Raw genomic sequence first — 230686 nt, forward strand, 5'->3', positions numbered from 1 at the left:
GCCCGGATTTAGAAGACTACTTGGAAGAACGTGATTTCTACTATCCGTTTGAATCGTTTGTACCCGGGCCGATTTCTAAGGATGTTCCATCGCTTGTACACGATATCGAGAGTGATCACGAGGCTGATAAAAAGCGGATTGAAGCATTTTCACAGACATTTATTACCCATCAAGACGGCAAATCTTCAGAGCGGGTAGCCGATTTTATTTCATCATTTTTAACATCTGGTGCCGATTAGGAGAAAGTGAGGTACAAAGTGAAGCTGGCCAGAAAGATTAAGAACAGACTTTTCAGATCAAAAAAGAAAACGAAAAAAGAAAATGCAGCTGTCATTGTCCATCCGACAGATAACAGGGTTTTTTCTCTTTTCGATAAAACCAAGCGAATTGAAGAAAACCAGCAAGTCCCTGTCAGAAAAATTTCTGAGTTTTCTTGGAATGGATCAATTCTTAAAATTGCGGGTTATATGTATATCAAGGGCCTGCCGCTTCAAAAAGAGGATCAGGTTCGTAAACGTTTATTATTGGTGAACAACGGTGTTTTATTTACAGCTGTTTCACTGCGGGATGTTCCGGTAGATCGGCTGTCAATTGATACTTCAAATGTGCCTGGGGCCTATAAGTGGGCAGGATTTTCACAGCAAATTAACTTTTCTAAGCTGATGAATGACAAGCCTCTTCCGCAGGGCGAGTATAAATTGTTTCTCGAAATTGAAGCTGTAGATGACCAAAATGTAAAACACCAGGAAGTGCATACGGTCGGAAACGTCAGCAATTTCCTCTCTAATGATGTGTATGCTACAAAGATGGAATTTCATTCTGCTAAAAAGCTGATGAAGTTCAATTTGATCGTTAACTATGATGAGGGCGAAAAGACCATTAACTTGTCTTGCAACAAACTGCAGGAAATTGATCCGAGCCTTTTGGAGCTAGATACTGGGAAAGAAGCAAACCGCTTTTTGCGCAAGCTGAATACGAGCTTGTTCCATTTTGCTTATGATGTGTTCCGTCTGCTGCCGATTAAGTCCAATAAGATCGTCTTTGCTTCTGACAGCCGGCTTGATATGACAGGAAACTTCGAATTTGTTTATGAAGAACTGCTGAAACGCGAAGAAAACTTTGATTTCAAATTTTTCTTAAAGAGCAGTATTCGAGACAGAAAAAGCCTGTCTGAACTGATGTCTATGGCTTATCATTTTGCGACAAGCAAAATCATTTTTATTGATGATTTTTATCCGATTATTTATCCGTTGAAAATCCGTAAAAATGCTGACCTTGTCCAGCTGTGGCATGCTGTCGGCGCCTTTAAGACATTCGGCTACAGCCGAATCGGGCTGCCCGGAGGACCGTCGCCGCATTCGAAAAACCATAGAAACTATACGAAGGTTATTGTCAGCTCTGAAAATATACGAAAGCACTATGCAGAGGGCTTCGGTGTAGACATTGAGAACGTCATCGCCACTGGCGTACCGCGAACAGACTTTTTCTTTGATGAAGCGAAGAAGGCATTTGTGAAAGAACGTCTTTATACGGAATATCCGTTTCTTAAGGACAAGAAGGTTATTCTTTTTGCACCTACCTTCCGCGGAAACGGTCAGCAATCAGCTCACTATCCTTTTGAAGTGCTTGATTTTGACCGTCTGTATCGTGAGTTAAAGGATGAATATATCTTCTTATTTAAGATTCATCCGTTTGTACGAAACGATGCCAATATCCCTTATCAGTACAGCGATTTCTTTTATGATTTCTCTTCTTTCAGGGAAATTAACGAGCTATTGCTAGTAACAGATGTTCTGATTACGGATTACTCTTCTGTGTGCTTTGAGTATGCTTTATTAAATAAACCGATGATCTTCTTCAGCTATGATGTAGATGATTATATTCGCAAACGTGATTTCTATTACGATTACTTTGACTTTATTCCTGGTCCGCTTGCGAAAACGTCAGATCAAATGATTTCGATCATTAAAGAAGAGAAGTATAACTTTGAGCAAATAGATTCATTTGTTCATTATTTCTTCGATGATCTTGACGGAAAAGCAAGTGAACGTGTAGTCGATCAGATTGTCTTCCCTGAGGAAGAGGAGCCGTTAGACGATAAAGTCCTTAAAAGATAAATGAAAAACACCTTTTGCAGCTGCAAAAGGTGTTTTTTTTATTGATATTCCGGAACATCAAAGTAAAGCGTATAACCGTCCAGCAATGAATACAGGCTGTACATGCGGTTTACTTGTTTGTACGCCCAGCCGATGTCTGTTGCATATTGGTGTGTTGCTGTGGCTGACCATCTCATTTTGTACAGTGTGTCCTGATTGTAGGCTGTGTTGTGTATATACGATGAGCCTATGAATTTGGCTCCGCCGATAATGGCCGCTTCTGGTGTGAACCAGCCTTGCTCGTACGCATATTTGGCGCCGTAGTAATTCGGGTTGCTGTCGTATGCGCCAATTCCGTACATGTTATATACGGTTTTTCCGTTATAGGTTAAGCCATTGGCTAAATCGGATGTTCCGTTGCCTGTTTCAAGGAGAGCGTGTGAGATTAAATACAGCTCATTGATGCCGTATTTATTGGCGGCATCGATGAACGCCTTTGCTTTTCCTGTCAGGATGCCTTTGTTGGCAAGCACTTTCTGATTGACTTCAGTGACACTGAGGCCGGCTGTCTGTGACAGTTTGAGAAATTGGAAGTAGTATTTGCTGTCTCTGGAAAAGTTATTCGGATCTACATATTGAACCACTTCATCACTGCTTGCGTTTCGCCAGCCCAAATTGATTTTGGCCCAGCCGTTTGTCTGGCCGATGATTTTCACCTTATCGCCCTTTTTTAATTGGCCGATCACGTTCGTCGGGCTGACTGCCGGTGTAGACCGGATATTTAATACATCAGCCGTAACGGTTGAAGTTGCTGTATTAATATAAGTGAGCGATACGTAAGCCGCCCCGTCTGTTTGCGGGCTTACTGTCATTTGTTTTTGGACCATATCACGAAGCGAGAGATTGTAATTTGTTTTCATGATTTGCGGGCCGTTTTTGATTTTCACGATAGATGATGTCCATCCGTATAATTGTTTTAGCTTCAATGATGCCGCAGCAGCTGCGTCATTGCCTGTGAACTGTTCGTTTAGGCTGACTTTATAAAGCGTATTGGTTTTGGTTGTGTAGCTTGGGCTTACACTTTGCGCTTTTAGATAGGTTAACCCCTTGTTCAATGCTGTTTTGCTGCTGAGCTGAGCTGTCACGATTTTGTATTGTGTATATGCCGTTTCGCCTGTTTTTGCTGTTGTGCCGGCGGCATTGTTTTGTTTGAAAAATGCTAAAACGCGGTCAATATCTTCTTGGCTGATGATGGCTTCAGTCATGATTTTATAGCTGCTCGCTGCTGTCTTACCGGTTTTCTGGCTTGCTGCTGATATGTGATTCGATTTGAAAAACGTAAGTGCCTGATTGACTTTCGCTGTATCAAGCAGAGATTCAGTTGTTATTTTAAACGTGTTAGCTAATTGTTTTTTGACTGATTTTGCAGATGCACTGAGCTGATTTTTCTTTAATACGTTCAAGCCCTTTGTAACTTTTGCTTGATCTGATGTTTCTTCTGAGATGAGCTGATATTGATTTTCTGCTGTTGTTCCAGCTGCTGTTTTCGTTGCCTTTACTTTTTTCTGAGCAAAGAAGGCTGCGGCTTTGTTTGCTTGCTTCTCTCCTAAAATCTTTGCCGTCGTAATTTGATAGGCTGTGGACGTTGTCGTTTTTTTGACGCTGGATGACGTGTAATGCCACTTTTTCTTTTTAAAGAAAGTGTCTACTTTTTGCAGCTGCTGTTTTGTTAAACTCTTCATATTCACGGTATATGATGTGCTTTTGCCAACCTTTTGATAACTGCCGGATACACCTGTGTTTTTCTTGATTTGGCTGATGGCGTCCTTCACTGTATTCAGCCCTTTGAAATAAGCTGATTGGACATTGTATGACTCAGCAGTTGCTTTTTGATTGATTGATTTGTAGCTTCCTGTAATACCAGTGCTCTGTTTCAGCTGATTTAATAGGTTTTTGACATTCGCTTCACCTGAAATGGCGGCTGTTGTGAACGTATAGTAGGCTTGTCCTTTCACCGTTGCTTTTAATGATGCCTTCAGCCCTGATTCCTTTTGGAATGCGCTTTTGATCTGCTCAGCTTTGCTGTCTCCCACAATTGTGCCTGACTGAATGGCTGTGACAGAAACCGTGTGTGTGATTGGCTGATATGAGCTTTTAATCCCTGTTTGCTTAGCCAGGCTCTGTATAAGCGCCTTGACTTTTGTCTCATCAGCGATTTCTGATGTCGTGATGTTCACATAAGACTGAGCTGTTCCTGAAGCTTTTACAGCGCCAGCCACTCCCGTCTCCTGTTTAAGCTTGGTCAGCAAAGTGTTTGCCTGTTTTTCTCCGGAAATGGCACCTGAGGTGATGGTGACATACGGCTGTTTGCTACCGACAGGACTTGACGTGCCTGTAATCGCTGTCTGTTTGGTAAGCCCACTCAGTATTGCTTTCGCTTCTGCTTCGCTTTGTATGCCTGCAGCGGAAATTTGGTAGGTCGTTGTTGTGCCTGAAGCCTGATAGGAAGCATCCCAGCCGGTGTCTTTTTCCAGTTTGGCGACAGCCTGCGAGGCTTGGCTTTCTGTACTGAACGTTTTAGCCGGCTCTACCTTATATATCGAGTAGTCCGTATACGCTGCAGCCTGTGCAGAACCGGATATGGCAAAAAAGGCAAGGGACGCGGCGGACAGAAGCATAGGTGCGATTAATCTCTTTTTCATTCCTTCTCCTCTTTCTTATTCAATGAGTATATAAAACTAGTTTATTTATCGGCACGCTTATGCTTCATTTATAGGTGAATCACTTCCATTTTTTTAATAAAAAAAAACTTAATCTCGAAGTGAGATTAAGTTTAAATATGAGACACGATAAGTGTACAAGTTCCTTTAATCGTAAAATCGGGCATTTGAGCGGGCAAAATAAAGTGATCGCCTTTATTGAGCGGACATTTTTCGTCTCCATAGATCAGCAAACCGCTTCCTTCTATCACGCTGCAAAGCAGGAAGGATTCATCCTGAGATAGCTCGGCCTCACCATTTATGTCCCATTTATATACCGAAAAATATTCCCCTTGGACAAACGTTTTAATGGTTATTCCTTTTCTGGATTCGGTCGATTCATCTATATACCCGTCCACATGGGGAACCGTTGCCGCATTGACCGCTTTGGCAAAATGAAGCTCTCTCGGCCTTCCGTTGTTATCAAGCCGGTCATAGTCGTACACCCGGTATGTGGCATCTGAATTTTGCTGTGTTTCTAAAACAAGTGCCCCTTTACACAAGGCGTGCAGCGTACCGCTCGGCACATAATAGAAATCACCCGGTTTAATTTTGATTCTTCGCAGCAGGCCTTCCCAGTCACCGCTGTTGATCATTGTGACAAGTTCGGTTTTTGAGCGGGCCGTATGTCCGTAAATGATTTCCGCGTTTTCCTTACAGTCGATAATGTACCAGCATTCCGTCTTGCCGAGTTCTCCCTCTTCATTTTCTCCAGCATAATAATCATCAGGGTGAACTTTAATCGACATGTCTTCCTTCACGTCCAGCAGCTTTGTCAGAAGCGGAAATCGCTCCCCCTCCACGCCGCCGAATACTTCCCGATGCTCATCCCAAAGCTCAGTCAGTGTCTTCCCTTTATACGGGCCATTCGCTACGGTGCTCGGCCCTTTTGGATGAGCGGAAATAGCCCAGCATTCCCCCGTTCTTTCTGAAGGAATGCCGTATCCAAATCTATCTCGTAAAGCGGTGCCGCCCCAGATTTTTTCTTTAAACACAGGTGTTAGAAAAATCGGTGATTGCGTCATGATCCGTACCCCTCCCCTGTAAATAGCTGATCATTATTTTCCCGGTGCGCCCCCCTTACAAACGCCCGTATAAGCTGTCTTTTTCCTATGACAACATATGTACAAAGCATCATCTTTCGACAACCCTTTAAAGAAAACGCTTCCTTTATATTATATCACGTCGAAAAGAAGCTTTGTTTCAGGCTTTTCCTTATGAAGAATAATTCTCCTTTATTGATACAAATTAAGAAAAACCGTCAATATGTTTTATAAAGGGGAGAGAAACTATGCAAATCGACTCTGATCTCCAGCGCAATGTAGAAACATTGAAAAAAAAATTAGGGCAAAACGACGATATCATGTTTTATACGTTTTCTTTCGGAGACAGCAGACAGAAGGCGTGCCTACTGTATATTGACGGTTTGACAGAAAATAAACTTCTGGCGCAATACGTCATTTCTCCATTACAAAAAGAATCATTAGCCCAAAAGGTAGGCATGATTGAAGATTTATCAGCTTTCTTTTTCGGCTATCATCACAGTGTGATCTCTACAATAAAAGAAATACAGCAGCTCATTTTTTCCGGACATACCATTTTGCTGGCTGATGGTTACAGCGCGGGCCTGGCATTTGATACGAAAACATTAATGACGCGCAACCTTGAAGAACCTTCCTCTGAAATCGTGGAACGCGGTCCGAAGATTGGCTTTATTGAAAAACTGCGGACAAACACGGCGCTTTTACGAGAGCGGACGAGTGACCCTAATCTCGTCATAAAAGAAATGACGATAGGCAAAAGGACAAAAAAAAAGATAGCTGTCGCATATATTCAGGATATCGCCCCTGATTATGTCGTAAAAGAAGTGTTTAAACGGCTGAAGTCCATCACGACAGATGATTTGCCGGAATCAGGCACACTTGAACAGCTCATTGAGGATGAACCTTTTTCGATCTTTCCGACGATCTTAAGCACCGAACGTCCAGATCGTGTAGAAAGCTCTTTGTTAGAAGGCAGGGTTTCCATTTTGGTGGACGGCACCCCGTTTGCTCTCATTGTACCGGCAACGGTTGATGAATTTATTCATTCACCGGATGATTACAGCCAACGCTGGATTACAATGTCACTTATTCGTCTGCTTCGTTATTCGAGCATCCTGATTACCATTTATTTGCCCGGCTTATATATTTCTCTCGTTTCCTTCCACACGGGGCTTTTGCCGACCAGAATGGCCATTTCGATTGCAGGCAGCAGACTGAATGTGCCTTTTCCGCCTTTTGTCGAAGCCTTTATTATGATATTTACGATAGAACTGATCAGGGAAGCCGGTTTAAGGCTGCCAAAGCCTATCGGACAAACGATTGGACTTATTGGAGGCGTTGTCATTGGACAGGCAGCCGTACAGGCGCAAATTGTCAGCGCGCTGATGGTCATTGTGGTGTCCATTACCGCATTGGCATCCTTTACCGTTCCTTCATACGCCTATAACTTTCCGCTGCGCATTATTCGCATTGCGGGTATGATAAGTGCTGCAATGCTTGGCATGTATGGCGTCATCATGGTCTTTCTGTTTGTGATCGGCCACTTGATGCGACTGAAAAGCTTTGGCCAGGATTACATTATTCCGATAATGGCACAGCCCGGACAAGATTTAAAGGACACTGTGATTCGCATCCCTACCCTATTTTTAAAAAGAAGGCCTACCCGTAAAGACACAAAAGATAAAATCAGACAAAGGTGATAGCTATGATGCAATCAGAGGACAAGCTTACATTTATGCAGACGCTTATTATGGTAAGCAGTACAATGATCGGTGCCGGTGTCTTAACCCTTCCCCGCTCAGCCGCTGAAACCGACAGTCCGAGCGGATGGATCATGATCCTGCTGCAGGGTGTTATTTTTATTATTTTCGCCCTGCTTTTTTTGCCTTTTCTTCAACGGAACAGAGGGAAAACGATTTTTGAGCTCAACAGTATTGCAGCCGGAAAATTTATCGGTTTCTTTTTGAATTTATTTATTTCCCTTTATTTTATCGGTATCGTATGCTTTCAAACGCGGGTTTTGGGTGAGGTTGTCGGATTCTTTCTTTTAAAAAACACGCCGATGGCGGTTGTCGTGATTATTTTTCTGGCGGTTGCCATCTATCATGTGGCCGGAGGCGTTTACCCCATTGCGAAGGTATATGCGTATATCTTTCCTGTCACTATTATTATTTTCCTTATGCTTCTGATGTTCAGCTTTCGTTTATTTCAATTAGATTTTATCCGGCCCGTATTTGAAGGCGGTTATCAAAGTTTTTTTCATTTATTTCCTAAAACCCTTTTATATTTTTCAGGATTTGAAATTATTTTTTATCTCGTTCCCTTTATGAAAGATCCAAAGCAGGTAAAAAAAGCTGTCGCTTTGGGCATTGCAACCACGACTGTTTTCTATAGCATTACTTTGTTTATGGTCATTGGCTGTATGAGCGTGGCTGAGGCAAAAACAGTGACGTGGCCGACCATTTCACTCATTCACGCATTAGAAATCCCGGGGATTTTTATTGAACGATTTGACCTGTTTTTACAGTTAACCTGGACAGCCCAGCAATTTGCATGTATGCTCGGCTCCTTTAAGGGGGCGCATATTGGATTAACAGATATCTTTCACCTGAAAAATAAAAACAATCCGTGGCTGCTTGCTGCATTGCTGGCTTTTACGTTTTTCCTATCAATGTTTCCTGAAGATCTTAATGCCGTGTTTTATTACGGTACACTTCTCGGATATGTGTTTCTTGGTGTCATTGCAATACCATTTCTTATCTGGTTTTTAAGCTGGGTACAGAAAAAACTGGGGAGGGATCAGCTGCAATGAAGACAATGATGAAGCTTGCAGCAATGGTTCTGATGCTGCAGATGCTCTGCGGATGCTGGGATGTCAAAAATATTGAAAAACTGTCTTTCGCCAGAGGGCTTGCTATCGATGAAACTGATGACCATCAGTATAAATTAACGTATCAAAACCTCCTTCCCCAAAGTGAAGACAGCCAAGCATCCGGAAAACCCGAATTTGTCAATGTGACATCCCACGGGAAAACCATTCTAGAAGCAGTCAGTGATGTATCCATTAAAGACCCTCCTATCTATAGCGACCATTTAAAAGTCATTCTTCTGGGAGAAACACTCATGAGGAATCAAAACGTAGATCAGGTCTTCAACCATTTTATCCGGGATGATGAACTGCGGCGCAGCAGCTATTTGATGGCAGCCAGAGGGAAAGCCGGAGATATTTTTATGAAAGGAAGTCCGAAGCAGCAGCTGCCGATGCCTTCCGAAAAGCTGATTGATCTAACCAATAACAGCGGGTATAACGGGAAGATTATGATGCCGCTGCGCATCGGCAGGGCTTCTATCTATTGCCAAAATGGCTACAGTTTTCTCATTCAAGCCGTGAAAAACCAAAAGGGAAAAGCAAAGTATGACGGGGCAGGCATTATCAAAAGCGGCAGTAATAAACTCGTTGGATTTCTTTCAGCTGATGAAACCCAGACACTGACATGGGTCATGGGGACGATCCAGGGCGGCGTCATGCCGACGACAGATAAAGGACATCCGATTACGTTTGAGATTAAAAGGTCGAAATCTAAAATCAAGCCGGCCATTGAAAACGGAAAGCCTGTCTTTCAGATTTCTGTCAACACAAAGGGTATCCTGACAGAAGACCAAAATCCGAATGAAAACTCCTTTAGTAAAAGCTATTTGCACAGGCTTGAGAACATTTTTGAGAAAAAGCTTGAACGCGATGTAAAGAGGATTATGGATAAACTGCAGCATGAGTATAAAACCGATCCGGTCTTTTTATCCGACTACATCCGAATTCAATACCCTGAATACTGGAATAAAGTAAAAGGACATTGGGATGAAATATTTTCTGAGGCTGATTTTAAATACGATATTTCTTTCAAAATCATTAACTTTGGCACAGTCGGAAGATGAGCAATCAAAAGGGTGTGCATGATCGCGCACCCTTTTTTATGTTCCGACAGTCTGCTGTTTTCCAGCCGATCCTCCCTGTCCGTTTTTGTCCCTTAAATCCTGCTCAATTTCTTCAAGGCTTTTTCCCTTCGTCTCTGTCACTTTAAACCGGACAAATAAGAACGCCATAATACCGATCGCGGCATAAATCAGGAATAAATAACTGATGCCGATCGCTTCCATTAATATTGGATAGGTTAATGAAACAATCAGTGTCCCAACGTGCAGCATCAAGGTGGATACCCCGGTTCCGATTCCTCTGACATGGAGCGGGAATAATTCAGGAAGCATCACCCAGACAACCGGGCCCCAGCTGACCGCAAAAACAACGATAAACACACCTAAACAAATGACTGTCGTCCATGAGGCAGCCGGAGTGTTATCGAAAAAGAGATTCACCAGTGCGAGAACGATCAAGCTGATCACCATCCCGGCATTCCCGAATAACAATAGCGGCTTTCTCCCGATCTTGTCTATGATTTTTATCGCTACTAATGTCATGAGAACATTGACTGTGCCGATTCCGACCGTTCCTAAAATCGAAGCGGAGTTTCCGAATCCGACGTTTGTAAAGGTCTTTGGCGCATAATAGATGATCGTATTTGTTCCGATAAATTGCTGCAGAAACGCCAGTCCCAAGCCGGCAATCAGCGCGGGACGCACCCAAGGATCGAACAGCTCCTTCAGGCCTCCTTCATCCTGCTTTTCCGCTTCTTGAATATCATGTATTTCCTGATCAATATCTTTTGTGCCACGCAATTTTTCAAGAATCTTCTTCGCTTTGCCCTCTTCGCCGTTCGTGAACAGCCAGCGCGGGCTCTCCGGCATAAACAAAATGCCAATGAGCAAGAGCAGCGACGGCACAGCAGCCAATCCAAGCATCCAGCGCCACGCTTCGGCATCAGCAAATATGTAATTGACAATGTAAGAAAGAAGGATGCCGACCGTGATCATCAGCTGATTCAGGGATGACAGCGCCCCGCGTTTTTGTTTTGGAGCCAGTTCAGATAAATAGAGCGGTACGATGGTCGTCGATGTTCCGACTGCAAGTCCCAAAATGATGCGAAACAGCACCATGACTCCTGTATTCGGGGCGAGCGCCACACCCAGACCTCCTATACAAAACAGCAGCGCGGCCGCCATAATTGCTTTTTTTCTGCCGAAACGGTCAGTCAGCTTGCCAGCCGCTCCTGAGCCTAATATCGCCCCAACCAATAAGGAGCTGACAACAAGTCCTTCCGTAAAGGCGTTCAAGCCTAAATCCTTTTTCATAAATAAAATAGCTCCGGAAATCACTCCGGTATCATAGCCGTATAATGCGCCTCCCAGAGCGCCGAAAAAATAAAGCCATATATTTGACTGCTTTTTCATAAAAATGACTCCCTTTCTCCATCAGCTGCAATCATTCTGTGTCTGTGGCGTTTTTTAGAAATCTTTTAGCCTCTTTTTCCGGCCATTAAACCTTTTCATTTTTGCAGATCACAAGTTTCCAATCATTTACTTGCATTTTTTTCAATAGAGCCGAAACATTTTCCCTCTTGCGGCGTCCAATATAAGGTGATTCAGCACATTATAAATTTCAATTTTCAAGAACAAGAACTTATAAATATAGGAATTTTTATCGAAAAATGTCTTTCGGTGAGTTGCCCTATGACAAAATGAATGGTACGCTTCAAATATTAAAGGAACGAGAGGTATTGATATGGAGGAACGATCACAGCGCAGAAAGAAAAAGAGACGACTTAGAAAATGGGTGAAAATCGTTGCCGGTTTGATGGCTTTTCTTGTCATTGCGGCAGGCTCTGTCGGCGCCTATGCTTATGTAAAGCTGAATAATGCTTCTAAAGAAGCTCACGTCAGCCTTGCACGCGGAGAACAATCAGTAAAACGGATTAAAGAATTTGATCCCGGTAAAGATTCTTTCTCTGTATTGCTCTTAGGAATTGATGCCAGAGAGGAAAACGGCGAGAGTGTCGATCAGGCAAGAAGTGATGCGAATGTGCTGGTTACATTTAACCGGAAAGAAAAAACAGCCAAAATGCTGAGCATTCCGCGTGATGCCTATGTCAACATCCCAGGCCACGGCTACGATAAATTTACACATGCTCATGCCTACGGCGGCGTTGACCTCACTGTGAAAACAGTTGAGGAAATGCTGGATATTCCAGTTGATTATGTCGTAGAAAGCAATTTCACAGCTTTTGAAGATGTCGTAAATGAGCTGAACGGCGTCAAAGTAACGGTAAAAAGCGATAAAGTCATTCAGCAAATCAAAAAAGATACAAAAGGAAAAGTGGTTCTTCAAAAAGGAACACATACGCTTGATGGAGAAGAAGCGCTTGCTTACGTAAGAACACGTAAAGCGGACAGTGACCTTTTACGCGGACAAAGACAAATGGAAGTGCTGAGCGCCATTATTGATAAATCAAAATCACTTAGCTCAATTCCGGCTTATGATGATATTGTGGATACGATGGGGCAAAATCTGAAAATGAACTTATCTCTTAAAGATGCCATCGGCCTGTTCCCGTTCATCACTTCATTGAAATCAGTTGAGTCTATTCAACTGACGGGTTATGACTATGAACCTGCCGGTGTTTACTATTTCAAGTTAAACGATACAAAACTGCAGGAAATCAAAGAAGAGCTGCAAAACGATTTAGGTGTATAATGAACGGGATGGCGATTACGCCATCCCGTTTTTACATATTTCCTTGTTGAAAATTATCAAAGTAACGTTTAGCCTTGATTTATATGGTTTATGTTTCTAAGGAAAGCTGAACATACTACACGAAGCAGCTTCATTTTTAAGGAGGTTCCCCCTACATATGAAATTAATTGCGATTGATTTAGACGGTACATTACTGAATAAAGAAAGCGTCATTTCTGCTGAAAACAGAGCGGCTATCAAACGGGCCGTTGATGCCGGCATCCTCGTCACCATTTGCACGGGAAGAGCAACATTTGATGTAAAAGCGCTGCTGGATGACTTGGACATCCCGATCATTGCGGCAAATGGCGGAACGATCCACGACACGGGTTACCGTTTGATCAGCCGGACATTAATGGATCAGGAGGCCGGTAAAGCGATCGCTGATTACTTACTCTCAAAAAATATTTACTTTGAGGTATATACAGATGACCATCTGCTCTCTCCTTTTGACGGCGAAGCTAAGCTGCATGCGGAGCTTGATATTCTAAAGAGCGCGAATCCAAACGAAAAGACGGATGAATTGTGGCAGGGAGCCATGACTCAGTTCAAGCAGTTCGGCATTAAACCGATCCCTCATATCGAATCGGTTTTTGACGGCAGTGAAAACATTTATAAGCTGCTTTGCTTCTCCTTTGACATGGACAAGCTGAAACAAGCGAAGGAAGAGCTGAAGCATCATAAAAAACTGGCACAAACCTCTTCCGGAAAACATATTATCGAAATCCTCCCGGCTTCTTCAGGTAAAGGACGCGCGCTGACAGAGCTGGCTGAAATATACGGAATTGAAACACAGGATATTTATGCGATCGGCGACAGTCCGAACGATTTGTCCATGTTTGAAGTCGCAGGACACCGTATCGCCATGGAAAATGCAATCGATGAATTAAAAGAAAAAAGCACCTTTGTCACAAAGAGCAATGACGAAAATGGTGTGGCTTACTTTATTGACCAGCTTCTTTCCGGCCAATATGCATAAAGAAAAGACTCCAGAGATTCTGGAGTCCTCAAATTGTTGACAAAATCCTAAAACGGTTTTAGTTTTAGGATTTTGTCATTTTTTCAGCGTGATTGAAAACCCTTGAAGTCTAGGAAAGGTGAGCATTGGAGCGGAGCGAATGTTCTAATTCGTGAGCACCGACGCGCAGACTTGACAACGAATGCGAGGGTTTGTCGACACGCTGAAGACTCCAGAGATTCTGGAGTCTTTGTCTTTTATTGCACCCGTACACTCCCCGCATATTTATCTTTCCAATACGTGCTTGTGTTCATATTGGTGATGGTCACACCATTTGATAATGTGACATGAACAACTTGTCCGTTTCCAATATAGATGGCGGGATTTAAGCTTGTTGATTGGAAGAACACAATGTCTCCCGGCTTCAGGTCCGCCTTCTCAATCTTAGTTCCGGCTTTGTACTGGCTTGTTGCGTATCGAGGCAGGGAAATACCCGCTGCTTTCTGGTACACATACTGGACAAAACCAGCTGTATCAAACCCAGTCTCTGGAGACGCTCCGCCTTTTTTGTAAGGAACTTCTCCGATATAAAGCGTAGCTTCGGAAACGATCGGATTTTCTTTTGGAATTGTCAGGTTGTCAAATCGGCGAATGCCTGTCATCTTCGATTTCCAGTAATCCTCCGACAAGTAGGAAATGGTTACTTTTTCTGAACGGCTTGCCTGAATAAATCTTCCTCCGCCAGCATAAATGCCTGCATGTGAAATTCCCGTTTTGTACGTATTGCTGAAATAGACAACATCACCAGGCTTTATGTTCTGAGGCGCCACCTTCTCACCCACTGCCCACTGCTGTTCGGCTGATCGCGGCAGATATATGCCGAGTGCCTGTTGAAACACATATTGCACGAGCCCTGAGCAATCAAAGCCTTCTGACGGTGTGCTTCCGCCAAACACATATGGAATGCCGATATATTTTTCGGCCTCCTGAACGACAGGAACATTAGCCGTGGCCGGATCGGCTGCAATTCGTCTCGCCCCGATATAAGATCCGCTCCAATAGCTGCTTTTTGTGTAATTGGTGATGATAACCCCTTTTGATAACGTACTGTGAATCATTTGGCCGTCTCCGATGTAAAGAGCGACGTGTGTCGGAGCAGTCCCGGTGCTTCCCTCTTTTTTGAAAAATAAAATATCGCCCGGCTTCAGGTCTTCCGGCTTTACGGCCGTTCCGACTTTATACTGATCGTTCACAGATCTCGGCAGATGAATATCAGCCTTACTGAAAACATATTGAATCAATCCCGAAGGATCGAATCCCTCTCTCGCCGTTTCACCGCCGTATTTATACTGATACCCAAGCAGTTTTTTTGCTTCGCTGACGATCAATTCAGATGATGTATCAGCCTCCGCAATCTCCGCTTTTGTCATAATTGGAACCAAAAAACAAATGATAACCGCCACAAGCAAAAACTTCTTCCAGTTTGCCAGTGTGTTCACTTTTATTATCTCCTCCTCTTTTTGCAGTTTTAACATCGGTATTTTTTTGAATATGTTAAGAAACTTTTTGATATTTTTACAGAATGAATATGCTGGGCAAATAAAAAGAGAATGTCTCATCAGACACTCTCTTTTTCGAATTATTTATTGGCGTTTACCGGTTCTTCCTGCTGTTGGATTTTATGCATTTCCGTATTAATCTTCTGTTTTTCCTGATCTGTCAGCTGATCATTGAATTTAAAAGCTGACATAAACATGAACACGATGGCTACGGCAACAAACGGCCAGCTAGCTTTGACAAATTTCATCTTTATCACTCCGATTATTTAGATTTTAGTTTATCGCTATGGTCAACATCAAACATCAGTTTTCCGTCTTCTACTTTCCATGCGAAATTAGAGTCTTTTGTCAGTTCACGAATAATTGTTTTCTGTTTGAGACTGTCTTTTTTGACCGGTGCAGGCGTCGCTTCATGGATATCAATCGGCGTCACTTCGAAGTGGCCTGTTCCGTTTTTCTTCAGGTGATACTGAACCAGTGCACTGTCTCTCGTTCTCGTCCAGCCTTGGTCAAAGACAAAGTTGCCGAGGCTGTAGAAAATGACGGTTCCGTTATACACTTCAATCGGTTCCAGTACGTGCGGGTGATGGCCGACGATGATATCAGCTCCCGCATCAGACATGGCTCTTGCAAGCTGGCGCTGACGGTCGTTTGGATCGTTGTCATACTCTTGTCCCCAATGTGACTGCACAACGACGATGTCCGCGTGCTTTTTCGCTTCTGAAATCATAGGAATAAAGATTTCAGGATCTGCGGGCAGCACGCCCGGCGTATTCTTTTTAGCCGCGAAGCCTTTTCCGGACACATCTGTAAAGCCGAGCGTGGCAATCGTTACCCCATTGACTTCCTGGTACGAAATATTCTTTTTCGCATCGCTTAAGCTGTATCCTGCTCCAACGATATCAAGATCTTGTTTCGCAAATTCTCCAAGTGTATCTTTCATCCCCTGAGCGCCGTAATCCATTGCGTGGTTGTTTGCGCTGTTGAGAACCGTGAAGTTCATATCTTTTAAGACTTGCACTGATTCCTTATTCGTCTGCAGATGAATTTCTTTATCTGCTTGTTTATAATTCTTTTTATAGGTTACCGGGTTTTCGAAGTTTCCTGCTACATAATCCGAGGCTTTAAAAATCGGTTCAACATATTGAAAAATACTGTCTGCCCCTTTTTGCTCCGTTACTTTTTCAACATAGCGCCCCATCATAATATCTCCGACAAATGAGGCTGAGAGAACGTCGTCAGAATACGTTTTGACCTTCGGCGTTTCTGCTTTTCCCGCCCACATAAAAGCGAACATGAGGACAAAAACGATCGGAATGGCGATAAATACGTGCTTATTGGTTTTCTTTTTTTGCTGTTTTGTCAGCTTTAGCAGCTTTTCATGAAAGCTCAGTTCTTTTTTCATCGTTTGACACACCTTACATTAAATTAAGTAGTAAACAAACATGATAGCAAAGGTCGCTCCGCTCAATAGCAGCGTGCTTCCGAACGTAATGGTTAATCCTTGTTTCTGAATGGTATTGGCAATTAAACCTGGCACGATGATGCCGATTCCTCGAAATTCTGCGATTTCAAATGGTACAATCGGGTATAGAAAATCAAACGCAATTTTCAGTACAATCCCTGTTATCAGCATGGCAGCGAATTTTCTGCGCCCGTATAAAATCATAAATTTGGATAAACCGTATTTCACAATGACATAAGTGAGCAAGCTCACTAACAAAACGAGTAAAATAAAGACCGGCTGATTAAACACAAGTCCTAAATATCCCGGTACAACAAGTCCTGCCGGCACGATTCCTGTTTTTTCTGCAAAAATCAAACTGAGTAGTACACCTAAAATTAGTGCAATGTATAAATCTGATCCGAACATGTCTGCATTTCCTCCTAGCTTACGAGCTGCTTAACCTTGTATTCGTGGATTTTTTCAATTAAAGGCTCTGCGGCACCATGAATATTGCCGACGCCATATATGACACGGTTGTGCATTCTTTTCTTTAACAATTCCATAATTTCTTCTGTTGACTTGTACTCTAGATCATGCAGTTTGTCTGCAGGAATTTTGCCTTCTTCGTAGGCTTTTACGATCGGTTCTGTTGTTTCACCAATTAAGATCAGTTCACTTGCTTCAATATAAGGCAATACGTCATTTGCGAATTGCTGTGTCCGATCGACACGGTCTGCGCGGCAGTTCATAATGATGATCGGATCATCGGTCGGGTAACCGATTTCTTTTACACGTTTCCATATATTCAAAGTAGAAGAAGCGTCGTTTGCGGCAAACCCATTAACAAAGTGCCCAGGCTCGCTCGGACTGATCAGCGGAAGAATTCTCATTGCTCCCGGATCTGGCGGCGCATTCAGCATTCCTTTAAACGCTGTTTCTTCGTCAATGCCGAGTGCTTGAGCCACACCCAGTGCCAGAGAAGCGTTATCAGGGAATACCATGTATTCAAATTTACGCAAATATTCATCTGTAATTTTTGAGTTATCAGCAATGATGACTTTTGTGTTTCGTTCTTTTGCTTTTTGTTTAAAGAACTCGGTATATTCACTATCTGTAATAACAAGATGGCCATTATAAGGAATTGTAGCAGTAAACGCTTCCGCAATTTCATCGAGCGTAGGCCCCATGACATCCATATGGTCTTCTAAAACGTTAACGATCACGCCGATATTGGCTTGCAGAAGTTCTTCCTGAAAGATAATTTGATAATCCGGGTTAACAGCCATGCATTCACTGACAATCGCATTAGCCCCTCTTTCTACTGTTTCTTTCATGACTTCTTTTTGCTCTCCGATATTCGGTCCCTGAGGCTTCCGTTTAATCGGCTTTTCCTCCGGTGTATCCCAGTAAATCATTCTTGCGTCTGTTCCTGTTGTTTTTCCAACAGTCTTGTAACCGGCTTCTATTAGTATTCCGGTTGTCAGCCTTGTCACAGTCGATTTCCCTCGGATGCCGTTAATATTCACTCGAACAGGGAGGGCATCAATGTTTTTCTGATGTCGTCGTTTTTCTAATATTCCGATGACCAGTATGACAGCACAGGCTATAATGAGTAACCACATTGCTTTTCGACATCTCCTTCTATATTGTTGTAAATTCATTCATCAGTATATAGAATCACTATGAATTCTCAATCGGCATTATGTAACATAATCTTCCCTAATCCACTAAGCCAAACTTCTCTTTTGAAAGAGATTTTGTACCCACAAACTGTTTTCTATTTTTGGAAAAAGGCAGGACTTACACCTTATCTCTTTTTTAAAAAAACAAAAGGAATGCGCTTTCATTTTTCTCTTGATATCCTTCTGGACGTATAGTCACACCTCGGTGTTTGCATTTAATATGTATTTCAAATCAATCTTTTTTTCAGCCTATGATATCAAGCTTTTCCTGCTATAATGCGTGTTTCCGGTTCTTATGAACACAAAATATTTTTTTCCTGTTTCTTAAGGACAAGGTCATAATGTCACCCTTTCTGCATGGAAGCGGCAATATTAGGCCCATACCAAAATGACTAATGGGATCATTCATGAAAACGCTAAACATCCGGGTCCGATTTCTCTAACATAATTAAACATTTTCTGGGCGGATAGTCTTTTCTGTTTCTCCTCATTTACAGGTCTAAACGCATGACTTTGAAACAATTTTAATAAAACTTAATATTTGTTCAAGAAATCTTCATCCAGAATTGTGAAGACTTTGTCAAAAAAAGAGTGAAAACCTTAAATTTCTCAATTATATACAATTTACAATTAGATTTCTTTTGATATTTTTATTGCCAACTTCGGATTGCTCATGATAATCTATCTATGTAAACGGTTACATAAACAAGGAGGAGCTGTTTTGGCTACAATTAAAGATGTCGCCGGAGCGGCGGGCGTTTCTGTTGCGACGGTATCCCGTGTCCTGAATGACAACGGCTATGTACATGAAGAAACGCGAACGCGTGTCATAGCGGCGATGGAGAAGCTGAACTATTACCCGAATGAAGTCGCAAGATCTCTTTATAAAAGAGAATCCCGGCTGATCGGGCTTTTGCTCCCGGATATCACAAACCCTTTCTTCCCCCAGCTTGCCCGCGGTGCGGAGGATGAATTGAACCGGGAAGGCTATCGCCTTATTTTCGGCAACAGTGACGAGGAATTAAAAAAAGAACTTGAGTACCTTCAAACCTTTAAACAAAATCATGTCGCTGGCATTATTGCCGCAACGAATTACCCGGATCTTGATGAATACAGCGGCATGAATCACCCTGTCGTTTTTCTGGACAGAACACCTGAAGGCGCTCCTTCTGTGTCCAGTGACGGCCATACAGGAGGAAAATTAGCTGCCGAAGCCATCATTCACGGAAGAAGCAAGCGCATTACGCTCTTGAGAGGCCCCGCTCACCTGCCGACCGCTCAAGACCGCTTTAACGGCGCTTTGGAGGTCTTACAGCAGGCCGAAGTTGATTTTCAAGTCATCGAGACGGCTTCATTTTCTTTCAAGGATGCGCAATCGATGGCGAAGGAACTGTTTGCCTCATATCCTGAGACAGACGGTGTGATAGCGAGTAATGATATTCAAGCCGCTGCGGTTTTACATGAAGCATTGCGGCGCGGAAAAAACGTGCCGGAGGATATTCAAATTATCGGCTATGATGACATTCCGCAAAGCGAGCTGCTGTTCCCGCCTCTGTCTACAATTAAACAGCCTGCATATGACATGGGCAAAGAAGCAGCCAAACTGCTTTTGCGTATCATCAAAAAACAGCCGCTGACAGAAACGGCGATTCAAATGCCCGTCACCTATATAGGAAGAAAGACGACAAGAAAGGAAGATCATGATGCGTAATATTTGTGTGATTGGAAGCTGTTCTATGGATTTAGTGGTCACCTCGGACAAACGCCCAAAAGCCGGTGAAACAGTACTTGGCACGTCGTTTCAGACTGTGCCGGGCGGTAAAGGAGCAAATCAGGCCGTTGCTGCTGCAAGACTTGGCGCCCACGTGTTTATGGTTGGCAAGGTCGGAGACGATCATTATGGAACAGCCATTTTGGATAATTTAAAAGCAAACGGCGTTCGCACCGATTATATGGAACCGGTTACACATAAAGAAAGCGGAACCGCCCACATTGTGCTTGCTGAAGGTGATAACAGCATTGTCGTCGTCAAAGGTGCGAACGATGACATCACCCCATCTTATGCGATTGACGCGCTTGAACAGATTGAAAAGATCGATATGGTCCTGATTCAGCAGGAAATCCCGGAGGAAACGGTTGATGAGGTGTGCAGATACTGCCATTCTCACGATATCCCGATCATGCTCAACCCGGCACCGGCCCGCCCGCTGAAGCAGGAAACAATTGATCACGCCACCTACCTCACGCCGAATGAACACGAGGCGTCGATCTTATTCCCTAGGCTTACCGTTTCTGAGGCCTTGGCGCTTTATCCGGCGAAGCTCTTTATTACAGAAGGAAAACAAGGCGTCCGCTATTCAGCCGGAAGCAAAGAGCGGCTCATCCCGTCCTTCCCTGTTGAGCCTGTTGATACAACCGGAGCCGGTGATACGTTTAACGCAGCCTTCGCCGTTGCTCTGGCAGAGGGAAAAGACATTGAAGCCGCATTGCGGTTTGCCAACCGTGCCGCTTCCCTTTCTGTCTGTTCCTTCGGCGCCCAAGGCGGAATGCCGACAAGAAAAGAAGTAGAGGAGCTGCTGTCATGAAAAAACACGGTATACTGAACAGCCATCTTGCCAAGCTTTTAGCCGATCTTGGCCACACTGATAAAATTGTCATCGCGGATGCGGGGCTGCCCGTTCCTGACGGCGTTTTGAAAATTGATCTTTCACTGAAGCCGGGTCTCCCGGCTTTCCAGGATACAACGGCAGTGCTCGCAGACGAGATGGTCGTCGAAAAAGTCATTGCTGCATCTGAAATAAAAGCTTCTAATCAGGAGAATGCAAGATTTCTAGAGAATCTTTTTTCTGAGCAGAAGATTGAATACCTTTCTCACGAAGAATTTAAGCTGCTGACAAAAGAAGCAAAAGCAATTATAAGAACAGGTGAATTCACACCATATGCAAACTGTATCCTGCAGGCGGGTGTGCTTTTCTAGAAAGGAGGATGGGACATGCAGATTGAAATGAAAGACATTTATAAAGCATTCGGAAAAAACCAAGTGCTGTCGGGCGTTTCCTTTCAGCTCGTGCCCGGTGAGGTTCACGCATTAATGGGAGAAAACGGCGCCGGCAAGTCCACGCTTATGAACATTCTGACAGGCCTGCATAAATCGGATAAAGGGCAAATCAGCATAAACGGAAACGAAACGTATTTTCCCAATCCGAAGGAAGCGGAAAAGCATGGAATCGCTTTTATCCATCAGGAATTGAATATCTGGCCGGAAATGACCGTTCTTGAGAATCTATTTATCGGAAAAGAGATATCCTCTAAGCTGGGTGTTCTACAAACGAGAAAAATGAAAGCGCTAGCAAAAGAGCAATTTGACAAACTGTCTGTCTCTCTTTCTCTTGATCAAGAAGCGGGCGAGTGTTCTGTCGGACAGCAGCAAATGATCGAAATCGCAAAAGCGCTCATGACCAATGCCGAGGTAATCATTATGGATGAACCTACAGCAGCGTTGACGGAACGTGAAATCAGCAAGCTATTTGAGGTCATTACAGCGTTAAAAAAGAACGGCGTATCCATTGTATACATTTCGCACCGCATGGAAGAAATTTTTGCGATTTGCGACAGAATCACCATCATGCGTGATGGAAAAACCGTAGACACAACAAACATCTCAGAAACCGATTTTGATGAAGTCGTCAAAAAAATGGTCGGCCGCGAGCTGACTGAACGATATCCGACACGCACTCCTTCTCTCGGCGACAAAATATTCGAGGTGAAAAACGCCTCTGTCAAAGGACGTTTTGAAGATGTCAGCTTTTATGTTCGTTCCGGTGAAATCGTCGGTGTTTCCGGATTGATGGGAGCCGGCCGGACAGAAATCATGAGAGCGCTGTTCGGCGTTGACAGGCTGGACTCGGGTGAGATATGGATCGCGGGAAAAAAAACGTCCATTAAGAACCCGCAGGAAGCGGTGAAAAAAGGGCTCGGCTTTATCACAGAGAACCGCAAAGATGAAGGGCTGCTGCTCGACACATCAATTCGCGAGAATATTGCTCTGCCCAATTTGTCCAGTTTTTCTCCAAAGGGCCTCATTGATCACAAACGGGAAGCTGAATTTGTCGATCTGTTAATCAAACGCCTGACCATCAAAACGGCATCATCTGAAACGCATGCACGCCATTTATCAGGAGGCAACCAGCAAAAAGTGGTGATTGCCAAGTGGATCGGCATCGGGCCGAAAGTGCTCATCTTGGATGAGCCGACCAGAGGTGTGGATGTTGGCGCCAAACGGGAGATTTATTCGCTGATGAATGAGCTGACAGAACGCGGCGTCGCCATCATTATGGTGTCATCAGAGCTGCCGGAAATTCTCGGAATGAGCGATCGCATTATCGTTGTCCATGAAGGCAGAATCAGCGGAGAAATCGATGCGAAGGAAGCAACACAAGAACGAATTATGACACTTGCCACGGGAGGGCGGTAATATGAAAACGGAACAACTGCAAACAGAACAAAAACGGATCCATTTCGACGGAGTCATGCAAAAGCTCGGCCCGTTTCTCGGTTTATTTATTCTCGTTATCATTGTATCTATTTTAAATCCCAGCTTTCTTGAACCGCTGAATATTTTAAACCTGCTTCGCCAGGTCGCCATTAACGGATTAATCGCGTTCGGCATGACCTTTGTGATTTTAACAGGCGGCATTGATCTTTCTGTCGGCGCTATTCTTGCCCTGTCCAGCGCTTTAGTTGCGGGAATGATTGTATCTGGTGTCGATCCGGTTCTTGCGATTATCCTGGGCTGTATCATTGGTGGCGTACTCGGCATGATCAACGGACTATTGATCACAAAAGGAAAAATGGCGCCCTTTATTGCCACGCTTGCAACCATGACTGTGTTTCGCGGACTGACGCTTGTGTATACAGACGGAAATCCGATTACCGGACTTGGCACAAACTACGCTTTTCAGCTGTTTGGGCGCGGTTACTTTTTAGGCATTCCTGTACCTGCGATTACGATGGTTCTTGCCTTTGTCATCCTTTGGGTGCTTCTTCATAAAACACCGTTCGGACGCCGAACGTACGCAATCGGAGGCAATGAAAAAGCCGCGCTCATTTCAGGCATTAAAGTGACGCGCGTGAAAGTGATGATCTATTCTTTAGCCGGGATTTTATCCGCCCTTGCCGGCGCCATATTGACTTCTCGCCTGCATTCAGCACAGCCGACTGCCGGGGAATCGTACGAACTGGATGCTATCGCAGCGGTCGTCTTAGGTGGAACAAGTCTTTCCGGTGGCCGCGGACGCATTGTCGGCACGTTAATCGGGGTGCTGATCATCGGCACACTTAATAACGGACTCAACCTGCTTGGCGTCTCATCGTTTTATCAGCTGGTTGTCAAAGGGATTGTCATCTTAATTGCGGTATTATTAGATCGCAAGAAGTCAGCATAGGAGGGTTTTTCATATGAAAAAGGCTGTATCCGTCATTTTAACGTTATCATTGTTTTTATTAACTGCCTGTTCGCTTGAGCCTCCCCAATGGGCAAAGCCGTCAAACTCGGGCAACAAAAAGGAATTCACCATCGGCTTGTCCGTCTCAACGCTTAACAATCCCTTTTTTGTCTCATTAAAAAAGGGTATCGAAAAAGAAGCTGAAAAACGGGGAATGAAAGTCATCATTGTCGATGCACAAAATGATTCATCAAAACAGACGAGTGACGTAGAAGACTTAATTCAGCAAGGTGTCGACGCATTGTTAATCAACCCAACTGATTCCTCGGCGATCTCAACGGCAGTAGAATCTGCAAACTCAGTCGGTGTGCCCGTCGTAACAATCGATCGTTCCGCCGAAAAAGGAAAAGTTGAAACTCTCGTTGCTTCTGATAATGTCAAAGGCGGTGAAATGGCCGCAGAATTCATCGCTGACAAACTTGGAAAAGGAGCAAAGGTGGCAGAGCTAGAAGGCGTGCCCGGCGCATCTGCCACACGAGAACGCGGCTCAGGATTTCATAACATCGCAGATGAAAAGCTTGACGTTGTCACCAAACAATCAGCTGACTTTGACCGCACCAAAGGCCTGACTGTCATGGAAAACCTGCTGCAGGGACATCCGGATATCCAAGCTGTTTTTGCTCACAATGATGAAATGGCGCTCGGTGCTCTCGAAGCAATTAACAGCTCAGGAAAAGATATTATAGTGATCGGTTTTGACGGCAATAAAGATGCGCTCGCTTCCATTAAAGACGGAAAGCTCTCAGCCACCGTCGCCCAGCAGCCTGAATTGATCGGTAAACTGGCTACAGAAGCAGCCGATGATATTTTGCACGGAAAAAAAGTGAAAAAATCCATATCTGCACCTCTCAAACTAGAAACACAAAAATAATTGCCAAGGATCAGATCTTTATCTGATCCTTTTTTATGTTTAGGAATCTGTGAAAACGTGAATAGGGATATAGAATGAACTATTTCTCTTACGTGAGGAGAGGAACGAAATGAACAAAACAACAAAAATATTATCCACTCTGGCACTTGCAGCCGGAATGACTGCGGCTTCCGCAGGAGGCGCAAGCACGATCCATGCACAGCAGCCAGAAACAACTGTAAGCATTGATGATTTATACAGCTATCCGATTGATTCTTATTTGGTGTCAGCAGAGGCTCTAAATGTCAGAACGAAGGCTTCCGCATCAAGTCATAAAGCCGATACGCTGCACTTGGGCGACAGCTTAAAGCTGATTTCCTTCGCAAACGCTGACTGGGCAAAGGTTCATTATAAAAACGGCAAAACAGGCTTTGTCTCCACTCATTACATTGTAAAAGCTGCTACAACAGTAAAAACCAAAACAAAAACAAAAGTATATACATCCGCTGAAGGTAAAAGCATCAAGACTCTTCCAGCAAACACAAGCGTTTCTTTTTTAGGCTGGAGTAAAACGAAAAAAGGCGGTTTTGATTTTGATTGGGTATTCGTTGATTACGGCGGAGCGACAGGCTATATGAAAACAAAGGATTTACACATGACAAAATAACTGAAAGGGATTCCGTGTCTATGCGGAATCCCTTTTATTATGGATTGATTTGTCACATCCCCGCGATATTTCTCAGGAAATATTGTCGTATGCCGTGTCGAAACCATACATGGTCATCGACATTTTTGTTCACGTTAAAAAGTGGAGGTGTAAATATGGATCAATTTGAACAAGCATATGAATCGTATAAGGCTCAGCAAACAAACGGCGAACAGCAAGCTGTTCCATCTGGACAAGAAGAAATTATTGCAGTCAGAAGAAATGAGGATGACAATATTATCGCAGTGAAAACGAACACAGGAAGAGAGCTCGACTATCCCACTGCGCTGTCAGAAGCACAAGCGGGAAAACTCGCTCATGTTGATGTCTTCCATAAATACGGGCGTGATATTTTGCGAAGTGAACCGGACGGCATAAAGGAAAACAACCTGTCCGAGCTGCCGGATTTTTGATCATAAAGAAGCCCTGCCGCATGCCGGACAGGGCTTTTCTTTTAAGCGAAAGGCTGCTGGATGTATTCGGCTAACCGTTTTGCACTGAGGGAAATATCCTCTGCAGTTGCATAATTCACGCCATAGAACACATATGGGGGCAGGTATTTCATGCCGATCAGATTGCTCGTGGCCTGAAATGGTTTCAAAAGCTCACTGATCGAGTAATGATTTGCTCCGCCCGCTTGATATTTTTCCGCTTCGCTCCCTGTTGAAACAGCCAGCATCAGCTCCTTGCCATGCAAGGCGTTTCCTTCTGAACCAAAGGCCCAGCCGTAAGTCAGCACAAGATCCTGCCATTTTTTTAAGAGCGGCGGAGAGCTGTACCAATAAAACGGAAATTGAAAGACAATCCGGTCGTATTGCTCACACAGCTGCTGCTCCTTCGCAACATCTATCGCTTCATCCGGGTATTCCTTATAAAGCTCCCGTACTGTGATATTGTCATGTTTACCTAATTCCTCTACCCACGCCTTATTAACAACTGAGGTTTCCATATGAGGATGAACTGCTAAAACCAATATTTTCATCAGACCACACCTTTACCCTTTTGACGTTATTTTATCTAAAATCAGGAAAAGAGCCAAATAAAAAGAAAGCCCTGCACAAAAAGGCTTTCTTTTTTCTTTTATTCAGGGCTTCCTTCAGTTGTTTCGATATCTTTAGCAAAATCAGGATTATCCAGATTCGCATTAAAGAAATCCGCTGTATTCGGAAGTCTGAGATTCATGTTCATTTTTTGAGAAATCGTAACCGTGCAATCCTCAAGCACATAGTCAAAAACGTGTCCGCCTGAATTGCGTCCTTCGTCAATGAAGTGCAGGTGATAGCCGGAAACGGCGATTCCGTTAGCATAAGCTGGTGTCAGGAAGCCTACAATCGTCCCTCTCACGTTGTCGAAGTTGAAAATCGGCTGTGTTTTGACCGCTTCAACCATCGGCACGTAAGGTTTTTCTTGCAGTTCTACCGTTCTTGTCTGGACTTTTTTAAACAATCCGTCAATGCGGATTGCATAAAATAAGTTTTTGCTTGGCAGAATGCTGTTGATTTCTTTTTCAAATTCTTCACGTGTCATTTTCGCATCAATTTTGTGCGTCATGTCCGGTGTAAAGAACGTAAATGAACAGAACGGAGAACGGTCCCCGTTTTGGACCGGTGTGGCAGTTCCGTCTGAACGGAGACGGTAAAATTCGCCGTCAAACCCAATCAGCTCTCCGTCAAGCTTGTTAAAGGTTCCGATACCGAAGTCTCCGTATTTCGGAATCTCTGACAGTTCAAAATCCCCGTCATATACTCCGTCTAATAGAGAAGTCATTGTTGATACTTGATAAATCTGGCTCACAGGCTGATCATTTTGGCCCCGGCTGAGCACTTGAATGTTGCTTTCGCGTTTCATAATTCCCTTCACTCCTTTTGTTTAGTGCTGTTCATCAAACAGTGTCGTGATGCGCAGAGTGCTAGAGAGCTTTCGTTTTCATGAGTTCTCCGAATTCTTTCGGAAGCTTGTCACTTGCTAAATTAATGTTATCACTGTAGTCAACCGGGACATCAATGATAACAGGACCCTCCGCGTTCATACCTTGACGCAGTACATCTGCCAGCTGGTCTGGTGATTCTACGCGCAAGCCAGTTGCTCCGAAGCTTTCCGCATATTTCACGATATCGATATTTCCGAAATCGATCGCAGATGTACGGTTATATTTTTTCAATTGCTGGAATGCAACCATGTCATATGTGCTGTCGTTCCATACAATGTGTACAATTGGTGCTTTTAAACGAACTGCTGTCTCTAATTCCATTGCTGAGAATAAGAAACCGCCGTCACCAGAGACTGATACCACTTTTTCTCCCGGTTTCACCAATGAAGCGCCGATTGCCCAAGGAAGTGCAACGCCGAGTGTTTGCATACCGTTACTAATCATTAATGTTAATGGCTCATAGCTGCGGAAATAACGTGACATCCAAATCGCATGTGAACCGATATCGCAAGTCACTGTAACATGATCATCGACTGCGTTTCGCAATTCTTTAACGATTTCAAGAGGATGCACTCTGTCTGATTTCCAATCTGCAGGCACCTGCTCACCTTCATGCATATATTGTTTTAAATCAGAAAGGATTTTCTGCTCACGTTCAGCAAAGTCCACTTTCACAGCATCATGTTCGATATGATTGATCGTGGACGGAATGTCACCGATCAATTCAAGTTCCGGCTGGTAAGCATGATCAATGTCAGCCAGAATTTCATCTAAATGGATGATTGTCCGGTCACCATTGACATTCCAGAATTTCGGATCGTATTCAATTGGGTCATAACCGATTGTCAAAACAACATCAGCCTGCTCAATCAGCAAATCGCCAGGCTGGTTACGGAACAAACCGATACGGCCAAAATACTGATCCTCTAAATCTCTCGTAAGAGTACCGGCAGCTTGATATGTTTCGACGAATGGAAGCTGAACCTTTTTCAAAAGCTTGCGAACCGCTTTAATCGCTTCCGGTCTTCCGCCCTTCATGCCGACTAAAACGACAGGAAGCTTCGCTGTTTGGATTTTTGCAATGGCCGCACTGATTGCAGCATCCGGTGCAGGACCAAGTTTTGGCGCTTCGACAGCACGCACGCTTTTTGTATTTGTGACTTCATTCACAACATCTTGCGGAAAGCTCACAAAAGCGGCCCCAGCCTGACCTGCTGACGCTATTCTAAATGCATTTGTAACAGCTTCCGGTATATTTTTTACATCTTGAACTTCTACACTGTATTTTGTAATCGGCTGAAATAGAGCCGCATTATCCAAAGATTGATGTGTCCGTTTTAAACGATCTGCACGGATCACGTTCCCAGCAAGCGCTACGACAGGGTCACCTTCAGTGTTTGCTGTCAGCAATCCTGTTGCCAAGTTAGAGGCACCTGGTCCTGATGTGACTAAAACGACTCCCGGTTTTCCAGTTAAACGGCCGACTGCTTGCGCCATAAATGCTGCATTTTGTTCATGCCGGGCAACGATAATTTCAGGCCCTTTATCTTGTAAAGCGTCAAAAACCGCATCAATTTTTGCACCTGGAATGCCAAATACATGTGTGACACCTTGCTCCGCTAAGCAATCAACAACAAGCTCCGCCCCTCTGTTTTTCACAAGGGATTTTTGTTCTTTTGTTGCTTTTGTCAACACCCTCACTCCTTATTATGCATTTTAAACATAAAATTTTAAATATTTCTTGTGATACGTTTCACTATACACTCTTTGGAAATTGACCTCCAATATCGATTCGCCTTATGATTAATATGTATTACGAATTATTAACCTAAGGAAAGGAATGCATATTGAATGGAGCTTCGCCATCTTCAATACTTTATCGCAGTAGCCGAAGAGCTTCATTTCGGAAAAGCTGCGCGGCGGCTGAACATGACACAGCCTCCTCTCAGCCAGCAGATCAAACAGCTGGAAGAAGAAGTCGGGGTGACGCTTCTGAAGAGGACAAAACGATTTGTCGAGCTGACCGCGGCCGGCGAAATCTTTTTAAATCACTGCCGGTCAGCTTTGATGCAAATTGGACAAGGAATTGAACTTGCACAGCGGACGGCTCGCGGCGAGCACGGCCACCTTGTCATTGGTTTTGTCGGATCTGCTACATATGAATTTCTGCCGCCGATCATCCGGGAATACCGTAAAAAATTCCCCTCTGTGAAAATTGAACTGAAAGAAATCACTTCTTACCGGCAGCAGGATGAGTTGCTCAAGGGAAATATCGATATCGGCATTCTCCATCCGCCGTTAGAACATCCGGAGCTGCAAATTGAGACAACCCAGAGCAGTCCATGCATCCTCGCTTTACCAAAACAGCATCCGCTTGCATTAAAAGAATCAATCAACATTACAGATTTGGAAAACGAACCGATCATCACCCTTTCCAAAGAAGCGTGGCCTACGTTATATACCGACTTTATTCAGCTCTGTGAAAACGCAGGTTTTGTGCCAAATATTGTTCAGGAAGCGACAGAATATCAAATGGTAATCGGACTGGTGACAGCGGGCATTGGTATTACCATTGTGCCATCCTCGGCCAGACGGCTGTTTAACCTTGATGTCACGTATCGAAGCGTTGATCATTTTCAGCTCAAAGCAGAATGGATTATCGCGTATAGAAAAGACAGCCAAAACCCTGTACTGGGACAATTTGTGGATATATGCAAATCGTTAAATGAACGGAAATAAAAAAAAGGCGCTCCGTTCACCGGAATCCGCCCGTTTATCGTCAGGATAAAAGATCAAGCTCACTTTTGAGGTAATCAGCTCTTTTTATAATATACTCACATATTACATCCGGCTCACGGTCAAAACGCTCAATATCATTCTTTTTATATGGGTCCATCAGGACAAACGGTCTAATCTGCTCATACATCGCCATTATTTTCGGTTTCATATATTCTATTGTAAAAAGAGATTGGAGCGTTTCTTCTAACAGATGTTTGTAGGACCTGCGAAAATCGGGTTCATCCAATATCCGGGCGGTTAGTGTATTAAATCCTTGAATTCTTACATAATCGGCAGCCATCCGCTCTCCGTGGATATCCCTGCCCCAGGTCGCATCATAATCCCAAGGAATCACCTCAAATAATCCGGTTTCACTGTTTCTGTACAACGCGTAGTTGTGGACAAACCCGTCATAGTTTGAGGTGAACACAATGCCGGCGAGCCAGCGCAAATACTTGTCGATATCCACATGCTTTGTCACTTCTGATTTAAATTGGGCTTTAGGGACAGTATTAATTTTAAAGATCATATCCTGTAAATAAAAATCGTCTTCCTCAGTCCCTGTCTTCTTTTCATATCCATGCTCAAGCGATGTCTTCGTTTCCCTTTCCAAATCGCTCATCAGAGAGAAATTAGCATCATCATCAACCGCGTAAAAAACCGCCCCGTCCGCCAGCTTCCTTTTCGCTAAATAAAATTCGTCGACGGATTCAAGTTCAAGATAAACCCCTTCATTCTTTCCATTCACCTTTAAAAACACAAACTCCGCCTTTGGAGACAGCGTCCCAAGCTCTGAGAAAAAATCCAGGGACAATTTGTTTCTCATCATGGAAGGATCTTTATACTCCGCATTTAAGTGAATCTCTCGCGCGCCGCGGAATGTTTTCGGCTGATAAAAGGAAATATGGTATGACTTCTTTTTGAAGTCTCTGATATGCGATCCCCGGTAAGCGATATCAATATCCAGCCTTTTTTGATTTACCTTCATCACAGCCGGCACCGGATCATCGTCCCATATATCTTTTTTTAATTCACGCAAATCTTTTGGATGAACAAACAGCTGATAAAGCGGCATATTGGATTGGTTCTTCATCCATAATCCCCCTAACAAATTTTAGGCTTTTATTTTTGTGAGATCTCAGCGGAACACTTATACACTTTTAAAAAACGTGCGTACTATGTGGGTAGTAAGGATATTTATCCTTAAAAACATTTTTTAAAAGGAGGATTTCAAATTGGGCCACTATTCCCATTCTGACATCAAAGAAGCGGTGAAATCCGCTAAAAAAGAAGGTTTGAAGGACTATTTATACCAAGAGCCTCATGGAAAAAAGCGCAGCCATAAAAAGTCGTACCGCTCTCACAAAAAATCACGCAGCTTCAAAAAATCGTACTGTTCTCACAAGAAATCACGCAGCTTCAAAAAATCATACTGTTCTCACAAGAAATCACGCAGCTATAAGAAATCGTACTGCTCTCACAAGAAATCACGCAGCTTCAAAAAATCGTACTGCTCTCACAAGAAATCACGCAGCTTCAAAAAATCGTACTGCTCTCACAAGAAATCACGCAGCTTCAAAAAATCGTACTGCTCTCACAAAAAATCTCGCAGCTTCAAAAAGTCGTACCGCTCTCACAAAAAATCACGCAGCTTCAAAAAATCGTACTGCTCTCACAAAAAATCTCGCAGCTTCAAAAAGTCGTACCGCTCTCACAAAAAATCTCGCAGCTTCAAAAAATCGTACTGCTCTCACAAAAAATCTCGCAGCTACAAAAAGTCTTACTGCTCTCACAAGAAAAGGTCTCGCAGCTACAAAAAGTCTTTCCACGCACTCAAAAAAACGTATTATTCTCATGAGAAAACATCTCACAAAAAACATTACAAAAAACCGCACCACGACTACTACAAAAAACATGATGATTATCACAGCAAAAAAGAATTCTGGAAAGACGGCAATTGCTGGGTAGTCAAAAAGAAATATAAATAATACCTTTTCATTACCATAGGCTGCCGACAAATGTACGGAAGCCTATTTTTCATTTTCCCTTGTATTAGATATATGTCATGACATAACATATGCAACCCGCATTATTTGGTTTCCTTGAAACCATTTCGTTATAATCAAGGTATCCTAACGATAAAGGCGGTTTTTGCTATGTACATATTTCAAGCGGATCAGCTTAGTGCCAAAGACACATACAAGCTATTGTCAGGTGCCGTCATCCCCCGCCCCATTGCTTTTGTGACCACACTTTCTTCAGGGGGAACGGTAAATGCTGCGCCTTTCAGTTTTTATAACGTTGTCAGCTCTGATCCTCCGCTTCTCAGTATTTCTGTTAACAGGGCGGGAGGACGCCAAAAAGATACAGCCCGAAACGCATTAGAGAATGGAGAATTTGTTGTCCATGTCAGTGATGAAGCCATCATTGAAGACATCAATGAAACGGCGGCAAGCTTAGGGCCCGACGAAAGCGAACTCACACGGACCTCGCTTCATCCTGTCGAAAGCAAATCTGTTTCAGTTCCCGGCATTAAGGAGGCACGCATTCGTTTTGAATGCACATTAGAGCGGCATATTGCGTTCGACAATGATCAAGGCGTGACGACAGCAGATCTGCTCATCGGCAGAGTTGTCTGCTTCCATCTGGATGAAAAGGTGTATGATGCCGAAAAAGGGTATGTTTTGACAGATGAATTAAAGCCAGCCTCAAGATTGGCGGGAAACCACTATGCGAAGCTCGGTGAAGAATTTACGCTGGTTCGTCCCAGCTGAACAAAGGGACTATTTAAATAGAAGAAACTAGTCGAAAAGACCTCGTAATCACAAAATGTTGCCTATAAAAAAAGAACACCCGGAGAAAGTCCGGGTGTTCTTTTATGAAACATTTTTCCTTTTTCTTCGTATAAAAGGTAGATTAGGAGGGATTGGAATGGCAAACTTTTGGATGTTAATGCTGATCGCTATTACCATCAGCACTGCCTCTCAATTTTATATAAAGAAAAAATTCGGTATTGATAAGTCCGGCTGGCGGTATAAGCATGTCAGCAATACACACAAATGGATCGAAATCATTTTACTTATTTTATTTGTGTTTTCACTCCCCTTTGTTCCAGTTGAATATATGCTTCTTTTATTTTTTATAGTAATTGACTCACTTCGTATTTTTATGGAATGGAATTATAGACCTGAAGATAAGCAGTATATGTACCACATGATAGAGGTCTCCCTCATGTTTGCCCTTTTGATTTATATTTGTATCATTTAGTTACCTAAATCCCAATAGCTGCCCCGTCTCCCCGCGGGTCGGCTCCGCCTTGGAGGAAGCCTTCCTCATCCACTTTGATTGCGGCCGCATGCCCCATCAGCGGATCATAGTCACCGACAACCTCAACGAGATGTCCGCTGTCTTTCAGCTTTTGAATTGTTTTCTCTGTGAATCTGCCCTCGACTCTGAGACCTTCATATTCCTCCCCCCACGTTCTGCCCCATACCCAGCGTGGTTCGCTGATTGCCTGCTGAGGATGCATTCCGTAGTCCAGCATTCGGGTAATGATGGCCGTCTGGGTCTGCGGCTGGCCCTCGCCGCCTTGTGTGCCGTACAGGATTTTCGGTTTTCCGTCTTTGCAGGCCATAGCTGGCATAAGCGTGTGGAAGCTGCGCTTTTTCGGTTCAAGCGTATTGACATGATCTTGATCCAATGAGAAAAATGACCCGCGGTTTTGCAGTAATATGCCTGTATCACCGGCAGTGACTGCAGAGCCAAATTCAAAGTACAGGCTTTGAATGAATGACACTGCGTTGCCATCCGCATCGATTACGGCCGCATATGCCGTATCACTTCCCACTGGCCTGCTTTCTGCCGGTTCTGCCAGATAGCCGATTTCTCCCGCCAATCGTTTCGCATAATTTTTATCCAAAAGCCTTTCAAGCGGAATGTCAGCAAACGCAGGGTCAGTCAAAAAGGCATTCCGATCTATAAAACTCTTTTTCAGCGCCTCCACAAGCACATGATAATACTCAAATGAACCGTGTTCGATTTGGCGGAAATCATAGTTTTCCAAAATGTTCAGTGTTAATAAACCGGTAAACCCCTGAGAATTCGGCGGCGCCTGGTACACACTGTATCCTCGATAATCACTTGATACAGGCTCCGCCCACTCGCCCCGGTGCGCTTTAAAATCATCGAGTGACATGTAACTGCCGTTATGCTGTAAATACGAGACAATCCGCTGAGCAATATCTCCTTCATAGAAGGCACTTCTTCCTTTTTCAGCAATCATGTTCAGGCTCTCTGCAAGCTCTTTTTGCACAAACCGCTCTCCCGGGACAGGCGCTTGGCCGCTTCTCGTGAATATATCGGCCGTATAAGGAGTGGAGGCCAGCAGTTCAAGATTCTTTTCTGTGTGACGGCACTGATCAGCTGATACTGGAAAACCGTTTTGGGCATAGTCACGCGCAGGCTCCAACACGTCCGCAAGAGACATGCGTCCGTACTCCTTCAGTATAGCATCCCAGCTATCAACCATCCCCGGCACGGTAATGGCACTGCCGATTCCCCGCAGCGGAATCGCGCTCTTTCCCTTGTATACATCTCTCGTTACATTTTTCCCTGAACGTCCGCTGCCATTATAGACTCTTACCTCCTTTGTTTCCTGGTGAAAGGTCAGCCAAAAGGAATCTCCGCCAAGTCCCGTCATATGCGGATATACAACTGCCAGACAAGCACTCACCGCAACGGCAGCGTCAAACGCGTTTCCTCCCTTGTCCAGTATGCGGTTTCCAGCTTGTGAAGCGAGATAATGCGGACTGACGACCATTTGCTTTGTACCGATGACAGATTTGTTCATCACAAGTCCCCTTTTTTAAGAGATTTTCTTCAGTATAGGGAGCCTGATTTTCCACTTCTACTGATCCGGCAGAAAAACTGACGAACTTTATCCTTTTCGAAAACGAAAAAACAACATTACTTTCATCTTGAAAATAAATATAAAAATTATCTTTCGAAACGTAACTTTTATGATAAAATGATCTCTAAAAGGCTACGAAAGCAGGTGGAACAATTGAGTCATGAATATCAAATTCCTAACCTTGTTCTTGATGAGATCGACAAACAAATTCTCACCATTTTGCATGAGGAAGGCAGGATATCTTATACGGACCTTGGCAAAAGAGTCGATTTGTCACGGGTTGCTGTCCAGGCTCGAATTAATCAATTAATCGAAGCTGGGGTTATCGAAAAATTCACTGCGGTCATCAATCCCGCTAAAATCGGCATCCATGTATCCGTGTTTTTCAATGTCGAGGTCGAACCGCAGTTTTTAGAAGAGGTCGCTCTTAAGCTTGAGGAAGAACCCGCGGTCACCAGCCTCTATCACATGACGGGCCCGAGCAAGCTGCATATGCATGGGATCTTTGCCAACGATCAAGAGATGGAAGAGTTTTTAACAAAACGGCTGTATCCGCTGCGAGGTGTCGTCAGCGTTGATTGCCAGATGCTCATCAAACGATACAAAAGCCGTATGGGAATGAAGCTGTAAAGGAGAGAAACGAATGAAAAACCATCCTTATCGGGATATGACGGCCGCAATGGTGCGCACCGGAATATTAGGGTTCGGGGGCGGGCCTTCCGTGATTCCGCTGATCCGCCATGAAGCGGTGAATAAATATAAATGGATTGACGATGATGAATTCGGAGAAATATTAGCGATTGCTAATGCACTTCCCGGACCGATTGCCACAAAAATGGCCGCGTATCTGGGCTTCAAGCTAAAAGGCACGTTAGGCGCAATCGTGGCGACTCTCGCCCATATTCTGCCTACATGTCTTGCTATGGTGGGCTTGTTTGCGGCTGTAAATGTCTTAAGCCATTCAGCAATTGTTGCCGGCATGATTGGTGCCGTAACACCGGTGATTGCCGTAATGCTCGGCATCATGGCGTACGAGTTTGGCCAAAAAGCGCTTAAAGGTTTCGGCTGGGTCACCGGCATCCTGTTTTTTATCATCGCTTTTATCGGCCTGCAAACGTTACAGATCAATCCCGGCCTTGTCATTATCATTTTCTTAGCGTACGGCGCGTTTCATTTTAAACTGAAGGACAAAATGACAAATAAACATTCAAAAGATAAAGGAATGTCGGCCTCATGATCATGATGTATGTATTTCTGGCGTTTTTTATCGCAAACGTACTCGGATATGGCGGCGGGCCTGCGTCGATCCCGCTGATGTTTGAAGAAGTCGTAAACAGATACAGCTGGCTGTCAAACGACCAATTTTCAAACATGCTCGCCCTTGCGAACGCATTACCGGGCCCGATCGCAACCAAAATCGCCGCGTATGTCGGCTACAGCGCAGGCGGGTGGCCCGGCTTCCTGATTGCGCTGATCGCAACCGTCGTACCGTCAGCGCTCGCATTGATTGTCCTGCTGCGTATCATTCAGCGCTTCCGCCAATCACCCGTCATCAAAGGCATGACGCTGTCCGTTCAGCCTGTCATCGCCGTCATGATGCTCATTCTTACGTGGCAAATCGGCGCAGACGGCATCAAAGCTATCGGCTGGATCCAATCTCTAGTAATTGCGGGGATTTCCCTCCTTGCCATGACAAAATTCAAGATGCATCCGGCATTTCTGATTATCGGGGCGTTTTTGTATGGGGGGCTTGTGATCCCTCATTTGTAGAAAAAGCACCTAGACAGGTGCTTTTTTATTTTGGCCCAGATATGCCGTTTGATATGACAACTGTTTCTTCGCCTGTATTGTCCTTGATGACGTGCTTAATTTGCAGGGTGGTCCCTGCCATTCTCGCATATTGCTGAACCTGAGGCGAATTGGTTTCAACCTGTATCCAAACAGAAGTGTGCGCCTTCCAAGATAAAAAGAGAGCTAGAATCAGCATGCCAGCGATAACCAGGAGCAACTTCATAGAGCATCACTTCTTTTCAATAAGCTGCTCGCCGCGTTCAGCGCCTGATGATCATGAAGAATATCGCCAGGACGATTGCCTTCTCCCAGCACATAGCCTTTAAAGGGCATTCCCATAAAATGAAAAATATGTTCAAATTGCTGAATCAGCGGCAGCCCTTTTAGTTTAGGATTGTCTCCTCCTACTGCTGTTACATATGCCTGCTTCGCTGACATTTGCTGTTTAAAATCAGGAAATCGCGGATCTCTCAACGTCTGTGACCAGCGATCAATAAACAGCTTTAATGTCCCTGACATGCCAAACCAATAAATTGGGGTGGCGAATACAAGAATATCGCACGGCAATACCCGCTCAATGATAGAATCGTAGTCATCTTGAACAGGACGAAAGCCGCCTTGAGCGTGACGCAGATCCTCAATTGGCTGGATCTGATATTTCCGCAAATGAATATGCTCCGCATCGAATCCTTGAACAGCCTTCTCCGCAAGAAGATCCGTATTTCCGCCAGGCCTCGTTCCGCCATTAATGACCGCAATTTTCATGATGCATCTGCTCCTTTGTTTACGAATGATTTTCTCCATCATATAATGGATTCATTAATCAATACAGATGATTATTTCGATTATTCCAATCGATAATACCGATTTAGAAAGGGCGAGAACAAATGGAATTGAAGCAGCTGATCACCTTTATTACGGCAGCAGAACATGTAAACTTCACCCTTACCGCCAAGATGCTTAATTATGCACAATCAAGCGTAACCTCCCAAATCAAATCACTTGAAGAAGAAATCGGGACTCCTTTATTTGAACGGCTCGGCAAGCGGCTTATCCTGACAGAAGCCGGCAAAACATTTAAATCCTATGCGGAGAAGATCATTGCGTTAACAGAAGAGGCAAAAATGGCCGCAAATCAAGTAAGAGAAACAACAGGAACCTTAAAAATAGGGGCAACCGAAAGCCAGTGCACATACCGCCTTCCGCCTATCATAAAAGAATTTAAACAGGCTTTTCCCCAAGTAAAGCTCATATTCAAACCGTATATTTCAAACGAGCAAGCGAAAGAACAGCTCTTACAGGGCCAGCTAGATATCACATTCATCTTGGATGTAAACCGGCCGGACGACGCATTACACGTTGAATCTTTGATTCAGGATGAGATCAAAATGGTGGCTGCTAACGACCATCCTTTTCCTGCAGATTTACCAGTAACATTGAAGGACCTTCAAAACGAAACCCTTCTGCTGACAGAAGACGGCTGCTCGTACCGCACTCTCTTTGAGAACACTTTACATGATTCCGGTGTCTACCCTAACAAATTAGAATTTGTCAGCATAGAAGCCATCAAACAATGCGTGATGGCCGGACTTGGAATTGGAATCTTACCTGAAATGACAGTAAAAGATGATATTACAGCAGGTCGGATGAAAGAACTCAATTGGCAGAGCGAATGCCCCGTTTTTACTCAATTAGCATGGCATAAGGACAAGTGGATGTCTGCACCATTGAAGGCTTTGATCGATTTGACGCGGAAAACATTCAAATAAAAATGTTGCCGCAAGGTTGTTTCATTGCTCGGACAGATTATCGAATGAGGGCCAGTACAAATTCGAAAAAAGCAAACAGCATACAAAAAAACACTTGCTGGCTTAGAGCCGCAAGTGTTACACGTGATTTTTCTGATAAAATGTTCGTAAGACATGTGTTTCAAGGTCAGCCAGGCGGACAATTCCACCAAGTAGTTGTGTCTCCTGTATTAATAATCTACTTAGACAAATTATGCCTCATGGAAAAAGCAGTAGAACAACCTGCTTTTTTATTAGTATTCATTTATCATTTCTTTCATAAAAATATTATCCAATTGTGTAATTAATTCTTTAAGCTCTGTACACATAATATCTTCTAATGGGTTTTCCCAATCTTCGTTTTTTATAAGTTCAATGCCATAACTTCCGCTTGGATCCCCTTCTGGGTACCACCCTACATCAAGCAACAAGTTTTTAGTCTTATGAGAGATCTGCAGGAGATCTTGATTAAAGTCAAATAACCACGCATCATCACTTGCCTCTAATGTTTTAGGGTCAGTATCTTTTAATGTAATATAGTCAACAGTCCAACCAGCCGGTATCCTAGGTCTTAAGAAATTGGGAACCTGTTGGCTTAGTGGCTGCAACTCCTCTAAAATCCCACTTCCCACACTCCAGATTTGATATTCTAACTCCTCTAATAGATGTTCTATTTCATCAAAAGATTCTACGTCATAAATCTTATCTATTTTTAAGCCAACCACTTTGATATGGTATTGATCATTTTCATATATTACCTTAATAATGGCATTACGTTTTTCATTTTGCAGTATTAGAAGTTCATATTCTTCTTCCATGCTTTTTTCTGAGTTTAAATTGTTCAGTACTACAGACCAGCCATCACAGATTTTTAATGGCTGCAATTGAGAAATATGATCTCTGCCCATCCCGCTTCTCCTTGTACTTCGTTGGCCTATCTTTAAAAAGCTTCATCATTCTAAAAAAACTTGCCGATGACAACACGGCAAGTTTTTAACTATAGCAACTCTAATACATCAGTAAACAAGGCATCTCCTAATGTTAATCTCCTGTTGAAAGGCTGTATATGTGGCAATTCATTCCACTCATACACAGTATCGTAGTAATCATACAAATAACTGAGTTCGATAAACCCTTTCTCATGCATTATTTTATTGATATAGTTCGTTCCCTGAATGAATTCTAAAGATTCAGCGGTCCCTATAATATCATAAGCTCCATCAATTAAATCGTGTCTTAGGGAATAGCTATAATCTAGTACATAAACAGGCACCAATTTAGATACTTTCATATTGATTTGCTGTTCTAGATGAAATCCATTTTCCCCAGAAAGATCTTGCAAGTGGATATTGATTTCTCCTGATGGATTGTTTAAATCTCTAACTTCAATTTTTTTCAAACCTTTTATTTGATTAAATTCATCAGGCACTTTTATTTTCTCTGCACATTTGTTCTTATACCATTCGTCTAATTCCCTATTCATAAATAGACGATGAAGCAACTCACCAATTTCAGGATATTCATTAATAAATCTTATTCCATGTTCCATAGTTTTTAACCATCCCATCTTCTTGAAGGCTCGCCTTTTTTCGTCTGCTTACCAGTTACAGGATCAAACTCTCCTAAATGCTCTGTTCTTCTGCGGTTCCACTTTTCTAATTTGCCATGCTGGGAATCCCATTGCCAATTAAATCCATCTTTATCTGTCCAAGACTTTCTTTTTAACCTCTCTTTTATTTGTACCATGCCTCTATCTTCCATCCACTTAGTTGGTTCCTTTAAACGATATCCATTGGAATTGTCTCCAACTATCTTCTCTCTGTCAGCTATCGCAGCATTGTATTCTTCAGTCCGTTTCTTCTTACTGTAGTTAGTACCATTATGAGCAACGTAATCATTTTGAGTCATCCCCTCAGGTTTTTCCAACCATTTAGGTTTTTTTGACTGGCTACTAACCATCTTCACAATCCCAAGATCCTTCACAGCAGTCGTTTCCACATCTACACGAACTGTCGGAATTCCGAAAGTGAAGCCATCCGGAGTTACTGGGCGTTCTGCGTATACACGGACGTTTGTTGGGACTTTGAATTGTTTTACTTTTTCTAGTGTCTTGTTAGCTTTTTGGACTTTTGAATGGGTTGCAAGCGGTATGCCTTTGTCTATATGTTTCGCCAATGCACCAGCACCAACCAAACTTAATGCCGCTTCCAGCGCCCCTTGCTTCCGCTTCTCCTCAGACACTTTGTTTCCAAACATATCCCGTCCCGTAACGGCTTCAGAGAATCCGTTTGACGCAACAAGGCCATATGCGCCCATTTCTGACATTTTGAGAATGTCTAAGGATTTGCCGGTTTTGTAGGCGTCTAAAGCGTGTTCGGCTGCGATAGCCGCTTTTCCGGTTTTGCAGATGGCTTTTCCGCCTTTGAAAGCGCGGCCTGCCCAGCCGACGACCGGTATGAAGCCAGCTGCGGCCATAGCTCCTGCTGTCACCCGTTCTGCGGTGGAGAGCTTTTCGCCAGTAACCGGATCAACGCCTTCGGTTGCTCTTTTATAATCATAATAGCCAGTGACTTCTCCAGTAAAGTTGCAAACTCCATCCCATGTTTTTTCGTACCAAGGTTTGTTAGCTTCTTCTTCAGCCTTTTCCTGAAGCCGCCTTGCTTCGGCTTGCTGGGCTTTTGCATCGATATAGGTCGTTCCTTGCTTTTCTACTTCAATGACGCTTTTGTAGACTTCATTGCTGTGGAAGGCTTTTTTGTCATAGTACATAGGGGATGCGCTCTTCCCGTTGCTGGTGGCCTGCATGAGAACAGAATATTTGGTGAGCACTGCGTTGTCCAGAGATTCTAAATTTTGATATTCAGTGGTCAGGGATTCATCAAGCTTATCGACTGCCGTGATCGTGTCACGTCTGATTTTTTGGGCATCGCCCATCTTATCTGCATAGTCGTCAAGCGTGTACATGTCGAGATCAATAATATCGCTGATGCCTGACAAAATAGAATCGATTTCTTCTTTATGAGCGGAGACAATCTCTGAGGCTTTCAAGTCTCCATTGGGCAGCTCATGATCCAAAAAAGAAGTTTCCACATATGAATCATTCAGTTCTTGATCTTTAATATCTCCTGAAATGCCATTTAAAAACGCAATTTGAGCAGAGACAAGCGTCAGCCAGCTGTCAACGATTTCCGCCTGTCCCTGAAAGAAAGCTTTAATATTGTCCGCGCCTTTTCCTTTAAAATCGTCACCTAAATCTGCAACTCCCTGAAACGCTTTTTTCAGCGTATTCAGCTGCTCCTCAAGCGTCTCATATTGCTTTTTTCTGCTCTTTGCTTCATCGATTAAAGATTGTGATTCAAATACTTTGCTCATCGCACTGCCCTTTCTTTTCTATTTTACAGCTATCGCCTCGTCCTGCTCTTTGAGTGAATCAACGTTATCCTTTGTGTCCTCGATATTTTTCTGTACCGCTTTTTTATAATCTCCGAGCATGGTCTTGATGTTCTCCTCACGCTCATGATATTTTTTCGTGTAATCAAGGCTGTTTTTTCCATTGGAGCCCGCGGCGCCGATTGATACGTCAGCAAGCGCATCTTTGACAGAATCCAATGTTTTGATGACTGTGCCGTATTTCAGCTTAATTTCTGACATAAAAAAAGATCACCACCATTTTAGTTTACTAATTTGTTTTCCTGCTTCTTCCACGAACTCTTCTCCCTTAGCAAGAAGATCGCCTGCGGCATTCGCTGCGCTCTTGGTCAAGTTCAGCTCAAATTTCTCTGCTTCAAGAGTGAATATTTTGAATTGAATTGAAGCCATATAACCGTTATATTTATCATTCACAATCTTGGATGCTTCCGATTTCGCCTCTTCTCTGCCCTTGTCGAAATCATCCGCTTTCGTTCCTGTCCAGTGCTTGCCCAATTCCGGTTTCACAATTTCTTTGATTTCAGTGATTGCCTCTTCTTGCAGTGTGTCTATGTCCTTTTTTGCTTTTTTCAGCTTTTCGATCTTGTCTTCCACGTCGGAAATTTTTCCGTTGAGCGAACTTTTGATATCCGCTAATACACTTTCATAACCCATCTGAATCACCTCTTAATACTCAAAAAGTCGTATGGAGGGGCTGATGAAGATAGACTTTTCCATACTTTATTTCCATATATTATATTTTAAAATAGCCAGAAGGCGGCTTAAATAGGGTAAATGGCTTAATTTAGGCTTATAACGCTCTCGATATGTAGGTCTATGATCTTGTTTTTGTTCGTTATACAGCCAATAAAAGCGTTTTGTAACATTGAAACGCCTAAAGTCATAGTTACAAAGACACTTGAAAGAGACAGATGTTGATGATCTGTCTCTTGTCGTAATAGCACATTCTGATTTTGTTGTTTTTTTAGCTTTAGACCTTATTAAAATAGAAAAAAACTGGCTTCCAGCCAGTTTTCTCTTTTCCAATTATTGAATTGCACCAGACGGAACAACCGCCTTCCGCCCCACAGAATAATACTCCACCCCTGCAGCCGCAGCTTCATCCAATGTGTAGCAGTTTCTGCCATCAAATATGAGCGGCGTTCCCATCAAATCTCGATAGGCTGCTAACGGGAATTGTTTAATGTCAGCCCAGTCGGTTAAAATCATGACGGCGTCGGAACCTTTGACAGCTTCCTCGATCGTCTCTTTATATTCAACAGCTTGCGGGAGAACATGCTTCGCATGGCTTGCGGCAATGGGATCGTAGGCTTTCATACGGGCGTCGAGCGCAGCGAGACGGTCTGCAATGACAATCGACGGCGCTTCCCTCATATCGTCCGTATTCGGTTTAAATGACAGACCTAAAAGGGCAATCGTTTTTCCCGTCACCCCGCCGAGCCTGTTCAGCGCTTTATCCACCAGCATCGCCTGCTGATTGTTGTTGACTTTGATGACCGATTTCAGCAGTTCAAAATCATGCTCGACATTGCCGGCAATTTGCACGAGAGCGTTTGTGTCCTTTGGAAAACAAGAGCCGCCGTAGCCTATGCCCGCTTTTAAAAACTGGCTCCCGATCCGCTTATCCTGCCCCATACCGTACGCGACTGCTTCAATATCGGCGCCGACCTTTTCACATATATTCGAAATTTCATTTATAAAACTGATCTTAGTGGCAAGAAATGCATTTGAGGCATATTTGATCATCTCGGCGCTTCTGATATCCGTTTGATAAATCGGAATTTGAAACGGGCGGAAAAGCTCCTCAAGCGTCTTTGCTGTTGTCTGATCCGCTGTTCCGATCACGATCCTGTCGCCGTGAAACGTGTCATAGATCGCTGACCCTTCACGTAAAAATTCAGGATTGGATGCGACCGAAATGCTGACAGGCTCCGCAAGATGTTTAGAGATCAGCCCCTCAATCAAATCGTTTGTCCCGACGGGCACTGTGCTTTTCGTTACCACGATGGCATCCCGTTTGACATGCCGGGCGATGCGTTTGGCCGCATCTGTAATATGCTCCAGATCCGCGTGCCCGTCGCTTTTCTGCGGTGTGCCGACCGCTATAAAAATAATGTCTGCCTGTGCCAAGCCGTTCTCATAGCTCGTTTCAAAGTTCAGCCGTCCATCAGCTGTATTTTTTCTCATCAGCTCTTCAAGACCCGGTTCAAATATGGGGGAAATGCCTTTTCTCATTTCATCAATCTTGTGAGCGTCAATATCAATGCAGGTTACATGATGTCCAATCTCAGAAAGAGAAACACCTGTCACAAGACCGACATAGCCTGTTCCGATGACTGTTATATTCATTGTTTCCCTCCAACAGTTAAATTGCTGCTTTGCAGCTTTCGTATTATCGTATGAGAACATCCTATCATGAATGCGGATGATCTCCCGCATAGCCTGTCGGGTACAGCCTGTACAGATTTCTGAAATGTGATTCAATCATACAGTATACTATTATATCGCTCTCAGAAAGAAAGTGGTGAAATGAGAACCGGCTGTTTAAAAGAGCCCAAATAATTTTCTTCTTTTGACCGGTTGCGGGGGCTGCCTGTAGATCGTTTGATTTTGCAGAAGAAGCTCGGCGTTTTCCGTCAGCAAATAAGGAAATTCCGGACCGAATTCTTTCTCTAGAATATAAAGGGCCTCTTGATTGTGAACGTTTCTCGTTTTCACATTATGGGCATCTGAGGCTACGAAATGAATCAAATTGGCTTCAGCCAGCCGGAGAGAAAATGCTTTCATCTGTTTTCCGAAAGTCCCCGCAAGACTTCCTGAAGTCATCTGAGATGCCGCTCCTTTTTCCACAAGATGATACAGCAAGGACGGGTTTTCGCGAATTTCCCTGTTGCGTTCAGGATGGGCGATAACCGGAATATATCCTTTCAGCTGCAAATCATAAAAAAGCTGCTCCGCATATCGGGGAACCTGATCAAACGGAAACTCAATCAGGATGTATTTCGTATCGTTCAGCGAAAGCAGCTGCTGTTCAGCAAGGTCTCGTTCCAAATCGCCGTAAATTCTGATTTCCTGCCCCGGAAGCACGGTTAAAGGGATATCTTCTTTAATTAAACGTTTGTTTAACTGATCTGCCGCTTCTCTGACTGCGGCTGGCTCGTTTTCATACATCCCGTTCTTATGATGCGGTGTCGCAATGATGGTCCGGATTCCCTGACGAACAGCGGCTCTTGCCATTTCTATGCTGTCGGCTGAATCACTTGCCCCGTCATCCATTGCCGGAAGAATGTGACAGTGAATATCTATCATGTCTTAGCCCCCTTTTTTCGCAAAAATAAATAACGGGCAAGATGCACGTTATTTATTTTGTATGAAATTTTCCTTGTTTCCGTAATATCCGTATTCAGAGTGCTTCGAAAGCTTTTTGCCGTTCATAATCGCCCCAAGGAGCTTGCTATTGCATGATTCGAGCGCCTCTTTTGCTTTTGCCGCTTGTTCTTTTTCTGTTTTTCCGCTTGAAATGACCAAAACAGAACCGTCTGCTACGTTGCCTAAAATCTGTGCATCCGCTACGGCGAGAATAGGCGGCGTATCAAAAATGACCATATCATATGCCGCACACGCCTCGTCTGCAAGCTCTTTCATCCACTTTGAGGAGAGAAGCTCAGCCGGGTTTGGCGGGATCGGGCCGCTCGTCAGCACTTCAAGATGTTTTTCATTTGAGGCTTGTACAGCCTGTTCCAGTGAGCTTTTCTTTAATAGAACAGATGTTAAGCCAATCATATTTTCTAGATGAAAGGCCGTATGTACTGTGGGTTTTCGCAAATCAGCATCAATCAGGAGCACTTTTTTTCCTTGCTGGGCAAATACGACAGCCAGGTTAGCGGCCGTCGTTGATTTTCCTTCTCCGGGACAGGCCGATGTGATCATCACTGATTTCATCTGGCGGTCCACTGAAGCAAATTCTATATTCGTACGAATCGTCCGATATTGTTCAGAGTTCAAGGATTTCGGCTCTGTCATCGCAATGACATTCCTGCGCATCCAAGAGCCCCTGCTTTTTTTAAACGCCAAAATGTCCACTCCCCGCTTTTTCAGATTGGATACTATGTAAGCTCTTCGCTGTTTTCGGCTCATTCGCAATAGTGGAAACCGTCCCTAAAACCGGTATGTCCAGCAAGGATTCGAGCTGCTCTTCCGATTTGATCGTATTATCCAAATGCTCAAGCAGGAAGGCCAGTCCGATGCTTCCCGCCAATCCGGCCGCAAACGCGATGGCAATGTTAAGAAGCGGCTTTGGCGATACAGGTGAGGGATGTTCTGAAACCTCGGCTTTTGACAGAATACTGACATTGTCAACATTCATAATGGATGTGATTTTGTCTTTAAAGACAGATGCGATGGTATTGGCAATATGAGCCGCTGTTTCCGCGTTTTCATCCCTGACTGATATGTTGACCACTTGGGAGTCCTGTTCGCTGGATACGGTAATTTTGTCATTCAGCTCTTGAGATGTCATCGACAGGCCTATTTCTTTAATAACTTCATCTAAAATCGCAGGGCTCTTAATGATGACGTTATACGTATTGATTAACTGAAGATTGGTTTGGACATCGTTAAATTGGACTTCTTTTTGGTCGTTTTTCGATTGATTGACCAGAATCTGAGTTGAATTTTCATAGATGGGTGTAAGTGCGAAGAAACTGATGAGTCCGCCGGCAGCAGTGGCAGCTGCGGTTACAATCATAATCAAAAGTATGCGTTTTGTTAACGTTGATAATATCTCTTTTAAACTAGTAGATTCTCCCATGATACCTCCAAATCTCTTATAGCATCCTTTTCCATCTACGATTATACAACGTAGAAACCGCATTTCTCCAGCTTTTCACGTGACAATATTCGACAAATTTTTACAAAACGATATGGTGAGAATCTTTATGTAAGCGCTATATTTATTGTCTTGACAAAGCTGCCTCTTTTTCTCCTATTCAGACAGCCACGTAATCTCGCATAAAAAAAATCCCGCAAAAGGCGTGCGGGATTCTTATGTTGCATATCCATTTTTAATATGAGAAATCAAATTTTCAAGCATTTCCTTCGTCGTCATCTCAGATGACCGCTCACCAATTTCATGTGCATGCATCAAAATTTTCAGAAATTCCTCTTGATTCAATTTCTTTTCACTCATCTTTTTGTTCCTTTCAGCTTCCATTAAGTTGAAAACACGATTATTATATGATGCCGGTTATCAATTTGCAATCTCTAATACATCATTCGACACATCCCATTTTTTATGTCCTTTTTTAGGAAAAACTTTTTCAGGCCGATGGGTTGCGATATAATAGAGAAATTGGATCTTTTTATTACGTGACTCGGTTAGGAGCGATAATCATGCTTCAGAATATGATTTCCAAAGACGATGTGCTGGCATCTGCTGAACAGCTAAAAGAACTTCTTCCTTACAATGAGGAAAATGTTCAGCTGATCAAAAAAGCCCTTATTTTATATCGGCAGGATTCAGTCTATCGTTTACAAGCAGTGAGTCCGACGGAAGTTACGGCTTATGTGCAGGATGTTGTGCCTGTGCGGGTCACATTGAACTTGTTTGTTATAGTCAAAAGCGGCTGTTCATGTCCGACCGGAAGAATCTGCCGCCATATGCTGGCTGTGTTTTTATATGTATATGCAATGTTCGAGCGAGTGGGTACTTTTACAGAGTATTGGCTTGAGAGGGAAAAGCTTGAGGAAAGCAAAGAGCTCGTCCGCCGCCAGTTTCAGGAAAAGGTCCTGCCTAATGAAGAATCGCTTTCAAGCTGGCTTGCTTTTTTTGATTCAGAGTTTTCTCTCTGGCAGGCGCGCACGCCGGAAGGCAGCCAAAACATGCAGGGCCTCTATTACGGCTACCTGTCCGCATTAAAAAAGCATGCGCCGAACAAGCCGGAGCTGAAAAGCCTGTATCAGATTCATTCCGCAATTGCGGTTTGGCTTCGCATGTTCACATTGATTGAAGCGGGCAAGCTAAACCCCGAGCAAGACTTTTATTCCCTCAATCCGTACGTTGAACAGCTGATGGATACAATCTACAGCTCTATTGATAAATTAAAAACATACGCGCTGTCTTTTGCGCTTGATCCATTTTTGGAAAAAACACCGGATGTTGTCCGAAACTTGCTGTTGAAAGAAGAAATTTTTCAATATGAACGCATCCGCATCTTCGGTGAAATTTGGAGTGCGCTGCTGTCGCGGCCAAAATGGGTGGCGCGCGAACAGGAGATTTTGAAAAAAGAAGCCGGACGGCGTTTTTCTCCTGAATTGCAATTCGGCCGCCTGCATTTGGAATTCCTGCAGAAAAATGATGACGTTATTTTTGCGGAAGCTGATCAATTCCCGCCGGAAGCGCTGCCGTATACATTTCAGTGGCTGAGTGAAATCACTGCCAAGAAGGATTGGAAACGGCTGAAAACATGGTACCAGCGGATTGAACCGATTGCGATGGGTTATACGAAGCTGGATAAGCCGTTTAAAGAGATTCGCGACGTGATCGGCGAGCTGTTCCTTCTGCTGAATGCCTATGTGAAGCAAACCAATGACCAAGCGCTGTTTGAACGCTATGCTGCGGGCTGTCTGCCGTATACGTTCACAGAATACAGCCATCATTTATATGAGAAAAAACGATATGCCGAGTGGATCGAGATTCACAGCCTTGTCGGCTTTTCCATCTATGAAATGGATAAAATCATGCTGAAGGAAATTGCAGCGAGCGACCCGGAGGCCCTTATACCGGCTTATCACAGAGAAGTGGCCTTTTTCATCGATCAGAAGAACCGGAGCTCGTACAAGGAAGCCGCCCGGTATTTGAAAAAATTGCGCACCCTGTACAGAAAAGCGAAGAAACTGAAGGTGTGGGAGCGGTATATTCAGCAGCTGAGCTCGCATTACAAGCGCCTGCGCGCACTTCAAGAAGAACTGCAGAAAGGAAAGTTGATTGATGGCGAGTCTTAAAGAAATTCTCATTCACGTCGAACAAATGGAAGATGGGTCATTTACACTCTCAGCTTTTGATGAGAATGAGCAGCCTCTTCCCTACAGCCATATGAAAAAGCATTTGTTCCAATGGCACGAATCCTCATTTTACGGAACCTTTCTTGAGGATGTCAGCTTCATCGGGACAACCGCTGTTTTGCTTTCTCCATGGATGACTGTAGAGCTTCTCGGCAAAAACTCGTTCAACTCATTCAGCTCCGTACAGCTTACTGAAGAAACGGAGCCGCTGATCGAGGCGGCATCGACCATCTATGAATTTATCGCAGACGGCGATTTTCTGCCTGACTATGAAGCATGGACAAACGGTGTTTTTCGCTGGAAGGACCGCGACAATATACTGGATGGCTTTACTGCGGATTGGTTTTCCGCTGCAGTGCAGGACTACATCCAATACGACGATGACCTGCGGGAGAAATGGGAACACATCAAGGAGAAATCGCCTGCGGTCACGACATTCCGCGGACATTTTCTCGATGAAGAGGATTTTCTTGAAGGGATCGGCTGGATTGACGATCAATCTCCATTTACAGTCGGCCTGCGCTTAAATGAACCAGACTTTGACGGAGACGATTGGAAAATCGAAATGTTTTTACGCGATAAAAAGAGCGGCGCTGTTGAATTCTTTGACGGGCTGAAGAGCCTCAAAAGATCGTGGCAGGCATACAGCGATAAAATCGCGCGTGAACAGGACCGCTTTCACAGAACGGTTCCGTGGCTCTCATTTGATTCCGGGACAACACTGATTTCAGAGGAAGAAGCCTGGATCTTCCTGTCAGAAGCGAGTGAGACGCTTGTAGATATGGGCATTGAAATTCTCCTCCCGTCCTGGTGGCAGATTGTCAGAGACAGCAGCATGATGCTGAAAGCAAAGGTGTCGTCCGCCCCGCGCGGCGAGTCATTTGTCGGCATGAATGCGCTGCTTGATTTCAACTGGCGGTTTGCGACAAATGGAATTGAGCTGACTGAGGCTGAATTTAATGAGCTTGTCGCCAGCAACAGACGCCTCGTTAATATCCGCGGGCAATGGGTGAAAATTGATCCGCAGTTTATTAAACAGATGAAGCGACTGATGGAAAAAGCGGAATCAGAAGGACTCCACATGTCTGATATTCTGGCCCGCGAGCTAATGGATCAGCAGGAAGGCGGGCTTGAGGATTCAGATCTGATTGATACATCCGCTTTTGCCGGCATTCAATTTGATCTGTCCAAACAGCTTAGGTCACTGATTCGGAAGCTCACTGCCGCTGAAAACCTGCCGGAGCACGAAGTCAGTCCTTCTTTCAAAGGGACACTCCGACCTTATCAGAAATACGGCATGAACTGGCTGCTGTTTCTGCGGGAAAGCGGTTTTGGCGCCTGTCTGGCTGACGATATGGGTCTTGGGAAAACGATTCAAATGATCGCCTATTTCCTTCACGTGAAGGAAAGCGGCCGGCAAAAAACGCCGAATTTGATTATCGCGCCGACATCCGTACTCGGCAACTGGCAGCGGGAGCTTCAAACCTTTGCCCCTGATCTGTCTGTCGCGCTCCATTATGGGCCGCGCCGTCCAAAGGGTGATGATTTCGCTGCGCATTACGAAACCGCAGATGTGGTACTCACTTCATACGGGCTGTCGCATGCCGATGCTGAAGAGCTGTCTTCTGTGACATGGAACACGATCTGCCTTGATGAAGCGCAAAATATTAAAAATGCGCATACGAAACAATCACGCGCAATCAGAAAGCTCAAAGGGCTTCACCATATCGCGCTGAGCGGGACTCCAATGGAAAACCGTTTGACCGAGCTGTGGTCCATTTTTGACTTCATGAATAAAGGCTACCTCGGCAGTTTGACAGGCTTCCATAAACGGTATGTGCTGCCGATTGAAAAAGACCGGGACGAAAAGAGAATCGGTCAGCTTCAGCAATTAATACGGCCGTTCCTTCTCCGGCGGACGAAACGGGATGAGGAGGTCGCGCTTAATCTTCCTGAGAAGCTGGAAGAAAAAGAATTTATCCCGCTCTCAGCCGAACAGGCGTCACTTTATGAACAGCTTGTCAAAGACACATTTGACCATATGACGTCACTGACCGGCATGCAGCGAAAAGCGCTGATTCTCAGCATGCTCGGACGGCTCAAGCAAATTTGCGACCATCCTGCACTCTATTTAAAAGAAGATCAAACCGAGCTGCTGGCCGGCAGATCAGTCAAGCTCGAAAAATTGCTGGAACTCATGACAGCGATTCGCGCCCAAAACGAAAGCTGCCTCATTTTCACGCAATACATTCAGATGGGGAACATGATGAAAAGGCTGCTTGAAAAAACGTTCGGCGAACCTGTGCAATTTCTAAACGGAAGCCTCTCCAAGCAGGAGCGGGATACACTCGTTGAGAGATTTCAGAAGAAAGAATACCCGACACTCATTCTTTCACTCAAAGCTGGAGGCACCGGACTTAATTTGACCGCCGCCAATCACGTCATCCATTATGACAGATGGTGGAACCCGGCGGTTGAAAATCAAGCGACTGACCGGGCATACCGCATTGGCCAGGAGCGCTTTGTCCACGTTCATAAAATGATTACAACGGGAACAATCGAAGAAAAAATTGATGTCATGCTCGAATCAAAGCAAACCCTAAACGATCAAATTATCCAAAGTGAAAACTGGATTACCGAGCTTTCCACACAGGAACTCGAAGAATTGTTTACATTAAGCGCCTCAGCGCAATAATTGACTATAAAAAAAGCTGGCTCCTAAAAGAGCCAGCTTTTTTCCGTTCATAGCCGTCACGCCGGATTTTCAAAGAATCCGTTACGCCGGTTATCAACAGGATGCACGTTTGGTGCAGCATATAAACCTACAGCAAATTCTTAATCATATGTGCGACACCGTGTTCGTCATTGGTCAAGGTGACAGCATTAGCGATCGCTTTGATATCTTCCCGCGCATTGCCCATCGCTACACCTTTTCCCGCAGCCTCCAGCATCGATTTGTCATTTAAACTGTCACCTACAGCTGCGGTTTCTTCGATCGGAATATTCAGCCGTGCCGCGAGCCTCTCCAGCGCCTGCCCCTTGGAAGCTTTGCGGGCAGAAAGCTCAAAGTTATGCTCAGCCGAACTGACAAGCGTCAAATCTTCAGCATGCTCATATCTTTTCCAGCCTGCCTCAAGCTTCTCTTTGAGGAAAGAAAAACCGAGAATATTATAAAAGTCGATCTCCTGATCAGCCTCAAACAGCTCTTGAAACGAGCCAATGTAAGCGAAGCCGGATTGGCTGTATTGCACCTCGGCCGCCTGCATAAGGACAGAAAGATCTGCTTCCGGATTCGCGCTTCTGAATCGGTCCAGTTCAACCTCAAGAAGCTCTCTGCCGTGTTGCGGCGTGTAAATGGCTGAACCTGTGAATACCTCGTAGTAATAGTTTTCTGACTCAAGCCATGAGAGAATGTCATACGCCCGTTGTTTCTCAATGGTTTCCTGATGATAAAGCCTGCCGTCAGGATCGTGAATGACGGCGCCGTTTGCGCTGATGACCCACGTTTTGATCCCGAGCGGCTCAAAAATCGATTCAACATCAAAATAAGCGCGCCCAGTTGACACCACTACTTCAATGCCGTCTTTCTGCGCCTGACGCAGCGCATTTTCATTTTCCAAGCTTACCTGATGCTTGCTGTTGAGTAAGGTTCCATCTAAGTCAATCGCAATTAATTTCACGTTTGTCAGCCCTTTCCTTCATCCTGCTCTGTCACGAGAAGTTCCACACCGTTACGGTCAAGCAAGTCACAAAACGCCTGATTCGGCAGCCTGTCTGTGATCAACAGATCGATTTCACTCAGCTCCGCATACTGATAAAAACTGGTGCTCCCCAGCTTCGAATGATCTGCAAGCGCGATCACCTGCTTTGCCTGCTGAATCATTTTTCGCTTTACCATGCCATCTTCTTCATGCGCAATTGTAATGCCATGCTCGGAAATGCCAACCACACCGATCAGCGCTTTATCGACGTGATAGCTTGAAAGCTTTTCAATCACTGAGGCGCCGTACAGAAACCGGTGCTCCTTTTCCAGCTTGCCCCCGAGCAGATAGATTTCAATTCCCTCTTTATCGGACAGCACTTCCGCGAGATTAATCGAGTTGGTAATCACCGTACAATCATCCGCATTCAAATGCTTTGCACATGCCTGAACGGTTGTAGAAGCGTCTAAAATCACCCGGTCACCATCATGAATGAGCGATGCGGCAAGCCTGCCGATCTTGTTTTTTTCTTCTGATACTGTTTTCAGGCGGCCAGAGTAATTTTGAATTTTCTGATGCACAGTCGGCAAAATGGCACCACCCCTTGTGCGGATGATGGCATTCTGTTCCTCCAGCTTCACAAGATCCCGTCTCGCTGTATCCCTTGACACTTGAAGGAGCGTACAGATCTGCTCCGTTGTAATTCGGTTATGCTGTTTTAAAAAATCCAAAATCGCTACTAATCTTTCTTCTTGGTACACGCCCTCATTCCTTTTCTTAGCATTCATCTTTAAGTAATTATAAGTTTTTACTCAATTACAATCAACATTATTAAGTGAATTTAAGCAAAAATGCATCTTAAGAACCAATTTTTCCTAAAAAGAAAAACCAGTCTGGTCGACTGGTCAGTTTTGAGGGGATGATGCGGAGATCCGGATAATCGTGAATGGATAGAAATCGGGAGGAGCAGGGGTTATGTCAATCGGCCGTTTTTTCCCGGGGTTTAGGGTCCATAAAACGAACAGTATCAGCCAACACTTCCGTTACATACACGTTAACGCCTTCTGCGTTTTCATAGCTCCTTGTCTGGATCCGCCCGCTTACGCCGACGAGAGAACCTTTTTGGCAATACAACGCCGTGTTTTCAGCTGTTTTTCTCCAAAGCGTGCAATTGACGTAATCGGCCTCGATTTCACCTGAAGCATTTTTGAAGCTGCGGTTTACCGCGAGCGTAACGTGTGCAACTGCCGCACCGGCGGAAGTGTAGCGAAGCTCAGGATCTTTTGTAAGACGTCCGACTAGCATGACCTGATTGAACATGCGATTCCTCCTCTCCTTGCGGTTATATGTATTGTAGATGATGCAATGAGAAAAGAAAAACGCTTAAAAATGACTTTCAGCCTCTGTTTTTATCTTTCGTTTTCATTTTTCCTTCAGCTAAAAACATCTTTTGTTTTTTCCCTTTAAAGAAATATGTACTTTTTAAAAACCGGAAAAAGATTTGCTTTGTCAGCCAATTTTGCGTATTCATGCACACATAGGAAGAACCATCCCATGCAAACCACTGAAAGCTCAGTTTTTTTTCCGGCAATGACACCTCAATTTTATACTGCTCCATGCCGTCGTGTGTTTCGTATAAAAAACTCATCCTCCCTTTTTTGTTCAAATGGACTTCAAAAACTTCTTTACGGCTTAATATATATGCTTCATCCTTTTGAATCAAACGGTTTTCAGAAGGAGTGCCGTCAATGTAAATTTCTTTTAAACGAAATTGATTCATACACATCTCTCCGTAATCCATAGTCAGTTACAGTATAATGAAAAAATAGAAATTATTAAATGTTTCACCAATATGAAATTCTTTAGCCCCGGCATTGCAGCGTTTTTTCCTCTAAAAAGTTTATGTTATAATGGAAGGCAAGAAATCTTTGGAAGTAATCGGGGTGAGAAAAGAAATGAAAACCTTTAAACTGGTTGACCTGAATGTGGAACGAGTGGACAAGGAAGAAAAATCAATTGAACAGTTTCCCCTAATTGACGGACTGATTATAAATAAAGAAGACGGTGAAAACCACTGGCTGATTGAAGCGCTTGTATCGAAAGAACACCTGTCTTTTTTTGAACAGCTTCAAAACAGCCAAACTGAAGCCAAAGTATTTGTAACGATCACGAAAAAAAGCAACCGCCCCGCCCAGCTGACAGCGGCAGTGAAAAATATTGTCAAGCTGGAAGAAAGCATACAGGTTTTAATCTACGGACAAATGGTGACAAGAAAACAGCAAGGCACTGAAACCATTCTGGAGTCCCTTGTAAAAGAGGGCTATACAGGAACAAAACTGATTGAGGCGTTTAAGCAAAACATATAAAAAATTTCTGAGGTGAAGATATTGAGCAAGGGAAAGATGCAAGCACTCTTTTTATCACTTATCGGTGCGGCTCTCCTCATGACATCAAGTTTACAGACACCTACAGAAGCTGAAGCTGCAGAGAAAAACATAAATTCGAAAAAGCTGAAGGTTGATGAGTTTTTCACAGATCACGACGGCACTTTTATCTTGCGGGATTTAAAAAACGAAAAAACATTCGTCTACAACGATCAGCGCGCAAAACAAAGATTTGCGCCGCAGTCGACGTTTAAAGTTCCTAATGCGCTTATCGGATTAGAAACAGGCGCTGTTAAAGATGAATATGACATCAAATACTGGGACGGCGTGAAACGGGAGCTCGACGTTTGGAACCAAGACCATACGCTCGGCTCTGCTATGAGATATTCAGTGGTTTGGTATTACCAAGCAATGGCCCGGGACATCGGAGAAGAGCGAATGAAGGAATGGATTGAAAAAACAGGTTACGGCAACCAAGACATCAGCGGCGGAATTGATCAATTCTGGCTAAGCAGCACTCTCAAAATCTCTCCTTTAGAACAAACAGATTTTATGGAATCGTTATACAAAGAAAAACTACCATTTGACAAAAGCGTCATGAAGACGGTAAAACGGATGATGATTCAAGAAGACGAAGACCACTATACGCTTTATGGAAAAACCGGTTCTGGCTCAGGCATCGGCTGGTATGCCGGCTTTGTTAAAACCGAGCACGGGGCGTACAGCTTCGTGACAAACATTGACGGAACCGGAACAGAAGCGAAAAGCATCACAATGGACATTTTGAAGAAATATGTTCTGCATTAAAAAAGACTGCCGTTAGGAAACGGCAGTCTTTTTTCTGTAAATATTCACTGCAAAAGAAAGACATCAAGAAACTTACATTTCGCTATTGATATCATCTGTATGGCCGACAGCATCAATCAATTTCCCTTTAACTGCTAGACGTCCTTTCGTTTCCACAGCTTTGTCACAGGTAATTAACGTAATTTCCTTTTCTTTTGTATTCTGAATCACATCTGCATGTATTTCTGAAATCGTTTCTGTTGATGTCACTGAGTAAATATAGTCTTTTTTAAAATCTGTAATCACAATTCTGGCGCCTTTTTTTATATTCAACAGAGGTCCAAACAGAAGACTCTTTTGCTTTAGATGATGGCCCGCCAACGGATAATTCCCCTCGCCCATTTTCTGATCCGGGCGCATTGTTGCCGCCCCGATCAGAAGATTTTCGTTGGTAGTGCCTTTTAGGATCGGAAGCTCCAGATCGACACTTTTAATGGTTATCCGTCCGATGATCGCTTTCTGATCGTGATCAAAGCCAGCCTTTATGGCTTCCATCAAATCAGGCGGCTGGATTGAGTCAAATTCAAAAGCAGCTTCTTTCTCATTATTTTTTTTCAGCTGCTCAACAGTTAATGCCGACTCATTCTGGCTTTTGCTAAGGTAGGCTATGATTCCTCCTTTCAAAAAAGGGGAACAGATAAGCAACAGTCCGAAAAGAATGAACACCGTAATGATCATTTTCTTGTACATGCAAAAATTCCTTTCTTATGCTTCATTCAAAATGAGTGTCACTTTTAAAAAAGCACCTGATCGATTCTTCAATGATCAGGTGCTTTCATATTTATCCCTTTCTTTGCTTCTTTCTTGAGGCAACAGCTAAGCCTCCGCCTGCCATAAGCAGCAGAATACCGATCATTACTGTCAGCGTGCTGTCCGCATCTCCGGTTTTCGGAAGGGGATTTTCTGTTTTCGAATCACCCGATGTACCATTGGTTTTCGAATGATGTCCATCTTCCTTCACATTTCCACCCGGTGCAGGTTTGTCAGGTTTGTCAGGTGTTGGCATTTTTACTTTTTGATTAGAAACAACGATCTCTACAGCTTTTGACTGTCCTTTTTCAATTGTGAATTCGATCGGTGTTTCATCTAGTTTGTAACCTTCGGGTGCCTTCGTTTCAATAAACTGATAGCTTCCCGGCGCAAGGCCTTTTACTGTGAACTGCCCCTTATTATCTGTTTTCCAGAGTTCAGGCAGCTCTTTGCCAAAGCCGTCAGTTTTTACAGGCTTGCCGCTTGCGTCCAATAACTTGAATTCAGCGCCCGCCAAAACTGTATTTTTATCGTCTTGATCCACTTTCGTCACATTCACGTCACCTGGTGCCAATATGTTCTCCACGGTGATGTCGATTGGTTTCGTTTCTGTATTTGTAATCTTGAACGATATAGGTGTTTGATCCAAATGATAATCCTTAGGCGCTTTTGTTTCGACAAACTGATATTCGCCAGCTTTAAGGCCGTGCACGGTAATTTGACCTTTTTCATCCGTCGTCAAGCCGGATTTCAGCACTTTTCCGTTGGCGTCTGTCAGATTGAACTCCGCGCCTTGCAGAACTTTATTATTATCATGCTGATCCACTTTGGTGAGAACAACAAGGTTCTTGATATTAACCGCTGTCACTTTCACTTGTTCAGGTTTGCCGCTATATTCAGCTTTAATGGTGAATGACACTGGTTTTTCGGATAAAAGATATCCATCCGGCGCCTCTTTTTCAATAAATTGATAGCTTCCCGGTGCTAACCCGTCAACTTCAATTTTGCCGTCTTCTTTTGAGACTAGATCGTCTCTCACAGTTTCCCCATTGCTGTCAGTGATTTTGAATACTGCGCCGGCTAAGCCTTTTCCATCTTGATCTTCCTTCGTCAGCTGAACCGAGCCTTTATCGTTTACGGCGATCCCGGCTTCTGCAGATCCTGGCTTCCCTGCTGCTGATTCAGAAATGGTAAACTCTTTTTTCTCCGTGTTTAACACATAACCGGATGGCGCTTTTGTTTCAACAAAGGCGTAACGGCCCGGCGCAAGGCCTGAAGCTGTGATGTTCCCGTCTTTATCGGAAGTCAGCTCTTCTTGAACCGTATTTCCTTCCTGGTCAATGATTTTAAAGACGGCTCCTTCAAGTTTTTGGCCTTCAGCATTTTCCTTCGTCAGCTCAACTGCGCCTTTATAGTTAATGGCGATCCCGGCTTTTGCTGGTTCAGGCTTTCCTGCTGCTGATTCAGAAATCGTGAACTCTATTTTTTCCGTGTTTAACACATAGCCGGATGGCGCTTTCGTTTCGACAAAAGCATAGCGGCCCGGCGCAAGGCCTGAAGCTGTGACTCTACCGTTTTTATCCGATGCCAGCTCTTCTTGAACCGTTTTCCCTTCCTTATCGATAATCTTAAAGACGGCTCCTTCAAGTTTCTGGCCGCCGCCATCTTCCTTCGTTAACTCAACTGCACCTTTATCGTTCACGGCAATCCCGGCATCTGCGGATTCTGGCTTTCCTGCTGCTGATTCTGAGATCGTAAATTCTTTTTTCTCCGTGTTCAGCACATAGCCGGATGGCGCTTTCGTTTCAACAAAAGCGTAGCGTCCCGGTGCAAGGCCCGAAGCCTCTATTTTTCCGTCCTTATTCGAGGTCAGCCCCTCTTGAACGGTATTTCCATCCTGATCGACAATGTTGAATACTGCGCCTTCAAGTTTCTCGCCCTCAGCATTTTCCTTCGTCAGAGAGACTTTTCCTTGGTAGTTGGTCATTGCTCCCAAATTAACGTCGGACAATTGATTCTGTTCATTTTTTGCGATGGAGAAGTGAATCGCTTTTGTATTCACGATAAAGCCTGCCGGAGCTTTCGTTTCTGTCAGGCGATAGTAGCCCGCCGGCAAACCGTTCATTTCCACTTTCCCGTTTTTATCAGATTTTATATCAGTTCGTATGAGAGTATAGGTGCCGTCATTTGACTTTTTCTCCAGCTTGAAAACAGCACCCGCCAAAGGCTTATGTTGTTCATCTTGTTTGATAAGCGTCACCTTGTTCTGTTGATTTACGACTTTGTACAGCGCTCCTGTCTTAGAGGAATTGCTGTCTATCTTTACAGGGACCCCTTTTACATAAGCATCGCTGATCGTATATCCGTCAGGCGCTTTTACTTCTTTTAATACGTAGGAACCGTAGCGGATATTTCCGAATGTAAGTTTCCCGCCAGCATCTGTCGTGCCCTTGCGCAGGAGCTGCTTGGCGTCCTCAGACCATAATTGAAAGTCTGCTCCTTCTAGAGCTTTATCGTCCTCACCTGTTTTAAAGATCGTCAGGCTTCCTTTTTCTCCAGATCCGGAACCGTCGCCGCTTGAAATGGCAACAAAGATCGAGCTGCTGTTTTCCTGCGTCTGCTCCTTCACATTTGTTCCCGAAATGGACACCTTATTTTTAACGTGGCCGTTCGTGCCGGCTATGTTAATCAGAGACCGGTATTTGATCACATAGGCACGGTCAATTTGCTTATAGCTGCCTATGAATGTCAGGACAAACGATTGTTCACCTGTTGTATTGTTGGTTTTGATGTCTAACGTGTAATCTTTGTCTTTTTGAAGCTCGACATCGCCCGCGGTCAGATTTCCGCTGCTGTCTTTGACCACACCGTTTTCATCATATTTTGCTTGATATACTTTAAAAGAATCTGCATCTAGTATTTGATTTTCATCCGGCGTGTCAGTAACTTTTACGTCATCCAGCGTTGATTGGCTGGAGTTGACATTAATGTTCCAATCGATGTAGCTTCCATTTTGTTTGCCGCCTTTGAAAACCAGATTTCCTCCGTTCGTAACTGAAACAGAGCCCGTCAACGTGCGGTCTGCATAACCGTCATTATAGTATGTTGCTTTGTTTGTGTACTGGTTCTGATCAATGACCTGCCCCTTGAGTGATGTCTTAAACTCAATCAGGTATGGTACAGAATCGCCTGTTTTAAGGTGTACCGTCAGAGTGCGTTCATTATTCGCAGAAGGTTCTTCGACATCATACTTGGAAGGATCAAGTGCGTCTCCTTCTGTGATGGAGCCGTTTTTATTGATCGTATAGCTCTTAACCACAACGGAACCCGGCACAAATTGCTGAGGATCTGTTATGACATCTTTGATATAAGGGTTTTTCATCGGCTCGCCATTATAATTGACGCCGATTTTCCATGTGATTTCCTTTGAAACCGCGTTGTATGAACCGTTTTTGAAACCATTGTTTGTAGTCTGATGATTCGGCGTAAAACCGCTTGATACCTTATTCGTGCGCTCGTTGCCGTTTTGATCAGTCCATGTTGACTGAGCTGTATTCTTGACGCTTTCGTTAGAATAATCAGCATTGAATGTTGTTGTGTAAGTGATCTTAAATTGACTGTCTGTTTTTTTATAATCCCCGATCAATGCCAAAGTAAAGCCTTTATGGCCGGGTTTTTTTGTCAACGTGTAATCTTTGTCTTTTTGCAATGTTTTGTTGTTCGTTATGTCTTGAATTTTGAACGAGTCATCAATCAGAACCAATCCGCCGCTTTCGAATTGATCATCCAGCGTCCAATTGTTCATCTCATAGTTGTTTTTATTAACTGTAATCGTCCAATCAGCCGTCTTCTTCTCATAATCAACATTTGAATACCCTTTGATGAGGTTCTGCTGAATGGCTATTCCAGAAGCTTCTTTTGAATCACCTGTTCCGGTCACCACGCTGTTGGTGTATGTTGTTGATTTATCAATGATCACTCCGCTGTTGACCTTTGTTTGATATGTGATTTTGTAAGCGCTGGTAATGGTTTTATTAAATTTGATTTCAAATCCGCTTCCATTATCGATCAGCGTATAGTCCTCGCCTTCCTTTAAAGGCGTTCCCGCTTGCTCGCTGCCGTTCTGTCCAAAGGTAATAGGAATAACCTTCAAGGAATCTTTCACAAGATGCAAATCGCCAGTTCCAAAAGAATCTTTAATGCTGGCCTTAGATTGGTCGATCTGTTTCTCACCGTAATTGTATGAAAGAGCCCAGCTGAATGTTTGAGATTCTCCATCATAGCCTGTCGATGATTTCGCGATCATTTTTCCATATTTGGCCGCAACAGTGGCTTCTGCAGAAATGGGTTCCAGGTTGTCTCCGCTGAATGCTGCCTTGTTCGTCAGCGTTAGATTTCCGCCTTCACTCGGCTTCGCACCATTGTCAATGTCAGTTTCGTATACAAGGCGGTAGGCTGAATCCATTGTCCCATCAAATGAGACGTTTCCTTTTGAATCAACGCTGTAGCCGGAAGAAACTTCATTTCCTTTGCTGACAGAACCATCAATGTTCACATTGAGTTCATACACTTTAACTGAACGGTAGATTAAGCCCTCTGGAAGGCTTTCCGTGAGTTTGGCATTTTTGACTTGATCCAATTTTTTATTGATATCGACCGTCCATGTTACTTTACCGGGGTTGATGCCTTTATCCAGAACACCTGATTTATCAATGGTTTTACTCACATTTGGCTTAAAATAAACCGTTGTTTCAGGCGTATCGGAATTTACAGGGAATGGAATCTTTTGTGTTGTCGATCCCGTTATTTTTTTCTCGTTGAACTGCGTATTGATAACCAATGTGCCTTTGACATTAGAACTTTCTTTTACCTCGCCGTTAAATGTCATCACCACATGTCCGTTCGTATCAATAGAAAATGTCCCGTAGGTGGTATCTCCGGCGCCTAACGGCAGGTTCAAAATGTCATTATGCATAATAAATTCTTTAGGCAAATCAAATTCATATTTATCGCCGGCATTGATTGTTTTTCCTAAATCGTCAGGAAAGGCCCAATCAATTGAAATTTTCACCGGAGAATTCGTATCGGCGCGATTGCCCTTGTCATATGGCTTTCCGTTTTCGTCCGTCAATGTCACGCCGGTTAGAATATGTTGCGTGATTTGTTTTTCTTCAGTTTCCAGACTTCTGAAAGCTGATTGACTTGAGGATGACACTTTTTTTGAATCATCGCTCTTAGGAGAATCACTGCTCTTAGAGTCTGCCGATGGTTTTGGTTCCTCTTCTTTTTGATCCTTGCTGACTGAAGGTGCAGATTTGTCATCTGTCCCTTTCTGATCACCCGCAGTATCAGAAGAGTCGTTTTTTGGCTCTTCCGCCTCGTTATCTGGTGTCTCATCTTTCTTGACAGGGATGATCACCTGCTGGGTGTTGCCTCCCCCTAGTTGAAAAAGGGCCGCTACTGTATGTTCATCGTCTTTTACATCTGCAGTAAACTTAGCTGGCAGTGTGATGGTCCCCTTGGCATCAGGAGAATCCGCGGTTGCACTTTTTAATTTCACCGTCAGAGTGCTGCTGCCCGCTGGCACTTGATAGCTGCCGATGACCTGATCAGCAGATTTGATCTCACCTTCTGCACCTTTATCAAATGTAAAGCTTTTAGGTATCTCCACATTGATGTCCTGTTCGCTTACTGCTTCTTTATCATGTTTTAATGACCAATCATATGTCAGTGTCACTTCATCCCCCGGCGATAATGCCGGTTCGTTTCCTTTTGACCCGTCAACAACCTGCTGATTCCTGTCTTTGACTGTCACTGAATCGAAAAATTGTCTGTCGCTTGCTGATACGCCCACAGCCTCTGCTGTAAGAGTATAGCTGGCAATCTGGCTGAAGAAGAAAAAGATGGCCAGGCTTATGATCATGAATATCCGCCCGCTTTTCTTCAGCCCTAAGGGAAAACTCCTCGCTCTCAACTTTCCATTCCTCCCTTTCATATCTATTTTTCACTTGCCGATTGATCCGCGAGACCATAGAATCATGTCTCATCCCCCCATTGCTAATGCCGAATGAGTTTAAAAACGAAGCCGAACCAAACTACATTGTATGAAATGGAACTATACAAATTCTGTACAACTAAAACTGAATGAATTGGAGATTTAAAGTTTCAATGGAGACGTATGGCGAGGGTTTTCCATGAAGATGACATGTACAAAAAGAAAACCAGTGTGCTTCGATAGGGCAATCGACACACACTGGCTGGAGATGGATTTTTGCTATATTTATACTTTAATTAATTTGATCCTTCATTTGTTTGTAGCGCTGATATTCTTTTATCGCCTCTTCTACCTTCCCGCTTTTGTTAAATAGCTGCAGCTTATATTGCATAATTTTATGATCAAAAGGCTCCATTTTCTCGGCCTGCAGGCAAATGTCCATCGCTTGATGATCTTTCATTTCACGAATGAGAAAATCGATCAGTTCATAAGCCTTTCCTAGCCAAAGCTGGACTAGACGCGTCTTTTCCGGTTCTGCCCACAAATAGCCATGCTCCATCAGATAATGATTTTGATAAGACATGAAAAGATCCATGTGCAGATGTAATGTAGCTGTATTGAGCGGGGGCGTCTCTTTTAGTGACTGTTCCCATTCCACAACATCGATTTTTGCGCCTGAAAGTCGAAGAATATATCCTGTGTCGGTCTTCTCGATTGTTTGGCTGAAAGGGATCTGGCTGAGCAATTTCCTTATCTGATAAATGGTAGAGTAGAGTTGGGTGCTTGCTTTTGAGACATCATAATTAGGCCAAAAAAGATCGATTAGCATGTCTTTACTGACAACACGCCCTTGATTATGAAGTAAAAAGGTGTATATTTCGCGTGCTTTGGACGTTCTCCACTTGACGGGAATGTTTGTTTTGACTTCCTTTAAGATCTGATGAAACTGCAGGTTCCCAAAACATTGGATCAAATAATGCGCCTCGGTATTTTCCATAGATGCTCTAAGCTTGTTATTCGTTCTGATTCGCTCAACAGTTGTCTCAAGCCGCTTGTAAATAACAGGCTTCAACAAATAATCAATAGCATTCAGCTCAAACGCTTTGATAGCGAATTCATTATAGGCCGTGATGAAAACGACTTGGATGTTTTCATTCATCGATTGAATCGCTTCAGCAAGCTCAATGCCGTTTACCCCCGGCATTTCAATATCAAGAAACACTGCATCTACAGCAGCAACCTCAGGATGCTCCATTACTTCAATCGGATCTTGATACGCCATAATAGATTGAAAGGCGTTTGTCCGTTCAAGCATATTTTTAAAGTGAAGCAATGCCAGGTGCTCATCATCAACAATTAACGCTTTCACAAAACATCACACCCTATATGTAAAATCGAGATATCAGTAAATAACTTCTATTATATCATGCCAAATTGCCCCTTTATCTGGATTCTTTTTCTTTCTATTGTAGTTTTTGAAAGTTTACATTTAAAATATTTATAAAAAATGGGAATTAAGAATGATCCTATTGGGATAAAGGAGCACTGATATGAAAGAAAAATTCATTTTTATATCGATTATTTTTGGTTATGCCGCTTTCTTTATGATTTTTATAGGCATTGACCATTTTTCGGGATCAACACTTCCTGCGGCAAGGCATGGGGTCATGAATCTGGAAAACTGGGATTTTCAGAAGGATGGAAATGTACAGCTGAATGGAAAGTGGACATTATATCCCAATCAGCTGCTGTCACCAAAAGAGATTTCTTCAGCAAAAGGAAAAGATCCCGTCTTCGTTGATGTCCCCAGCAATGTGAAGGTGACCAAACAGGGCATCAATGTGGATTACGGAACGTACAAGCTGATTATCAGATCAAATCAAGATAATCAGCTTTTTGGGATCAGCACATCGTTTATTTACAGTGCAAATCGCATCTATTTCAATGGACAATCCATTGGACAGAGCGGCAGCCCTTCAAATAAACCTGATTTCACGGCGCAAAACAGACCGTATACGAGCTTTTTTACGCTTCACAAGGGTGACAATGAACTTGTGGTACAATTTTCAAACTTCGGAAAAACGCCGGGATGGGGAATCGCAAAGCCAATTACTTTTGGCACCCAGGAGCAAATAGTGCGGGAAAACAAAATTTCCTTTCTGAATGATACAATCATGATTACAGCTTTTTTCATTACCGGATTATATTTTCTGGGCTTTTTCCTGCAAAGAAAAAAAGATAAACATTTGTTGTTTTTTTCTGTTATGTGTCTTCTGTTTTCGTTCATTATTCTGATGATCGGAAAAGAGCGAATTATATTTCTCCTCTTTCCGTCAATTTCATTTTCACTGCTAAATTCATTGAGGGCAATCTCTACAGTGCTCGTCAGCATTGCGGTTTTTCTCTATCTCTTTTTTGCTTACAGAGAGATTGTTTCAAAGCGTTTTATTCGCATTGCCACTGTTTCTTCCGGGCTGGTCTTGATCACAGATTTTTTAACAGTGGGTTTTATCGGCCATGCCTCGTACATCTTACATTCTGTGCTAGCCGTCTCAACTCTGGTTTATATTACATATATTTTTACGATTGCTGCGATCCGCAAAATGGAAGGAAGTCTGTATCTTACTATTGCATCTATATCAATGAGTGCTTTTGTCATTTTAACCACCATTTCAGCTTACAGCGGCAAAACGGCTTTTTCCTTTAATTCGATTTATTCATTGCCAACAGTTATCGCTTTGCTGGCGATCGTTCTGCTGATGGCGCAGCAATTTGCCGGAGCATTCCGTGAAAATGAAGTGCTGTCGTGGAAATTGCTCAGAATTGACCGGCTAAAGGATGAATTTATTGCCAAAACATCACATGAATTCAAAACACCGCTGAACAGCATTATTAATATATGCCAAACGCTGCTGGCCGGCAAAGGAAAAAGAACGATAGAAGAAGAGAAAGAAAACATGCAGCTTGTCATCCGCATGGGCTACAGGCTGTCCAATCTGGTGAATGACATTCTGGATTTAGAAAAAATAAAGCAAGGCATGCTTCAGATTCACCCGGTTCCTGTGGATATTTATACTTTAATCTGTTCGGAAATGAATTTCTACAATCTCTTGTCCAGACATAAAAACTTGAACATTATAAATCATATTCCAGCCGGCCTTCCTTTGGTACTCACAGATGAAAACCGCTTTCGGCAAATTGTAACCAATCTAGTAGACAATGCAATCAAGTATACAGCGGAGGGCCAAATTACACTTTCTGCTTCAAGACTGAACGATAACATGATCAAGGTGACAGTAACGGATACCGGAAGCGGCATTTCAGAAGCCGATTGCCAAACCATATTTGAGTCTTTTCAGCAAGCCGAAACAAATAAAGACGACGGAGCCGGTCTTGGCCTCAGTATTGTCAAACAGCTGGTTCAGCTACAAAACGGAGACATTTGGGTCGAATCGGAAGAGGGAAAAGGTTCGTCATTCCATTTCACATTGCCGATTGCTCAAAATGAACCTGTACCTGAAACAAAGAAGGGTCTTCCTGATTTACAATCCGGGATAGATATGTCAGATACCTCTATGAGCACGCCTTATTATTCTGAGAAAATTGACGCTCCAACAATTTTGATTGTCGATGATAACATCGACAGTTTAAAAATCTTAATCGATATGCTGGAAGGCGTTCCCTACAATGTGATTGCTGCGAAAAACGGAATGGAGGCATTAGAAGTTGTCTCTTGCACCAAGCTTGATTTGGTTATTCTGGACTTGATGATGCCGGATATGACTGGTTTCGAAGTCTGTATGAGAATTCGCGAACGATTCAGCATGGTTGATCTCCCGGTTCTGATGATTACAGCAGCCATTATCGGCCATGACAAATACAAGGCTTTTCATGCCGGAGCGAATGACATTTTGCAAAAGCCTTATCATTACTCTGAATTTATGGCGCGTATCAAAAACCTGATTATGATGAAACATACAGCAAATCAAGCCACAAGAATGGAAATGGCATTTCTCCAATCGCAAATCAAACCTCATTTTCTTTACAATGTATTAAACACGATCATTTCTCTCAGTCATTTGGATATTGAAAAAGCGCGGGAGGTAACAGAGGAATTTACCAACTATTTAAGAATGAGTTTCGACTTCCAAAATACATCAGCCATCAGTTCATTCAAACATGAGCTTTCTATTATCAGTTCCTATCTTTCCATAGAAAAGACGCGGTTCGGCGATCGGCTTGAGGTTTTTTTCGATATAGACAATGACATTGACTTTATCCTTCCGCCTTTAATGATTCAGCCCTTGGTGGAAAATGCCGTTCTTCACGGCGTCAGCAAGAAAAGAGGCGGAGGATGGATCAAGCTGACAGCTAAAAAACAAAACAGGAACGAGTATTACATCAAAGTAGAAGATAACGGTGTCGGCATGGCTCCGGAAAAACGAAAAGATCTCTTATCTTCGGGTTTCGACCGCAGCGTCGGATTAAAAAATATCAACCAGCGGCTGAAACATTTTTGCGGAAGCGAGTTGAAAATCAGCAGCACTCCGGATGCCGGCACCTCTGTTTCGATGCTTATTCATCTTGCTGAAACAACGGAAAACCCCGCAGCATTAAGTGAAAGGAATTGAAAATAAAAAAAGACCGCCGTTTCAGAACGGCAGTCTTTTTTATTCCGGCGACCTTGTTTGCTGCTTCAGCAGATCTCTGATTTCCTTCAGCAGCTCCTCTTGCGCATCCGGCGCTTCCTCCGCCGCCTCTTCCTCTGCTTCTTTTTTGCGTCTCAACCCATTCAAAGTCCGAATAACAATAAAAATGGAGAACGATATAATTAAGAAGTTTACAATCGTCTGTATAAAGCTGCCGTACTTCACTACAGCTTCGCCAAACGTAAACGACAAGCCTGAAAAATCAAGCCCGCCCAGCAGCAAGCCCACCAAAGGCATGATGATATCATTGACTAGAGATGTGACAATCTTGCCGAACGCGCCGCCTATTACAACACCGATTGCGAGGTCAACAATGTTCCCGCGCATGGCAAAGGCCTTAAATTCTTTCCACATACAATCACCTGCTTTTTTCATGTTTTGAACGAAAAAAGACAAATGTGCCGCTGCCCATCTGCCTTATTTCAGTTATTCTCCGAGAGCAAAAGTCAGTTCGACTTCGCAAACAACTTCGCCATCAACTGTGGCAATACCTTTTCCGCGCCCGATTGTGCCGCGCGCACGAGTGATTTCAACCTCAAGATGAAGCTGATCACCAGGCTTGACTTGTTTTTTAAACCGGCAATTGTCAATGCCCGCAAAGAACGCCAGTCTGCCGCGGTTTTCTTCTTTAATCAGCATCGCAACAGCTCCGACTTGAGCAAGCGCTTCTACAATTAATACGCCGGGCATTACCGGATACTGTGGAAAATGTCCGTTAAAGAACTCTTCATTAGCAGTTACATTTTTATAGCCTTTTGCCCGTTTGCCCTCTTCAACTTCCGTAATCCGGTCTACAAGCAAAAACGGATAACGGTGAGGAATAATTTCTTTAATTTGCTGAGTATCAAGCATTCTCTTGACATCTCCTTCATCTGCATTAGTATGTATAGCAATCATAAAAGATCCAATCTGTACATTTGAAAAGTATATTATGAATTAATCTCTTTTTCAACCGCGCTAAAATGTAACCAACTGTCAATGAGAGCCGTCAAAAGTTATGATATGATAATTATAGATTTTACCAATAGCAAAGAGGTAGGAAAATGATTTCGAAGTTTATTGAAAAAAGGATGCAAAACATGTTAGACGAGTGGTACTCCGCAATGAGCAAACGCAAAATGAATCACGTTTGCACACTGAAAGAGAAAATTGACCAGCACCTTCCGAAGCTCAAAAAGAATACAAAACTTTGGATGCGTTATCAATTGTTTCAGGCCCGCCATCAGCTGCTTTTTGAAAACCAGAACGGACTTGATTCATTGTTCGATGATCTGTACGGTCTGGAAGACAAAATGGATGATGAATTGAAATATTATCTGTATTTTTTCTCAGGACTATACGAAATGGTAAAAACAGCTCCGAAACATGCAGTGAATCATTTTAAAAAAGCTGAACAGTACCTGGCCGCCATTCAAAATACGTTTGAAGCCGCTGATTTATATTATCAAACCGCCGGCGCCTATTACTTGATGAAATCACCGCCGCTTTCCATCCAATACGTCAAAAAAGCATTACACATCTATTTACATCAATTCGGCTATATAAAAAAGGTGATCACCTGCAAGCTTTTGCTCGCCGTTAATTATATTGATCAAGAACGCTACGAAAAAGCTGAACAGCTTTTCAAAGACATCATTAGGAAAACCCAGCAATTACATGACGAAAACCTGCTATGCCACGCTTATTATAACCTTGGCTTTTTAAAAGCAACCGAAAAAAAAGACCAGGAAGCGCTTCTTTACTTTAAAAAGGTATTAAAGAATCAAGAATTTGAAACGAATTCTCCAGTCTCGTATCTGCATTGTGTGTACGAATCTGTCAGAGCGCTTTTTAAAACAGGAAAGGTCACAGAAGCGAAAGCCGTCCTGGAAAAAGGGAAAGAATTATCTGAAAAGGTAGACATTCAAACCATTTACTTAAAATTAAAAACGCTTGAAGCGCTCTACACATCAGTTGAAGACCCCTATGATCAGCTGCTTGAATATGTGCTTGAATTAGAAAAAATTGAAGCGTGGGTGGATTTAGAGGTGCTTTTAGAAGATATCACGGAATACTACAAAAAAAAGGACGATTTCGAAAAAGCCGCTTTTTTTATCATGCGCGGCTGATTGAAAACGCCCATTTCTTTTTATCTGACTGAATTAATTAAACCGAGCATTTGATCTCCCATTGTAATCGTTCTGCTGTTCAGCTGATATGAACGCTGGGACGTGATCAAATCTGTCATTTGTTCAGAAATATCGACATTAGACATCTCAAGCGAGCCCTGCTGCATGCCGATGTTTTGTCTATTCGCGCCATTCAGCTCTTCAAAAGCTGCCGCATTATCAATAGAGAAAAGGTTATTCCCTTCCGATTTCAGCTCTTGAGGGTTATTCACTTGGACAACCCCGAGATTAAACTGCTGTACTGCGTTTCCGTCAGATGCGGTTAAGGTGCCGTTTTTATTGATGGTGATATTCTTCATTGAGCTGTCGATGTTGACTGTATTTCCGTTTTCATCAAGCACCGGATACCCATTACCAGTAACGAGCTGAAGCTGGTTGGCATTCGCAGCTGACGGCGTTAAGTACAGCGCTCCGTCTCTCGTATACTGCCGGTTTCCATTCACGTTCACCTGAAGATATTGGTATGGAGACGTAAACGCGATATCCAGATCGCGATCCGTCTTCTGAATGCTTCCTTGATCAGATACAAGGCGTGAATTCATCATCGCTCCGACGCCGAGGCGCAAGCCGGGCGGCGTTTTTCGGGCTTTTGCCACTTCCTCATTTTTTTCATCAACCTGATCGAATTGCTGTCTGACTAGCTCAGAAAAATTCGTATCTTTTGCCTTATAGCCGGTTGTGTTGCTGTTTGAAAGGTTGCTGCTGATTGTGTCAATCTGCTGCTGCAGCTGGTTTAAGGTTGTTGATGCCGTTAGCATTGACCTGAGCATAGTTGATGTCCCCCGTTTTTTCTTCCGTTATCTTAGATTTTTCCGATTTCATTAGCTGCTTTATCCATACTTTTATCGTAAGCTTGAATAACCTTCTGATTGGCCTCAAACGATCTGTACGCTTCAGTCATTTCTGTATAGGCGCTTGTCACATCCACGTTTGAAAGCTCAGAGACGCCTTGTTTTAATGAATAGGATACCTGGTTATTATCAGCTGCGCTTGGCAGATCAGTTCCGTCCGCGGTGCTGTACAAGTTATTTCCGTCCCGTTTCAGGTTGCGGACATCCTCCGCCATTCTGACATCAATCTGGCCGGCTGTCCGTCCGTTCGTTGTCACAGTACCGTTTTCAGATACAGTAAAATTTTCATTATCCACAGTGATTGGCTGGCCATCCGTTGATAAAATAGGATTTCCGTTGATCGTCAGCTGATTATTCTCATTTAGTGAAAATGTGCTGCTTTTTGAATAACGGATTCCGTCCGCTGTCTGAACCGGATAAAAAAGAGCCGCGTTTTCATTGGTTTCCGCATGAACCGGAACTTGATTTTCAACCAATGTGATATCTGTAGGCTGATCTGTGGGCTTCAGGCTTCCCTGTGTGAAAAGAGGCTTAAGTTCCTGCATATACACACCGGTATTCACGGAACCGACTTCCGTCCTCGTTGTTCCGGCCGGAGATTTTGATTCTATTCTGTTGAGCAGCATCTCAGGGAACGCGCGCATGGAGCCTTGATCTGCTTTATATCCGGATGTATTTGCATTTGCAATATTATTTGAAAGCATTTCCGTTCTTCGCTGCTGGGCAATCATTGCGGATGTTGCTGTATATAATCCTTTTAACAAATTTCCCACCTCTAAAATGGCATTTTTTCCAGTTGTCATATAGGAACGTTCGTTCTATGATAAAAATCAGTATTTTATCCTATTATCGTCATATATTATCCATTCGTGAAGGCTTTTTCATAAAAAAACCCCATTCTTTTTCAGAATGAGGTTTGTGAAATCAGCTTAGTTTGCGTTTAGGAAGCTTGTCCATATTATCAAGCATGACACCTGTGCCGATGGCTACGCAATCCATAGGATTTTCAGCGACGAGGACCGGTACCTTCAGCTCTTCAGCAAGCAGCTGGTCAAGGCCGTTTAAGAGTGCGCCTCCGCCAGTAATAATAACGCCGCGGTCAATAATATCAGCGGAAAGTTCAGGCGGTGTTCTTTCAAGCACTTGTTTCGCAGCCTGCACAATAACAGCGACAGATTCACGAAGGGCTTCTTCAACTTCTTTACTGTTTACTGTAATTGTTCTTGGAAGACCGGAAACCATGTCCCGTCCACGAATGGAAATTTCTTCGTGACGTGCGTCTGGGAAAACCGTTGCGACTTTAATCTTAATATCTTCCGCAGTACGTTCGCCGATCAGCAGCTTGTACTCGCGTTTGATGTAATTTAAGATTTCCATGTCAAACTTGTCCCCAGCCATTTTAATAGAAGAGGAGGTGACAATATCGCCCATTGAAATAACCGCGATATCCGTCGTCCCGCCTCCGATGTCTACAACCATGTTACCGCTTGGCTGGAATATTTCCATACCCGCGCCGATAGCGGCAACTTTAGGTTCTTCTTCAAGGTATACATGTTTACCGCCGCTTTTTTCTGCAGCTTCTTTGATTGCTTTTTGCTCAACGGATGTAATATTCGTCGGGCAGCAAATGAGCATGCGCGGTTTTGAGAACAAGCCCTTTACATTCAGCTTGTTAATAAAATGCTTCAGCATTGCTTCTGTTACTTCAAAATCAGCAATAACTCCGTCTTTCAGCGGGCGAATCGCAACAATATTCCCAGGTGTACGTCCAACCATTCGTCTTGCCTCTTCGCCAACCGCCAGCACTTTGCCGCTGTTTTTATCAAGTGCTACTACGGAAGGTTCATTCAGAACAATTCCTTTACCTTTAACATGGATCAGTACATTTGCAGTACCGAGGTCAATACCAATATCCCTTGCAAACATCTATTTATATCCTCCTTGAAAATCTGTTTCACAGTAAATATCCACATTGTGCCCTAATTATATATATTATCATAAAATATAGAAAAAAAGTTGGAAGCGCATTAAGTTCTTTACAATTTTTTGCGGATGTTTTATGAACGATTTCAAGAAGACAATGCCAGCTGATGATAGCAGGTGATTATGATTGCTGAACAGGCTCTCCTTCGAGAATTTCATCTTTTTTATATTTGAGTTTTGTCGCTTCTCCTCCTCTTAAATGCCTGATGGATTTATGATAATCGAGTATTTCTTTCACTTCGTTTGCCAAGTCAGGGTTAATTTCAGGCAGACGCTCTGTTAAATCCTTGTGTACTGTACTTTTGGAAACACCAAATTCCTTCGCAATGACACGAACGGTTTTCTTTGTCTCCACGATGTACTTCCCTATCTTGATTGTTCGCTCTTTGATGTAATCGTGCACACCACTCGACCTCCCTAAAATGGATGTGAGAAGTGTGAAATGAGATCCGTATTCTGTAAAGAGTCATTCATTATGCCGCTTCTTCGTTGTATGGTTTTAAAAGTAAGTTTGTGAAATGTGCCCACGATCCCTCACCTCAAACACTCTCTTTGTTAGGTTTGTAACAGTGTATTAGCATTCTTTTGGGAATATGCTAAAAACTCAATAAGGACAAGGGGTGAAACGAACTTTTTCAGCTTCGGCAAACTATTTCGCGTCACTAAATTTTTATCTTTACATCCATTCAGCGCTCCTGTAAAATAAAAAAAGCAATTAGTTACTTAGGTAAGTTTTTTTAGAAGGAGACCGAAATGACCTACGTCAACAGACACCTCATTCATCAAATCAACCAAAGCGCCCGCCTGATTGCCAAGAAAGCCAATGAACAGCTGGAGCCATTCGGCCTTTATTCATCTCAATGGTCAGTTTTATATTGTTTGCGTACGATCGGACCAATGACTCAAAAAGAGATTTGGTCCTATTTAAATGTGGAAGCGCCGACTGTAACACGGACGATCAAACGCCTGGAGGAAAACGGCTGGGTTCAGAGACGGCAAGGTGAAGACAAACGGGAAAAACTTGTTGTCCTCACAAAAGAAGCCGAGAAAAAATACGAAGAAATCAATGTGAAAATGCTGAAATTCGAGGAAGAACTGCTTGCAGATTTCCGGGATGAAGATAAGGAAGCTTTTTCTCATTTATTTCGCATGTTTTTACAACAATGAAAATAAGGAAGTGACATACATTTGAAAAAAGCGGATGCGATATGGACCAAGGATTTTATTATGGTCCTGCTTGTCAATTTATTTGTGTTTGTGTTCTTTTATACATTTTTAACTGTACTGCCGATCTATACGCTTCAAGAGCTTGGCGGCACAGAATCACAAGGCGGGCTTTTAATCAGCCTGTTCCTTCTGTCAGCAATCATTACACGGCCTTTCTCCGGAGCCATCGTTGAGCGTTTCGGCAAGAAAAGAATGGCGATTGTATCAATGGCTTTATTCGCCCTTTCATCTTTTCTGTATATGCCGATTCATAATTTATACTTATTGCTCGGCTTGCGGTTCTTCCAAGGGATTTGGTTCAGCATTTTAACGACTGTAACAGGTGCAATTGCAGCGGACATTATTCCAGCCAAACGCCGCGGTGAAGGGCTTGGATACTTTGCCATGTCTATGAACCTCGCCATGGCAATCGGGCCTTTCCTTGGACTGAATTTGATGAAGGTCGTAAGCTTCTCTGTATTCTTTACAGCCTTTGCGCTGTTTATGGTTGCAGGCTTACTTGTTTCGTTCTTGATAAAGGTGCCCCAAAACCAAGACAGCGGCACAACTGTATTTCGTTTTTCGTTCTCGGATATGTTTGAAAAAGGCGCACTTAAGATTGCGACGGTCGGTTTATTTATTTCTTTCTGTTATTCAACTGTCACAGCGTATTTGTCTGTATTCGCCAAATCAGTTGATCTTTCGAATATCAGCGGATATTTCTTTGTTTGCTTTGCGGTGACAATGATGATTGCACGCCCATTCACAGGAAAATTGTTCGACAAAGTCGGACCGGGCATTGTCATTTACCCATCAATCTTGATTTTCTCAGTGGGGCTCTGCATGCTGTCCTTCACACATAGCGGCTTGATGCTTCTGCTTTCAGGAGCGGTTATCGGTCTCGGATACGGATCAATCGTTCCTTGTATGCAAACATTGGCGATCCAGAAATCTCCGGCTCACCGCTCAGGTTTTGCGACGGCAACGTTCTTTACCTTCTTTGACAGCGGAATTGCTGTAGGGTCGTATGTATTCGGATTGTTTGTAGCATCTGCCGGCTTCTCTGCCATTTATTTATCAGCGGGGCTGTTCGTTCTGATTGCTCTGCTTCTCTATGCGTGGAGCCAGAAAAAACCTGCTGAGGCTGAAGGAAAAGTGTCTATTGCAGAATAACGCTCAGACTGCCGGGAGATGCCGGCAGTCTTTTTTTGCATATAAAAAGCGGCGTCCTGCTCCGTTGAACGGAAGAGAACGCCGCTAATGGCATATTATTCAATGACCGGCCGCGCAGGTGAATCAGGATCTAACGTAAAGTCAGAGGAATCTTCATCACGATACATCGGATCGGCATAAATGGATTGCTGATCGTTATTTGTTGCTTTTCGATACGACGAAAATGAATCGTATTCATTCTTTTTCCACATCCATATACCGTCTTGATCCGCTTCCTTATGGTACACGTTATGATTCACCGTATTGCCTTCATTTTCTGTAAAATCGTTTCCGATAAATAATCTGGAATCACTGGCCGTCAAAATATTCTTTTCGATTGTGTTGTTTTTCGTATCGTACTGCAACAGCAGCTGTCCGCCATACAGCCCCTTTGTGTCATTCCGGTACATAATGTTGTGTGCAATCAGAGAATTGCTGGTGCCGCCCCGCTTTTTGTCGTATCCTCCGATTGAAATACCGGTGTAAGCATTGTTGTACACTTTGTTATCTGTAATCTGAATAGCATTTGCATATTTCCCTTTATGCTCAGACGTTGCTTCAATCCCAATATCGTTATCGTAAACTGTGTTTTTCTTAATCTCGATGCTGTGTCCGCCATCGACATAAATCCCGCCTGCTGAGTAATCATCTCCATAAGCAGGGTTTCCGTAAGTCGAGTTTTGATAAATCGTATTGTTTTCTACGACTCCATTTCGCACGTAATCGTTTTTGTCCGCGGTTCCCTCATAACCGATAAGGTCAATCCCGATGTTGTTATTGTTGCGGACCACATTGCCCGCAACGGTGAAGCCGTCAATATTTCCGTTTAGCACAACCGCTTCACTCGCTCCAAGCGTCAGATTCTCAACCGTATTGTCCTTGATTTGAATGTCTTTCATGCTGCCAGTTCCATAGACTGCGATTCCGTGGGCATTTCCTTCATCTGCTGTTGTCTTAATATCCCGGACATGATTGTTCTTAATGGCAATATGACTGCTGGAGCCTGATACATAAATCCCCATAGCAGTTGCTTCCTCAGATGAAACAGAAAGATCTTGAATCGTTAAACCGCTGATGGCAATGTCATGTTTATCGTGAATATGAATAAGCGGTGTTTCATATTCTGCGTCCGCAACGGATTCTCCGCTAATCACGACTTTTTCATTTTCATAGTTTCGGAACGTGATAGGCTTTCCGTCCGTACCGCTGTGCTTTACCTCAAGGGTTTCATGATACGTGCCTTCCCGAATCATGACGGTTGTGCCGGCGGCAGCCTCCTCTGAAGCATGTGCCAGTGTACGAAACGGCTTATCTTTCGTGCCTTCATTTTGATCACTGCCCTCTGGCGAAACATAGATGCAGTTCCCTTGCTCTTCCTCATTCGCTTTTGTCTTATCAAAAACAAAGGCAAGGATGACGGACGTTAACACACCTGCCAAAAGAATAAAATACCATTTTCTCATATTCGATTCCCATTTCGTTTTAGAATAGATTTCTAAAACAATTATAAATGTTCTATTTATGGAAAACCATTTCAAAAATATGAAAATATACCGTGAGATAGATCTTATTCAGCCTGACGAACCTGCCCAGATTCAAACGTCTCAATCGCCGACGAAGCCGGCGGGTGAACACGCATCAGAACAATATAGAAAAGAAATGAAATCAGCACGCCGACAAACCAGGAAATATCGTATAAGCTTTTCAATGCAGGAACATACATGCCAATCAGTGAAATCAGCGCCCCCAGAATCGTGGCTGCAAACGCACGGTAATTGTAGCCTTTAAAATACACATAACGCCCTGTTTCAGAATACAGGTCATCTACCGAGAGCTCCCGTTTGCGAATGATAAAGTAATCAGCCATCATCACGCCTGCCACCGGACCAAGCATGCCGCCAATTAAGCCGAGAAACGCATATACGCTTGTCGCGCTCTCCATCAGCTTCCACGGAACCGTAAATAAAGCGAGCAACGCAGTGATAAAACTACCGCGTTTAAAATTAATATATTTCGGCAGGGCATTCGCTATATCATAAGCGGGCGATACGATGTTCGCGGCGACGTTTACAGAGATCGTGGCGATGCAGAGCGTAATCACGGACAATACGATGACATAAGGGTTATCAAACCTCGCCAAAATATCGACAACATCCCAAATCGGCTCGCCGAAAGCGACCTGTGAACCGGAAGTCACAGTAATACTGGCAAACGCAAACAGCGCGAAGGTTCCCGGCAAACCGTAAAATTGCCCTTTGATTTGCTCTTTTTGCGTTTCAGCAAACCGTGTGAAATCAGGGATATTTAAGATCAATGTCGCCCAGATGCCGATGATACCGGTAACCCCGGCAGCAAACGGCCAGAATGTTTCTGAAAATGTATGGAACTTTCCTGGCTGAGAATAAATTGGCCCCAACCCTCCGGCAATATCGACGGCCCACCATACCATGCCGCCAAAGACGACATACACTAAAGGACCTGCCCACACCTCAAAACGCTTAATCGATTCCATGCCGTGATGCAATACGAGTAAATGAATGGCCCAAAAGAATATAAAAGAAAGCAAACCTGACAAGTGAATGCCGAGAATGTTCCATCCGCCGCCAATTTCTCCCCAGCCCGGCCATATATTCAAAAGCAAAATGTTCAGCGCCGTGCTTCCCGCAAAGGTCTGAATGCCAAGCCACATGATCGCTGTAAACGCCCTTAGAAGCGCAGGGATATTCGCGCCGTATATTCCGTAAGAAGCCCGGATAATCACAGGAAACGGCAGCCCGTATTTTGTCCCCGCATGGCCGTTTAAGGCTAGAGCGCCAAATAAGATAAGCGATGCCGTAATAATGATCGCCAGCACCTGCCAAGGCGAAAGACCGATCGCAATTAACCCGCCCACCGTCGCGTAGGTCGGTATATTATGTATACATCCCATCCAAATAGAGGCAAAGTTCATTGCTTTCCATGTCCGTTTTTCCTGTCCTAAAGGCAGCAGATCTTCATTGCTCAGTTTGTTGGATTGATGCTGGCTCTCTTTTAATTTCATAGCCGGCTCCCCTTTCAATATTGTCTGTTTTTTCGTCGTATGTTTCATTTCCTGACATTCGATGTCACTTAATATAACTGAAAAGTCAGACAATAACATTGGCTATGATATACAATTTTCCCGTTTGTATTTGAACAGTCTAAACAAGAAAAAGAGACAGACGCAGTGTCTGTCTCTTTTTCTCATGATGCAGTTTTCATTAATGCAGCAAATCTCACAGCCATAAACAGGCTCGCTCCGCCCGCTATGATCATGATGATTCCCATCATATCAAAATGGGCTGCCGTGATTTCCTTTCCAAAAAGAAGACCAAGGATCACCGAAGACAAAATCGACCCTAAGTAACGGCAGGTTTGAAACAGCCCTGAAGTCGTCCCTACCATGTTAGAAGGACTCGTTTCGAGCATTGCTGCCTGCAGCGCGACATTTCCAAGTCCGTACCCTATACCCAAGATTGACAGTATAAAGCCTTTCCCGATAACCTGAGCGTTGATAAAAAAGATGGTTAAGAGCACGGCTCCAGCCGTCATCAAAAGCGCACCCGCAAAGATCGGCTTGACCACGCCTGATCGGTCGATCCATTTGCCCGTAATAGGTGACACAACGATGCTCATCCCTGACATAAACAACATAAACAGACCGCTCATTTGAACAGAAAGATGCATTTCGTCTTGAAAATAACTCGGCAGCCCAAAAAATAAACAATAGAAGAAAACATTCAGTAAAATAAACTGAACATATACGGCTGACAGGTTTCGCTGCGTCCTAAACAGGCGGACATCAATGAACGGCTTATCCGTTTTCAGCTCATGCCAGACAAAAGCACCGAGCAGAAGCACCCCAAGCACACCTTCAACCGCATGCGGCGACGTGCTGAAAGACAGAAGAAAGGATAGAAGGAATATGATTCCCCCGGCAAATAAAACGATGCCAAGAATGTCGAGCTGCCGTACAATCGTTTTGATTCCTGCCCCTTTTTTCTGATCTTTCGGGAACATATACACGCCCAACAAGAAGCTGAGGATAATAAACGGCAAATTGACGATAAAGATTGCCGGCCAGCCGCCCCACACAATCAAAAATCCGCCGACTGTCGGCCCGAGCGCCGTCATGGCAGACGCAAAAATAGAGAGCACAGCCAAGGCTGATGCCTGCCGCTCATGAATATGACTTCGAATCAGCCCGACTCCCGACGGATAAATCGCACTGCTTCCTACCGATTGAAACAGCCGCATGATCAATAATGTCATAAATGTTGGCGCAAACGGTGCCCCGATGGCAGAAACCGCAACAAGAATGAGCCCAAATAAAAACAAGCGTTTCCGCCCGATCAAATCGCCGAGCTTTCCCGTTACAGGCTGAGCCACGGCACTCGCCAGGTAAAACGAGGAGATCAGCCAGGAAACCGTTGTAAACGACAGGTGAAACTCATGCTGGATGCTATGGAGCGCAAGAGAAATCATAGACGAATTCAGCGGATTCAGCATCGTTCCCGAAGCCACCGCTGTTAAAAAAACAGCACGGCTTTTTTTCGATATCATCATTTCACTTGCGCTAGAAATTCTTCCGTTGTCCGCGATTTACCGATTCTCGGAAAAATAAAGCGCAGTGTGGCTTCATGCTCTTCCTGGCTGAACGTGGACATGGCATCTGTAATAAAAATCTGCTGATAGCCAAGCTGGAATGCCTCGCGTGCTGTGCTTTCCACCCCGATGTTCGTCGCGATGCCGCACAATACAATCGTGTCAATGCCGCGGCGCCTCAACTGTAAATCTAAATCCGTGCCGAAGAATGCACCCCACTGCCGTTTTGTTACAGTGTAATCTCCATCCTGCACACCAATTTCCGGAACAAATTCGGCCCAATCCGCAGGCATTTCCCCTGAACCTCCCTGCGCAGGCTCATCTGTTTGCGGCTTCAGCGCATCCGCTCCGTCATGAAAGGCTACATTCACAAAGCTGATGAACCCGTTATGTTTTCGAAATTCATCTACGAGCTTTTTCGCATTTGGGACAACCTGTCCGCTTTGATCTATCGGCACAATTCCTTTTTGCAAATCAATGATAACCAATGCTGTTTTTTGAAAATCAATGTTGAGTGTATTCATCATACGTCTCCTCCTGATGCTGTTAGTGTTTCTCACATTGCTTATTTTACTCTTCACTCTGCCTAAGTTCTTTTAGTATGCTTGTAAAATTCTCAGAAGGAGCGCTTTTCTTATGATTTTTCATTTATGTAATAGTAACAGGTCGTGCATACGAACAAACCGGCAAGCACTGTAATCATAAGGGGTGTCATCGCTTCATCACCTGCCCGCCGTTTAACGGCTCCTGTCTGAAAATGCCCATGAATTTGCGGCGGTCCACCCAAAGCAGGATGAGACACATGACCATTAATATCGTGCTAAGATCCTGCACACCAATATTAAAACAATAGTTAATCAAGACGATGTTCACAATAATCGGCATAAAAACAACTGCCCCTAATGCAGCTGTTCTCGGAATCAGTAATAAAACAGCTGCAAGGATTTCACCGAAACCTATAAACAGTTCGTAAACATGAGAATAACCAAAAAATGTCCACACAATGGTAAACCCCTTTCCAGCGGCTGCCTCAATTTCAGGCGTCACTTCACCAAACTGGCCTATCACCACTTTCACCAGGCCGTACACGAAAAAATTAAAGGCTAAAAACAATCGGAACGTCGCCGGAATCGATTTTCTTACCGCTCTCCTTAGCCTGTCCCCTTTATTCATAACGCATCCCTCCTCAGTGTATTATTCGAGTTAGTACACTTAATACAGTATAAAACATTCTAATAATTGTCAATTCTCTTTTCTGCTCATATGGACAGCTTCTTTTATAGATATAAAGTCTTATATCGCAAAAAAATGCCGTTTTCCATTCTTTACATCCCTCGATAACATTCCCTAAAAAACCATGTTAGGAAATCTTACATGAAAATGTTTTATCATTCTTTTTTCTCTATAATGAAGAAATATAATAATTCTGAAAGATACGGAGGAATGAGACATGCAAATGGGCGATACAGTTTTTATGTTCTTTTGCGCTTTACTCGTGTGGCTGATGACCCCGGGATTAGCGTTATTTTATGGAGGAATGGTAAAAAGCAAAAATGTGCTGAGCACTGCAATGCACAGTTTCTCTTCCATTGCCATCGTTTCCATCGTTTGGGTGCTGTTCGGATATACACTTGCCTTCGCACCAGGCAATTCAATCATTGGCGGACTAGAGTGGGCCGGTCTGAAAGGGGTTGGATTTGATCCGGGAGATTATAGCGATACCATTCCCCACTCATTGTTTATGATGTTTCAAATGACGTTCGCTGTTCTGACAACAGCAATTATTTCCGGGGCTTTCGCAGAGCGAATGCGATTCGGCGCTTTTCTTTTATTCTCGGTTTTATGGGCTTCTTTGGTTTACACGCCGGTTGCGCACTGGGTATGGGGCGGCGGCTGGATCGGCCAGCTTGGCGCGCTCGATTTCGCCGGCGGCAACGTTGTTCATATTTCCTCCGGTGTGGCAGGCCTTGTTCTCGCTATTGTGCTCGGCAAACGGAAAGACGGCACAGCGTCTTCTCCGCACAACCTCATTTATACGTTCTTAGGCGGGGCTTTGATTTGGTTCGGCTGGTTCGGTTTTAACGTCGGCAGCGCCCTGACCTTAGACGGTGTGGCCATGTACGCTTTCATCAACACAAACACTGCCGCAGCAGCTGGGATTGCCGGCTGGATCTTAGTAGAATGGATCATTAACAAAAAACCGACGATGCTCGGAGCGGTATCCGGCGCAATCGCCGGGCTTGTGGCGATTACGCCGGCTGCCGGATTTGTCACACCGTTCTCTTCCATTATTATCGGCATCATTGGCGGAGCGGTTTGTTTCTGGGGCGTATTCTCACTTAAAAAGAAATTCGGATACGATGATGCGCTCGATGCCTTTGGCCTGCACGGCATCGGCGGCACATGGGGCGGAATCGCAACAGGATTATTCGCGACAACCTCTGTTAATTCAGCGGGTGCGGACGGCTTATTCTACGGAGATGCAAGCTTAATCTGGAAACAAATCGTAGCCATCGCCGCCACTTATGTTTTTGTATTTATTGTCACTTTCGTTATTATTAAAATTGTAGGCCTCTTCCTTCCCCTTCGCGCAACCGAAGAAGAAGAATCACTCGGGCTTGACTTAACGATGCACGGGGAAAAAGCATATCAAGATTCTATGTGAGGAGTGACGCTATGAGCGGTCAAATGTTCAAGGTAGAAATTGTAACGCGTCCGGCAAATTTTGAAAAGCTGAAGCAGGAACTCGGAAAAATCGGGGTCACCTCTCTGACCTTCTCCAATGTTCACGGCTGCGGCCTTCAAAAAGCACATACGGAGCTCTATCGAGGGGTAAAAATAGAAAGCAATGTATATGAACGTTTAAAAATTGAAATCGTGGTCAGCAAGGTTCCTGTTGATCAAGTGACTGAGACCGCTAAAAGGGTCCTGAAAACAGGATCACCTGGTGACGGAAAAATATTTGTCTATGAAATCAGCAATACGATCAACATCCGCACCGGCGAGGAAGGACCTGAAGCACTGTAATTGTTTAGAAGAGATTCGGAACTCCGGATCTCTTTTTTTGCGTATAGAAAAAACCCCCAGAAACGCTGTCTCCCCTTCGAATTCTCTTCAAGCGTCACGCATTTTAGCAAAGTCTTTTTTGATTTGAAACTTTTTATGAGTATAATGAGTCTATTATTAAAAATGTAAAAGGTGATTATTTGAATTACGAAATTTTTAAAGCTATTCATGGACTATCTCATCACAATTCGGTTCTCGATTCTATTATGGTCTTCATAACGGAATATGCCATTGTCGCCTATGCCCTTATCCTATTGGCAATCTGGCTGTTCGGGAACACGCAAAGCAGAAAAAATGTGCTTTACGCGGGCCTTACAGGAATTGCGGGTCTCGTCATCAACTTTTTGATTACGCAAGTTTATTTCGAACCGCGCCCGTTCGTTGCGCACACAGTGCATACGCTGATTCCGCATGATGCGGATGCATCATTTCCGAGTGACCACACAACAGGTGCGTTAGCAATTTCTATTGCGATGCTTTTCAGAAACCGCAAAATCGGCTGGCCCCTTGTTATTTTCGGGCTTTTGACAGGCTTTTCGAGAATTTGGGTAGGGCATCACTATCCGGTAGATGTATTAGGCAGCCTTGTTGTCGCCATCATTATCGGGTTCCTATTCTTTAGATTTTCAGATCTGCTTCGCCCATTCGTCGATTTGATTGTGAAAATCTATGAAGCCATCATTAATAAACTGACGAAAAAACCAACCGATCAAAATTTCTAGAAAAGACAAAAGCCGGCGTCTGAATCCAAGACAGCCGGCTTTAAAATTTTTCGTACATCTCATGTTTTCTCCGCTTCGCCAACACATATAAACCACAAAACAATACAATTCCAACAGTATCGATGAGCACATCCCGAATACATCCGTTCCTGCTGAAGAAGAGCTGAAGAACTTCTGTGAAAAAAGCAAACGCAAACGAGCCGGCTGCAGCTGATTTTATGCTGCCCCGCTGTTTCCACAGCAAATATGTCAGCACAAAGAAGGAAAACGCGTGCCCGATTTTTTGAATAAGCGCTACAGGTACAGCAAGCTCAGTAAAATCCAAGTCTAAAAACTGAGACAGATCAGGGTGCGGCTGAAAATGAAAAGCCACCGATTGCGATACGACCATGCCGCTGAAGCTCTCCGTACAGACAGAGAGCAGAATAAAAAAGATCCAGACTGCGAGCAGTAGGCGGTTCATGCCATAACCTCCTTTATAACATACGTGCCTTTGTGTAACTACATAGACGGTGAAACAAAGCAAAAAGTAACAAAAAAAAACGCCCATCACACGGATAGACGTTTTCTTCATTAAGACTGTTCAGTGTCTTCTGTTGTGCTGCTTTCTTTGGAACCAGATTTGTCAGTTGAATCATCCTTTTTCTCACCGGATTTTTCTTCTGTTCCTTTTTCAGTTGATCCATCCTTTTTCTCGGAAGATTGCTGAATGGATTCTTCTGTTTCTTCAGTTGCAGCTTTTTCTTCAGCAGCTGCTGCTTTTTCAATAGAAGAAACCGGCTTGTCCATAAAGTTCAGCGGGTTCATAGCGACTCCGTCTTTACGGATTTCAAAATGCACGTGGTTTCCGCTGTCTTCGCTGTAAAGGTTCTTGCCAGACTTTCCGATCACTTGGTTTTGTTTCACCTTGTCACCTTGCTCAACACTTACTTCAGAAAGAGATTGATACACAGTTGATAAGCCGTCGGCATGTTCAACTTCTACAACATATCCCAGCACTGGATCTTTTTCAGCTTTGACAACCGTACCGCTCAGAGAAGCAGAAACATCGAAATCTTTTCCGTCTTTCTCAGCTAAGTCAATTCCTTTGCTTAGGCTGTACGTGTTATTATAGGTAACGAGTGCTGCTTCTTTCTCTTCTTTTGCGGCATCGGTTTCATAGAACTTTTTCACAACAGAAACGTTTTCAGAATCAACAACCGGCATTGCGACATTTTCCATTGACTTTCCTACTTCAACTGCATCGTCGTTGTTGTCATATGCGGAGTTTCCGCCGTTATCAGCCAACTGATCCTTTACATCATCATTTGATACAGATTGATACCAAAGGACAGCTGTTAAAATGACGGCCGCACTGACTAAGTAAATTGCAGGGAACACCCAGCGTTTACGAAAAAACTGCTGAAGTTTTTTGACTTGAGAAGTTTTCTTTTCTTCCTCTCTCATTGTTTCATCACCTCAGCAACATTCTGAACACTTTTCTGAAAATATATACACCTATACAAAAAACTTTTTTAGATGTAGTTTGCGCAGACTGATACGAAAATATGTCATTTTTTTTGAGAGGAGTGCCAAATACTTATGAACATGACATTGCGTCTTGCTGAACATAAAGATCTGGAAGCAGTTGTTGCGATTTATAATTCAACGATTACCTCCAGAATGGTAACAGCCGATACCGAGCCGGTAACACTTGAAGACCGGATGGAATGGTTTTTGGGGCATACAGAGGCACGTCCGCTCTATGTTGCCGAGGACGAAAACGGGAACGTTGCTGCCTGGATCAGCTTTGAAACATTTTACGGAAGACCCGCCTATAATAAAACAGCGGAAGTCAGCATATACATTGACGAAGCATGCCGCGGCAAAGGCGTCGGATCGTATTTGCTCCAGGAAGCGCTTCGCATTGCGCCGAATCTTGGAATCCGCTCACTTATGGCCTTCATTTTCGGACATAATAAACCAAGCCTGAAGCTGTTTGAAAAGCACGGGTTTGCAGAATGGGGCCTATTCCCCGGCATTGCCGAAATGGACGGCAAAAGATACGATTTAAAAATTTTAGGGAGAGAGCTGTCATGATTAGTCTGGATAAAGATGAAAACGAGATTGAACATCATAATGAAGAAAGCAGTGCCGCAGAACAGGAGATTGTGACTGCGGAAAGTGAGAGCCGCCAGCTGAGCGCCTCTGCTGTCAAGTCGCTATCAGACATTGCCAAGTGGGGCAAAATTTCAGGCATTTTGCTGATCATTATGGGCTCGCTGCTCACTCTGTCTGCTTTGATGACAGTGATCGGCGCCATTCCGGGCGTACTGCTGATTATTTCAGGCGTCTTTCTGATGCGTTCAGCAAAAGCAGCCGCGGAAGCTGAAGGAAATCTTACCGGCACTGCTGGCGAAAGTATGCTTGAGAATTACGGGAAATTTATTAAAATGCAGCTGTTTTACGCAGCATCCAGCATTGTCACTGGCCTGATCGGGATCATTTTAGTCATTTTCATGCTGGTGATCATCGGCATTGCCGCTTTTGAAAACACCAATACGTATGAAGATCCGGATTCTTACTATTATGAGGATGATCCGGTGTTCGAATAGAGATTCAAAAAGATAGACACAAATAGCAAAGGCATGAGTTTGGTATTGAATGAACCGGGCTCATGCCTTTTTATTATGTATCTCTGCGTTATCGCCATTCCTCCATGACACGCTCTCCAATCAGGATGTTTCTCCCCTGCAATCTCTCCATTTCATTCTTAAGAGAAAGACTGTTTTCTCCGGCCGACAGGATCTACTGTTACTGCCGCACCATTGACAAAATAATAGTTGAATCCAAATAGGCTAGAGCAAACACAGAGTTATCTAACAAGCATATACTCCAATAACCGACATTGTTTTATCCATTCAAGAAAAAGGAAGTGGGTTACTTGTGTTTTTCAAAGATAAAAAAATACTCATAATTGGCGGAACAGGTACGATTGGAAAAAGCCTACTAAAACAAATTCTTAAGGACCAACCAAAGGTTGTTCGAATATTCAGCAGGGATGAATATAAACAATTTATGCTAGAAAACGAAATCGGGCCCAGAAAGGATATTAGATTTTTAATAGGAGATGTGCGAGATTATGACCGGGTGTTAAATGCAATGGACAGCATTGACTACGTCTTCCATACGGCTGCCATGAAGCATGTTCCCGCTTGCGAATACAATCCCTATGAAGCGGTCCTGACAAATATTATAGGAACCAATAATGTCATTAAAGCAGCCGTTGCCCAAAACGTGAAAAAAGTCGTTTTTACAAGTTCAGATAAGGCAATATCACCAACGAATGCATATGGAGCAACAAAACTCACAGCTGAAAGGTTAATTTCCGCAGCAGAGTACAGCAAAGGAAAAGCCGAGACGGTTTTTTCTTGTGTTCGGTTTGGAAATGTAATGGGTTCAAGGGGTTCCGTAGTTCCCTTGTTTACAGAACAAATCTTAAAGCAAAAAAAAGTGACTGTTACGGATTTAAACATGAACCGCTTTATGATGACACTGGATCAGGCGACGTCATTATTAATTAGCGCGCTTAAAGAATCTCAGGGCGGAGAAATTTTCATATTAAAAATGCCGGTTATCTCACTGAGCGACTTAGTGTCAGTCGTTGTTGAAGAAACATGCAAAAAACACAATTTGGATATTAATGAAATTGAAATACAAGAAATCGGGCTGCGGCCCGGAGAAAAAATGTATGAAGAACTTATGACGTATGATGAATCGACAATAGCTTTTGAGCTGCCTGAAATGTTTGTGATCCCTTCAACATTTGGGAAAAGAAATCATTATACTCAAGCAAAAAAAGCTGCTGAAGGAACCTATAGTTCAAATGATCAGGAGCAAATTTCAAAAGGAGAAGTCCTTACATTATTACAATCGCAAAAACTAATTTAATCTGGGAAGGAAGATGGGCATGAATATTCTCGTTACCGGCGGAGCAGGTTTTATTGGCAGATGGGTTGTGAAAAAGTTATTAGAAGACGGTCATCAAGTATGGGTGCTGGATGATTTATCGAATGGGCGTTTAGAAAATCTCGAAGAGCTGAAAAACGCCCCGGGTTTTATCGAGTTTATTAATGGAGATATAAAGGATTTAAACACATTAGAAGATCTTTTCTTGAAACAATTTGACATTTGCTATCATTTGGGTGCAAGCATAAACGTACAAGACAGCATTGACGATCCGAAAACCACATTTGCAAATGACACAATCGGTACTTTTAACATTTTAGAATTATGTAAAAAGCATAATGTGAAAGTTGTTTTTATGAGTACCTGTATGGTGTACGACCGAGCTGCATTTGCTGAAGGCATCAAAGAAACAGATCCTATTAAACCCGCTTCTCCTTATGCAGGAGCAAAGATCGCGGCTGAAAACATGGTGCTCTCTTATTATCACGCGTATGGTCTCCCAGCGGTGGTTATACGTCCGTTTAATACGTATGGGCCTTTCCAGAAAACAGGTGGTGAAGGCGGAGTAGTCGCTATTTTTATAAAAAATAAATTGGACGGCAAAAAGCTGCATATATATGGTGATGGCACTCAAACCCGTGATCTTTTATATGTAGAGGATTGTGCCAATTTCGTCGTGCAGGCGGGTTATTCCCCAAAAGCTAACGGTGAAATTATAAACGCAGGCCTTGGAAGAGATATCTCTATTAATGATTTAGCAGAATTAATCGCAGGCGATAAACAAAACATTCGCCATGTAGCGCACATACATCCTCAAAGTGAAATTCCAAAATTGTTATGCAACTACGAAAAAGCAAAGAAAATCCTTAATTGGAGCCCGCAGGTCAGTTTGGAGGAAGGAATAAGAAAAACAGAAGAATGGATTAAGGGCACGAATCTTATTTAATAGGAGAATTGAATATGACAAGTGAGAATAAATTGGCAATTACAGGCGGTAAGCCCGTCAGAGATTCTTATCTTCCATACGGCAGACAATGGCTGGATGAAGAAGATATCCAATCTGTAGTCGATGTTTTACGAGGAGACTATTTGACGACGGGACCAACAATTGACTTATTCGAACAAAAAGTCGCTGAATATGCTGGCAGCAGCTATGCTGTTGCATTTTCCAGCGGAACTGCTGCTTTGCATGCAGCTTGCTTTGCTGCGGGAATTTCACAGGGAGATGAAGTCATTACTACACCCATCACATTTGCGGCAAGCGCCAATTGTATTTTGTACATGGGCGCCAAACCGGTTTTCGCAGATATTGACCCGCTCACATACAATATCGACCCTGATTCTATCGAAAAGCTGATCACTCCAAAAACAAAGGCCATTATACCAGTAGACTTCACAGGACAGCCGGTGAATCACGATCGGATTCAAAAAATCGCAAAAGCCAATAACTTGATCGTCATTGAAGATGCTGCACATGCATTAGGCGCTTCATATAAAGGTGAAAAAATCGGTTCAATCAGTGATATGACAATGTTTAGTTTCCACCCTGTTAAACATATTACAACAGGCGAGGGCGGAATGATAACGACGAATAATAAAACTTATTATGAGAAGCTGCTCCAATTCCGCAGTCACGGTATAACCCGTGATCCTAAAAAATTATCACAAGACCACGGATCGTGGTACTATGAAATGCACTTCCTTGGTTTTAATTATCGGATGACAGATATCCAAGCTGCATTAGGGATCAGCCAATTGAAAAAAGTAGATGATTTTATTGAAACACGAAATCATCTTGCCAGGATCTATAACGAAAAGTTAAAAACCATCTCCCACATTCATCTCCCAAGTCAAGATGCAGCCTCAACTTCAAGCTGGCACCTTTATATTATCAACTTAAAGCTGGATCAGCTAAAAGGAAATCGCGATGATATTTTCAACGCTATGCAACAGGAAAATATAGGAGTTAATGTTCATTATATACCTGTTTATTTACACCCTTACTATCAACGTTTAGGTTATCAAGCCGGCCTATGTCCAAATGCAGAAAACCTTTATAAAGGAATTATCACCTTACCTCTGTTTCAATCAATGAACGAAAAAGATGCAGATGACGTGATCAAAGCATTAAAAAAAGTAGTAGATTTTTATTCGTAGGAGGTGATCAGTTGAAAGTAACGGCTATTATCCAAGCACGGATGGGGTCCAGCAGATTGCCAGGCAAAGTATTAAAAAAAGTTCTGAATAAACCTCTGCTTGAATATCAAATTGAAAGAATAAAAAGAGCGGCACTTATTGATGATATTGTGATCGCCACAACGACAAATGCGATAGATAAACCAATTGTTGAGCTAAGTAAGAGATTATCTCTTACTTATTATTGTGGGTCAGAAAATGATGTCTTATCAAGATATTACGAAGCTGCAAAAATAAGCAAAGCGGAAACGATCGTCCGCTTAACCTCTGACTGCCCTATTATTGATCATCGTGTCATTGACAAAGTAATTAAATTTTATCTAGATTCAAATGGCCAATATGATTATGTGTCTAACACTTTAAATAGAACATATCCCCGCGGTATGGACATAGAAGTTTTTTCAGCTTCGTCGTTAGAGAAGGCTCATGCCGAGTCCAGTCTTGAACATGAACGGGAACACGTGACACCCTTTATTTTCCTGAATCCCGGCCGGTTCAAATTGGCTAATATCACCTATACCGAAAATCAGAAACAGCATAGATGGACTGTGGACACACCTGAAGACTTTTTATTAATCAAAAAAATCATTGAAAAACTATATCCAACTAAACCTGACTTTAGCTTAGAGGATACATTAGCATTATTGAACACGTTTCCGGAGTGGTCTTTACTCAACGCCCGAATAGAACAAAAAGAAATCTTTAATGACAACAATGACAAATACAAGTGATGATGAGGTGCTGTTATGAACATTCTTTTCAGAACAGATGCTTCAATTGAAATAGGCACAGGTCATGTCATGAGGTGCCTCACGCTTGCTAATGCTTTGCGTAAAAAGGGAGCTAATATTACATTTGTTTGCCGAAACTTACAGGGTCATCTAGCTGAGGTGATTCGCGCGCAGCAGTTTGATCTCATTATGCTCTCAGAACCTAAAAAGAATGTTTTCATTCCTAAAGCAACTCCCCATTCTGATTGGCTTGGTGTCCCTTGGCATGTTGACTCAGCTGAAACCATTAGTGCGATTAAAGACATGAACAAGGAAATCTCCCTCCTTATCATTGATCACTACGCAATTGATATCAATTGGGAGATGAAAGTGAAAAAACATGTGAAAAAAATGATGGTGGTTGATGACCTGGCTGATCGTTTACATGATTGTGATATTTTATTAGACCAGAATCTTTATCCTCATTATGAAGACCGTTATGTCAATTTGGTCCCCAAAAGCTGCAAACAATTTTTAGGACCGGAATACGTCTTATTGCGAGACGAATTTTATTCATTTCATCCCAGTAACAAAAACTGCGATGGAAGTGTAAAAAAGATTCTTGTCTTTTTTGGAGGCACTGATCCCACCAATGAAACGAAAAAGGCCATTAATGCCTTTAAGCAGCTTAACCTCCCTGATATTGAGCTGGACATCGTGATTGGAAATACCAATACCCATAAGAATGAAATTGAATCCATTTGCAAAAAACATGCTTTCTGCAGCTTTCACTGCCAAGTGAATCATATTGCAGAATTAATGTACAATGCCGACCTTGCAATAGGTGCGGGCGGAACTGCTGCTTGGGAGCGCTGCTTTCTCGGCCTTCCAGCCATCGTAATCACCGTCGCTGAAAATCAAGAACTGATCGCTCAAACGCTTGATCAATTAGGTGCTATTCAATATCTGGGGCCTAAAGAATCAGTCAAGGAATCCGATATCGCCTCCGCCATTAACGAAATGACAAATAACCCCTCGTCATTAATACAAATGTCAAAAAAAGCCCGCATGCTTCTAGAAGGAAATATGGATAAGCGCCAAAATCTCTTATTCGAAATTTTAAAGTAAGGAAGGGATAAATCTGTGTTCAAATACTCCCTTAGGACATTAAAAGAAAAAGACTTAGACACAGTTCTCCGTTGGCGGAACGATGAAAGAATCAGGCAATCAATGTATAACGACCAAATCATTACTGAAAAACAGCATCAGCAATGGTTCAAGAATGTGAATTCCTCCAAAACAGAACATTATTTTATCTTTACAATTGATCATACAGACACCGGCTTTGTGAGTTTTAAAGATGTTGACCATAAAAATAACCACTGCTATTGGGGTTTTTACATCGGAGAGGCCCAGAGTCCAAAAGGCTCCGGTTCTGTCATGGGATTTTTAGCATTAGAATGGGCGTTTCAACAGTTAGAGGTTGAGAAAGTATACGGAGAAGTCCTGTCGAATAACGAAAAAAGCTTGTCATATCACCAATCACTTGGTTTTAGCAAAGAAGGTCATTTCCGAAACCATATCGTAAGGAATAACAACTATCTTGATGTAATCAGATACGGTCTTTTAAAGGAAGAATGGATAGCGGAAAAACCGAAAGTGATGAAGAAATTAGCTGAAAGAGGAATAGATAAAAAAGACCTTGATACAAATTTTAATGAACTGATGATCTGAAAAAAAATCACTTGATCTAAGTCCTTTGCTGAATGGCTGATATCACTGTAAATAGAAGGAGGTGCAAAAATGAACGAAATCAATATAGAAGGAAGAAAAATCGGGCCGCATCATCCTCCGTTTATCATTGCTGAAATGTCTGGGAACCATAATCAATCATTAGAGCGCGCTTTTAACATTATAGAAGAAGCGGCCAAAGCAGGTGCACACGCTTTGAAAATACAAACATATACCGCTGACACCATGACATTAAATATGAATACGAAAGATTTTAAAATTGAGGATGAGAATAGTCTCTGGTCCGGCAGAACGCTCTATACATTATATCAACAAGCGTACACCCCATGGGAATGGCATAAACCAATCTTCGATAAATGCCGGGAACTTGGAATGATCCCTTTGAGTACGCCATTTGATGAATCGTCTGTCGACTTTTTGGAGGACTTGGGTGTGCCTATATATAAAATCGCTTCATTTGAAAATACCGATATCCCTCTTATCAAAAAGGTTGCTGCTACTGGTAAGCCTATTATCATTTCAACCGGAATGGCTACAGTAGCAGAAATTGATGAATCAATAAGGGCCGCCAAAGAAGCCGGCTGTAAAGAATTAATACTTCTAAAATGCACTAGCACCTACCCGGCATCACCGGAAAACACCAATATTTCTACGATCCCTCATATGAAAGAATTATTCAATTGCCAAGTCGGCTTATCGGATCACACAATGGGAACAGGAGTTGCTGTCGCTAGTGTCGCCCTAGGCGCAACTGTGATTGAGAAACATTTCACTTTATCAAGAGCTGATGGCGGCGTAGATTCTGCCTTTTCACTGGAACCCTCCGAACTGAAGGAGCTTGTCGTTGAAACTGGAAGGGCGTGGCAAGCATTAGGACAGATAACGTACGGACCCACTGACGAGGAAAAAGCTTCGCTTAAATTCCGCCGCTCTATTTATGTAAAAAAAGATATAAAAGCCGGAGAGATTTTCACAAAAGACAATATTAAGGTCGTACGACCCGGTTATGGGTTGGAACCAAAATTCTATGATGTCATTATCGGCAGAACAGCTAAGAAACATATTGCAGCAGGAACACCGCTGAGATGGGATTCTATATAGTTTATATACCGCCTCTTTGTGAACATACTCGCCCTCTCCGCTTTAAAGAACTAGAGAATATATGATCATAAAAAAACTGCACCCTGATCTGTTCAGCAAATCGGGGTGCAGTTCTGGTGTTCAGCTCTTTTTTAAAATTGCATTTTCTTGCGTCTGTCTTCCTCAGTCAAAAATTCCACAAAACTCCGCATCGCAAACGGTTCTTCCTTAATCTGGCGCGTATAGGAGTCTTTCCGCTCTTCTGAAAGGATTTCGCTCTTTTTGATCCTGTTCAGCATATAGATGTGAACCGTTTTTTGGATTTGTTTATGCTGATAGCCTGCTTCTTTGAAAAATGCCAGGCCGAGCGCTGCCAGAAGCGCAAATATGCCTGCGCTGATCAGGGACTCCCTGTCAGCAGAAGCGTGAAATAGAAAAGCAGCCAAATTAAAGAGAGAGAATGCAGCAAGCGGAAAAGCAAGAAAACGGTACATGACAGTTTTTTTCATGAAAGGCTGTACGGCCTTTTGGATTTTTTGCATTTCGGTTTTAATGAACCCCGGCATTTGTTCGACTCTGTAAAAGTTCATTGTAATCCTCCCCCTTTATTTGATGTTGCAAGGCTTCACGAACGTTATCATATGTGCTTATTTTAACGCAGGTGCAAGCTGGTTTTAAAGAAATCTGCCCGTATTTTTCACGAAGAATCTGGTTCGCCGCTCTTTATTCTTTTAAAATGTGAGTGTTATAATTTGTAATGGGAATCAGATCGCTGTTATTCATGGAATACTAATGGCAATCTTCTTGATAAATATGAATGAGCGGGGTTACAAAGTGAGTATTTCTTCCATCCTTTTATCACTTTTTTTCATTTTGAATATTCTTTTGGCCATCATTGTCATTTTCAAAGAACGGCGCGATGCCAGCGCATCTTGGGCGTGGCTGCTTGTTCTTTTCTTTATTCCCGTTTTAGGCTTTATTTTATACTTGTTATTCGGCCATAATCTCAGGCGCAAGCATTTGTTTCAATGGGAGGACCGAAAAAAGATCGGCATCGAAAAGCTGCTGAAGCATCAGCTTGAAGATTTAGAAACCAAGCAATTTCAGTTCAACAACCGGGCAACCTTTGATAACAAAGATTTAATCTATATGCTTATCATGAATAACCATGCTGTGTTCACCGAGGATAATTCAGTTGACGTGATCACAGATGGACGGGATAAGTTTCAGCGGCTGCTGAATGACATTTCAAAGGCTAAGGATCATATCCACTTACAATATTATATTTATAAAGGTGATGAATTAGGCAAAAAATTACGGGACGCCCTCATCCAAAAAGCGAAAGAAGGCGTTCAGGTCAGAGTGCTATATGATGAACTCGGGTCCAGAACGCTGCGAAAAAAGTTTTTTAAAGAGCTCCGCGAGGCCGGCGGGCATGTGGAGGTCTTTTTCCCTTCAAAACTCAGGCCGATTAACTTGCGGCTGAATTACCGGAACCACCGAAAGCTTGTCATTATAGACGGAATGACCGGTTATGTAGGCGGATTTAACGTCGGAGATGAGTATCTCGGGCTTAATCCGAAATTCGGTTATTGGCGTGATACGCATATCAGACTGCAGGGAACGGCCGTGCACGCCATCCAGACACGATTCATCCTTGACTGGAACCAAGCTTCCCATCGCCATACGCTGACATATATTCCGAATCACTTTCCTGATTATGGCCCGAAAGGCAACGTCGGGATGCAGATTGTCACGAGCGGACCGGATTCCGAATGGGAACAAATTAAAAATGGCTACATTAAAATGATTTCGAATGCCAAGCGTTCCATTTTGATCCAAACGCCTTATTTTATTCCGGACGCAAGCCTGCTGGATGCTTTAAGGATCGCGTGCCTGTCAGGCATTGACGTCAACATTATGATCCCGAACAAGCCTGATCATGCCTTTGTATACTGGGCGACACTCTCGTACATCGGCGATCTGTTGAAAGCCGGAGCCACTGTCTATATTTACGATAATGGCTTTATTCACGCGAAAACCATCGTAGTGGATGACGAAATTGCATCAGTCGGCACAGCAAACATCGATGTCCGAAGCTTCAGGCTGAATTTTGAGGTTAATGCATTTATTTACGATATCACCATTGCTAAAAAACTGGTTTCTACATTTAAAGAAGATTTGCTCGTATCCAAAAAATACACCTATGAGGAATATCTGCAGCGCTCCTTGTGGATTCGAATTAAAGAATCCGTCTCGCGGCTGTTGTCGCCGATCTTATAAGATGTGCCAAAACCCCGGCCTTTACGGCCGGGGTTTTTCCTGATGGTCACAGTAAATGATCATCGCCTCCCGCAAAAAAGCGGCAAGGCCTTCTCCATATTGATTAATTGAATGAGTAAATCGTTCGTCAGTGATATACACTTCCCCAAGTCCTCTGAAAATGTCGAGTGTGCAATCGTAATGATATTGACAAATATGGTCACGAAACGCCCCCACAGCGGCGTGGACCTCTGCATCATCAGGCCCGTGCTCCATTCTCGCCGCAATTCGTCTGTAAATCGAATCAAATTCAGCCATGATCACGCGCCAATCGTCTGCCGTATATGCAGATGTCCTTGTCTCTGTTTCTTCTGCGATTTTCCTTCCATACAGCCTTCTGACTTCATCAGCATATGTCTGCTGGTGCTCCTCAATGTCTTTCATGCTGAATCCCGCAAATAAATCCCTCTTATTCATATGTTCTCCTCCCTCGATGGACTGAAGCGTGCTGTCAATCGTTTGAATCATATCTTCCATTCTTTGTTTTTTCTTCATCAATATATCCTTTTGCGACTGAAGTGCCGCTTTCCGGTCAAAGTCCGGATGATCAAGCATCTCTTTAATATCCTCCAAACGAAAGCCGATTTCCTTGAAAAATAAAATCTGCTGGAGCCTCTCTAGATCTGCATCACTATATAAACGATACCCTGCGTCAGTAAGCGCTGAAGGATTCAAGAGCTGAATATGGTCATAGTGATGAAGCGTCCGAATGCTGACGCCCGCTATGTCTGCCACTTGTTTGACTTGGTATTTCATAACTGCCGCCTCCTCCTTTTTTATCGTAAACAATTACGCTGCGTCAGGGTCAATCCCTAAAATATTTTTTTCTATATACAAAACTTCTCACAAATAGTGTATAAAAGAAAAGTGAGTATTTTTTTGTAAAGGGGAGCCAGTGTACATGAATCCTGAAACCATGAACAAAACCCTCATTAGCATTTCAAAATGGGGAAAAGCAACAGGCATTTTATTTATTATTATGGGCGCAATTACCGCGCTGTCAGGCGCGTTCTTTTTTCTTATCGGTGCCGTGCCGGGCGTACTGCAAATTATTTCCGGAATCTTTTTGATGCGGTCAGCTAAAGAAGCAGGCCAAATGGCTGAACACAATAGCGGACAATCTGAAGACTTAATGCTGGAGAATTATGCGAAGTTTGTAAAGATGCAAGGGATTTATTTAATCGTGAGCATTGCTGTATCCATTCTTGCGATTATCGCATTCTTCATCTTTTTAATGCTTGGGATTGCTGACGGCCTTTTCAGCGATTATAATACGTACAGCTATTAATCAGAAAAACCCGGAGCGGACTCCGGGTTTTTTTATTATTCCGCTTCGCTTACCACTGTGAAGCGTTCATTTTTGTGTGCCGGATGTTCAAGCTCATCCAATACGGCAATGGCATAATCTGCATAGCTGATATAACTGTCGCCTTTTGCGTTTACGATGACATTGTCTTTTCCTTTTTGGTAAGAACCTGTCCGTTTTCCTGCCGGGTCAAAAAATGCCGCAGGGCTGAGGAACGTCCAAGAAATGGAGTCTGTCTGCTGCAAGTCTTTCAGGTTCTCCCCTTGATTTGATGCAGTCGGCAGATATTCTTTCGGGAATTCTGGCGTATCCATTAAACGGGTTGTTTTGGCTTCATCAACAAACAGGCTTCCTGCTCCGCCGACGACAAGCAATCTTGTGTTTTTTGCATCCTTTAAGATGCTGATTAGGGCTCTGCCTGCTTCAACATGAAGATGTTCCTGGCCAGGCGCTGCTCCAAATGCGTTTACGACCACGTCGAAAGGCTTGATGTCTTCTGCAGTCAGTTCAAACACATCTTTCTCCAAAATCGCTATGTCCTGTTCCTGTACTTTTGAAGCGGTCCGAACGATGGCAGTCACTTCATGCCCTCTTGTTTTCGCTTCTTTCAAAATCTGGCTTCCTGCTTTTCCGCTTGCTCCGATAATTCCAATTTTCATTTTTCATTTCCTCCTTATTTGTAACAATTTTAGTTACATGTTGGCGGTGAGAAGTCATCCCTTTTGATTAAAAGAGATGATTCATAACATCTTTTAATGACTTGCTTGCCAATTCATTTTCCATCGCTTTTTGCACACTTTCAAATGTTTCATCCAGTGCGTTCTGAATTTCTTTCCCTACCGGACATTTCGGATTCGGATTCTCATGAACCGCAAAGAGTTCTTCTTGCTTTTGGACAGCCCGATATACTTCTAATAGAGAAATATCAGCCGGATCTTTTTTGAGGCTTGCACCCGGCACCCCGGCGCGTGATGTGAGAATATCCGCCTTTTTCAGCAGGCTGATCATTCTTCGCACGACAACCGGATTCGTGTTGACGCTGTCAGCAATGATTTCTGAAGATGTTTTTTCATCCATCGAAATGAGGGATAAAATATGAATGGCAACAGCAAGACGGCTGTTAATCATGTTTTTCACCACCGTTGTAACTATAATAGTTACATTTAATTCGTTTGTCAACATCTAATATACACTAAATGCGGGGTTTTTGTGCACCGTTTTGAGTCAATAGTACGGCCGGATGCACCCCGGCCGCGTCTTGTCAGAATAAGAAATATCTTTGTCCAAGCGGAACATAATCGACAGGCTGGCAAGACAGTTCCTCTCCGTCAGCGAAGACCTGATAGGTTTTTGGATCAACTTCGATCTTCGGCAAAGCTGAGTTCAATTTCATATCCAGCTTGCTCAGCTTTCTGATATTCTTGACAGGAGAAATTCTTTTTTCCAGCCCTAAGCTTTCCGCCACACCCAGCTCTATGCTTGCCTGTGACATAAATGTAATGGAGGTTGAGCGATTGGCTTTTCCGTAAGACGCATACATTTGCCGCATAAACACCGGTTCCGGAGTCGGGATGGATGCGTTCGGATCTCCCATTTGCGCACGTGCAATCATGCCGCCCTTTAAAACCAGTTCCGGCTTTACGCCAAAAAATACCGGGTCCCACAGAACGAGATCAGCAAGCTTCCCTTTTTCCACCGAACCGACTTCATGGCTGAGCCCGTGAGTAATCGCTGGATTAATCGTGTATTTGGCAATGTAGCGTTTTGCGCGCACATTGTCATTTCCGTTTTCGCCGGCAAGAGCCCCGCGCTGCTTTTTCATTTTGTCAGCTACCTGCCACGTTCGGATGATCACTTCTCCGACCCGCCCCATCGCTTGGGAATCCGATGATGTCATGCTGATCGCGCCGATATCATGGAGAATGTCCTCTGCCGCAATGGTCGCAGCCCTGATTCTTGAATGGCTGAACGCCACATCTTCAGGCACTTTCGCATCTAAATGGTGGCAGACCATCATCATATCAAGATGCTCATCCATCGTATTAACGGTATAAGGAATGGTTGGCGTTGTGGATGACGGCAGAATGTTAGCATAAGAGGCGAGCTTCATAATATCCGGGGCATGGCCGCCGCCGGCTCCTTCAATGTGATAAGTATGAATGACCCGGTCCCCGATCGCGTCGAGCGTGTTTTCCAGAAAACCCGCTTCGTTAATCGTATCGGTATGAATGGCGACTTGAATATCAGCCTCATCCACGACTTCCATACACTTTTTGATGGCGCTAGGCGTCGTGCCCCAGTCTTCATGAAGCTTAAGGCCGATGGCGCCTGCTTCCACCTGCTCGATCAGCGGCGCTTTATCGGATGCATTCCCTTTCCCTAAGAATCCGACATTGATCGGAAACTCCTCTGCCGCTTCCAGCATCCTTGCCATATACCACGCGCCGGACGTACATGTTGTCGCTTTGCTTCCTGTAGCTGGGCCTGTTCCGCCTCCCAAAAGGGTCGTCACACCTGAAGAAAGTGCAACTTCCATCTGCTGAGGACAAATAAAATGAATGTGCGTGTCCACTCCTCCGGCTGTTAAAATTTTCCCTTCACCGGAAATCACCTCTGTACCGGCACCGATGACCATATGCGGATCGACTCCGTCCATGATATCAGGGTTGCCGCTTTTTCCGACGCCAACAATCCGGCCGTCTTTCACACCGACATCCGCTTTGACAATGCCTGTATAATCCAAGAGCACGACGTTGGTGATGACCAAATCCAAAGCGCCGTCTTTCCCTGTGATTCTGCCGTTTTGGCCCATGCCGTCCCGGATCGTTTTTCCGCCGCCAAAGATCATTTCTTCACCATATACAGTGAAATCCTTTTCGACTTCGATCCATAAATCTGTATCGCCCAATCTGATTTTATCGCCCGTTGTCGGGCCAAACAGCTCCGCATATTGCTCCCGTGACATTTTCATCGGATTACACCCTCCATCCAGCCGGCTTGTTTTAAGTTGGCTAACGTTTTTTCTTTGCCGCGTTCATCGATAAACGTGTCGGCCATTGCATTCAGGCCTCTTATTGTCTTTCGTCCTCCGATTTCCACAAGCGTGACCGTTTTCTGCTCGCCCGGCTCAAAACGGACCGACGTGCCTGATGGGACATCAAGGCGCATGCCGATCGCCTGCTCGCGGTCAAATGATAATGCCCCGTTGGCTTCTGCAAAATGAAAATGCGAGCCGACTTGAATGGAGCGTGATCCGGTGTTTTTTACCGCTACCTCCCGTGTCTCGCGGCCTTCATTAATCGTAATCGTTCCCTCAGCAATCTGGAATGCTCCCGGCTTCATGACTTCACCTCCGCAGAAATTGGCTGATGTACCGTGACAAGCTTCACTCCGTCCGGAAATGTGGCCTCCACCTGAATGCTGTCCAGCATCTCAGGCACACCCTCCATCACATCTTTTTCCGTTAACACATGGCGGCCAGCTTCCATCAGCTCCGCTACTCCCTCTCCGTCACGTGCGCCTTCCATGATAAAGCAGGTGATATAAGCGGCAGCCTCAGGATAGTTCAGCAGAACGCCCCGCGCCTTTCGCTGTTTGGCTAATTCCCCCGCTGCAAAAATGAGCAATTTCTCTTGTTCAACCGGTGTCAGTTTCATCTGTAGTCCTCCTTCTTTTGTCATATAAAACGGATGCGGTTACTACGAATTTGCGGAACATGCAGGCGGGACATCACCTCCCTTTCTTCAGAATGAAGATCATACAGTAAGATGCCTTTCAAAGCGGCGTGCCGTTTCTTCATCGGCCTTTCCATGGTCAACAACCGTTCCCCTATCGATCACATAAAGGTAGTCAGCACAGGTTAACGCGTTTTCCAGACTGTGCTCGACTAATATAACGGACATGTCTTTTTTTCTGGAAATTTCTGCGATAACGTGTCTGATTAGTTCGACAATTGAAGGTTGAATCCCTTCCATTGGTTCATCTAGTAAAATAATTTTTGGATTTCCCATCAGCGCTCTGGCAATTGCAAGCTGCTGCTGCTGGCCTCCGCTTAAATCACCGCCTTTGCGGTCAAGCATCTCCTTCAAAACGGGAAACCACTGAAAAATCTCTTCCTTGATCTGCCCCGTCCGGTCCTTCCGCGGAAGCGGCTCTTCCCCGAGCAGCAGGTTGTCACGAACGGTTAAGGAGGAAAAGATGTCTCTTCCCTGCGGAACATACGCAATCCCCGCTTTTGCCCTTGTTTCCGCCTTATCGTTTTGAACAAACGTTTGATTGAAACAAATATCCCCCTGTTTAGCAGGAAGCAGGCCTATGATTGTTTTCAGCAAAGTGGATTTGCCAACTCCGTTTCGGCCTAATACAGCGACAATTTGCCCCGGACGAACCTCCATGCTGAAATTGTGCAAAACCATCGATTGATCGTAACCAGACGTTACATTGCTGACGGCAATCATGACACACCGCTCCTTCCTAAATACACCGCTGCCACCTCTTCATTGCTTGTAATGTCATCCATCGACCCTTCACAAAGCACTTTGCCTTCATGCATCACCGTGACTTTTCTGGAAAATGAGCGCACAAAATCCATATCGTGCTCGACAATCAGAACAGAGCACGTTTTCGCGATTTTTTCAAGCAGGGCTCCGGTTTTTTTCCGCTCCTTTCCCGTCATGCCGGCAATCGGTTCATCCAGCAGCAAAAGCTTCGGCTCCATGGCGAGCTGCATCCCGATCTCAAGCCATTGCTTCTGTCCATGTGACAGGCTGCCAGCTGTTATATCCCGCTTTTCGTCTAACCCAACCAGCCGCAAGATGTCTATGATTCTGTCACTTTGCTGTTTCGTCATACGCGCTGTCAGCAATGAAAGGATCGTTTTTTTCTGTTTCATGGCAAGCTCGAGGTTTTCAAACACCGTCAGCTGTGTAAAAACACTCGGTGCCTGAAACTTCCGGGCGACCCCCAGTTTGGCGATCTGATATTCCCGAGCCTTTGTCAATTCATTCGTTTCCTGAAACAGAACTTCGCCCGAATGCGGCTTTGTTTTGCCGCAAATGATGTCCAGCAAAGTCGTTTTTCCGGCGCCGTTCGGCCCAATCAGAAAATGGATATCGCATTCCTGCACGCTGATATCAGCGCCCTGCAAAGCCCAAAACCCGTCAAACTCAACCCTTACGTCACGGCAGGTAAGTATCGGTTTCATAAGCAGCCGCTCCTTTCTTTTTCGAGGAAGAAAGCTGGGTTCTAAGCTTCTCGAACAGCCCGACAATCCCTTTTGGCATATAGAGCACGACGATGATAAACAGCGCACCGAGAAAGTACAGCCAAATGTCAGGATAATATTCGCTTAAATAGCTTTTCATGCCGTTCGTTAACAGCGCGCCAAGCACTGCTCCGAAAATGGAGTGCCGGCCGCCGATCGCCACCCACAGCACCATTTCCACCGAAGGGATGATGCCCATCATTTCCGGTGAGATCATCCCGTCCTGAAGCACAAACAGCATCCCGGCAATCCCCGCCATCGCAGCGGATACACAGTAAATAAACACTTTAAAATTGGTGGAATGATACCCGAAAAAACGGACCCTGTTTTCTCCGTCGCGCACCGCCTGCAACAGCCGTCCAAAACGGCTTCTCGTCAGAAACAAAGCGAACATGACAGAAACACAGAGGAAAAAGACTGTCGTAAAATACAGGATCTGCTTCATTGCAGGATCGGCCAGAGCATATTGAAAAATGGTATAGAAATTCGTGAGGCCATTCGTTCCGCCGGTGATTTCCTGGCTGCCGATGAACAATGTGACAACCACCACCACCACAGCCTGAGAGATCAACGAAAAATAAACACCCTTTATATTGTTGCGGAAGGTAAAGTAACCGAGTAAAAAGGCCAGAAAGACAGGCACAATGACAGCCGCGGCAATCGCAGCAAAAGGATACCTGAACATTGTCCAAATCCACGGCAATTCATTGACGCCGGTCCACTCCATAAAATCAGGTATACCTGACGGCGAAGCCTCTATCTTTAAGTACATGGCCATGCAGTAAGCACCCAATCCGAAAAAGACGCCATGCCCCAAACTCAAAATGCCTGTATATCCCCAAATCAGGCAAATGCCGACCGCTACAATCGCGAAGCATAAAAACTTCGCCAACAGCCCTAATCGAAACTCCTGCAGAAAAAACGGAGCGGCGATAAAAAGGGCAAATAGCACCAGATACGGACTGAATTGTGAAAACCGCTTCATCCGGTTCCCTCCTAATCAAGTAATCTCGTTCTGACACTTGCAAGACCTGAAGGCCGCCATTGCAGAAAGAGAATAATAAATGCAAACACGACAACCTTTGCAATCGTAGCGCTTGTGGAATACTCAACGAATGTGCTCAGCAAACCGACCGTCACCGCGCCGATCATCGTTCCTTTTAATTTTCCGATTCCGCCTAAAATGACGATCATGAAAGCATCGACAAGGTATGACGAACCGAGAGTAGGCCCGATCGAACCAAGCAAGGTGAGTGAGCTCCCCGCGATACCGGCCAGTCCGCTTCCGAGTGCGAAAGCCAATGTATCTGTTTTTCTCACAGATACGCCGAGACACGATGCCATGCTCCGGTTCAGCGTAACAGCCTGCATCCGCCGCCCCGCAGAGGTTTTAAACAAATACAATCCGAGCAGCGCCAGCGTAAAAAGAACGAGCGCCAAAATAAACAGCCTTTTATATGGAAAGGTAACGGAAAACAGCGTTACTCCGCCCGTCAGCCACTCAGGAGACTTGACGGCCACATTCGGCGCGCCAAAAATCGATCTGGCCGCCTGCTGCAGTATCAAGCTCACCCCCCACGTCGCCAAAAGGCTGTCGAGCGGACGGTCATATAATCGCCTGACAATCACTTTTTCAATGACAATCCCAATAAACGCCGCAACCGCAAACGCCATGATAATAGCGATTAAAAAATAGTAAGAAAACAGAGAAGCCGGCAAATAGCTTAAAAACAGCTGCTGAACAACATATGTCGTATAGGCTCCTGCCATAATCAGCTCACCGTGCGCCATATTAATAATGTTCATCAAACCGAATGTAACGGCCAATCCAATCGCAATGAGAATCAAAATAGAACCGAGACTGATCCCGTTAAATAATTGAGTCACGACGACAGACATGTTCCGCCTCCTCCCCCGCAAACGGCTTTGATTTATTTAGATAACCCCTTTGCCCAGTCGTACGTTTTTAGGTACGGATCAGGTTTTACAGGATCACCTGAGTTCCATACTTCTTTAAACTGTCCATCCCCCGTGATCTGTCCGATTCTGACCGTTTTGTAAAGATGCTGTGTATCCCCGTCAATTTTCACTGTGCCGCCCGGGGCCTTGAATGAAATCCCGTCAGCCGCTTTCTTCACCTTATCGACATCAAAGGACTTGGCTTTTTCAACAGCCGCTGCCCAGAGATAGACCGCATTATAGCCAGCTTCAATCGGATCGCTCGTCACCCGGCTATCGCCGTTCATTTTTTTATAGTCCTTCACGAATGTTTGATTTTCACTCGTATTAGTTGTCTGGAAGTAATTCCACACCGCATAATGTCCTTTTAGCACATCAGGGCCGATCCCCCGAATTTCTTCCTCAGCGACACTTGCCGACATGACAGGCATATCGTCGGCCGATATCCCCGCATCTTTCAGCTGTTTGAAAAACGCCACGTTGCTGTCACCGTTTAATGTATTAAAAATGACATCGGGCTGTTTTTCTTTGATTTTGCTGACGAGCGTACTGTAATTCGTGTGGCCGAGCGGCGTATACTCTTCACCGGCAATTTCTCCTCCGGCCGCCTTCACTTGCGCTTTAATGATTTTGTTGGCTGTTCTCGGGAACACATAATCTGATCCAATCAGAAAGAAGGTCTTCCCCTTCTTCTTCAGCAGCCAATCGACAGCCGGCACAATTTGCTGATTTGTCGTTGCTCCGGTATAAACAATATTAGGTGATGACTCCATTCCTTCGTACTGTACCGGATAGAATAAAAGCCCATTATTTTGCTCCACAACCGGAAGCATGGCTTTGCGGCTTGCTGACGTCCACCCGCCAAAAACAGCAGCCGCTTTATCCTGCTGAAGCAGCTTTCTCATTTTTTCCGCATATGTAGGCCAGTCTGAGGCGCCGTCTTCTACGACGGGCTCTAGCTTTTTGCCGAGAACTCCGCCTTTTTGATTGATTTCGTTAATAGCCATTAGCTCTGCATCATGGACGGACACTTCGCTGATCGCCATTGTCCCGCTTAATGAGTGAAGAATCCCGACCTTCACTGAATCCCCGCTTGTGTCGATTTCAACTGTTTTTTTCGCAGCCCCGCTGGCTTCCGACACTTTCTTGGGCGCAGTACATCCCGTCATCAAAACCATGATCAGAAACAACTGAAAAACAGCCTGTATTCCAACCCCTTTGTTTTTCATTCAGAACCTCCCTTTGTCTGATTTTCACCAATCGATGTTATAAAAGTTAACAACTTATGTCATTATTATATAGAAGAGGTTCATTAATTCAAAGAATATTTAGAAATTTTAGATACCTTAACCAAATCGATTGCTTTTTTTGTTATATTTATTCACATCAACAAAAAAGGCAGGAAACATATCGTTTCCTGCCTCTTCCGTATGATTAATCTTTATCTGTGAATGTATCCTTTGCTTTCCCGATATCCTTTTGGATCTCGCCTTTCGCCTTATCTTTTTTGCCTTCTGCCTGCATATCCGCTTTATCGGTCATATCTCCGACTTTATCCTTCACTTCTCCTTTGGCTTTATTTAAGCCGCCTTTCATTTTATCTTTTACACTATCGTTACCCATGTTGTTCTCTCCCTTCAATTATGTGTGTACTTGTTACCTTCCCGATCTGACAGGCGGTAAACATTTGAATGTTATTTATCGATTTCGTAGCGCTCTCCATAGCGAAGCACCTTGTATATTGCCAGCCCGTCTGATGACTTTTTCTCTGAATACCGTACCGGAAGCAGGGCGAAAAACACGTAATACGTAGAAAAATAGACAAACTGATAGAAAAACACATTCGGCTTTAATACACTGTGTAAAATCAGCAAGTTGACCGTAAAAATCGTTAACAGATTAAACAGGCAGCCCCCGGCATACACGAGTGCATGTGAGAACCGATTGTCGATTTTCAGCTCACCATACCGGCAAAAAGAATCCATAAAATAGATCGTTCTGATCCGTATCGGCCCAATCTGGAGCAGCGTTTTGCCCATTCCAATATCCAATGATCCTTTTCCGCCAAAAATAAAAGCCATAAAGCTGTGCCCTGAAACATGTATGATCGATACAAGCGGCAGAACAATGAGGAAAGACCACAGAAACTTCACCATATCATTGAAACCAAACATCAAATTCCCCCTCACGCTTGTCATAGACTCCGGCACCGTCTGGACCCTGCCATTTTGACGTTTGTGTTCAAAAGCAATATGTAGCGATTTTTCCTGTTCTCCCCGGAAATAAACGTTCCGATGCTCCCCTTTTTTTGCATATAAAAAAACCACCTGGCAGCAGATGGTTTCGTCTCATACTTGATATAAACAATCGTTCCTTTGAATCATCTCTCTCATGCTGACCGCTTTTTCATAAAAATACACCGCTTCTTTGTAGTGTTCGCGATGACTGAAATAGGAGGCAGCATCCAAAGCGAATTCTTCAATATATACGTAAAGGGCTTTTTCTTCCATATAGTCAAATACTTCTTGAATCATATCCAAATTGACAGATTCCACATATAAGGCCTGCAGAAATTTATATTTTGCCAGACTGAAGAAGTCGTTTCGTTTTTGGGCAATGGCAATCCCTTTTTCGTAGTACCGCATCGCAACTTGGACATCTTGTTTTTTGAAAAGAACGCGGGTCAGGCTGAATAGCGCTTTCGGAAGCTGTTCCAGCTGATGCTCTTCAAAGACAGGTAGCGCTTTTTCAAAGTATTCCGCAGCTTGATCCAGCTCTCCTTTGTCATCATAGCAATTCCCGATGTTATAGAGGGCTGAGCCGATCAAACGGGGCTGCCCTTCCAATAAAGCCAGACGATACGCGTCATCCAAGTGCTCCAGCGCTTTTTCATAATTTCTGTAGTCAATGTAGTTACCTGATATGACGAAATGGCATTGAATTCTTCTGACTCTGTAAAAATCGTTAGCCTTATACGTCTCAAGCGCCTGTACGGCGTGGTTCATGGAAAAGTGCGTCTGCTTCATGATATAAAAGACTTCCGCCACTTTAAAATGATATTCCGCTCTTTCAATTTCATCTTCTACAAACGCAAGCATCTTCTCAGCTTTCCGATAAAAGGATATAGCCGAGATGTAATTGTTCTGTTCAAATTCGTACATTCCTCTGAATAAGTGAAAATAATACTCAGATAATCCGGAGATGCTGTCCTGATTGCTTTCCAGCGTTTGGATCAATTCTCGATATTGAAGCTGAGATTCCTCGTGCAAGTCGGGCTTTACATAATCCAGCATAATTTGGTGCCGGTAACTGATCAGCTGATAATACAGGAGAAGCAGCTGATCCTCTTCCATATGTTCTATGTCTTGATCAATCTCTTCCTTCAGCTTAACGGCATCAGCCACTTGAAATGCTAAAATATGCTTATACCACTTATTGATTTTCACTCCTACTTGAGATGACGGGATCTCGTACGCGGCCATGCCCCTCCAACCCTTTCTGTTTTCTAATTGGTTATATTTTATCATAATGTATGGCTTTGGAATTAAAATTTTCTTACAATGATTCCTTCTTTATGCCTATCCTTATATATTTCGGTTTTTGTATGTATTTTTTGCACATAAGCTTTTTCATCAAAAAAGCTTACCGGACACGCCGATAAGCTCTTTCATTTCATATTAACCGCCAATATAAGACATTTCCACTTTCTTTTTGCCGGATGCTTTTGATAGCGTACGATCGACCGAATATTGATCGATGCGGTTTTTCCACACTTTTCCGATCATCTCTGACAGTTCGTGATCGCTTAACCCCTGCCGAACCGGCGCTCTGAGGTCAAATCCGCTTGAAGCGAATAAGCAGGTAAACAGCTCTCCTCTCGCAGAAAGACGAGCCCTGTTGCACGATCCGCAGAACGCATCAGATACAGATGATATGACGCCGATTTCTCCAGATCCGTCCAAGTAGCGGAATCTGAAAGCCACTTCTCCTTTATAATTAGGCGCGGTCGGCTCAACAGGCATCTGTTCATTGATCAAATCAATGATTTCCGCCTTTGTCATGACGTCCTTCTTTTCCCATTGGTTGGTGTTGCCCACGTCCATAAATTCAATGAATCTCAGGATATGTCCTTTTTCTTTAAAATAACGCGCCATAGGCAGAATATCTTTTTCATTGACGCCCTTTTGGACGACCATGTTGATTTTCACACCGAGCCCCGCTTGCTTCGCCGCTTCAATGCCTTCCAGCACCTTGCTGACAGAAATCCCGCGTCCGTTTATCTTTTTAAACCGCTCGTCCTCTAAAGAATCAAGGCTGACTGTGACCCGTTTCAGCCCGGCTTCCTTGAGTCTCTCCGCATAAACAGGCAGCAGTGATCCGTTTGTCGTCATCGCAATGTCACGGACACCCGGAATGCGGGCCAGTTTTTTGATTAATTCGGGCATATCTTTTCTCATGAGAGGCTCTCCGCCGGTTAAGCGGATTTTTTCAACACCGAACCTTGTGACAAACAGCGTCGCAAGCCGTTCCAGCTCCTCAAATGAAAGCAGCTCCTCTTTCTTTAAAAAAGGATAATCCGGGCCGAATAATTCGGCGGGCATACAGTACGTGCATCGGAAGTTGCAGCGGTCTGTAACAGAAATGCGAAGGTCTCTCAGCGGTCTGTTCCTTTTATCCAACATCTGACGCGATTCTGTATTCATAGCTACAGCCCCTTCCTATCCCCCGATTCTCTCAGGGTGTGTATATACATTAAACGATCCGTTTCTGACAAATCCGATCGCTGTAATATTTAATTCTTCCGCCATTTGAATCGCAAGCTCCGTCGGGGCCGATTTGGAAATGACAATCGACACACCGATTTTTGCCGCTTTTAACAGGACTTCTGATGAGATTCTGCCGCTGAACACAATCAGTTTGTCGCGGACGGACATCCCGTTCAGAAGACAGTGTCCGTATAATTTATCAAGTGCGTTGTGCCGGCCGATATCTGTGCGCATCAGGAGCAGTTTCTCTGTGTCACAAAGCGCCGCATTGTGGACGCCACCCGTATCCTGAAACGTTCCGCTCCCTTGTTGCATGTCTTTCATAAGCGCCAGACACGCTTCAGGCGATATCTTGATTTGGCTGACAGCCGTTTTTGCGGTTTTGACATCCTGCTGAAAGTAAAAATGGCGGCCCTTTCCGCAGCATGAGCCGATCACCCGTTTCGTATAATCCTTTTGATCCAATGTCTCAGGATGAACGAGATCGACATAAACAAAACCGAGACTTTCATCTATTGTAAACCTTTTAATCTCTTTTTGAAATCGTATTACACCCTCTGATGCGAGAAATCCGATGACAAGCTCTTTGATATGCTCCGGCGTACAAACGAGCGTCACAAATTCACTTCCGTTCAGTATCACTGTCAAAGGGTATTCCGTTACCATCCGGTCTTCTATTTTGCTGATTTCCCCTTGTTCATAGCGCCATACATCCCTGACCGCAGTTACTTTATCGTTCAATGTCTCTTCCCCTCCGCAATGTTCCTGCCTCTATATTTTTTCACACTCCTCGGATTTTGTCGAATCCTGAGACATAAAAAAGAGCCCTCTATATAAAGGGCTCTATGTTTGATTATGCCGATTCTTTTTCAGGATCGTAAACAGCACAACGGCCGCGATCAAGGTGAGCATACTGACAAAAAAGAAGGCTGCCAGTTTTAGAAAAACACCGAGCAATATGAATGCCACGGCGGCAATAAGAAAAATCATTCCTAATAATCTCATCTGTTCAACCCCTTTTAAGGGTATCATTCCCGCACCGATCGTTTTTAAACCAATAGAAAAAGGCGCCTGGGGGAGCGCCTTCACTCAAACGATTACTCAGTAAATTTTTGTGCTTCTTTTTCCCAAGCCTGTTCGAACTCATCGGCGCTGTTTGCTGAAATATATTCTCCGCCGCCAGCAACAGCCGCCTGTTTCATCTCTTCATTTCCTTTAACATCAAAGTTGAAGCCAATGATGTTTACGATCGTATCCACATTCGCTTCACGAAGCTTTGCAATTTCCGCCGCTGGATCTCCGCCGCACGTTTCCTCACCGTCAGTGATTAAATACACCACGTTTTTCCCGTCAGCGTCAAATGCTTCAAATTCTTTTCTTGTATCTGAAAGTGCTTTGGCAATCGGTGTCCAGCCAGTCGGCTTGATTTCACTCAATGAATTGTCAAACAGCGATCCTTCATATGGGTGAAGACCGTAAATGGTTTCCGTCGTGCTGCATGAAAGAGCTTTGCCGGACAATTTATTGTTTCCAGCATGTCCGAAAACGCGAAGCATGAGATTTGTATCCTTCGGAAGCAGCTCGGCAAAAGACTTTACTGATTTTTTTGCAATGTCTATTTTGCGCTCTCCCCCTGTTTTTTGAACCATGCTTCCGCTTCCGTCAAACAAAACCGCTACATTTGTGTCAGCCTGTTTTTCAGCGGCAAAAGACGGAGATGCAAAGGAGACAGTCAGCAATCCAATGATACCGGCAGCCAGCAATTTTTTCATGTTCATCTTCCTTTCTTTATCATATTTTCCAACTATAGTTGGATTCTTCTTTATGCTAGAATATGAAAATGCAAAAAGATATAGGACAAGCTGCCTTTTGTGCCGCTTTCACTTCCTGTACAAAATCGCTTGAAACGCTGATCTTTTTTAGACATTTTCGCCTAGAAAGCATAAACAGATTGTGACATCCTTCATTCTTTTTTCGCCGTAATCATGTTATAAAACGGAAATCTGCTACTATACTACAGGCAGACAGCTCATCACTTTTGAAAATTTTGTTACATAAAAAAAGAGGCTGACCTTCATCAGCCTCTTTTTTCTTATTTAGATAACATCAGTGATTGCTGAGTGAAGATTTTCTCAACATCTTTTTGAGTATAAGCAGGGAAGTATTCACCGCCGCCTACTTTCGCAATCGCGTTCAGCTGGCCTTTATATCCCTCTTTATAATCAAAACCGATCACATTAACAGTGATATTGTCTTTATGCAGTTCTTTTGCTGTTTTAATTGGATTTCCTCCGCACGTTTCCTCACCGTCTGTCAGCAGATACACCACTTTTTCCCCTTTAGTGTCAAGCTGGTCAAAAGAAGATTTCGCCTCGTTCAGCGCTTTGGCAATTGGCGTCCAGCCAGTCGGCCCAATTGCATTGAGAGAATTGAGGAAGCTTTGCTCGTTAAAGCTTTGGAAGCCGTATACGTTGCGGATGGATTCACATGACTGAACTTTTCCGGAATTTTTATTGTTTCCTTCTGAACCAAACACGCTCATTTTCACCTGAGTTCCTTCCGGCAGTGAGCTTGCAAACTTAGAAATTTCTTTTTTAGCTGAATTAAATTTAGATACACCGTCTATTCTTTTCGCCATGCTTCCGCTGGCATCAAGCAATACTGCCACGTTTGCCGGAGCTTCAGCCTCCGATTCTTTCTTTTCAGCCGCAAAAGCAGGTGAAGTTAATCCAAATAGCAAGCCTGTCATCATGATCAGTGAAAATCTTTTCTTCATGTTCGTACCCCTTTACAAGTTTGTTTCTGCGTGCAGATGTTCAACGCTGAACATAACTAATCGTAATCGACAAAAACAGAGAAATAAATAGGGCGGGCTTCCCCATTGCTGTTGTTTACTTTTGCATAGAAACCTTTGTTTTTATTAGTGATTTCCGCCTAACGCTATGATGAAAATAGATGATTGTCGGCCTTTCGGCTTTCGTTATATGAGTCTGTCGAAGTCTGTCGATAAATGTGGATTACTTTACCACAATCTCAAAGCCATAAATCAGGAAAAAGGGATCGATTCCCTTGTCACCCTAAAGACTGTCAGGAGCTTCTCTAAACAGTTTTAACCGCCCCTAGATAAAAGACATTCAGGAACAGAAAAAGACGCTCAGTGAGCGTCTTTTTTTACTTCTTCGCCATATATTTATTCAAAAACGAATCTGCGTCTGAAATTTGTGTGCCTTGGTAATAGTACTTCACAATTTGATCAACCGTTTTGCCTTCTTTCGCCATAAAATTAGCGCCATATTGGCTCATCCCGACACCGTGGCCAAATCCTTTCGTCGTGACTGTAATCGTGTCTCCGTTTCGCTCCCAATCAAAATCGGCTGAATTAAGGCCCAGCTTTTCGCGTATGTCTCTTCCTTTCAGCGTCTTGCCGTTAATAACGGCTGTTGCGACCTGATGGCCCGGTGTCTCTCCGGTAATCTTTCCGACTGTGCCAGACCCATCCAGCTTGACGCCAAGCTTTTGCTCAAATTCTGCCGCTGTAAAGGTTTTCGTTGCCAAATATTTTGGCGACTTTTTATCCCAAGCGCTTTTGACGCTTTTTAAATATGGGATGGCACTTGTCCAATAGGCTTCTGCATTTTCTGTGTAGCCGTTGCTTGTGGAGAAAAAAGAGGCTTCAATCGGCTGGTTGTTGTACGTTAAGATTTTGCCTTGCGTGCTGGCAACTGCATCTGTGATTTTCTTCAGTTTTCCCTCATAGCTCGCGCCCCACTGTTTTTTCAGCTCTGCTTTGCTTTTATACACCTGAAACATCTGGGTATCATCCACCAGCGAGCCTTTAGGAGCCTCTACCGCTGAATTTGAGACCATCAATCTGACAATAAACGTTCTGGCGGCGAGCGCCTGAGCTTTCAGCGCTTCAGATTCAAAGGTTGCCGGCATTTCGGAGGCGACGACTCCAATCACATACTCTTCAAGCGGAATGTCTTCTACGGATTGATTTGCGGTTCGATAGACGGGAATAGAAACAGGCGATGCTTTCAACGTTTCCGCTCCTTTTGATGCTGGTTTCGTGCTGACTGCTGTCTTTCCTGATTCTACGCTGGCCCCCGCTTCTTTGTTATGCTGGAACGGTATGACCAAGAGTGTGGGAATCAAGAGAATCAATGCACATAGTACGGATAGTGTGATTACGAATTGTTTCATATTCAGCTGCCTCCTGCTCGGGATTCGACTCTAGTCTAGTCTATGGGCAGGGACAAGCTAATATGACTCTCGTTTTGGACAGAAACTTTATTTGTCATTTACGTATTCTTTTTTGCTATTTTGCGCATAATGATGATAATACACGAAAAATAAAAAATCAGTATGCCAGAGTGACATACTGATTTTTAGGTAAGTTTGTTTATGCGTTTAAGTCAGAAACGACTTCTTTGTTCTCTTGCTCAGAAGCAGACTCATCATTTACACGTTCGATGTCTGCGCCAATAGCTGCAAGCTTCTTATGGAAATCAACGTAACCGCGGTCTAAGTGCTTCAGTTCTGTAACACGTGTATGACCTTCAGCCACTAACCCCGCAAGAATCAGCGCTGCACCTGCACGCAAATCAGTCGCTGCAACTTCAGCTCCCTGAAGCTGTACAGGGCCATTAATGATGACAGAACGTCCTTCAATCTTGATATCACCATTCATACGGCGGAATTCTTCCGCATGCATAAAACGGTTTTCAAAAACAGTTTCTGTAATCATGCTTGTGCCGCTTGCACGAAGCAGAAGCGCCATCATTTGTGACTGCATGTCAGTCGGGAAGCCTGGGTGAGGCATTGTTTTAATGTCAATCGGTTTAAGTTCTTTCGGGCCGATGACACGCAGACCTTCACCTTCATCCTTAATCGTTACACCCATCTCTTCCATTTTTGCAATTAAAGAGGTGAGGTGTTCAGGAACCGCCCCTTTAACTAATACGTTTCCTTCAGTAATTGCAGCGGCAACCATAAATGTGCCCGCTTCAATGCGGTCAGGAATAATATGGTGTTTTACGCCGTGAAGCTTTTCGACTCCTTCAATTTTGATGGTGCCGGTGCCCGCTCCGCGGATTTTTCCGCCCATGCCATTGATATAGTTTGCTAAATCAACGATTTCAGGTTCTTTCGCCACGTTCTCCAGCGTTGTTGTTCCTTCAGCTAGAGCGGCTGCCATAATCAGGTTCTCTGTAGCTCCTACACTTGGGAAGTCCAGATAGATTTTTGCGCCTTGCAGACGGCCTTTTACTTCAGCTTCGATGAAGCCATTGCCGACTTTGATTTCTGCGCCCATTGCTTCAAAACCTTTTAAATGCTGATCAATCGGTCTGGAACCAATTGCGCATCCGCCCGGAAGCGCAACTCTTGCATGACCTGTACGCGCAAGAAGCGGCCCCATGACAAGCACAGATGCACGCATTTTACGAACATATTCAAAAGGTGCTTCAGTTTGCAAAGCGTATGAAGCATTTACAGTCACTTCATTATTCTCAAAATGCACATCTGCTCCTAAATGACGCAACACTTCGTTAATTGTATATACATCGGAGAGCGTAGGTACATCACAAATTACGCTTTTTTCTTCACTTGCTAATAAAGATGCAGCGATAACAGGTAAAACGGCATTTTTAGCGCCTTCAACTTTGACTGTGCCGTTTAACTTTTGACCGCCGCGGACGATGATTTTTTCCAAGGTATTCCCCTCCGCGTCCCTAAATTCTCTATATTAATATTCAGTCGTAACGATTGGTGTGCCAACCGTAACGGTATGTTTTCCGCCCATTCCTGCACTTCTAAGTGCAATTTGCAAATTCATTTTATGTTTCGAGGTCATGATGTACTCTTCCCACTCATCTGTAAACGCAGAAATAGAAACGAAATTTGGCTCAACTACATGTTCTACAGATCTTGCTTGAAATTCTTTTAATAACTGATTTGCTTTTTTTTGCAAAACAATATTCATATTATCATCTAAATGACCATTTAGACAAGTAAAAATAACTACTTTTTCTTGGAATATCCCGAGTGTCTCCCGTTCAAACTGTTCATATGTATCATTCCAGCTATTCGGTGTCTCAAGACTCATTTGCTCATATAATAAATACGAAGTTGGGTTGTGTTTTTTGAGGGTTGTGACAAGCTGCAGTCTAAAAGAAGTGCGATTTTTTTTGTCAGTATATGTGCCAATTGCCTTTACGATTTTATCTTCCTGTGCAATCGCCCAATGATATTGACGATACTCTGATTTTAAATGTTGCACTTTTTTATAAAATTCTTTCTTGGTCAGCGACATGTTTTGTTTTGCATGCAATGTCCACTTATCTATTGACACATCTTGGCGTTCCATTCCCTCTGCAATTTGTGCTAACGGCGTTAACTCACTCGCATGAATTGTATGGAAAACAGCAATGACGAAGCTTAACATCACGGATATGATAATGGCGTAGCGTACTTGTTTTTTCTTCATGTTCATCTCTCCCCCTTATCCCCAGTTTTACCGGAGGCAAGAGGCGCCATACGTAAAAATCTTCGTCAAAACTCGAGCTATTCGCTTCAACCTGCTTCCCCAACCATTCCCATGATTATGATGTTCAAAACCTATTAAAATAGATAGGGAAGCTGCTGTGAATAATTGAGGTAATCTAAAAAGAAATTCGCAACGGTTGTTCCAATGGCGATTGTCAGCAAAATCATCAGGAGTCTTGCCTGCACGACTTTGCCTTTTTTGATTAACGGATCGATATTGACGGCTTGCAGCGCCCACCAAGTCACCGCTATAAAAATCAGGTGAACGACAATGCCAATTGCAGCCTGCTGTCCCAATACACTCATCTATTCCACTCCTTTCATCCTTTCTCCGCGTTTATACCCTTTCTTATTATATAAGAAGCACAGATAAAGATGATACATTTTATACAGAATGGAATAATCAGCCAAATATAGGGCTGATCCCCGCTTAAAGTGCGATTCTTTTACATGGTATACTTTGTTGGAAAGGAGCTGGCAAATGTGAATCATTCTTTTTTTCAGCCTGAAAAGCAATACAGTGAGGATCTGCCAATTTTTGATCAGGAATGGGAAGCAATTGCATTCTATTATGATTATAGACAGTCACAGATTGAAGAACTGAATGAATTGTGTCAGTTTTATAACATTTCTCTTACCTATACGAGAGAAAGCCTTGAAGAGCTTGAAAACCTTTATTTTCAAAGTATACAAGAGCTTTTGCTTGCTGATTGGAATCTTCCTATTGAAGAATTCGAGAAAATGATCAGTGTTTATCTTATAGATTGCGTGATTGCCCACCATGAAGATGCTGAATGGATCGTAAAGCCTTACCCGTATACAGACGGCGCTTATACAATGGGCTTTAGAAGACATCGCAAATCATGGCATACCATGAATTGCTGTGATCGTTTATACTTGCGGCAAAAAGAGAGTCAGCCGCTTTTGTCGCTGTTTGATTCTCTTGTGCGATCATAAAAAAATCCTTCTCATAAAGAGAAGGATTTTTTCTTATTTCCCTGCTACATCCAATCTGTTCAAAGCCCGCTGTAACGCAAGCTCAGCCCGACGAATGTCAGTATCATCTGATTGAGAATTCAAACGCTCCTGCGCCCGCTGACGTGCAGCTGCAGCGCGCTCTTTATCGATGCCTTCCGCTGTCTCAGCAGCCTGGGCAAGGATGGTAACCTGATCAGGACGGACTTCTACAAATCCGCCGCTGACGGCAACCAATTCAGTCTGCCCGTCTTTTTTCAGACGGACAGCGCCGATTTTAAGAGGAGCCACGGTTGGAATATGACCTGGCAAAATACCGAGATCGCCGCTTTCGGCTCTCACGCTCACCATTTCGATATCCGCATCGTATACTGGGCCGTCGGGAGTAACGATATTGACTTTAACGGTCTTCATGCTTTTACCCTCCTAGGACCAGATTAAACTTCTACACCCATTTCTTTTGCTTTCTCAACAACTTCTTCGATACGGCCTACAAGACGGAACGCATCTTCAGGAAGATGGTCGTATTTGCCGGCTAAGATTTCTTTGAAACCTTGAACCGTTTCTTTTACAGGCACGTAAGAACCTTTTTGTCCAGTGAACTGTTCAGCCACGTGGAAGTTTTGAGAAAGGAAGAACTGAATGCGGCGTGCGCGTTGAACGACAAGCTTGTCTTCATCACTCAATTCATCCATACCGAGAATCGCAATGATATCTTGAAGCTCTTTGTAACGCTGAAGTGTTGACTGTACTTCACGGGCAACCGCATAATGCTCTTCTCCGACAATTTCAGGAGCAAGGGCGCGAGATGTAGAAGCCAACGGATCAACCGCAGGGTAAATACCCATTTCAGTTAACTTACGCTCAAGGTTTGTTGTCGCATCCAAGTGAGCGAACGTAGTTGCCGGCGCCGGGTCAGTGTAGTCATCGGCAGGCACGTAGATCGCCTGGATAGATGTAACTGATCCAACGTTAGTAGACGTGATACGCTCTTGGAGCTGACCCATTTCAGTTGCAAGCGTCGGCTGATAACCAACCGCTGAAGGCATACGGCCAAGAAGGGCTGAAACCTCTGAACCCGCTTGTGTGAAACGGAAAATGTTATCGATAAAGAACAGTACGTCCTGTCCTTGTACATCACGGAAGTGCTCAGCCATTGTAAGGCCTGTCAAAGCAACACGCATACGTGCGCCCGGCGGCTCGTTCATTTGTCCAAATACCATGGCTGTTTTGTTGATTACGCCAGAGTCGCTCATTTCGTAGAAAAGGTCGTTCCCTTCACGAGTACGCTCCCCTACACCGGCGAATACAGAGATACCGCCGTGCTCTTGCGCGATGTTGTTGATTAATTCCTGGATTAATACGGTTTTACCTACACCGGCACCGCCGAATAATCCGATCTTACCGCCCTTGATGTATGGAGCAAGCAAGTCAACAACTTTAATACCTGTTTCAAGAATTTCAACTTCTGTTGAAAGCTGATCAAATGAAGGCGCCTGTCTGTGAATCGGATCCTTTTTCGCATCCGCAGGGACTGGCTCATTCAAATCAATATTTTCTCCGAGTACGTTAAATACACGGCCGAGTGTTACATCACCAACTGGTACTGAGATTGGTGCTCCTGTATCAACAGCTTCCATTCCGCGCTGAACACCATCCGTAGATGCCATTGCGATTGTACGGACTGTATCATCGCCTAAATGAAGAGCGACCTCAAGCGTTAAATCAATACCTACTTCATTTTCACTTGCAGCTGGCTGTGAAATTTTAATCGCATTATAAATTTCAGGCAAATGACCGTCTTCAAAACGCACGTCGACGACCGGTCCTAATACCTGGCTAACGCGTCCTTTCTTCATCGCTATCCCTCCTGACAAAATCTTTCTATTCTAAAGCGGCTGCTCCGCCGACAATTTCCGTAATTTCTTGTGTGATGGCTGCTTGGCGAGCGCGGTTGTAAGAAAGCGAAAGTGAATCGATAAGTTCCTTCGCGTTGTCTGTCGCGTTTTTCATCGCCGTCATTCTTGCAGCGTGCTCACTTGCTTTACTGTCAAGAAGCGCACCAAAGATTAAGCTTTCTGCATATTGAGGAAGCAAAACCTCCAGAACCTCCTCTTCAGACGGTTCAAATTCATAAGACGCCGTTCTCTTTCCGCCGCCGCTGCCCAAATCAGATAACGGCAGAAGTTTTTTCTCCGTTACTTCTTGAGAAATGGCGCTGACGAAATGGTTATACACAAGGTGCAATTCATCAAACGCACCATCTATAAACATTTGGATCGTTTGTCGGGCAAGGTCCTTAATTTCTGTAAACGTTACTTCATCTCCAAGTCCTGTTAACTCAGAAATGATCGGAATCTCACGTTTCTTAAAGAAATCACGGCCTACTCTTCCGATGACGATCACCGCATACTCATCCTTAGACTGATGACGTTCTTGCATGGCCTGATAAGCACTTCGTAAAACCGAACTGTTAAAAGCGCCGGCAAGACCGCGGTCAGACGTAATGACAAGGTATGCCGTCTTTTTCACTTCTCTGCTGAGAAGCATCGGATGCTTTACGTTGCCGGAAACTCTCCCGACATTTGACACAACCTCTTGGATCTTATCCATATATGGCACAAATGATTTTGCGTTGTTTTCTGCACGATTCAGCTTAGCCGCAGATACCATCTGCATGGCTTTTGTAATCTGGCTCGTTTTTTTTGTTGACGTGATCCTTGACTTAATATCGCGTAATGAGGCCAAAGATTTCACCACCTTTTCTCTTCATCTGCGTAAAAAGAGAGAAAAAGAGAACCTTTTTCTCTCATCAGCATTCGAGTTAGTTGCTTGGTGCAAATGTGCGTTTGAAGCCTTCGATTGCAGCATTGAAGTCTTCATCAGCAGGAAGGTTTCCTGTTTTCGCAATTCCGTCAAGCAGTTCTTTATGGTTTTGGTCAAGGTACATGTAGTACTCTTCTTCAAAACGTCTGATATCCGCTACAGGAATATCATCAAGATGTCCTTTTGTCAGCGCATAAAGAATGGCTACTTGCTTTTCAACCGGAAGCGGCTTGTTCAGATCCTGCTTCAGCACTTCAACTGTACGCGCACCGCGGTTCAGTTTCGCCTGAGTCGCCTGGTCGAGGTCAGATCCGAATTGAGCGAATGCTTCCAGCTCACGGTATGATGCAAGGTCAAGACGCAAAGTTCCTGATACTTTTTTCATCGCTTTAATTTGCGCTGAACCGCCGACACGGGATACAGACAATCCGGCATTGATCGCTGGACGTACGCCTGAGAAGAACAAATCAGATTGCAGGAAGATCTGTCCGTCGGTGATGGAAATTACGTTCGTCGGAATATAAGCAGAGATATCTCCGGCTTGTGTTTCTACGAACGGCAGAGCTGTAATTGATCCTGCGCCTTTCGCGTCGCTAAGCTTTGCTGCACGCTCAAGCAGACGGGAATGAAGGTAGAATACATCCCCAGGGAACGCTTCACGGCCTGGCGGACGGCGAAGAAGCAAGGACAGCTCACGGTAAGCAGCCGCTTGTTTAGAAAGATCATCGTATACAACAAGAACGTGCTTGCCGTTGTACATAAATTCTTCTGCCATTGTAACCCCTGCATACGGAGCCAGGTACAGAAGCGGTGCCGGCTGTGACGCAGACGCCGTTACAACGATTGTATAATCAAGCGCGCCGTGCTTACGCAATGTTTCTACTACGCCGCGGACTGTTGATTCTTTTTGACCGATCGCAACGTATACGCAGATCATGTCTTGGTCTTTTTGGTTCAGGATCGCATCGATCGCAACAGATGTTTTACCTGTTTGACGGTCACCGATGATCAGTTCACGCTGGCCGCGTCCGATTGGGATCAGTGCATCGATCGCTTTAATACCAGTTTGAAGCGGTTCATGAACGGATTTACGGTCCATAACGCCTGGTGCAGGGCTTTCGATCGGACGAGTTTTGCTTGTGAGGATCGGGCCAAGTCCGTCTACCGGCTGACCTAATGGGTTCACAATACGGCCGATTAGTTCCTCACCGACAGGAACCTCCATGATGCGGCCTGTTCTTTTTACTTCGTCTCCCTCACGGATCTCACTGAAAGGTCCTAAGATGACGATACCTACGTTTGATTCTTCAAGGTTTTGAGCCATACCCAAAACACCGTTTGAAAACTCGACAAGTTCACCGGCCATACAGTTGTCAAGGCCGTGTACACGAGCAATACCGTCACCGACTTGGATGACTGTACCTACGTCTTGAACTTCAATATCAGATTGATAATTTTGTATTTGCTGTTTTATCAGCGTGCTAATCTCTTCAGCTTTGATGCTCACTTAGGTTTCACCCCTTCTATCGATTTTCCCCGGCTAGTTGACGTTCAATGCGCTGAAGCTTTCCGCTTACGCTGCCGTCAAAAATCCGGTTTCCAATGCGGACTTTAATGCCGCCTATTAAATCCGTCTGCACTTCATTTCTGATTCTAAGTGAAGCGACTCCGGCTTTATTTGCAAACACTTGTGATAATGATGAAATCTCCGCATCCGTCAGCGGTTTCACTGAATATACGATTGCGTCTTCTGTTTGACGAGCCTCATTTGCGAGTTTAATAAACTCATCTGTGAGATCAGGCACAATCGCTGCCCGATGGCGGTCAATCAAAAGAAAAATCGTATTGAGCACGGACTGTGACAAAGAGCCAAATGCATTCTGAATCAGCTCTTTTTTCTTCGCAGCCGGCACCTTCGGATGGTTTAACACATCATTAAGCGCTTTTTCATTTTGAAATACTTGTTTTACAACGGTTAGCTCTTCTTCTACTTGATTCAGCTGAGCGGACTCATTGGCAATATCAAAAAGAGCTGACGCATATCGTTTTGAGACAGCTGATCCACTCATCGGCTTTCTCCTACCTCTTTAAGATAGTCCTGGATCAATTTCTCTTGAGCTTGTTCATCCAGTTCTTTTTCGATCACTTTCGACGCAATCATGACAGAAAGAGACGCTACTTGCTCACGGAGAGCAGAAACCGCCTGTTCTTTTTCCTTAACGATTTCAGTTCTTGCTGCTTCTTTCAGACGTTCAGATTCTGCACGCGCAGCCTGAATAATCTCTTCTTTTTGCTTATCTCCCAGTTTCTTTGCGTTTTCGATAAGAGTTTGGGATTCCTGTCTTGCTTCTTTTAAAAGAACGCGCTGCTCTTCAATCAGCTGCTGCGCTTCTTTATTTTTTTCTTCAGCAGACGTAATTTCTCCAGCGATGTGGTCTTCACGCTGTTTCATTATGTTTAATAGCGGCCCTAAAGCGTATTTCTTCAGAAGCGCTAATAAGATTAACATAGCTAACAGTTGGAACAGGATATCTCCGCCGTTAAACGAAAATCCTAGTTCAAGTGGTAATTGAGACATCTACTACGGCAACTCCCTTCTGCAGGTTTTTCTTTGCTGATCCAGCAGCCGCACTTGTCTCTTTTCAGCCGGCAAGGCGGGATGCTTATCAGACATAAAGCAATGGCGAAGGTTCTCTTGGAATGATCTTCGCCATTTTTAGTTCATATAAGGCTTTTATGCTTAGCCAAAGAACGCTAAGAATGCGATAACGACAGCGATAATAGGAAGGGCTTCAACTAATGCGATACCCATGAACATAAGAGTTCTAAGTTCTTTACCTGCTTCCGGCTGACGGGCAATCCCCTCTACCGTACGTGAAACAATCAAACCGTTACCAATACCTGCACCAAGTGCGCCTAAACCAATTGCAATCGCAGCTGCTATTAAATTCATGAAAAAGTTCCTCCTTTAAAATGTTATCCGTTTGGATATAATGTTTTAATGATCATGACTGATTTTATGAGACATGTACACCATCGTCAGCATTGTAAAGATAAACGCTTGGATGGCACCTATAAATAAACTGAATGCCTGCCATGCCAGCATCGGCAGAATGGCGCCGAGTGTACCGACAAGACCGAGAGCCACGCTTTGTGAATAATGGCTTGTCGCCAATCCCGCAAGCAGGCCGAGAAGAATCTCACCGGCGAAGATGTTACCATAAAGCCGCAACCCGAGAGTCAGCGTATTCGCAAACTCTTCGATAATTTTCATCGGGAGCATGAATGGAACAGGTCTTAAATAGTCTTTGGAATATTCCTTGAGTCCTTTCATCTTCACACCATAGTAATGGGATAAAGCAACAACCATCACGGCTAGCGTTAATGTAATGGCAGGATCGGCTGTCGGAGATTTCCACCAGAGCTCATGTCCGATTGTAATAGAGAACGGCAGCCCCAGCATATTCGACACAAATATGTACATCAGCAATGTGACACCAAGTGCCAAGAAGTTAGCCCCTGTTTTCAAATCCATTGTACTGCCGATAATATTGCGGACGAAATCAACAACCCATTCCATAAAATTCTGGGCTTTTCCGGGACGGATCGAAAGCGTTCTTGTCGTTAATATAGCAATCAATAAAACAATCACACTCGCCACAGTAATCATCAGAATGTTTGTCAGATTAAAAGTAAGACCTAGAAATTCAATAGTTCTGTATTCATGATTCAAAGGGTTTTCACCTCTCTTCCATTGATGAACGTTTAAGCTGGATAAAGGAATCTATCATAATGACAGGGTATATTGTCATTAATCCAATAACTGTACTTGCCATATGAAAATGCTCGGGATTTTTATAGGCGACAGCCGCAGCAAGAATCGCATTGCACCACCGCGCTGCGCTCCCAAGAGATCGTATGGACTTTCCTTTCTCAACGGCTCTGTCAAAGGCGTTCATTCTCCTGACGAGCAGTAAAAAATTAAACAAACTGAAAACAGTTCCCAGAATAAGGCCTAAAAAAACGGTTTTATACGCTGTTAAACCATAACCCAGTACATACACTGCCAAAATGAACAATAAGTATTTGCGTTGTCTGCTAAATGTAAGCTTGGGATCGTCCATCAATTATCTGTCTCCTGATGAAAAAATAATGTATAGCTTAGATACGGCATAAATCAGCGGTTAACCCTAGTAGAAGACCTTTTTTGTCCGGCAAAACGGGCCTGTTCGAAAAAATCATTCATCCGCAAGCCTTGCAGGGATGCTGTTTCATTCGCTTAAATAAATCCTCATAATACGGGTTTGCTGAGAGGATTTACATTGAGGATGAGGACTATAATGAAAGCTATGAAAACCTTCTCATAATACCCTCGTTTAGCATACAATAGCCCCTAACATGTGTCAATCTGTTTAAAGTTAAAAAACTTTTTATACTTTACGTCTCCACAGAATGTTCACATTTTCACCTATAATTGTATACAGATTCACCGAATAGCAAATAACTGGATAAAAAAAGAAACCCCCTTTCGGGAGTTTTCCTTTTATTTTGTTCCAAACATACGGTCTCCTGCATCTCCGAGACCGGGAACGATATAACCTTTTTCATTTAATTTTTCATCAAGGGCCGCGATGTAAATATCCACGTCTGAATGATGCTTCTGCAATTCTTCCACACCTTCAGGCGCAGCTACGAGACACATGAAACGGATGTTTTTCGCACCGCGTTTTTTCAGGCTGTTAATCGCTTCAACTGCGGAACCGCCTGTAGCCAGCATCGGGTCAACCACGATGAATTCACGCTCTTCCACATCAGAAGGAAGCTTCACATAGTATTCCACGGGTTTTAAGGTTTCAGGATCACGGTACAGACCGACATGTCCCACTTTTGCCGCAGGGATCAGTTTTAAGATGCCTTCAACCATTCCTAAACCTGCTCTGAGAATAGGAACAACACCGAGTTTTTTCCCTGAGATGACTTTCGATTTCGCAGTCTGAACCGGTGTGTTGATATCCACTTCCTCTAGAGGGAGATCACGGGTAATTTCAAACGCCATAAGCGTGGCTACTTCGTCTACAAGCTCTCTAAAATCCTTCGTGCCTGTCTCTACATTCCGAATATATGTCAGCTTGTGCTGAATTAAAGGATGATCAAATACATAAACCTTTCCCATACAGTGTTTCAGCTCCTTTTTTATTGTCCCATCGACAATTTCACACTTCTATTGATTCTACAAAAAAAGACATTGAGTTTCAAGGACATCGTCAAAAAACCCGCCGGGCATAAGCCCGAGCGGGTTTTTCAATCTTAGTAATCTAATTCTTTATATAGAGGGAACTTGCCAGTCAGAGCAGCTACGCGCTGTCTTGCTTCTTCAAGTTTTCCTTCATCTTCGTGGTTTTTCAATGCAAGCGCAATGATGGCACCGACTTCATCCAATGCATCTCCGTCAAAACCGCGGCTTGTCACAGCAGCTGTACCAAGACGGATACCGCTTGTTACGAAAGGTTTTTCCGGATCGTATGGAATTGCGTTTTTGTTAGACGTAATACCGATTTCATCAAGCACATGCTCTGCAACCTTACCTGTCAGTCCGAGAGAACGAAGGTCAACAAGGATCAGGTGGTTGTCAGTTCCGCCTGAAACGAGCTGGATGCCCTCTTTCGTTAACGCTTCAGCCAGGCGTTTTGCATTTGAAATGACGTTTTGTGCATATGTTTTGAAATCGTCCTGCAATACTTCGCCGAATGAAACAGCTTTTGCGGCAATAACGTGCATCAGCGGGCCGCCTTGAATTCCAGGGAAGATCGATTTATCAATTTTCTTGCCGAACTCTTCACGGCAAAGGATCATACCGCCACGAGGTCCGCGAAGTGTTTTATGTGTTGTTGTTGTAACGAAATCAGCGTAAGGAACCGGGTTTGGATGAAGGCCTGCCGCAACAAGTCCTGCGATATGCGCCATATCCACCATGAAGTAAGCGCCGACTTCATCAGCAATTTCACGGAATTTCTTAAAGTCGATTGTACGAGGATACGCACTTGCTCCTGCTACGATAAGCTTCGGCTTATGGGCAAGGGCTTTTTCACGCACGTCATCGTAATCAATATATTGAGTTTCTTTATCTACGCCATACTCAACAAAGTTATATTGAACACCGCTGAAGTTGACTGGACTTCCGTGTGTTAAATGGCCGCCGTGGGAGAGGTTCATCCCAAGTACAGTATCGCCTTGCTCCAAAATCGTGAAGTACACTGCCATGTTTGCTTGTGCGCCTGAATGCGGCTGAACGTTTACATGCTCCGCTCCAAAGATCTCTTTCGCGCGGTCACGAGCGATATCTTCAACAACATCGACGTGCTCACATCCGCCGTAGTAGCGTTTGCCCGGATATCCTTCAGCATATTTATTTGTCAAAACAGATCCTTGTGCTTCCATAACCGCTTCACTTACAAAGTTCTCAGAAGCAATCAATTCGATCTTAGTCTGTTGGCGTTCACGCTCATTTTTAATGGCGTTAAACACTTGTTCGTCTTGCGCAGGTAAATGTTTCATCAGCGAGATCCTCTCCTATCCGTATCCTGTTCTTTGTTTTTACCACCACTATTGTACATGGTTTTTTAGGCCGATGTAAAAGATTATTTTTAAAAAATCAAAATTTTTATTGGTAAAAACGAATATTGATAACTTAAATTTAAATTAAAGTTCGGGATTTATTTTACTGCCTTAAAAATAAAAGAAAAGACTGGCCACGCAGTCCTTTCATTCGCACCCATAAACCGCCCGCACTCCGCCGATCAGTTTTGGCCGCGTGCGCGCTAATGTCACATGTGCTGCCCCGAGACTGTTTTGAGCAACACGCACAGGGACAGCTACCGGCTTCAGATGCATGCCGATAAACGTATCGCCGATGTCTATTCCGGCATCAGCCTGAATGGTTTCGACAAGAACAGGAGACTTCATCTGCTTAAACGCATAAGCAGCCATCGCCCCGCCCGCTTTTGGAACTGGTACAGCAGAAACGGCCGGAAGCCTGAACAGCTGAGCCGTTTCCTCTTCAACTACAAGCGCTCTGTTCAAATGCTCACAGCATTGAAATGCCAGATGGATACCCGTTATTTTCTTAAGGTCAGCAAGTCCGCTGTAGATGCTTTCCGCGATGTCTTCGCTGCCCGATGTTCCGATCCGGCTGCCGGCCACTTCACTCGTGCTGCATCCAAGGACAAAGAGCTGATCTTGTTTCAATCCTGCTTGTTCCTGAAACTCAGACAGCATCGTCTTCCACGTTTGTTTGATCTCACTCATCGAACAGCACCCCTACAGGTTTTTCTCTTCATAATCTGAGATTTTCCCGATGCGCTTTTGATGTCTTCCGCCGGTAAACTCAGTAGTCAGCCAGATTTCTGCGATTTCCCGCGCCAAACCGGGGCCGATCACCCGTTCACCCATCGCGAGGATGTTTGTGTCATTATGCTCTCTCGTCGCCTTTGCGCTGAATGTATCATGCGCCAGCGCGCAGCGGATGCCTTTGACTTTATTAGCGGAAATGCTCATGCCGATTCCTGTCCCGCAAATTAAAATGCCTCTGTCAACTTCGCCGCTAACCACTTTTTCGGCCACCGGAAAAGCATAATCCGGATAATCGACAGATCCGCTGCCGCAGTCACAGCCCATATCAATATATTCAATTTGCAATTCGTCCATTAACTCTTTGATTTCATTTCGAATGTGAACGCCGCCATGATCCGATGCTATGGCTACTTTCATCAGCTTTTCCTCCCCAGCGTGTGTGATGCGGCCCGCCCGCTTTGTTGACCGCGCAGCCTGTCCGCTCTTTGATTCACACCATATGATGTGCTTTTCACTATATTCTACTCCTTCACGCAGGATTTGCAAATGACCTGTTTGCAGATTTTCTGACAACTTACCTGCTGTCTTTTTTCAGCTGTTTTGCCAGCTGCCGAAGAAGATCTTCAAGCTCATCTCTCGTTTGTTTATAGATGTCAATTGAGCCACCAAACGGATCAATGACATCCCCATAGCTGCCTGTGACGTATTCTTTTAGCGTAAATACTTTATCACGATAACGTCCAAAATGGCTGACAATGATCTGTTTGTGCTGATGGGTCATAGCCAGAACCAAATCAGCCGCTTCCATATGTTCTTCAGTTAATGGAGAAGATACATGATTAAGGGCAATGTGTTTTTCAAACAGCGCTTCGACTGCATGAGGCGTCGCTCTCGCATTAGGCGAAGCAAACACGCCTGCCGAGCGGACACTGACATTCAGCCCTTCCGCTTCTGCAATTGATTTAAAAAGCGCCTCAGCCATTGGGCTGCGGCACGTATTTCCAGTACAGACAAAAATAATGTTCATGTCAGTCACCCCTTATTTTTCTCTATTATATATGAAGAAAAAAGAAACGGCGACTTCGTTTCTTTTATTGGTATATTAAATTGGCAAAAGCAGCTTTAGGCCGAATGCGATTAATATGATGCCCCCGAGCGCTTCGCTGTATGTGCCAAGCCATGACTGCACTTGTTTTCCGATCAGCAGGCCCAGCCATGTCAAAATCATGCTGAACAGCCCAAACAAGGTAATTGTGAGGAGCGGATGCGAGCCGTATATCCCCAAGCTCAAACCGACGGAGAAGCTGTCAAGGCTGACGCCGACGGCAAACAGCAATAAGCCCGGCCCTGCCGGCGACATAAGTCGTTCTTCTGACTGTTTAAAAGAAGCCATAAGCATTTGAACCCCAAGAACAAAAAGCAACGAACCCCCGATATAAACCGCTAACACGCCGAGGAGCCCTGACAGCATGTTACCGGCCGCCATCCCCCCGAGAGGCATGATAACGTGAAAGAGGCCGATGATAAAACCAATATAGAATATCTGCTTTTTTCTGAGTTTGACCATGCCCATTCCGAGACCGACAGAAAAAGCATCCATCCCTAAAGCAAACGCCATGATGCTTAATGTAATCAGTTCGCCTATGAACAAATCCGACATACATAAATAACCCCCTTGGACACGCCCCGCTTTTTTAGCCTATGCGTGTCCAAAAAGGGTTAGAACATCTGACTGTGTTCAGCGAATCACTCTTCCTCCGGCGGCTTTCATCAGCCTGTTCATAATGGCGAGTCCGACGCCAGTGTCCGGAAAGGATTCTGCGATAATAAAATCCACCTTCTTCTCATCAAAGCTGCGTAAAGCATCATACAGCCCTGCCGCAACAGTCTCAAGCTGAGCCCGTCTGCCGCAGCTCTTCACATAATCAGCGGAATAAACGCCCGCGTTTTCTTCTGTCGTCAGGACACCGACCCGTCTGCCGCCCTGTTGATATTCTTGAATGAGAAGCTGAATGCGCTCCGGGCTACCTTCGCAAATCGCTAGCGGCGCTGTCGGCGCGTAATGTGTGTATTTCATCCCCGGGGAAATCGGCTTCTCATTTTGATCGCTGAGCCCTTTATCCACAAGGATCGGTCCGATCTCCGCTTCAATTTGTTCTTTCGTAATGCCGCCTGGGCGCAGGAGAACAGGGATGTCGCCAGCACATGAAAGTACGGTTGATTCGACCCCAATCCCGGTAGGGCCTCCGTCCATAATTCCGGCTATGCGGCCATCCAAGTCATAGGCCACATGTTCCGCCTTTGTCGGACTTGGCTTCCCTGATAGATTGGCGCTCGGTGCTGCAATCGGCAACCCCGACTCGCGAATCAACGCAAGAGCAAGCGGATGATCCGGCATTCGAATGGCAACCGTTTCAAGCCCTGCCGTTACACGAGGTGAGAGTGCACCAGGTTTGCAAGGTAGAATGAGCGTGAGTGCTCCCGGCCAAAACCGTTTTATCAATGTTTTCGCTTTTTCCGGCGCTGGACCCGTTAAATCATCAAGCTGGCTAATGTCCGCAATGTGGACAATCAGGGGATTATCGCTCGGCCGCCCTTTCGCTTCATATATTTTTTTGACGGCATCTGTGCTTTTCGCGTTTGCGCCGAGGCCGTATACCGTTTCTGTCGGGAACGCAACAACCTCATTTTCCCGGAGCAAAGCGGCTGCTTGTGCAATTTGCGGATCATTTGTGGATAACTCATCAGTTACATCCACAAACCATCTTTTCGTTTTCATTTCTGACCAAACTCCTTATTCACAACAATAAAACGATAGTTTTACGCGTGTAATCCTTTTGAAAGTATAAAAGATGTCCTGTAATAAAACAAGCGTTATCCACAAATTGTGGACAACGCTAATGAAGAAGTGGATAAGTATGTGTATAAATCAAACTGATCCAGACGCTTTTTTCATCAAGACGGCCCCTTCTGTTTGCCGCGATTCACAGAAATGATCAGAAGAAAACAGCTCTTCCGGTACACTTTCAGCTCGTTCAAACCCCATGGCCGTCAGGAAATCAGCAGAGGAATGCTGATTCGCTATTAAGTATACTGTTTTGATCTGATGCTTTTCGCACAGCAGTTCCATGCTCTGAAAGAGCGTCACAATATGGCCTTGGTGAAGCTTGTCCGATATCACAAGTGATCGCAGCAGCCCTTGATCACAGCTGATTTTTTCAATTCCGAGACATCCCGCAATGTTTTTCTCGCTGTCCTCCAGCATAAGAAACTGGGTGAAGCCTTCTTTCACGCCTTCATAATTGGTTTTCGCCTGTTTTAGAAATTCCTCGAGCACATCTCCGTCTTTTTCCCTTGCCACCCGCAGTTGATAAAACATCCGTTCACCCCGTTTTTGCATTCTTTCTTCCAATCTATGAGGCAAATCTATTTTTAGACCAGGTGATTAGGAAAAAAGGTCGGAAATCCATTCGACTAAGAAGAATTTCACTTCTGTGCCGTCTTCATTCTCTTCCTTCTCTTCTTTTTTGGCTTTTTCCGCTTTAGCGGTTACGTTCTCAAGCACTTTTTCAGTCTGCTTTTTTGAGGCTTCTTGATCTTCTTGTTCTTTTACGGCTTCCCCGTTAGAAAAATCGAGAAAGCAGAGCGGCGGGAACAGCACACACCACCAGTTGGCGCCGTCTCCGTTTCCAAGCGTAATCAGAATCGCTTCATACTCGCCAGCGGGATATACCATATTGCCGTAAAGCTTTGTCGGAAATGAGATTTTGTCAAAATCAACGGATATCGATTGGTTTGCTCCTTCTTCCTCCATTGTTTCCTTTGCAATTTCTTTGATTTCAGGCAGCTTTGACCGAATCACACGCCGCGCTTCTTCTATAGAAGTGATATCCTCTACCCAGGTTGTGATTTCTTTATTGACCGCGTCTCTGATATGCCGCTTTAATTGCTGGTCCTGATTACTATCGCTGTTTGCCAATATTCTCAGGCGAATCGCCTCATCCGGTATGACCACCGGCTGATTTTCTGATTGCTGTGCCGTCTCTTCTTTTGCCAGCCCTACAAGTGCTCCGGATAATAAAAGAAAGATATATATACAAATGATTACTGTTTTTTTCATCGGTCCCCACCGTTCCTCTCCGTGCTTTGTTTCTAGCCCTATTATGGACAAGGAGAGCCCGGGGTAAACGTGCAGAGTGAAAAAAATCTAGCAAGCTGTTAATCTTATTTATGGTACGATAGTGTTTTAGGAGGTTTAAAGATGAAATATAATTATACAGTGCTGTTATCAGCCTTCACGATGTCGGTTCTTTATTCAATTATTTATATCCATTCATTCATCATTGCCGCTCTCATAACGATGGCATTTTATTTTCTATTTCCTTATTTGATATTCGCGCTGCCGCTTCAATTCATGATGAATAAAAAGCCGAAACGGTTCAGCCCTTTGTATCTGCTGTATTACCTTGTAGCAGCTTTTATTGCCAACGCGATCATTTTTGGCGTGCTGCAGCCTTCGGGACAATCTCTGCTTCAAAATATGGCCTTCTATCTTTTCGCTGTATTAACAGCTCTTGTCTATTGGATATGGGATTCTGTTTTACTCCAAAAAAAGGAAGCCTAAGAGGCTTCCTTTTTCATTAAAACAAAACCGTCAGCAAATAACATAGAATAGAAGGTATCGCCGCGACAAAGAAAGCAGCCGCCATTTTCAAGCGGGATGTACGGCCTTCTTTGGTTTCTGAATGGTAGTTTGCCCGCTGATCACTTCCGCTTACAGCCAAACCCGATGTGATGATCGCGAGCCCAATCAAAACGAGAGACGCAACGCCAAAAATCGCTTCATATGAAAGAGCCTGCGGAAAAATGGTGCCAATCATGCTCTCAATCGCAATGAACAAGATTCCTGCTGTCAGGGCCTTTTTCATCCTTTACATCCCCTTTGCTGGTGTTAAAACAGCTTGATTCATCAACTCGCCAGCAAGCTGCTTATTTATTTTTATGAATCACAGCGCATATGGTTCTGTCTTTTCCGTTAATATCTTTCAGCACTTCCACTTCTGCATGTTTAAACGCCTTGAGGATCAGCTCTTTGACCGCTTCGCCCTGTTTCCATCCGATTTCAAAAACGACAAACACTTTCTCCTTCATGACAAGCGGGATGTCATCCATAAACCGCTTATAAAATTTCAGCCCGTCTCCGCTATCAGTGAGGGCGTGCAGCGGCTCATGAAAACGGACAATCTCTGATAGATCAGCCATTTCTTCCTCTGAAATATAAGGAGGATTTGAGACGACAATATCCGCTTTTTTTCCTGCCTTAATAAAAGGCTCAAGCAAATCGCCCTGATAAAAGCGCACATCCGCTCCGAGCTTTTCCGCATTGGCAGAGGCGACTTGCAGCGCTTCTTTTGAAATATCAACCGCCGAAACAGAAAAGTTTTTGTTTTCAAGCGCAAGCGTGACGGCTATCGCGCCGCTTCCTGTCCCGACGTCAACGACATCAAGCCGCCCGTCTTCCGAAAAGACATGCCGATATTTTTCAAGCAGATGATAGACAACCTCTTCTGTTTCCGGCCGCGGGATCAGCACGTCATCATTCACCATAAATTCCCGTCCGTAAAAAAACTCTTTTCCGATAATGTACTGAACCGGGACGCCCTCTTTATGCATCTCAACGTGACGCGTAAAGCGATACAGTTCGTCTTCGCCAATCGGTTCCTGTAAGCTGGCGAGCAGCTTGCTTCTGTCCATTCCGGTATCATAAAGCAAAAGAAGCTCAGCCGCATTTTCTTCTCTTCCCGCTTCGGTTAAATAAGAAGAAGCCCATTTCAGGGCTTCAAATATCGTCTTCATCTTAACCTTCCGACTGCTGAAGCTTGCTTGCCTGATCTTCAACAATCAGCGCTTCAACCACTTCGTCAAGTTTTCCTTCAAGAATCTGATCAAGCTTTTGAATCGTCAGGCCGATTCTGTGATCCGTCACACGGTTTTGCGGGAAGTTGTATGTGCGGATACGCTCAGAGCGGTCACCTGATCCAACTGCTGATTTCCGTGTTTGATCATATTCAGCTTGGGCTTCCTGCTGAAATTTATCATAGATTCTGGCACGGAGAACCTTCATTGCTTTTTCTTTGTTCTTGATTTGAGATTTTTCATCCTGGCATGATACAACAACACCTGTCGGCAAATGCGTCAGACGAACGGCAGACATTGTTGTGTTAACGCTTTGTCCGCCCGGTCCGCTTGATGCAAACGTATCGACTCGGATATCCTTCTCATGAATGTCAACCTCTACCTCTTCTGCCTCAGGAAGACATGCTACTGTTGCAGTTGATGTATGGATACGGCCGCCTGATTCTGTTTCCGGAACACGCTGTACGCGGTGGGCGCCGTTTTCATATTTGAGTTTAGAATATGCGCCGCTTCCCGTAATCATAAAGATGATCTCTTTGTAGCCGCCGGTTCCGGTTACACTCGCTTCCATGACCTCTGTTTTCCAACCTTGAAGCTCGGCATAACGGGAATACATTCTGTACAGGCTGCCCGCGAATAAAGCGGCTTCCTCGCCTCCCGCAGCTCCGCGGATCTCCATGATAACGTTTTTGTCGTCATTAGGATCTTTCGGGATCAGGAGCACTTTCAGGCGTTCTGACAGTGTTTCCGTTTCCTTCTGAAGTTCAGAAATCTCTTCCTTCACCATGTCGCGCATCTCAGCGTCCAGCTTCTCTTCTAGCATCGCTTTTGCATCAGCCAGCTGTTCTGACGCATCTCTGTATTGTCTATATACGTCAACTGTTTCTTGTATATCAGATTGCTCTTTTGAATATTCTCTTAGCTTTTTCGGATCGTTGACTACTTCTGGATCGCTTAAAAGCTCATTTAATTTTTCGTATCGTTCTTCGATTGACTTTAAACGGTCTAACACGGTCTTCACCTCTGTTTTCCTGTGCGTAACATTCTCATTATAGTATAGTGATTAACCCCAGTCAAAAGCATTTCAATCCCAGCTTGAAAAGCCTCCTCTGCTATACTGGGAATCGAGGAGGGATGATGTTGCTGAAATCCATACATCACATTGCAATCATATGTTCAGATTATGAAAAGTCGAAAGCTTTCTACGTACATAAGCTTGGTTTTCAAGTCATTCAAGAAACGTACCGCGAAGAGCGCGGCTCCTATAAGCTTGATTTGTCGCTTAACGGCACGTATGTCATTGAGCTGTTCTCGTTTCCCGATCCGCCCGCGCGCCAAACCCGGCCTGAAGCTGCAGGCCTGCGCCACCTTGCCTTCACAGTCAGCAGCTTGGATAAGGCGGTTCAGAAGCTTCATGAAAAAGGAATCGAAACAGAGCCGATCAGAATAGATCCGCTGACCGGCAAGCGTTTCACCTTCTTTTTTGATCCGGACCAGCTTCCTTTAGAGCTGTATGAACAGTAACGGTTTTTGAAGAAAAAAAGGAGATACCCACTTTCTTTGCCGAATCTTTTCTTGTTTTGTCTAATAGGAAGGGAACCGCATTCTATGGTCGAATACCTAGCTAAAAAGGAGGTATGGGATCATGAATACAAATATGGTAGCAAGTGAACTCGGCGTCTCCGCAAAAACGGTGCAGCGGTGGGTGAAGCAGCTGAATCTTCCGGCCGAACGCAATGAGCTTGGACACTATTCGTTTACGGCAGAAGATGTAAAGGTTCTAAAATCTGTTCAAAAACAAATTTCTGAAGGCACGGCGATTCAGGATATTCATGTGCCGCAAAGCACTAAAAAGCGCACAGGCTTCCTTGTCCAAAAAACAAATGGCGACACAGAACGGAGAATCGAACAGCTCGAACAGAAGCTCGGCGCCCTTTTACAGCAAAAGCAGGACGAAAACGAGCTGCTGGTAAGGATCGGGGAACTGGAACGCCAGCTAAAACAAAAAGCCGATGAGGGTGTATCTTATCAGCTGCTTCAGCACCGCAGAGAAATTGATGACATCCTTGCAGACCTGCAATCACTGACCTCACAAATAAAAGAATTCACCGCCCAGCCGATCCCCGAGACTGCTGCTTCTTCTGAAAAAACAAAAACAAGAAAAAAACCGCTTTTGTCACTTTTCAAATTTCAAACCTAAAGTAAAAAAGCTCCCTTTACGGGGAGCTTTTTTGATTACGCAGTAAGCGCAATAATAATCGGTAGTGAAATCAATGACAGAATCGCACTGACCACAAACGCAGTCGCAGTTTCTTCTTCTTGTTTCTCGAAACGAGTCGCAATCATGGCTGCAACGGCAGAACCAGGGAATGCCACAAGAAGGATCGCTTTTGTCATTTGGTCAGCTGGAAGTCCGACTGCAAGAGCAATCAGGAACATTAACGCAGGCTGAACCGCAACTTTTAGTAACGCAATACCGATAGCTGGCATACTGAGTTTGATTTTACGGATACCAACAGTAACACCTACAGCAAAGAGAGCAACACCAGATGTTGTGCTTCCAAGCTGATCAAGCATTTTAACACCCAGCTCAGGAAGAGTGAAGTTGAAAACCAACACTAAGATCATACTGATTAACGGAGCAGCTGCAAGCGGCTCACAAAGGCCATGCAGGATTGATTTTCCTGTCATCTTCCAGAAGCTGTCGCCGCCCTTTTCGTTTTTCTTAGAAGACTCACCGACAGTAGCGATAATGATCGCGAGAGGATCAAGGATCGCGTTTACCACGATACCTGTAACCGCGATCGGAATCGCAACTTCATTCGCCCCGAACAAGCTTCCCAATACAGGAATACCCATAAATGCGAATGTTGGCTGTGCAGAGTTCAAAGAAAATACAGATGAGTTCGTTAAATCATACTTCAAGATAAATCTGCAAACCAAAAGAATGATGATATAGAAACCAACAATCCCAATAATTAAAGAAACCATCAATGGAACTTGTGATAAAAATTCACTTCTGGAAGTTGTTAAAATACCAGCGATAAAGTGAGCTGGAAGTGCGTATTTCGTTACTAACGTACTTACCCCTTTTGCCGACTTGGCATCATAACTTCCAAAATGTCCTGCAAACCACCCCAGCACAATAACAAAGAATATCGGTGCCAGGAGGATTAAGATATCTAAGATGCTCAAAATATTCTCCTCCAAATCCTATGTCCGTATACTTTAGCTTTACAAAAAGCTTTCCCTCGGACGAAAAAATTTACTCGCTAATTATTTCGCGATGACTTTTTTGTATTCAGGTGTCCACATTGCATCAAGGACAGCTTGTTTTACATCTTCAGGCTGACGATTTGCTACGCCTTCTTTAATTGCTGCTTCAGCAACGGCAATCGCAACTTGAATAGAAACTTCTTGAAGCTTATCGATGCTTGGAAGCAATCCTGCTCCAGGTGTTTCGAAGTCAACCATTTCAGCAATCGCATCAGCAGTTGCAGCAAACATCGCAGGCGTAATGATACGCGCTTCAGCTACAATTGAACCAAGTCCAAGACCAGGGAACGCGAATGCGTTGTTAGATTGTCCGATTTCATAAGAAACACCGTTGTATTCTACATTGTCAAATGGGCTTCCTGTTGCAATAAGCACTTTTCCGTCAGTCCATTTGAACAGATCTTCAGGAACTGCTTCAGCAAGGTGAGTCGGGTTAGACATCGGCATGATAACCGGACGGTCTACGTGAGATGCCATTTCTTTTACAATTTCCTCTGTGAACGCACCTGAAACCCCTGAAGTACCAATCAAGATCGTTGGTTTCGCTTGGCGAACCACTTCATCGAATGGAATTTGGCCTTTTTCATCGCGCTTCCAGTCTTTTACTTCATCCGCACTGCGTAGGTAAGGTTTTTGGAAATCAAGGATGCCTTCGATTTCTTCAGTCAGCAAGCCTCTGTAATCAAGTGTGTAGAAGCGTTTGTTAGCTTCTTCTTCAGATAATCCAGCAAGCACCATTGTGTCGCGGATTTGGTCAGCAATACCGATACCAGCAGAACCAGCACCGAAGACAACAACACGCTGATCTTTAATAGAAGCGCCAGTTTTCTTCATCGCCGCAAGCACACCAGCAAGTGTGATCGCTCCTGTACCTTGGATATCATCATTAAATGTAAGAATTTCATGATTGTATTTTTTCATGATATTACGTGCATTTTTGTTACCAAGGTCTTCCCAGTGAAGAAGCGCTTTAGGGAAGAATTTCAATGCCGCTTTTACATAAGCGTCAATGAAAGCTTCATAGCGTTCGCCTTGAACACGCTCATGCTTGTTACCAATATATAAAGGATCATTCAGAAGTTTTTCGTTGTTCGTACCGACATCAAGCACAACCGGGATAACACGGCTAGGGTCAATACCAGCTGCAGCAGTGTAAACAGCCAATTTACCGATTGCGATGTTAATACCGCCTACACCCCAGTCACCGATACCGAGAATACTTTCAGAGTCAGTAGCAACGATAAGATCAATATCTCCTGCAGTCGCATGAAGGTTTTCAAACGCTTTTTCAATACCGTCAATGTTGTCGATTGACAAGTAGATACCTTGAGGTCTTCTATATTCATGGCTGTATTCCTGAATCGCTTCACCAACTGTTGGTGTGTACACAACAGGAAGCATTTCTCGAAGATGGTTTTTCAGCAATTTATAGAAAAGAACTTCGTTACGGTTTGCAAGATCACTTAAGTAAACATTTTGACGAAGGCGGTCAGGCTGCGCTTGGAATTGCTCGTATGCGCGTTGTGCTTGTTGATCAAGAGAAAGTACAGTTGGCGGTAGAAGTCCTTCTAAGCCAAGTTCTTGTCTTTCTTCTACTGAAAAAGCAACGCCTTTATTTAAAGTAGGAATAGATAAAACTTCTTTCCCTCTAAGAGTTGTTTCTAAGTGGCCTTCTTTCGTTTTTTTTATGTTATTCAAGCAAATCTCCTTCTTTCTTGAAATAGTTAACCAAGTTAAGTAATAACCCATCTAAAATATGACCGATCATGATCTTTATGCGACTTTGTGACAATTATTCGAACAATGTCTCAAAACTATTTACATTACGTTAGTTATTTTATGCCTGTCAAAATCAAAATTCAAGAGAAGAAAATTACTTAATTTTTTAATACACTTAATTAAATTTTTTAATTGGATGTTATCAGAATATAAAAAAAACACCGGTGTTTTCACACGGTGCTTTCTATCTTTTTACCCATGTTTTGGGTTAATTTTTAGATTTTCCTGGGACTTCGTGATGATGTCTGCATCTTGCTTCATACGATTCGGATGCGCCCACCTTTATGACCGGATCATCGTAAGAAGCAGGTTTGCCGTCAATCAGGCGCTGTGTTCTGCTCGCCGGTGATCCGCAGACGGAACAGACGGCTTGCAGCTTCGTCACACTTTCCGCAATCGCCATAATATCCGGGACGACACCGAACGGCTCTCCTCTAAAATCCATATCAAGACCCGCTGCAATCACACGGTAGCCTTTATCGGCAAGAGATGATAATACCTCAACAATGTCTTGGTCAAAAAACTGCACTTCATCAACCGCAATCACATCCGTACTCTCACTGATGTGATCCCAAATGTCCGCAGCAGAAGAAATGGCATAGCTCGTCATGGATGTTCCATTATGGGAGACAACAGCATCTTCGCTGTAGCGATTATCAATCACAGGCTTAAATACCCTGACTTCCTGCTTGGCGTAAGTCGCTCTCTTCACTCTTCTGATCAGCTCTTCAGATTTCCCCGAGAACATGCTGCCGCAAATCAGCTCAAGCCACCCGCTTTGTTTCATTATGTACATAGGCTCCGCTCCCCTCTCTCTGCCAGCTGTGTTTTAGACAATATAAAAAACAGGCAAGACTGCTTCCTGCCTGTTGAAAAATCTATTATTACTTAAGACCGTATTTTTTGTTAAAGCGATCAACACGACCATCAGCAGAAGCGAATTTTTGACGGCCAGTGTAGAATGGGTGGCATTCAGAGCAAATCTCAACGCGTACCTCTTCTTTTACTGAGCCTGTTTCAAATTCATTTCCGCAAGCGCATTTAACTGTTGCTTTTTTGAAATTAGGATGAATTCCTGCTTTCATTGTATCCATCTCCTTCCGCCCTGAATCCCGTGTGGAAACAGAGTTATTATTTCGGAGCATTGTCCGAAACGCATATGAGAAAATTATATCAGTGATTTACTTCTTTTGCAAATACAATTTATCTTCTAGCAGATGATAGATTTGCCTGTTTCCATTCTTGATTGAGAATATCGAAAAATTCCTGGTTTGTTTTGGTTTTTTTCATTTTTCTCATGAATTTTTCTGCGAAATCAGGTGAATCAGACATCGTTTTGCGGATCGACCATAAACGATCAAGATGCTCTTTAGGCACAAGCAGCTCTTCCTTGCGCGTTCCTGAACGGCGGATATCGATAGCCGGGAAGATGCGGCGCTCTGCCAGAGAGCGGTCAAGGTGTAGCTCCATGTTGCCTGTTCCCTTGAATTCTTCATAAATGACATCATCCATACGTGACCCTGTATCGACAAGAGCCGTAGCAAGGATGGTTAAGCTGCCGCCCTCTTCGATATTTCTCGCTGCCCCGAAGAAGCGTTTCGGACGGTGGAACGCTGCTGGGTCAATCCCTCCGGAAAGCGTTCTTCCGCTCGGCGGAATCACTAAGTTGTAGGCGCGGGCAAGGCGTGTGATGCTGTCCATCAGGATGATGACATCTTTTTTATGTTCCACGAGACGCATTGCGCGCTCAAGCACAAGCTCGGCCACTTTGATATGGTTTTCCGGCACTTCATCAAACGTTGAGCTGACGACATCACCAGCTACAGAGCGCTCGATATCGGTTACTTCCTCCGGTCTTTCGTCGATCAAAAGCACGATGAGCTCTGCTTCAGGCTGATTCGCTGTAATGCTGTTGGCAATTTCCTTCAGCAGCATCGTTTTTCCGGCTTTTGGCGGCGCAACAATCAAACCGCGCTGTCCAAATCCGACCGGCGCCATCATGTCCATAATTCTTGTAGACAAGAAGTTCGGCTTTGTTTCAAGCACCATTTGACGATCTGGATAAAGAGGTGTAAGCGCCGGGAAATGCACACGCTCTTTTGCTGATTCAGGATCATCTCCATTCACTGCTTCAACGTGCAAAAGTCCATAGTAACGCTCATTTTCTTTTGGCGGGCGAACCTTGCCTGAAACTTTGTCTCCGTTTCGCAAATCGAAACGGCGGATTTGTGAAGCTGAGATATAAATGTCTTCTGAGCTTGGAGAGTAGTTGATCGGTCTCAGGAAGCCGAAACCTTCAGACTGGATGATCTCAAGAACGCCTTCCATAAACAGCAGATCTTCCTGTTCTGCATTCGCTTTCAGAATGGCGAAAATGAGTTCTTTTTTTGTCAGTTTGCTGTAGTAGGAGATTTTATAATGTCTTGCAAGTTCATAAAGCTCTTTTAATTTCATATTTTCCAAAGAGGAAATAGATACGTCTTTCATAAAAACACCACGCTTTTCATAGTCAATATCTTACTCTGCACATGTAAATCTGCTGCTTTTGCACAACATCCGCCAAAGCACATTCTTTTTTTAACATAAAGGAACTTCTATCGGTAACACTTCCACCCATGATCGGCGCTTTTGTTAAAAGGATTGTCTTAATGAGTTTTGAAGGAAGCGAGGACAAAAACATGAGAAGATCAATACTTATATCGTCTGTATGCGGTAGAAATTGAAACTTTCCTAGTGCTTAAAAGAAGGAATTACGCAGTAAAAATCGCAGCACTCTTTATTTTTACCTTATTTCAAAAAATTATTCAACTGAAATAAGGTTTTGACACGGAATTGATAGAGTTGACTCTTTTCTGCAAAAGAAAAGCGGGCTCACACCCGCTTTATCTTTTTTTATGGACGGATTACAAGATTTGGTTTCTTTTTCAGGCTGTGTCTGCCGTCAACGAAACGGACTGTGCCTGATTTTGCACGGATAACTAAGCTTTCAGTTGTGCCGACAGAGCCTTTGAATTGAACGCCTTTTAACAGCTCGCCGTCAGTTACCCCGGTAGCTGCAAAAATCGCGTCATCACCCTTCACAAGGTCTTCCATACGGAGGACTTTGCTTAAATCAAGGCCCATTTTGTGGCAGCGTGTGATTTCTTCATCGCTTTGCGGAAGAAGTTTACCGATAATTTCTCCGCCCAGCGCTTTTAACGCAACAGCAGAAAGCACACCCTCAGGAGCTCCGCCTGATCCGAACAGGATGTCAACGCCCGTGTGGTCGAAAGCTGTGTTGATGGCGCCTGCGACATCGCCATCATTGATCAATTTGATTCTGGCGCCGGCCTCACGAAGCTCGGAAATAATTTTTGCGTGTCTTTCACGGTTTAAGATTGTGGCAACGACGTCCTCAACGTCCTTATTTTTCGCCTTTGCCACCGCTTTAAGGTTATCAATGACAGGTGCTTCAATATCAATACAGCCCACCGCTTCCGGACCGACTGCGATTTTTTGCATATACATGTCAGGAGCGTTCAGAAGCGTGCCGTGGTCTGCGACCGCGATAACCGTCAGCGCGTTCCAGCCGCCGCTTGCTAGGATGTTTGTGCCTTCAAGAGGGTCAACTGCAACATCGACGCGCGGGCCGTACCCGTTTCCGAGTTTTTCCCCGATATACAGCATCGGCGCCTCGTCCATTTCTCCTTCACCGATCACAACGGTTCCTTTCATCGGAACTGTATCAAAAACGTCTCTCATTGCGCTTGTTGCCGCTTCATCAGCCTCATCTTTTTTCCCCCGGCCCATCCATCTTGCAGATGCCAATGCCGCAGCTTCAGTCACACGTACCAATTCCATTGATAAACTTCTTTCCATTTCAACACGATCTCCTCTCACAAGAAACCATTATGAATTTTGAAGCTGTTCTATTTCTTCGTCAGTCATTCTTTCACGCCAGATTGTTGCTCCTAGCCCCTCGAGCTTCTTCTCAAGGGTGCTGTATCCGCGGTCAATATGCTCCAAGCCCGTAATTTCCGTGACGCCGTCAGCCATCAGGCCGGCTACGACCAGACAGGCTCCGGCACGCAGATCACTCGCCTTCACTTTTGCGCCTTGAAGCTCGACAGGACCTGTGATGATGGCAGATCTGCCTTCTACTTTCATATTGGCACCCATCCGTCTCAGCTCATCAATGTGCTTGAATCTTGCCGAGTAAATGGTGTCCGTGACGACGCTTGTCCCTTTTGCCCTTGTCAGGAGTGCTGTCATCGGCTGCTGCAAATCAGTCGGAAAGCCCGGGTATACAAGGGTTTTGACATCAACCGGCTTTAAGTGCTTCTGCCCGCCGACAATGAGAAGCTGGTCGTCGCTTGTTTCGATATGATAGCCCATTTCTCTCAGCTTTGCCGTTAACGACTCAAGATGAGTGGGAATCACATTATCGATAATGACTTCCTTGCCCATTGCAGCCCCTGCAATCATAAATGTCCCGGCCTCAATTCTGTCCGGAATGATCGTATGCTTGCAGCCGTGCAGTTCCTTCACGCCATCGATTCGGATCACATTGGTTCCCGCACCTTTGATTTTGGCGCCCATGCTTGTAAGCAGTGTCGCGACATCAATGATCTCAGGCTCCTTGGCAGCGTTTTCGATGATCGTTTTTCCTTCTGCCAAAACAGCGGCAAGCATAATGTTAATGGTTGCCCCCACACTTACGACATCTAGATAAATGCGTGCGCCTCTCAGCCTTTCAGCACGCAAATAAATGGCGCCTTGTTCATTGGTTACTTCAGCTCCAAGTGCTTCAAAGCCTTTAATATGCTGGTCAATCGGGCGGGGGCCCAAGTGGCAACCGCCGGGCAATCCGATGACGGCCTGCTTGAAGCGGCCGAGCATCGCCCCCATTAAATAATACGACGCGCGAAGCTTTTTTACTTTTCCGTTAGGAAGCGGCATGCTGATCATCGACGTGGGGTCAACAACCATTTCCCCATTCTCAAAATGCACGTTGCCGCCGATTTCCTTTAACAGGTCACGCAGCGTTTCAATATCTGAAATCTCTGGAAGCCCTTCAATTGTCACCTCGGAATTTGCCAAAATGGTTGCAGGTATTAATGCAACAGCACTGTTTTTAGCGCCGCTGATATGTACTGTACCGTTTAACGAGTCACCGCCGGCAATATTCAACTTTTCCATGATAGTCTCCTTCCATAAGAAGATAGCTGCGGAGCTAAATAAAATGTCATTTTATTCTGTCTCTGCAAATAAAGCTCATGTCCAAAATCTAGCCAATTCGAAGAGAAAGAATACAACACATTGTAAAATATCAGGAAGAAAATAGCGAAGCTTTGCGGGGCACAGGTTTCGAAAATTGCACAGAGACCCGCCGGCTCAAGAGACATCGTCGTCATCCGGCAAAAGCAGTACGCAAACCCTTCATTCCGATATCAGCTTCTGCAGCCCAATGATTCCTTCTCTGTAAAGCGGCGTTTGCATCTGAAGGTCCGCTGTATCAGTACGGTGAAAAACAAAGGCCGCGGCAAACAGGCATAAAGCTGTTTGCCGTCCTTTGCATTATTTATTCCAGTCTGCCAGGAATTGTTCGATTCCTTTGTCTGTTAACGGGTGCTTAGTGAGCGCATGAATGACTTTCAGCGGCATTGTGCCGATATGAGCCCCTCTTAAAGCGGCTTCTGTCACGTGCTGCGGATGGCGGATTGACGCCGCAATGATTTGTGTTTCAAGACCGTGAATGTCAAAAATCTGCTTGACGTCTGAAATCAGGTCAAGTCCGTTGTGGCCGATGTCATCTAAACGTCCCAGGAATGGTGATACATACGTTGCCCCTGCTCTGGCAGCAAGAAGCGCCTGGTTTGCATTGAAGATCAATGTGACGTTTGTTTTGATGCCTAAGTCAGTAAGTGCTCTTACCGCTTTTAAACCGTCAGACGTCATCGGGATTTTCACCGTAATGTTCGGTGCGATTTTCGCCAGTTCTTTTCCTTCCTCGATCATTTCCTCAGCTTTCAAAGAAATAACCTCTGCACTTACAGAGCCTTTCACGACGTCTGTGATCTCGCGAAGACGGTCGTGGAATGATACGTTAGCTTCTTTTGCTACTAAACTAGGATTCGTCGTTACACCGGCGAGAATTCCTAATTCATTCGCTTCTCTAATTTCATCGATATTAGCTGTATCAACAAAAAATAACATTTTCAAAAAGCCTCCCTGAGTAAGAAATTTTCTGAACTGTGAATATGATTGCGCTTTCTAAAGATAGACGGAAAACCGCCTGTCAAGCTGTCAGGCGGCTATAAACGTTCCAATTGAATTAAGCTTGGTTTGAAGAACCAAATTCACGCATTTTACCGATAACTGTTTCTTTGATCGCTTCACGAGCTGGTCCAAGATATTTACGTGGATCGTACTCGTCAGGCTTAGCTGCCAATGTTTCGCGAACAGCTTTTGCAGAAGAAATTTGGTTTTCAGTATTCACGTTGATTTTAGCTGTACCAAGTGAAATTGATTTTTTGATGTCAGCAGTCGGAATTCCAGTACCGCCGTGAAGAACTAGCGGAAGACCAGTTGATTTCCCGATCTCTTCCATTTCTTTGAAGCCAAGGTTTGGCTCACCTTTGTAAGGGCCGTGAACAGAACCTAATGCAGGTGCAAGGCAGTCAATGCCAGTGCGCTCAACAAGCTCTTGGCACTCTTTAGGATCAGCGTAGATTACGCCTTCAGCGATAACGTCATCTTCTTGTCCGCCTACTGTTCCAAGCTCAGCTTCTACAGATACTCCGTGGAAATGAGCAAGCTCAACAACTTTAGAAGTTGTTGCTACGTTTTCTTCAAATGGATGGTGAGAAGCGTCGATCATTACAGATGTGAAACCTGCATGAATCGCTTTCGCACAAGATTCAAAGCTTGAACCGTGGTCTAAGTGAATCGCAACAGGAACTGTCACTTTGTACTCTTCCATAAGTGCTTTTACCATAGCTACGACTGTTTTGAAGCCGCCCATGTAGCGTCCCGCACCTTCGGAAACACCAAGGATCACTGGAGATTTTTCTTCTTCAGCTGCTTGTAAAATCGCTTGAGTAAACTCAAGGTTGTTTAAGTTAAATTGTCCTACAGCATAACCTTTTTCTTTAGCTGTATTCAACATTTCCGTCATAGAAACTAAAGGCATGTCGAATGTCCTCCTTATGTAGCCTGATTGTCTTCTAGCGAAAAAAGCTTTCCACCCTAGCATGACCCATCTATTGCTGTCATATGTAAATACCAGATCGCTTTTTCTCCATAACTAGAATACCAACTTTTCGACAAATCGGCAACACAATGACATGATTCATTTGTTTCTTCTTTTTGTCAATTAGACTTCAGGGGCAGATATTTTTTCACGGCATCTCTGATTTCGTCGATGTCAAACGGCTTCGCAAAGTGCGTCAAAGCGCCCAGTTCCTTTGATTCCTGGATCATGTCGAGCTCTCCGTATGCCGTCATGATGATCACCCGGATGTTTTCATCAATGACCTTCATCCGTTTTAAGATTTCGATACCGTCCATGCCGGGAATTTTCATGTCCAGAAGCACAAGGTCGGGCCGTTCTTTTGTCACGATGTCAAGCGCCTGCAGGCCGTTTGCAGCCTGAAACGTCTGGTAGCCTTCTTTATTGAATACTTCGTTAAGCAAAATACGTATGCCGTATTGATCATCAACGATTAAAATTTTTTCATTCATCATTTTACACCCCAATATTATGATTTTCGTCAAAAGTAAGCAGTAGTGTATGTATTCTGTTTGATTTTCCTATTTCCTTTAATTATAATAGTCTACTTTACGACATTTTCTGAGCATTTTCTCTTTTGTTGTATACTGATATTGTACGTTATAAAGGAGGATTCACTTATGTTGAAAATATTTACGACGCAGTTAACAGGTATTTTTTCCCGCATTCAGGATAAGGAATCTGACGCGATTGAAGATGGGGCGCGGCTGCTTGCTCAAGCGGTGATCAGCGGGCATTCCATTTATTTATATGGAGCTAATGAGCTTCAGGGCGTCTTTTATGAGGCCACCGAAAGCAAAGAACCCTTCCCATCCATCAAAGCCTTTCCAGAAAGCGCTGAGGAAGTGACAGAAAGCGACAGGGTGCTGATGTTTTGTTCAGGGACGGGCACAGCCGAAGAGCAGGCGCTTGCGAAAGAGCTTTATGAAAAAGGTGCGGGAGTCGTATGCGTATCGCCGGCAGCCAAAGACAGTGCGGGAATTGAACAATATTGTGATGTGCATATTGATTCTAAATTAAAAATGCCGCTTGTGCCCGATGAAGACGGCACCCGTTACGGATTTCCCTCTTTAATGACTGCACTGTATGTCTACCATGCTTTATCGTTCACATTAAAAGAAATTCTGCAAGAGTATGCATAATATCTTATTGTACATGCTGTCTCTTGCCGGAAACAAATAAAAAAGACTTGCCCGCTTTTGACAAACGGCAAGTCTTTTTTTATTACTTCTGATTTGCAGCTTCGACAGACGCTCCGATAAAGCCTTTGAATAACGGCTGAGGTCTTGTCGGTCTTGACTTAAACTCTGGGTGGAACTGAGAAGCCACGAACCAAGGGTGGTCTTTCAGCTCGATAATTTCAACAAGGCGTCCGTCAGGGCTTGTGCCTGAGAATACGAAGCCTTGGTCTTCCATTTGCTGTCTGAATTCGTTGTTGAATTCATAACGGTGGCGGTGACGCTCATACACCACTTCATCCTGATACACTTCAAAGGCTTTCGTGCCTTCTTCAAGCTTACAAGGGTAAAGGCCGAGACGAAGCGTTCCGCCGAGATCCTCAACATCCTTCTGTTCAGGAAGAAGGTCGATGATCGGGTATTGCGTTGACGGATCAATTTCCGCTGAGTGAGCGCCTTTTAAGCCCAGTACGTTTCGTGCATATTCAATAGACGCAACCTGCATGCCCAAGCAAATGCCCAAGAACGGAATTTTGTTTTCGCGCGCGTATTTTGTTGCGACGATTTTACCTTCAACACCGCGGTCTCCGAATCCGCCCGGCACGATGATGCCGTCCGTTCCGCTTGTGAGCTCTTCGATGTTGCTTTCTGTCACTTCTTCCGCGTTGATCCATTTTACTTTTACATCTGTGTCAAACGCATACCCCGCATGGCGGAGAGACTCGACAACAGAGATGTATGCGTCAGGAAGCTCAACGTATTTACCGACAAGGCCGATTGTGATCGTTTGAGACAGGTTGCTGACTTTGTTCACAAGCTCATGCCACTCGGACATTTCCGCCTCTTTGCATTCCAATTTCATGTGCTCGCAAACGAGCTTATCAAGCCCTTGTTTTTGAAGCTCGAGCGGAATGGAGTAAAGGTTGTCCGCATCTTCACACTCGATAACCGCTTTTGTATCGATATCGCAGAATAGCGCGATTTTATCTTTCATATCTTGAGAAATCGGCATTTCTGTACGAACGACGATGATGTTTGGCTGAATGCCCAAGCTGCGCAATTCTTTTACGCTGTGCTGTGTCGGTTTTGTTTTTAATTCACCCGCAGCTTTAATGTAAGGAACAAGCGTACAGTGGATGTACATTACGTTTTCACGGCCGATGTCGCTCTTCATTTGGCGGATCGCTTCAAGGAATGGCAGTGATTCGATGTCTCCGACAGTACCGCCGATTTCTGTAATGACAACATCTGCGTTTGTTTCTTTCCCCGCGCGGTAAACACGGTCTTTCAGTTCGTTTGTGATGTGCGGGATGACCTGTACGGTTCCGCCAAGGTAGTCTCCGCGGCGTTCTTTTTTAAGAACTGTTGAATAAATTTTACCTGTTGTCACGTTGCTGAATTTATTCAGGTTGATGTCGATAAAACGCTCATAGTGACCAAGGTCCAAGTCTGTTTCAGCGCCGTCATCCGTTACGAATACTTCACCGTGCTGGTACGGGCTCATTGTTCCCGGGTCAACGTTGATGTATGGGTCGAATTTTTGAATCGTCACATTCATTCCGCGGTTTTTCAGCAAACGTCCTAATGAAGCTGCTACAATACCCTTTCCAAGTGAGGATACAACTCCCCCAGTTACAAAAATATATTTCGTCATTTCGTTTGCTCCTCTCTTCGCTCTTAGCTACATTTTTAAAATGTACTATTTTATAAAAAATCATTTAGCCTTTTAAATGATTTATAAGAAAAATGAGGGGTGAAAATAAGAAAGCTCCCTTTCAATTTCTTGAAAGGGAGCATAACGTACTATGTTCTCTCTTCGTTTTTGAAGAGCCCAAAATACATACTACATAGTTCGACTATGAAAGTCAAGATCGTTTTGAAGATGAAATCTTTTACTATTTGAGATCCTCTTCTTCTTCTTCATAGTCTTCATCATCTTCATCAATAATATCTTCTTCGATCTCAAGATCGTCGTCGTCTTCATCGAGATCTTCATCGTCAAAATCGTCGGTGTCAAGATCAAGTTCTTCCTCGACTTCATCTAAATCAATGTCGTCTTCGTCGATCTCTTCAAACTCGTCAAGATCAAGATCTTCTTCGACTGCTTTCTTCGCTTTTTTCTTTTTCGCCTTGACTGTCGGCTGCGTTTCTTCGTCAAGCTGATCATACGGATACCAGCTGCGAAGCCCCCAAGTCTGGTCAGAAAGCGCCAGGAAGCGGCCGTCAATGTTTAAATCTGTATAAAATTGAGCGATGCGGTCTCCAAGCTCTTCTTTTGTCACGCCGAGCAAAGATGCGATTTCATTTAAAAGCTCCTGAAATGGAACTGGTTTTTTATGTTCTTCAAATAATTCGTGAGCGATTTCAACTAAAGCCATTTCCTTTAGCTCTTCCTGTGAATATTGTTTGATACCCAAGGTCGGACACTCCCTTTCTATTACATATATGTATCTGTTTTATCAATAATGAAAGCGATTTTGTATCGTTCTTATACAAACCATACCTCTCATTATAAACAAAATAAAACAGAATATGCTACCCTTAACGGCGTTAATTTAAATAATTTTACAAGAGTGATCCGACTGATAGATGTTTTGCATCAATCCGCGAGCATTCGGGAGATGACAAGTCTTTGAATTTCTTGAGTGCCTTCATAGATTTGCGTGATTTTTGCATCACGCATATAGCGTTCAACCGGATAATCTTTTGTATAGCCGTAGCCGCCGAAAATCTGCACGGCTTCGGTCGTCACCTTCATCGCCGTATCCCCCGCCAGCAGTTTGGACATGGCGGAAGCTTTTCCATATTGAAGGCCTGATGATTCAAGCCACGCTGCCTGATAGGTCAATAGCCTTGAAGCTTCTATCATTGTAGCCATATCTGCGAGTTTAAAAGCGATGCCCTGCTGCTCGGCGATCGATTTTCCGAATTGCTTTCTCTCTTTTGCGTATTGCAGTGCCGCATCAAGCGCCCCCTGAGCGATTCCCACAGCTTGAGCGGCAATGCCGTTTCTGCCTCCGTCTAGCGTCTTCATCGCGATTTTGAAGCCTTCCCCTTCTTCTCCGAGTCGGTTTGCTGCAGGCACAACACAATCTTCGAACGTGATTTCCGTTGTCGGGGACGAACGGATGCCCAGCTTCTTTTCTTTCTTGCCTGTCAAAAATCCTTCGAAATCCTTTTCTACTATAAAAGCGGAAATGCCTTTTTTCTTTTTCTCGGGATCGGTGACGGCAAAAACAATGTAAATATCCGCAATCCCGCCGTTTGTGATAAACACTTTTGAACCATTTAACACATAATCATCGCCGATTCGTTCAGCAGTTGTTTTCATGCCGCCGGCGTCAGAACCGGACCCTGCTTCGGTCAAAGCGAAAGCGCCGATTTTCTCTCCGAGGGCCAGCTGTGTTAAGTGCTCTGTTTTCTGTTCTTCCGTCCCAAAGGCAAACAGCGGCCAGCTGCATAGAGAGATATGGGCGGAAAGCGTCACACCGGTGGAGGCGCACACTTTCGAAAGCTCCTCCACCGCGATGACGTAAGCCAGAAAGTCACTTCCGATTCCTCCGTAATCTTCAGGCCACGGGATTCCCGTCAGCCCTAGATTCGCCATTTCCCGAAACAGCTCGCGGTCGAAGCGTTCTTGTTCGTCGCGTTCTGCCGCTGTCGGGGCCACTTCATGCTTTGCAAAATCACGGACCAATTTCCTGATCATTTCGTGTTCTTCTGATAATGAAAAATTCATGGCTTCTCCCCCATTTTCATATCAGCGCCTAAGACAGATTGGGCCAGAAGCTCGGCGACGTCATACGTTTTGACCCGGTCTTCGGCTTCTTTCGCCTTTGTGCCGTCCCCAAGCATCGTGAGACAGTACGGACAGCCGGAGCTGATTACCGATGGGTTGACCGCGAGTGCTTGCTCTGTCCTGGCGACGTTAATCCTGTTGCCCGTTTCTTCCTCCATCCACATTAATCCCCCGCCGGCGCCGCAGCACATGCCGGTTTCCCGGTTTCTTTCCATTTCAATCAGCTGTACGCCCGGAATGGCTTTCAAAATCTCCCTCGGCGGATCATAGACTTCGTTGTACCGGCCCAAGTAACATGAATCATGGAAGGTAATCGCCTCTTGTAGCGGGTGCTGCGGTTTTAATTTCCCGTTCTTCACCAGCTCGGCCAGCACTTCTGTATGATGATAAACCTCGCCTTCAAATCCGAAATCCGGATATTCGTTTTTAAATAAATTGTATGCGTGCGGGTCGATCGTAACGATTTTTTTGATATCATTTTTTTCAAATTCAGAGATATTCTTCTCAGCCAGCTCTTGGAACAAAAATTCATTTCCGAGGCGGCGCGGCGTGTCTCCTGAATTTTTTTCTTTATTGCCGAGGATCGCGAAGGACACGCCCGCGTGATTGAGCAGCTTGGCAAAGGAGACCGCGATTTTCTGGCTTCTGTTGTCGTAAGACCCCATGGAACCGACCCAGAAAAGGTACTCAAATTCTTTTCCTTCTTTTTTCAATTCTTTTACGGTCGGAATCTCGGCATCCGGCGCCGCGTCACGCCAATTTTCACGTTCCTTGCGGTTGAGGCCCCACGGATTTCCCTGCCGCTCGATACTGGTCATGGCGCGCTGTGCGTCACTGTCCATTTTTCCTTCTGTCAGTACGAGGTAGCGGCGGAGGTCGATGATTTTATCCACGTGTTCGTTCATGACGGGGCATTGATCCTCGCAATTCCGGCAAGTGGTGCACGCCCAAATTTCTTCCTCTGTGATGACGTCACCGATCAAGCTCGGATTGTAATCCAGCGCGGCGGCGGCTTCCTGCGATCCGCTGCCCGCTGACGCTGCCGCCAGCTGATTGCCTCTCGTATGCCGGAACGCTGCCGCGGGCACCCAAGGCGAGCGTGAGGTGACGGCCGCGCCTTTTTCTGTGAGATGGTCTCTGAGGCGCAAAATCAAGTCCATCGGCGACAGCATTTTTCCGGTGCCTGTTGCAGGACACATATTGGTGCAGCGGCCGCACTCGACACACGCGTACAGATCAAGCAGTTGGGACTGCCTAAAATCTTCTATTTTCCCCGCTCCGTAGCTTTCTTTCGTTTCGTCGGTAAAATCGATTTTTTCAAGCTTTCCGGCCGATTCCATTCTGTTGAAAAAAACATTGGCAGGTCCGGCGATTAAATGGGCATGCTTCGACTGAGGCACGTACACTAAAAAGCTCAGCAAAAACAGAAGATGGATCCACCATGCGATATAGAAAATGACCGCCGCGCCTGTTTTCCCAATTCCGCCAAGCAAAAACGCAATACCAGATGCTATCGGCTCGCTCCAAGAAAGCCCGTGCTCATGCCAGATTAGATTCATCCCGTTTCCAAGCAGAACCGTCAGCATTAACCCCCCAATAAAAATGAGAACAAGTCCTGCTTTGAAACCGCGTTTCAGCCTGACGAGCTTTTCGATATAACGTCTGTAGAATGCCCAGCCCACAGCAATTAAAATGAGAAACGTAACGATTTCCTGAAAAAAGGTGAAAGCGGGATAGACAGGGCCAAGCGGCAGATTTCGATCGGGAGCCAGTCCTTTGATGATAAAGTCAATAGCTCCGAACTGAACCAATATAAATCCGTAGAAAAACATGACGTGAATGATTCCGCTTTTCTTGTCCTTGAGCAGTTTTTTCTGTCCAAATACATTCACCCAAATGGCGTGAAGCCGTTCCTTGATCCGTTTATCAAATTGTTCTTTCTGGCCGAGCCTGATGTAGGCCAGTCTCGTTTTGACCAAGTAAACAAACAAATAGACAGCGTAAGCGGTTACAACCAGAAATAACAATGCATTTGCGATGAGAAAGCCGCTCATTCCAATTCCCCCTTTTTACTGATAAAGACCGCGATCCCCTACCCTCGAATCTGTATAAGATTATCTTTATGATAAATAATGAATGAGTGTTCAGTCAATAATTAAATTCCTGCTGTTCGGGCACACTACCTTTACTACGGAAAGGAGTGCCGGGATGAAGATATTTTTCGTGATTCTCATCATTGTCATCATACTATTGGCTTTCATTCTGCTTGATATCTTCATGGGACGCGCCATTTATAAAAAAAACGCGTACGAGCCTGTTTTTTCAAAAAAGAAGAGCGATATTCAATTGATCCACTGCGGTGCTGATCTTGTGGAACGGATGATGGAAGACATCCGCCAGGCCGTTTCTTCAGTTCACGTTATGTTTTTTATTATGAAAAACGATGAGGTCAGCCACAATATGTTTACGCTGCTGAAAGCAAAAGCACAAGCCGGTGTTTCTGTTTATTTGCTGCTGGATTGGTCCGGCAGCCAAAAAATTAAAAAACCGGCGCTGATGACGATGAAAAATGCCGGGGTTCAGGTTCATTTTCTTAACAAGCCTCGTTTTCCTTTTTTCTTTTTTCATATGCAAAAACGGAATCACCGGAAAATCGCTGTGATAGACGGAAAAATCGGCTATATCGGCGGGTTTAACATCGGTGAGGAATACCTGGGAAAGAAGGCGAAGTTCGGCAATTGGGAGGATTATCATTTGCGTATGAAGGGAGAAGGCGTCCGCGATCTTCAGACGCTTTTTACCGCCGACTTGAAACGAAATACCGGATCAGCTGAACTAAGCCCGGATGTTTGGCCGGAGCTTCCGCAAGGGAATATCTCTCATAAGATTTATGCGACTGACGGTTATTCTCTTGAAAAAACGTATTTGGCAAATATCGCGAAGGCAAAAGAGCGCATTACCATTTGCACACCTTATTATATTCCGACAAAATCACTTCAGCAGGCCTTGGTCAAAGCAAGAAAAAACGGTGTAGCCGTTACGATCATCGTGCCGATGAAATCAGATCATCCACTAGTCAGAGAAGCAGCTTATACGTATTATTCGGAGCTCTTGGATGCCGGCTGTCTTATCTACCGCTTTTATCAGGGGTTTTATCATGTGAAAGCCCTGATTATTGACGATCATTTCAGCATCATCGGCACCGCCAATTTTGATCAGCGAAGCTTCTTTTTAAATGAAGAGGTGAATGTTGAAATTGATGATAAAGCTTTTACAAAAGAAGTCTATGCCACGATTGAAGAGGATATTAAAAGGTCGGAGCTGCTGACTAAGGAGAATTTCAAAAAACGCACATTCAGGCAGCGCCCGGCGGAATGGCTTGGCAGAGCAATATCTTATTTTTTATAAAGGAGAGTTCCTATGATTTTCAGATTCGGGTTCGTTTCAAACGCGATGAGCCTTTGGGATGCGTCTCCCGCTAAAACATTAACATTCGCGCGTTATTCCAAGCTTGCAAAGGATGAAAGAAAAGAAGCGCTTCTGACTGTGACAAAAGCCAATTTGCGCAATACGATGAGAACCCTTCACTATATCATCGGCCACGGCATTCCTTTGTACCGTTTTTCCAGCTCGATTGTTCCGCTGGCCACGCATCCCGATGTGATGTGGGATTTTGTGACGCCGTTTCAAAAGGAATTTCGGGAGATCGGGGAGCTTGTCAAAACACATCATCTGCGAACAAGCTTTCACCCCAACCAATTCACTCTGTTTACGAGCCCGAAGGAATCCGTCACAAAAAATGCGGTAACCGATATGGCGTATCACTACCGCATGCTTGAAGCCATGGGCATTGCTGATCGCTCCGTTATCAACATTCATATTGGCGGCGCTTACGGAGATAAAGAAACTGCCACTGCTCAATTTCAGCAAAATATGAAGCAGCTGCCGCAGGAGATCAAACAGCGATTGACGCTTGAAAATGATGATAAAACATATACGACGGAAGAAACACTTCAGGTCTGTGAAAAAGAGGATGTTCCGTTTGTCTTTGACTTTCATCATTTTTACGCCAATCAAGATGATCACGCCGACCTGAATGAAGCACTGCCCCGGATGATCAAAACGTGGGAGCGGATCGGGCTGCAGCCAAAGGTTCACCTGTCTTCCCCAAAATCGGAGCAAGCCATACGCAGCCATGCCGATTATGTTGACGCCAACTTTTTGCTGCCGCTCTTGGAACGCTTCAGGCAATGGGGAACAAATATTGATTTCATGATTGAAGCAAAACAGAAAGACAAGGCGCTTCTCCGCCTGATGGATGAATTAAGCTCCATCCGCGGCGTCAAACGCATCGGCGGCGGCACGCTGCAATGGAAATCTTAAATGTGCAAAATCAGGTTTACAGATCGTCGGCTCTGGGAACATACGCTATATAAGACAACAATCGATGGAGGAGAAAGATCATGAAAAACATCAAGTCTCTGAAAGTAGCCGCACAGGCATTTACTTTAAGAAATTTGATTCATCTTTATAAAATGTGCCATTCCGGAAGCCACGAGGTTTATATTTATTCGAAGAAAACGATGTGCAAAATCAAAAGCTTAATTGAGCTTGAAACGTTCCGCATGGCTCATAATGAAAAGGAATATTTGATTGTAGTGGAAGGAACCAAAGCATCACAGCTGATTGAAAAATTCCAAAATATCGTCGAGCCTGCTGAAAAAGAGGCGCTTTAACTTACATATAAAAAGGATAGACATCTTGTCTATCCTTTTTCTTATGGCCTTACATAATGGAGCTGAACCGCCTGTCCAAATTGTTTCATCCCTTTTAACCGCAGCTTTGTTTCATTTGTTAGTTCGTGAAACAGCGGGATGCCGCTCCCTAAAACGACTGGAATAATGGTGATGATGAATTCGTCGATGGCGTCTTCTTTCATAATGGCATTCACCAGCTCTGCCCCGCCTGCTATCCAGATGTTTAAGCCTTTATCCCGTTTCAAACGGTCAGTAAAGGCCTTGGCTCTCTCATTGATAAATGTCACATGTTCATCCTGATAACTGCCGGGCGTTCCTGTGAAAACGTAGCATGTTTTATCCTGATACGGGAAAACCGGTGTGAGGATTTTGACGTGTTCATATGTGCTCCGGCCTAAGATGACGGTATCAACCGTCTGATAAAAATCACTGTATCCGTTATCGCCTTCACCTTCAAATTCATCCAGCCAATCGATGCTTCCATCTTCTCTCGCGATCATCCCGTCCAATGAAACGGCAATGTACAGCACATTTTTTCTATCCATATTTTCCTCCTATTGCTGAACCATTTGCCCGAATTGCGCTTGATGCAGCCTGCTGTATAGGCCTCCGGCTTCAATCAGGTCTTGATGGCGGCCTTGTTCTTCAATACCGTTGTTTGTGACGACCACAATTCTGTCCGCGTCTTTGATCGTCGCCAATCTGTGGGCGATCACGAGCGTCGTGCGCCCCTCCGACAATTCTTGAAGCGCCTTTTGGATCGCCGCTTCTGTTTCTGTATCAAGAGCCGAGGTTGCTTCGTCGAGAATCAGGATTGACGGATTTTTCAAGAACATCCGTGCAATTGACAGCCGCTGCTTTTGCCCGCCGGAGAGCTTCACGCCGCGTTCACCGATAATGGTATCCAATCCATCCGGCATGTTATGGACGAGCTCTTCCAGATGCGCCTGTTTCACAGCCTGCCAAATGTCTTCTTCTGATGCGTCTAATCGGCCGTAGGCGATATTTTCTCGAAGCGTGCCCGAGAATAAGAAAACGTCCTGCTGCACGACGCCAATCTGCCCCCGCAGTGAAGACAGTGTCATATCTTTAATGCTGATGCCGTCGATCGTAATGTCGCCCTCCGATGCTTCATAAAAGCGCGGAAGCAGACTGCAAAGCGTTGATTTTCCCGCGCCTGACGGACCGACGAACGCAACCGTTTCCCCCGCTTGAATAGACAGGTTAATGTCATTGAGGACGTTGTGGTGGTCATCATAGCCAAATGAAACATCTTCATAGCGGATATTGCCCTTCAGGCCGGAAACGACTCTCGCATCCGGAGAATCCTGAATATCCGGCTCTGTCTCCATCAGTTCCATATAGCTTTTAAAACCGGCGATCCCCCTCGGATACATTTCGATAATGGCATTAATTTTGTCAATAGGCCTGAACAGTACATTCGTCAGGAGCACAAACGCCACAAATTCCCCGTACGATAAGGAACCGCGAATGACAAACCACGTTCCGCACAAAAGGACAAACAGCGTGACAAACCGAGTCAGCATATAGCTGATGGAACCGTTTTTCGCCATGATTTTGTATGAGGAAAGCTTTGTGACACGGAAACGCTGATTGTTGACGGCGAAGCGTTCTTTTTCAAACGCTTCATTGCCGAACGCCTGCACGAGCCGAATCCCGCCGATATTATTTTCTACCCGTGCGCTGAAGTCTCCGATATCTTTGTTCAGCGTGGTAAATGCTTTGGTCATTTTTTTGTTGAAATAAAGCGCAAGCCAAATAACAATCGGCATGATGATAAACGTTAATAATGCCAGCTGCCAGTTAATAAACAGCATCACCCCGAACGCCCCGAGAATGGTCATGACGGCAATGAATAAATCTTCCGGGCCGTGATGGGCAACTTCGCCGATGTACATTAAATCGTTCGTCAGCTTCGACATCAGCGTTCCTGTCTTGTTGTTGTCGTAAAATTTGAATGAGAGCTTTTGCAAATGGTCAAAAAGCGACTTTCTCATATCGGTCTCGATATTGATCCCGAGCATGTGCCCCCAGTATGTGACGATATACTGGAGTGCGGAGCTGAGCGCGTACACCGCAAATAAGCCGATTGAGGTCGCGATGATCAGCCCCCAGTCCCTGCCCGGAAGCAAGGTATCAATAAAATAATTGACGATCAAAGGAAAACTCAGCTCCATTAAGCCTCCCGCGATCGCCGAGAAAAAGTCGAGAAAGAACAACGTTTTATATGGTTTATAATACGAAAAAAACTGCCGCAGCACCTTATCTTCCCCCAATGTATAAATAACTGATAACATTTCTCAATTATACTATACACCGGCTGTTTTGAAAGATCAGATTTCTTTTTTCTTACAGAACACCTGAAAACAGACGGGCAAAGGATTCTTTTGTCCGGTCGGCCATTCCCCTTTTATAAAAGCCGACAGGGCTGAGTTTTTCACTATCCACCATATCCTCTTCGAAATGGGCTTCAAGGGTGCGAATCGCTTCGGCATCTGCGAAGAACACGTTCACTTCAAAGTTGAGCTGGAAGCTGCGCATGTCCATATTCGCGGTGCCGACGGAGGCGAGGTCGCCATCAACGATCATGACTTTTTGATGCATGAAGCCTTTTTGATACGAATACACTTCAATGCCCTCCAGAAGCAGCTCTGGGAAATAGGATCTCGACGCGTATTGCGTCAAAAAGCTGTCGTTCTTCTCCGGCACCATCACCCTTACCTCCACGCCTTTTGTCGCCGCTGCTTTCAGCGCCGTGCGAATGGACTCATTCGGGACAAAATAGGGCGTGGCAATCCATACTGATTTCTGCGCTGAAGAAATCATTTCATAATAAAGGTCGCTCATGCTTTCCTTCATGTCAGGGCCTGTCGCGACAATTTGATAAATGCCCCCTCCCTCCACGGGAACCGGCGTATTGTACGCCTCTTGATCAATTAACACTTCATTGGAGACATATTCCCAATCCAGCATAAAAATGGCGTGAAGCGTTTGCACAATTTCTCCTTCCAGCCGCAGGTGAGTATCTCTCCAAAACCCGATGTACGGATCTCTGCTGATATATTCCTTCCCGACATTTAATCCGCCCACAAAACCGATTTTCCCATCGATGATCACGATTTTCCGGTGATTTCTAAAATTCAGTTTCTGATTGAAGAACCCGTATTTCAGGGGAGAAAACGGAACGATGTCCACTCCCGCTTGTTTCATTTTCATGATATCTCTGCTTGCCAGCTTGATGCTCCCTGCGGCGTCATATAAAAACCGCACCTCGACACCCTGGCGCGCTTTCTCCATCATAATGTCCATCATGCCGCGGCCGAGCATGTCTGATTTAAACATGTAGTATTCAATATGTATATAAAATTCCGCTTTCCTCATCGCTTTGAAAATGTCCGGGAAGGTTTCTTCACCGTTTTTCAGCACTTTGATATTGCTTTTCGTATTGATATTCATATGGGCAGCCCTGATGGAATACGTAAAGAACCTTTCCTGATTGTCCTTCAGCCCTGTCACTTCCGGCGTTTCCTCCATGTCAAACAGCTTCCTGAGCTTTTCCCTGTTGTACATTCGTTTTGTCTTAAACAGCTTTCCCTTCACATAAAGCTGTCCGGAAAACAGATAAAACATATAGCCGGCGATCGGAAAAAAGACAAGAATGTGAATCCATAACAGCGTGTGCTGCGAGGTGCGGTTTTCAAGAATTAACGAATAGATGCTGAACAAAATAATACTTCCATAGCAAAGCAATCCTCCGTAAAACTCAAGTCTAGAAACCGGAAAAAACCATATAACATATGCCCCGATAAGCATCATATATAAAAAGAAAAACTCCAGTCTCCTTTTCAGCATCCTGATTCTCTCCAATCTGATCCGATTACCTCCGTATTTCCTCTTCTTTCTAACATTTAAACCTTTGCAGAAAAAAAGCCTCCCCGCACGAGGCGGAAAGGCTTATGATGAGGCTTCCTGTGATTGGCCGGGTGTGATGTTCTGGAACAAAGCCGAGTTGAGAGAGTAGCTGCTTTTGATTTTATTTCTGAAGAAGCTGACGATCAGGCCCGTGACCGCAATCGACACTAAGGAGCAGAGCCCTTTCAGCAAGCCGACTGAGAAGATGCCGGCCAGCACTACGGCAAAATCAAAGAGGAAATTAACTGTCCCGGGATTCCATCCGTACCGTTTTTGCATAAATAAAGCGAGAATATTGGCGCCGCCGAGGGATGCCTGATGATAAAACATGAGTGACAGGCCGAATCCAATCAGCGCCCCGCCGCAAATCGCCCCGGCAAGCGGTGAAAAAGAGACAGGCGGCAGCCAGTGATCCGCGCCTGTAAACAGAGTCAGCGCTGTGACTGCAAATACAGTGGATAAGGTGAATGTGATGCCCATTCTGATGAGAGAAAATATATAAAACGGGATATTAATCAGAAAGAAGATAATAGCAAACGAGGAATGAAACAAGTATGTCAGGCTTAGTGACAGTCCGGCTGTGCCGCCGGTTAATACATGAGAATGTCTGAGAGTCAGGACCCCGGCGCTTGTCATAAGACAAGCAGTTAAAATGAGTAAAATCCGCTTCATTCTTCACTCTCCTTTTTAGATGATGTTATTTCCAAATACAAACATAACAGGATTCCTGGCCGCCCAGCCATTACCTTGGCAGAAAATATCTTGCGTTTTTATTTTAATCAATATAAAAAATCCCCCTCATTGAGGGGGGATTTTTACGAGCGTTTCCGATACACGACATAGCTTCGTGTCAAATATTTGAGCGGAAGGCTGAACACGTGAACCAATCTCGTAAACGGCCACAGGATAAAAACGACGTATCCTATAATAATATGAAGCTTAAACCATAGCGGGACACTCTCCATCAAGGAGGCGTCAGGCCTGAACAAAACGATTTCCCTGAACCACGGCCCTACAGTTGTCCGGTAATCAAATCCTTTCGAATCAATGTTGAGAAACGTGGCTGCAACACCCGACAGCATCATGAACAACAGCAGGAGGAGCGTAAGGATATCCGATGGCGAGCTGGTTTTGCGGATTCTTTTGTCAAACAGCCTTCTGTACGTCAGGATGATAAGTCCGGTACATGCCACGATCCCCGCCGGCAGGCCTGCGCCAATCGCCATTTTGTGATACACATGCTCTGAAATGCCAATGGAAGAGTACAAGGCTTCCGGGATCAAAATCCCCATGAGATGCCCGCCGATAACGCACACCATGCCCCAGTGAAAAAGTGTGCTGCCCGCCGCAAGTTTTTTCTTTTCCAACAGCTCGCTTGATTTCGCCGTCCAGCCAAATTGGTCATGCTGATAGCGGTAAATATGGCCGCCGATAAAGATCGTCAATACAATGTATGGCATCACGCCCCACAGGATCTGCCCGCTCATGCCTGAACAGCCCCTTCAACGCTTTCACGCATGCCGATGTTTTCCAGTGCGTCCAGCAGCACGTGCAGCAGCTCAGCATAGATGCTGTCATTTTTTTCGAGACGGGATGCCAGCTCCCTCACATTGGACAGATATTTCTCAAACACACTTCTTGCTGCTTCAATCTCCGCAATCGCGGCAAATTCCAGCATAAGCGGCAGGTAATCAGGCAGCTCTTTCTCTGTCGGCAGGAAGCCGGATTGCTCGTATGTGTTTTTTAATTGCAGCAATTCAATGCCTCGTTCCCTTTGCTCGCCTGAGTTAAAGTAGGTGACGTACATATTCGTTTTTTTCCCGAAGTCAAACGTATAGACATAGTGTTCAATCAGCGCTTCTTGAGAAAAGCCGGCTGTCGCATCGAAAAAGTGCAGCAGCTTCTCCCGGATTTGCTGGTTGCCGATTTCAAGGATAAGAGCCTTCCAATCGGGAAGCTCGGCTCTCCACTCTTCATCCGGATAAGAAAGAAGATAGGAAAGAGCGGAGAACGTGATTTGCCGATCTGTGGTGTTCATCTTGTTACACCTCATTTAATCAAAAATTAGAAACAAGAGCCGGGACCGCCTGAAAATGATAAGCCGCAGCTCCCTTGCTCAGCGTATAAATCAGACACTTCTTCTCGATGGCTGCTCGGAATCACAAAGCGGTCATCATATTTGGCGATCGCAAGCAGCCGATACATGTCTTCAATTTGCTGTTCTGTTAAGCCGACACTGAAAATCAGTGCCGGGTCGACGGTTTTATTCGTCTGGACCGCTCTCATATACTGGCGCATGACAGACATTTTCTTTAATGTTGACCGAATATGATCGGTATCACCGGCCGTTAATAGCTGTGCCAAATAGTCAATCGGAATTCTCATTTGGTCGATAGCCGGAAAAATATCTTCCCCAGATTGCCGGCTGCCTTTTCCTTCAAAGAGATTCATAATCGGGCTAAGCGGCGGAATGTACCAAACCATCGGCAGCGTGCGGTACTCAGGATGAAGCGGCAGCGCAATCTTCCAATCAATGATCATTTTATAGACCGGCGATTGCTGCGCGGCCTCTATCCATTCAGCCGGGATGCCTTGTTCTTTTGCCAATTTGGCAATCTCAGGATCATTCGGATCAAGAAAAACGTCCAATTGGGAATGGTAGAGATCCTTTTCATTTTCAACAGATGCCGCTTCCTCCACTTTGTCCGCGTCATACAGCATGACACCGAGATAGCGGATTCTGCCTACACACGTCTCAGAGCAGATGGTCGGCAGTCCCGCCTCCAAGCGCGGAAAGCAGAGTGTGCATTTTTCCGCTTTGTTCGTTTGCCAGTTAAAATAGACTTTTTTATATGGACAGGATGAGACGCAATATCTCCATGAACGGCATGCGTTTTGATCGACAAGCACAATGCCGTCTTCCTCGCGTTTGTACATGGCGCCGGACGGGCAAGACGAAACACACGCTGGGTTGATGCAGTGCTCGCAAATACGCGGCAGATACATCATAAAGACCTCATCGAATTCTGTTTTGATCGATTCCTCCATCTTTTGCACGTTTGGATCTTCAAGTCCCGTAATATGGCCGCCTGCGAGATCATCCTCCCAGTTCGGGCCCCATTCAATATTCATAAAGTCCCCGGTCAAGGACGATTTCGGGCGCGCCACTGGCTGGTGTTTTTTCTGCGGGCTGTTTGTTAATGTTTCATAATCATAGTTCCAAGGTTCATAGTAATCATCAATCGACGGCTGGTTCGGATTATAGAAAAGGCCTGCAAGCCGGTTTGTTTTCGGGCCTGATTTCAGCTCGAGCTTACCTTTTTTCAATGTCCAGCCGCCTTTATATTTGTCTTGATCCTCCCATTGCTTCGGGTAGCCGATGCCCGGCTTTGTTTCTACATTATTGAAGTACATATATTCTGCACCGGAACGGTTTGTCCACGTGTTTTTGCAGGTGACGCTGCACGTGTGGCAGCCGATGCATTTATCCAGGTTCATGACCATACCGATTTGCGCTTTAATCTTCAAGCCAATCGACCTCCTTCAGCTTGCGGATGACGACGTTCAGGTCGCGCTGATTCCCTGTTGGACCGTAATAGTTAAAGCCGTAGCTGAGCTGGGCATAGCCCCCGATCATCTGTGTCGGCTTGACGTGAATCCTTGTCGGACTGTTATGGGTGCCTCCGCGGTTATTCGTCAGTTTTGTGCCGGGCACATTGATGTGGCGGTCTTGGGCATGGTGCATAAACGCCATTCCTTTAGGAATCCGGTGAGACAAAACCGCTCTCGCGACGACAACGCCGTTTCGGTTAAAACATTCAATCCAATCGTTGTCTTTGATATCCGTATCCATTGCATCATCTTTATTCATCCACACGGTCGGCCCGCCGCGGAACAGCGTCAGCATCGGCAAGGAATCAAAATACATGCTGTGGACGGACCATTTATTATGCGGCGTCAAATAATTAAGGACGATTTCTTTGCCCTCTTGATCAGGCCGCTTGCTTAGGAACGGACGATGCTGGAGGATCGGTTTAAATGTCGCCATCGTTTCACCGAATTCCATCATCAGTTCATGATCGACATAATAAGATTGTCTGCCCGTCAGCGTCCGCCATGGGATTAATTTTTCAACGTTCGTCGTAAACGGCGAGTACCTGCGCCCTCCTTTTTCTGAGCCGGTAAATGCCGGAGACGTGATGACCGTTTTCGGCTGGGCTGTAATTTGTTCAAACGTAAAGCATTCTTCCTCCCGTTCTTCCGCCAAGTCTTTCAGCTTCAGGTTTGTGATGTTTTCAAGTGATTCCCATGCTTTTACTGCGACTTTTCCATTCGAGGTGGATGATAGGGTTAAAATTGCTTCTGCCGCCTGTTTTGCTTCACTTATATTCGGACATCCCTTCGCGATGCTGTCCGAGGTGATTTCTCCCAGCCTCTTTTTGAGTGATTCATATTCATCAGCTATCGACCAGCTCATCCCTTTTGTTCCGCTCGGTTTTAAACCGGCGTAAGGCCCGAGCGCGGTCATTTTATGAAAAATATGCTTGTAATCCCGTTCAACGACTTGGATGTTCGGCATCGTTTTTCCCGGAATGGCTTCACATTCGCCTTTGCTCCAGTCATTGATTTTGCCGAACGGCTGGGCCAATTCCTGCATCGTGTCGTGGAGGAGCGGCGTTGCTACCACTTCTTTCACCGGCTCCATATCGACTTCTTCTGCCAGATCGGAAACGGCTTTTGACAGAGCCTTGAAAATATCCCAGTCTGATTTGGATTCCCATGGAGCCGAGATGGCCGGAGCGAAAGGATGAATGAACGGATGCATATCCGTGCTGCTGAGATCATGTTTTTCATACCATGTCGCCGCCGGCAGCACGATATCGGAATACAGCGCCGTACCCGCCATTCGAAAATCAAGGTTGATTAATAAGTCGAGCTTTCCTTCCGGCGCCTGCTCCCGCCATTTGATTTCTTCAGGGCGGATGCTGTCGCTGTCGTCATTCATCAAACCGTTCGTCGTCCCCAGCAGATGCTTGAGAAAATATTCATGCCCTTTTCCTGAGCTGGAGATCAGATTTGCCCGCCATACGAAGAGATTCCTTGGAAAATTGGCTTCATTGTCGGGATCTTCAATCGCGAACTTCAGTTTTTTCTCTTGAAGCTGTGAGGCCACATACGCACCGACGTCTTTAGGTGTTGCCGCCCCCGCTCTTTCAGCTTCTTTGTATAGATCAATGCCGTTTTTATTGAATGTCGGGTAGGACGGCAGCCACCCTAAGCGCGCCGCCAGCACATTATAATCGGCGTGATGCTTGTAGCGGGATGACGCAGCGATCGGTGAAGCCAGGTCACTGATCGGCTGGTCCTCGTAACGCCACTGGTCTGTCGCAAAATAGAAAAATGAGGTGCCGTTTTGCAGCTTGGGCACGCCCTCCCAGTCCTTTGCATTGGCAATCGTCTGCCACCCTTCAGCAGGACGGAGTTTTTCCTGCCCCACATAATGGGCCCAGCCTCCGCCGTTTACGCCTTGGGCGCCTACCAGTAAAACTAGATTTAACACCGCTCGGTAGATCGTGTCGGAGTTGAACCAGTGGTTGATCCCCGCTCCTACGATAATCATGGAGCGGCCGTCTGTATCAATCGCATTTTGGGCAAACTCTCTGGCAATTTTAATGACGGCTTCTTTTTTGATTCCCGTCATCTGTTCCTGCCAGCCAGGTGTAAACGGGTGAGGATCATCATAAGAGACGGCTGATTGTTCACCGATGCCCCGGTTTACGCCGTAGTTGGCCAGTATCAAGTCAAACACGGTTGTGACACATACCTCTTCACCGTTCAGGTCCAGTTTTTTAATAGGAAGATCCCGCTCAAGCACTTTGTTTCCGTCATTTGAAAAATACGGGATGCGCACCGTTCCGATTTCGTCCTCTATTCCGAGCACAGAGAGACGGGGCTCAATCGGTTCTCCGGTTTCTTCATCGACCATGTGGAGGTTCCACTTCTGCTGCCCGTCCCAGCGGGAGCCCATTGTCCCTTGCGGTATGGCAAATGCGTTTGTCTGTTCATTCCAGACCGCAGGCTTCCACTGATCATGCTTTGTCTGCCGCCCGATGTCCTTGGCATGCAGAAACCGCCCCGCTGTATATACGCCATTTTCTTTTGACAGGGTAACGAAGAATGGAAAATCCGTGTATTGCTTCGCGTACTTAATAAAACGTTCCGTCTCTTGATTCACGTAAAATTCCTGCAAAATGACGTGACCCATCGCCATCGCAAGCGCCCCGTCAGTCCCTTGGCGGATACTCAGCCAGTCATCCGCGAACTTTGAGGATTCCGCAAAATCCGGACTGATCGAAATGACCTTAGCGCCTTTATAGCGGGCCTCCGCCAAAAAGTGCGCGTCAGGTGTTCTCGTTAACGGAACGTTGGAGCCCCATGTGATGATATAGCCTGAATTGTACCAATCACTGCTTTCCGGAACGTCTGTCTGGTCACCCCAAATTTGCGGGGACGCCGGAGGAAGATCCGCATACCAGTCATAAAAACTGAGCATAGGGCCGCCGATTAATGACATAAACCGGGAGCCTGACGCGTGGCTGATCATGGACATGGCCGGAATCGGAGAAAAACCGACATTCCGGTCAGGCCCGTATTTCATAACTGTATATAGCAGAGAGGCTGAAATCAGCTTCAGCACCTCCGGCCATTCAGCACGCACAAACCCGCCTTTCCCTCTTGCCTGTTTATAGGACTTCGCTTTTCCAGGGTTTTCAACGATCGATTTCCAGGCTTCCAATGGATTTTGATGAGCCTGCAGTGCTTCCCGCCACAAATTGATCAGCACACTGCGCACGTACGGATATTTCACACGGAGCGGGCTGTAAATGTACCATGAAAAACTGGCCCCCCGCGGACAGCCTCTCGGTTCGAAATCAGGCATATCCGGGCCTGTTGAAGGATAATTCAAGTTTTGTCCTTCCCATGTGACAATTCCGTTTTTCACATAAATATTCCAGCTGCAGGACCCCGTGCAGTTGACGCCGTGGGTGGAGCGAACGACTTTGTCGTACTGCCATCTGTTTCTGTATACATTCTCCCAATCGCGATCTTCGCGGGTGGTTTGGCTATGTTTATTTGAATGGTGTTCGATAGGAGAGAAATAGTTCAATCTCCTAAACAACGGACTCATTTTCTTTTTCTTCATGAGAGTTCACTCCTTCCGAGTCAGGTGATGCTAAGTTCACTATAAACAGAGAAAGCGTATTTCCTTGTGAACTATGTCACACACTCTGCTTTTTTCACAAAATGTTCACACAAAGGAGAAGGAAGGACTTTCACAGGGATGTGATGAAGGCGGCGTTCAGGCAGGACGCCTGAGTCATTAGCCGACTTTCATTCAAAGATCAAAAAACCGGTTCTAATTAAGAACCGGGTTCGGCGTTTTCATCCTGTGATGAATGCAGATACCGCAAAAATAATTGATAGGAACAAAAGACATTTTGCTGAAGCATGGCCAAAAAATTCATTTGCAGCTGCGGATTGTAAGACATCATTTTTTTAAATATGTAATAAGGGATATTGAGTATCAGAATGTCTTGAGAGGCATTGACTGAGATAAAAGGCGATAAATACAGCCCGCCTTTTTCATCAATCGGAAACACATCGCCTTTTTCCAAAAGCGCAACGGTTTTCGATCCTTCAGGGAGCCTGCTGTCCATAAAACGGATACTTCCTTTTAATACAATATAAACGGATTGAGAATGGAGAAAGGATGGAGACTGATCAGATGAGCCGCGGATCAACGTCCCGTTTTTCAGCAAGGTTTCGACAATGGATAGAGGCACTTCATTAAACATGGGAAGTTGTTTCAGAAATAATAAATAGTCACACTGATTCATAGGAAAGCCTCCTGTGCTAAGGATAACTTTAGTGTAGCTCGATTGAGCCTGTACAGCAGTGATGTATTTCACAGCTTGTATGATGAATGTCACTTATCGGGGGGATGACTGCATTTATAATGAAATAAAAAAGGAGGATTTTGATGAAGGCACTGATTCCGAAGCAGCACGGCGCATGGGCGATGCTGCTGATTCCATTTTTACTCGGCATGATCAAGGGAGGTCCCGTTTTCTGGCATATTCCGCTATTCCTAGGCTGGCTTTTCCTTTACTTGGCGGTTTATCCTGTTACGCTCGCCTTAAAAAAGAAACAAATCAAACCCTATCAAAAGTGGATTTGTTATTACGGTTTTCCAGCCTGCTGCTTTTTATTAGCCTCTGTCTTTCATAAGCCGCCGCTCATCTGGGTTGGCGTTTCTTTATTGCCGCTGTTTCTCATACATATGTATTACGCCCGCCGAAAAAACGAACGAGCGCTAGTGAATGATATTGCAGGTGTCTTGTTCTTTTGTTCAGGCGGACTTGCAAGCTGCTGGCTGGGGAATGGAACCCTTGACGGCTGGGCTTGGTTTATTTTCTCTCAATCTGCTTTATTTTTTATCGGGAGTTCCTTTTATGTGAAGTCGGTGATCCGGGAGAGAAAAAACAGCGCATTTGCATACTGGTCATGGGGATATCACCTGCTGCTCCCCTTTTTATCTGGTCTTCTCGGAGCAGGATGGGCATTTCTTGCTTTTATCCCAAGCAGTTTGCGGGCATGGTTTTTTCACGGAAGGGATTGGCCTGTGAAAACGATCGGCATTCTGGAAATCGTAAATGCCTGCTTCTTTTTCGCCGTCATGTGTATATTTATCACAAGATAAAAAACCAAGGACCGCCGGCGGTCCTTGGTTTCTTCAGTCAATATTGCAAATCTCCAGCGGACAATTTTCACACTCAATCTCGCATCGCAAATAGTCCCGCTTGTGCAAAATAATTTTTCCGGATTCTTCTATCGAAATCACCCCTTGTTTGCGGAGATCTCCCAGCATCCGGTTGACACTCTCCCTTGCCGCCGCGCAAAACTTTGCCAAATCCTGATTTGTCAGCACAATGTTAATCAGAATGCCGTCGCTTCGTTCCACCCCGTAGCTGTTTGATAAGCGGATAAGAGTGGAGTAGAGCGCCCCCTTTTTGCCGTGAAGAAGCAGATCTCTGATTTTGGACTGAATTTTCCGGAGGTGGGTGCTCATCCATTTCATAAATTCAAATGTCAAAGCACCGTTTTGGGTTAATTCCTTTTCCAGCTTGCTTTTATTAATGACGAGCACCTCGCCATCCTCTAGCACTTTCGCACTGAGCATATATCTCGGTTCTTCAGTGAAAAGTGTTAATTCCCCGACGATATCGTTTTTTTGGCAGATTCTAAGTGTCAGGTCTTTTCCGTCAGACGTCAGCTTGCCGATTTCAATGAGTCCTGATTGAATCAGATAAAGCTCTTCTGCATCCATTCCTTCTTGAAACAAATACGTGTGTTTTTCCATTTTTCTTTTCGTGCTGATTGATTCCAGCAATTCATGCAGATCGCTGGAAAGAAAGTCACTGTCAGATGGTCGAACAGAGAGAAAATTCATGAGCTCACCTCGAAGAAAGTCACGTTGCGTATGTCTATTGTAACGTGAATTGATTTGCACCCATCCAGAAAAAACTAACAATCTTGTGAATGCCCAGTGTTAGTTGACGCTCTGACTGTTTCTCTCCGTGTGCGTTTTCATTCTTTCATGCCAATACATCCATATGACAAGGACAAAGCTGGCTAACGCAACTTCCGAAAGCGCCATGAAGCCGATCGCATATTGTCCTGTTGCCTGAAACACACTCGTCAAAATCAGCGGAGGGAAAAAACCGCCTAGTCCGCCCATAGCAGACACAATACCATTGGCAATCCCCGCTTGCTTCGAAAAATAGAAAGGCACCAGTTTAAAAACGGTCCCGTTTCCTATGCCTGAGCAGACTGCCACCGTTAATGACCCAAACGTATAAAGACCGATCGTCGGCGAGAACGATAAGATAATGCCTGATAATGTAAGTCCCGCAAAAACGAACATCAAGATGCGGAGCGGGCTCATTTTATCAGCCAAGAGTCCTCCCACAGGCCTGAGCAGCGTTGATACGGCAATAAATCCAGCCGTCCGCAAACCGGCGTCCGCAGGATTCAGCCCAAAGTTCTCAACTAGAAAGTTCGGCAGATAGATGGTGAAAGCGACAAAGGCGCCGAACGTAATAAAATAAAACAGGCTCAAAAACCACAGTACATGATTTCGGTAAACGGCTTTGATTTGAGTTTTTATGGAAACATTCACTTTCTTCTCATGCCGGTCGCCGAATAATACGTGCAGCAATGCGAAAACTGCCAGCAGAACCAGATACATCTGCACAGTTGTTTTCCATCCCGCAGCTTGAGCGATAACCGGCGCGGCAAATGTGGTAATGGCGGTTCCGATGTTTCCGGCCCCGTAAATCCCATTGACGACACCGTGCTTTTCTTTCGGATAATATTTCGGCAGGGATGTCACCCCAATGGAGAATACCGCTCCCCCAATCCCTAAGAAAAAACCGCCCGCGATTAAATCAAACAGAGAATCCGCGATACTGATCCAAAACACAGGAAATAAAAGCAGGATGAAGCTGATCATGAACATCAGCCTTGCGCCAAACCTGTTCGTTAAATACCCTAAAGGAATGCGGAGAAGCGACCCGAGGATTACGGGAATCGCTGTCACCAAAGAAATCTCGCCTTTGCTTAAATGAATATCTAATGTGATTTGGGAAATGAGTGATGAAATCAGCACCCAAACCATAAACCCTGCCACCAAGCTTAATGACTGTAACGATAATTGAATGTGTTGACGGTTGATCATTTGGCTTGCCCCTTTCAATGATTCAATAATCAGTCTTATCATACAAAAACTCAGCAAACAGGATTGTGAATTACATCACACGTTTTCCTCATAAAAAAAGGGCAAAGCCCGCAGGCTTTGCCCTTTCTCATCATTACATTTTTTCCGGAGCCGATACGCCGATCAGCTGAAGCGCATTGTTCAGCGTAATTTGCGTTGCTTTCATTAAAGCCAGACGCGCACGGCTTTTTTCTTCATTTTCAGGATCGATGACTTTCTCCGCATTGTAGAAGCTGTGCAAAGAAGAAGCCAGATCATAAATATAGTTTGTGACACGGTGCGGAATTCGTTTTTCTGCCGCTTCCGCCACTGCCTCTGGGAAGCCGCCGATCGTTTTCAGCAGGTCATATTCTTTTTCTGATTGAATATGGCTGAAATCAAGATCCGCCGCCGGCTTAAGTCCCTGCTCTTCCCCTTGGCGAAGCATGCTGCAAATACGGGCATGTGCGTATTGTGCATAATACACAGGGTTTTCGTTAGATGTTGATACAGCAAGATCTAAGTCAAAATCCATATGCGTATCCGCACTGCGCATCGCAAAGAAGTAACGCACGGCATCCAAGCCGACTTCTTCAATCAGGTCGCGCATCGTTACCGCTTTACCCGTCCGTTTGCTCATTTTCATTTTCTCGCCGTTTTTGTAAAGGTGAACGAGCTGAATGATTTCTACTTCAAGCGTTCCTTTTTCATAGCCAAGCGCTTCGATTGCCGCTTTCATACGCGGGATGTAGCCATGGTGATCGGCGCCCCAAACGTTGATCAGCTTATCAAAGCCGCGGTCAAGCTTATCCTTATGGTACGCGATATCAGGCAGCAGGTACGTGTACGAGCCGTCCTTCTTGATCAATACACGGTCTTTATCATCGCCGAACGCCGTAGAGCGGAACCAAGTTGCGCCGTCTTCTTCATAGACATGGCCTTTTTCGCGGAGCGCTTCAAGCGCCTTGTCGATTTTTCCGTTTTGGTACAGTGAAGTTTCGGAATACCACACATCAAACGGCACACGGAAGTTTTCCAAGTCCTTGCGAAGCTTTTCCAGCTCGTATTTCAGACCGTAATCACGGAAAAATGCGAGGCGTTCGCTTTCCTCTTCGTTGACGAAACGGTCGCCGTATTCCTCAGCGAGACGCTTTCCGATCGCAATGATATCCTCGCCGCGGTAGCCGTCCTCCGGCATCGGTTTTTCCAAGCCGAGCGCTTCAAAGTAACGGACTTCCACAGAAAGCGCCAGGTTGTTGATTTGGTTTCCGGCATCGTTAATGTAGTATTCGCGGCTCACATCGTAACCAGCCTTTGAAAGCACATTGCACAAGGAATCGCCGACAGCCGCACCGCGCGCATGACCGAGGTGGAGGTCTCCCGTCGGATTCGCTGATACGAATTCTACCTGGACTCGTTCACCGTTTCCGATGTTCGTTTCCCCGTATGCTTCTCCTGCTTCCAATACAGACGGAATCAGCTTCGTTAAATATTGATTGTTCATATAGAAATTGATAAAACCCGGGCCAGCGATATCTAGTTTTTCAATCGAAGCCTTTCCTTTATCAAAATGAGCGACAATTTCTTCAGCGATTTGGCGCGGCGCTTTTTTTGCGATTCTAGCCAGCTGCATCGCCATATTCGTTGAATAATCGCCGTGTGTTTTATCTTTCGGTGTTTCTAAAATGACATTGGGAAGCTGGCTTTCTTCAGCCAGTCCCGCTTTCAGAACGGCCGCTTTGATTTCTTCTTTCAGCACGTCCTTCATTTGTTCCGCAATGTTCATGCGTGAGTTCCTCCCTCATACGTGATCGTCATATTATGTAAATGCTGCTGCTCGTCTCCGACATGCATGTCATATGCGATGCTGATACGGCCTTTTTCTTCGCCGAGATCAGATTGAATCGATTTTGTGCTTGTTTTCAGCTCAAGCTCACCAAATGACATTTTATATTTAGCAATTGTGGAAGCTCCCGTTACGAAACGCTGATTCATTTTGACAGCGCCTGACCTCATGACCAGCACTTCGCCTTCGCTTACTTTCACAATCGTTTTCACTTTGCCTAAGTCGTGTTCCTCATAATAAGATAGATACACTTTATTTTGTTTTACATAGTAAAATCCGGTGGTGCGGAATTCGATGACTTCCTGGTTTCCGTCATCCTCGATCACAGACTTCACATGGAGTGTTATCGGTGTCTCTTGCTTCATTTTGACACGTCCTTTTCATCATTCCACTTTGACTTGAATAGTATAATCATTCAGTTTGTAAACTTCAACTGCTTCTATCTTACCATCATTGCTCATCATATTTGAAGATAAACCTCATAAAAAGCATTTCCTTAATAGAAGAGAAAATCATATCACTAATTACCTTTAGGAAATGTTACACTTTTCCGAAATCTACCGTTTTCATTTCACATTTTCTTCAAAATATATGTATTGAATTGGTAATTTATTAGTTTTATCATAAAAGTACAACATAGATCTGCTAGAAAAAACAAAAAAAAGGGAGGATTCAATTATGAAAAAAGCTGTTATTGTAGAAAACAAAGGTTGTGCAACATGCTCGATCGGAGCCGCTTGTCTAGTGGACGGTCCTATCCCTGATTTTGAAATTGCCGGTGCAACAGGTCTATTCGGTCTATGGGGATAAGGTTCTCCAAAAAGGGCATAGTGATTCTACTATGCCCTTTTTAAGTAAATTACAATTTTTAACTTAAATCTACCTCATGGTTTATACATACACAATCGTTTTTCATTTGAATCATATGTAGAGGGGATGGTATTTTGTTTACAGAGCAGATGTTTCCATATATTAATGAAAGTGTAAGAGTTCACCAGCTTCCTGAGGGCGGCGTGTTAGAAATCGACTACTTGCGCGATAATGTCTCCATTTCTGACTTTGAGTATTTGGATCTTAACAAAACGGCTTACGAGCTTTGCATGCGAATGGATGGGCAAAAAACGGCTAAACAGATTTTAGCGGAGCAATGCGCAGTGTACGATGAATCACCGGAGGACCATAAGGACTGGTATTACGACATGCTCAACATGCTTCTGAACAAGCAGGTCATCCAGGTTGGAAATCGGGCCAGCCGCCACACAATCACCACGAGCGGAAGCAATGAATTTCCGATGCCGCTGCACGCCACCTTTGAGCTGACGCACCGCTGTAATTTGAAATGCGCTCACTGTTATTTGGAAAGCTCGCCGGAAGCGCTCGGCACCGTGTCGATTGAACAATTCAAGAAAACGGCTGATATGCTGTTCGACAACGGTGTGTTGACATGCGAAATCACGGGCGGAGAAATTTTTGTCCATCCGAACGCCAATGAGATTCTTGACTATGTATGCAAAAAGTTCAAAAAGGTTGCTGTCTTAACGAACGGAACACTCATGCGAAAAGAGAGCCTTGAGCTGTTGAAGACTTACAAGCAAAAAATCATCGTCGGCATATCTCTCGATAGTGTGAATTCCGAGGTCCATGATTCCTTTAGAGGGAGAAAAGGCTCTTTTGCCCAAACTTGTAAAACGATAAAATTGTTGAGTGACCACGGGATATTTGTCAGAGTCGCCATGTCCGTTTTCGAAAAAAACATGTGGGAAATCCACGATATGGCCCAAAAGGTTCGGGATCTCGGGGCGAAGGCGTTCTCTTACAATTGGGTTGATGACTTCGGAAGAGGCAGAGATATCGTCCACCCCACAAAAAATGCCGAGCAGCACCGCAAATTTATGGAATACGAGCAAAATATCATTGATGAGTTTAAAGATCTGATACCGATTATTCCTTATGAGAGAAAACGCGCGGCAAATTGCGGCGCTGGCTGGAAGTCCATCGTAATCAGCCCGTTCGGAGAAGTACGTCCGTGCGCGCTCTTTCCAAAGGAATTTTCATTGGGAAATATTTTTCATGATTCATATGAAAGCATCTTTAACTCCCCTCTCGTCCATAAACTGTGGCAAGCGCAGGCGCCGCGATTCAGCGAGCATTGCATGAAAGACAAATGCCCGTTCAGCGGCTATTGCGGAGGCTGTTACTTAAAAGGGCTGAACTCTAACAAATATCACCGGAAAAACATTTGCTCCTGGGCGAAAAATGAACAATTAGAAGACGTGGTCCAGCTTATTTAGGAGGGAAACGATTTGTCACCAGCACAAAGAAGAATTTTACTGTATATCCTTTCATTTATCTTTGTCATCGGCGCAGTCGTCTATTTTGTCAAAAGCGATTATTTATTTACGCTGATTTTCATTGCCATTGCCATTCTTTTCGGGATGCGCGCGCGGAAGGCTGACTCGCGATGAGCATTTTGGATATACACGATGTCTCCGTTTGGTATGAACGGGACAACGTCATCTTAGAACACGTGGATTTACATTTAGAAAAAGGCGCTGTTTACGGATTGCTTGGGGTAAACGGCGCCGGAAAAACGACACTGATCAATACGCTGACCGGGGTGAACCGTAATTTCAGCGGGGGCTTTACGCTGTGCGGCATTGAAGCGGAGGCCGGCATGCCGCAGAAAACATCAGATCAGCTGAAGATTCACCGTTACTTCGCCGCCGATTATCCGCTGCTGTTTACAGAAATTACGGCGAAGGACTATGTGTCTTTCGTTCACTCGCTTTATCAAAAGGATTTTTCAGAACAGCAGTTTACCAGTTTGGCCGAGGCCTTTCATTTTTCCAAATACACCAACAGGAGAATTGCGGAGCTGTCCTTGGGGAACAGGCAAAAGGTTGTGTTGATGACAGGCTTATTGCTGCGGGCTCCCCTGTTTATTTTAGATGAGCCGCTCGTCGGTTTGGATGTGGAATCGATAGAAGTCTTTTATCAAAAAATGCGCGAGTACTGTGAGGCAGGCGGAACCATTCTGTTTTCTTCCCATCTGCTTGATGTCGTGCAGAGATTTTGTGATTATGCGGCCATTCTTCACAACAAACAGATCCAAAAGGTTATTCCGATTGGTGAGGAGACCGATCTGCGGCGTGAATTTTTTGAGGTGATCGGCCATGAATAACATATTCCCCATCATGTCTCTGCTGTTCAAACAGCTTTACAGCCGGCAAGGGAAAAAGGACGCCATTCGCATTGCCGCAGGGCTTGTGATTCTCGCCGTGTTTGAAATCGGGCTGATCCGTCAGGCCGGCATTGACGAATCGGTGTTGGGAAAAACATATATCATACTCGCGCTTCTTTTGATGAACGCATATATGGTATTTCTTTCTGTGACATCTCAATGGAAGGAATCTTATATGAAGCTGAGCTGCCTGCTGCCGATTTCTTCACGGAGCTTCTGGCTCGCCCAGAGTGTCGTTCTGTTTATCGACACCTGTTTGAGAAGAACATTATTCTTTTTTATTTTACCGCTGTTCTTATTTGGAAACGGAACGCTGTCAGGGGCGCAAACGTTCATTTGGCTTGGCAGATTTTCGTTTTTTACCGTTTACTCAATAATATTCGGCGTAGTACTAAGCAACCATTTTGTCAAAAAGAAGAACTGGATGTTTCTGCTGCATGCAGCCGTTTTCGCCTGTGTATGCTTCAGTGCCGCTTTTATGCCGGCCGTTACGATCCCGCTATGTGCGGTTCATATGCTATGGGCGGTGGTCATTGACTTTCCTGTCTTTCTGCAGGCGCCTCCGCAGCAGAGCAAGATGCATTCTTTTTTGCGGAGATCTGAATTTTCGTTTTACAAAAGGGAATGGAACCGATTTATCTCCTCTAAAGCGATGCTGTTAAATTACGTGGTGATGGCGGCGTTCAGCGGATTCTTTTCGTTCCAGATGATGAATACCGGCATCTTCAATCAGCAAGTGATTTATATTGTGATTTCCGCCCTTCTGCTGATCTGCTCGCCGATCGCCCTATTGTACTCTATTGAAAAAAACGATCGGATGCTGCTCATCACGCTTCCGATTAAACGAAGAACGATGTTTTGGGCGAAATACCGCTTTTATTCAGGCCTATTGGCAGGCGGATTTCTCCTTGTCGCTATCATTGTGGGCTTCATCAGCAGCCGTCCGATTTCAGCTCTTACTTTTGTGCAGTGTATGGAATTGCTGCTGGCGGGAGCGTTTATCCGGTTAACCGCGGATGAAAAAAGGCCGTCCTTCAGCTGGCAGACGGAACAGCAGCTCTGGAGCGGTTTCTCAAAATACCGGTCTTATCTATTTTGTCTTCCTCTTTTCTTAGCCACATTAGCCGGCACCGCTGTCTCCTTGGCGGTTATTCCGATTGCCGGGCTGATCATAGTCTATTACCTGCAAAAACAGGATGGTGGTTTCTTTGATACAAGCAAAAGAGAACGGCTTGGAAGTTAACCTGCTGAAGACTCATCAATTTTCAACAATCTCAATCGCCGCGAGCTTTCTGAAGCCAATCGAAAGCGCGGCGGAACCTGAAGAAGAAACAATCTATTTTTACGGCGCCGCCGCCCACCTGAAGGAGCAAATCATTGACGCTTTCGGTTATGCTGCCGGCAGCCGCTTTATGTATTCAGCGAATCTCTTTTTTGACCAGCAGCTGAAAACCTGCGGAACCCGTTTGATTCACCCGTTATATGACAAGAATCTTCATGTTGATGCCCTGATGAAGACATTTGCAGACATATCCTTCCCTTCTTCTCTTTCAGCCGAAGCTGTTGAAAGGGCAAGGAATGAGCTGCTGCTGAAGATCGAAAAAAAATTCGCTGACCCCTTCTCCTACTCGGCGGCCCGCTTGGCGGAGGAGGCCTTCGGAAATCCAATGTACGGTACAGCCATGTTTGGCCGGAAAGACAAGATACAGGCGATCCATCCTAAACGGTTTCTCGACGCAACGGACTTCATCGTTGATTTATTGTCCCAGCAAAAACAGCTGAACATATTGGGACACGTACAAGCCTGTGATGTTCCGGGACATGCCCAGCAAACGTCTGCCATGACGGCCGGAAGATTACCCGTGAACCGGCATGTTTTTGAAACAGAGACACGCAGCGCAGAAGGCCCTTCCGTCTTGACACTCGGGTTTGACTGCGGGGAGATGAAAGACGCCAGCGATTATATCAACATTCAGCTGATAGACGGATTACTCGGAAAATACGGTCATTCCGCTTTATTCAAACATTTTCGCGAGAAGGATCTGGCAGTCTATCACGTCATCACCCGATACGACATCATGAACAATTTGCTGCTTGTTTCAATATGTACGGATCAGCTTCATGAGAAAGAGATTCCCCCGCGCGTTTTAGAAGCTGTCTCACATTTTCAAACGGATGAACAGGAACTAGAACAGGCAAAGCAATTTTTACGCAATGAAATGCTGCTGCAATTCGATTCTCCAGAAGGGCTTTTGGCCTATATGGGGATTCTGCGCCGCTTCTCCTGCACGAAGGAAGACTTGCTGGATGGCATCTCAGCGGTTACGTGCCGTGATGTGTTGGAATTCATAGCGACTATCAATTATATCGGAGCTCATGTAGTAAGGGGATGAAGAGATGGAAAAGAAAGCTTTTTTTCAACAGCTGGATGAACGAACCGATATCAGATACACAGACAGCGGACTGAAAATATTCAGATTGAAATTTCCCCGCGCAAACCTGCGGCTGTGCAATGTGAAAATCGATTTTGGGAGCCGGGATGTCCGCTTACAGGCAGAATCCGGCGACACGCAACTCCCATATGGCACAGCTCATTTTTTAGAGCATCTTCTCTTCTGGCATAATGGCCGCAATCTGTACAGTGATTTCTTTGCTCATGGCGCGCTTTTAAATGCGTTCACTACCTACACCGATACCAATTTTATGTTTACCTCATTGCCGAATCGGTGTAGACAGACGATCCCCATCCTGCTTGATGCGTTATCGAACCACTCATTTGACAAGCAGATGATCACTCAGGAAAAAGCTGTGATTACAAATGAAATTCAAACAGCACATCTCAATCATCAGCTCTCTTACCATTATCAGCTGATCAGCATGCTTTCTCCCGCCTCACCTGCTGCGGTCTTCCCTGCAGGCAGAATCAAGGACATTGAGGCGATGGACATCCGTGATTTACAGAAAGCCTACAAGGCCGCCTACAAGCCCCAGCGGATGACGCTGTTTTTGATTGGAGGCTCAGAAGATTCGGAAACCCTTTTGCCTCCTCACCTCCGGCTGGAAAAGCGGCCAGATCATAAAGCAGATAGAAAAATGATTCCCGCGTGCCCTCCAACCCTTTCGCAAAAAGAGGTGCTGGGTGATGAGGAGAGGCCTGAAGACACATGGACCGGACTGCACATCGGCGCACTCCCCGGACAAAATGATCTGTTGACGTTAAAGCTTTATTGGGACATCACGTCTCGTATTCTATTTCAATTAGGTTCGCCTTTTTTTCAAGAAATTCAGCAAACGTACCGCCTGGAAATCGATCGCTTGTCAGCCGAGGCTCACATGTATGAGGATGGCGGTTTTTTGATCCTTCACAGCCAAGGGGCGCATTCTTCGGCTTATATCGATGTCGCTTCCTACTATGTCAGACAGCAGAAAAAACAAATTGCGGCCTGGCTCCAATACGGCAAGGACTCCTTGACGGACGCGATCATTTATGACAGCGATTATGTGCGTAAATGCTTTGAATGGGCAGCCGAGTGTGAACGGTTCGATTGCTCATTTCTCGACTTGTACCGCACCATTCACGATATGAATGTCCAGGATTTCATGTCTCTCATTGATGTATTGGGATCTTCTAAAAAAGCGGTCATTCACGTTTCACAGAAAGAGGCGATTGGACAATGAGAAAAAGCACTGTCTTTACCGTGTTATTGCTGCTCGTTGGTATGGCGGCGTATTCCTTCGGCTGGGTTCAGGCCTTCGCCGAAGCCGCTGCCCAATATGTAAAGATGATCAACAATGATGCTGTGCGGCTCGGACTGCTGGCTTGTATCGCTTCCGTCCTGATGCTGCCCGCTTTTCTCTATCTTCACTATGTCACCCAATCCGTAAAAAACATGACAGCAGCCTTTCAGAAACTCACACAGTCTCATCAAAGCTGCTGTGACTTCCAGCATCACAGATTGTGCAGCCGCTACGCCGACGATGTCAAATCGCTGCGTGACAGCTATAAAAACGTCCGCCAAGCATACGTGATGGCTGCTGTATTATGCCAAGTCATCATATTCGGCTGCATGTTCGAAATCGTCAAAGCCGTCCCTTTCCGTTTTCACACGCCCCCTGCCGTTTCAATGGGACTTGCGGTGTTACTGATTTTGTTTTTATTGTTTTATATGCGAACGTACTTGCTGCAGTTTTTCCAGCATGGCACCCTGTTCAGAAAAGTGCTTGTGGGAGTGCTGACAGGAGCCGGGATATGGTGGATGCTCAGTTTTACCATAAGTGAACTGCTGTTTCTGATCATCCTGGCAGCCATCCAGCAGATCGGGTCATTTATTTATAAACGATTGTCTTATCGCAGCTCTGCTTCTCTCGACCTGTGAAATGAGCTATATCGCTATCGCAGACGGACCAGTCCCAACCGGAATCACCGTCACAGCTGTATAATCACTGGTACGGTACACTGTCACGGTATTGTCGTTGGGCTGTGCTGCATAAATGTACTGATTGTCCGGCGTTACGGCGAGGTCAGAGGCGCCGGGGAGAGAGGCAGTTGTTATAAAGGTATGCTGCGCTGTATCTACGACAGTGAGATTCTCCGGAAATACCTCAAAATAGGGCTCAAGGAAAAACGCACGAGTCCCGTCAGCAGAAAAAACAATTGTAATTAAACCGTCAAACAGTCTGTTAATTTGTGAAGATTCGCTAAATGTTGTCAAATCTATCACAGAAACGACATTCGGCCTTAGCTCACCATTTTCCAGATAAGCAAAATCCCCTATTAACGGGGTTTCAATAAGATTTGGTGTTTCAAAGTTACTTAAACTATCAATCAGCTGCCCTGTATTGATGTCATATTTATTAACGACCCAAAATCCAGAGTTGGTCGTATAGAAAAACTGTCCGTTAGGGTCTAGGGCAAAATCGTCCGCAGCGGGTGACACCGTTAATGTATTGGTAATGGTTTGCGAGGAAATGTTAATTTCATAAATGGAGCTGCCCCCTGCGAGAATATAAGCAAATTCTCCCCCAATTTCAAACTGGATTTTTCTTGGGGCTCCTGCAAGAGGGATGGTTTGTGTAACTGTTAATGTTTCGTTGTTAATGATCGATACAAGATTCGCATTCCTATGGAGAACATACGTATACGCTTTATCCAAGGTAACACCCAGATCAGTCGGGATATCAGATAAAGAAATGGTACTTACAAGAGTATTCACGTCAGTATCAATGACCGAAACCGTGCTGTCTCCAGTGTTTGCAGTAAACACGTAAGATCGCTGATCCGGTTCCGGTACAAGCACAATCGTCCCCGTCACCGATAAAGGATTGCCGTAGAACGGCGGAACGACAACAAGGTTCTCGATCGTGATGTCACTGAAATCCGGGCAATCATCCGGGTTATCAGAATAATAGACGACTTGATCGATCTCTGCATTGTGAATGACAGAAACAGCCCCGTCCCCTTGTCCATATTGATTTCGTACAGGTGAGACACTGACGAGAAGCGTAACGGTCCCTTGTACTCTCACAGCATATTGAACACCGATATCTTCTGGTTCCGGCCCAGTCTGGATTAAACAAGGCTCACTGATACAGGACAAATTGTCTGTACTCCACGTAACCGCTGCAGCTGCTTCGGCAGAATCAATAGTGAACCCCTCAGGAATGTCAATCGGCACTTGAAATGGCGCTTCTCGGCTGATCTCCTCATCACAAAAACAGAAACAATTTTCCTGTAAGTCAGAAAGATCATTTTTTTTCATAATTTCACGTCCTTTTAAAAATGCACAACATGCATTTGGTTAAATTGCAATGGCACTCGGTGAAACCCCAAGAGGTATGACAGTTTCCACAGAATAATCACCTGTGTTGTAAACCGTAATGCTTTGCTCTATAAAATGAGTTGCATACAGAAATTCGCCATTCGGGGTAAACGCAAAGTCATTTCCCCGTTGTGGAAGATTTCCTATTACGTCTGCACCACCTGGACTGACGGAATATAGATTGTGAGTGAAACCATCAAACAAATACACCTCTGATCCGCTCGTAAACATTAGATACTCACCTTCATACTCCAGCTCTTGGGTACTACTGATCGTAAAGGTATTTAAATCAATAATCGTCAAATAATTGAAGAAGTGATCTTCTTCTAATACATAGGCATATCGCTCCGGCTGCTTTGTTTCTATGGAATTTACAATAAGCTCTCGTTCAATCGTTCCTGTAACTTCACCGGTAGATAAGTCCACTTTTTGCACTAAACCAAAATCAAGAACATAGGCGAACAACCCATTGGGATCAATTGCAATATCATACCCTTCAACAGGAATAGACCTTTCTACAGTTGACGTTTCTATTCTGATCACATAAATGGCATTACCGGCGAGAACATAGGCAAAATCATGTTCAGGCACAAATTTAATTGTTTCAGGCGGCTGATCTAGCAGAATAGATGTAGTAACAGTCAACGTGTCATAATCAATGACAGAAATCATATTATTGTTGAAATGCAAGACAAACACAGAGTTTTTATCCGGGGTCATTTCAATACCTGTCGGCTCGAACGGTAGAGCAATCGTTGTAAACACGGCATGAGTGTTTGTATCAATCACAGAAACCGATTGATCATCTGGATTCGCTGTAAACGCATAAACGGGTTCGGGCTCCGTTTCCGGTACAAGCACAATCGTCCCCGTCACCGATAAAGGACTGCCGTAGAACGGCGGGACGACAACAAGGTTCTCGATCGTGATCTCACTGAGATCCGGGCAATCATCCGGTTCATCAGAGTAATAGACGACTTGATCGATCTCTACATTGTGAATGACAGAAACAGCCCCATTCCCTTGTCCATATTGATTTCGTACAGGTGAGACACTGACAAGAAGCGTAACGGTCCCCTGCAGGCGTACTGCAAATTGAACACCGACCTCATCAGGCTCAGGCCCCGTTTGAATTAAACAGCGTTCACTGACACAAGAAAGGCTGTCTGCATTCCATGTGACGTTTGCAACAGCCTCAGCCGGATCAACGACAAACCCCTCAGGCAATTCAATCGGTGCTTGAAACATTGCTTCACGGCTAGTTTCTTCCTCACAAAAACATAAACATTCTTCTTGTGCGGCTCCTGCTTTTTCTTTAAAGGAAAGCTTATTTTTTCTCATACCTTCACTTCCTTTTCAGAAATACACTGCTCACGCAGATACAACAGAATATGGAAGGTGAATGTATTTGCTTGTACAAATTGCCGAGGGTAAAAGTGGTTTTTCGAAAGTATTTCCTCAAACATGCGGTGTAACGAAAGAAAAAATTGCGGTTTTTTTGCGCTTCTCTCAAGAATGATAATGATAAAATATGACATATATAGAATAATGAAGGGAGGGATTTACAAACGTGACAGGTGTCATATCTTCTTCTTCCGTCGGAGAAAAGATTAACGAATGGTATATGTACATACGCCGATTCAGCATACCTGATGCAGAATATTTGCGAAGAGAAATCAAGCAAGAGCTGGATCAAATGGAAGAAGATCAAGACCTTCATTTGTACTATTCACTGATGGAATTCCGGCACAACCTGATGCTTGAGTACCTTGAACCGCTAGAAAAAATGCGGATCGAGGAACAGCCGAGACTGTCTGATCTGCTGCTTGAGATTGATAAAAAACAGGCTCGTTTAACTGGAGTCCTTGATTATTACTTTAATTTCTTCAGAGGCATGTATGAGCTGGACCAGCGGGAATATCTGTCGGCTATTAAATTTTTTAAAAAGGCCGAAAGCAAGTTGATATTCGTTAAGGATCGAATAGAGAAGGCAGAGTTTTTCTTTAAAATGTCTGAGTCTTATTACTATATGAAACAAACGTATTTTTCAATGGACTATGCACGGCAGGCATATGAAATATACAAAGAACATGAAGCTTATAATATAAGATTGCTTCAGTGTCACTCTTTATTTGCTACCAATTTCTTAGATCTGAAACAATATGAGGATGCCATATCACATTTTAAAAAAGCTTACTCTATGGCGGAAGCTGAGAATCAGCCCCAATTAATGGGAAGAACATTGTACAACATCGGGCTTTGTAAAAACAGCCAAAGCCAATATGAGGATGCCGTAACATATTTCAAAAGAGCAATAGCTGTTTTTGAAGAATCTAATATTATACCTTCCCTGCCCCAAGCCTATTTTTTAATTACACAAATTCATTATAAAATGGGAAAAATGGATAAAGCCCATGCATATCATAGTAAGGGAATGGCTTATTCTCAAAAGGCCGGAGATTCAATATATTTATCGGAGTTTGAATTTTTGAAATCTTTATACTTATCAGGCCCTGATGAAGAAGCAATTCAAAGTTTCTTTGATTTCCTCGAAAGTAAAATGTTGTATGCTGATCTTGAAGATTTCGCTCTTGATGTGGCAAAATATTATCATGAACGTGAAAATTTTCAAAAAGCTTCTGCTTATTTCCTAAAGGTGGAACAAGTAAGGCAACTTATTCAAGGAGGAGTGAGATTGTATGAAATTGAAGTCTAAACTATTACTCTCTTGTCTGGCCCTAAGCACTGTTTTCATCGCAACGAATATTGCAAACGCACCTACACACCAAATTGAAGTTGCACAGCGAGGAATGATTTAACCGCCGTCCATCGGCGGTTTTTTTTGTCCCCTCTTTGCCCAGTCTTCCAATCATGCTATGATTTTTCAATACATCATAACGGAAGATGGCAAGGTGTTATGTCTCTGGAAAGTGCAAAAACCCACTTTAAACAGTGGCATCGGGAACAGGATGTCATGGTCAAGCGCGACAGTTGAACAAGCGGCTGAGACGATCGGCGTGAGCCCGGCTAGAATCGCCAAGACCCTGTCCTTCAGAGGAGAAGGAGATCAGGCGATGCTGATTGTGGCAGCCGGAGATGTCAAGATCGACAACAAAAAGTACCGGCAAACATTTGGTTTTAAAGCAAGAATGCTCTCTCCGGATGAGGTGCTGGAGCAGACAGGCCATGAAATTGGAGGGGTTTGCCCGTTTGGATTGGCTCATGATCTGGAGGTTTATCTTGATATATCGCTGAAACGGTTTGAAACTGTTTTTCCGGCATACGGCAGCAGAAACTCCGCTATTGAATTAACGTTAGAAGAGTTGTCCGAATTTTCTTTCTCAAAAGAGTGGGTTGATGTTTGCAAAGGCTGGGAATAAAAAAACATCCAGACAGGGTCTGGATGTTTTTCTTATTTCACAAACCCAAGCAGCATTTCACGGATGATTTTGCTGGCTGTGTTTGCCGTTTGTTCTGAGTGGTCATACACCGGTGCGACTTCCACTAAATCAGCGCCCTTCACGTTTACCTCTGAACGCGCGATTTCATGGACGGATGCAAGCAGTTCTTTAGATGTGATGCCGCCGGCGTCAACCGTTCCCGTTCCCGGTGCGTGTGCAGGGTCTAATACGTCAATGTCGATTGTGACATATACCGGACGGCCCGCCAGCTTCGGAAGCACTTCCTTCAGCGGTTCAAGCACTTCAAATTTGGAGATGTGCATGCCGTTTTCCTTCGCCCAATCAAACTCTTCTTTCATGCCGGAACGGATTCCGAATGAATATACATTTTGCGGTCCGATCAATTCTGCCGCTTTGCGGATCGGTGTGGAGTGAGAAAGCGGTTCTCCCTCATAATCTACGCGAAGATCTGTATGTGCGTCAAAATGGATAATCGCAAGGTCTGGGTATTTCTTGTACATCGCCTTAATGACAGGCCATGTCACAAGATGCTCTCCGCCCATTCCCATCGGGAACTTCCCTTTTTCTAAAATGCTGTCCACATACTCCTCAATCATATCAAGGCTTCTCTGCGGATTTCCGAACGGCAGCGGAATGTCGCCGGCGTCAAAGAAGTTCAGGTCGGCCAGATCACGGTCTAAATACGGGCTGTATTCTTCAAGGCCGATTGACACCTCGCGGATTCTGCTCGGGCCAAAGCGTGAGCCCGGACGATAGCTGACCGTCCAATCCATCGGCATGCCGTAAAGGATGGCGTCCGCCCCTTCCCACTCGGGACGGCTCGCGATAAATACTTTTCCTGAATAAGCTTCATCAAATCTCATCTATAATACCCTCGCTTTCCTGTAAAAAAGCGCAAGATTCGCTCCTGCTCCATACCATCATTATTTAATCAGGTCACTCACAAATTTCGGCAGAACAAACGCCGCTTTATGAATATCTTTTGTGTAATATTTCGTATCAATATCGAAGAAACGGCTGTCTTCCACTGCAAGCGGATCATATTTTTTCGAGCCGATTGTAAATGTCCACAAACCGCTTGGGTATGTCGGAATGTTCGCCGTATACAGCTTCGTAATCGGGAAGATTTCCTTCACGTCGCGCTGTACATTTGTGATTAATTCAGGCGTAAACCATGGGTTGTCCGTTTGAGCGACGAAAATGCCGTCTTCTTTCAGCGCCTTCGCGATTCCTGCGTAGAATCCTTTTGTAAACAGGTTTACAGCTGGTCCGACAGGTTCAGTTGAATCTACCATAATTACGTCGTATTGATTTTCAGATTTCGCAATGTGCATAAATCCGTCATCCACCTGAACGTCAACGCGCGGATCATCCAGTTTACCTGCGATAGAAGGAAGAAACTTTTTAGAGTATTCGATGACCTTGCCGTCAATATCAACAAGTGTCGCTTTTTTCACGCTTGGATGCTTCAGGATTTCTCTGATGACGCCGCCGTCACCGCCGCCGACAACAAGAACGTGCTCCGGATTTGGGTGTGTAAATAATGGGACATGCGCCACCATTTCGTGATAAACGAATTCGTCTTTTTCAGATGTCATGACCATGCCGTCCAAAAACAGCATGTTGCCGAACTCTTCTGTTTCCACCATTTCTAAATGCTGAAACTCCGTTTGTTCTGTATGTAACGTTTTATTAACCTTCATTGTAATGCCAAAGTTTTTCGTCTGCTTCTCTGTGTACCAAAGTTCGCTCAATTGTCATCTCCCTTTCAAGGCTGTATTCATTTATTGTAAGCGTCTTATCAGCTTTTATTCTCGGTTGAAATCTCATTTTCACCTAAGGAAAAAGTATAGAGGATGGCGGGGAAAAAGTAAAGATGCGTCCTGTTCTGAGATGTTTAAAAACGATCTTTTTTTCTCATAATAGTAGAAACATAAAAAAAGGGGGAACCCGTTGTGGATGCAATGACAAATAAACGGCTGAGACTGACGCTGAAAACCGTTCGCGCCTTCATCTTTTTAGGGGCTTTTGCGGCCTTAGCGGCAGCTGCTGTGTTTATGACTGTCATTTTGATAGCCAAATACCAGGGCGCTCCCTCGGTGCAAGTGCCGCAATCCACGATTTTGTATGCCAGTGACGGCTCAAAGCTCGGGGAAACGAACTACGGCGAAAAGCGCTATTGGGTCCCCTTAAAGGACATGAATCCGACGATTGTAAAAGCGACAGTGGCGATTGAAGACCAAAATTTCTACGATCACCACGGCTTTGATTATAAACGCATGGCCGGCGCGGCGCTTGCAGATCTGAAAGCATTTGCCAAGGTTCAGGGCGCAAGCACCATCACCCAGCAATATGCGAGAAACTTATACCTTGAACACGACAAAACGTGGAAACGGAAATGGAATGAGGCGTTCTACACGATCCGCCTGGAACAAAACTATTCTAAGGACGAGATATTAGAAGGCTATTTAAATACAATTTATTACGGACACGGCGCATACGGCATTGAAGCTGCTTCCCGCCTGTATTTCGGCAAGCATGCAAAAAACCTGACGGATGCGGAGGCTGTGTTATTGGCGGGAATCCCGAAAGGCCCTTCCGGCTACTCGCCGTATGTCAATGAAACAAAGGCCAAGGATCGCCAGAAAACAATTGTGCGGATGATGGAAAAGCAGCAGATGATCGGCCATAAAAAAGCGAATGAACTGATCAAAGAACCTCTTTCCTATCAGCCTTTGAATAAACAAGTTTCCAAGAGAAAGGCCCCATATTTCTATGACAATGCGATGAGAGAGCTGGAGAAAAAGCTCGGCATGACGCGGGAGCAAATTGAAACGAGCGGGTTAAACGTCTATACAACGGTAGATAAACGGATGCAGCGCATCGCTGAGGAGACCATTACCGAAACCGTTAACGCCGGCTCTGACATTCAAGTCGGGTTTTCAGCCATTGATCCCCGCACAGGAAACGTTCTCGCCCTTGTCGGCGGCAGGGATTATCAAAAAAGCCCGTTTGACCGGACGACACAGGCGAAGCGCCAGCCTGCTTCGACGATTAAGCCGTTACTGTACTATAAAGCGATCCAGAGCGGATTTACGCCAGTCACCTTGATGAAAAGCGAAGAAACCGAGTTTCAAATTGATGCAAGGGGAGAAACCTATTCTCCAAGCAACTATAACGGATACTACGCCAACAAGCCGATTACGCTTCTGCAGGCGCTGGCGCTTTCCGACAACATTTACGCTGTGAAAACACATCTCTTTCTCGGAATGAATAAGCTTGTACAATCGGCAAAGGAATTCGGCATCACTGCGCGTCTTCAAGCACTGCCTTCCCTTGCGCTCGGCACCGAACCCGTACGTCCGATTGAGATGGTCAACGCCTACGCCATGCTCGCAAATGGCGGGAAGAAAATCGAACCGACTTTTATTTCAAGAGTTACGGACGCGACGGGACATGTGCTGTACGAAAACCCGAGCAAGCATAAACAGGTGCTCGATGAAAAAGCCGCTTTTGTCACGGCGAGTATGATGACAGGCATGTTTGATACGGATTTAAACGGCTATACGTCGGTAACCGGACGGACGATCGCCAACCGCCTGACAAGAACATATGCGGGAAAATCAGGAACCACAAGCGCAGACAGCTGGATGATCGGCTTCAATCCGAAGCTGGCCGCAGGTGTTTGGACCGGCTATGACAAAAACAGCACCATCGACTCGGTCGAAGAAAAAAGCTATGCCAAAACGATTTGGGCTGACTTCATGGAGGATGCGCTCAAAGGTGAACCGGAAACTGCGTTCAAACCGCCAAAAGGCGTAACCGGCGTGTACATTGATCCAGAAACAGGCTACACATCCGGTCCCGGATGCGCAGCCAAGCATTACACGTATTTTGTGAAAGGCACTGAGCCATCAAACGTATGCTACGGGGCAGAACCCGCTAAACAATCAAAAGACCGGCTTCCAGCCAAAGAAAAACCCGCTTCCGAGAAAAAATGGTGGGATAAATGGCTGGGGCGGAATCATTAAAAATAACCCGGCTCCTTGGAGGCCGGGTTATTCGTATGGTTCCTTCATAATCCATGGAAGCCATGTTACGCAATCGAACTGAACAATAGTTTTGGTAACCCTTCGGGGATAAAGAGGTCATTTTATTCCACGTCGGCTTTCGTTACCCAGTCACCGGTTTCGACATCATATCCCCCTAAAAATGAAAAACCCCGAGTCTTGTTTCGGCTCGGGATTTTCCATGTCCTATTTCTGTATCACCAGTTTACTCAATGTTTACGAAAAATAGTTCAAATATTCTAAAAGTTCACAGAAAATTCACAAATTAATTGTCTTCTGGAAGCAGGCCTGTTTTTAATTCATCTGAGGACCGGTCCCATAGGCCCTGATCATGTTTTTTCAGAAATTCGCCTAGTACACGTTTCGAGCTGTCGTCCATTTTATCGATGATAATTTTCCGCTTCATGGATTTATCCATCAGATTCACATGCTCAGGCAGCGACTTGTAGCCTCTTCTGATGCTTCTGTCGACCGTCATTTCACAGGCTGTCACACCAGCGTAATAAGGCCCCTCTTCTTTTCTGTCAATCGTTACCCACACAAGCCAGTATGGTTTTCCGTTAGGAACTTCTTCTTTATTCGGCAGAAATTTAATTCCTTTTTCAACGGTGCTGCGGGCGTGCATGGCGCCGATGTCAACGAACGCTTCTTTTTCCTCTACATCGACGAATACGGGAGAAATGTTATCGAGGCTTAGCGCCCCTACACCGAAGCCGCCGTGTCCATCTGTCGGATCACTTTTGATAATATTAAACCCGATTGATTTTTTCTTTTTTTCTTCCATGAGTTCTACCTCCTACAAAAGCGGTTGAAATATCGCTGAAAACAGCTGTAAAATCCGATCTCTTCCGGCATTTAGCAGCGGCCAAAGCACGTAAGATCCGAGCGGTGTCACAAACAGAACCAAAAAGACGATAAAGCCGTAGCTCTCCGCCTGCGTCATCTTGGCACGCACCCCTGGCGGAACGAGATCTTCAATAATACGATAGCCATCGAGCGGAGGAAGCGGCAGCAGATTAAATAAAAACAAGACAAGATTCAGCTGTATCCAAATGGAAAAAAACTGATCCAGCCCCGTGCTGAACGCCGCAAGCATCTCCATTCCGTATGCATGCATCAACACTAACAAAAAGAAACCGACAAACGCAAGAATCAGGTTACTGACGGGCCCGGCGATGGATACGAGCACGCCGGCAAGCCGAGGTTTCTTAAAGAAGCGGCGATTGACAGGAATAGGGCGCGCCCATCCGAATCCGGCCACCAGAATCAAAATGGTTCCGAACGGATCAAGGTGTTTAATGGGATTCAGCGTCAGCCTTCCTTCTCTTTTCGCTGTATCGTCACCGAATTTGTACGCGACATAGGCATGGGCAAGCTCGTGCATCGTAAACGACACAATTAACGTGATGACGAGGTATGGCATTAACGATAACGGATAATATAAAAAACGGTCCAAGTGAGATATCCCTCTTTCTAAAAATGCAAGAATTTACTTTATTCAGTATACTATAAGAAACCTCTTTTTCTAAAGAGAGGAAACGAGATAAAGGAGGATTCAGCACCCATGCCATACGTAACCGTCAAAATGCTCGAAGGCCGTACAGACGAGCAAAAACGCAATCTTGTCGAGAAAGTAACAGAAGCCGTAAAGGAAACCACCGGTGCTTCTGAAGAAAAAATTGTTGTGTTTATAGAAGAAATGAGAAAAGACCATTATGCCGTCGCAGGCAAACGCCTGAGCGATATGGAATAATCTCTATAAAGCCGGCGCTTCGCGCACCGGCTTTTTCCATCCTTATTGGGTCAGCTTCGCAATAATCGCTAATAACGCCTTTTTCTCTTCTGCTGTCAAACGTTCAAACATGCCGTCAATCAGTCCCTGGCGGTTTTCGATCATTTGCTCAGCCGCTGCCCTGCCCGATTCAGAAAGCGTAATCCATACAGTGCGGCGGTCATTGTTATTTCTGGATCTCTCAATGAATCCCTCCTGCTCTAAATGATTAAGAGCAGTGGTCGTAGCAGAGGGAGACAGTGTGACCTCCTTCAGAATATCCTTTATGGTGCAGCTCCCATGCCTGTATATGATCCGCAGAATAAATCCTCTTACATTATTTACGTGTTTCGGAACGGTGGCTTCATCTAATTGCTTCGTGCTTTTCAAATATTTTGTAAGTGCGTGATCCAGCAAATTTGCTTCCAGTTTGTCATGGTCCATGTAGATTTCCCCATTTCGAGATGCATTCATAACATACGAACGATATGATTTACTTATTATTTTACTGATTCCGGATAGGGAAAGTCAAAAAAGCAAAATGAGAATTTACAGCTTTTCTCCTAGATACTTCGATTTTTCACCTGTTTGACAAGTTTTTCTTTAAACGTCTGAAAAGGAACGTGTTCATTCTGCTGATGTCCGAATTGTCGGACGTTTACCGCACCTTCCTGCTCTTCATGATCTCCAAGCACCAGCACGTACGGGACTTTCTGCACCTGCGACTCTCTGATTTTGTAGCCCAGCTTCTCATTGCGCTCATCAATGCCTGCTCTTATCCCCAGCTGCTTCAGCTCTTCCTGCACCTTTCTGCAATAGTCCAAGTGAACGTGCGAAACCGGTAGGATTTGAACCTGGATCGGTGCAAGCCAGACTGGGAATGCCCCGCCGAAATGCTCGATCAAAATGCCGAAGAAACGGTCGATCGAGCCGAATACCGCTCTGTGTATGACAACAGGACGAACCTTTTCATTGTGTTCATTGATATATGTTAAATCAAATTTTTCCGGCATTTGAAAATCAAGCTGAATTGTCGCGCATTGGTGGCTCCGTTTCAGGGCATCTTTTATGTGAAAATCAATCTTCGGCCCGTAAAACGCCCCATCGCCTTCATTAACCTCATAAGGCAGGCCGAGCTCCTCAAGGACGTTTGCTAAGGCACGTTCCGATGCTTCCCAAAGGCTGTCATCGCCTAATGAATCCTCCGGGCGAGTCGAGAGTTCGACCGAATATTCGAAGCCAAATGTACGATATACCTCATCAATCAGCCCAATCGCTTCTTTGATCTCACTCTCAATCTGATCCTCCCGAACGAAGATATGGGCATCATCCTGGCAAAACGTACGGACGCGAAGCATTCCGTTTAAAGCACCGCTGTATTCGTGGCGATGCACCTGGCCGAATTCCGCCATGCGAATCGGCAGATCCCGATAAGAATACAAGCTGTTTTTAAAGATGAGCATGTGGCCCGGGCAATTCATCGGCTTCATTGCGAATCTTGTATCATCAACTTCTGAAAAATACATATTGTCCCGATAATGATCCCAGTGGCCTGACTGCTCCCATAACCGCTGATTCATCATAAACGGCGTACGCACCTCATCATAGCCGGCCTTTGTTTGCAGCTCACGCGAGAAGCGTTCCAGCTCATTGCGGACAATCTGCCCTTTTGGCAAATAAAACGGCATCCCCGGCGCTTCTTCAGAAAACATAAACAGCTCTAATTGTTTGCCCAGCTTGCGGTGATCACGTTTTGCCGCTTCTTCCAGCATATGCAGATGCGCATCAAGATCTTTTTTCTTTTGAAACGCAACCCCGTACACCCGCTGGAGGACTTCATTTTCACTGTCTCCGCGCCAATAAGCGCCCGATACTCTTGTCAATTTGAACGCCTTGATCATTCCTGTAGAAGGAAGATGAGGCCCGCGGCACAGGTCAACGAATTCTCCCTGCTGATACAGCGCAATGTCCTCCCCCCGCGGAATATCCTTCAAAATCTCCAGCTTAAACGGCTCGCCTTTTTTGGCAAACAGCTCTTCAGCCTCTTCGTAAGAAACCTCATTTCGTTTGATTTCAAGGTTCTCATTTATAATGTTCTTCATTTCTTTTTCGATGGCCTTTAAGTCTCCTGATGTTAAGCTTTTCTCCAGCTTCATGTCATAGTAGAAGCCGTCTTCAATCACTGGACCTATCCCCAATGACACGTCGCCGTACAGCCGTTTCACCGCTTGAGCCAGCACGTGCGCTGATGTGTGGCGAAGCACCTGCAAGCCTTCTTGGGAATCAAGTGTGACAATCGAAAGCTCAGCATCCTCCTCCAGCTTGAAGCTGAGATCAACAAGCTTGCCGTTGACCTGGCCCGCAGCCGCCTTCTTTTGCAGACTGGAACTGATAGAACCAGCCGCTTCTTTAATAGTGACGCCTTTCGGATATTCCTTGATCTGTCCGTCCGGAAGCTGAATGTGTACATGTTTACTCATTTTAAACACTCCTTATCAATTGTTGTATATAAAAAAACACACCCGTCCCGCTGAAAGGGACGAGTGTGTGATTTACCCGTGGTTCCACCCAAGTTCCCGACAAACGCTATGTTTATCGGCTCGGTGCTGTAACGCAGCATAGACGGCATTGGATACTTCAGTTCCCCAATGCTGCTCCAAGGCGGTAAATGATATTCCTAAGCTGGGAAGCTCTCACCTTTCCTTCCCTCTCTGAAAACCGTAAATATCATTCATGTCCTTTTCTTCGCATATATTCAATTCATAAAAAAACACACCCATCCCTCTAAAAGGGACGAGTGTGTGATTTACCCGTGGTTCCACCCAAATTCCCGACAAACGCTATGTTTATCGGCTCGGTGCTGTAACGCAGCATAGACGGCATTGGATACTTCAGTTCCCCAATGCTGCTCCAAGGCGGTAAATGATATTCCTAAGCTGGGAAGCTCTCACCTTTTCTTCCCTCTCTGAAAACCGTAAATATCATTCATGTCCTTTTCTTCGCATGTATTCAATTCATAAAAAAACACACCCATCCCTCTAAAAGGGACGAATGTGTTTATTATCCGTGGTTCCACCCAAATTCCCGATCAACACACATGGTGTATCGGCTTTAAGGTGCTGTAACGCAGCATGACGGTATCAGATACTTGATTTCCCCGATACGGCTCAAAGGCGGTAAGCTGCTTTCCCTGCGTTAGGAAGATCTCAGCTGTCCTTCCCTCTCTGGAAACCGTAAAAAGCATCTCGTGTCCTTATCAGTGCCTGTTGTTTCAATAATTTTTTATATCTTACTATATATTCCCACAAAGCGCAATCAGTGATTTACATTTTTTTCTGACGCGGCAGTCCCGTTATGGGCAACCAGAAACAGCCATACAAGCAATGCGGCGAGGCTGTACGCCGCTCCCATCATCAAAAACGTAAACCCGGCACCGGCATACCAAGTGGCAGACAGATGAATGATCACCCCGGATACCGCTACGCCGACCAAGGCTCCGATTTGCCGGTTCGCATTTAAAGCCGCGCCGGCGATATTCGCATGCTTTTGCCCGGCAGCCTGCATGATTACAGTTGTCATGGCAGGAACTGTAATGCCGGTGCCAAGGTTCATGACAGACATCAAAACAGCCAGCTGCCAATAAGGAAAATCCGGTGAAATCAGCACAAATAACAGCAATGCAATGATACAGCTGACCGTCATTGACACAAACATAAGCTGCCCTGCTTCGAACCGATTCGCCAGACGGGCAAACAGCAGGTTGCCGATCACGAAGACGGCCATCATCGGCAGCAGCTCAACTCCGGCCATAAAGGAGCTTGCGCCTCTTGCTTCCTGCAAAAAAAGACTCAGCATAAACATGCCGCCGAAAAGGGCAAAATTGAGCAGAAAACCGACAAACTGAGCAGCTGAGAAACGGCCGTTTTTATATAAGGACACCGGCAGAATCGATGTTTTCGCAGAGATTTCCCGCAGCAAAAACAGCACAAATGCCAAAAGCGCCGCCGCGAATGCACCGAGAATTACGGGCGAACGCCAGCCCGCTGAAGGCCCCTGTATCAATGCGCCGCCACTCCAAGCAGGTGCCCTGTGATATTCACGTGCCTGCTTTTTCCCGGCACGCGGTCGAGTATTCGGTAAGCTGAAATGAGCGCAGCCGCCCCTAAAGGCACGTTGATCAGAAAAATACTCTGCCAGCCTGCTGCTTGTACCAGCACACCGCCGATAAAGGGCCCAAGGCCAGAAGCGGCGGACACAAAGGCAGCCCACAACCCAAACATTTTCGCCCGCACCCGCTCATCAGGGTAAGAGGCCGCCAAAAGGCTGAGTGAGCTCGGCATAAACAAAGCCGCGCCAATTCCCTGTATGAGGCGTCCGGCAATCAGCATCTGGCCATTAATCGATACCGCACAAAGGCAGGAGGCCAGGACAAAAATGGCCAAGCCCAGTATATATATCGCCTTCGAGCCGAAACGGTCAGCCAAGGCTCCGCCCGCCAGCAGAAGTGAAGCAAACGTAAGGATGTACCCGTCCACAACCCATGTCACACCTGAAAGTGACATCGAAAGAGCGTTTTTCATATCTGCCATTGCCACATTCACAACGGTTACATCAAGAGTAGCCATGAGAAAACCGAGAGCGAGCACGATCAGCACGGATATTCCTGATGATTCTGATTTTTGTAACGGCCCGCTATTTTTCATTGCAATTGCCCTTTCAATTGCTGGTTTACCCAATCATCTATTTTTTCAAGATCATACAATTCCCCGACTCTGTCCATGACATGCTGCAAGGATTCTTCTCTCATGAGATTGGCCCATTTATCCTCGATTTCCCCCATGACTGTCTCCAGCACACAGTTACTTTCACCCTCGAATACGGATTGCAGCAGGCCTTTCCCCTGATACATCGAACCTCTGCCTTCAACCGCTTGATAAACATCATAGAGCGTAATGTCCGTCAAAGGCTTCGTAAGGGTAAAACCGCCCTTCGTCCCCGGTATGGATTCTGCCAAACCGGCCTGAACCAATGTTCTCATCAGCTTCTTCAAATAAGACGGAGACACACGCAAACGCTGGCTGATTGCCTCTGACGTTAAAGAAGACTGTACGGGCAGCCGTGACAATAACAGCAGCACAGAAACCGCCTGCTCCATCCCTGATTTCATTTTCATCATACTTCACTCCTGATTCATTATGGATAACTAATATCCACAATAGATCCCTTAGCAACTTTTGTCAACAAAAAAAGCAAAAGAAACGGTTCATTTCTTTTGCTTGGTATGGTTAACAAATCTGCTTCAGTTCCTCTATGTATTGAAGCGCTTCGTCATATTCTTCATTTGTATATTTTTGCTTGCTTTTGATTGTAAAGACTTTTTCTTTCTTTTCCTCAGCCTCAAGCCCGTCAAAGTAAAGGATCGTGGAAACCAGCTCTAAAAACCGTGATGAACGGCTGTTTACACTGTCGATATAGCCTTTAATATCCGGCATATCCAGATCAGCATGGTCTAAAAACGCGGAGCCTGTCTCAGTCAGTGAATAACGGTATTGAAAGTAGCCGCCCTTTTTTTCCTTCACCTCATGCAGAAATCCAAGGTTGCACAGCTCTTCAATCTGGAGCGTCAGTTCCTCTGAATACGGTCCGTAAAAGTGAAAATCATATTTCTCATAGAAAGGAAACTGCATTTTTTTAGCGATATAAATCATTTTCTGCAGCTTCTTCCGCCCGATGATTTCTCCAGAATCCGAGAACACCTTCATCAGTTTTGCATGTTCTTTCAACAAATTCCCGACATCTCCTTTTTCCTTCTTTCCAATTTCTATGTCAGTCCCAGCAGCTGCCGGATTTTCATTTTCGCTTCCGGATGTTCAGAGCCGTCACAAATCAGGTCCTTCGGATAGTACAGCTTGTGGTCCGTCCGCCGTTTTCCGGAGATGGATTCGACAATAGCCGACTGTCTGGACAGCTCTTTAATTTGGCCGTTTTGCGTCAAGAGATGGATCGGCAGACGCTCCTCTTCCTCTCCCGGACGGTAAAAATCGTATGGCAGATCTGAAGAAGAATCGACGACCAAATAATAGCTCGGATCGATTCCCGCCTCTTTGAACAATGAAGTCAGCTCAAAATATGCCGACATTTCTTCGTTCGGATTGAATTCAACGTATTGGAACAGCTGGCGGTTAATGAATCTGCGGCACAAATCGGATAAAATCGCATCTTCTTCATCCTCCCAGGCCTGGAAGTAATACAAAATAATAGATTCATCCAGCTTCAAATAATCCTCCAGCGTCAATTTCCCTTCAAAAATAGAATAGAAATGAACCGGAGCGTGAGTGAACACATAGCCTTCATCGTGCAGCTGCTTCGCCCTGTGAAGAATCTTCGTTAAAATAACCTCTGCGCTTCTTGTCACAGGATGGAAATACACCTGCCAGTACATTTGGTAGCGGCTCATGATATAGTCTTCGACAGCGTGCATCCCGCTTTCTTTAATGACGATCTGATCCTCGCGCGGGCGCATCACCCGAAGAATCCGCTCCATATCAAAATGGCCGTAGCTGACGCCCGTATAATAAGCGTCGCGCTGCAGGTAATCCATGCGGTCTGCGTCAATCTGACTCGAAATTAGGCTGACCACTTGCTTGTTTTTATATGTTTTGGCAATGACTTCAGCAACATCCTGCGGGAAACGTGGGCTCACCTTTCTGAGCACCTGATTGACCTCAGTGTCCCCCAAAATGATATCTCTTGTAAAATCTTCGTGGTCAAGGTGAAAGACTTTTTCAAATGAATGCGAGAACGGCCCGTGCCCGAGATCATGAAGCAGCGCCGCGGCCAAACAGAGTTCGCGCTCACTGTCATCCCATTCATGGCGGCCTTTAAAGACGTCATCAACCATTCTCCTGACAATTTCATAGACACCGAGAGAATGGTTGAACCGGCTGTGCTCAGCGCCATGGAACGTCAAATACGTCGTGCCGAGCTGCTTAATTCTGCGGAGACGCTGAAATTCGCGGGTTCCGATCAAATCCCATATCAGCTTGTCCCGTACATGAACATAGCGGTGCACCGGATCTTTAAACACTTTTTCTTCTGATAATTTTCCATTTGGATACGCCATCGTCATTCCCTCTTTTTTTTAGCCGTGTTTCTATTATATCGACTCTATTCTTTGAAAACATCCTTGAATTTGCCCGGCGATTTGTTCCATCTTTACGAAAAACACATGATGTGAAGCAAAAAAGCCTGACCTGAGGGCCGAGGCTATTGAAAATATGTTTTTACTTTTTTATTTTCTTTTTTACTTTGTCAATCAGCTCATCCTCTGTCGGAGCTGACAGCGGACGATTGTTCACAAAAGCAAATGATTTTTTCCGTCCGGGCCCGCAATAAGATTGGCATCCTACCTCAACCTTTGCGTCCGGGTCCACTTCTTTTAAACGCGGCAGCAATGTTTTGATATTAGTGGCTTGGCAATCATCACACACTCGAAATTCATTAGCCATGACGTACGCTTCCCTTCATTTCTATGTTCATCTATGTGAATAACCTAAAATCGCTTTTCAAAAAAATCACATCACTCTTCATTTTACAAGGATTCGACTGTTCCTGCAAGCCGCTCCATCCTTCGTATCTCCTATTCTTTCAGCCAACTTGTATAAATGTTTTCCATACTGGACATTCTAATACCATGAAAAGAAAAATGGGAGTTGAGATAAATGACAAAACAGCGACAAGACGCTTGGTCAGAAGAAAATGATCTGCTTTTAGCCGAAACAGTGCTTCGGCATGTGAGGGAGGGCAGCACCCAGCTGAACGCCTTTGAAGAAGTCGGTGATAAATTGAACCGGACATCCGCAGCCTGCGGATTCAGATGGAACGCGGTAGTCCGCCATCAATATGAAAAAGCGCTACAGCTTGCGAAAAAACAGCGAAAACAGCGGATGAGAGCGCTCGGAAACGGGCAGCCAGCGAAAAAAAGACTATTATATCAGCCTCCTGCGGTTGATCCTGGAATCATTCAAGAAACCGCTGCAGAGGAGCCGGCCAAAACGGACGCACCATCAGCCGAAAATGAGCAGCAGCCTTTAATGTCAGGCGAACACATGCCTTTTGTGGATGAAAGCTTTAAGGAAGAGTTAGCTAGTCTATCACACTTATTGTCTCCTCAAACGCCTGCTGCTGCGCCTGAGATGACAATGAATGATGTGATCCGCTTCCTGCAGAATTACGAAGGCAATAACGAGCAATCATCGGCATTAAAAATGGAAAATGAACGTTTAAAGAAAGAAAATCAGGAATTGCAAAGCAAAACGGAACAGCTTGAGGCAGAAGTTCAAAAGCTTGAAAAAGACCAAAAAACGATCCAAGAAGATTATGAAACCTTGGTAAAAATTATGAATAGAGCCAGAAAGCTAGTTTTATTTGAAGAAGATGAACATGCCTCTCCGTCCTTCAAAATGGATCGGAACGGCAATTTAGAAAAATTAGCGGAATAACTTAGAAAAATCCCAAAACGAGCTGCTGTTTTGGGATTTTCACCATGTGCAAAATCCCCTTTTCCATTAAGAAAAGAGGATTTTATCATTTTGCTGCGAGCCCCGCTATTCTTGTAAAATGAGGCCAAGCTTAGTGAATCTATTAAGACATGTGAGCTGTCTCAGCCGTTTTTTGATTACGAGGCGCAGCGGAAATGACCAGAAGCCCCAGCAGCATAAGTGCAATGCCGAGCCACGAGGAAAGTGAAAGCATTTCCCCTATGAAAAACACGCCCAGCAATGAGGCCGTCAGCGGTTCAGCTAAAGACAGCGTGACCGCCGCCGAGGCCGGAACCCCGGTAAGCCCTTTCACAAACAAAAAGTAAGCGGCACATGTTGCAATTAACCCGATGTAAAGGCTCGTTCCCAGTCCTCTCGGGGTCAATATCCACGAGATATCTGACTGCCATAAAAGCGGCGTCAGCAAGATGGCGCTGATCATAAAGACAACGGCGGAAGTCGCTCGCGGAGGCTGGGTTTTCATCATCGATTTACTGATTAGCGTATAGCCCGCAAAAGAAGCACCCGCTCCAAGCGCCATTAGAACACCAGCAGCATCAACCCGAACATTGGAACTGTCGGAAAACAGGAGCCAGCAACCCGCTAAAGCCAGTACAGTCGCGACCCACCAAGAGTTTCGCGGGCGTTTTTTCAATACGGCCCACTCCATACTCCCGGCAATGATAGGTGCACTGCCGATCGCAATCACAGTCCCCACAGCGATTCCGGTTTCTTTAACGGCTGTGAAAAACAGCGGCTGGTAACACGCCATACAAACTGCTGCTGATGACCAATTTTTCACATGAAGCTTCCTGCTGATCCAAACCGCAAGCAGCATGGCGCTTCCTCCTATTAATAATCTGAACGCTCCGAATGCCAGCGGTGTGGAGCTTTCTGGAGCCATCGCCTGAACAGTTCCCGTAGTTCCCCAGAAAAAAGCCGCAGTAAGTATAGTTTAACCGCAGAAATTATATCCCAAAATACCGCACCTCCCAAGATAGTATCTTAATAAATAAAGTAAAATAATACGATCTATTTTCCTGAGACTTTCAAAAGTTGAGTGAATTTACAGTGATTTTGTTATAAAACCATTTTAAGACTTGCTTAAAAAGAGATTAAAATTTGAATTAATTACTAAAAAAGCGTTTACAAATTTAACCGTGCTTGCTAAAATAACTGTTGACTTAAGTCTAGTAAAAATCTTCAATTGAGGAAAAATTTATAATTAGGGAGATGGAATATTTGAAAGCATTTAAGTTTTTACTATCCATTGGTCTTGCATTATCAGTAATTTTATCAGTAAATATGCCAAAAGCTGATGCAGCGAAATGTGTACGAACTCATCTAGGATTACAGTGTAATAACAATGTACATGCTGTTAAAAATGTAAGTGTTTATTATACAAAAAGCCAAGTGAAGAAAATTGTAAGCAGATATAATAACTTAGGGTCAAATAAATCCTTGATCATTGGTTATATAGCTAGTTTAAGATCACCACAAATAGGTCTTGGAACTTTAATGTATCAAGTTGGGGCTAATAATATGATTAAACCTTTTAAAACGGCAAAGTCTAAAGGTACCGGCCTTCAAATATCCTATAAAGTTACTATTTATAAAGGGTCTAATGCACTAACTAAAGTTTCAAATGTTAAATATAAGTATAAATAATTTAAAAAGTGTACCAATGACTTCTCCCCAAGTCATTGGTTTTATTTTAACCACTTATTTTTAAACATCATAAAATTCCAGCCATAATTTTTTTACACAACTTTAAGCCATACAAAGCTAATTGACAATAGATTCTATTCATTATCTATTGTCAATTAGCTATATTAAATTTAGATCTATTTGTTCACCCAAATACCTTAGCATTCCGCTCAGCCATCCGGACGAGGTTTTTCTCAAATTCCATTTCCTCATCCATGGACAGTCCTGCTGAGTAAAGATGAGTGCTTAACGCTTTTAATTCCGTCAGTAAAGCGAACATTAAGTCTTGTACGGAGATGTCTGTTTGCAGAAGCTCGCTTAAGGACGCCATTGTTTCCGGACGTATCTCGGGATAGACGCCTTTTTTATCGTTTCGTTTGTCCTTCAGCGCCGCTTGGTAGAATCGCCGGATCAAGTCGGCCCTTTCACTGCCGCTTTTATCCGCGCAGAGATAGATTTGAACAGCGACTCCGCCGCGAACGCGTCTTTGAGAGATGCCGGCGAATTTTTTGCCATTTATGCTGAGGTCATAGCTGCCGGGACAATATGACCCTTCAATTTCATAGGCTTCGATCTTTGCGTTGTACGGCTTGAGCATCCGTCTCATCAGCTCAACCATCGCTTCATACCCTTTGTCTATATCGATGCCTTTCTTTTCGTCCTCGAATATGAGAGAGATATTTAAAACGCCTTCATCCAAAACAACAGCCAGACCGCCGGAATTGCGTACAATGACGCGGTATCCTTCGTTCTCCAACAAGGAGATGCCGTCCTGCAAAAACGGGAGGCGCGTATCCTGAATCCCAAGGACAATCGTATTGTGGTGCACCCATGAGCGCGCTGTCGCCGGCGACACGCCTTTTCCGACGGACATGCACAGCGTATCGTCCATTGCGAAGGATTGCTTCGCATCAAATAAAGGGCCGAGACTGGATTGGTCAATGACTCTCCATGTCGGCTGCATCAGTAAATCAATCGGTTGGTTTGCCATCTATGTAAAACCCTTTCATGTTAGGCTTATGAACGAAAACTATTATATCATTTCAGCCGCTGTGATTGATAATTGCTTTTCAGCATCGTAATAAAAATTTCTTTATTTTTCGTATTCTCCATGAGAGGAGAATGAATGTAAGACAGCTTGCGCTTTAATGAGAAATCCTTAATATGGAGAATTGAAATTTCACGGTGGATCAAATCCTTATGCAGCACGCTTCTGGATAGAACAGATAGCCCCATGCCGCTGATCACCGCTTCTTTTACACCTTGATTGCTGCTGATGGTGAACATCGACTTCGGCCGCAGTCCGTTTGAGCTGAGCACATGATCGAGATATTCTCTCGTCCCGGAGCCTTTCTCTCTTGTCACCCATGCTTCGTTTTGCAAATCGCTGATCGAAATATCTCTCCGCCCGGCCAGCGGGTGCTGATTCGGCGCGGCGATACACATTTCATCCTCCATGAACGGTTCAATTTCCAGTTCATTCTCGTTTGTATGTCCTTCAATCAGCCCAATATCAGCCTGAAGCATCCGCACACGCTCGCTGACCTCCTCTGTATTGCCGATCATGACATCGAGGTTCAGCTCTGGATACAGCTTTTGCAGCTGGGCCAGAAGCGGCGGAAGAATATACTCTCCGATCGTAAAGCTGGCAGCTATTTTCAATTCGCCTTTCACATAGTGATGGTGCGCATAGATTTCAGCCTTGGCTTGCTCATAGAGAAATACCATTTGCTTTGCTCTTTGATACAAAATGTCTCCTGTCGGCGTTGTTGTAAAGTGTTTTGGCGACCGATTCAGGAGAGCCGTTTGAAATTCTTTCTCAAGATTTTTGATATGCAGACTGACGCTGGGCTGGGAGATCATCAGCTTTTCCGCTGCTTTTGTGAAGTTTTTTTCTTCTACTACCGCTATAAACGTTTTCAGCACGTCGTAATACAAAAACCCCACCCCTGTCATTAATAAAATATATAATTATAATCAGTTTTCTTTATTGTACTCATATCATCTGTCTTGGTAAAGAAGGCTATACGGGCGCAAAAAAGGCAGCCCTCAGGAAGAGAGCTGCCATCGTCTTCATTTTTATTACAGTGCTTGCGCCGCTGTAATTAATGCGAGATTGTAAACATCTTCAGCGTTACATCCTCTTGAAAGGTCGTTTACAGGCATATTTAAACCTTGCAGGATTGGTCCTACTGCTTCAAAGTTGCCCAAACGCTGAGCGATTTTATAGCCGATGTTTCCTGCTTCAAGGCTTGGGAATACGAATACGTTAGCGTCCCCTTTGATCTCGGAATCTGGCGCTTTTTTCTCAGCTACAGATGGAACAAATGCAGCATCGAATTGGAATTCGCCGTCAAGTGTCAGTTCAGGCGCTTTTTCTTTCGCGATTTTCACAGCATCCGCTACTTTTTCTGTTTCGTCAGATTTTGCTGAGCCTTTTGTAGAGAAGCTGAGCATTGCCACGCGAGGCTCAATGTCGAACATTTTTGCCGTATTGGCACTTTCGATCGCGATCTCGGCAAGATCTTGGCTGTCAGGCGCAATGTTGATCGCGCAATCTGCGAACACGTATTGCTCTTCTCCGCGAGCCATGATGAAGACGCCAGAAGTCTTTTTCACGCCTTCTTTTGTTTTGATGATTTGAAGAGCCGGGCGGACAGTGTCGGCTGTTGAATGAGCCGCTCCGCTTACAAGTCCGTCTGCAAGGCCTTTGTACACCAGCATTGTACCGAAGTAGTTCTCGTCTAATAATGCTTTACGAGCTTGTTCTTCTGTCGCTTTGCCTTTACGGCGTTCTACGAATGCTTGTACAAGGTCTTCCATGCCTTCATATGTATGAGGATCATAAATCTTAACGCCATCCAGCGTAAGGTTCAATTCTTTTGCTTTTGCTTGGATCTCATTTTCATTGCCGATCACAATCGGATTCAGCACTTTGTTTCCTGCAAGCTTGCTGACCGCTTCTAAAATACGTTCGTCTAAGCCTTCAGGAAATACAATTTTAACGTCTTTTCCAGCTACTTTTTCTTGCACTGTTGAAAATAAATCTGCCACAACTAAAACCTCCTCAAAAAGTTACAAAAACGCTTTCTTTTACTAGCATACTCTTCTTCCAATCAAATTCAAACAGCCAACTTTCATTATAGCGCTTTCATAAAAAAATCTTATTTTTCTAACTAATTTAAGTGACTATTTCTTTCCTTATAGCTTCTCTTATTTTTATGGAGTTATACGAAAGGGATGTTCAAGGTTTCTCTACAGTAGAATCGGATAAACTATGGTATAGTGAAGGCAATCATGAAAAGATAATAGGAGTGAAGATAAATGAGTGAACAGCAAATGACGAATGAAGCGGCGAAAACGCTTGACGGCTGGTATGCGTTACATGATTTCCGCACAATGGACTGGACTTCCTGGAAGCTGCTGTCCAGCGATGAGCGCCAATCTATCATACATGAATTCACAGGATTGCTTGAAAAATGGGGCGTGGCCCAAAAAGAAGGAAAAGGATCACAGACTCTTTACAGCATCGTCGGCCAAAAAGCTGATTTTATGCTGATGATTCTTCGTCCTACAATGGAAGAATTAAATGAAATTGAGCTCGAATTCAACAAATCAAGACTTGCTGAGTTCACCATTCCGGCTTACTCCTACGTATCAGTGGTTGAACTGAGCAACTACTTGGCAAGCGGCGACGGCGACCCTTACGAAAACCCGCATGTACGTGCGCGCCTTTACCCTGAACTGCCGGAATCTAAATATGTATGCTTCTATCCAATGGATAAAAGAAGATCCGGCAACGACAACTGGTACATGCTTTCAATGGAAGAACGCAGAAACTTGATGAGAAGCCACGGCTTAATCGGCCGCAGCTATGCGGGCAAAGTCAAACAGATCATCACCGGCTCCGTCGGCTTTGACGATTACGAGTGGGGCGTTACATTATTCAGTGATGATGTGCTTCAATTCAAAAAGCTTGTGTATGAAATGCGTTTTGACGAAGTCAGCGCTCGCTACGGCGAATTCGGTTCATTCTTTGTCGGCAACCGCCTTTCGCTTGATACACTTCCTCAATTCCTATATGTATAATATCTCCTCCCGCCCTGCCGGCGGGAGTTTTTCGATTCTTCTTTATCAGAATTTAAATAAAATTTGCTATTTTCTTCGTTTTTTCTTACGATGTAGATAATAATCCAATTTTTGCAAAGGGGTGCAGTTATTTGTCAAAACGAACCGCATTTATTATGGGAGCCAGTCAAGGGATCGGAAAAGCAATCGCTCTGAAATTAGCAGACCAGCATTTTTCTCTCGTCATTAATTCACGAAACTTGGACAATATTGAGCCTGTCAAAAAAGACATTTTGGCCAAGCATCCTGAAGCGAGCGTCATTGTCCTTGCGGGTGATATGTCTGACCAGCATACGAGAGCCGGCATTTTTCAAGAAATCGAATCTCAATGCGGACGCCTTGATGTTCTGATTAATAATATTCCGGGCGGCGCGCCTGACACATTTGATAACTGCAATATAGAGGATATGACGGCCACGTTCACACAAAAGACCGTTGCCTACATTGACGCTATCAAGCGTGCTGCCTCACTGATGAAACAAAACGAGTTTGGCAGAATCATCAACATTGTCGGAAATCTGTGGAAAGAACCCGGCGCCAATATGTTTACAAACAGTATGATGAATGCCGCTTTAATTAACGCCAGTAAAAATATTTCCATCCAGCTTGCTCCTCACAATATTACTGTCAACTGCCTGAATCCTGGTTTTATCGCTACAGACCGTTACCATCAATTTGTGGAAAATGTGATGAAAAAGAACAGCATATCCAAACAGGAAGCAGAGGAACAGATTGCTTCCGGGATTCCGATGAAACGGGTCGGATCAGCCGAAGAAACCGCAGCGCTCGCCGCGTTTCTCGCCTCCGAGGAAGCCTCCTACATCACGGGACAGCAAATTTCCGCTGACGGCGGCAGCATGAAAAGCATATAAAAAAATCCCGCTTTTAGCGGGATACTTCTTGTAATGATGCAAACGGCAGGTTCAGCTTTTGAATCCGCATGACAAATTCCCGCAGATCCTCCTGCTTTGACACCATCGATATTCTGACATGCCTTTTTCCGTTGCTTCCGAATATTTCACCCGGTGTGACAACGACGTGGGCATGCTCCAGTAAGTAATCAGAGAATTGGTGAGATGTCTCGAAGGTTTTCGGAATTTCAGCCCATACGTAAAACGTTCCTTTTGGCTTTTCCATCTTCCAGCCCAATTCCTTTTCACACAGCTCCGTAAAAAAATCAATTCGTTCCTCGTAGATTCGTTTCAAGGATTCCGTTTGCTCCGGATCTCCTGAAAGCGCCGCACTCGCCGCGTGCTGCAGTCCGCCGAACATGCCGACAAATACATGATCCTGAAACTCATTGACGGCCTGAATGATCTTTTCATTCCCGACCGCAAACGCCATTCTCCAGCCTGCCATATTAAATGTTTTTGAAAATGAATAAAGCTCTGCCCCGACAGCTTTGGCATCCTCTGCCTCAAGAAAGCTGGCCGGTTTTTTATCGAATTCAAACGCGCCGTACGCAAAATCATGGATCAAGTGGATGTTGTGCTTTTTCGCAAAAGCAGCCGCTTTTGCATAAAAAGCCGCATCGGCCACAGCTCCCGTCGGGTTATTCGGATAGTTTAAAAACATGAGCTTCGCTTTATCCAGCACGGCAGGATCAATCTTTTCAAAATCCGGCAGATAGCCATTTTCTTCATACAGCGGCATTTCGTGCAGCTCAGCTCGCGCCATCGTAATTCCTGATAAGTATTCAGGGTAGCCCGGATTCGGGACCAAAGCGATGTCTCCCGGATTGAGCAGGCATTGTGTCAGCACATACAATCCGGCTTTCCCGCCGCCGAAGAGTGCAACTTCCGTTTCAGGATTGATTGACACTCCATATTCTCTTTTGTAGAAATCAGCGATTGCTTCCTTCAAAAAAGGATAGCCTCTGAATGGGCCGTATCCGTGAAACGATGGATTCAGAGACGCCTCCCTCAAGGCCTCCACAATATGCGGCGGAGTGGGAAGGTCAGGGTTTCCCTGTCCGAGATTAATGATATGCGCCCCCGTTTTTTCCAATTCCTTCACCTTTTGAAAAACGAGAGAAAACTCTTGCCTTGGAAGTGTCTTGATGACGTCGGACGGTGTTATTTCCATCTAAAAGACTCCTTTTTGCTCCGTTTTGTTATCCCGTTCCAAAAACGATTTGTTGACGAGCTTCGTATGCAGAAACAATCCGCTTACCATCACAACAATCAGCCCCATAATGACCGGAGCGTTTAAAACGTTGATTAACATCGAACCAACAGAAATGCATAATCCGATTGACGCTTCCGCCACCGAAAAAATGCGCCCTTGAATCTGGTTTGCCGCGTTCTCCTGAACCTTCACCTTTGCAAGCACTTCCCCGTATTCCATCGCAATGAAAAAGAGGATAGCGGCGATGACCGAGACAGCGAAAATCGGCGTGAATAAAAACAGTGCCAGCGAGACAATCGATAAAATGGTAAAATACGTCAGGCCTCTATTGTTGTTAAAGCCCCATTTGCTGACAAGCCCCGCTCCGATGAAGCCGCCGAAGCCAATACAGAACGTGAGAATAAAGTTGCCGATTTCCCCGTCACCCAGAAAGCGGCTGACGATTGGAAAATAGCTGTACACAATTCCCCACAGCATCGCCATCGTAATCATCGTAAACATGGCATTTAATACGAAAGCATTGGTTTTGATTTCCTTGAGTCCTTCTTTAAAAGACTGAAAGGCCTCTTTTATGTTTTCAGATTGAATCGGCACGAATTGCAGCTTAATGCGGCTGATAAAAACGGCCGAAATCAAGTATGTCACACCGTTAAAAGCAACAGCCAGCTCTACAGATCCGCCTAACAGAAAAAGCCCTCCGGCAGCCGCACCGACGATAATCGAGATGGTCGTCGCTTTTGCGAATAACGTGTTGATGTTTTTAATATCTGATTCCAACGAGGACATGACCGCAAGACGGGCAGGATTAAAAAACACACCGCTTCCATAAGAGATAAACAGCAGGGCGAGAAAAATCAGCGGGTACTCGCCTTTTGGAAGAAATGTGAGCCCCAAAAAGATAAGGCCCCTGATGATATCCGTCCACAGCATGATTTTAACTCTATCTAACCGATCGACCAGAACCCCCAAAAATGGCTGAAATACCATCGGAATGCTTCTGACCACGATGACCCCCGATGTCACCCAATAATCATGATAATATGTAGACAAAATGAGCAGGGCAGGGAGAACACAATAGTCTCCCATAAACGATAGCGCCTGCCCGTAAAGCAAATATTTAGAGTTTGGCTTCAGCTGTTTCATACTGGCAGCACATACTTTGCCGTCAGCTTCGCATGCAGCTGAATTTGTCTGATGGATTCAGCCACATCCTGTGAATTGCTGCCTTTTAGTTCAAATGCAGCAATGGAATTGAAGGCTTCAAACAGTGTCAAATCAACTGATGTCCCTGGTGCTGCTGCCGAAAAAGAAACGATTTCGGTATCACCCTTCAAAAGCCCGTCCGGAATATCGATCGCTTCGATCACCAAGTTCTCAGCAGTTTCCGGAATCTGGCCATTTTGTTTAAAATGCTGAGGGTACAAATGGCAGTCGGCGACATAGCAAGGCTCTTGATCTAATAATCCATCCGGCAGATCGGCGTCTTTTCCGAAGCAGAGAACATCTAATAATAATTGCGCCATATCAACGCCGAAGACCTTTTTAATATTAGGAATCATATTCCAGCCTGCGAATCTCGCTGCCGACTCTATTAAACCCGGTTCTCTGTTTTTCATTAGCTTGATCTCTGTATGTGTTGCGCAATTTTCCAGTCCAAGCCCTTCATTTGCCTTTTTGGCGGCTTCGACAATTTTCTTTTTCGCCTCTTCATCCAGAATGGACGGCGTAATGTGTGATGTTTCTGTAAATCCGATTTGCGGCGTTTTGTCATGAATGGCGATTGGGAAATACTCACCGTCTGCCATGATGCCTTCTATGCTGATATAGTCGGAGTACCCTTCTGTTTGATACCAGTCTCCATACTCACCCTGTAAAAATTCTTCAGCAATAAACGGTGCTTCAAACGTGACCGCCTTTGGCACGTTAATTGATTTCAGGTAGTCATTGACTCTGTTAAATTCATCTTCTGCCGTCTCAGTGTCCGTAATCAGCGTTACGCCGATTGAACTCGCTAAATATGTAGGCTTTAAGATAAGAGGTGTGCCAATCTCTTCAAGTGCAGCACGGAAATCCTCTAGCGTTGTGACGCGTTTGTTTTTGATCGATTTGACTCCGGCCTTATTAAAAGCGTCTCTCATTTTATTTTTATCTCTGGCATTTTCGGCGGCCTGCACTCCGGCACCCCTCAGGCCCAGACGTTCGCAGGCTTTTGCCATCGGGGCAATGAATAATTCATTGTTTGTTGTGATGGCATCCGCCCCAAACATTTCGGCAACCTTAACGATTTGCTCGACGACCTCTTCTTCAGGCTTGTCATGATCTTCATGCGCCCAATAAATGGAATCGGGATGCTCAAAATCAGCTAAGCTCTGAAAATAGTCTTTATCCTTTATGACCGCGACCGAGTATTTTTCAATCAGTGCTGCATGAGAGGCTGTAATTGCAAAAGGTCTTGGAATAAAGCTGACCAGGTTATATTTTTCAGCAGCGCTTTTATAAAACATGTGCGGCGGGCAGCCTCCAAGATCAGCGATGACCAATACTGTTTTTCTCTCCATATGTAAAACACTCCTTCTCTATTGTGCGGTGTATCCTCCGTCTGCAGTGATGGCGCTTCCGGTCATATAGCTTGATAAATCCGAGGCTAAAAACAGCATCACATTTGCGATTTCTTCGGGTTTCCCAAGCCTCAGCAGCGGATTTACCTTTGCCTTTTCTTTTTTGATCTCTTCAAGTGTGCCTTCATTATTTTCAAGGAATGATTTTTCATTTAGCGGTGTGTCGATAATCCCCGGGCATACGCAGTTGACGCGAATTTGATGTTTCGCATAATCAACGGCCATCGACCTCGTCAGCTGCAAAACGCCTCCTTTGCTGGCGTTATAGGCAGGAATATCAGGCCATGCCACGAGCCCGCCGACTGAGCACGTATTAATGATGTTGCCCTTGCCGGCAGCGAGCATATGCTTGAGTGCGTGCTTGCTCATTAAAAACATGCCGGTCAAATTGACTTGGAGCACCTTGTTCCAATCGCTGAGCTCCATCTCGTGAATGGGAGCCACGATTTCGATGCCCGCATTATTAATCAATACATCCAGCCTTCCAAATGTATCGACCGCCGATTGAACAGCGTGCTGACAGGCAGCTTCGTCTGTGATATCTGTTTGCACAAAGTGCAGCCTGTCACTATTTTCTTTCCGGACCATTGCTTCTCCCTGAGCCTCGTCAATATCCGCCACAACCACATTTGCCTGCTGGCTCAAAAAAGCCCGAACCGCCGCATAACCAATTCCTGATGCGCCTCCTGTTATGAGGACGGTTTTATCAGTGAGGTTCATGATTACTCATCCGCCTTTATTTTTTTTGCTTTTGCTCTGTTGTAGCGCGGCGGGAAGAAGATATTAATCGATTTTGATTCTTTTTCTGAACGGTTGATGGCGCCGTGATCTTCCCGAGGCTCACAGAAATAGGCTGTGCCGAATTCCATCTCGACTGTGCAGCCTTCGACCGTCATGTCGTAACCGCCGCCGATGCAGATGCCAATTTGCTCATTTCGATGTTTATGGAAAGGCATTTCTCCGCCATTTCCAGGGATTTTGGCCAGCATGATTTCAACCCAATCCTCAACAAAGAACGTGACTTCCATGCCAGGCAATAGGTCTCTCGTTTTGAAAATATTCAAAAAATAGTCTTCAGGACTTGTATATGTTTCATCAGCTTTCAGCCGTTTGATATCAATGGCAATGACTTCTTGGTCTGTGTCGTTTCTTGCCCCATGAGGCACATGCGGCGGCGCAATGTAGGCAGATTCCAAGGCCGTCATTTTTCTTGTCACATCTCCGACAGTCATCATCAGCTCACCAGAAACAACCATGCCGATCTGGACTTCCTTATGCTGATGGGGTTCAACGTTGGTATGCGGCGGAACGTAAGACATTAACACCTCGGTGTCGCCCCGCACGGTTGAATACTGTCTCACTCCGTTTTCCCATTCTATTAATTTCGGTGTCGGGAAATAAAGCTCCTGCATATCTTCTTTAGTTTTCATAATCAACGTCTCCTTTTCCGAATAATGACCAGCTCATAGGAATGCTTTTAAATGTTTTCACAAATGCAAGCCCGTACTTTTGCCGTGCAAGCTCATTGGTTAAGGCAATGTCATACAGGCCTTCTTTTACTTTTCTTGCAGCTTGACTGGTCGAATTGACCAGTTTGAAACGTACTTCTTTGCGGGTAAAATATTTTATTAAATTTATAGGTGATGGATGTGAAACAATAACAGATGTATCAAGCATATCGTCGCTGAATTCAAAATCAGGACGAACAGCCAGGCCGTACATTGGTGTATCACACCTGAAGATCTGCAAAAGCTGCAAATCCGGCCTCATGTAGAAATGCTTAATGCCGTCGTAAGCGTGTGGGACGATGGTATATTCCAGCGGGCTTTGAAGGGTCCTTTCGATACATGATTCAAATGTATCATGCAAGGACAATTTACTGTTCAGCCCCTGTTGAAGAGTAAAATTGGAGATGAAATGCTTTGCTGCGTACTCACTGCTTGTCCCCTCAGGGCCGAGCGTGTTGACTGTAATCAGTTTGGATATTGAATCAGTTCTGTTTTTTGTCTGAATGCTATTATCCAATATAATCATGAGCACCAACCAATCTTTTAAAATTTTAAGTAAATTTTATCCAGCGACAATTGAACTGTCAACATTTTTTGAAAATATTGATAATTATCCCCATACAAACAAAAAAACCCTTAAGAAAGGGTTTTTTATTATAGGAATTTAGAAACTTTGTTTATTGGGATAAAGAATGATCCGCTTTCTGCTCATGCTTGCCGTACTTTTTATATGCGAATACACTGAGCACAAATCCGAGCACTGTGATGGCGGCGCAAATAAATCCGACAGCTGCATACCCGTATCCCACATATACAGGCCCCATCAAAGCAGAGCCTAATGTCACAGCCAGATTCGAGGCGAGGCTGTAAAACGCCATAATTTTCCCGCGATGACGCTCTGAGCAGTCACTTAAAATGGTGCTGAGCAGCGTCACCGTCAAGCTTTGCATTAATCCCCAAATAAATAGGCTGACGATTAACAGAATCATTGAAGCCGGCGCATATGCTAAACATGCCAGCAGCACGCTGATGACCCCCAGTGCAATCAAAAGGGAGCGCATTTTTCCGATGCGGTCAGCCATCTTTCCTGTAATGACACTCATGGAAAACCCGATACCGTAAATCATGATAAATAAGCCCGCTGCTGTGTTTCCTCCGGTAAAAACGTCCTGAAGATAGGAGCCTAAAAATGAATACATACCGTAAAAACCAATCATATTACAAAAGGTTATCGTGATATAAACAGGTACACGCGGGACTTTCAGCGCATCCCGGAATGTTCCAGCCGGTTCTTCTTTTTCTTCCTTGCCGTTGTTTTTATGTTCGGCGTGGCGGCGCATTTCAAGCAAGATCAGCAAAACAACTAAAACGCCCATCAAGGCGAAAATCCAAAATGTCCATCTCCAATGCAGGACGCCGCCGATAAATGATCCGAGCGGCACACCGAAAATCAATGCCAGCGACCAGCTTGAAACGATCAGTCCCATCACCTTGCCCCTGTATGTATAAGGAACACGATCCCCGACAACTGCGTAAGCGGTCGGCACGAACGCTCCCGCAGCCAATCCCGAAAGTGCCCGGCCTAAAAAGAAGAAAAAGATATTTTGAGCTAAAGCGCATATCACTGTTCCTATAATAAAGATCATAAGTCCGGCCAGTAAACTGAGTTCTCTGGAGTATTTATCGCCTAAAGGAACCAGGAGCGGCGCACCGATAAATATCATTACACCGTAAATACTGATAGATAACGCAAGGACACTGACATCTGAGTTGAAGGCATTTGCTAAATCCGGCAGCAGCGGTGAGATCACAAGCTCTTCAGACCCTGCCGCAAATACCCCCATCGTTAAAGCCAGTGCTAAAAATAGCGGAAAATGATGTTTTGTTTCGATGTCATTGTTTTGTTTGCTGTTCATTCTCCCTCAAACACCTCTTCCATAATCTTCTTATCATAAAGTTGAATTAAGTTTAGCATTGTTTTTTCACAATTCACAATTCGAACGAAACCTTTATAATTTTTATTATTTTCATTTAAATCTCAATATAGATTTATATATTTCATTTTAAAAATAAAGAGGATTTTAACGCGTAAAAAAGCTCTCCGGTTTCCGGAGAGCTTTTTCTATTGCGCCTCTGCCTGCTCTTTTTCTGTCGGTTCATGATTTATACGTTTTTTGAGGCTTAGATGATAGTACGCATAGCAGAAAATAATGATCGGCACGCCGCAGTACAAGCCGATTCTTTGATCCGGAATGAAAATAAGGCTGATCAATACGCATGCGTATAAACCAAATCCGAGAATCGGGACTAGCGGATATAAAGGCGTTCTGAACTCCAGGTCATTCACGTTTCCGCCTTCAGCGAGGAAACGTCTGCGAAAGAAAAATTGCGAAGCACAAATGGACATCCACGCGACAACTGTCACCATGCCTGAGATTGAGATACACCATAAATATACCGTTTCTGCAGCCATGACACTTGTCAGCAGTGAACAGCCGGAAATGCCGAGTGTAATCAGCAAGGCATTCATCGGCACGCCTTTTTTTGTCAGTCTGGTGAGGAAGGACGGGCCCATTTGATTTGATGAAAGTGACCACATCATGCGCGACGCCGCATACAAACCCGAATTGGCAACAGATAAAATCGCCGTTAAGATGACAAAGTTCATGATATCAGCCGCAAATGGGATGCCGATTTGATCGAGTACCGCTACAAACGGGCTTTCAATGACCCCCGCCGTTTTGTACGGAAGAATGGCAACCAAGACGAACATAGCAAGCACAAAGAAAAACAGTGTGCGCCAAATGACATTTCGAATGGACTTTGGCAGTGTTTTTTCCGGATTTTCACTTTCCCCTGCTGCAATGCCGACAAGCTCCGTCCCTTGAAAGGAGAAATTCACCATAACCAGCGTAAACATAACGGCCAGCACCCCATTAGGGAAAAGGCCCCTATCAGTCATAAAGTTAGACAAAAATGGCGTTTCCTGTCCGCCTTTAAAGTCAATCAAGCCAAACACAGCAGCGCCGCCGATCACGATAAATAGTACGATCGCTGCCACTTTGATGCTTGAAAACCAAAATTCCATTTCGGCAAAGCTTCTGACAGACAGCGCATTAATCAAAAAGATGACGATGCCAAACACGAGACACCATATCCAGATCGGAACGGAGGGCAGCCACCTTTGCATCAAAATGCCCGCTGACGTCAGCTCCAAGCCTACTGTATTCGCCCAGCTGAACCAATACAGCCAGCCGATCATAAAGCCTGTCGACGGTCCCAGAAATTTAGTGGCGTAGGCCTGAAACGATCCGGCCACCGGCATGGCAACAGCCAGTTCTCCTAAACAGAGCATGACAAGATACATTAAAAATCCGCCGATGATATATGCGGCAATGGCGCCGAGCGGTCCCGCCTGGCTGATGGTAAAACCGGAGCCTAAAAACAGCCCGGTTCCAATCACCCCTCCCAAGGCAATCATAAACAAATGCCTGCTTTTCATGCTGCGCTGCAATTCATTTTTATGATTCTGCATCATCCTTCCCCCTTCAGTTCTTGTGTCGTGATGGTCATCCGGTAGCTTTGCAAAAGGTGAACAGTGGTCTGCTGTATGAGGTGGGGCAATACGTGAAATGTGTACGGTTTATAGACTCGTTCTGTCCATTTATGACCTTCTTTTCCGTATACGCCCATGTTGATGGATGGAATATTCAGCTTGCGTATATCCTTGAACGGAATGGTTCCAATCATATTCCACCCAGGGAAGTTTCTGATAAAGGAATGAATTTCACCATCGGTTTCGTGCAGCGATAAGAAACTGCCGTCTGCCAAGTAGGGGAAAAACTTTTTGAAGACAAATGTTTCGCCTGTCGATTCAGCGGTTTTGTCAGCCGCTTCTTTAATCACATGCTGCAAAAGCTGATCTCTTGCGCTATCTTCTTTTAAATAGTTATGCGGCAGGTAGGGAGGTGCGTAAAATAGAATGACTTTTGCGCCTTGATCGGGGTCAAGCTTTTGAAGCTCTTCGATTGCCTTAAAACATCTTATACGAAGTTCAAGGTGCTCATTGGCTTTGAATGTCTGCTCGATACACTGCTCAGGATCTACGCCGCGGCTTCTCAGCTTTTCTAAGTATTGCTCCAGACTGTACACTTGAATGTCCCATGATAAATGTTTCTTCGGAAGATTGGTTCTTTTTACATATTCTTCGTAATAATCTGATAATTTTTGTTCTGTGTCCCGGCACGCTTCCTCAGCGACTTCAATAAGCAGGTCCATAATTTCCTTTGCTGTTCTTTCATAAATAAAATAATTGAAATACAAGCAGCTGCTGACAGCCGTTTGCACATTATAGGCTTCTTTGTTATCACGCTGATACAAACAGGATGGGGGCAGAACCAACTCGCCTTCAATCTTTTCTGCCAGATGAATGTTATTGTGGAGACGGCTTGTGATTTCAGATGAAATCAAATTTGGATCAATCCCTGCCAGCGTATCGCCAACATGGACTTCTCGCCCATAGATGTAAAAGCAAGGCAGCAGTTTTCCCGCGGCTCCGGTGTAGATATATCTTGTCTCATCACCATCGTAAAGCGGCGTAATAAAATCTGTATTAATAGCAGCCAGATAGTGAAGCTGTTTTTCTTTTTTGAGCCGGTTCAGCTCTGAAATGCTGGCGAGAACGCCGGAATGCTGACTCTCCTCATCCGGACTTGCCATAAACAATAGATTTCCCGGCAATGTATCGAGGTTCTCTGAAAAATGCAGGAGATTGGCTAAATGAACGGCGATGCCGCTTTGCATATCGACAGATCCTCTTCCGAACATCCACTCGCCCGATTTGGCATCCCGCTGAACGTCTTGGTCGAACTCATAACGGCTGAAGTACGCGGCCAATTTTTCACAATCAAAAGCGATATCCTTTAAAGGGCCGAAATCTTCAATTCCGACTGTATCCAGATGGGCATGGTAAATGACAGTATTTCGGCTTTCTCCATGTCCTTCAATAAACGCAAAAATATTTTTGCGATTGTATGGGTCGTTCGGAATGGCCTGTTCCCACACATGACTAGGATTTTCCTGAAAATAAGGATAGCTCATGATCACTTCTTTGATGAAATCTGCTTTTGTCCCTTCTCCGACAGTGCCGTTCACACTGCTGAGACTGACCAGAGATGTTGTCAGTGCCTCCACTCTTTCAGCCGGCTTCATGTGACTGATTTTTGTATACAGCATAAATTATCCTCCTGATCAAAAAGTTGAAATCGTGCGATCCGCTAAAGAATCGCACGATTTTATTTCTCTCTAAATCAAAAAGCTTCGGACGTTGTTTTGGCTTGCATATGAAGAATTAAATAATCCGGGCCGCCTGCTTTTGAGTCTGTTCCGGACATATTAAAACCGCCGAACGGCTGATAGCCGACAATCGCTCCGGTACAGCCTCTGTTGAAGTATAGGTTTCCGACATGGAAATCCTCACGGGCCCGTTCAATGTGCGCACGATTTTTCGTCAGCAGAGCGCCTGTTAATCCGTATTCCGTGTTATTTGCAATCTCCAGCATATGATCGAAATCACGCGCTTTGCAGATCGCAACAACTGGGCCGAAAATTTCTTCCTGCATCAGGCGCGCGTTTTCATCAACATCTGCAAAGATCGTCGGCTGAATAAAGTAGCCTTTTGAATCATCGCCTTCGCCTCCGGCCAACAGCTTGCCTTCAGATTTGCCGATTTCAATGTATTTCATGACTTTGTTGTAGGACGCTTCATGGATCACGGGTCCCATATACGTATCAGGATCTTCCGGATTGCCGAGAGCCAGCGTTTTGGTCAGCGCCACAGCTTTTTCCACCACTTCATCATAGACATCCTGATGGATGACTGCGCGGGAGCCTGCTGAACACTTCTGTCCTGAATATCCAAACGCTGAATACACGATAGAGGATGCAGCAAGGTCAAGATCAGCGTCCTTGTCGACAAGCACCGTGTCTTTTCCGCCCATTTCAGCAATGACCCGTTTCAGCCATTTTTGGCCCGGCTGCACCTTGGCGGCACGCTCATAAATCCGGCAGCCGACTGCACGGGAACCTGTAAATGAGACAAACCGTGTTTTCGGATGCTCCACTAAGAAATCACCAATTTCCGCTCCATCTCCCGGAATGTAATTCAGAACGCCGTTTGGCAAGCCCGCTTCCTCCATGACCTCGACGAATTTTGCAGCTACTACGGGCGCTGCGTCAGCCGGTTTTAAGAGAATCGTATTTCCTGTCACAATTGCTGCCGCCGCTGTTCCTGCCATAATCGCAAGCGGGAAATTAAATGGAGAAATGACAATGCCGACGCCAAGCGCTTCGTAATGGTATTGATTGAACTCGCCTGCCCGGCTCTTCACCGGAGACCCTTCCTTGAGGTTTAACATTTGGCGCGCATAGAACTCCAAAAAGTCTATCGCTTCAGCCGTGTCCGCATCGGCTTCCTTCCACGGTTTTCCCGCTTCCTTCACAAGATAGCTTGAAAATTCATGCTTTCTTCTGCGCAAGATAGCCGCTGCTTTAAAGAGGATATTCGCGCGGTGCTCCGGTCTTTGTTTTTTCCATGATTGAAATGCCTGCAGTGCGGCTTGCATCGCTTTTTCAGCAAGCTCTTGATCCGCTGTTGATGCGTACCCAATCACCTCTTCTTTATTTGCCGGGTTAATGGAAACAATCTTGCGGTCCGTTTCAATTTTTTCTCCATTTATCACAAGCGGATAATGCTTGCCGAGCTGAGTGTTTACAAATGCCAATGACTCTTGAAATGCTGTTTTATTCTTTGCTTCCGTAAAATCAGTAAATGGTTCGTGCGCGTATGATACTGTCATATGTAGTCCCCCTCATGTCATGAAATATGTCTTCGCATGAATAAAAATGCAAGAATCATGCCAATATTTTGTCTCTTCCTGAAAAAACTTGTTGAATTGTACAGAAATTTGTCTAACAGGAGAACACCTTTCTCTATTTCCAATCCTGAAACGCAAAATTTTTTTGCTATTTCCGCTTTTCCGCAAAGAATAAACGCAAAATTTTTTTGCGACAGAAGGGGATATCTCCCCTTCCGAATTTATACCCACCCGCGGAATCGCGATGCTTCTGCCGATTTTCTGATGCCCGTCATGTAAGCCGCCAAGCGCATATCCACTTTATGTGTTGCCGCTGTCTGATAAATCGTCTCGAACGAATTGACCATGACGTTTCTCAGTTTTTCTGCAACCTCTTCTTCTGGCCAATAATATCCTTGGTTGTTTTGCACCCATTCAAAATAAGAAACCGTGACGCCGCCGGCACTCGCCAGAATATCAGGCACGAGGAGCACGCCTCTTTCATTCAGGATCTTAGTGGCGTCAATGGTTGTCGGGCCATTCGCCGCTTCGACGACGATTGACGCCTGAATGTTATGTGCGTTTTTGGCTGTGATTTGATTGGCGATCGCGGCCGGCACTAAAATATCGCAATCCTTTTCAAGCAGCTCCTCATTTGTGATGACGTCTGTAAATAAGTTCGTGACCATGCCGAAGCTGTCCCGCTTATCGAGCAAATAAGGGATATCAAGGCCGTCCGGGTTGTAGAGCCCGCCATGGGCATCCGAGATCCCGATCACCTTCGCGCCGGCATCATGCATGAATTTGGCCAGAAAGCTGCCAGCGTTTCCAAAGCCCTGTATGATGATGCGCGCGTTTTGCAGCTTGATCCCTTTTTTCTTAACCGCCTCTTCAATACAAATCGTGACGCCCTGTGCCGTTGCCGTTTCCCGGCCTTGCGATCCGCCTAAAACGAGCGGTTTCCCTGTGATAAAGCCCGGAGAATCAAATTCCCGCAGCCGGCTGTACTCATCCATCATCCATGCCATAATTTGCGAGTTGGTGTACACATCGGGAGCCGGAATATCCTTTGTCGGACCGACGATCTGGCTGATGGCACGGACATATCCCCTGCTCAGCCTTTCCAGTTCTCCGAATGACATTGTCCGCGGATCACAAATAATACCGCCCTTTCCGCCGCCGTAAGGAAGATTGGCAATCCCGCACTTGAGCGTCATCCAAATGGATAATGCCTTTACTTCCTCTTCATTGACTTCAGGATGGAAGCGCACGCCTCCCTTTGTCGGACCAACCGCATCATTGTGCTGCGACCGGTACCCTGTGAACACCTTGACGCTGCCGTTATCCATTTTGACCGGAATGCGGACTGTGAGCATTCTCTGCGGCTCTTTCATGAGTTCATACATATCGCCCGGATAGCCCAGCTTTCGAAGGGCTTCCTTTATGATCGTTTGGGTAGACAAAAATAAATTTAGAGCTTCTTTTTCCTCATCTTTCGCGACTTGCTTTGCTGACATCTTTTTCACCTCATTGTTTTTTTGGCCGCTTGAAAATGTAAGCGCTTTAAAAAATCAGCCGGCCAATTCCTTTCTTCAGTGGATTCACCCTTATGATCATGCAAGATCCGTACCAGTTTTTTTAATCAACAAAAAAAGAGACTGAAAACATCTCAGTCTCTGATTAAACCTATTCATTAACGAGGGTCAATCACCAGCTGCGTTTCAGCATAAAAACTGCCGATTCCCAAACCGTTTACAACATCGCCTTTAATCGTGTAAGTGCCTGCGCGCGGAAGGGTTTTGCGCACCATGACAAGGTCAAATTCGGATGCCCCTAACAAATCAAGCGTAAGCGGGAGTCTGACAGTTTTTCCATCGTTTAAGATCTGTGTTTCTTTCAGCGTTCTTCCATTCACTGAATCTCTTGTTGTAGCATGAAACCCGTCGGGAAACCGAAATTCTACCGCACCAAGAGAAAGCACCGCATTTGGTTTATATGTCACTTCAATATCAGAAGTGGTCCACTCTTTTGTGCTGTTGATCGTTTTTGCCTCAATTGTTGCGGACTGCGCATGAGCTTGGCCTGAAGGAAGCAAGATTGATAGTAAGACAGCTGAACTGATCAATAATGAAGATACGAATGAAGTTCTTTTTAACATGACATTTCCTCCTCAAATCACTGTTGGGATTGGCCAGAGCGTCCTCTGCAGAAAAAGCGTTTTTTCGTAATTCGCGAATTACCAATTCTTTTTCTTAAAAATTAATCTATCACCATTTTCCATGGAAGTAAATGCTTTTTTAGGAATATTAACACTTGGAATCATTTGAGAATATCATCCTGTTTACACAAGGTTCAAAGGGATGATTTTCTCTCTTTTTCTAGTAACATTTTCCTGTTGATTTCTATCCTTTAGCCTATTTTGAAAAAAGGACAAAAAAAGTCGAAGATGCCTCCGCTCTCCGATTGATCACGTTCCTATTTTTATCTATTTTCGGTATTCCAGTTAAAACCGATCGTTTCATCATTCCATGGAATTCTTTTTTCATCAGGCTGATCCGGGTTATACGACATGGTGGTGAAGTAGATAATCGTCAGCGGCGTCTCTCCCAGCACTCTGTACCCGTGGGCCACCCCTTTTGGGATCAATAACAGCATCGGGTTGTCTTCACCCATATAATAGACGTCAGTTTCTCCTTTTGTCTTTGAATCCTCTCGAAGATCGTAAAGGACAACCTGAGCGTGGCCGGTTGGGAAGAACCAGAGATCATCCTGTTTCTCGTGATAATGAAATGCTTTAATCACACCCGGATAGCTTTTCGACCAAGAGGCCTGACCAAAATGCTCAAGAAGGTTCTCATCATCCCGAACCAGCTCGGCAAAAAAGCCTCTGTCATCACTATGCTTCGTCAATTTTTTCACCTTGACTCCATCAATCACGCGCACTGCTCCTTTCCTGTAAATACTCCCGTAACGCTTCCCGCCAATGCCGAGGGCGAATGCCGGCTTCTTCAATGGCCTGATGGCTCAGCACAGAGTAAGCCGGACGGGGCGTTTTGTTCCCGTATTCTTCTGTCGTGACAGGCAAAATGACTGTGGCCAGTCCGCTTTCTTCCATAATGGCCTTCGCGAATTCATACCAGCTGCATATTCCTGAATTGCTGACATGATAGATGCCCGGCGGATGGCTGAACAGCTTGATGACCGCTTCTGCTAAATCCTTCGTATAGGTCGGCGAACCAATTTGATCGCTTACAACCCGTAGCTCTTGTTTCGTTTCAGCAAGCTTCAGCATGGTATGAACGAAATTGCTGCCGCCATGTCCGTACACCCACGACGTTCTGATGATCGTGCTGTCTTTTGTCGCTAATCGAATCAGTTCTTCTCCGAGCTTTTTGCTTTTGCCGTAGATGGTGTTCGGATCGAGGGGATCGTCTTCCCTGTAAGGCTGGGTTCCTTTCCCGTCAAAAACATAGTCCGTGCTGATATGAACATATTGAGCACCGATGCGGGTTGCCTCAAGCGCTGTATAATAAGCGCCGATCCCGTTAATTAAATACGCTTTATCAAGTTCTGTCTCGCATTTATCAACCGACGTAAACGCGGCTGTATTGACCACAATATCCGGCTGATAATGGCCAAACGAATGCCGCACTGAGCGCTGGTCGGCAATGTTCATCATCTTCTTTGTTAACGCAATGACCTCATATCCCGCTTGCTTCAGCTGGCGGCACAGTTCCAGGCCAAGCTGTCCTCCCGCACCAGTCACCAATACCTTTGTCAATCGGATCACCTTCTCATCGGTCATTGTCTGTATACCAGCGAATCGTACGCGCAATGCCTTCTTCAAATGGCACTTCCTGCTGCCAGCCCAGTTCGTTTTTCAGCTTTGATGCATTGATCGCATAGCGCCGGTCATGCCCTTTTCGGTCTTCCACGTGGGCGAACAATTCCTCACAGCCCAGTTGCTTCATGATGATGCTCGCCAGCTCTTTATTCGTGCGTTCATTTCCGCCGCCGATGTTATACACCTCGCCGTCAGTTCCTTTTTCTAAGATCAGCTTGATGGCACGGCAATGATCCTCCGCAAACAGCCAGTCTCGGATCTGAAGCCCATCGCCATACAGCGGAACCGGAAGCCCTTGCTTCGCGTGGCGGATAATCGTCGGGATCATTTTTTCGCTGTGCTGATAGGGGCCGTAATTGTTGCTGCATCGTGTAATAATGGCCGGAAGCTTGTGGGTTTTCACATACGATAACACGAGCAAATCAGAGCTTGCCTTGCTGGCTGAATAAGGGTTATTAGGAGAAAGCGGCGTCGTTTCAGTAAACGCGGGATCATCTGCTTCTAAATCCCCGTACACCTCATCTGTTGAAATATGAATCAGCTTCTTGGCTTTTCCCCGCAGGACCGCTTCCGCCAAGCGATATGTCCCCATGACATTAGTGGTGATAAACGGCTCCGCTTGGGAAATGCTTCTGTCCACATGCGATTCCGCAGCGAAGTGAATCACGCCGTCATAGTTCTCATCAAACGCCCGGTCGATATCCTCCTGAACGCTGATATCCCCTTTTATAAAGCGAAATCGGCTGTTTTCCTTTAATGTTTCCATTTCGTCCGGGTGGCTGGCGTACGTCAGTTTATCTAAAACGGTAATGCGCGCCTCCGTTTCCTTCAGCATGAGCTTTGTAAACGTGAGGCCGATGAAGCCGGCCCCGCCCGTAATTAAATATGATTTTGCCATCACTTTTCGTCCTGTCCTTTCTGTAAAGCCTTGTGTACAAGCTGGGAGGCGAGATGTAGCGATTCGTGAGTTCCGGCATCGACCCACCAGCCTGATAACACATCATACGTAAGCTGGCTGTTTTCGATGTATAGATTATTCACATCGGTGATTTCCAGCTCGCCGCGCTTTGACGGTGATATTTGTTCAATATACGAAAAAACCTCCGCATCATACATATAAATGCCGGTCACACAAAGGTTGGTCGGCGGGTGTGTGGGCTTCTCGATAATGGAACGAATCCGCTTGTTTTTCTCATCAATCTCAGCAATCCCGAAGCGTTCCGGATCATCAACTTCTTTCAGCAGCACCTTTGCTCCTTTTCTCTGCTGTTCAAAGCGCTCCGTAAAAGGCTTTAATGAATCTTCGAATATATTATCACCTAATAATAAAATAAAAGGCTCTTTTTTCGTAAAGCGTTTTGCATAAGACAGCCCATCCGAAATGCCCGATGCGGCTGGCTGAACCTGATAAGTGATTGTCACGCCAAGCTCTTCCCCGTTCCCAAGCAGTTTATAAAATTGCGGCATATGCTCTTTTTGGCTGATGAGTAAAATGTCTTTTATTCCGGCTTCCTCCAGCTTCATAATCGACCAGTAAATCATCGGATACGGGCCTACAGGAAGCAAATGCTTGTTAACGGCTTTGGTTAAGGGCATAAGGCGTGAGCCGTTTCCTCCGGCTAAAATAACACCTTTCACATTAACACTTCCTTACATGCATTTTTATACCTTTTGATCCATACAAATCTTGAAGAATAGCTGATACACGCTTGAGGACTTGATCGGCTGCACCAGACTTTAAAAATTTCTTGCAGCCTGGAAGGCGGGTGAAGAATAAGATAATCCTATCCTTCATAGATGCGGGTGTTTCCTGCTTCTGATATCTCCGTAAACTCCGTTGATGAATCACTTATTCAAAGAGTACAATTTTCGCATCTGTTTCCGCCTTTATTTTCCTTTACAGTTCAGCAGGCGCGCCGAGTATAGCAAACAAAAGCAGATCAAGTTTCTTGCTTTTTATTTCCCGGAGAATAAATTCGTGCCGCTGCATCAATCAGCGCAAAAGCCTGCCATTCCAGCCTCGGCAATTATAAATACAGGAGCTTTTTTGCCCGTAGTTCCATTCTGAAACTCTGCCATTATTTCGCTTCCTTGCCCGGCCAAATATGATAATCGTAATACGATTGTTCAGCGGTGAATCCCATTCTTTCATAAAGGCGGATCGCCCTTACATTGTGAAGCTGCGTCTCCGCTGTTACCGTTTTATGCTCCTGGGTCTCAGGTTGTTCTATGAAATTCGCCAATAAATGAAACGCGATACGTTTTCCTTCAAATCCCGGCTTCACAGCCATCAAATCGAGAATGGATTCATCGCCTCTGGATAGGCCTTGAAGATAGCCGATGACCTCGCCATTGTGCTTAGCGACAATATTGACAGCCGCCCTTCCATTGAGATTGTTTCGTGTCCACTCCTGAAAGATCTTGTTTGCTGCTTCGCGGCTGAGATGAGGATCTTGAAAATATCTGCTTTTTGTAAACGAGTCTCGGGCCAGCTCACATATCGCTTCTGTGTCTCCGGGCTCAGGCGGGCCCAGTTCAAAAAATGGCGGTGTTTTGTCATAAAAAGACGGGGGCTTTGCCAGCTTAAGCAAACTGCCGACAAAGTAAGAGGATGGCTGCTGCTGTATCACATGCGCGGCACCGATATCTTCAGCCGAAACACGAACAGAGATAAAATCAGTTTCATCCATTTGCCGTACAGAATAAAAGGCTTGAAACAGCCTCTTCAACTGCCCAGCGCTATTTGCCGCAAGAAATTTGACGTTCATGACTTTTTTCTGAAGTATCCGGCTTTCCCACAGAGAATCTTCGTAAAGCAAGATGCCTTGGAGCCTGCTGTTTTCAAAAAGGCCGAGGGAAAATTGATACGGAACGTTCAGTGTAAGCTGCCTTCTTTGGATAAATTCCTCAATCGCCTCTTTGGAGACATTTTCTTTTACCGTATACACTTAACCAGCCCCTTTTCGATATCCCGCACAGCTTCAATGACATCCTGTACATCTTCGTCCGACATTGATGGATAGAGCGGGAGTGACAGGGTTCGTTTATAGTCATTCATGGCGAGCGGGAGGTCCGCTTCCTTAAACCCGAATCGCTTTTGATAATACGGATGAATGTGTACTGGGATAAAATGAACGCTGCGCGTGATACCGGCCTGTTTTTCATCAGCTTGCAAAACATATAAATGCCAGGCGGCAAACTTTTTTTCAAATTGCTGAACCTTCGAGGCTTTGAAGAGCCATCCCGATTCCAGCGTTTCTGTGACCTCCTGAATTTCTTCCTTACTGATGTTTTGCGCTCCTATCACTTTAATCAATATCCTCCCGCCTGTAATCAATCCCTGTTTTGGCTTTCAGTTCCGCAAATAGAGCGTTTGTTGATTCTGCCACCGGATAATTGGCTGCTGTGAACGCCAGACGCGCCTCTTCTGCTTTTTGGTGCACGGCGGGACTTCGAAGAACCTCAATCAAGGTGCGCACCAGGTCATCCGGATGATCAAACATAAAATCGCCAAGAGATTCATAGTACGGATACGTGCGGTTTCCGGATGATTTCCCGATCAGCACAGGCTTTTGAAACAGCATGGCTTCAAGTCCGACTGTCGAGGTTTGCGTCACTGCCGCGTTAGTATACGGAAGCAAATCATACAGATCAAGCTCCTTTTTGATGACTCTGCATGCTTTATGTTTTTTCGCCGCGGCGTAATACAGATCAAGCTTGTTTTTTCCGATTTCCCAAGGATGGGGTTTGATGATAATTTGCAACTGTTTCTGATCAGAAAGCCCTTCTAGCACACCGGAATAAAAATCATCTGAAAAGGGCTGGGTCGCAATGAGCACGATTTTTTTAGACGGATGAAAAGCGAGTTTTCGATAGAATGTGGACATGTCCATAGGGGTTCTGTTAAAAATCTGATCGAAGCGGGGATGTCCCGTTATAAGAATCTGCTCGGGTTTACAGCCTTTTCGTATATACCACTCCGCTTCATACGCACCAAAAACGGCTTGATAGGTTGTAAAAACAGGAATGAAGGCTTCATCTCCCATCAACGCGCCATGCTGAAGACAAATGCTGACGGCCCCTCTCCTTTCACACATGAGCGCGAGCACCCTGCTGTAAATGTCTTCTGCCGTTCCGACGACAACGGCCGAAATCTTCTCCTGCTCAAACAGCGCATCAACCGCATCAATGGCCTCCATAAATAAAGGAATATCTTTGAAAAGCCTGTCGCGAAATGCTTGATCACCGAATGCCGGGTGGTCATCAAAAGCGGCGAGAATCGAAACGGCTGTTTCGAGATACGGCTTCGAATCGCCTTTTTGGCATGATTCCGCAAGTTCACGCTTGCTAATGACAGGCAGATCACAATAATGCGGCAAACTCCATCTGGCCAAAACAGCTGTTTTTTCAGGATCAAATTGATAGTAATTTTCGTTTGAAAAACGCAGGTAATCAAAATGCAAAATGACTTTCCCCTTAGCAGGTTCGTCATTTGTTTTGACCATACTTTGTATTTTTTCATTAAAAAACGGCTGAATTTGTCCTTCATCGACATACTGATCCACCGGTCCGAATAACTCCGGTTCTTCTTCCATCATCACTCGCAGCTCAGGGCTGATGTATTGATAAAAATTACTGATAAGCCCAAGAGGAATCCCCTTGTAGCGAAGTCCGTCAAAAAGCTCCACATACTTCCTGTACAGCACCCAATAATTGCTTAAATAGGCCGACAAACTCTCACCCCATTCCAAGCTTTTTTAATGATTCACGCAGTTCGCGGCAATTGCGCTGCGGAGGAAGGTTCCGGACGAATTCATTTTTTTCTGATTCAAACAGCTGAAAGTGAATCGATTGGTCGGTAATATAATTCAGATCCAGCTCCTCGGCCAGCGGGTAAAACGGATAAAAATGATTGACTCTCCAAAAGAAGCGGGCATCACCGATCCGGTAAAACGCCGGGCTTTCATCCCAATAGGAGCCAAACCTCTCCTTCACCTTCTCAAGCACCGAATATCTGTGCATCACCGAGCAATGGTCGATGGCGCACGGCGCGTTCCACGTCACTTGAGCTGCAGGCCTGACAGTTTCTTTTACAATGTCGCGATGCTCGTTTAAATGATAGGTTTTGGAGGCTGAGTAAATCACAGCCTTTTCAGGATGAGCATCGAGCTCCCGCACCATTTTGAGGAGGCGGTCCGGCATATAGATGTTATCATCCGTCGCATAAGTGATATATTCACCCTCCGCCATCTCAATCGCCTGATTGATCAGCGCCGCGTATCTCGTTTTTTCCGTTCTTTCCTTCACTCCAGATACATCGCTTTGATAAAAACGCACTCGGTTATCATTCAAAAAAGGACGGATTACATTCAGCGTCTCTTCATTGGAGTTGTCATCCATAATAAACAATTCAAAATCTGAAAAGGTTTGTGAGAGTATGCTAGAAATGGACTTTGCCACATAATCACTTTTGTTATAGCTTGTCATAATGACTGACACTTTCGGCAAATCCTACACCTCCTTCTTGAAACTTCACACCTGAAACTAACGTTATCTTATGTTGCTTATTCGCAAGTTGCGCTAGGAATACAAACCAATATGCGAAAAGTTTGTGTATGTCTATAAAAAACAGCGGCTGCCCAGGTCAAAATCTGTGCTGTCCACTGTTCTTTTTCCGCATATTCCAAGCATCAGTCTCATAAGGTGAAAGAGATAAAAATTGCACCAGCGACTAAGATCGTTTCCATCGGAGGTGAGTCATCGCGGAGCGTTCATCTATACATCCGGAACATGTCCTGAAGGGTTTTCATAAAAAGGAGGAACGATATGAAACCGAAAAAAAATCAATATCAGCAAATGCAGGCATATGATAATATGCAGGTGTATCAGCCTCAGTACGGCGCCAATCCGTACCCGCAGCAAGGTCAAGGCCCACAAATGCAGACGATGGGGATGCAGCAAACGATGCCGATGCAGCAGGGACAGCAAGGCTTCGGATTCCCCGGCCAGCAGCAGGGCGGCGGGTTTCAAATTCCATCGGGGCCGACACCGTCAGCGCCAGGCCAAAGCGTTCCCGGTATGCTGCCTGTTGAGGAATCATACATTGAGAACATTTTGCGCCTGAACAGGGGAAAAACGGCGACCATCTATATGACTTTTGAAAACAGCAAGGAATGGGGCTCGAAGATCTTTCGCGGCGTCATCGAGGCTGCGGGCCGGGATCACATTATCCTCAGCGATCCGAAATCAGGAACACGCTACCTGCTCCTGACAATCTACCTCGATTACATTACATTTGATGAGGAGATTGCGTATACGTATCCATATTCCATGGCGTCCTATTCGCCAAGATAAAGAAAAAGCCAATCGCTCATTTGATGAGGATTGGCTTTTTTGTTTATAAATATTTGACGGCTGCGACAACGATCATAATCCAAGAAATAATAAATGCCACACCGCCGAGCGGGGTAATGGCCCCGAGGATGGAGATTTGCGTTACACTGAGAATATATAAGCTTCCGGAAAACAGTACAATTCCCGCAAACATCAGCCAGCCCGCTGTCGTGACACTGCCGATGCCGGATAATTTATCGGCCAGAAACGCGACAACGAAAAGCCCAAGAGCGTGATACATATGATACTGCACACCAGTGTGCCAAACCTGAAGATATTTATCAGGAATTTTCCCTTCTAATCCGTGAGCGCCAAATGCCCCGAGTCCCACGGCAAGCAGGGCGTTAATGGCCCCTAATATGATAAAAACTTTCATCTATCTCTCCCGCCTTTTCGTTAAACTCATATCATTTATCTTATCGCACCTGTACCAAAATTCAATGTTTGTTCTCCGATGACACGAGATTGTCGGATTTTCTCCTGCGCCAAAGCTGAAACTGGTCTGCCGCTATTGCAGCAAGCGTTCCTAATACAAGCCCGTTGCTTAATAGAGAAATAAATACCGGATGCAAACCCTTTAATGCAGTTTCAGGCACAAACATAATACCGACCCCTGTCAGCAGCGAGATGCCGATCACAGACCGCACCCTTTTCAGTTCTGCTATCTCATATGAATCAAATTCTGCAAAGGCCAAGCCGCCCATCGCGGAGAACACAACAAAGTTCACTGCAAACCCAACAGGTGACGGCAGGCTCGCAAACGCATTCATAAAAAACGGGATCACACTGATCGCGACAACCAGAATACTGCCGATCATAAACGGTTTTTTAGAAGGCATTTTGGTCGTCTCAATAAAACCCGCAGCTCCCGAAATCGGAACCGGTGCAATGGCTCCCGTCAAACCGCTCAGCAGATGGCTGAATGAGGCGGCAAAACCGGCTTGGCGTTCGTGATGCTGTTCATCCGGCTTTTTGCCGAATTTTTTCACAGCGATGTCCACAACCTTCATGCTCGCCAGCATATTCACAATCAGCAAGATGGTAATAAAAATTGAGGTGATGATCAGGCCGCTGTTAAATAACGGGGTCCCAAAAGGAAACAGGGAAGGCAGCTGAAACAGCCGATCCGGCATTTCAATCGGCTTTGCCGCTCCGGCAGCCGCAAACAGCACCCACCCGCCGAACAGGGCCAATAAAATAGAATATTGCTTCAAAAACATAATGTTCGAATTTGTCATCATAAAGGCGGCGGTGACAACAACAAGCGCCAGGACAAATACAAGACCGTCCACACTGTCTTTTCGATAGCCGATTCCGAGAATTCCTTTTATAATCGGCTGACTCAGCTGCATCACAAGCAGCAATAAATAGACGCCGGTCACAACCGGGGTAAACAAGGCGGCAAGCCGGTCAATGACCTTGAAGACACTTAACAAAAAGAAACATACAGCGCTTACAAGAAGAGCTCCCTGCAAACCGCGCAATGTATCCCCATATGTCGCAAATACAGTTCCCGTCAGCCCGCCGTAGATCGTGTACACTCCCCACCACAAACCGGCGGGGCTCTCGTTGATCGGCAGTCTGTGGCCTTTCAAACACTGAATGACGGCGGCAATTCCCAGTACAAAAAAAGTGCTTTGGATCAATCTCGCAGAATCGGAGTGATCCAGATGAAACGACTGGGCAACCGCCACCGGAACAACAATCGCCGCAGCAATGATAAACGCTGTCCATTGCAGAGCGCCAAGAACCAATTTCACGTGAGCTCAACCTTTCTTATTAAAAATCAAATAAAGACTCTCCGTTTCCATCCTCTTCCTTCTTCTCTTTTTCCTGCTTTCGATATTTGTTTAATCCCGCGCTTCCCATCATTTTTTCCATCATCAGCTGGTCTGTCGATGGCGGCGCGGCAGGACTCGGCGTGATGCTCGGCTGTATGCGGGGCGCGCTCGCGGTCTCCGGCTGATCCAGCACGACGTCACACAAAGAACGGACAACCGCTACGTAACGCTTCAGCTCCTCATCACGTTCAGCCGCCTTTGCTTTTTTCAGCTCCTCTTCCATCTTTTGAATCAAAGCAGATATGTGAATGTTCATCAAGAACCCTCCAAAAAATAAATTCGTCTTCCTGCATTTTATCAAATTCCTGCCGTAAAGGCAGATATGAGTTTGTTATTTTTTCTGACAAACCTTGTGCATTTGACAAGCAGAAGAGATTTTTCACATAATAAATCACCATACCTTACAAAAAAGGAGAAACGGAATGAACAGCATCCCCTCTATCGTCAGCAAGCACAAAGCCTATTTTGCGGCGGGGTATACGAGACCGCTCGAATCGAGACTGGACATGTTGCAGAAGCTGAAACAAGCCATCAAAATGCATGAAGCCGATTTAACAGCCGCTCTCTATCAGGATCTCCACAAATCCGAACAGGAGGCATACACAACAGAAATCGGAATCGTGTTGGAGGAAATCAGCTTTGTGATGAAACGGCTGAGAAAATGGGCCAAGCCGAAACGGGTTAAAACACCGTTGACCCATCTAGGCTCCAAAAGCATCATCATCCCTGAGCCGTATGGAACCGTTTTGGTGATTGCGCCTTGGAATTATCCCTTGCAGCTGGCGCTATCTCCAATGATTGGTGCCATTGCGGCCGGGAACACTGTCGTTCTCAAGCCGTCTGAATATACGCCGGCTGTTTCCGCTGTTCTTTCCAAACTCATCAGCAGCGTTTTTCCGAGTGATTATGTCGCTATGGCGGAAGGCGGGCCCGACATCAGCACAGCATTATTACAGCAGCCCTTTGACTATATTTTCTTCACCGGCAGCGTTGCCGTCGGAAAAATCGTCATGGAGGCCGCCGCCAAACAATTAGTTCCCGTCACCTTGGAGCTCGGCGGCAAAAGCCCCTGCATTGTCCATAAGGATGCAGACATACAACTTGCTGCCAAACGCATTGTCTTCGGGAAATTCACAAATGCGGGACAAACCTGCATCGCACCGGATTATTTATTTGTCCACGAAGACATCAAAACGAAGCTCACAGAAGAAATGAAGCGTGCGATCAGTGAATTTTACGGCCCTCAGCCCGAACAGAATCCGCAATACGGCAAAATCGTCAGTGAGCGCCACTATCAGCGGCTGCTCAGCTTTCTGAATGATGGCGTCCCGCTCACAGGCGGACAATCTGATCCTGATCACCACAAAATAGCGCCGACAATTCTTGATCAAGTGAAAGATGACTCTCCTGTGATGCAGGAGGAGATTTTCGGGCCGATTCTTCCGCTGTTTACATACGGCGATATCGGCGAAGTCATCGAGAAAATCCAGTCGCGCCCAAAGCCGCTCGCCTTGTATGTCTTCACTACAAAACCAGAAATCGAGCGGGCTGTTTTAGAGAATCTGTCATTTGGCGGCGGCTGTGTCAATGATACGTTAATGCACGTCGCGACACCGTATTTGCCATTCGGAGGCGTCGGAGAAAGCGGCATCGGCAGCTATCACGGATTTGACAGCTTTAACACATTTACGCACAAAAAAAGCGTCGTCAAACAAACGAACCGCTTCGACTTCGCTTTCCGGTACCCTTCCTCCAAAAACGGCCTGCGAATGATTCGGAAGATACTTAAATAAAAAAGCGCAGAGTATCTGCGCTTTTTACAAATCCTTTATACACCAATCAATCGGTGCCTCTCCCATGTTCTCCAAGAACGCATTCGCCCGGGAAAACGGTCTGCTCCCGAAAAATCCGTTCCTTGCCGAAAATGGGCTGGGATGCGTCGATTCAATGATAAAATGCTTGGACGTGTCGATCCGTTCTTTTTTCATTTGGGCATGCCGGCCCCACAAAATAAAGATCACCGGCCGCTCCCTTTCATTCAGCACG

Annotated in this window: 229 protein-coding genes, 10 pseudogenes and 3 other annotated features (2 of these 242 running past the window's edge); of the genes and pseudogenes, 75 read left to right on the plus strand and 164 right to left on the minus strand. The window is 44.7% G+C overall.

What is annotated here, in order from left to right; all coding sequences use genetic code 11:
* Both M1M80_RS18625 and M1M80_RS18630 read left to right on the plus strand, forming a co-directional pair.
* On the plus strand, window positions 1-239 hold the 3' portion of the coding sequence (locus M1M80_RS18625) for a CDP-glycerol glycerophosphotransferase family protein (protein WP_060399627.1). It extends 931 nt beyond the left edge of the window; 239 of the gene's 1170 nt are visible here — the last part of the coding sequence; its start codon lies beyond the left edge, outside the window; the stop codon is at window positions 237-239.
* 18 nt (window positions 240-257) lie between these two features.
* Window positions 258-2117, plus strand: a complete 1860-nt coding sequence (locus M1M80_RS18630) for a CDP-glycerol glycerophosphotransferase family protein (protein ID WP_060399628.1) — start codon at window positions 258-260, stop codon at window positions 2115-2117.
* A gap of 38 nt (window positions 2118-2155) precedes the next feature.
* On the opposite strand, the gene M1M80_RS18635 is transcribed toward M1M80_RS18630, so the two are convergent.
* Both M1M80_RS18635 and manA read right to left on the minus strand, forming a co-directional pair.
* Window positions 2156-4798, minus strand: a complete 2643-nt coding sequence (locus M1M80_RS18635) for an N-acetylglucosaminidase (RefSeq protein WP_060399629.1) — start codon at window positions 4796-4798, stop codon at window positions 2156-2158.
* Window positions 4799-4929: 131 nt separating this feature from the next.
* Window positions 4930-5880 carry a mannose-6-phosphate isomerase, class I gene (gene manA / locus M1M80_RS18640; RefSeq protein WP_060399630.1) on the minus strand — a complete coding sequence of 317 codons (951 nt, stop codon included), beginning with the start codon at window positions 5878-5880 and terminating at the stop codon, window positions 4930-4932.
* Window positions 5881-6146: 266 nt separating this feature from the next.
* Here manA and gerBA point away from each other — a divergent pair, with 266 nt between their 5' ends.
* From gerBA to M1M80_RS18655, 3 genes are read left to right on the plus strand one after another with little or no spacing between them, the layout of a single operon-like run.
* A complete protein-coding gene (gerBA, locus tag M1M80_RS18645) occupies window positions 6147-7598 on the plus strand; it encodes a spore germination protein GerBA (RefSeq protein ID WP_060399631.1) in 1452 nt (483 codons plus the stop codon).
* 5 nt (window positions 7599-7603) lie between these two features.
* On the plus strand, window positions 7604-8710 hold the full coding sequence (gene gerBB / locus M1M80_RS18650; RefSeq protein ID WP_060399632.1) for a spore germination protein GerBB: 1107 nt from the start codon (window positions 7604-7606) through the stop codon (window positions 8708-8710).
* Window positions 8707-9831 (plus strand): Ger(x)C family spore germination protein, encoded by a 1125-nt coding sequence (locus M1M80_RS18655; protein ID WP_060399633.1) that lies wholly within the window; start codon window positions 8707-8709, stop codon window positions 9829-9831. The genes gerBB and M1M80_RS18655 overlap by 4 nt, the downstream gene beginning before the upstream one ends.
* Window positions 9832-9867: 36 nt before the next feature.
* On the opposite strand, the gene M1M80_RS18660 is transcribed toward M1M80_RS18655, so the two are convergent.
* Complete coding sequence (locus M1M80_RS18660; protein WP_003235555.1) at window positions 9868-11241, minus strand: sugar porter family MFS transporter; 1374 nt, start codon at window positions 11239-11241, stop codon at window positions 9868-9870.
* Between the two features lie 331 nt (window positions 11242-11572).
* Here M1M80_RS18660 and tagT point away from each other — a divergent pair, with 331 nt between their 5' ends.
* Window positions 11573-12541 carry a polyisoprenyl-teichoic acid--peptidoglycan teichoic acid transferase TagT gene (gene tagT / locus M1M80_RS18665; RefSeq protein WP_060399634.1) on the plus strand — a complete coding sequence of 323 codons (969 nt, stop codon included), beginning with the start codon at window positions 11573-11575 and terminating at the stop codon, window positions 12539-12541.
* A gap of 157 nt (window positions 12542-12698) precedes the next feature.
* Window positions 12699-13559, plus strand: a complete 861-nt coding sequence (ywtE, locus tag M1M80_RS18670) for a 5-amino-6-(5-phospho-D-ribitylamino)uracil phosphatase YwtE (RefSeq protein WP_003235559.1) — start codon at window positions 12699-12701, stop codon at window positions 13557-13559.
* 236 nt (window positions 13560-13795) lie between these two features.
* Here the strand turns inward: ywtE and pgdS are convergent, their stop codons facing one another.
* From pgdS to pgsB, 5 genes are all read right to left on the minus strand, one after another.
* Window positions 13796-15037: a gamma-DL-glutamyl hydrolase gene (gene pgdS, locus M1M80_RS18675; protein ID WP_080429126.1), complete on the minus strand. Its 1242-nt coding sequence runs from the start codon at window positions 15035-15037 to the stop codon at window positions 13796-13798.
* A gap of 140 nt (window positions 15038-15177) precedes the next feature.
* Window positions 15178-15345, minus strand: a complete 168-nt coding sequence (gene edmS / locus M1M80_RS18680) for an extrachromosomal elements maintenance protein EdmS (RefSeq protein ID WP_003235563.1) — start codon at window positions 15343-15345, stop codon at window positions 15178-15180.
* Window positions 15346-15359: 14 nt separating this feature from the next.
* Window positions 15360-16502, minus strand: coding sequence for a capsular polyglutamate synthetase PgsA (pgsA, locus tag M1M80_RS18685; protein WP_060399635.1), 1143 nt, complete (start codon window positions 16500-16502; stop codon window positions 15360-15362).
* Between the two features lie 18 nt (window positions 16503-16520).
* A complete protein-coding gene (gene pgsC, locus M1M80_RS18690) occupies window positions 16521-16970 on the minus strand; it encodes a poly-gamma-glutamate biosynthesis protein PgsC (RefSeq protein WP_003227889.1) in 450 nt (149 codons plus the stop codon).
* Between the two features lie 14 nt (window positions 16971-16984).
* Window positions 16985-18166, minus strand: coding sequence for a poly-gamma-glutamate synthase PgsB (pgsB, locus tag M1M80_RS18695; RefSeq protein ID WP_003219593.1), 1182 nt, complete (start codon window positions 18164-18166; stop codon window positions 16985-16987).
* A 781-nt stretch (window positions 18167-18947) separates the two neighbouring features.
* Between pgsB and M1M80_RS18700 the strand changes: the two genes are divergently transcribed.
* The 8 genes from M1M80_RS18700 (at window position 18948) to M1M80_RS18735 (ending at window position 25699) form a co-directional block, all read left to right on the plus strand.
* On the plus strand, window positions 18948-19937 hold the full coding sequence (locus M1M80_RS18700) for a LacI family DNA-binding transcriptional regulator (RefSeq protein ID WP_060399636.1): 990 nt from the start codon (window positions 18948-18950) through the stop codon (window positions 19935-19937).
* On the plus strand, window positions 19930-20811 hold the full coding sequence (rbsK, locus tag M1M80_RS18705) for a ribokinase (protein WP_032731661.1): 882 nt from the start codon (window positions 19930-19932) through the stop codon (window positions 20809-20811). The genes M1M80_RS18700 and rbsK overlap by 8 nt, the downstream gene beginning before the upstream one ends.
* On the plus strand, window positions 20808-21203 hold the full coding sequence (gene rbsD, locus M1M80_RS18710; protein ID WP_003235574.1) for a D-ribose pyranase: 396 nt from the start codon (window positions 20808-20810) through the stop codon (window positions 21201-21203). Before rbsK ends, rbsD begins: the two co-directional genes overlap by 4 nt.
* Window positions 21204-21218: 15 nt before the next feature.
* Complete coding sequence (gene rbsA / locus M1M80_RS18715; protein ID WP_060399637.1) at window positions 21219-22700, plus strand: ribose ABC transporter ATP-binding protein RbsA; 1482 nt, start codon at window positions 21219-21221, stop codon at window positions 22698-22700.
* 1 nt (window position 22701) lies between these two features.
* Window positions 22702-23670 (plus strand): ribose ABC transporter permease RbsC, encoded by a 969-nt coding sequence (gene rbsC, locus M1M80_RS18720; RefSeq protein WP_060399638.1) that lies wholly within the window; start codon window positions 22702-22704, stop codon window positions 23668-23670.
* 13 nt (window positions 23671-23683) lie between these two features.
* On the plus strand, window positions 23684-24601 hold the full coding sequence (gene rbsB / locus M1M80_RS18725) for a ribose ABC transporter substrate-binding protein RbsB (protein WP_060399639.1): 918 nt from the start codon (window positions 23684-23686) through the stop codon (window positions 24599-24601).
* Between the two features lie 109 nt (window positions 24602-24710).
* Window positions 24711-25247 (plus strand): SH3 domain-containing protein, encoded by a 537-nt coding sequence (locus tag M1M80_RS18730; protein ID WP_060399640.1) that lies wholly within the window; start codon window positions 24711-24713, stop codon window positions 25245-25247.
* A gap of 155 nt (window positions 25248-25402) precedes the next feature.
* Window positions 25403-25699 carry a DUF3892 domain-containing protein gene (locus M1M80_RS18735; RefSeq protein WP_060399641.1) on the plus strand — a complete coding sequence of 99 codons (297 nt, stop codon included), beginning with the start codon at window positions 25403-25405 and terminating at the stop codon, window positions 25697-25699.
* 41 nt (window positions 25700-25740) lie between these two features.
* Here M1M80_RS18735 and M1M80_RS18740 read toward each other — a convergent pair whose 3' ends face one another.
* From M1M80_RS18740 to alsS, 3 genes are all read right to left on the minus strand, one after another.
* Window positions 25741-26268 carry an NAD(P)H-dependent oxidoreductase gene (locus tag M1M80_RS18740; RefSeq protein WP_060399642.1) on the minus strand — a complete coding sequence of 176 codons (528 nt, stop codon included), beginning with the start codon at window positions 26266-26268 and terminating at the stop codon, window positions 25741-25743.
* Between the two features lie 98 nt (window positions 26269-26366).
* Complete coding sequence (gene budA, locus M1M80_RS18745) at window positions 26367-27134, minus strand: acetolactate decarboxylase (protein ID WP_060399643.1); 768 nt, start codon at window positions 27132-27134, stop codon at window positions 26367-26369.
* A 61-nt stretch (window positions 27135-27195) separates the two neighbouring features.
* On the minus strand, window positions 27196-28908 hold the full coding sequence (gene alsS, locus M1M80_RS18750) for an acetolactate synthase AlsS (protein ID WP_060399644.1): 1713 nt from the start codon (window positions 28906-28908) through the stop codon (window positions 27196-27198).
* A gap of 159 nt (window positions 28909-29067) precedes the next feature.
* Between alsS and alsR the strand changes: the two genes are divergently transcribed.
* Window positions 29068-29955: an acetoin biosynthesis transcriptional regulator AlsR gene (gene alsR / locus M1M80_RS18755; RefSeq protein WP_019259658.1), complete on the plus strand. Its 888-nt coding sequence runs from the start codon at window positions 29068-29070 to the stop codon at window positions 29953-29955.
* A 40-nt stretch (window positions 29956-29995) separates the two neighbouring features.
* Here the strand turns inward: alsR and cotH are convergent, their stop codons facing one another.
* A complete protein-coding gene (gene cotH, locus M1M80_RS18760; protein WP_003235593.1) occupies window positions 29996-31087 on the minus strand; it encodes a spore coat protein CotH in 1092 nt (363 codons plus the stop codon).
* Between the two features lie 142 nt (window positions 31088-31229).
* On the opposite strand from cotH, the gene M1M80_RS21805 reads away from it, so the two are divergent.
* The 3 genes from M1M80_RS21805 (at window position 31230) to M1M80_RS18775 (ending at window position 33261) form a co-directional block, all read left to right on the plus strand.
* Entirely contained in the window at window positions 31230-31982 is a 753-nt protein-coding gene (locus M1M80_RS21805) for a CotG/ExsB N-terminal domain-containing protein (protein ID WP_178938625.1), read from the plus strand.
* Window positions 31983-32150: 168 nt separating this feature from the next.
* Window positions 32151-32768, plus strand: a complete 618-nt coding sequence (locus tag M1M80_RS18770) for a flavin reductase family protein (protein ID WP_060399646.1) — start codon at window positions 32151-32153, stop codon at window positions 32766-32768.
* A 157-nt stretch (window positions 32769-32925) separates the two neighbouring features.
* Window positions 32926-33261 carry a DUF4181 domain-containing protein gene (locus tag M1M80_RS18775; RefSeq protein ID WP_060399647.1) on the plus strand — a complete coding sequence of 112 codons (336 nt, stop codon included), beginning with the start codon at window positions 32926-32928 and terminating at the stop codon, window positions 33259-33261.
* A 4-nt stretch (window positions 33262-33265) separates the two neighbouring features.
* On the opposite strand, the gene ggt is transcribed toward M1M80_RS18775, so the two are convergent.
* Window positions 33266-34843: a gamma-glutamyltransferase gene (gene ggt / locus M1M80_RS18780; protein WP_060399648.1), complete on the minus strand. Its 1578-nt coding sequence runs from the start codon at window positions 34841-34843 to the stop codon at window positions 33266-33268.
* Window positions 34844-35056: 213 nt separating this feature from the next.
* Here ggt and chrS point away from each other — a divergent pair, with 213 nt between their 5' ends.
* From chrS to chrA, 3 genes are read left to right on the plus strand one after another with little or no spacing between them, the layout of a single operon-like run.
* Window positions 35057-35533, plus strand: coding sequence for a chromate efflux transcriptional regulator ChrS (chrS, locus tag M1M80_RS18785; RefSeq protein ID WP_003235604.1), 477 nt, complete (start codon window positions 35057-35059; stop codon window positions 35531-35533).
* 13 nt (window positions 35534-35546) lie between these two features.
* Window positions 35547-36140 carry a chromate efflux transporter subunit ChrB gene (gene chrB, locus M1M80_RS18790; protein WP_060399649.1) on the plus strand — a complete coding sequence of 198 codons (594 nt, stop codon included), beginning with the start codon at window positions 35547-35549 and terminating at the stop codon, window positions 36138-36140.
* Window positions 36137-36673, plus strand: a complete 537-nt coding sequence (gene chrA, locus M1M80_RS18795; RefSeq protein WP_060399650.1) for a chromate resistance efflux protein ChrA — start codon at window positions 36137-36139, stop codon at window positions 36671-36673. Before chrB ends, chrA begins: the two co-directional genes overlap by 4 nt.
* Window positions 36674-36698: 25 nt before the next feature.
* Here the strand turns inward: chrA and M1M80_RS18800 are convergent, their stop codons facing one another.
* Complete coding sequence (locus tag M1M80_RS18800; RefSeq protein WP_060399651.1) at window positions 36699-36917, minus strand: hypothetical protein; 219 nt, start codon at window positions 36915-36917, stop codon at window positions 36699-36701.
* Entirely contained in the window at window positions 36914-37459 is a 546-nt protein-coding gene (locus tag M1M80_RS18805) for a flavodoxin family protein (protein ID WP_060399652.1), read from the minus strand. Before M1M80_RS18805 ends, M1M80_RS18800 begins: the two co-directional genes overlap by 4 nt.
* 122 nt (window positions 37460-37581) lie before the next feature.
* On the opposite strand from M1M80_RS18805, the gene M1M80_RS18810 reads away from it, so the two are divergent.
* Window positions 37582-38463 (plus strand): LysR family transcriptional regulator, encoded by an 882-nt coding sequence (locus tag M1M80_RS18810; RefSeq protein WP_060399653.1) that lies wholly within the window; start codon window positions 37582-37584, stop codon window positions 38461-38463.
* A gap of 117 nt (window positions 38464-38580) precedes the next feature.
* Here M1M80_RS18810 and M1M80_RS18815 read toward each other — a convergent pair.
* The 11 genes and pseudogenes from M1M80_RS18815 to M1M80_RS18865 form a co-directional block, all read right to left on the minus strand.
* A pseudogene (locus M1M80_RS18815) lies at window positions 38581-38649 on the minus strand (endonuclease V); the annotation flags it as partial.
* Between the two features lie 86 nt (window positions 38650-38735).
* Window positions 38736-39389 (minus strand): hypothetical protein, encoded by a 654-nt coding sequence (locus tag M1M80_RS18820; RefSeq protein ID WP_060399654.1) that lies wholly within the window; start codon window positions 39387-39389, stop codon window positions 38736-38738.
* Window positions 39390-39478: 89 nt separating this feature from the next.
* Window positions 39479-40030, minus strand: a complete 552-nt coding sequence (locus tag M1M80_RS18825) for a hypothetical protein (RefSeq protein ID WP_060400069.1) — start codon at window positions 40028-40030, stop codon at window positions 39479-39481.
* A gap of 5 nt (window positions 40031-40035) precedes the next feature.
* Window positions 40036-41853 carry a T7SS effector LXG polymorphic toxin gene (locus M1M80_RS18830; RefSeq protein WP_060399655.1) on the minus strand — a complete coding sequence of 606 codons (1818 nt, stop codon included), beginning with the start codon at window positions 41851-41853 and terminating at the stop codon, window positions 40036-40038.
* 18 nt (window positions 41854-41871) lie between these two features.
* Window positions 41872-42132 (minus strand): YwqI/YxiC family protein, encoded by a 261-nt coding sequence (locus tag M1M80_RS18835; protein ID WP_003235626.1) that lies wholly within the window; start codon window positions 42130-42132, stop codon window positions 41872-41874.
* Between the two features lie 9 nt (window positions 42133-42141).
* Window positions 42142-42564, minus strand: a complete 423-nt coding sequence (locus M1M80_RS18840; RefSeq protein WP_019259672.1) for a YwqH-like family protein — start codon at window positions 42562-42564, stop codon at window positions 42142-42144.
* A gap of 372 nt (window positions 42565-42936) precedes the next feature.
* Window positions 42937-44259 carry a UDP-glucose 6-dehydrogenase UglF gene (gene uglF / locus M1M80_RS18845; protein ID WP_060399656.1) on the minus strand — a complete coding sequence of 441 codons (1323 nt, stop codon included), beginning with the start codon at window positions 44257-44259 and terminating at the stop codon, window positions 42937-42939.
* Between the two features lie 195 nt (window positions 44260-44454).
* Entirely contained in the window at window positions 44455-45219 is a 765-nt protein-coding gene (locus tag M1M80_RS18850; protein ID WP_003235632.1) for a tyrosine-protein phosphatase, read from the minus strand.
* A 48-nt stretch (window positions 45220-45267) separates the two neighbouring features.
* Window positions 45268-45984, minus strand: coding sequence for a CpsD/CapB family tyrosine-protein kinase (locus tag M1M80_RS18855; RefSeq protein ID WP_060399657.1), 717 nt, complete (start codon window positions 45982-45984; stop codon window positions 45268-45270).
* Entirely contained in the window at window positions 45974-46720 is a 747-nt protein-coding gene (tkmA, locus tag M1M80_RS18860; protein WP_060399658.1) for a protein-tyrosine kinase activator TkmA, read from the minus strand. Before tkmA ends, M1M80_RS18855 begins: the two co-directional genes overlap by 11 nt.
* Window positions 46721-46954: 234 nt before the next feature.
* Window positions 46955-47098: a YwzD family small protein gene (locus tag M1M80_RS18865; RefSeq protein WP_003221769.1), complete on the minus strand. Its 144-nt coding sequence runs from the start codon at window positions 47096-47098 to the stop codon at window positions 46955-46957.
* A gap of 203 nt (window positions 47099-47301) precedes the next feature.
* On the opposite strand from M1M80_RS18865, the gene M1M80_RS18870 reads away from it, so the two are divergent.
* Both M1M80_RS18870 and M1M80_RS18875 read left to right on the plus strand, forming a co-directional pair.
* On the plus strand, window positions 47302-48912 hold the full coding sequence (locus tag M1M80_RS18870; protein WP_060399659.1) for an SWIM zinc finger family protein: 1611 nt from the start codon (window positions 47302-47304) through the stop codon (window positions 48910-48912).
* On the plus strand, window positions 48899-51667 hold the full coding sequence (locus M1M80_RS18875) for a DEAD/DEAH box helicase (protein WP_060399660.1): 2769 nt from the start codon (window positions 48899-48901) through the stop codon (window positions 51665-51667). Before M1M80_RS18870 ends, M1M80_RS18875 begins: the two co-directional genes overlap by 14 nt.
* 127 nt (window positions 51668-51794) lie before the next feature.
* Here M1M80_RS18875 and M1M80_RS18880 read toward each other — a convergent pair whose 3' ends face one another.
* From M1M80_RS18880 to M1M80_RS18895, 4 genes are all read right to left on the minus strand, one after another.
* The gene (locus M1M80_RS18880; RefSeq protein ID WP_060399661.1) at window positions 51795-52652 is read right to left on the minus strand and encodes a Cof-type HAD-IIB family hydrolase; all 858 of its coding nucleotides are present in this window, start codon (window positions 52650-52652) and stop codon (window positions 51795-51797) included.
* A 5-nt stretch (window positions 52653-52657) separates the two neighbouring features.
* Window positions 52658-53434, minus strand: a complete 777-nt coding sequence (glcR, locus tag M1M80_RS18885) for a transcriptional regulator GlcR (protein WP_104010200.1) — start codon at window positions 53432-53434, stop codon at window positions 52658-52660.
* Between the two features lie 217 nt (window positions 53435-53651).
* Complete coding sequence (gene ssbB / locus M1M80_RS18890) at window positions 53652-53993, minus strand: single-stranded DNA-binding protein SsbB (RefSeq protein ID WP_003235640.1); 342 nt, start codon at window positions 53991-53993, stop codon at window positions 53652-53654.
* 76 nt (window positions 53994-54069) lie between these two features.
* Window positions 54070-54453, minus strand: a complete 384-nt coding sequence (locus tag M1M80_RS18895; RefSeq protein ID WP_019259681.1) for a hypothetical protein — start codon at window positions 54451-54453, stop codon at window positions 54070-54072.
* Between the two features lie 175 nt (window positions 54454-54628).
* On the opposite strand from M1M80_RS18895, the gene M1M80_RS18900 reads away from it, so the two are divergent.
* Together M1M80_RS18900 and blaOXA are read left to right on the plus strand one after the other, a co-directional pair.
* Window positions 54629-55039, plus strand: a complete 411-nt coding sequence (locus tag M1M80_RS18900) for a YwpF-like family protein (protein ID WP_032731815.1) — start codon at window positions 54629-54631, stop codon at window positions 55037-55039.
* Window positions 55040-55060: 21 nt separating this feature from the next.
* Window positions 55061-55864 carry a class D beta-lactamase gene (gene blaOXA / locus M1M80_RS18905; protein ID WP_060399663.1) on the plus strand — a complete coding sequence of 268 codons (804 nt, stop codon included), beginning with the start codon at window positions 55061-55063 and terminating at the stop codon, window positions 55862-55864.
* Between the two features lie 72 nt (window positions 55865-55936).
* Here the strand turns inward: blaOXA and M1M80_RS18910 are convergent, their stop codons facing one another.
* The 3 genes from M1M80_RS18910 to M1M80_RS18920 all read right to left on the minus strand — a co-directional run bounded on the left by M1M80_RS18910 (window position 55937) and on the right by M1M80_RS18920 (window position 64017).
* A complete protein-coding gene (locus tag M1M80_RS18910; protein WP_060399664.1) occupies window positions 55937-56593 on the minus strand; it encodes a class A sortase in 657 nt (218 codons plus the stop codon).
* Between the two features lie 91 nt (window positions 56594-56684).
* On the minus strand, window positions 56685-62627 hold the full coding sequence (locus M1M80_RS18915) for a SpaA isopeptide-forming pilin-related protein (RefSeq protein WP_060399665.1): 5943 nt from the start codon (window positions 62625-62627) through the stop codon (window positions 56685-56687).
* 313 nt (window positions 62628-62940) lie between these two features.
* Window positions 62941-64017, minus strand: a complete 1077-nt coding sequence (locus tag M1M80_RS18920; RefSeq protein WP_060399666.1) for a response regulator — start codon at window positions 64015-64017, stop codon at window positions 62941-62943.
* 805 nt (window positions 64018-64822) lie between these two features.
* Between M1M80_RS18920 and M1M80_RS18925 the strand changes: the two are divergent.
* Window positions 64823-66136: pseudogene (locus M1M80_RS18925) on the plus strand (sensor histidine kinase); the annotation flags it as partial.
* Between the two features lie 177 nt (window positions 66137-66313).
* Window positions 66314-67279, plus strand: a complete 966-nt coding sequence (locus M1M80_RS18930; protein ID WP_248596985.1) for a histidine kinase — start codon at window positions 66314-66316, stop codon at window positions 67277-67279.
* A 39-nt stretch (window positions 67280-67318) separates the two neighbouring features.
* Here M1M80_RS18930 and mscL read toward each other — a convergent pair whose 3' ends face one another.
* Complete coding sequence (gene mscL / locus M1M80_RS18935; protein ID WP_029316919.1) at window positions 67319-67711, minus strand: large conductance mechanosensitive channel protein MscL; 393 nt, start codon at window positions 67709-67711, stop codon at window positions 67319-67321.
* 72 nt (window positions 67712-67783) lie between these two features.
* Entirely contained in the window at window positions 67784-68209 is a 426-nt protein-coding gene (gene fabZ / locus M1M80_RS18940) for a 3-hydroxyacyl-ACP dehydratase FabZ (protein WP_060399668.1), read from the minus strand.
* A gap of 191 nt (window positions 68210-68400) precedes the next feature.
* Between fabZ and rapD the strand changes: the two genes are divergently transcribed.
* A complete protein-coding gene (gene rapD / locus M1M80_RS18945; RefSeq protein WP_003235665.1) occupies window positions 68401-69465 on the plus strand; it encodes an aspartate phosphatase RapD in 1065 nt (354 codons plus the stop codon).
* Between the two features lie 20 nt (window positions 69466-69485).
* Here the strand turns inward: rapD and flhP are convergent, their stop codons facing one another.
* The 5 genes from flhP to M1M80_RS18970 form a co-directional block, all read right to left on the minus strand.
* Window positions 69486-70295: a flagellar hook-basal body complex protein FlhP gene (gene flhP / locus M1M80_RS18950; RefSeq protein WP_060399669.1), complete on the minus strand. Its 810-nt coding sequence runs from the start codon at window positions 70293-70295 to the stop codon at window positions 69486-69488.
* Between the two features lie 32 nt (window positions 70296-70327).
* On the minus strand, window positions 70328-71140 hold the full coding sequence (gene flhO / locus M1M80_RS18955) for a flagellar hook-basal body complex protein FlhO (protein WP_060399670.1): 813 nt from the start codon (window positions 71138-71140) through the stop codon (window positions 70328-70330).
* A 160-nt stretch (window positions 71141-71300) separates the two neighbouring features.
* Window positions 71301-72302 (minus strand): cell shape-determining protein Mbl, encoded by a 1002-nt coding sequence (gene mbl, locus M1M80_RS18960; protein ID WP_003227776.1) that lies wholly within the window; start codon window positions 72300-72302, stop codon window positions 71301-71303.
* A 178-nt stretch (window positions 72303-72480) separates the two neighbouring features.
* On the minus strand, window positions 72481-72762 hold the full coding sequence (spoIIID, locus tag M1M80_RS18965; protein WP_003221804.1) for a sporulation transcriptional regulator SpoIIID: 282 nt from the start codon (window positions 72760-72762) through the stop codon (window positions 72481-72483).
* Window positions 72763-72776: 14 nt separating this feature from the next.
* Entirely contained in the window at window positions 72777-72887 is a 111-nt protein-coding gene (locus tag M1M80_RS18970) for a protein usd (RefSeq protein ID WP_080010888.1), read from the minus strand.
* 225 nt (window positions 72888-73112) lie between these two features.
* On the opposite strand from M1M80_RS18970, the gene M1M80_RS18975 reads away from it, so the two are divergent.
* Both M1M80_RS18975 and M1M80_RS18980 read left to right on the plus strand, forming a co-directional pair.
* Window positions 73113-73526, plus strand: coding sequence for a MarR family winged helix-turn-helix transcriptional regulator (locus M1M80_RS18975; protein WP_003235672.1), 414 nt, complete (start codon window positions 73113-73115; stop codon window positions 73524-73526).
* A 21-nt stretch (window positions 73527-73547) separates the two neighbouring features.
* Window positions 73548-74738 (plus strand): MFS transporter, encoded by a 1191-nt coding sequence (locus M1M80_RS18980; RefSeq protein ID WP_060399671.1) that lies wholly within the window; start codon window positions 73548-73550, stop codon window positions 74736-74738.
* A gap of 95 nt (window positions 74739-74833) precedes the next feature.
* Here M1M80_RS18980 and M1M80_RS18985 read toward each other — a convergent pair whose 3' ends face one another.
* The 5 genes from M1M80_RS18985 to M1M80_RS19005 form a co-directional block, all read right to left on the minus strand.
* Window positions 74834-76240, minus strand: coding sequence for a right-handed parallel beta-helix repeat-containing protein (locus M1M80_RS18985; protein WP_060399672.1), 1407 nt, complete (start codon window positions 76238-76240; stop codon window positions 74834-74836).
* A gap of 104 nt (window positions 76241-76344) precedes the next feature.
* Window positions 76345-77817, minus strand: coding sequence for an allantoin permease (gene pucI / locus M1M80_RS18990; RefSeq protein ID WP_060399673.1), 1473 nt, complete (start codon window positions 77815-77817; stop codon window positions 76345-76347).
* A 182-nt stretch (window positions 77818-77999) separates the two neighbouring features.
* On the minus strand, window positions 78000-79358 hold the full coding sequence (locus M1M80_RS18995; protein ID WP_060399674.1) for an MFS transporter: 1359 nt from the start codon (window positions 79356-79358) through the stop codon (window positions 78000-78002).
* A complete protein-coding gene (locus tag M1M80_RS19000; protein WP_060399675.1) occupies window positions 79358-79927 on the minus strand; it encodes a hydrolase in 570 nt (189 codons plus the stop codon). Before M1M80_RS19000 ends, M1M80_RS18995 begins: the two co-directional genes overlap by 1 nt.
* 184 nt (window positions 79928-80111) lie before the next feature.
* Window positions 80112-80573, minus strand: coding sequence for a hypothetical protein (locus M1M80_RS19005; protein ID WP_060399676.1), 462 nt, complete (start codon window positions 80571-80573; stop codon window positions 80112-80114).
* Window positions 80574-80850: 277 nt separating this feature from the next.
* Here M1M80_RS19005 and amtB point away from each other — a divergent pair, with 277 nt between their 5' ends.
* From amtB to bcrC, 3 genes are all read left to right on the plus strand, one after another.
* Window positions 80851-82065: an ammonium transporter AmtB gene (gene amtB, locus M1M80_RS19010; protein WP_003235687.1), complete on the plus strand. Its 1215-nt coding sequence runs from the start codon at window positions 80851-80853 to the stop codon at window positions 82063-82065.
* A gap of 11 nt (window positions 82066-82076) precedes the next feature.
* A complete protein-coding gene (locus M1M80_RS19015; protein WP_003221829.1) occupies window positions 82077-82427 on the plus strand; it encodes a P-II family nitrogen regulator in 351 nt (116 codons plus the stop codon).
* A 179-nt stretch (window positions 82428-82606) separates the two neighbouring features.
* A complete protein-coding gene (gene bcrC, locus M1M80_RS19020) occupies window positions 82607-83188 on the plus strand; it encodes an undecaprenyl-diphosphate phosphatase BcrC (protein ID WP_060399677.1) in 582 nt (193 codons plus the stop codon).
* A 40-nt stretch (window positions 83189-83228) separates the two neighbouring features.
* Here the strand turns inward: bcrC and M1M80_RS19025 are convergent, their stop codons facing one another.
* Both M1M80_RS19025 and spoIIQ read right to left on the minus strand, forming a co-directional pair.
* Window positions 83229-83651, minus strand: a complete 423-nt coding sequence (locus M1M80_RS19025) for a VanZ family protein (RefSeq protein ID WP_060399678.1) — start codon at window positions 83649-83651, stop codon at window positions 83229-83231.
* A 110-nt stretch (window positions 83652-83761) separates the two neighbouring features.
* On the minus strand, window positions 83762-84634 hold the full coding sequence (spoIIQ, locus tag M1M80_RS19030) for a stage II sporulation protein SpoIIQ (protein WP_003235692.1): 873 nt from the start codon (window positions 84632-84634) through the stop codon (window positions 83762-83764).
* A gap of 141 nt (window positions 84635-84775) precedes the next feature.
* Here spoIIQ and M1M80_RS19035 point away from each other — a divergent pair, with 141 nt between their 5' ends.
* The 9 genes from M1M80_RS19035 to pseI all read left to right on the plus strand — a co-directional run bounded on the left by M1M80_RS19035 (window position 84776) and on the right by pseI (window position 92895).
* Window positions 84776-85267, plus strand: coding sequence for a GNAT family N-acetyltransferase (locus M1M80_RS19035; RefSeq protein WP_080030786.1), 492 nt, complete (start codon window positions 84776-84778; stop codon window positions 85265-85267).
* Entirely contained in the window at window positions 85264-85782 is a 519-nt protein-coding gene (locus tag M1M80_RS19040) for a DUF5362 family protein (protein ID WP_060399679.1), read from the plus strand. The genes M1M80_RS19035 and M1M80_RS19040 overlap by 4 nt, the downstream gene beginning before the upstream one ends.
* 331 nt (window positions 85783-86113) lie before the next feature.
* Complete coding sequence (locus M1M80_RS19045) at window positions 86114-87118, plus strand: SDR family NAD(P)-dependent oxidoreductase (protein ID WP_060399680.1); 1005 nt, start codon at window positions 86114-86116, stop codon at window positions 87116-87118.
* 19 nt (window positions 87119-87137) lie between these two features.
* Window positions 87138-88082, plus strand: coding sequence for a dTDP-glucose 4,6-dehydratase (locus tag M1M80_RS19050; RefSeq protein WP_060399681.1), 945 nt, complete (start codon window positions 87138-87140; stop codon window positions 88080-88082).
* A 14-nt stretch (window positions 88083-88096) separates the two neighbouring features.
* Complete coding sequence (gene pseC / locus M1M80_RS19055; protein WP_060399682.1) at window positions 88097-89293, plus strand: UDP-4-amino-4,6-dideoxy-N-acetyl-beta-L-altrosamine transaminase; 1197 nt, start codon at window positions 88097-88099, stop codon at window positions 89291-89293.
* Window positions 89294-89304: 11 nt separating this feature from the next.
* On the plus strand, window positions 89305-90063 hold the full coding sequence (locus M1M80_RS19060) for a cytidylyltransferase domain-containing protein (RefSeq protein WP_060399683.1): 759 nt from the start codon (window positions 89305-89307) through the stop codon (window positions 90061-90063).
* Between the two features lie 15 nt (window positions 90064-90078).
* The gene (gene pseG / locus M1M80_RS19065; protein WP_060399684.1) at window positions 90079-91170 is read left to right on the plus strand and encodes a UDP-2,4-diacetamido-2,4,6-trideoxy-beta-L-altropyranose hydrolase; all 1092 of its coding nucleotides are present in this window, start codon (window positions 90079-90081) and stop codon (window positions 91168-91170) included.
* A gap of 15 nt (window positions 91171-91185) precedes the next feature.
* Complete coding sequence (pseH, locus tag M1M80_RS19070) at window positions 91186-91776, plus strand: UDP-4-amino-4,6-dideoxy-N-acetyl-beta-L-altrosamine N-acetyltransferase (RefSeq protein WP_060399685.1); 591 nt, start codon at window positions 91186-91188, stop codon at window positions 91774-91776.
* A gap of 69 nt (window positions 91777-91845) precedes the next feature.
* Entirely contained in the window at window positions 91846-92895 is a 1050-nt protein-coding gene (gene pseI / locus M1M80_RS19075; protein WP_060399686.1) for a pseudaminic acid synthase, read from the plus strand.
* A gap of 131 nt (window positions 92896-93026) precedes the next feature.
* Here the strand turns inward: pseI and M1M80_RS19080 are convergent, their stop codons facing one another.
* Window positions 93027-93464 carry a DUF5392 family protein gene (locus tag M1M80_RS19080; RefSeq protein ID WP_003235711.1) on the minus strand — a complete coding sequence of 146 codons (438 nt, stop codon included), beginning with the start codon at window positions 93462-93464 and terminating at the stop codon, window positions 93027-93029.
* Window positions 93465-93708: 244 nt separating this feature from the next.
* Here M1M80_RS19080 and cls (M1M80_RS19085) point away from each other — a divergent pair, with 244 nt between their 5' ends.
* Window positions 93709-95157, plus strand: a complete 1449-nt coding sequence (cls, locus tag M1M80_RS19085; RefSeq protein ID WP_060399687.1) for a cardiolipin synthase — start codon at window positions 93709-93711, stop codon at window positions 95155-95157.
* 21 nt (window positions 95158-95178) lie between these two features.
* On the opposite strand, the gene M1M80_RS19090 is transcribed toward cls (M1M80_RS19085), so the two are convergent.
* Window positions 95179-95952 (minus strand): MerR family transcriptional regulator, encoded by a 774-nt coding sequence (locus tag M1M80_RS19090; RefSeq protein WP_060399688.1) that lies wholly within the window; start codon window positions 95950-95952, stop codon window positions 95179-95181.
* 145 nt (window positions 95953-96097) lie between these two features.
* Here M1M80_RS19090 and M1M80_RS19095 point away from each other — a divergent pair, with 145 nt between their 5' ends.
* Entirely contained in the window at window positions 96098-96484 is a 387-nt protein-coding gene (locus tag M1M80_RS19095; protein ID WP_019259711.1) for a DUF5362 family protein, read from the plus strand.
* A 35-nt stretch (window positions 96485-96519) separates the two neighbouring features.
* Here the strand turns inward: M1M80_RS19095 and M1M80_RS19100 are convergent, their stop codons facing one another.
* From M1M80_RS19100 to M1M80_RS19205, 22 genes are all read right to left on the minus strand, one after another.
* Entirely contained in the window at window positions 96520-97161 is a 642-nt protein-coding gene (locus tag M1M80_RS19100; protein ID WP_060399689.1) for an NAD(P)-dependent oxidoreductase, read from the minus strand.
* 67 nt (window positions 97162-97228) lie between these two features.
* Window positions 97229-97630, minus strand: coding sequence for an Rrf2 family transcriptional regulator (locus M1M80_RS19105; protein WP_060399690.1), 402 nt, complete (start codon window positions 97628-97630; stop codon window positions 97229-97231).
* Window positions 97631-97763: 133 nt separating this feature from the next.
* Window positions 97764-99473, minus strand: coding sequence for an urease subunit alpha (gene ureC / locus M1M80_RS19110; protein WP_060399691.1), 1710 nt, complete (start codon window positions 99471-99473; stop codon window positions 97764-97766).
* Window positions 99470-99844 carry an urease subunit beta gene (ureB, locus tag M1M80_RS19115; protein ID WP_060399692.1) on the minus strand — a complete coding sequence of 125 codons (375 nt, stop codon included), beginning with the start codon at window positions 99842-99844 and terminating at the stop codon, window positions 99470-99472. The genes ureC and ureB overlap by 4 nt, the downstream gene beginning before the upstream one ends.
* Complete coding sequence (gene ureA / locus M1M80_RS19120; RefSeq protein WP_060399693.1) at window positions 99841-100158, minus strand: urease subunit gamma; 318 nt, start codon at window positions 100156-100158, stop codon at window positions 99841-99843. The genes ureB and ureA overlap by 4 nt, the downstream gene beginning before the upstream one ends.
* Window positions 100159-100257: 99 nt before the next feature.
* Window positions 100258-100959, minus strand: a complete 702-nt coding sequence (gene urtE / locus M1M80_RS19125) for an urea ABC transporter ATP-binding subunit UrtE (RefSeq protein ID WP_060399694.1) — start codon at window positions 100957-100959, stop codon at window positions 100258-100260.
* A complete protein-coding gene (gene urtD, locus M1M80_RS19130) occupies window positions 100956-101705 on the minus strand; it encodes an urea ABC transporter ATP-binding protein UrtD (protein ID WP_060399695.1) in 750 nt (249 codons plus the stop codon). The genes urtE and urtD overlap by 4 nt, the downstream gene beginning before the upstream one ends.
* Window positions 101680-102750, minus strand: coding sequence for an urea ABC transporter permease subunit UrtC (urtC, locus tag M1M80_RS19135; RefSeq protein WP_060399696.1), 1071 nt, complete (start codon window positions 102748-102750; stop codon window positions 101680-101682). The genes urtD and urtC overlap by 26 nt, the downstream gene beginning before the upstream one ends.
* 11 nt (window positions 102751-102761) lie before the next feature.
* Window positions 102762-103664, minus strand: coding sequence for an urea ABC transporter permease subunit UrtB (urtB, locus tag M1M80_RS19140; protein WP_060399697.1), 903 nt, complete (start codon window positions 103662-103664; stop codon window positions 102762-102764).
* Window positions 103665-103696: 32 nt separating this feature from the next.
* The gene (gene urtA / locus M1M80_RS19145; protein WP_060399698.1) at window positions 103697-104953 is read right to left on the minus strand and encodes an urea ABC transporter substrate-binding protein; all 1257 of its coding nucleotides are present in this window, start codon (window positions 104951-104953) and stop codon (window positions 103697-103699) included.
* 205 nt (window positions 104954-105158) lie between these two features.
* Entirely contained in the window at window positions 105159-105347 is a 189-nt protein-coding gene (locus M1M80_RS19150; protein ID WP_060399699.1) for a CsbD family protein, read from the minus strand.
* 71 nt (window positions 105348-105418) lie between these two features.
* Window positions 105419-105898, minus strand: coding sequence for a hypothetical protein (locus M1M80_RS19155; protein WP_060399700.1), 480 nt, complete (start codon window positions 105896-105898; stop codon window positions 105419-105421).
* Between the two features lie 174 nt (window positions 105899-106072).
* Window positions 106073-107206 carry a response regulator aspartate phosphatase RapB gene (gene rapB, locus M1M80_RS19160; protein ID WP_060399701.1) on the minus strand — a complete coding sequence of 378 codons (1134 nt, stop codon included), beginning with the start codon at window positions 107204-107206 and terminating at the stop codon, window positions 106073-106075.
* Between the two features lie 195 nt (window positions 107207-107401).
* Window positions 107402-108427, minus strand: a complete 1026-nt coding sequence (gene moaA, locus M1M80_RS19165) for a GTP 3',8-cyclase MoaA (protein WP_060399702.1) — start codon at window positions 108425-108427, stop codon at window positions 107402-107404.
* A 15-nt stretch (window positions 108428-108442) separates the two neighbouring features.
* Complete coding sequence (gene fdhD / locus M1M80_RS19170; protein WP_060399703.1) at window positions 108443-109231, minus strand: formate dehydrogenase accessory sulfurtransferase FdhD; 789 nt, start codon at window positions 109229-109231, stop codon at window positions 108443-108445.
* 102 nt (window positions 109232-109333) lie between these two features.
* Window positions 109334-109495 carry a hypothetical protein gene (locus tag M1M80_RS19175; protein ID WP_032731674.1) on the minus strand — a complete coding sequence of 54 codons (162 nt, stop codon included), beginning with the start codon at window positions 109493-109495 and terminating at the stop codon, window positions 109334-109336.
* Window positions 109496-109587: 92 nt separating this feature from the next.
* Complete coding sequence (locus M1M80_RS19180) at window positions 109588-110262, minus strand: vWA domain-containing protein (protein ID WP_003235748.1); 675 nt, start codon at window positions 110260-110262, stop codon at window positions 109588-109590.
* Between the two features lie 320 nt (window positions 110263-110582).
* Entirely contained in the window at window positions 110583-111266 is a 684-nt protein-coding gene (locus M1M80_RS19185; protein WP_060399704.1) for a vWA domain-containing protein, read from the minus strand.
* A 395-nt stretch (window positions 111267-111661) separates the two neighbouring features.
* Window positions 111662-112693 (minus strand): stage II sporulation protein D, encoded by a 1032-nt coding sequence (spoIID, locus tag M1M80_RS19190; RefSeq protein ID WP_060399705.1) that lies wholly within the window; start codon window positions 112691-112693, stop codon window positions 111662-111664.
* Window positions 112694-112892: 199 nt separating this feature from the next.
* Window positions 112893-114203, minus strand: a complete 1311-nt coding sequence (gene murA, locus M1M80_RS19195) for a UDP-N-acetylglucosamine 1-carboxyvinyltransferase (protein ID WP_003221875.1) — start codon at window positions 114201-114203, stop codon at window positions 112893-112895.
* Window positions 114204-114236: 33 nt separating this feature from the next.
* Window positions 114237-114977 carry a YwmB family TATA-box binding protein gene (locus M1M80_RS19200; RefSeq protein ID WP_060399706.1) on the minus strand — a complete coding sequence of 247 codons (741 nt, stop codon included), beginning with the start codon at window positions 114975-114977 and terminating at the stop codon, window positions 114237-114239.
* A gap of 134 nt (window positions 114978-115111) precedes the next feature.
* Entirely contained in the window at window positions 115112-115342 is a 231-nt protein-coding gene (locus M1M80_RS19205; RefSeq protein ID WP_003221879.1) for a DUF1146 family protein, read from the minus strand.
* Window positions 115343-115519: 177 nt separating this feature from the next.
* On the opposite strand from M1M80_RS19205, the gene M1M80_RS19210 reads away from it, so the two are divergent.
* Complete coding sequence (locus tag M1M80_RS19210) at window positions 115520-115993, plus strand: hypothetical protein (protein WP_080429065.1); 474 nt, start codon at window positions 115520-115522, stop codon at window positions 115991-115993.
* A gap of 33 nt (window positions 115994-116026) precedes the next feature.
* Here M1M80_RS19210 and M1M80_RS19215 read toward each other — a convergent pair whose 3' ends face one another.
* From M1M80_RS19215 to spoIIR, 18 genes are all read right to left on the minus strand, one after another.
* Window positions 116027-116425 (minus strand): F0F1 ATP synthase subunit epsilon, encoded by a 399-nt coding sequence (locus M1M80_RS19215; RefSeq protein ID WP_003221882.1) that lies wholly within the window; start codon window positions 116423-116425, stop codon window positions 116027-116029.
* A gap of 23 nt (window positions 116426-116448) precedes the next feature.
* Window positions 116449-117870 (minus strand): F0F1 ATP synthase subunit beta, encoded by a 1422-nt coding sequence (gene atpD, locus M1M80_RS19220; protein WP_003235764.1) that lies wholly within the window; start codon window positions 117868-117870, stop codon window positions 116449-116451.
* Window positions 117871-117895: 25 nt separating this feature from the next.
* On the minus strand, window positions 117896-118759 hold the full coding sequence (gene atpG, locus M1M80_RS19225; protein ID WP_003235766.1) for an ATP synthase F1 subunit gamma: 864 nt from the start codon (window positions 118757-118759) through the stop codon (window positions 117896-117898).
* Between the two features lie 76 nt (window positions 118760-118835).
* Entirely contained in the window at window positions 118836-120344 is a 1509-nt protein-coding gene (gene atpA / locus M1M80_RS19230) for a F0F1 ATP synthase subunit alpha (RefSeq protein WP_060399709.1), read from the minus strand.
* Window positions 120345-120360: 16 nt separating this feature from the next.
* Window positions 120361-120906 carry a F0F1 ATP synthase subunit delta gene (locus M1M80_RS19235; protein ID WP_003235770.1) on the minus strand — a complete coding sequence of 182 codons (546 nt, stop codon included), beginning with the start codon at window positions 120904-120906 and terminating at the stop codon, window positions 120361-120363.
* Window positions 120903-121415 (minus strand): F0F1 ATP synthase subunit B, encoded by a 513-nt coding sequence (gene atpF / locus M1M80_RS19240; protein WP_003235774.1) that lies wholly within the window; start codon window positions 121413-121415, stop codon window positions 120903-120905. The genes M1M80_RS19235 and atpF overlap by 4 nt, the downstream gene beginning before the upstream one ends.
* Before the next feature lie 162 nt (window positions 121416-121577).
* Complete coding sequence (atpE, locus tag M1M80_RS19245) at window positions 121578-121790, minus strand: F0F1 ATP synthase subunit C (RefSeq protein ID WP_003151167.1); 213 nt, start codon at window positions 121788-121790, stop codon at window positions 121578-121580.
* A gap of 45 nt (window positions 121791-121835) precedes the next feature.
* Window positions 121836-122570, minus strand: a complete 735-nt coding sequence (gene atpB, locus M1M80_RS19250) for a F0F1 ATP synthase subunit A (protein WP_003235776.1) — start codon at window positions 122568-122570, stop codon at window positions 121836-121838.
* A gap of 7 nt (window positions 122571-122577) precedes the next feature.
* Complete coding sequence (gene atpI, locus M1M80_RS19255) at window positions 122578-122961, minus strand: ATP synthase subunit I (protein WP_003221899.1); 384 nt, start codon at window positions 122959-122961, stop codon at window positions 122578-122580.
* 419 nt (window positions 122962-123380) lie between these two features.
* A complete protein-coding gene (gene upp / locus M1M80_RS19260; RefSeq protein ID WP_003235778.1) occupies window positions 123381-124010 on the minus strand; it encodes a uracil phosphoribosyltransferase in 630 nt (209 codons plus the stop codon).
* 134 nt (window positions 124011-124144) lie between these two features.
* Window positions 124145-125392, minus strand: coding sequence for a serine hydroxymethyltransferase (gene glyA / locus M1M80_RS19265; protein ID WP_003235780.1), 1248 nt, complete (start codon window positions 125390-125392; stop codon window positions 124145-124147).
* Window positions 125393-125599: 207 nt separating this feature from the next.
* Window positions 125600-126142: a TIGR01440 family protein gene (locus M1M80_RS19270; RefSeq protein WP_060399710.1), complete on the minus strand. Its 543-nt coding sequence runs from the start codon at window positions 126140-126142 to the stop codon at window positions 125600-125602.
* Window positions 126143-126154: 12 nt separating this feature from the next.
* The gene (rpiB, locus tag M1M80_RS19275; protein ID WP_029316922.1) at window positions 126155-126604 is read right to left on the minus strand and encodes a ribose 5-phosphate isomerase B; all 450 of its coding nucleotides are present in this window, start codon (window positions 126602-126604) and stop codon (window positions 126155-126157) included.
* A 157-nt stretch (window positions 126605-126761) separates the two neighbouring features.
* Window positions 126762-127214 (minus strand): low molecular weight protein arginine phosphatase, encoded by a 453-nt coding sequence (locus M1M80_RS19280; RefSeq protein WP_060399711.1) that lies wholly within the window; start codon window positions 127212-127214, stop codon window positions 126762-126764.
* A 75-nt stretch (window positions 127215-127289) separates the two neighbouring features.
* Window positions 127290-127847: a manganese efflux pump MntP gene (locus tag M1M80_RS19285; protein WP_003235788.1), complete on the minus strand. Its 558-nt coding sequence runs from the start codon at window positions 127845-127847 to the stop codon at window positions 127290-127292.
* 78 nt (window positions 127848-127925) lie between these two features.
* Window positions 127926-128966 carry an L-threonylcarbamoyladenylate synthase gene (locus M1M80_RS19290; protein WP_060399712.1) on the minus strand — a complete coding sequence of 347 codons (1041 nt, stop codon included), beginning with the start codon at window positions 128964-128966 and terminating at the stop codon, window positions 127926-127928.
* A gap of 150 nt (window positions 128967-129116) precedes the next feature.
* Window positions 129117-129566 (minus strand): GNAT family N-acetyltransferase, encoded by a 450-nt coding sequence (locus tag M1M80_RS19295; protein WP_032731818.1) that lies wholly within the window; start codon window positions 129564-129566, stop codon window positions 129117-129119.
* Window positions 129567-129632: 66 nt separating this feature from the next.
* Window positions 129633-130307 carry a stage II sporulation protein R gene (spoIIR, locus tag M1M80_RS19300; RefSeq protein WP_060399713.1) on the minus strand — a complete coding sequence of 225 codons (675 nt, stop codon included), beginning with the start codon at window positions 130305-130307 and terminating at the stop codon, window positions 129633-129635.
* Between the two features lie 141 nt (window positions 130308-130448).
* On the opposite strand from spoIIR, the gene M1M80_RS19305 reads away from it, so the two are divergent.
* Window positions 130449-130811: a UPF0715 family protein gene (locus M1M80_RS19305; RefSeq protein ID WP_060399714.1), complete on the plus strand. Its 363-nt coding sequence runs from the start codon at window positions 130449-130451 to the stop codon at window positions 130809-130811.
* Between the two features lie 16 nt (window positions 130812-130827).
* Here M1M80_RS19305 and M1M80_RS19310 read toward each other — a convergent pair whose 3' ends face one another.
* The 3 genes from M1M80_RS19310 to prfA form a co-directional block, all read right to left on the minus strand.
* Entirely contained in the window at window positions 130828-131115 is a 288-nt protein-coding gene (locus M1M80_RS19310; protein WP_060399715.1) for a DUF5316 family protein, read from the minus strand.
* Between the two features lie 61 nt (window positions 131116-131176).
* A complete protein-coding gene (prmC, locus tag M1M80_RS19315) occupies window positions 131177-132043 on the minus strand; it encodes a peptide chain release factor N(5)-glutamine methyltransferase (protein WP_060399716.1) in 867 nt (288 codons plus the stop codon).
* Window position 132044: 1 nt separating this feature from the next.
* Window positions 132045-133115 (minus strand): peptide chain release factor 1, encoded by a 1071-nt coding sequence (gene prfA / locus M1M80_RS19320; RefSeq protein WP_003235802.1) that lies wholly within the window; start codon window positions 133113-133115, stop codon window positions 132045-132047.
* A gap of 125 nt (window positions 133116-133240) precedes the next feature.
* Here prfA and gloA2 point away from each other — a divergent pair, with 125 nt between their 5' ends.
* Together gloA2 and racA are read left to right on the plus strand one after the other, a co-directional pair.
* Complete coding sequence (gene gloA2 / locus M1M80_RS19325; protein WP_080429066.1) at window positions 133241-133627, plus strand: SMU1112c/YaeR family gloxylase I-like metalloprotein; 387 nt, start codon at window positions 133241-133243, stop codon at window positions 133625-133627.
* Between the two features lie 121 nt (window positions 133628-133748).
* A complete protein-coding gene (gene racA, locus M1M80_RS19330) occupies window positions 133749-134303 on the plus strand; it encodes a chromosome-anchoring protein RacA (RefSeq protein WP_060399717.1) in 555 nt (184 codons plus the stop codon).
* Window positions 134304-134338: 35 nt separating this feature from the next.
* Here the strand turns inward: racA and M1M80_RS19335 are convergent, their stop codons facing one another.
* From M1M80_RS19335 to spo0F, 11 genes and pseudogenes are all read right to left on the minus strand, one after another.
* Window positions 134339-135298, minus strand: a complete 960-nt coding sequence (locus M1M80_RS19335) for an AEC family transporter (RefSeq protein ID WP_019259740.1) — start codon at window positions 135296-135298, stop codon at window positions 134339-134341.
* Window positions 135299-135379: 81 nt separating this feature from the next.
* Complete coding sequence (gene malS / locus M1M80_RS19340) at window positions 135380-137077, minus strand: oxaloacetate-decarboxylating malate dehydrogenase (protein ID WP_003235813.1); 1698 nt, start codon at window positions 137075-137077, stop codon at window positions 135380-135382.
* Between the two features lie 289 nt (window positions 137078-137366).
* Window positions 137367-137954 (minus strand): thymidine kinase, encoded by a 588-nt coding sequence (locus tag M1M80_RS19345; RefSeq protein ID WP_003235815.1) that lies wholly within the window; start codon window positions 137952-137954, stop codon window positions 137367-137369.
* Between the two features lie 88 nt (window positions 137955-138042).
* Window positions 138043-138243, minus strand: a complete 201-nt coding sequence (rpmE, locus tag M1M80_RS19350) for a 50S ribosomal protein L31 (RefSeq protein WP_003151132.1) — start codon at window positions 138241-138243, stop codon at window positions 138043-138045.
* 118 nt (window positions 138244-138361) lie between these two features.
* Window positions 138362-139645 (minus strand): transcription termination factor Rho, encoded by a 1284-nt coding sequence (gene rho / locus M1M80_RS19355; protein WP_003221939.1) that lies wholly within the window; start codon window positions 139643-139645, stop codon window positions 138362-138364.
* Window positions 139646-139675: 30 nt separating this feature from the next.
* A pseudogene (locus M1M80_RS19360) lies at window positions 139676-139838 on the minus strand (hypothetical protein).
* 212 nt (window positions 139839-140050) lie between these two features.
* The gene (gene glpX, locus M1M80_RS19365) at window positions 140051-141016 is read right to left on the minus strand and encodes a class II fructose-bisphosphatase (RefSeq protein ID WP_003235818.1); all 966 of its coding nucleotides are present in this window, start codon (window positions 141014-141016) and stop codon (window positions 140051-140053) included.
* A gap of 30 nt (window positions 141017-141046) precedes the next feature.
* A complete protein-coding gene (locus tag M1M80_RS19370; protein ID WP_003235821.1) occupies window positions 141047-142336 on the minus strand; it encodes a UDP-N-acetylglucosamine 1-carboxyvinyltransferase in 1290 nt (429 codons plus the stop codon).
* A gap of 378 nt (window positions 142337-142714) precedes the next feature.
* Complete coding sequence (fsa, locus tag M1M80_RS19375) at window positions 142715-143353, minus strand: fructose-6-phosphate aldolase (RefSeq protein ID WP_003235823.1); 639 nt, start codon at window positions 143351-143353, stop codon at window positions 142715-142717.
* A 118-nt stretch (window positions 143354-143471) separates the two neighbouring features.
* On the minus strand, window positions 143472-144329 hold the full coding sequence (locus M1M80_RS19380; RefSeq protein ID WP_003235826.1) for a class II fructose-bisphosphate aldolase: 858 nt from the start codon (window positions 144327-144329) through the stop codon (window positions 143472-143474).
* Window positions 144330-144508: 179 nt separating this feature from the next.
* Complete coding sequence (gene spo0F, locus M1M80_RS19385) at window positions 144509-144883, minus strand: sporulation initiation phosphotransferase Spo0F (protein WP_003227621.1); 375 nt, start codon at window positions 144881-144883, stop codon at window positions 144509-144511.
* A 165-nt stretch (window positions 144884-145048) separates the two neighbouring features.
* Here spo0F and M1M80_RS19390 point away from each other — a divergent pair, with 165 nt between their 5' ends.
* Window positions 145049-145570: a DUF2529 domain-containing protein gene (locus M1M80_RS19390; RefSeq protein ID WP_060399718.1), complete on the plus strand. Its 522-nt coding sequence runs from the start codon at window positions 145049-145051 to the stop codon at window positions 145568-145570.
* Window positions 145571-145652: 82 nt separating this feature from the next.
* Here M1M80_RS19390 and pyrG read toward each other — a convergent pair whose 3' ends face one another.
* The 4 genes from pyrG to M1M80_RS19410 form a co-directional block, all read right to left on the minus strand.
* Window positions 145653-147260 carry a glutamine hydrolyzing CTP synthase gene (pyrG, locus tag M1M80_RS19395; protein WP_003235830.1) on the minus strand — a complete coding sequence of 536 codons (1608 nt, stop codon included), beginning with the start codon at window positions 147258-147260 and terminating at the stop codon, window positions 145653-145655.
* A gap of 241 nt (window positions 147261-147501) precedes the next feature.
* Window positions 147502-148023, minus strand: coding sequence for a DNA-directed RNA polymerase subunit delta (gene rpoE, locus M1M80_RS19400; RefSeq protein WP_003235832.1), 522 nt, complete (start codon window positions 148021-148023; stop codon window positions 147502-147504).
* Between the two features lie 182 nt (window positions 148024-148205).
* Window positions 148206-149345, minus strand: a complete 1140-nt coding sequence (gene acdA / locus M1M80_RS19405) for an acyl-CoA dehydrogenase AcdA (RefSeq protein WP_060399719.1) — start codon at window positions 149343-149345, stop codon at window positions 148206-148208.
* On the minus strand, window positions 149342-151459 hold the full coding sequence (locus M1M80_RS19410) for a heterodisulfide reductase-related iron-sulfur binding cluster (protein ID WP_060399720.1): 2118 nt from the start codon (window positions 151457-151459) through the stop codon (window positions 149342-149344). The genes acdA and M1M80_RS19410 overlap by 4 nt, the downstream gene beginning before the upstream one ends.
* A 154-nt stretch (window positions 151460-151613) precedes the next feature.
* Here M1M80_RS19410 and cls (M1M80_RS19415) point away from each other — a divergent pair, with 154 nt between their 5' ends.
* The 3 genes from cls (M1M80_RS19415) to M1M80_RS19425 all read left to right on the plus strand — a co-directional run bounded on the left by cls (M1M80_RS19415) (window position 151614) and on the right by M1M80_RS19425 (window position 154141).
* Complete coding sequence (gene cls / locus M1M80_RS19415; RefSeq protein ID WP_060399721.1) at window positions 151614-152813, plus strand: cardiolipin synthase; 1200 nt, start codon at window positions 151614-151616, stop codon at window positions 152811-152813.
* Between the two features lie 12 nt (window positions 152814-152825).
* A complete protein-coding gene (uvsE, locus tag M1M80_RS19420; RefSeq protein ID WP_060399722.1) occupies window positions 152826-153788 on the plus strand; it encodes a UV DNA damage repair endonuclease UvsE in 963 nt (320 codons plus the stop codon).
* An 80-nt stretch (window positions 153789-153868) separates the two neighbouring features.
* Entirely contained in the window at window positions 153869-154141 is a 273-nt protein-coding gene (locus M1M80_RS19425; protein WP_003235842.1) for a hypothetical protein, read from the plus strand.
* Window positions 154142-154182: 41 nt separating this feature from the next.
* Here M1M80_RS19425 and M1M80_RS19430 read toward each other — a convergent pair whose 3' ends face one another.
* The 9 genes from M1M80_RS19430 to arfM form a co-directional block, all read right to left on the minus strand.
* Entirely contained in the window at window positions 154183-154707 is a 525-nt protein-coding gene (locus tag M1M80_RS19430) for a dihydrofolate reductase family protein (RefSeq protein WP_060399723.1), read from the minus strand.
* A gap of 9 nt (window positions 154708-154716) precedes the next feature.
* A complete protein-coding gene (locus M1M80_RS19435) occupies window positions 154717-156444 on the minus strand; it encodes an ABC transporter ATP-binding protein (RefSeq protein ID WP_060399724.1) in 1728 nt (575 codons plus the stop codon).
* Between the two features lie 88 nt (window positions 156445-156532).
* Window positions 156533-158035, minus strand: a complete 1503-nt coding sequence (gene cls / locus M1M80_RS19440; RefSeq protein WP_060399725.1) for a cardiolipin synthase — start codon at window positions 158033-158035, stop codon at window positions 156533-156535.
* A gap of 102 nt (window positions 158036-158137) precedes the next feature.
* Window positions 158138-158767 carry a YitT family protein gene (locus M1M80_RS19445; RefSeq protein WP_003235849.1) on the minus strand — a complete coding sequence of 210 codons (630 nt, stop codon included), beginning with the start codon at window positions 158765-158767 and terminating at the stop codon, window positions 158138-158140.
* A 143-nt stretch (window positions 158768-158910) separates the two neighbouring features.
* Entirely contained in the window at window positions 158911-159582 is a 672-nt protein-coding gene (gene narI, locus M1M80_RS19450; protein WP_060399726.1) for a respiratory nitrate reductase subunit gamma, read from the minus strand.
* Window positions 159579-160133, minus strand: coding sequence for a nitrate reductase molybdenum cofactor assembly chaperone (narJ, locus tag M1M80_RS19455; RefSeq protein ID WP_060399727.1), 555 nt, complete (start codon window positions 160131-160133; stop codon window positions 159579-159581). The genes narI and narJ overlap by 4 nt, the downstream gene beginning before the upstream one ends.
* Before the next feature lie 26 nt (window positions 160134-160159).
* On the minus strand, window positions 160160-161623 hold the full coding sequence (narH, locus tag M1M80_RS19460; protein WP_060399728.1) for a nitrate reductase subunit beta: 1464 nt from the start codon (window positions 161621-161623) through the stop codon (window positions 160160-160162).
* Window positions 161613-165299, minus strand: a complete 3687-nt coding sequence (locus M1M80_RS19465) for a nitrate reductase subunit alpha (RefSeq protein ID WP_060399729.1) — start codon at window positions 165297-165299, stop codon at window positions 161613-161615. The genes narH and M1M80_RS19465 overlap by 11 nt, the downstream gene beginning before the upstream one ends.
* Before the next feature lie 217 nt (window positions 165300-165516).
* A complete protein-coding gene (gene arfM / locus M1M80_RS19470) occupies window positions 165517-165993 on the minus strand; it encodes a Crp/Fnr family transcriptional regulator ArfM (RefSeq protein WP_060399730.1) in 477 nt (158 codons plus the stop codon).
* 143 nt (window positions 165994-166136) lie between these two features.
* Here arfM and M1M80_RS19475 point away from each other — a divergent pair, with 143 nt between their 5' ends.
* The gene (locus tag M1M80_RS19475) at window positions 166137-166856 is read left to right on the plus strand and encodes a YwiC-like family protein (protein ID WP_060399731.1); all 720 of its coding nucleotides are present in this window, start codon (window positions 166137-166139) and stop codon (window positions 166854-166856) included.
* A 33-nt stretch (window positions 166857-166889) separates the two neighbouring features.
* Here the strand turns inward: M1M80_RS19475 and fnr are convergent, their stop codons facing one another.
* The 4 genes from fnr to M1M80_RS19495 all read right to left on the minus strand — a co-directional run bounded on the left by fnr (window position 166890) and on the right by M1M80_RS19495 (window position 171122).
* Window positions 166890-167606 carry a fumarate/nitrate reduction transcriptional regulator Fnr gene (gene fnr / locus M1M80_RS19480; protein WP_003235867.1) on the minus strand — a complete coding sequence of 239 codons (717 nt, stop codon included), beginning with the start codon at window positions 167604-167606 and terminating at the stop codon, window positions 166890-166892.
* A 99-nt stretch (window positions 167607-167705) separates the two neighbouring features.
* Window positions 167706-168893: a nitrate transporter NarK gene (gene narK / locus M1M80_RS19485; RefSeq protein WP_060399732.1), complete on the minus strand. Its 1188-nt coding sequence runs from the start codon at window positions 168891-168893 to the stop codon at window positions 167706-167708.
* 133 nt (window positions 168894-169026) lie between these two features.
* Window positions 169027-170697, minus strand: a complete 1671-nt coding sequence (argS, locus tag M1M80_RS19490) for an arginine--tRNA ligase (protein WP_060399733.1) — start codon at window positions 170695-170697, stop codon at window positions 169027-169029.
* Window positions 170694-171122 (minus strand): YwiB family protein, encoded by a 429-nt coding sequence (locus M1M80_RS19495; RefSeq protein WP_003235873.1) that lies wholly within the window; start codon window positions 171120-171122, stop codon window positions 170694-170696. Before M1M80_RS19495 ends, argS begins: the two co-directional genes overlap by 4 nt.
* Before the next feature lie 313 nt (window positions 171123-171435).
* Between M1M80_RS19495 and sboA the strand changes: the two genes are divergently transcribed.
* The 9 genes and pseudogenes from sboA to M1M80_RS19540 all read left to right on the plus strand — a co-directional run bounded on the left by sboA (window position 171436) and on the right by M1M80_RS19540 (window position 178374).
* Window positions 171436-171567 carry a subtilosin A gene (gene sboA / locus M1M80_RS19500; RefSeq protein WP_003222002.1) on the plus strand — a complete coding sequence of 44 codons (132 nt, stop codon included), beginning with the start codon at window positions 171436-171438 and terminating at the stop codon, window positions 171565-171567.
* A pseudogene (locus M1M80_RS19505) lies at window positions 171524-171631 on the plus strand (bacteriocin-like protein SboX); the annotation flags it as partial. The gene sboA and the pseudogene M1M80_RS19505, both read left to right, overlap by 44 nt.
* A gap of 70 nt (window positions 171632-171701) precedes the next feature.
* A complete protein-coding gene (gene albA, locus M1M80_RS19510) occupies window positions 171702-173048 on the plus strand; it encodes a subtilosin maturase AlbA (protein WP_060399734.1) in 1347 nt (448 codons plus the stop codon).
* A 12-nt stretch (window positions 173049-173060) separates the two neighbouring features.
* The gene (albB, locus tag M1M80_RS19515; RefSeq protein WP_003222006.1) at window positions 173061-173222 is read left to right on the plus strand and encodes an antilisterial bacteriocin subtilosin biosynthesis protein AlbB; all 162 of its coding nucleotides are present in this window, start codon (window positions 173061-173063) and stop codon (window positions 173220-173222) included.
* A complete protein-coding gene (locus tag M1M80_RS19520; protein WP_003235877.1) occupies window positions 173219-173938 on the plus strand; it encodes an ATP-binding cassette domain-containing protein in 720 nt (239 codons plus the stop codon). The genes albB and M1M80_RS19520 overlap by 4 nt, the downstream gene beginning before the upstream one ends.
* Entirely contained in the window at window positions 173931-175241 is a 1311-nt protein-coding gene (gene albD, locus M1M80_RS19525) for an antilisterial bacteriocin subtilosin biosynthesis protein AlbD (protein WP_060399735.1), read from the plus strand. Before M1M80_RS19520 ends, albD begins: the two co-directional genes overlap by 8 nt.
* Window positions 175231-176391: an insulinase family protein gene (locus M1M80_RS19530; RefSeq protein ID WP_080429128.1), complete on the plus strand. Its 1161-nt coding sequence runs from the start codon at window positions 175231-175233 to the stop codon at window positions 176389-176391. The genes albD and M1M80_RS19530 overlap by 11 nt, the downstream gene beginning before the upstream one ends.
* Before the next feature lie 4 nt (window positions 176392-176395).
* Window positions 176396-177676, plus strand: coding sequence for a M16 family metallopeptidase (locus tag M1M80_RS19535; protein ID WP_060399737.1), 1281 nt, complete (start codon window positions 176396-176398; stop codon window positions 177674-177676).
* Window positions 177673-178374, plus strand: coding sequence for a hypothetical protein (locus M1M80_RS19540; protein ID WP_060399738.1), 702 nt, complete (start codon window positions 177673-177675; stop codon window positions 178372-178374). Before M1M80_RS19535 ends, M1M80_RS19540 begins: the two co-directional genes overlap by 4 nt.
* Before the next feature lie 6 nt (window positions 178375-178380).
* On the opposite strand, the gene M1M80_RS19545 is transcribed toward M1M80_RS19540, so the two are convergent.
* Together M1M80_RS19545 and M1M80_RS19550 are read right to left on the minus strand one after the other, a co-directional pair.
* Window positions 178381-179757, minus strand: coding sequence for a YncE family protein (locus M1M80_RS19545; protein WP_060399739.1), 1377 nt, complete (start codon window positions 179755-179757; stop codon window positions 178381-178383).
* 39 nt (window positions 179758-179796) lie between these two features.
* A complete protein-coding gene (locus M1M80_RS19550; RefSeq protein WP_060399740.1) occupies window positions 179797-181158 on the minus strand; it encodes a YncE family protein in 1362 nt (453 codons plus the stop codon).
* 229 nt (window positions 181159-181387) lie between these two features.
* On the opposite strand from M1M80_RS19550, the gene rapF reads away from it, so the two are divergent.
* The 3 genes and pseudogenes from rapF (at window position 181388) to M1M80_RS19565 (ending at window position 183197) form a co-directional block, all read left to right on the plus strand.
* Window positions 181388-182533 carry a response regulator aspartate phosphatase RapF gene (gene rapF, locus M1M80_RS19555; protein WP_003235896.1) on the plus strand — a complete coding sequence of 382 codons (1146 nt, stop codon included), beginning with the start codon at window positions 181388-181390 and terminating at the stop codon, window positions 182531-182533.
* On the plus strand, window positions 182517-182636 hold the full coding sequence (gene phrF, locus M1M80_RS19560) for a phosphatase RapF inhibitor PhrF (RefSeq protein WP_003222023.1): 120 nt from the start codon (window positions 182517-182519) through the stop codon (window positions 182634-182636). The genes rapF and phrF overlap by 17 nt, the downstream gene beginning before the upstream one ends.
* Window positions 182637-182734: 98 nt before the next feature.
* Window positions 182735-183197, plus strand: a pseudogene (locus tag M1M80_RS19565) (YbaK/EbsC family protein).
* Window positions 183198-183229: 32 nt separating this feature from the next.
* On the opposite strand, the gene speB reads toward M1M80_RS19565, so the two are convergent.
* Window positions 183230-184102, minus strand: a complete 873-nt coding sequence (speB, locus tag M1M80_RS19570; protein ID WP_060399742.1) for an agmatinase — start codon at window positions 184100-184102, stop codon at window positions 183230-183232.
* 60 nt (window positions 184103-184162) lie between these two features.
* Complete coding sequence (gene speE, locus M1M80_RS19575) at window positions 184163-184993, minus strand: spermidine synthase (RefSeq protein ID WP_003235914.1); 831 nt, start codon at window positions 184991-184993, stop codon at window positions 184163-184165.
* 201 nt (window positions 184994-185194) lie between these two features.
* Between speE and M1M80_RS19580 the strand changes: the two genes are divergently transcribed.
* Window positions 185195-187270: a transglycosylase domain-containing protein gene (locus M1M80_RS19580; RefSeq protein ID WP_060399743.1), complete on the plus strand. Its 2076-nt coding sequence runs from the start codon at window positions 185195-185197 to the stop codon at window positions 187268-187270.
* 304 nt (window positions 187271-187574) lie between these two features.
* Here the strand turns inward: M1M80_RS19580 and M1M80_RS19585 are convergent, their stop codons facing one another.
* Together M1M80_RS19585 and M1M80_RS19590 are read right to left on the minus strand one after the other, a co-directional pair.
* On the minus strand, window positions 187575-188093 hold the full coding sequence (locus tag M1M80_RS19585; protein ID WP_003235920.1) for a YwhD family protein: 519 nt from the start codon (window positions 188091-188093) through the stop codon (window positions 187575-187577).
* 12 nt (window positions 188094-188105) lie between these two features.
* Window positions 188106-188765 carry a site-2 protease family protein gene (locus M1M80_RS19590; RefSeq protein WP_060399744.1) on the minus strand — a complete coding sequence of 220 codons (660 nt, stop codon included), beginning with the start codon at window positions 188763-188765 and terminating at the stop codon, window positions 188106-188108.
* A gap of 108 nt (window positions 188766-188873) precedes the next feature.
* Here M1M80_RS19590 and M1M80_RS19595 point away from each other — a divergent pair, with 108 nt between their 5' ends.
* Window positions 188874-189062: a 2-hydroxymuconate tautomerase gene (locus tag M1M80_RS19595; protein WP_003222038.1), complete on the plus strand. Its 189-nt coding sequence runs from the start codon at window positions 188874-188876 to the stop codon at window positions 189060-189062.
* 42 nt (window positions 189063-189104) lie between these two features.
* Here M1M80_RS19595 and M1M80_RS19600 read toward each other — a convergent pair whose 3' ends face one another.
* The 7 genes and pseudogenes from M1M80_RS19600 to M1M80_RS19635 form a co-directional block, all read right to left on the minus strand.
* Complete coding sequence (locus M1M80_RS19600) at window positions 189105-189524, minus strand: MarR family transcriptional regulator (protein WP_060399745.1); 420 nt, start codon at window positions 189522-189524, stop codon at window positions 189105-189107.
* 119 nt (window positions 189525-189643) lie between these two features.
* A complete protein-coding gene (gene thrS / locus M1M80_RS19605; RefSeq protein WP_060399746.1) occupies window positions 189644-191560 on the minus strand; it encodes a threonine--tRNA ligase in 1917 nt (638 codons plus the stop codon).
* A 52-nt stretch (window positions 191561-191612) separates the two neighbouring features.
* Window positions 191613-191835, minus strand: a binding site (T-box leader).
* Between the two features lie 31 nt (window positions 191836-191866).
* Window positions 191867-192089: a binding site (T-box leader), on the minus strand.
* Between the two features lie 31 nt (window positions 192090-192120).
* Window positions 192121-192349, minus strand: a binding site (T-box leader).
* Window positions 192350-192395: 46 nt separating this feature from the next.
* Window positions 192396-193783, minus strand: a pseudogene (locus tag M1M80_RS19615) (MFS transporter).
* On the minus strand, window positions 193780-194253 hold the full coding sequence (locus M1M80_RS19620; RefSeq protein ID WP_032731692.1) for an Rrf2 family transcriptional regulator: 474 nt from the start codon (window positions 194251-194253) through the stop codon (window positions 193780-193782). Before M1M80_RS19620 ends, M1M80_RS19615 begins: the two are co-directional and overlap by 4 nt.
* Before the next feature lie 112 nt (window positions 194254-194365).
* A complete protein-coding gene (locus M1M80_RS19625; RefSeq protein WP_003222046.1) occupies window positions 194366-194866 on the minus strand; it encodes a YwgA family protein in 501 nt (166 codons plus the stop codon).
* A gap of 35 nt (window positions 194867-194901) precedes the next feature.
* Window positions 194902-196203: an HD domain-containing protein gene (locus tag M1M80_RS19630; RefSeq protein ID WP_003235936.1), complete on the minus strand. Its 1302-nt coding sequence runs from the start codon at window positions 196201-196203 to the stop codon at window positions 194902-194904.
* Between the two features lie 160 nt (window positions 196204-196363).
* On the minus strand, window positions 196364-196588 hold the full coding sequence (locus M1M80_RS19635) for a YuzB family protein (protein WP_003222050.1): 225 nt from the start codon (window positions 196586-196588) through the stop codon (window positions 196364-196366).
* Window positions 196589-196801: 213 nt separating this feature from the next.
* Here M1M80_RS19635 and rsfA point away from each other — a divergent pair, with 213 nt between their 5' ends.
* Entirely contained in the window at window positions 196802-197581 is a 780-nt protein-coding gene (gene rsfA / locus M1M80_RS19640; RefSeq protein WP_003235937.1) for a prespore-specific transcription regulator RsfA, read from the plus strand.
* 142 nt (window positions 197582-197723) lie between these two features.
* Here the strand turns inward: rsfA and M1M80_RS19645 are convergent, their stop codons facing one another.
* Entirely contained in the window at window positions 197724-198572 is an 849-nt protein-coding gene (locus M1M80_RS19645; RefSeq protein ID WP_060399747.1) for a carboxylate/amino acid/amine transporter, read from the minus strand.
* Between the two features lie 290 nt (window positions 198573-198862).
* On the opposite strand from M1M80_RS19645, the gene M1M80_RS19650 reads away from it, so the two are divergent.
* Window positions 198863-199288, plus strand: coding sequence for a hypothetical protein (locus M1M80_RS19650; RefSeq protein ID WP_021480903.1), 426 nt, complete (start codon window positions 198863-198865; stop codon window positions 199286-199288).
* 184 nt (window positions 199289-199472) lie between these two features.
* Here M1M80_RS19650 and ywfL read toward each other — a convergent pair whose 3' ends face one another.
* From ywfL to pta, 3 genes are all read right to left on the minus strand, one after another.
* On the minus strand, window positions 199473-200318 hold the full coding sequence (ywfL, locus tag M1M80_RS19655; protein ID WP_003235940.1) for an octanoyl-[GcvH]:protein N-octanoyltransferase: 846 nt from the start codon (window positions 200316-200318) through the stop codon (window positions 199473-199475).
* 47 nt (window positions 200319-200365) lie between these two features.
* A complete protein-coding gene (gene cysL, locus M1M80_RS19660) occupies window positions 200366-201265 on the minus strand; it encodes a cysJI operon transcriptional regulator CysL (protein ID WP_003222059.1) in 900 nt (299 codons plus the stop codon).
* A 144-nt stretch (window positions 201266-201409) separates the two neighbouring features.
* Window positions 201410-202381 carry a phosphate acetyltransferase gene (gene pta, locus M1M80_RS19665; RefSeq protein ID WP_003235941.1) on the minus strand — a complete coding sequence of 324 codons (972 nt, stop codon included), beginning with the start codon at window positions 202379-202381 and terminating at the stop codon, window positions 201410-201412.
* Window positions 202382-202651: 270 nt separating this feature from the next.
* On the opposite strand from pta, the gene hemQ reads away from it, so the two are divergent.
* Window positions 202652-203416 (plus strand): hydrogen peroxide-dependent heme synthase, encoded by a 765-nt coding sequence (gene hemQ, locus M1M80_RS19670; RefSeq protein WP_003235942.1) that lies wholly within the window; start codon window positions 202652-202654, stop codon window positions 203414-203416.
* Window positions 203417-203547: 131 nt separating this feature from the next.
* Window positions 203548-204327 carry an NADPH-dependent reductase BacG gene (gene bacG / locus M1M80_RS19675; RefSeq protein WP_060399748.1) on the plus strand — a complete coding sequence of 260 codons (780 nt, stop codon included), beginning with the start codon at window positions 203548-203550 and terminating at the stop codon, window positions 204325-204327.
* A gap of 13 nt (window positions 204328-204340) precedes the next feature.
* Here bacG and bacF read toward each other — a convergent pair whose 3' ends face one another.
* From bacF to spsA, 23 genes and pseudogenes are all read right to left on the minus strand, one after another.
* A complete protein-coding gene (gene bacF / locus M1M80_RS19680) occupies window positions 204341-205540 on the minus strand; it encodes a transaminase BacF (RefSeq protein WP_060399749.1) in 1200 nt (399 codons plus the stop codon).
* Complete coding sequence (gene bacE, locus M1M80_RS19685; RefSeq protein ID WP_060399750.1) at window positions 205541-206725, minus strand: bacilysin exporter BacE; 1185 nt, start codon at window positions 206723-206725, stop codon at window positions 205541-205543. It abuts the gene before it with no gap.
* Window positions 206722-208140, minus strand: coding sequence for an alanine--anticapsin ligase (gene bacD, locus M1M80_RS19690; protein WP_003235946.1), 1419 nt, complete (start codon window positions 208138-208140; stop codon window positions 206722-206724). The genes bacE and bacD overlap by 4 nt, the downstream gene beginning before the upstream one ends.
* 18 nt (window positions 208141-208158) lie before the next feature.
* On the minus strand, window positions 208159-208920 hold the full coding sequence (gene bacC, locus M1M80_RS19695; protein ID WP_003235947.1) for a dihydroanticapsin 7-dehydrogenase: 762 nt from the start codon (window positions 208918-208920) through the stop codon (window positions 208159-208161).
* Window positions 208921-208922: 2 nt separating this feature from the next.
* Window positions 208923-209630, minus strand: coding sequence for a 3-((4R)-4-hydroxycyclohexa-1,5-dien-1-yl)-2-oxopropanoate isomerase (gene bacB, locus M1M80_RS19700; RefSeq protein WP_060399751.1), 708 nt, complete (start codon window positions 209628-209630; stop codon window positions 208923-208925).
* Window positions 209620-210234 (minus strand): prephenate decarboxylase, encoded by a 615-nt coding sequence (bacA, locus tag M1M80_RS19705; RefSeq protein WP_060399752.1) that lies wholly within the window; start codon window positions 210232-210234, stop codon window positions 209620-209622. The genes bacB and bacA overlap by 11 nt, the downstream gene beginning before the upstream one ends.
* Window positions 210235-210385: 151 nt before the next feature.
* Entirely contained in the window at window positions 210386-211624 is a 1239-nt protein-coding gene (locus M1M80_RS19710) for an MFS transporter (RefSeq protein ID WP_060399753.1), read from the minus strand.
* A 206-nt stretch (window positions 211625-211830) separates the two neighbouring features.
* Entirely contained in the window at window positions 211831-213243 is a 1413-nt protein-coding gene (locus M1M80_RS19715; protein ID WP_060399754.1) for an amino acid permease, read from the minus strand.
* Window positions 213243-214943 carry a M20 family metallopeptidase gene (locus M1M80_RS19720; protein WP_060399755.1) on the minus strand — a complete coding sequence of 567 codons (1701 nt, stop codon included), beginning with the start codon at window positions 214941-214943 and terminating at the stop codon, window positions 213243-213245. Before M1M80_RS19720 ends, M1M80_RS19715 begins: the two co-directional genes overlap by 1 nt.
* Window positions 214944-215017: 74 nt before the next feature.
* Window positions 215018-216565 (minus strand): L-glutamate gamma-semialdehyde dehydrogenase, encoded by a 1548-nt coding sequence (pruA, locus tag M1M80_RS19725; protein ID WP_060399756.1) that lies wholly within the window; start codon window positions 216563-216565, stop codon window positions 215018-215020.
* 239 nt (window positions 216566-216804) lie between these two features.
* Window positions 216805-218079 carry a glutamate dehydrogenase gene (gene rocG / locus M1M80_RS19730; RefSeq protein WP_003235960.1) on the minus strand — a complete coding sequence of 425 codons (1275 nt, stop codon included), beginning with the start codon at window positions 218077-218079 and terminating at the stop codon, window positions 216805-216807.
* Between the two features lie 176 nt (window positions 218080-218255).
* Window positions 218256-218720: a biofilm surface layer hydrophobin BslB gene (gene bslB, locus M1M80_RS19735; RefSeq protein WP_060399757.1), complete on the minus strand. Its 465-nt coding sequence runs from the start codon at window positions 218718-218720 to the stop codon at window positions 218256-218258.
* A 323-nt stretch (window positions 218721-219043) separates the two neighbouring features.
* The gene (locus M1M80_RS19740) at window positions 219044-219499 is read right to left on the minus strand and encodes a dTDP-4-dehydrorhamnose 3,5-epimerase family protein (RefSeq protein WP_003235966.1); all 456 of its coding nucleotides are present in this window, start codon (window positions 219497-219499) and stop codon (window positions 219044-219046) included.
* The gene (gene rfbD / locus M1M80_RS19745; RefSeq protein WP_003235968.1) at window positions 219492-220343 is read right to left on the minus strand and encodes a dTDP-4-dehydrorhamnose reductase; all 852 of its coding nucleotides are present in this window, start codon (window positions 220341-220343) and stop codon (window positions 219492-219494) included. Before rfbD ends, M1M80_RS19740 begins: the two co-directional genes overlap by 8 nt.
* 13 nt (window positions 220344-220356) lie before the next feature.
* Complete coding sequence (gene rfbB / locus M1M80_RS19750) at window positions 220357-221304, minus strand: dTDP-glucose 4,6-dehydratase (protein ID WP_060399758.1); 948 nt, start codon at window positions 221302-221304, stop codon at window positions 220357-220359.
* The gene (locus M1M80_RS19755; RefSeq protein WP_060399759.1) at window positions 221304-222044 is read right to left on the minus strand and encodes a sugar phosphate nucleotidyltransferase; all 741 of its coding nucleotides are present in this window, start codon (window positions 222042-222044) and stop codon (window positions 221304-221306) included. Before M1M80_RS19755 ends, rfbB begins: the two co-directional genes overlap by 1 nt.
* A 149-nt stretch (window positions 222045-222193) precedes the next feature.
* Window positions 222194-222396: pseudogene (locus M1M80_RS19760) on the minus strand (PseG/SpsG family protein); the annotation flags it as partial.
* Window positions 222386-222485: pseudogene (locus M1M80_RS21765) on the minus strand (hypothetical protein); the annotation flags it as partial. The pseudogenes M1M80_RS21765 and M1M80_RS19760, both read right to left, overlap by 11 nt.
* A complete protein-coding gene (locus tag M1M80_RS19765) occupies window positions 222485-223354 on the minus strand; it encodes a GNAT family N-acetyltransferase (RefSeq protein WP_060399760.1) in 870 nt (289 codons plus the stop codon). The pseudogene M1M80_RS21765 and the gene M1M80_RS19765, both read right to left, overlap by 1 nt.
* Window positions 223342-223599 (minus strand): annotated as a pseudogene (locus M1M80_RS19770) (DegT/DnrJ/EryC1/StrS family aminotransferase); the annotation flags it as partial. The gene M1M80_RS19765 and the pseudogene M1M80_RS19770, both read right to left, overlap by 13 nt.
* A 3-nt stretch (window positions 223600-223602) precedes the next feature.
* Window positions 223603-223713 (minus strand): annotated as a pseudogene (locus tag M1M80_RS21580) (DegT/DnrJ/EryC1/StrS family aminotransferase); the annotation flags it as partial.
* A 1-nt stretch (window position 223714) separates the two neighbouring features.
* Window positions 223715-225139, minus strand: coding sequence for a CDP-glycerol glycerophosphotransferase family protein (locus tag M1M80_RS19780; RefSeq protein WP_060399762.1), 1425 nt, complete (start codon window positions 225137-225139; stop codon window positions 223715-223717).
* 4 nt (window positions 225140-225143) lie between these two features.
* Window positions 225144-225914 (minus strand): spore coat dTDP-glycosyltransferase SpsA, encoded by a 771-nt coding sequence (gene spsA, locus M1M80_RS19785; RefSeq protein ID WP_019259805.1) that lies wholly within the window; start codon window positions 225912-225914, stop codon window positions 225144-225146.
* A gap of 318 nt (window positions 225915-226232) precedes the next feature.
* On the opposite strand from spsA, the gene gerQ reads away from it, so the two are divergent.
* Complete coding sequence (gene gerQ, locus M1M80_RS19790; RefSeq protein ID WP_003235990.1) at window positions 226233-226760, plus strand: spore coat protein GerQ; 528 nt, start codon at window positions 226233-226235, stop codon at window positions 226758-226760.
* Window positions 226761-226803: 43 nt separating this feature from the next.
* Here gerQ and M1M80_RS19795 read toward each other — a convergent pair whose 3' ends face one another.
* The 3 genes from M1M80_RS19795 to M1M80_RS19805 all read right to left on the minus strand — a co-directional run bounded on the left by M1M80_RS19795 (window position 226804) and on the right by M1M80_RS19805 (window position 228896).
* Window positions 226804-227175 (minus strand): DUF423 domain-containing protein, encoded by a 372-nt coding sequence (locus M1M80_RS19795; protein ID WP_003227446.1) that lies wholly within the window; start codon window positions 227173-227175, stop codon window positions 226804-226806.
* Window positions 227176-227236: 61 nt separating this feature from the next.
* The gene (locus M1M80_RS19800) at window positions 227237-228559 is read right to left on the minus strand and encodes a purine/pyrimidine permease (protein ID WP_060399763.1); all 1323 of its coding nucleotides are present in this window, start codon (window positions 228557-228559) and stop codon (window positions 227237-227239) included.
* A gap of 19 nt (window positions 228560-228578) precedes the next feature.
* Window positions 228579-228896: a YwdI family protein gene (locus M1M80_RS19805; RefSeq protein ID WP_060399764.1), complete on the minus strand. Its 318-nt coding sequence runs from the start codon at window positions 228894-228896 to the stop codon at window positions 228579-228581.
* A 166-nt stretch (window positions 228897-229062) separates the two neighbouring features.
* Between M1M80_RS19805 and M1M80_RS19810 the strand changes: the two genes are divergently transcribed.
* Window positions 229063-230433, plus strand: coding sequence for an aldehyde dehydrogenase (locus M1M80_RS19810; RefSeq protein WP_060399765.1), 1371 nt, complete (start codon window positions 229063-229065; stop codon window positions 230431-230433).
* Between the two features lie 24 nt (window positions 230434-230457).
* Here M1M80_RS19810 and M1M80_RS19815 read toward each other — a convergent pair whose 3' ends face one another.
* Window positions 230458-230686: the 3' portion of a uracil-DNA glycosylase gene (locus tag M1M80_RS19815; RefSeq protein ID WP_060399766.1), read on the minus strand. The gene runs 449 nt beyond the window's last position; only the last 229 of its 678 coding nucleotides appear in the window; its start codon lies beyond the right edge, outside the window — the gene reads right to left on this strand; the stop codon is at window positions 230458-230460.

Source organism: Bacillus inaquosorum (assembly GCF_023238325.1).
GTDB lineage: Bacteria > Bacillota > Bacilli > Bacillales > Bacillaceae > Bacillus > Bacillus inaquosorum.

Coding starts and splice junctions, on each gene's coding strand:
- M1M80_RS18635 (WP_060399629.1), bottom strand. CDS start 4,798: ATGAAAAAGAGATTAATCGCACCTATGCTTCTGTCCGCCGCGTCCCTT.
- manA (WP_060399630.1), bottom strand. CDS start 5,880: ATGACGCAATCACCGATTTTTCTAACACCTGTGTTTAAAGAAAAAATC.
- gerBA (WP_060399631.1), top strand. CDS start 6,147: ATGCAAATCGACTCTGATCTCCAGCGCAATGTAGAAACATTGAAAAAA.
- gerBB (WP_060399632.1), top strand. CDS start 7,604: ATGATGCAATCAGAGGACAAGCTTACATTTATGCAGACGCTTATTATG.
- M1M80_RS18655 (WP_060399633.1), top strand. CDS start 8,707: ATGAAGACAATGATGAAGCTTGCAGCAATGGTTCTGATGCTGCAGATG.
- M1M80_RS18660 (WP_003235555.1), bottom strand. CDS start 11,241: ATGAAAAAGCAGTCAAATATATGGCTTTATTTTTTCGGCGCTCTGGGA.
- tagT (WP_060399634.1), top strand. CDS start 11,573: ATGGAGGAACGATCACAGCGCAGAAAGAAAAAGAGACGACTTAGAAAA.
- ywtE (WP_003235559.1), top strand. CDS start 12,699: ATGAAATTAATTGCGATTGATTTAGACGGTACATTACTGAATAAAGAA.
- edmS (WP_003235563.1), bottom strand. CDS start 15,345: ATGAAATTTGTCAAAGCTAGCTGGCCGTTTGTTGCCGTAGCCATCGTG.
- pgsA (WP_060399635.1), bottom strand. CDS start 16,502: ATGAAAAAAGAACTGAGCTTTCATGAAAAGCTGCTAAAGCTGACAAAA.
- pgsC (WP_003227889.1), bottom strand. CDS start 16,970: ATGTTCGGATCAGATTTATACATTGCACTAATTTTAGGTGTACTACTC.
- pgsB (WP_003219593.1), bottom strand. CDS start 18,166: ATGTGGTTACTCATTATAGCCTGTGCTGTCATACTGGTCATCGGAATA.
- rbsK (WP_032731661.1), top strand. CDS start 19,930: ATGCGTAATATTTGTGTGATTGGAAGCTGTTCTATGGATTTAGTGGTC.
- rbsD (WP_003235574.1), top strand. CDS start 20,808: ATGAAAAAACACGGTATACTGAACAGCCATCTTGCCAAGCTTTTAGCC.
- rbsA (WP_060399637.1), top strand. CDS start 21,219: ATGCAGATTGAAATGAAAGACATTTATAAAGCATTCGGAAAAAACCAA.
- rbsC (WP_060399638.1), top strand. CDS start 22,702: ATGAAAACGGAACAACTGCAAACAGAACAAAAACGGATCCATTTCGAC.
- rbsB (WP_060399639.1), top strand. CDS start 23,684: ATGAAAAAGGCTGTATCCGTCATTTTAACGTTATCATTGTTTTTATTA.
- M1M80_RS18730 (WP_060399640.1), top strand. CDS start 24,711: ATGAACAAAACAACAAAAATATTATCCACTCTGGCACTTGCAGCCGGA.
- M1M80_RS18735 (WP_060399641.1), top strand. CDS start 25,403: ATGGATCAATTTGAACAAGCATATGAATCGTATAAGGCTCAGCAAACA.
- M1M80_RS18740 (WP_060399642.1), bottom strand. CDS start 26,268: ATGAAAATATTGGTTTTAGCAGTTCATCCTCATATGGAAACCTCAGTT.
- budA (WP_060399643.1), bottom strand. CDS start 27,134: ATGAAACGCGAAAGCAACATTCAAGTGCTCAGCCGGGGCCAAAATGAT.
- alsR (WP_019259658.1), top strand. CDS start 29,068: ATGGAGCTTCGCCATCTTCAATACTTTATCGCAGTAGCCGAAGAGCTT.
- cotH (WP_003235593.1), bottom strand. CDS start 31,087: ATGAAGAACCAATCCAATATGCCGCTTTATCAGCTGTTTGTTCATCCA.
- M1M80_RS18770 (WP_060399646.1), top strand. CDS start 32,151: ATGTACATATTTCAAGCGGATCAGCTTAGTGCCAAAGACACATACAAG.
- M1M80_RS18775 (WP_060399647.1), top strand. CDS start 32,926: ATGGCAAACTTTTGGATGTTAATGCTGATCGCTATTACCATCAGCACT.
- ggt (WP_060399648.1), bottom strand. CDS start 34,843: ATGAACAAATCTGTCATCGGTACAAAGCAAATGGTCGTCAGTCCGCAT.
- chrB (WP_060399649.1), top strand. CDS start 35,547: ATGAAAAACCATCCTTATCGGGATATGACGGCCGCAATGGTGCGCACC.
- chrA (WP_060399650.1), top strand. CDS start 36,137: ATGATCATGATGTATGTATTTCTGGCGTTTTTTATCGCAAACGTACTC.
- M1M80_RS18800 (WP_060399651.1), bottom strand. CDS start 36,917: ATGAAGTTGCTCCTGGTTATCGCTGGCATGCTGATTCTAGCTCTCTTT.
- M1M80_RS18805 (WP_060399652.1), bottom strand. CDS start 37,459: ATGAAAATTGCGGTCATTAATGGCGGAACGAGGCCTGGCGGAAATACG.
- M1M80_RS18810 (WP_060399653.1), top strand. CDS start 37,582: ATGGAATTGAAGCAGCTGATCACCTTTATTACGGCAGCAGAACATGTA.
- M1M80_RS18820 (WP_060399654.1), bottom strand. CDS start 39,389: ATGGGCAGAGATCATATTTCTCAATTGCAGCCATTAAAAATCTGTGAT.
- M1M80_RS18825 (WP_060400069.1), bottom strand. CDS start 40,030: ATGGAACATGGAATAAGATTTATTAATGAATATCCTGAAATTGGTGAG.
- M1M80_RS18830 (WP_060399655.1), bottom strand. CDS start 41,853: ATGAGCAAAGTATTTGAATCACAATCTTTAATCGATGAAGCAAAGAGC.
- M1M80_RS18835 (WP_003235626.1), bottom strand. CDS start 42,132: ATGTCAGAAATTAAGCTGAAATACGGCACAGTCATCAAAACATTGGAT.
- M1M80_RS18840 (WP_019259672.1), bottom strand. CDS start 42,564: ATGGGTTATGAAAGTGTATTAGCGGATATCAAAAGTTCGCTCAACGGA.
- uglF (WP_060399656.1), bottom strand. CDS start 44,259: ATGAATATAACAGTCATCGGAACAGGCTATGTCGGTCTTGTGACAGGT.
- M1M80_RS18850 (WP_003235632.1), bottom strand. CDS start 45,219: ATGATAGATATTCACTGTCACATTCTTCCGGCAATGGATGACGGGGCA.
- tkmA (WP_060399658.1), bottom strand. CDS start 46,720: ATGGGAGAATCTACTAGTTTAAAAGAGATATTATCAACGTTAACAAAA.
- M1M80_RS18865 (WP_003221769.1), bottom strand. CDS start 47,098: ATGAGTGAAAAGAAATTGAATCAAGAGGAATTTCTGAAAATTTTGATG.
- M1M80_RS18870 (WP_060399659.1), top strand. CDS start 47,302: ATGCTTCAGAATATGATTTCCAAAGACGATGTGCTGGCATCTGCTGAA.
- M1M80_RS18875 (WP_060399660.1), top strand. CDS start 48,899: ATGGCGAGTCTTAAAGAAATTCTCATTCACGTCGAACAAATGGAAGAT.
- ssbB (WP_003235640.1), bottom strand. CDS start 53,993: ATGTTCAATCAGGTCATGCTAGTCGGACGTCTTACAAAAGATCCTGAG.
- M1M80_RS18895 (WP_019259681.1), bottom strand. CDS start 54,453: ATGAATCAATTTCGTTTAAAAGAAATTTACATTGACGGCACTCCTTCT.
- M1M80_RS18900 (WP_032731815.1), top strand. CDS start 54,629: ATGAAAACCTTTAAACTGGTTGACCTGAATGTGGAACGAGTGGACAAG.
- M1M80_RS18910 (WP_060399664.1), bottom strand. CDS start 56,593: ATGTACAAGAAAATGATCATTACGGTGTTCATTCTTTTCGGACTGTTG.
- M1M80_RS18930 (WP_248596985.1), top strand. CDS start 66,314: ATGCTGGAAGGCGTTCCCTACAATGTGATTGCTGCGAAAAACGGAATG.
- mscL (WP_029316919.1), bottom strand. CDS start 67,711: ATGTGGAAAGAATTTAAGGCCTTTGCCATGCGCGGGAACATTGTTGAC.
- fabZ (WP_060399668.1), bottom strand. CDS start 68,209: ATGCTTGATACTCAGCAAATTAAAGAAATTATTCCTCACCGTTATCCG.
- rapD (WP_003235665.1), top strand. CDS start 68,401: ATGATTTCGAAGTTTATTGAAAAAAGGATGCAAAACATGTTAGACGAG.
- flhP (WP_060399669.1), bottom strand. CDS start 70,295: ATGCTCAGGTCAATGCTAACGGCATCAACAACCTTAAACCAGCTGCAG.
- mbl (WP_003227776.1), bottom strand. CDS start 72,302: ATGTTTGCAAGGGATATTGGTATTGACCTCGGTACTGCAAATGTACTG.
- M1M80_RS18975 (WP_003235672.1), top strand. CDS start 73,113: ATGACCTACGTCAACAGACACCTCATTCATCAAATCAACCAAAGCGCC.
- M1M80_RS18985 (WP_060399672.1), bottom strand. CDS start 76,240: ATGAGAAAATGGTATTTTATTCTTTTGGCAGGTGTGTTAACGTCCGTC.
- pucI (WP_060399673.1), bottom strand. CDS start 77,817: ATGAAATTAAAAGAGAGCCAGCATCAATCCAACAAACTGAGCAATGAA.
- M1M80_RS18995 (WP_060399674.1), bottom strand. CDS start 79,358: ATGATATCGAAAAAAAGCCGTGCTGTTTTTTTAACAGCGGTGGCTTCG.
- M1M80_RS19000 (WP_060399675.1), bottom strand. CDS start 79,927: ATGATGAATACACTCAACATTGATTTTCAAAAAACAGCATTGGTTATC.
- M1M80_RS19005 (WP_060399676.1), bottom strand. CDS start 80,573: ATGAATAAAGGGGACAGGCTAAGGAGAGCGGTAAGAAAATCGATTCCG.
- amtB (WP_003235687.1), top strand. CDS start 80,851: ATGCAAATGGGCGATACAGTTTTTATGTTCTTTTGCGCTTTACTCGTG.
- M1M80_RS19015 (WP_003221829.1), top strand. CDS start 82,077: ATGAGCGGTCAAATGTTCAAGGTAGAAATTGTAACGCGTCCGGCAAAT.
- M1M80_RS19025 (WP_060399678.1), bottom strand. CDS start 83,651: ATGAACCGCCTACTGCTCGCAGTCTGGATCTTTTTTATTCTGCTCTCT.
- spoIIQ (WP_003235692.1), bottom strand. CDS start 84,634: ATGAGAGAGGAAGAAAAGAAAACTTCTCAAGTCAAAAAACTTCAGCAG.
- M1M80_RS19035 (WP_080030786.1), top strand. CDS start 84,776: ATGACATTGCGTCTTGCTGAACATAAAGATCTGGAAGCAGTTGTTGCG.
- M1M80_RS19040 (WP_060399679.1), top strand. CDS start 85,264: ATGATTAGTCTGGATAAAGATGAAAACGAGATTGAACATCATAATGAA.
- M1M80_RS19050 (WP_060399681.1), top strand. CDS start 87,138: ATGAATATTCTCGTTACCGGCGGAGCAGGTTTTATTGGCAGATGGGTT.
- pseC (WP_060399682.1), top strand. CDS start 88,097: ATGACAAGTGAGAATAAATTGGCAATTACAGGCGGTAAGCCCGTCAGA.
- pseG (WP_060399684.1), top strand. CDS start 90,079: ATGAACATTCTTTTCAGAACAGATGCTTCAATTGAAATAGGCACAGGT.
- pseI (WP_060399686.1), top strand. CDS start 91,846: ATGAACGAAATCAATATAGAAGGAAGAAAAATCGGGCCGCATCATCCT.
- M1M80_RS19080 (WP_003235711.1), bottom strand. CDS start 93,464: ATGAACTTTTACAGAGTCGAACAAATGCCGGGGTTCATTAAAACCGAA.
- M1M80_RS19090 (WP_060399688.1), bottom strand. CDS start 95,952: ATGAAATACCAAGTCAAACAAGTGGCAGACATAGCGGGCGTCAGCATT.
- M1M80_RS19095 (WP_019259711.1), top strand. CDS start 96,098: ATGAATCCTGAAACCATGAACAAAACCCTCATTAGCATTTCAAAATGG.
- M1M80_RS19100 (WP_060399689.1), bottom strand. CDS start 97,161: ATGAAAATTGGAATTATCGGAGCAAGCGGAAAAGCAGGAAGCCAGATT.
- M1M80_RS19105 (WP_060399690.1), bottom strand. CDS start 97,630: ATGATTAACAGCCGTCTTGCTGTTGCCATTCATATTTTATCCCTCATT.
- ureC (WP_060399691.1), bottom strand. CDS start 99,473: ATGAAAATGTCACGGGAGCAATATGCGGAGCTGTTTGGCCCGACAACG.
- ureB (WP_060399692.1), bottom strand. CDS start 99,844: ATGAAGCCGGGAGCATTCCAGATTGCTGAGGGAACGATTACGATTAAT.
- ureA (WP_060399693.1), bottom strand. CDS start 100,158: ATGAAACTGACACCGGTTGAACAAGAGAAATTGCTCATTTTTGCAGCG.
- urtE (WP_060399694.1), bottom strand. CDS start 100,959: ATGATTGCCGTCAGCAATGTAACGTCTGGTTACGATCAATCGATGGTT.
- urtD (WP_060399695.1), bottom strand. CDS start 101,705: ATGAAACCGATACTTACCTGCCGTGACGTAAGGGTTGAGTTTGACGGG.
- urtC (WP_060399696.1), bottom strand. CDS start 102,750: ATGAAGCGGTTTTCACAATTCAGTCCGTATCTGGTGCTATTTGCCCTT.
- urtB (WP_060399697.1), bottom strand. CDS start 103,664: ATGTCTGTCGTCGTGACTCAATTATTTAACGGGATCAGTCTCGGTTCT.
- urtA (WP_060399698.1), bottom strand. CDS start 104,953: ATGAAAAACAAAGGGGTTGGAATACAGGCTGTTTTTCAGTTGTTTCTG.
- M1M80_RS19150 (WP_060399699.1), bottom strand. CDS start 105,347: ATGGGTAACGATAGTGTAAAAGATAAAATGAAAGGCGGCTTAAATAAA.
- M1M80_RS19155 (WP_060399700.1), bottom strand. CDS start 105,898: ATGTTTGGTTTCAATGATATGGTGAAGTTTCTGTGGTCTTTCCTCATT.
- rapB (WP_060399701.1), bottom strand. CDS start 107,206: ATGGCCGCGTACGAGATCCCGTCATCTCAAGTAGGAGTGAAAATCAAT.
- moaA (WP_060399702.1), bottom strand. CDS start 108,427: ATGAATACAGAATCGCGTCAGATGTTGGATAAAAGGAACAGACCGCTG.
- M1M80_RS19175 (WP_032731674.1), bottom strand. CDS start 109,495: ATGAGATTATTAGGAATGATTTTTCTTATTGCCGCCGTGGCATTCATA.
- M1M80_RS19180 (WP_003235748.1), bottom strand. CDS start 110,262: ATGAAAAAATTGCTGGCTGCCGGTATCATTGGATTGCTGACTGTCTCC.
- M1M80_RS19185 (WP_060399704.1), bottom strand. CDS start 111,266: ATGAAGAAAAGATTTTCACTGATCATGATGACAGGCTTGCTATTTGGA.
- spoIID (WP_060399705.1), bottom strand. CDS start 112,693: ATGAAACAATTCGTAATCACACTATCCGTACTATGTGCATTGATTCTC.
- M1M80_RS19200 (WP_060399706.1), bottom strand. CDS start 114,977: ATGAAGAAAAAACAAGTACGCTACGCCATTATCATATCCGTGATGTTA.
- M1M80_RS19205 (WP_003221879.1), bottom strand. CDS start 115,342: ATGAGTGTATTGGGACAGCAGGCTGCAATTGGCATTGTCGTTCACCTG.
- M1M80_RS19215 (WP_003221882.1), bottom strand. CDS start 116,425: ATGAAGACCGTTAAAGTCAATATCGTTACTCCCGACGGCCCAGTATAC.
- atpD (WP_003235764.1), bottom strand. CDS start 117,870: ATGAAGAAAGGACGCGTTAGCCAGGTATTAGGACCGGTCGTCGACGTG.
- M1M80_RS19235 (WP_003235770.1), bottom strand. CDS start 120,906: ATGAGTGGATCAGCTGTCTCAAAACGATATGCGTCAGCTCTTTTTGAT.
- atpF (WP_003235774.1), bottom strand. CDS start 121,415: ATGTCTCAATTACCACTTGAACTAGGATTTTCGTTTAACGGCGGAGAT.
- atpE (WP_003151167.1), bottom strand. CDS start 121,790: ATGAATTTAATAGCAGCTGCGATTGCAATTGGTTTAGGCGCACTTGGT.
- atpI (WP_003221899.1), bottom strand. CDS start 122,961: ATGGACGATCCCAAGCTTACATTTAGCAGACAACGCAAATACTTATTG.
- upp (WP_003235778.1), bottom strand. CDS start 124,010: ATGGGAAAGGTTTATGTATTTGATCATCCTTTAATTCAGCACAAGCTG.
- glyA (WP_003235780.1), bottom strand. CDS start 125,392: ATGAAACATTTACCTGCGCAAGACGAACAAGTGTTTAACGCCATTAAA.
- M1M80_RS19270 (WP_060399710.1), bottom strand. CDS start 126,142: ATGAGTGAGATCAAACAAACGTGGAAGACGATGCTGTCTGAGTTTCAG.
- rpiB (WP_029316922.1), bottom strand. CDS start 126,604: ATGAAAGTAGCCATAGCATCGGATCATGGCGGCGTTCACATTCGAAAT.
- M1M80_RS19280 (WP_060399711.1), bottom strand. CDS start 127,214: ATGAACATTATTTTTGTCTGTACTGGAAATACGTGCCGCAGCCCAATG.
- M1M80_RS19285 (WP_003235788.1), bottom strand. CDS start 127,847: ATGTCGGATTTGTTCATAGGCGAACTGATTACATTAAGCATCATGGCG.
- M1M80_RS19290 (WP_060399712.1), bottom strand. CDS start 128,966: ATGAAAACGAAAAGATGGTTTGTGGATGTAACTGATGAGTTATCCACA.
- M1M80_RS19295 (WP_032731818.1), bottom strand. CDS start 129,566: ATGTTTTATCAACTGCGGGTGGCAAGGGAAAAAGACGGAGATGTGCTC.
- spoIIR (WP_060399713.1), bottom strand. CDS start 130,307: ATGAAAAAAACAGTAATCATTTGTATATATATCTTTCTTTTATTATCC.
- M1M80_RS19305 (WP_060399714.1), top strand. CDS start 130,449: ATGAAATATAATTATACAGTGCTGTTATCAGCCTTCACGATGTCGGTT.
- M1M80_RS19310 (WP_060399715.1), bottom strand. CDS start 131,115: ATGAAAAAGGCCCTGACAGCAGGAATCTTGTTCATTGCGATTGAGAGC.
- prmC (WP_060399716.1), bottom strand. CDS start 132,043: ATGAAGACGATATTTGAAGCCCTGAAATGGGCTTCTTCTTATTTAACC.
- gloA2 (WP_080429066.1), top strand. CDS start 133,241: ATGTTGCTGAAATCCATACATCACATTGCAATCATATGTTCAGATTAT.
- racA (WP_060399717.1), top strand. CDS start 133,749: ATGAATACAAATATGGTAGCAAGTGAACTCGGCGTCTCCGCAAAAACG.
- M1M80_RS19345 (WP_003235815.1), bottom strand. CDS start 137,954: ATGTACATAATGAAACAAAGCGGGTGGCTTGAGCTGATTTGCGGCAGC.
- rpmE (WP_003151132.1), bottom strand. CDS start 138,243: ATGAAAGCAGGAATTCATCCTAATTTCAAAAAAGCAACAGTTAAATGC.
- rho (WP_003221939.1), bottom strand. CDS start 139,645: ATGAAAGACGTATCTATTTCCTCTTTGGAAAATATGAAATTAAAAGAG.
- glpX (WP_003235818.1), bottom strand. CDS start 141,016: ATGGAAAGAAGTTTATCAATGGAATTGGTACGTGTGACTGAAGCTGCG.
- M1M80_RS19370 (WP_003235821.1), bottom strand. CDS start 142,336: ATGGAAAAGTTGAATATTGCCGGCGGTGACTCGTTAAACGGTACAGTA.
- fsa (WP_003235823.1), bottom strand. CDS start 143,353: ATGTTATTTTTTGTTGATACAGCTAATATCGATGAAATTAGAGAAGCG.
- M1M80_RS19380 (WP_003235826.1), bottom strand. CDS start 144,329: ATGCCTTTAGTTTCTATGACGGAAATGTTGAATACAGCTAAAGAAAAA.
- spo0F (WP_003227621.1), bottom strand. CDS start 144,883: ATGATGAATGAAAAAATTTTAATCGTTGATGATCAATACGGCATACGT.
- M1M80_RS19390 (WP_060399718.1), top strand. CDS start 145,049: ATGTTGAAAATATTTACGACGCAGTTAACAGGTATTTTTTCCCGCATT.
- pyrG (WP_003235830.1), bottom strand. CDS start 147,260: ATGACGAAATATATTTTTGTAACTGGGGGAGTTGTATCCTCACTTGGA.
- acdA (WP_060399719.1), bottom strand. CDS start 149,345: ATGAATTTTTCATTATCAGAAGAACACGAAATGATCAGGAAATTGGTC.
- M1M80_RS19410 (WP_060399720.1), bottom strand. CDS start 151,459: ATGAGCGGCTTTCTCATCGCAAATGCATTGTTATTTCTGGTTGTAACC.
- cls (WP_060399721.1), top strand. CDS start 151,614: ATGAAGATATTTTTCGTGATTCTCATCATTGTCATCATACTATTGGCT.
- uvsE (WP_060399722.1), top strand. CDS start 152,826: ATGATTTTCAGATTCGGGTTCGTTTCAAACGCGATGAGCCTTTGGGAT.
- M1M80_RS19425 (WP_003235842.1), top strand. CDS start 153,869: ATGAAAAACATCAAGTCTCTGAAAGTAGCCGCACAGGCATTTACTTTA.
- M1M80_RS19430 (WP_060399723.1), bottom strand. CDS start 154,707: ATGGATAGAAAAAATGTGCTGTACATTGCCGTTTCATTGGACGGGATG.
- cls (WP_060399725.1), bottom strand. CDS start 158,035: ATGCTGAAAAGGAGACTGGAGTTTTTCTTTTTATATATGATGCTTATC.
- M1M80_RS19445 (WP_003235849.1), bottom strand. CDS start 158,767: ATGAAGCGGATTTTACTCATTTTAACTGCTTGTCTTATGACAAGCGCC.
- narI (WP_060399726.1), bottom strand. CDS start 159,582: ATGAGCGGGCAGATCCTGTGGGGCGTGATGCCATACATTGTATTGACG.
- narJ (WP_060399727.1), bottom strand. CDS start 160,133: ATGAACACCACAGATCGGCAAATCACGTTCTCCGCTCTTTCCTATCTT.
- M1M80_RS19465 (WP_060399729.1), bottom strand. CDS start 165,299: ATGAAGAAAAAGAAAATGAGTCCGTTGTTTAGGAGATTGAACTATTTC.
- arfM (WP_060399730.1), bottom strand. CDS start 165,993: ATGAATCAGTGTGACTATTTATTATTTCTGAAACAACTTCCCATGTTT.
- M1M80_RS19475 (WP_060399731.1), top strand. CDS start 166,137: ATGAAGGCACTGATTCCGAAGCAGCACGGCGCATGGGCGATGCTGCTG.
- fnr (WP_003235867.1), bottom strand. CDS start 167,606: ATGAATTTTCTCTCTGTTCGACCATCTGACAGTGACTTTCTTTCCAGC.
- narK (WP_060399732.1), bottom strand. CDS start 168,893: ATGATCAACCGTCAACACATTCAATTATCGTTACAGTCATTAAGCTTG.
- argS (WP_060399733.1), bottom strand. CDS start 170,697: ATGAACATTGCGGAACAAATGAAGGACGTGCTGAAAGAAGAAATCAAA.
- M1M80_RS19495 (WP_003235873.1), bottom strand. CDS start 171,122: ATGAAGCAAGAGACACCGATAACACTCCATGTGAAGTCTGTGATCGAG.
- sboA (WP_003222002.1), top strand. CDS start 171,436: ATGAAAAAAGCTGTTATTGTAGAAAACAAAGGTTGTGCAACATGCTCG.
- M1M80_RS19520 (WP_003235877.1), top strand. CDS start 173,219: ATGAGCATTTTGGATATACACGATGTCTCCGTTTGGTATGAACGGGAC.
- albD (WP_060399735.1), top strand. CDS start 173,931: ATGAATAACATATTCCCCATCATGTCTCTGCTGTTCAAACAGCTTTAC.
- M1M80_RS19535 (WP_060399737.1), top strand. CDS start 176,396: ATGGAAAAGAAAGCTTTTTTTCAACAGCTGGATGAACGAACCGATATC.
- M1M80_RS19540 (WP_060399738.1), top strand. CDS start 177,673: ATGAGAAAAAGCACTGTCTTTACCGTGTTATTGCTGCTCGTTGGTATG.
- M1M80_RS19545 (WP_060399739.1), bottom strand. CDS start 179,757: ATGAAAAAAAATGATCTTTCTGACTTACAGGAAAATTGTTTCTGTTTT.
- M1M80_RS19550 (WP_060399740.1), bottom strand. CDS start 181,158: ATGAGAAAAAATAAGCTTTCCTTTAAAGAAAAAGCAGGAGCCGCACAA.
- phrF (WP_003222023.1), top strand. CDS start 182,517: ATGAAATTGAAGTCTAAACTATTACTCTCTTGTCTGGCCCTAAGCACT.
- speB (WP_060399742.1), bottom strand. CDS start 184,102: ATGAGATTTGATGAAGCTTATTCAGGAAAAGTATTTATCGCGAGCCGT.
- M1M80_RS19585 (WP_003235920.1), bottom strand. CDS start 188,093: ATGGAAGAAAAAAAGAAAAAATCAATCGGGTTTAATATTATCAAAAGT.
- M1M80_RS19595 (WP_003222038.1), top strand. CDS start 188,874: ATGCCATACGTAACCGTCAAAATGCTCGAAGGCCGTACAGACGAGCAA.
- M1M80_RS19600 (WP_060399745.1), bottom strand. CDS start 189,524: ATGGACCATGACAAACTGGAAGCAAATTTGCTGGATCACGCACTTACA.
- thrS (WP_060399746.1), bottom strand. CDS start 191,560: ATGAGTAAACATGTACACATTCAGCTTCCGGACGGACAGATCAAGGAA.
- M1M80_RS19620 (WP_032731692.1), bottom strand. CDS start 194,253: ATGAAAATGAAATCAGGGATGGAGCAGGCGGTTTCTGTGCTGCTGTTA.
- M1M80_RS19630 (WP_003235936.1), bottom strand. CDS start 196,203: ATGGCGTATCCAAATGGAAAATTATCAGAAGAAAAAGTGTTTAAAGAT.
- M1M80_RS19635 (WP_003222050.1), bottom strand. CDS start 196,588: ATGGCTAATGAATTTCGAGTGTGTGATGATTGCCAAGCCACTAATATC.
- rsfA (WP_003235937.1), top strand. CDS start 196,802: ATGACAAAACAGCGACAAGACGCTTGGTCAGAAGAAAATGATCTGCTT.
- ywfL (WP_003235940.1), bottom strand. CDS start 200,318: ATGGCAAACCAACCGATTGATTTACTGATGCAGCCGACATGGAGAGTC.
- hemQ (WP_003235942.1), top strand. CDS start 202,652: ATGAGTGAACAGCAAATGACGAATGAAGCGGCGAAAACGCTTGACGGC.
- bacF (WP_060399749.1), bottom strand. CDS start 205,540: ATGGAAATAACACCGTCCGACGTCATCAAGACACTTCCAAGGCAAGAG.
- bacE (WP_060399750.1), bottom strand. CDS start 206,725: ATGAAACAGCTGAAGCCAAACTCTAAATATTTGCTTTACGGGCAGGCG.
- bacD (WP_003235946.1), bottom strand. CDS start 208,140: ATGGAGAGAAAAACAGTATTGGTCATCGCTGATCTTGGAGGCTGCCCG.
- bacC (WP_003235947.1), bottom strand. CDS start 208,920: ATGAACCTCACTGATAAAACCGTCCTCATAACAGGAGGCGCATCAGGA.
- bacB (WP_060399751.1), bottom strand. CDS start 209,630: ATGAAAACTAAAGAAGATATGCAGGAGCTTTATTTCCCGACACCGAAA.
- bacA (WP_060399752.1), bottom strand. CDS start 210,234: ATGATTATATTGGATAATAGCATTCAGACAAAAAACAGAACTGATTCA.
- M1M80_RS19710 (WP_060399753.1), bottom strand. CDS start 211,624: ATGAACAGCAAACAAAACAATGACATCGAAACAAAACATCATTTTCCG.
- M1M80_RS19715 (WP_060399754.1), bottom strand. CDS start 213,243: ATGCAGAATCATAAAAATGAATTGCAGCGCAGCATGAAAAGCAGGCAT.
- M1M80_RS19720 (WP_060399755.1), bottom strand. CDS start 214,943: ATGCTGTATACAAAAATCAGTCACATGAAGCCGGCTGAAAGAGTGGAG.
- pruA (WP_060399756.1), bottom strand. CDS start 216,565: ATGACAGTATCATACGCGCACGAACCATTTACTGATTTTACGGAAGCA.
- rocG (WP_003235960.1), bottom strand. CDS start 218,079: ATGTCAGCAAAGCAAGTCGCGAAAGATGAGGAAAAAGAAGCTCTAAAT.
- bslB (WP_060399757.1), bottom strand. CDS start 218,720: ATGTTAAAAAGAACTTCATTCGTATCTTCATTATTGATCAGTTCAGCT.
- rfbB (WP_060399758.1), bottom strand. CDS start 221,304: ATGGCAAAATCATATTTAATTACGGGCGGGGCCGGCTTCATCGGCCTC.
- gerQ (WP_003235990.1), top strand. CDS start 226,233: ATGAAACCGAAAAAAAATCAATATCAGCAAATGCAGGCATATGATAAT.
- M1M80_RS19795 (WP_003227446.1), bottom strand. CDS start 227,175: ATGAAAGTTTTTATCATATTAGGGGCCATTAACGCCCTGCTTGCCGTG.
- M1M80_RS19805 (WP_060399764.1), bottom strand. CDS start 228,896: ATGAACATTCACATATCTGCTTTGATTCAAAAGATGGAAGAGGAGCTG.
- M1M80_RS19810 (WP_060399765.1), top strand. CDS start 229,063: ATGAACAGCATCCCCTCTATCGTCAGCAAGCACAAAGCCTATTTTGCG.